At 47.0% G+C, this 230,686-nt stretch carries 183 protein-coding genes, 12 tRNA genes, 6 rRNA genes, 3 other RNA genes, 1 pseudogene and 2 riboswitches (2 of these 207 only partly in view); of the genes and pseudogenes, 177 read left to right on the forward strand and 28 right to left on the reverse strand.

Going from position 1 to position 230,686, the window contains the following annotated elements; translation table 11 throughout:
• From spoIIE to V6669_RS00390, 24 genes are all read left to right on the forward strand, one after another.
• A protein-coding gene (gene spoIIE, locus V6669_RS00275; RefSeq protein WP_338589742.1) for a stage II sporulation protein E crosses the window boundary here: on the forward strand, positions 1-2,477 show its 3' portion. The gene continues 31 nt to the left of window position 1, outside the view; the window shows 2,477 of its 2,508 coding nt (coding positions 32-2,508); its start codon lies beyond the left edge, outside the window; it ends in the stop codon at positions 2,475-2,477.
• An 85-nt stretch (positions 2,478-2,562) separates the two neighbouring features.
• Positions 2,563-3,315, forward strand: a complete 753-nt coding sequence (locus tag V6669_RS00280) for a VWA domain-containing protein (RefSeq protein ID WP_091039116.1) — start codon at positions 2,563-2,565, stop codon at positions 3,313-3,315.
• A complete protein-coding gene (locus V6669_RS00285) occupies positions 3,299-4,246 on the forward strand; it encodes a serine/threonine protein kinase (RefSeq protein ID WP_338589745.1) in 948 nt (315 codons plus the stop codon). Before V6669_RS00280 ends, V6669_RS00285 begins: the two co-directional genes overlap by 17 nt.
• A 45-nt stretch (positions 4,247-4,291) precedes the next feature.
• On the forward strand, positions 4,292-5,731 hold the full coding sequence (gene tilS / locus V6669_RS00290; protein ID WP_338589747.1) for a tRNA lysidine(34) synthetase TilS: 1,440 nt from the start codon (positions 4,292-4,294) through the stop codon (positions 5,729-5,731).
• Between the two features lie 52 nt (positions 5,732-5,783).
• Positions 5,784-6,323, forward strand: coding sequence for a hypoxanthine phosphoribosyltransferase (hpt, locus tag V6669_RS00295; RefSeq protein WP_017691352.1), 540 nt, complete (start codon positions 5,784-5,786; stop codon positions 6,321-6,323).
• A gap of 100 nt (positions 6,324-6,423) precedes the next feature.
• Entirely contained in the window at positions 6,424-8,469 is a 2,046-nt protein-coding gene (ftsH, locus tag V6669_RS00300; RefSeq protein WP_091039119.1) for an ATP-dependent zinc metalloprotease FtsH, read from the forward strand.
• A 299-nt stretch (positions 8,470-8,768) separates the two neighbouring features.
• Positions 8,769-9,707, forward strand: a complete 939-nt coding sequence (nadA, locus tag V6669_RS00305; RefSeq protein WP_091039121.1) for a quinolinate synthase NadA — start codon at positions 8,769-8,771, stop codon at positions 9,705-9,707.
• Positions 9,708-9,742: 35 nt separating this feature from the next.
• Positions 9,743-11,377, forward strand: coding sequence for an L-aspartate oxidase (nadB, locus tag V6669_RS00310; protein WP_338589752.1), 1,635 nt, complete (start codon positions 9,743-9,745; stop codon positions 11,375-11,377).
• The gene (gene nadC / locus V6669_RS00315) at positions 11,374-12,240 is read left to right on the forward strand and encodes a carboxylating nicotinate-nucleotide diphosphorylase (protein WP_253428914.1); all 867 of its coding nucleotides are present in this window, start codon (positions 11,374-11,376) and stop codon (positions 12,238-12,240) included. Before nadB ends, nadC begins: the two co-directional genes overlap by 4 nt.
• 6 nt (positions 12,241-12,246) lie before the next feature.
• Positions 12,247-13,017 (forward strand): type III pantothenate kinase, encoded by a 771-nt coding sequence (locus tag V6669_RS00320; RefSeq protein ID WP_036606111.1) that lies wholly within the window; start codon positions 12,247-12,249, stop codon positions 13,015-13,017.
• A gap of 73 nt (positions 13,018-13,090) precedes the next feature.
• Entirely contained in the window at positions 13,091-14,011 is a 921-nt protein-coding gene (gene hslO / locus V6669_RS00325; protein ID WP_091039125.1) for an Hsp33 family molecular chaperone HslO, read from the forward strand.
• A gap of 23 nt (positions 14,012-14,034) precedes the next feature.
• Positions 14,035-14,985 (forward strand): peptidyl-prolyl cis-trans isomerase, encoded by a 951-nt coding sequence (locus V6669_RS00330; protein ID WP_338589758.1) that lies wholly within the window; start codon positions 14,035-14,037, stop codon positions 14,983-14,985.
• Positions 14,986-15,330: 345 nt separating this feature from the next.
• The gene (cysK, locus tag V6669_RS00335; protein ID WP_169483011.1) at positions 15,331-16,269 is read left to right on the forward strand and encodes a cysteine synthase A; all 939 of its coding nucleotides are present in this window, start codon (positions 15,331-15,333) and stop codon (positions 16,267-16,269) included.
• A gap of 140 nt (positions 16,270-16,409) precedes the next feature.
• Positions 16,410-18,023 (forward strand): anthranilate synthase component I family protein, encoded by a 1,614-nt coding sequence (locus V6669_RS00340; RefSeq protein ID WP_338589763.1) that lies wholly within the window; start codon positions 16,410-16,412, stop codon positions 18,021-18,023.
• A gap of 50 nt (positions 18,024-18,073) precedes the next feature.
• Positions 18,074-18,649, forward strand: coding sequence for an aminodeoxychorismate/anthranilate synthase component II (gene pabA / locus V6669_RS00345; RefSeq protein WP_124118817.1), 576 nt, complete (start codon positions 18,074-18,076; stop codon positions 18,647-18,649).
• A 1-nt stretch (position 18,650) separates the two neighbouring features.
• The gene (locus V6669_RS00350) at positions 18,651-19,535 is read left to right on the forward strand and encodes an aminotransferase class IV (protein ID WP_338589767.1); all 885 of its coding nucleotides are present in this window, start codon (positions 18,651-18,653) and stop codon (positions 19,533-19,535) included.
• Positions 19,532-20,395 (forward strand): dihydropteroate synthase, encoded by an 864-nt coding sequence (gene folP, locus V6669_RS00355; RefSeq protein ID WP_338589769.1) that lies wholly within the window; start codon positions 19,532-19,534, stop codon positions 20,393-20,395. Before V6669_RS00350 ends, folP begins: the two co-directional genes overlap by 4 nt.
• Positions 20,396-20,514: 119 nt before the next feature.
• The gene (folB, locus tag V6669_RS00360) at positions 20,515-20,877 is read left to right on the forward strand and encodes a dihydroneopterin aldolase (protein WP_062838071.1); all 363 of its coding nucleotides are present in this window, start codon (positions 20,515-20,517) and stop codon (positions 20,875-20,877) included.
• Between the two features lie 9 nt (positions 20,878-20,886).
• Positions 20,887-21,435, forward strand: a complete 549-nt coding sequence (gene folK, locus V6669_RS00365) for a 2-amino-4-hydroxy-6-hydroxymethyldihydropteridine diphosphokinase (protein WP_338589772.1) — start codon at positions 20,887-20,889, stop codon at positions 21,433-21,435.
• The gene (locus V6669_RS00370; protein WP_026081371.1) at positions 21,387-21,590 is read left to right on the forward strand and encodes a helix-turn-helix transcriptional regulator; all 204 of its coding nucleotides are present in this window, start codon (positions 21,387-21,389) and stop codon (positions 21,588-21,590) included. The genes folK and V6669_RS00370 overlap by 49 nt, the downstream gene beginning before the upstream one ends.
• A gap of 98 nt (positions 21,591-21,688) precedes the next feature.
• Entirely contained in the window at positions 21,689-22,708 is a 1,020-nt protein-coding gene (gene dusB / locus V6669_RS00375; RefSeq protein ID WP_338589775.1) for a tRNA dihydrouridine synthase DusB, read from the forward strand.
• 246 nt (positions 22,709-22,954) lie between these two features.
• A complete protein-coding gene (gene greA / locus V6669_RS00380; RefSeq protein WP_076216743.1) occupies positions 22,955-23,434 on the forward strand; it encodes a transcription elongation factor GreA in 480 nt (159 codons plus the stop codon).
• Between the two features lie 116 nt (positions 23,435-23,550).
• Complete coding sequence (gene lysS, locus V6669_RS00385) at positions 23,551-25,062, forward strand: lysine--tRNA ligase (protein ID WP_338589778.1); 1,512 nt, start codon at positions 23,551-23,553, stop codon at positions 25,060-25,062.
• 204 nt (positions 25,063-25,266) lie between these two features.
• The gene (locus tag V6669_RS00390; protein ID WP_338589780.1) at positions 25,267-26,604 is read left to right on the forward strand and encodes a TrkH family potassium uptake protein; all 1,338 of its coding nucleotides are present in this window, start codon (positions 25,267-25,269) and stop codon (positions 26,602-26,604) included.
• 85 nt (positions 26,605-26,689) lie between these two features.
• Here V6669_RS00390 and V6669_RS00395 read toward each other — a convergent pair whose 3' ends face one another.
• Positions 26,690-27,280: a TetR/AcrR family transcriptional regulator gene (locus V6669_RS00395; protein ID WP_338589782.1), complete on the reverse strand. Its 591-nt coding sequence runs from the start codon at positions 27,278-27,280 to the stop codon at positions 26,690-26,692.
• A gap of 87 nt (positions 27,281-27,367) precedes the next feature.
• On the opposite strand from V6669_RS00395, the gene V6669_RS00400 reads away from it, so the two are divergent.
• The 14 genes and pseudogenes from V6669_RS00400 (at position 27,368) to V6669_RS00465 (ending at position 41,939) form a co-directional block, all read left to right on the forward strand.
• Entirely contained in the window at positions 27,368-27,919 is a 552-nt protein-coding gene (locus tag V6669_RS00400; RefSeq protein WP_338589784.1) for a hypothetical protein, read from the forward strand.
• A gap of 436 nt (positions 27,920-28,355) precedes the next feature.
• Positions 28,356-29,908, forward strand: a 16S ribosomal RNA gene (locus V6669_RS00405).
• Between the two features lie 308 nt (positions 29,909-30,216).
• Positions 30,217-33,142, forward strand: a 23S ribosomal RNA gene (locus tag V6669_RS00410).
• Between the two features lie 76 nt (positions 33,143-33,218).
• Positions 33,219-33,335 (forward strand): 5S ribosomal RNA (rrf, locus tag V6669_RS00415).
• Together the 16S, 23S and 5S rRNA genes form the textbook arrangement of a ribosomal RNA operon.
• A gap of 367 nt (positions 33,336-33,702) precedes the next feature.
• Positions 33,703-35,160 carry an IMP dehydrogenase gene (guaB, locus tag V6669_RS00420; protein ID WP_289390816.1) on the forward strand — a complete coding sequence of 486 codons (1,458 nt, stop codon included), beginning with the start codon at positions 33,703-33,705 and terminating at the stop codon, positions 35,158-35,160.
• Positions 35,161-35,576: 416 nt separating this feature from the next.
• Positions 35,577-36,965: a D-alanyl-D-alanine carboxypeptidase family protein gene (locus V6669_RS00425; protein ID WP_338589788.1), complete on the forward strand. Its 1,389-nt coding sequence runs from the start codon at positions 35,577-35,579 to the stop codon at positions 36,963-36,965.
• A gap of 175 nt (positions 36,966-37,140) precedes the next feature.
• Positions 37,141-37,251, forward strand: a pseudogene (locus tag V6669_RS00430) (pyridoxal 5'-phosphate synthase lyase subunit PdxS); the annotation flags it as partial.
• An 18-nt stretch (positions 37,252-37,269) separates the two neighbouring features.
• On the forward strand, positions 37,270-37,860 hold the full coding sequence (gene pdxT, locus V6669_RS00435) for a pyridoxal 5'-phosphate synthase glutaminase subunit PdxT (protein WP_338589790.1): 591 nt from the start codon (positions 37,270-37,272) through the stop codon (positions 37,858-37,860).
• A 272-nt stretch (positions 37,861-38,132) separates the two neighbouring features.
• Complete coding sequence (gene serS, locus V6669_RS00440) at positions 38,133-39,416, forward strand: serine--tRNA ligase (protein ID WP_338589792.1); 1,284 nt, start codon at positions 38,133-38,135, stop codon at positions 39,414-39,416.
• Between the two features lie 194 nt (positions 39,417-39,610).
• Positions 39,611-39,699: transfer RNA gene (locus tag V6669_RS00445), tRNA-Ser, on the forward strand.
• A gap of 192 nt (positions 39,700-39,891) precedes the next feature.
• Positions 39,892-40,230, forward strand: coding sequence for a hypothetical protein (locus V6669_RS00450; RefSeq protein ID WP_036607297.1), 339 nt, complete (start codon positions 39,892-39,894; stop codon positions 40,228-40,230).
• A gap of 29 nt (positions 40,231-40,259) precedes the next feature.
• Positions 40,260-40,436: a hypothetical protein gene (locus V6669_RS00455; RefSeq protein WP_017691325.1), complete on the forward strand. Its 177-nt coding sequence runs from the start codon at positions 40,260-40,262 to the stop codon at positions 40,434-40,436.
• A gap of 21 nt (positions 40,437-40,457) precedes the next feature.
• On the forward strand, positions 40,458-40,610 hold the full coding sequence (locus tag V6669_RS00460; protein ID WP_036607296.1) for a small acid-soluble spore protein P: 153 nt from the start codon (positions 40,458-40,460) through the stop codon (positions 40,608-40,610).
• A gap of 234 nt (positions 40,611-40,844) precedes the next feature.
• Positions 40,845-41,939: a hypothetical protein gene (locus V6669_RS00465; RefSeq protein WP_133387537.1), complete on the forward strand. Its 1,095-nt coding sequence runs from the start codon at positions 40,845-40,847 to the stop codon at positions 41,937-41,939.
• 265 nt (positions 41,940-42,204) lie between these two features.
• Here the strand turns inward: V6669_RS00465 and V6669_RS00470 are convergent, their stop codons facing one another.
• Positions 42,205-42,774 (reverse strand): GNAT family protein, encoded by a 570-nt coding sequence (locus tag V6669_RS00470; protein WP_338589800.1) that lies wholly within the window; start codon positions 42,772-42,774, stop codon positions 42,205-42,207.
• 43 nt (positions 42,775-42,817) lie between these two features.
• A complete protein-coding gene (gene tadA / locus V6669_RS00475; RefSeq protein ID WP_338589802.1) occupies positions 42,818-43,324 on the reverse strand; it encodes a tRNA adenosine(34) deaminase TadA in 507 nt (168 codons plus the stop codon).
• 332 nt (positions 43,325-43,656) lie between these two features.
• Here tadA and V6669_RS00480 point away from each other — a divergent pair, with 332 nt between their 5' ends.
• Both V6669_RS00480 and rluF read left to right on the forward strand, forming a co-directional pair.
• Positions 43,657-45,996: an ATP-binding protein gene (locus V6669_RS00480; RefSeq protein WP_338589804.1), complete on the forward strand. Its 2,340-nt coding sequence runs from the start codon at positions 43,657-43,659 to the stop codon at positions 45,994-45,996.
• Between the two features lie 18 nt (positions 45,997-46,014).
• Positions 46,015-46,716, forward strand: coding sequence for a 23S rRNA pseudouridine(2604) synthase RluF (rluF, locus tag V6669_RS00485; RefSeq protein ID WP_338589806.1), 702 nt, complete (start codon positions 46,015-46,017; stop codon positions 46,714-46,716).
• A 213-nt stretch (positions 46,717-46,929) separates the two neighbouring features.
• On the opposite strand, the gene motB is transcribed toward rluF, so the two are convergent.
• Both motB and motA read right to left on the reverse strand, forming a co-directional pair.
• On the reverse strand, positions 46,930-47,748 hold the full coding sequence (gene motB / locus V6669_RS00490) for a flagellar motor protein MotB (protein ID WP_338589808.1): 819 nt from the start codon (positions 47,746-47,748) through the stop codon (positions 46,930-46,932).
• Positions 47,735-48,535, reverse strand: coding sequence for a flagellar motor stator protein MotA (gene motA / locus V6669_RS00495; RefSeq protein WP_017691317.1), 801 nt, complete (start codon positions 48,533-48,535; stop codon positions 47,735-47,737). Before motA ends, motB begins: the two co-directional genes overlap by 14 nt.
• Before the next feature lie 233 nt (positions 48,536-48,768).
• On the opposite strand from motA, the gene V6669_RS00500 reads away from it, so the two are divergent.
• From V6669_RS00500 to rbsK, 3 genes are all read left to right on the forward strand, one after another.
• A complete protein-coding gene (locus V6669_RS00500; protein ID WP_074092938.1) occupies positions 48,769-49,062 on the forward strand; it encodes a hypothetical protein in 294 nt (97 codons plus the stop codon).
• 250 nt (positions 49,063-49,312) lie between these two features.
• The gene (locus tag V6669_RS00505; protein WP_062838136.1) at positions 49,313-49,609 is read left to right on the forward strand and encodes a 4a-hydroxytetrahydrobiopterin dehydratase; all 297 of its coding nucleotides are present in this window, start codon (positions 49,313-49,315) and stop codon (positions 49,607-49,609) included.
• Between the two features lie 44 nt (positions 49,610-49,653).
• The gene (rbsK, locus tag V6669_RS00510; protein ID WP_338589812.1) at positions 49,654-50,637 is read left to right on the forward strand and encodes a ribokinase; all 984 of its coding nucleotides are present in this window, start codon (positions 49,654-49,656) and stop codon (positions 50,635-50,637) included.
• A gap of 74 nt (positions 50,638-50,711) precedes the next feature.
• On the opposite strand, the gene V6669_RS00515 is transcribed toward rbsK, so the two are convergent.
• From V6669_RS00515 to V6669_RS00535, 5 genes are all read right to left on the reverse strand, one after another.
• Positions 50,712-51,068 (reverse strand): cytochrome c, encoded by a 357-nt coding sequence (locus tag V6669_RS00515; RefSeq protein ID WP_036607288.1) that lies wholly within the window; start codon positions 51,066-51,068, stop codon positions 50,712-50,714.
• A 150-nt stretch (positions 51,069-51,218) separates the two neighbouring features.
• Positions 51,219-51,713: a GNAT family protein gene (locus tag V6669_RS00520; protein WP_338589815.1), complete on the reverse strand. Its 495-nt coding sequence runs from the start codon at positions 51,711-51,713 to the stop codon at positions 51,219-51,221.
• Positions 51,714-52,068: 355 nt separating this feature from the next.
• Positions 52,069-52,503: a C40 family peptidase gene (locus V6669_RS00525; protein WP_338594797.1), complete on the reverse strand. Its 435-nt coding sequence runs from the start codon at positions 52,501-52,503 to the stop codon at positions 52,069-52,071.
• 39 nt (positions 52,504-52,542) lie between these two features.
• Positions 52,543-52,680: riboswitch (cyclic di-AMP (ydaO/yuaA leader) on the reverse strand.
• Positions 52,681-52,925: 245 nt separating this feature from the next.
• Positions 52,926-53,777 carry a hypothetical protein gene (locus V6669_RS00530; RefSeq protein WP_338589817.1) on the reverse strand — a complete coding sequence of 284 codons (852 nt, stop codon included), beginning with the start codon at positions 53,775-53,777 and terminating at the stop codon, positions 52,926-52,928.
• A gap of 10 nt (positions 53,778-53,787) precedes the next feature.
• Positions 53,788-55,779 carry a M1 family metallopeptidase gene (locus tag V6669_RS00535; protein ID WP_338589819.1) on the reverse strand — a complete coding sequence of 664 codons (1,992 nt, stop codon included), beginning with the start codon at positions 55,777-55,779 and terminating at the stop codon, positions 53,788-53,790.
• A gap of 101 nt (positions 55,780-55,880) precedes the next feature.
• On the opposite strand from V6669_RS00535, the gene V6669_RS00540 reads away from it, so the two are divergent.
• Positions 55,881-56,384, forward strand: a complete 504-nt coding sequence (locus tag V6669_RS00540) for a YwhD family protein (RefSeq protein WP_091039209.1) — start codon at positions 55,881-55,883, stop codon at positions 56,382-56,384.
• 202 nt (positions 56,385-56,586) lie between these two features.
• Here the strand turns inward: V6669_RS00540 and V6669_RS00545 are convergent, their stop codons facing one another.
• Positions 56,587-58,665: a PBP1A family penicillin-binding protein gene (locus V6669_RS00545; protein WP_338589822.1), complete on the reverse strand. Its 2,079-nt coding sequence runs from the start codon at positions 58,663-58,665 to the stop codon at positions 56,587-56,589.
• A gap of 412 nt (positions 58,666-59,077) precedes the next feature.
• Between V6669_RS00545 and speE the strand changes: the two genes are divergently transcribed.
• Both speE and speB read left to right on the forward strand, forming a co-directional pair.
• Complete coding sequence (gene speE, locus V6669_RS00550; protein WP_017691306.1) at positions 59,078-59,905, forward strand: polyamine aminopropyltransferase; 828 nt, start codon at positions 59,078-59,080, stop codon at positions 59,903-59,905.
• A 14-nt stretch (positions 59,906-59,919) separates the two neighbouring features.
• Positions 59,920-60,789, forward strand: a complete 870-nt coding sequence (gene speB / locus V6669_RS00555; protein ID WP_278297424.1) for an agmatinase — start codon at positions 59,920-59,922, stop codon at positions 60,787-60,789.
• A 307-nt stretch (positions 60,790-61,096) separates the two neighbouring features.
• Here speB and V6669_RS00560 read toward each other — a convergent pair whose 3' ends face one another.
• Positions 61,097-61,228 (reverse strand): hypothetical protein, encoded by a 132-nt coding sequence (locus V6669_RS00560; protein WP_260986711.1) that lies wholly within the window; start codon positions 61,226-61,228, stop codon positions 61,097-61,099.
• Positions 61,229-61,856: 628 nt separating this feature from the next.
• Here V6669_RS00560 and V6669_RS00565 point away from each other — a divergent pair.
• From V6669_RS00565 to argS, 5 genes are all read left to right on the forward strand, one after another.
• Positions 61,857-63,044 carry a hypothetical protein gene (locus V6669_RS00565; RefSeq protein WP_338589827.1) on the forward strand — a complete coding sequence of 396 codons (1,188 nt, stop codon included), beginning with the start codon at positions 61,857-61,859 and terminating at the stop codon, positions 63,042-63,044.
• Positions 63,045-63,262: 218 nt separating this feature from the next.
• Positions 63,263-64,744: an alpha-N-arabinofuranosidase gene (locus tag V6669_RS00570; RefSeq protein WP_338589829.1), complete on the forward strand. Its 1,482-nt coding sequence runs from the start codon at positions 63,263-63,265 to the stop codon at positions 64,742-64,744.
• A complete protein-coding gene (locus V6669_RS00575) occupies positions 64,744-65,013 on the forward strand; it encodes a DUF6171 family protein (RefSeq protein ID WP_338589831.1) in 270 nt (89 codons plus the stop codon). Before V6669_RS00570 ends, V6669_RS00575 begins: the two co-directional genes overlap by 1 nt.
• Positions 65,014-65,277: 264 nt before the next feature.
• A complete protein-coding gene (locus V6669_RS00580; RefSeq protein ID WP_017691299.1) occupies positions 65,278-65,703 on the forward strand; it encodes a DUF1934 domain-containing protein in 426 nt (141 codons plus the stop codon).
• Positions 65,700-67,379, forward strand: coding sequence for an arginine--tRNA ligase (gene argS / locus V6669_RS00585; protein WP_338589834.1), 1,680 nt, complete (start codon positions 65,700-65,702; stop codon positions 67,377-67,379). Before V6669_RS00580 ends, argS begins: the two co-directional genes overlap by 4 nt.
• A 284-nt stretch (positions 67,380-67,663) precedes the next feature.
• On the opposite strand, the gene V6669_RS00590 is transcribed toward argS, so the two are convergent.
• Positions 67,664-68,818, reverse strand: coding sequence for a S8 family peptidase (locus V6669_RS00590; protein WP_338589836.1), 1,155 nt, complete (start codon positions 68,816-68,818; stop codon positions 67,664-67,666).
• A gap of 462 nt (positions 68,819-69,280) precedes the next feature.
• Here V6669_RS00590 and rpoE point away from each other — a divergent pair, with 462 nt between their 5' ends.
• The 49 genes from rpoE (at position 69,281) to V6669_RS00835 (ending at position 113,817) form a co-directional block, all read left to right on the forward strand.
• Entirely contained in the window at positions 69,281-69,850 is a 570-nt protein-coding gene (rpoE, locus tag V6669_RS00595) for a DNA-directed RNA polymerase subunit delta (RefSeq protein ID WP_091039194.1), read from the forward strand.
• Positions 69,851-70,303: 453 nt separating this feature from the next.
• Positions 70,304-71,908 carry a CTP synthase gene (locus V6669_RS00600; protein WP_076217010.1) on the forward strand — a complete coding sequence of 535 codons (1,605 nt, stop codon included), beginning with the start codon at positions 70,304-70,306 and terminating at the stop codon, positions 71,906-71,908.
• Positions 71,909-72,135: 227 nt separating this feature from the next.
• Positions 72,136-72,522, forward strand: coding sequence for a response regulator (locus V6669_RS00605; RefSeq protein ID WP_017691292.1), 387 nt, complete (start codon positions 72,136-72,138; stop codon positions 72,520-72,522).
• A gap of 260 nt (positions 72,523-72,782) precedes the next feature.
• Positions 72,783-73,637 carry a class II fructose-1,6-bisphosphate aldolase gene (gene fba / locus V6669_RS00610; protein ID WP_307540789.1) on the forward strand — a complete coding sequence of 285 codons (855 nt, stop codon included), beginning with the start codon at positions 72,783-72,785 and terminating at the stop codon, positions 73,635-73,637.
• A gap of 147 nt (positions 73,638-73,784) precedes the next feature.
• Positions 73,785-75,038 (forward strand): UDP-N-acetylglucosamine 1-carboxyvinyltransferase, encoded by a 1,254-nt coding sequence (locus V6669_RS00615; RefSeq protein WP_017691290.1) that lies wholly within the window; start codon positions 73,785-73,787, stop codon positions 75,036-75,038.
• A 465-nt stretch (positions 75,039-75,503) separates the two neighbouring features.
• On the forward strand, positions 75,504-76,829 hold the full coding sequence (rho, locus tag V6669_RS00620; protein ID WP_036607258.1) for a transcription termination factor Rho: 1,326 nt from the start codon (positions 75,504-75,506) through the stop codon (positions 76,827-76,829).
• A gap of 97 nt (positions 76,830-76,926) precedes the next feature.
• Positions 76,927-78,201, forward strand: a complete 1,275-nt coding sequence (locus V6669_RS00625; protein WP_074092949.1) for a radical SAM protein — start codon at positions 76,927-76,929, stop codon at positions 78,199-78,201.
• Between the two features lie 102 nt (positions 78,202-78,303).
• Complete coding sequence (gene rpmE, locus V6669_RS00630; RefSeq protein ID WP_036607255.1) at positions 78,304-78,501, forward strand: 50S ribosomal protein L31; 198 nt, start codon at positions 78,304-78,306, stop codon at positions 78,499-78,501.
• 146 nt (positions 78,502-78,647) lie between these two features.
• Positions 78,648-78,915: signal recognition particle sRNA large type (ffs, locus tag V6669_RS00635), an RNA gene on the forward strand.
• A gap of 174 nt (positions 78,916-79,089) precedes the next feature.
• On the forward strand, positions 79,090-80,835 hold the full coding sequence (gene dnaX / locus V6669_RS00640) for a DNA polymerase III subunit gamma/tau (RefSeq protein WP_338589844.1): 1,746 nt from the start codon (positions 79,090-79,092) through the stop codon (positions 80,833-80,835).
• 41 nt (positions 80,836-80,876) lie between these two features.
• Positions 80,877-81,188 carry a YbaB/EbfC family nucleoid-associated protein gene (locus tag V6669_RS00645; protein WP_036607248.1) on the forward strand — a complete coding sequence of 104 codons (312 nt, stop codon included), beginning with the start codon at positions 80,877-80,879 and terminating at the stop codon, positions 81,186-81,188.
• A 35-nt stretch (positions 81,189-81,223) separates the two neighbouring features.
• Complete coding sequence (recR, locus tag V6669_RS00650; protein WP_062838113.1) at positions 81,224-81,823, forward strand: recombination mediator RecR; 600 nt, start codon at positions 81,224-81,226, stop codon at positions 81,821-81,823.
• 184 nt (positions 81,824-82,007) lie between these two features.
• Positions 82,008-82,283, forward strand: a complete 276-nt coding sequence (locus V6669_RS00655) for a DUF2508 family protein (protein WP_036607244.1) — start codon at positions 82,008-82,010, stop codon at positions 82,281-82,283.
• Between the two features lie 34 nt (positions 82,284-82,317).
• The gene (locus tag V6669_RS00660; RefSeq protein ID WP_315939840.1) at positions 82,318-82,587 is read left to right on the forward strand and encodes a pro-sigmaK processing inhibitor BofA family protein; all 270 of its coding nucleotides are present in this window, start codon (positions 82,318-82,320) and stop codon (positions 82,585-82,587) included.
• 347 nt (positions 82,588-82,934) lie between these two features.
• Positions 82,935-84,487: ribosomal RNA gene (locus V6669_RS00665) — 16S ribosomal RNA — on the forward strand.
• 100 nt (positions 84,488-84,587) lie between these two features.
• Positions 84,588-84,704: ribosomal RNA gene (gene rrf / locus V6669_RS00670) — 5S ribosomal RNA — on the forward strand.
• Positions 84,705-84,740: 36 nt separating this feature from the next.
• Positions 84,741-84,817: transfer RNA gene (locus V6669_RS00675), tRNA-Ile, on the forward strand.
• A 22-nt stretch (positions 84,818-84,839) separates the two neighbouring features.
• Positions 84,840-84,915 (forward strand) — tRNA-Ala (locus V6669_RS00680).
• Between the two features lie 203 nt (positions 84,916-85,118).
• Positions 85,119-88,044 (forward strand): 23S ribosomal RNA (locus V6669_RS00685).
• 81 nt (positions 88,045-88,125) lie between these two features.
• Positions 88,126-88,217 (forward strand) — tRNA-Ser (locus tag V6669_RS00690).
• 43 nt (positions 88,218-88,260) lie between these two features.
• A tRNA-Met gene (locus V6669_RS00695) sits at positions 88,261-88,337 on the forward strand.
• Between the two features lie 9 nt (positions 88,338-88,346).
• Positions 88,347-88,422, forward strand: a tRNA-Val gene (locus V6669_RS00700).
• A gap of 5 nt (positions 88,423-88,427) precedes the next feature.
• Positions 88,428-88,503, forward strand: a tRNA-Thr gene (locus V6669_RS00705).
• 9 nt (positions 88,504-88,512) lie between these two features.
• Positions 88,513-88,590, forward strand: a tRNA-Asp gene (locus V6669_RS00710).
• A gap of 21 nt (positions 88,591-88,611) precedes the next feature.
• Positions 88,612-88,684, forward strand: a tRNA-Phe gene (locus V6669_RS00715).
• A gap of 12 nt (positions 88,685-88,696) precedes the next feature.
• A tRNA-Tyr gene (locus V6669_RS00720) sits at positions 88,697-88,782 on the forward strand.
• Between the two features lie 7 nt (positions 88,783-88,789).
• Positions 88,790-88,862: transfer RNA gene (locus tag V6669_RS00725), tRNA-Lys, on the forward strand.
• A 142-nt stretch (positions 88,863-89,004) separates the two neighbouring features.
• Complete coding sequence (locus V6669_RS00730; RefSeq protein WP_338589849.1) at positions 89,005-90,198, forward strand: helix-turn-helix domain-containing protein; 1,194 nt, start codon at positions 89,005-89,007, stop codon at positions 90,196-90,198.
• 103 nt (positions 90,199-90,301) lie between these two features.
• On the forward strand, positions 90,302-91,429 hold the full coding sequence (gene ugpC, locus V6669_RS00735) for a sn-glycerol-3-phosphate ABC transporter ATP-binding protein UgpC (RefSeq protein ID WP_017691279.1): 1,128 nt from the start codon (positions 90,302-90,304) through the stop codon (positions 91,427-91,429).
• A gap of 418 nt (positions 91,430-91,847) precedes the next feature.
• Positions 91,848-92,786, forward strand: coding sequence for an HPr(Ser) kinase/phosphatase (gene hprK, locus V6669_RS00740; RefSeq protein ID WP_017691278.1), 939 nt, complete (start codon positions 91,848-91,850; stop codon positions 92,784-92,786).
• Positions 92,787-92,907: 121 nt separating this feature from the next.
• On the forward strand, positions 92,908-93,933 hold the full coding sequence (gene lgt / locus V6669_RS00745; protein ID WP_036616160.1) for a prolipoprotein diacylglyceryl transferase: 1,026 nt from the start codon (positions 92,908-92,910) through the stop codon (positions 93,931-93,933).
• 6 nt (positions 93,934-93,939) lie between these two features.
• Entirely contained in the window at positions 93,940-94,596 is a 657-nt protein-coding gene (ppaX, locus tag V6669_RS00750) for a pyrophosphatase PpaX (protein WP_017691276.1), read from the forward strand.
• Positions 94,593-95,135: a DapH/DapD/GlmU-related protein gene (locus V6669_RS00755; protein ID WP_036616162.1), complete on the forward strand. Its 543-nt coding sequence runs from the start codon at positions 94,593-94,595 to the stop codon at positions 95,133-95,135. The genes ppaX and V6669_RS00755 overlap by 4 nt, the downstream gene beginning before the upstream one ends.
• Before the next feature lie 404 nt (positions 95,136-95,539).
• A complete protein-coding gene (locus V6669_RS00760) occupies positions 95,540-96,739 on the forward strand; it encodes an ATP phosphoribosyltransferase regulatory subunit (RefSeq protein ID WP_338589857.1) in 1,200 nt (399 codons plus the stop codon).
• A gap of 1 nt (position 96,740) precedes the next feature.
• On the forward strand, positions 96,741-97,400 hold the full coding sequence (gene hisG / locus V6669_RS00765) for an ATP phosphoribosyltransferase (RefSeq protein WP_338589859.1): 660 nt from the start codon (positions 96,741-96,743) through the stop codon (positions 97,398-97,400).
• Between the two features lie 145 nt (positions 97,401-97,545).
• A complete protein-coding gene (hisD, locus tag V6669_RS00770; RefSeq protein WP_338589861.1) occupies positions 97,546-98,850 on the forward strand; it encodes a histidinol dehydrogenase in 1,305 nt (434 codons plus the stop codon).
• Positions 98,843-99,472 (forward strand): imidazoleglycerol-phosphate dehydratase HisB, encoded by a 630-nt coding sequence (hisB, locus tag V6669_RS00775; protein WP_338589863.1) that lies wholly within the window; start codon positions 98,843-98,845, stop codon positions 99,470-99,472. The genes hisD and hisB overlap by 8 nt, the downstream gene beginning before the upstream one ends.
• A 3-nt stretch (positions 99,473-99,475) precedes the next feature.
• Positions 99,476-100,102, forward strand: a complete 627-nt coding sequence (gene hisH / locus V6669_RS00780; RefSeq protein WP_338589865.1) for an imidazole glycerol phosphate synthase subunit HisH — start codon at positions 99,476-99,478, stop codon at positions 100,100-100,102.
• Between the two features lie 62 nt (positions 100,103-100,164).
• Positions 100,165-100,899: a 1-(5-phosphoribosyl)-5-[(5-phosphoribosylamino)methylideneamino]imidazole-4-carboxamide isomerase gene (gene hisA / locus V6669_RS00785; RefSeq protein WP_338589867.1), complete on the forward strand. Its 735-nt coding sequence runs from the start codon at positions 100,165-100,167 to the stop codon at positions 100,897-100,899.
• 30 nt (positions 100,900-100,929) lie between these two features.
• Positions 100,930-101,691 carry an imidazole glycerol phosphate synthase subunit HisF gene (hisF, locus tag V6669_RS00790; RefSeq protein WP_338589869.1) on the forward strand — a complete coding sequence of 254 codons (762 nt, stop codon included), beginning with the start codon at positions 100,930-100,932 and terminating at the stop codon, positions 101,689-101,691.
• 1 nt (position 101,692) lies between these two features.
• Complete coding sequence (hisIE, locus tag V6669_RS00795) at positions 101,693-102,418, forward strand: bifunctional phosphoribosyl-AMP cyclohydrolase/phosphoribosyl-ATP diphosphatase HisIE (RefSeq protein ID WP_076216873.1); 726 nt, start codon at positions 101,693-101,695, stop codon at positions 102,416-102,418.
• Between the two features lie 12 nt (positions 102,419-102,430).
• On the forward strand, positions 102,431-103,255 hold the full coding sequence (hisJ, locus tag V6669_RS00800) for a histidinol-phosphatase HisJ (RefSeq protein ID WP_338589871.1): 825 nt from the start codon (positions 102,431-102,433) through the stop codon (positions 103,253-103,255).
• 76 nt (positions 103,256-103,331) lie between these two features.
• On the forward strand, positions 103,332-104,279 hold the full coding sequence (locus V6669_RS00805) for a ribose-phosphate pyrophosphokinase (protein WP_338589873.1): 948 nt from the start codon (positions 103,332-103,334) through the stop codon (positions 104,277-104,279).
• 254 nt (positions 104,280-104,533) lie between these two features.
• Complete coding sequence (locus V6669_RS00810; RefSeq protein WP_338589875.1) at positions 104,534-106,795, forward strand: helix-turn-helix domain-containing protein; 2,262 nt, start codon at positions 104,534-104,536, stop codon at positions 106,793-106,795.
• Between the two features lie 446 nt (positions 106,796-107,241).
• A complete protein-coding gene (locus V6669_RS00815; RefSeq protein WP_338589877.1) occupies positions 107,242-108,828 on the forward strand; it encodes an extracellular solute-binding protein in 1,587 nt (528 codons plus the stop codon).
• A 131-nt stretch (positions 108,829-108,959) separates the two neighbouring features.
• Positions 108,960-109,859, forward strand: coding sequence for an ABC transporter permease subunit (locus V6669_RS00820; RefSeq protein ID WP_062837760.1), 900 nt, complete (start codon positions 108,960-108,962; stop codon positions 109,857-109,859).
• Positions 109,860-109,929: 70 nt separating this feature from the next.
• Positions 109,930-110,802: a carbohydrate ABC transporter permease gene (locus V6669_RS00825; RefSeq protein WP_338589882.1), complete on the forward strand. Its 873-nt coding sequence runs from the start codon at positions 109,930-109,932 to the stop codon at positions 110,800-110,802.
• A gap of 57 nt (positions 110,803-110,859) precedes the next feature.
• Positions 110,860-111,810 carry a TIM barrel protein gene (locus tag V6669_RS00830; RefSeq protein WP_338589884.1) on the forward strand — a complete coding sequence of 317 codons (951 nt, stop codon included), beginning with the start codon at positions 110,860-110,862 and terminating at the stop codon, positions 111,808-111,810.
• A gap of 255 nt (positions 111,811-112,065) precedes the next feature.
• Positions 112,066-113,817: a hypothetical protein gene (locus V6669_RS00835; RefSeq protein ID WP_338589886.1), complete on the forward strand. Its 1,752-nt coding sequence runs from the start codon at positions 112,066-112,068 to the stop codon at positions 113,815-113,817.
• 138 nt (positions 113,818-113,955) lie between these two features.
• Here the strand turns inward: V6669_RS00835 and V6669_RS00840 are convergent, their stop codons facing one another.
• Positions 113,956-114,408 carry a hypothetical protein gene (locus V6669_RS00840; RefSeq protein ID WP_338589888.1) on the reverse strand — a complete coding sequence of 151 codons (453 nt, stop codon included), beginning with the start codon at positions 114,406-114,408 and terminating at the stop codon, positions 113,956-113,958.
• A gap of 473 nt (positions 114,409-114,881) precedes the next feature.
• Between V6669_RS00840 and V6669_RS00845 the strand changes: the two genes are divergently transcribed.
• From V6669_RS00845 to V6669_RS00890, 10 genes are all read left to right on the forward strand, one after another.
• Positions 114,882-116,615 (forward strand): tetratricopeptide repeat protein, encoded by a 1,734-nt coding sequence (locus V6669_RS00845; protein ID WP_338589890.1) that lies wholly within the window; start codon positions 114,882-114,884, stop codon positions 116,613-116,615.
• Between the two features lie 171 nt (positions 116,616-116,786).
• Complete coding sequence (gene trxB, locus V6669_RS00850; RefSeq protein WP_036674745.1) at positions 116,787-117,746, forward strand: thioredoxin-disulfide reductase; 960 nt, start codon at positions 116,787-116,789, stop codon at positions 117,744-117,746.
• A gap of 162 nt (positions 117,747-117,908) precedes the next feature.
• A complete protein-coding gene (locus tag V6669_RS00855) occupies positions 117,909-118,940 on the forward strand; it encodes an AI-2E family transporter (RefSeq protein ID WP_338594798.1) in 1,032 nt (343 codons plus the stop codon).
• Positions 118,941-119,395: 455 nt separating this feature from the next.
• Complete coding sequence (locus V6669_RS00860) at positions 119,396-120,346, forward strand: ROK family glucokinase (protein ID WP_017691252.1); 951 nt, start codon at positions 119,396-119,398, stop codon at positions 120,344-120,346.
• A gap of 51 nt (positions 120,347-120,397) precedes the next feature.
• Positions 120,398-121,297: an RNase adapter RapZ gene (gene rapZ / locus V6669_RS00865; RefSeq protein WP_047841457.1), complete on the forward strand. Its 900-nt coding sequence runs from the start codon at positions 120,398-120,400 to the stop codon at positions 121,295-121,297.
• A 13-nt stretch (positions 121,298-121,310) separates the two neighbouring features.
• Positions 121,311-122,297, forward strand: a complete 987-nt coding sequence (locus tag V6669_RS00870) for a YvcK family protein (RefSeq protein WP_017691250.1) — start codon at positions 121,311-121,313, stop codon at positions 122,295-122,297.
• Between the two features lie 6 nt (positions 122,298-122,303).
• Positions 122,304-123,242 (forward strand): DNA-binding protein WhiA, encoded by a 939-nt coding sequence (whiA, locus tag V6669_RS00875; RefSeq protein WP_091038642.1) that lies wholly within the window; start codon positions 122,304-122,306, stop codon positions 123,240-123,242.
• Positions 123,243-123,498: 256 nt separating this feature from the next.
• Positions 123,499-123,768: an HPr family phosphocarrier protein gene (locus V6669_RS00880; protein WP_017691248.1), complete on the forward strand. Its 270-nt coding sequence runs from the start codon at positions 123,499-123,501 to the stop codon at positions 123,766-123,768.
• A 156-nt stretch (positions 123,769-123,924) separates the two neighbouring features.
• Positions 123,925-124,677, forward strand: a complete 753-nt coding sequence (locus V6669_RS00885; protein WP_074092967.1) for an SIMPL domain-containing protein — start codon at positions 123,925-123,927, stop codon at positions 124,675-124,677.
• A gap of 388 nt (positions 124,678-125,065) precedes the next feature.
• Positions 125,066-126,163: a DUF4163 domain-containing protein gene (locus V6669_RS00890; protein WP_338589902.1), complete on the forward strand. Its 1,098-nt coding sequence runs from the start codon at positions 125,066-125,068 to the stop codon at positions 126,161-126,163.
• 166 nt (positions 126,164-126,329) lie between these two features.
• Here V6669_RS00890 and clpP read toward each other — a convergent pair whose 3' ends face one another.
• A complete protein-coding gene (clpP, locus tag V6669_RS00895; protein ID WP_017691245.1) occupies positions 126,330-126,926 on the reverse strand; it encodes an ATP-dependent Clp endopeptidase proteolytic subunit ClpP in 597 nt (198 codons plus the stop codon).
• 176 nt (positions 126,927-127,102) lie between these two features.
• Positions 127,103-127,177, reverse strand: a tRNA-Arg gene (locus V6669_RS00900).
• 426 nt (positions 127,178-127,603) lie between these two features.
• On the opposite strand from V6669_RS00900, the gene V6669_RS00905 reads away from it, so the two are divergent.
• The 30 genes from V6669_RS00905 to V6669_RS01050 all read left to right on the forward strand — a co-directional run bounded on the left by V6669_RS00905 (position 127,604) and on the right by V6669_RS01050 (position 164,105).
• Positions 127,604-128,629, forward strand: a complete 1,026-nt coding sequence (locus V6669_RS00905) for a sugar-binding domain-containing protein (RefSeq protein ID WP_221822444.1) — start codon at positions 127,604-127,606, stop codon at positions 128,627-128,629.
• A 106-nt stretch (positions 128,630-128,735) separates the two neighbouring features.
• A complete protein-coding gene (gene gap, locus V6669_RS00910) occupies positions 128,736-129,743 on the forward strand; it encodes a type I glyceraldehyde-3-phosphate dehydrogenase (protein ID WP_017691243.1) in 1,008 nt (335 codons plus the stop codon).
• A 150-nt stretch (positions 129,744-129,893) separates the two neighbouring features.
• Positions 129,894-131,075: a phosphoglycerate kinase gene (locus tag V6669_RS00915; RefSeq protein ID WP_310342101.1), complete on the forward strand. Its 1,182-nt coding sequence runs from the start codon at positions 129,894-129,896 to the stop codon at positions 131,073-131,075.
• A 36-nt stretch (positions 131,076-131,111) separates the two neighbouring features.
• Entirely contained in the window at positions 131,112-131,864 is a 753-nt protein-coding gene (gene tpiA / locus V6669_RS00920; protein WP_036616221.1) for a triose-phosphate isomerase, read from the forward strand.
• A gap of 1 nt (position 131,865) precedes the next feature.
• On the forward strand, positions 131,866-133,410 hold the full coding sequence (gene gpmI, locus V6669_RS00925; protein ID WP_076333468.1) for a 2,3-bisphosphoglycerate-independent phosphoglycerate mutase: 1,545 nt from the start codon (positions 131,866-131,868) through the stop codon (positions 133,408-133,410).
• A 240-nt stretch (positions 133,411-133,650) separates the two neighbouring features.
• Complete coding sequence (gene eno / locus V6669_RS00930) at positions 133,651-134,937, forward strand: phosphopyruvate hydratase (protein ID WP_062837741.1); 1,287 nt, start codon at positions 133,651-133,653, stop codon at positions 134,935-134,937.
• A gap of 211 nt (positions 134,938-135,148) precedes the next feature.
• A complete protein-coding gene (gene secG, locus V6669_RS00935) occupies positions 135,149-135,382 on the forward strand; it encodes a preprotein translocase subunit SecG (protein ID WP_062837740.1) in 234 nt (77 codons plus the stop codon).
• Between the two features lie 562 nt (positions 135,383-135,944).
• A complete protein-coding gene (rnr, locus tag V6669_RS00940; protein WP_338589919.1) occupies positions 135,945-138,740 on the forward strand; it encodes a ribonuclease R in 2,796 nt (931 codons plus the stop codon).
• 260 nt (positions 138,741-139,000) lie between these two features.
• Positions 139,001-139,483 (forward strand): SsrA-binding protein SmpB, encoded by a 483-nt coding sequence (gene smpB, locus V6669_RS00945; protein WP_036674736.1) that lies wholly within the window; start codon positions 139,001-139,003, stop codon positions 139,481-139,483.
• 590 nt (positions 139,484-140,073) lie between these two features.
• Positions 140,074-140,438: a transfer-messenger RNA gene (gene ssrA / locus V6669_RS00950) on the forward strand.
• 397 nt (positions 140,439-140,835) lie between these two features.
• Positions 140,836-142,710 (forward strand): DEAD/DEAH box helicase family protein, encoded by a 1,875-nt coding sequence (locus V6669_RS00955; protein WP_338589922.1) that lies wholly within the window; start codon positions 140,836-140,838, stop codon positions 142,708-142,710.
• Positions 142,711-142,713: 3 nt separating this feature from the next.
• Positions 142,714-143,028: a hypothetical protein gene (locus tag V6669_RS00960; protein WP_076333472.1), complete on the forward strand. Its 315-nt coding sequence runs from the start codon at positions 142,714-142,716 to the stop codon at positions 143,026-143,028.
• 308 nt (positions 143,029-143,336) lie between these two features.
• Positions 143,337-143,570 (forward strand): hypothetical protein, encoded by a 234-nt coding sequence (locus V6669_RS00965; protein WP_076333473.1) that lies wholly within the window; start codon positions 143,337-143,339, stop codon positions 143,568-143,570.
• Between the two features lie 2,706 nt (positions 143,571-146,276).
• Positions 146,277-146,610: a transfer-messenger RNA gene (gene ssrA, locus V6669_RS00970) on the forward strand.
• Between the two features lie 193 nt (positions 146,611-146,803).
• Complete coding sequence (locus V6669_RS00975; protein WP_076333474.1) at positions 146,804-147,289, forward strand: hypothetical protein; 486 nt, start codon at positions 146,804-146,806, stop codon at positions 147,287-147,289.
• Between the two features lie 246 nt (positions 147,290-147,535).
• Positions 147,536-147,832, forward strand: a complete 297-nt coding sequence (locus V6669_RS00980; RefSeq protein WP_076333475.1) for a hypothetical protein — start codon at positions 147,536-147,538, stop codon at positions 147,830-147,832.
• A gap of 24 nt (positions 147,833-147,856) precedes the next feature.
• Positions 147,857-148,630, forward strand: coding sequence for a hypothetical protein (locus V6669_RS00985; RefSeq protein WP_076333476.1), 774 nt, complete (start codon positions 147,857-147,859; stop codon positions 148,628-148,630).
• 176 nt (positions 148,631-148,806) lie between these two features.
• Positions 148,807-149,004 carry a hypothetical protein gene (locus V6669_RS00990; RefSeq protein ID WP_338589926.1) on the forward strand — a complete coding sequence of 66 codons (198 nt, stop codon included), beginning with the start codon at positions 148,807-148,809 and terminating at the stop codon, positions 149,002-149,004.
• Positions 148,997-149,569 carry a zeta toxin family protein gene (locus V6669_RS00995; protein ID WP_338589928.1) on the forward strand — a complete coding sequence of 191 codons (573 nt, stop codon included), beginning with the start codon at positions 148,997-148,999 and terminating at the stop codon, positions 149,567-149,569. Before V6669_RS00990 ends, V6669_RS00995 begins: the two co-directional genes overlap by 8 nt.
• A gap of 212 nt (positions 149,570-149,781) precedes the next feature.
• The gene (locus V6669_RS01000; protein WP_338589930.1) at positions 149,782-150,498 is read left to right on the forward strand and encodes a uracil-DNA glycosylase; all 717 of its coding nucleotides are present in this window, start codon (positions 149,782-149,784) and stop codon (positions 150,496-150,498) included.
• Positions 150,499-150,595: 97 nt separating this feature from the next.
• Positions 150,596-150,958, forward strand: coding sequence for a hypothetical protein (locus V6669_RS01005; RefSeq protein ID WP_338589932.1), 363 nt, complete (start codon positions 150,596-150,598; stop codon positions 150,956-150,958).
• Between the two features lie 630 nt (positions 150,959-151,588).
• Positions 151,589-153,610 (forward strand): sensor histidine kinase, encoded by a 2,022-nt coding sequence (locus V6669_RS01010; protein ID WP_338589934.1) that lies wholly within the window; start codon positions 151,589-151,591, stop codon positions 153,608-153,610.
• Entirely contained in the window at positions 153,601-155,352 is a 1,752-nt protein-coding gene (locus V6669_RS01015; RefSeq protein ID WP_338589936.1) for a response regulator, read from the forward strand. The genes V6669_RS01010 and V6669_RS01015 overlap by 10 nt, the downstream gene beginning before the upstream one ends.
• A 185-nt stretch (positions 155,353-155,537) precedes the next feature.
• Complete coding sequence (locus V6669_RS01020) at positions 155,538-156,854, forward strand: extracellular solute-binding protein (protein ID WP_338589938.1); 1,317 nt, start codon at positions 155,538-155,540, stop codon at positions 156,852-156,854.
• 214 nt (positions 156,855-157,068) lie between these two features.
• Entirely contained in the window at positions 157,069-157,938 is an 870-nt protein-coding gene (locus tag V6669_RS01025) for a sugar ABC transporter permease (RefSeq protein WP_076210184.1), read from the forward strand.
• A 15-nt stretch (positions 157,939-157,953) separates the two neighbouring features.
• Positions 157,954-158,829, forward strand: coding sequence for a carbohydrate ABC transporter permease (locus tag V6669_RS01030; RefSeq protein ID WP_338589944.1), 876 nt, complete (start codon positions 157,954-157,956; stop codon positions 158,827-158,829).
• A gap of 187 nt (positions 158,830-159,016) precedes the next feature.
• Complete coding sequence (locus V6669_RS01035; protein WP_338589946.1) at positions 159,017-159,658, forward strand: polysaccharide deacetylase family protein; 642 nt, start codon at positions 159,017-159,019, stop codon at positions 159,656-159,658.
• A gap of 149 nt (positions 159,659-159,807) precedes the next feature.
• Positions 159,808-161,061, forward strand: a complete 1,254-nt coding sequence (locus V6669_RS01040) for a mechanosensitive ion channel domain-containing protein (protein WP_338589948.1) — start codon at positions 159,808-159,810, stop codon at positions 161,059-161,061.
• 131 nt (positions 161,062-161,192) lie between these two features.
• Positions 161,193-163,112, forward strand: a complete 1,920-nt coding sequence (locus V6669_RS01045) for an AraC family transcriptional regulator (RefSeq protein WP_338589951.1) — start codon at positions 161,193-161,195, stop codon at positions 163,110-163,112.
• 141 nt (positions 163,113-163,253) lie between these two features.
• A complete protein-coding gene (locus V6669_RS01050) occupies positions 163,254-164,105 on the forward strand; it encodes an aldo/keto reductase (protein ID WP_338589953.1) in 852 nt (283 codons plus the stop codon).
• Positions 164,106-164,213: 108 nt separating this feature from the next.
• Here the strand turns inward: V6669_RS01050 and V6669_RS01055 are convergent, their stop codons facing one another.
• Positions 164,214-167,387, reverse strand: a complete 3,174-nt coding sequence (locus V6669_RS01055; RefSeq protein WP_338589955.1) for an alpha-mannosidase — start codon at positions 167,385-167,387, stop codon at positions 164,214-164,216.
• A gap of 198 nt (positions 167,388-167,585) precedes the next feature.
• Between V6669_RS01055 and V6669_RS01060 the strand changes: the two genes are divergently transcribed.
• Positions 167,586-168,509 carry an AraC family transcriptional regulator gene (locus tag V6669_RS01060; protein WP_338589957.1) on the forward strand — a complete coding sequence of 308 codons (924 nt, stop codon included), beginning with the start codon at positions 167,586-167,588 and terminating at the stop codon, positions 168,507-168,509.
• A 209-nt stretch (positions 168,510-168,718) separates the two neighbouring features.
• On the opposite strand, the gene pdxA is transcribed toward V6669_RS01060, so the two are convergent.
• The 4 genes from pdxA to V6669_RS01080 all read right to left on the reverse strand — a co-directional run bounded on the left by pdxA (position 168,719) and on the right by V6669_RS01080 (position 173,941).
• Positions 168,719-169,720, reverse strand: coding sequence for a 4-hydroxythreonine-4-phosphate dehydrogenase PdxA (gene pdxA / locus V6669_RS01065; RefSeq protein ID WP_338589959.1), 1,002 nt, complete (start codon positions 169,718-169,720; stop codon positions 168,719-168,721).
• Positions 169,717-171,012: a four-carbon acid sugar kinase family protein gene (locus tag V6669_RS01070; RefSeq protein WP_338589961.1), complete on the reverse strand. Its 1,296-nt coding sequence runs from the start codon at positions 171,010-171,012 to the stop codon at positions 169,717-169,719. The genes pdxA and V6669_RS01070 overlap by 4 nt, the downstream gene beginning before the upstream one ends.
• 93 nt (positions 171,013-171,105) lie before the next feature.
• On the reverse strand, positions 171,106-172,092 hold the full coding sequence (locus tag V6669_RS01075) for a 2-keto-3-deoxygluconate permease (protein WP_338589963.1): 987 nt from the start codon (positions 172,090-172,092) through the stop codon (positions 171,106-171,108).
• A 166-nt stretch (positions 172,093-172,258) separates the two neighbouring features.
• A complete protein-coding gene (locus V6669_RS01080) occupies positions 172,259-173,941 on the reverse strand; it encodes a PrpR N-terminal domain-containing protein (RefSeq protein WP_338589965.1) in 1,683 nt (560 codons plus the stop codon).
• Positions 173,942-174,170: 229 nt separating this feature from the next.
• Between V6669_RS01080 and V6669_RS01085 the strand changes: the two genes are divergently transcribed.
• The 8 genes from V6669_RS01085 (at position 174,171) to V6669_RS01120 (ending at position 181,188) form a co-directional block, all read left to right on the forward strand.
• A complete protein-coding gene (locus V6669_RS01085; RefSeq protein ID WP_338589967.1) occupies positions 174,171-174,389 on the forward strand; it encodes a hypothetical protein in 219 nt (72 codons plus the stop codon).
• 227 nt (positions 174,390-174,616) lie between these two features.
• Positions 174,617-175,318 (forward strand): PspA/IM30 family protein, encoded by a 702-nt coding sequence (locus V6669_RS01090; RefSeq protein WP_338589969.1) that lies wholly within the window; start codon positions 174,617-174,619, stop codon positions 175,316-175,318.
• Positions 175,319-175,386: 68 nt separating this feature from the next.
• Entirely contained in the window at positions 175,387-176,418 is a 1,032-nt protein-coding gene (locus V6669_RS01095; protein ID WP_047841485.1) for a hypothetical protein, read from the forward strand.
• Positions 176,415-177,215 carry a TPM domain-containing protein gene (locus V6669_RS01100; RefSeq protein ID WP_338589973.1) on the forward strand — a complete coding sequence of 267 codons (801 nt, stop codon included), beginning with the start codon at positions 176,415-176,417 and terminating at the stop codon, positions 177,213-177,215. The genes V6669_RS01095 and V6669_RS01100 overlap by 4 nt, the downstream gene beginning before the upstream one ends.
• Before the next feature lie 48 nt (positions 177,216-177,263).
• Positions 177,264-178,307, forward strand: a complete 1,044-nt coding sequence (locus V6669_RS01105; protein ID WP_076210220.1) for an SPFH domain-containing protein — start codon at positions 177,264-177,266, stop codon at positions 178,305-178,307.
• A 246-nt stretch (positions 178,308-178,553) separates the two neighbouring features.
• The gene (locus V6669_RS01110) at positions 178,554-178,781 is read left to right on the forward strand and encodes a DUF896 domain-containing protein (protein WP_074096683.1); all 228 of its coding nucleotides are present in this window, start codon (positions 178,554-178,556) and stop codon (positions 178,779-178,781) included.
• 131 nt (positions 178,782-178,912) lie between these two features.
• Entirely contained in the window at positions 178,913-179,869 is a 957-nt protein-coding gene (locus V6669_RS01115) for a ring-cleaving dioxygenase (RefSeq protein WP_338589975.1), read from the forward strand.
• Between the two features lie 230 nt (positions 179,870-180,099).
• A complete protein-coding gene (locus V6669_RS01120; protein ID WP_338589977.1) occupies positions 180,100-181,188 on the forward strand; it encodes a low temperature requirement protein A in 1,089 nt (362 codons plus the stop codon).
• Positions 181,189-181,309: 121 nt separating this feature from the next.
• Here the strand turns inward: V6669_RS01120 and V6669_RS01125 are convergent, their stop codons facing one another.
• Positions 181,310-181,987, reverse strand: a complete 678-nt coding sequence (locus V6669_RS01125; RefSeq protein ID WP_338589979.1) for a PBECR4 domain-containing protein — start codon at positions 181,985-181,987, stop codon at positions 181,310-181,312.
• Positions 181,988-182,621: 634 nt separating this feature from the next.
• Here V6669_RS01125 and V6669_RS01130 point away from each other — a divergent pair.
• The 19 genes from V6669_RS01130 to V6669_RS01220 all read left to right on the forward strand — a co-directional run bounded on the left by V6669_RS01130 (position 182,622) and on the right by V6669_RS01220 (position 210,261).
• On the forward strand, positions 182,622-185,405 hold the full coding sequence (locus V6669_RS01130) for a glycoside hydrolase family 3 C-terminal domain-containing protein (protein WP_338589981.1): 2,784 nt from the start codon (positions 182,622-182,624) through the stop codon (positions 185,403-185,405).
• A 191-nt stretch (positions 185,406-185,596) separates the two neighbouring features.
• Complete coding sequence (locus V6669_RS01135) at positions 185,597-185,788, forward strand: hypothetical protein (protein ID WP_017691199.1); 192 nt, start codon at positions 185,597-185,599, stop codon at positions 185,786-185,788.
• 454 nt (positions 185,789-186,242) lie between these two features.
• The gene (locus V6669_RS01140; protein WP_338589985.1) at positions 186,243-187,007 is read left to right on the forward strand and encodes a copper homeostasis protein CutC; all 765 of its coding nucleotides are present in this window, start codon (positions 186,243-186,245) and stop codon (positions 187,005-187,007) included.
• A gap of 30 nt (positions 187,008-187,037) precedes the next feature.
• On the forward strand, positions 187,038-188,498 hold the full coding sequence (locus V6669_RS01145; protein WP_338589987.1) for an alpha-L-fucosidase: 1,461 nt from the start codon (positions 187,038-187,040) through the stop codon (positions 188,496-188,498).
• Between the two features lies 1 nt (position 188,499).
• A complete protein-coding gene (locus V6669_RS01150) occupies positions 188,500-190,281 on the forward strand; it encodes a beta-galactosidase (RefSeq protein ID WP_338589989.1) in 1,782 nt (593 codons plus the stop codon).
• Between the two features lie 267 nt (positions 190,282-190,548).
• Positions 190,549-191,415: a sugar phosphate isomerase/epimerase gene (locus V6669_RS01155; protein WP_338589991.1), complete on the forward strand. Its 867-nt coding sequence runs from the start codon at positions 190,549-190,551 to the stop codon at positions 191,413-191,415.
• 257 nt (positions 191,416-191,672) lie between these two features.
• Positions 191,673-192,731, forward strand: coding sequence for a Gfo/Idh/MocA family oxidoreductase (locus V6669_RS01160; RefSeq protein WP_338589993.1), 1,059 nt, complete (start codon positions 191,673-191,675; stop codon positions 192,729-192,731).
• An 835-nt stretch (positions 192,732-193,566) separates the two neighbouring features.
• Positions 193,567-194,979 carry an alpha-L-fucosidase gene (locus V6669_RS01165; RefSeq protein ID WP_338589995.1) on the forward strand — a complete coding sequence of 471 codons (1,413 nt, stop codon included), beginning with the start codon at positions 193,567-193,569 and terminating at the stop codon, positions 194,977-194,979.
• A 347-nt stretch (positions 194,980-195,326) separates the two neighbouring features.
• Positions 195,327-196,271: an ABC transporter permease subunit gene (locus tag V6669_RS01170; protein ID WP_338594801.1), complete on the forward strand. Its 945-nt coding sequence runs from the start codon at positions 195,327-195,329 to the stop codon at positions 196,269-196,271.
• A 15-nt stretch (positions 196,272-196,286) separates the two neighbouring features.
• The gene (locus V6669_RS01175; protein ID WP_082763028.1) at positions 196,287-197,195 is read left to right on the forward strand and encodes a carbohydrate ABC transporter permease; all 909 of its coding nucleotides are present in this window, start codon (positions 196,287-196,289) and stop codon (positions 197,193-197,195) included.
• A gap of 129 nt (positions 197,196-197,324) precedes the next feature.
• Positions 197,325-198,962 (forward strand): ABC transporter substrate-binding protein, encoded by a 1,638-nt coding sequence (locus V6669_RS01180; protein ID WP_338590000.1) that lies wholly within the window; start codon positions 197,325-197,327, stop codon positions 198,960-198,962.
• A gap of 175 nt (positions 198,963-199,137) precedes the next feature.
• Positions 199,138-201,357 (forward strand): helix-turn-helix domain-containing protein, encoded by a 2,220-nt coding sequence (locus tag V6669_RS01185; RefSeq protein WP_338590002.1) that lies wholly within the window; start codon positions 199,138-199,140, stop codon positions 201,355-201,357.
• Between the two features lie 45 nt (positions 201,358-201,402).
• Entirely contained in the window at positions 201,403-203,715 is a 2,313-nt protein-coding gene (locus tag V6669_RS01190; protein ID WP_338590004.1) for a glycoside hydrolase family 3 N-terminal domain-containing protein, read from the forward strand.
• Positions 203,712-206,843 (forward strand): alpha-mannosidase, encoded by a 3,132-nt coding sequence (locus V6669_RS01195; protein WP_338590006.1) that lies wholly within the window; start codon positions 203,712-203,714, stop codon positions 206,841-206,843. The genes V6669_RS01190 and V6669_RS01195 overlap by 4 nt, the downstream gene beginning before the upstream one ends.
• 17 nt (positions 206,844-206,860) lie before the next feature.
• Positions 206,861-207,736: a sugar phosphate isomerase/epimerase family protein gene (locus tag V6669_RS01200; protein WP_338590008.1), complete on the forward strand. Its 876-nt coding sequence runs from the start codon at positions 206,861-206,863 to the stop codon at positions 207,734-207,736.
• A gap of 12 nt (positions 207,737-207,748) precedes the next feature.
• A complete protein-coding gene (locus V6669_RS01205; RefSeq protein ID WP_338590010.1) occupies positions 207,749-208,621 on the forward strand; it encodes a sugar phosphate isomerase/epimerase in 873 nt (290 codons plus the stop codon).
• A gap of 188 nt (positions 208,622-208,809) precedes the next feature.
• Complete coding sequence (locus V6669_RS01210) at positions 208,810-209,037, forward strand: hypothetical protein (protein ID WP_017691180.1); 228 nt, start codon at positions 208,810-208,812, stop codon at positions 209,035-209,037.
• Positions 209,038-209,116: 79 nt separating this feature from the next.
• Complete coding sequence (locus tag V6669_RS01215) at positions 209,117-209,665, forward strand: hypothetical protein (RefSeq protein WP_338590013.1); 549 nt, start codon at positions 209,117-209,119, stop codon at positions 209,663-209,665.
• Between the two features lie 167 nt (positions 209,666-209,832).
• Positions 209,833-210,261 carry a VOC family protein gene (locus V6669_RS01220; protein WP_047841503.1) on the forward strand — a complete coding sequence of 143 codons (429 nt, stop codon included), beginning with the start codon at positions 209,833-209,835 and terminating at the stop codon, positions 210,259-210,261.
• Between the two features lie 116 nt (positions 210,262-210,377).
• Here the strand turns inward: V6669_RS01220 and V6669_RS01225 are convergent, their stop codons facing one another.
• The gene (locus V6669_RS01225; RefSeq protein ID WP_338590015.1) at positions 210,378-211,235 is read right to left on the reverse strand and encodes a hypothetical protein; all 858 of its coding nucleotides are present in this window, start codon (positions 211,233-211,235) and stop codon (positions 210,378-210,380) included.
• 454 nt (positions 211,236-211,689) lie between these two features.
• On the opposite strand from V6669_RS01225, the gene ytxJ reads away from it, so the two are divergent.
• From ytxJ to V6669_RS01265, 8 genes are all read left to right on the forward strand, one after another.
• Positions 211,690-212,229 carry a bacillithiol system redox-active protein YtxJ gene (ytxJ, locus tag V6669_RS01230; RefSeq protein WP_338590018.1) on the forward strand — a complete coding sequence of 180 codons (540 nt, stop codon included), beginning with the start codon at positions 211,690-211,692 and terminating at the stop codon, positions 212,227-212,229.
• A 245-nt stretch (positions 212,230-212,474) separates the two neighbouring features.
• Positions 212,475-212,591, forward strand: a complete 117-nt coding sequence (locus V6669_RS01235) for a potassium-transporting ATPase subunit F (protein WP_084174397.1) — start codon at positions 212,475-212,477, stop codon at positions 212,589-212,591.
• Between the two features lie 64 nt (positions 212,592-212,655).
• On the forward strand, positions 212,656-214,329 hold the full coding sequence (kdpA, locus tag V6669_RS01240; protein WP_338594803.1) for a potassium-transporting ATPase subunit KdpA: 1,674 nt from the start codon (positions 212,656-212,658) through the stop codon (positions 214,327-214,329).
• A 208-nt stretch (positions 214,330-214,537) separates the two neighbouring features.
• Positions 214,538-216,538, forward strand: coding sequence for a potassium-transporting ATPase subunit KdpB (gene kdpB / locus V6669_RS01245; protein ID WP_338594805.1), 2,001 nt, complete (start codon positions 214,538-214,540; stop codon positions 216,536-216,538).
• Positions 216,539-216,598: 60 nt separating this feature from the next.
• Positions 216,599-217,159: a potassium-transporting ATPase subunit KdpC gene (gene kdpC / locus V6669_RS01250; protein ID WP_338590022.1), complete on the forward strand. Its 561-nt coding sequence runs from the start codon at positions 216,599-216,601 to the stop codon at positions 217,157-217,159.
• Between the two features lie 87 nt (positions 217,160-217,246).
• Positions 217,247-219,586, forward strand: a complete 2,340-nt coding sequence (locus tag V6669_RS01255; protein ID WP_338590024.1) for a histidine kinase — start codon at positions 217,247-217,249, stop codon at positions 219,584-219,586.
• A gap of 7 nt (positions 219,587-219,593) precedes the next feature.
• Complete coding sequence (locus V6669_RS01260; RefSeq protein ID WP_338590026.1) at positions 219,594-221,192, forward strand: ATP-binding protein; 1,599 nt, start codon at positions 219,594-219,596, stop codon at positions 221,190-221,192.
• Position 221,193: 1 nt separating this feature from the next.
• The gene (locus V6669_RS01265) at positions 221,194-221,895 is read left to right on the forward strand and encodes a response regulator (RefSeq protein ID WP_074093094.1); all 702 of its coding nucleotides are present in this window, start codon (positions 221,194-221,196) and stop codon (positions 221,893-221,895) included.
• Between the two features lie 117 nt (positions 221,896-222,012).
• Here the strand turns inward: V6669_RS01265 and V6669_RS01270 are convergent, their stop codons facing one another.
• On the reverse strand, positions 222,013-223,314 hold the full coding sequence (locus tag V6669_RS01270) for an alpha-glucosidase/alpha-galactosidase (protein ID WP_338590030.1): 1,302 nt from the start codon (positions 223,312-223,314) through the stop codon (positions 222,013-222,015).
• Between the two features lie 203 nt (positions 223,315-223,517).
• Between V6669_RS01270 and V6669_RS01275 the strand changes: the two genes are divergently transcribed.
• A complete protein-coding gene (locus tag V6669_RS01275; RefSeq protein WP_338590032.1) occupies positions 223,518-224,345 on the forward strand; it encodes an AraC family ligand binding domain-containing protein in 828 nt (275 codons plus the stop codon).
• Between the two features lie 81 nt (positions 224,346-224,426).
• Positions 224,427-224,616: riboswitch (cobalamin riboswitch) on the forward strand.
• A gap of 340 nt (positions 224,617-224,956) precedes the next feature.
• On the opposite strand, the gene V6669_RS01280 is transcribed toward V6669_RS01275, so the two are convergent.
• From V6669_RS01280 to udk, 4 genes are all read right to left on the reverse strand, one after another.
• Positions 224,957-228,373, reverse strand: a complete 3,417-nt coding sequence (locus V6669_RS01280; RefSeq protein ID WP_338590034.1) for a DUF5704 domain-containing protein — start codon at positions 228,371-228,373, stop codon at positions 224,957-224,959.
• Positions 228,354-229,640, reverse strand: coding sequence for an S-layer homology domain-containing protein (locus tag V6669_RS01285; RefSeq protein WP_338590036.1), 1,287 nt, complete (start codon positions 229,638-229,640; stop codon positions 228,354-228,356). Before V6669_RS01285 ends, V6669_RS01280 begins: the two co-directional genes overlap by 20 nt.
• Before the next feature lie 345 nt (positions 229,641-229,985).
• Entirely contained in the window at positions 229,986-230,315 is a 330-nt protein-coding gene (csaA, locus tag V6669_RS01290; protein ID WP_338590038.1) for a chaperone CsaA, read from the reverse strand.
• Between the two features lie 113 nt (positions 230,316-230,428).
• On the reverse strand, positions 230,429-230,686 hold the 3' end of the coding sequence (gene udk / locus V6669_RS01295; RefSeq protein ID WP_017691162.1) for a uridine kinase. It continues 375 nt past the right edge of the window; 258 of the gene's 633 nt are visible here — the last part of the coding sequence; its start codon lies off the right edge, out of view; its stop codon occupies positions 230,429-230,431.

Raw genomic sequence — 230,686 nt, forward strand, 5'->3', positions numbered from 1 at the left:
CGGGAATGAAAGCAGGTAAAGGAGGTACGGAAGCTCGGGAGGAGCTGTCTGTACGTCTGAAACAATGGCTTGGCTCCCGCAAGGCTGTCCAGATGGTTGCTTCCCGCAAATGGGTACTGCTGCTAACGTTTATGGGATTCCTGCTCGGAAAGGCGATGATCCTGAATGAGTTATCTCCCTTTGCCATTGCTTACTTCGCCGTGATTGCTTTCATGCGCAGGGATTACATCATTCCGGTAGGCGCCGCTCTACTCGCAGGTAGTCTCTTTGCACCGTTTCCAGTACCACTCATTGTTGCATCGGAGATCGCTATCTTTTATCTGCTCTTTCGTGGGCTGGAGTCATATGATCGTGCTGAATTATCTTATGCACCAACGATGGTGTTTACGACTACATTTATGGTCAAATTATTCGCGGTTGTGATCGGGCCATCCTTCAGCTGGTACGCGATGCTGATGCTCACGATGGATTCGGTATTAAGCTTTGTGCTCACCCTAGTTTTTATACAAGCCATACCGATTTTCACTTACCGCAAAAAAAAGTTCAGCCTAAAGAACGAGGAGATCCTCTGCCTGATTATATTGCTCGCTTCCGTTATGACGGGAGCCGTAGGGTGGACCATTCAATCCTTATCCGTCGAGCATATGCTCTCCCGTTATCTCATATTAATCTTTGCGCTGGTGGGCGGAGCCCCCCTCGGAGCCTCGGTTGGGGTCATTACCGGCTTGATTCTGAGTCTGGCTGACATGTCAGCGGTGTATCAGATGAGCCTGCTTGCTTTTGCTGGGATGCTTGCAGGTATGCTTCGAGAGGGTAAACGTGCGGCGGTTGCACTGGGCATGCTGCTTGGTTCGTCCATTCTATCCATATACTTGGGTGGTCCAGGTGATGTGATGAATTCATTATGGGAGACGTGTGCAGCTATTGTTCTGTTTATGTTGACACCTAAGAGCCTGATGACGGCGATATCCAAATATGTACCGGGTACGCAGGATCATACGAAATCCCAGCATGAGTATGCCAAACGGATACGGGATATCACAGCAGAACGGGTAACCCGGTTCTCGCAGGTATTCCGTCAATTGTCACGCAGCTTCGATCAGATGTCTGGTGCGGGCGAAACGGTACAGAAAGAAGGTGGAATGGATCATTTCATGAATGCGGTTGCCGAGGGCACATGTGCAAGCTGCTTCAAGCGTACGCAATGCTGGGATGCAAAGTTTATTCAAACCTACAAATATATGACGGACGTGATGAGTACCATTGAAGGAAACCCGGAGATCTCAGGCAAGCAGATTCCAGTGGACTGGAACAGGGTATGTGCGAAACCGGAAGAGGTCCTTGAAGTCATGCGTGCCCAGTATGGGTTGCATCAACATAACATGCAGTGGAAACGCCAGATTATCGATAGCCGGCAGCTGGTTGCAGAGCAATTGTCCGGTGTATCTCAGGTCATGGAGGACCTGGCCAAAGAAATTCAGCGGGAAAGTGAGGAGATGGTACAGCAGGAGGAGCAGATTCGGGACGCACTGGAGTCACTGGGCCTGTCCATTCACTCTATCGAGATCATCAATCTGGAAGCGGGCAATGTTGAAATTGAGATTGTGCATGCATATACACGTGGATTTGATGAGTGCCGGAAAATGATTGCTCCGCTGATCTCGGATGTATTGGACGAACATATTGCCGTCTTGCATGAGACCATGACCGATCCTCGTCAGGGACTGGCGACTGTTACGTTTGGTTCAGCCAAAACGTTCGAGGTAACTACCGGTGTTGCTGCTGCTGCCAAAGGGGGAGATGTGATGTCAGGCGACAGCTTCAGTACGGTTGAGTTAGGCAACGGTACATTCGCGGTGGCGCTCAGTGATGGAATGGGCAATGGAGAACGGGCACGTATGGAGAGCAGCGCAGCGCTGAATATACTGGAACAGTTGCTACAGTCCGGCATGGATGAGAAACTGGCGATCAAATCCGTAAACTCCGTTCTGATGCTGCGCTCCCCTGAAGAGATGTATGCCACAGTGGATATGGCGCTGATTGATGAATATACGGCAGAGACAACGTTTATGAAAATCGGATCGACGCCAAGTTTTATCAAACGTGGACAGGAGGTTATTCAAGTTTCAGCTAGTAATTTGCCAATCGGTATTATTAAAGATATCGAAGTGGATTTGGTGACGGTACAGCTGCAACCTGGGGATATCCTCATTATGATGACGGATGGCATCTATGATGCACCGGGGTATGCTGTGAACAAAGAGTTATGGATGAAACGGCTCATTCAAGAGATTGATACAGATGATCCACAAGATTTGGCCGATTGCCTGCTTGAAAGTGTCATAAGATACCAGCAGCATGAGATTTTGGATGATATGACCGTCGTTGTTGGAAAAGTAGAGCATTTCCGCCCTGAATGGGCCACACTGCGTGTGCCTGGCATCAACCGGATGGAGCGGCCACGGACCGTCAGCTAATTGCATATTCTTCTGTTTGAAGTCTCTTCATTCTGGCAATGCTAGTCATAGAGTTGGAGAGTAACGAATAACGGAGGGATATCGGATGAAGCAAATCTTATTGATCACCGACGGTTGTTCCAATGTAGGACCAAGTCCGGTGCTGGCAGCGGCCGAAGCACAGGAAGAGGGGATTACGGTTAATGTGGTTGGCGTGATTGATTATGGAACCATTGGTGAGTTGGGTAGCCGGGAGATTGAGGATATTGCCAGAGCCGGAGGTGGAATCAGCCAAATTGTAGGTACACGGCAGCTTGCCCATACCATGCAGATGATGACAAGGAAAACGGTGGTTCAGACCATTCAGCAGGCGGTTAATAGAGAGTTAACACAAATTTTGGGAGAGAAGGAGCCCAAAACGGTAACCGATCTGGAGCCTGCACAACGCGCCCGGGTCGTGGAAGTGATGGATGATATGGCTGAAACTACAGCCTTACAGGTTATATTGCTAATAGACGTCAGTGCCAGCATGAAGCCCAAACTGGCTGCGGTAGAAGAAGGCATTCGTGATTTAATGTTGAGTTTGCAGGCGCGTATAGGTCAGAGCAAGCTTTCCGTATTTCATTTTCCGGGACGACACAGTGGAGAAGATGCAGTAATGGATATTGACTGGACAACGGATCTGGGCCGTGTCCGGTCCTTGTTTGGAAGGTTGCAGATGAAGGGTGCAACGCCGACAGGTCCTGCAATTCAGAAGGTGATTGATTTTTACCGTTATGGTACACTGGAGAAACAGCAGGAAATAGAAGGGAACTATCGCATTGAAAGAGAAGGGATGCTCGGTGACAACGTTGTCTGACGCCTCTTTCCCGCCAGGAACAGTGGTTACAGGGAAATGGAATCGCAGTCGTTACACGATTCGGAAGCTACTGGGCAAAGGAGCTAATGGCATCGTTTTTCTTGTCCAACGGGGTGAAAATGGCAAACACTACGCGCTAAAAATGGGATTTGATCCGGTTGATCTGCAATCGGAAGTCAATGTGCTCAAATCTTTTCAACTACAGCGTAATCATGAGGCCCTTCGGCAGAGCGGCATTCCTTCCTATCTTAAAGATGTGGATGATTATGCCGTTCGTGGCCGGGATATTCCCTTTTATGTGATGCGTTACGTTAGAGGTGAGGCACTTCATCACTTCATTCGGCGTCAGGGGACAGACTGGACACTTCTGGTGGGACTTAGACTCTTGCAGAAGCTGGCACAATTACATCAGGCGGGATGGGTGTTTGGTGATCTCAAACCTCAGAATGTGTTGGTATCCGACTATGGGCAGGTGGAATTGATCGACTACGGCGGAGTTACGTCGATTGGTCGAAGCGTCAAACAGTTCACCGAATGGTATGATCGGGGCTTCTGGAATGCAGGCAGCCGTACGGCAGATGGTACCTATGATGTATTTGCATTTGCATTATTGTTGATTCATGTACTTGAAGCAGACGCGCTCAAGGCACTGGCAGCCGAAGGATTACCGCAACTGCGAAGTGTGAATCAGCTCGTAGCGCTGGTGGAGCGCAGTGAACGACTGGGTCCTTTTCGCAATTGGACGATTCAGGCCTTACGAGGTCAGTTTCGTGATGCAGGTCATGCGGCACAAGGGTGGAAGGAAATGATGGCACGCCCCACGCCTCTTCGTCGTCGTTCCAAAAGTACAACACCGCGCTGGCTTAAGAACGCATTTGTTGCATCTGTGATATTACTTATTGGAGTGCTCATCTATGCACTACGTTTCTGATTCTGTGAGAGTGCATATACATAACGCAAGGAATGAGGAACAGGTATGGAGGCTTTACGCTGGAACATGCTGGTGAAGAACGTGCTGGATGCAGCGGAAGAGCATCAGTTATGGGTTCCCGGGGATCGGATTGTCGTCGCAGTATCGGGCGGGCCGGACTCGGTAGCTTTTTTGCATATCATGCACGAGATCAGCAAGCGGCATGTCCCGCTTGAATTGATCTGTGCCCATGTGCATCATGGTTTTCGGACCGAATCTGATGAAGAAGCGGAGAAAATGATGGAACTGGCACAGCAGCTTGGTATTACATTTGAATGGACCAAGGCCGATGTACCTTCATATATGGAGTTGACGGGTCAAGGACCACAGGAAGCAGCCCGCAACAAGCGATATGCTTTTCTGTACGAAGTGGCTTCCAAATATAATGCGACAAGCATCGCTTTGGCACATCATGCGGATGATCAGGCGGAGACGGTCATGCTTCATTTGCTTCGTGGAACCGGCTTGTCGGGACTCTCAGGAATGAAGTTTAAAAGACGAGAAAAAAATGTGGAACTTATTCGTCCATGCCTTCGTATAAACAAGACAGACCTTGTAGAAGCTTGTAATACCCAGGGTTTTATGTATTTCAATGATGAGAGCAACGCCTTGCGTAAATATCGGCGTAATGCCATTCGCTTGGATGTGCTTCCTTTTTTGGGGCAGTATAATGGACAACTCACGCCGTCATTGAATCGGCTTGCCGAAATTGTGGGTGATGAAGACGATTTCATGGAGCAGAGTGCATATGACACATACAGGTGTCTAGTGCAGGTGAACGGCGGAAGGCAAACCTTTGAGGTGCCTTCCTTCTTGAAGTTACATGTCGCTTTACAACGAAGGTTGATTAAACTAATATTGAATTATCTGCCTTTGGACAGTGATTTTGTCGACTTTACCCGTATAGAAACCATTCGACGCAAGGTCATGGAGACCCATGTGACGACCTGGAGCCTGGATATAGGACAGACACTCGCCTGCACTCGGGAGTATAATCTGATTTCTTTTGGCATACGGACAGACGTACAGGATCAATCTTACGAGTATCGTCTTGCGCAATGGAGTGGAACTTCTGAGCTTTCACTCACCCCAATTAACCGGTATATTCGGTTGATGACGGTGAGTCCCGAGGACTATCATGTACCGGAATCGGCGGATCAAGCCGCGTTTGATGCGGATCAACTGCTTTTGCCGCTGGTTGTGCGTTCACGGTTACCTGGAGATACCATGAAAGTGATGGGATTAAACGGAAGCAAAAAGGTGAAAAATATTTTCATCGATGAGAAAATCCCCCCATCTGTCCGTCCACGAATTCCTGTGGTATGTGATGGAGCAGGTCATATCATCTGGTTACCGGGTGTTCGACGGTCCAATGTGGCCCCTGTCAGGGAGGGCACTTCCGCAATCCTGTACATGACTGTAGGCGATTCAGCGATTCAGGGGTAGTGGTTATGGTTCAGGTAAGGCTTTCATAGTATAACTTAGGAGGTTCGCACAGTTGCAGAACGACATTCAGGAAGTATTGATCAGTGAAGAAGAAATTCAGAGTAAAGTCAAGGAATTAGGCGCAACACTAAGTGCCGAATATGCAAATCGCAATCCTTTGGTCATTTGTGTGCTCAAGGGTGCGTTTATATTTATGGCTGATTTGGTTAAAAACATAACGGTACCTGTTGAAATGGATTTTATGGCGGTATCCAGTTATGGCGCTTCCACCAAGTCATCAGGTGTTGTTAAAATCATTAAGGATCTGGATGTATCCGTTGAAGGACGGGAAGTTCTGATTGTCGAAGATATTATCGACAGCGGACTTACACTCAGCTATCTGATTGAACTGTTGGAAAACCGCGGTGCCGAGTCGGTGCGTGTGGTTACGCTCTTCGACAAGCCTTCAGGCCGTAAAGTTGAGTTAGAAGCTCATTACACAGGCTTTGACATTCCTGACGCGTTCATCGTTGGTTACGGTTTGGATTTTGCGGAGAAGTACCGGAACCTGCCCTATATCGGGATTTTGAAGCCGGAAGTCTATAGTAGCTAATATCCTGCCCGACCCAAGCCTTGAGCTGTTCTTGGCTTCTGTTGAGAAGCCATGTCGGGCTATGTTAAAATAATTAAAGTGTCTCGAGAGGAGGTAGGGGATGAATCGGTTCATCCGGAATTCTGGTTTTTATTTGATTCTTTTTTTAGTTGTGGTGGGGATAGTCCAGTTCGTCAGCAATGGCGGCGAAGCCACCGATAATCCTAGATATGATCAGTTGCGTGCAGCGATCAAAGCCAACAATGTCTCTGAATTGACGGTTCAATTCAACGGTCAAACGTATCTCGTGACCGGTCAATACAAGAAGGCACCTGATGGCGCCAAATCAGAAAATTTCTCAACGTATATTCCTCCTACGGATGAGGCAATTAGTGAACTTGTAGCTGCAAGTGAAACTAACAATTTCCAATATCATCAGGAGCCAATGAAAGGTGACAGCATCTGGTTGACGTTGCTGACTTCCTTTATTCCTTTGATCATTATGTTCCTGCTGTTCTTCTTCCTGTTTAATCAGGCTCAAGGCGGCGGCGGTAAAGTAATGAACTTTGGTAAAAGCCGTGCTCGTCTCTATAACGAAGAGAAGAAGCGGGTTACATTCGAAGATGTTGCGGGTGCTGACGAAGAGAAACAGGAACTTGTTGAGGTTGTAGACTTCCTCAAGGATCCTCGTAAATTCGCAGCAGTAGGTGCACGGATTCCTAAGGGCGTATTGCTCGTAGGTCCTCCAGGTACCGGTAAAACGTTGCTCGCTCGTGCCGTAGCCGGTGAAGCGGGTGTACCATTCTTCAGTATTTCAGGTTCCGACTTCGTTGAGATGTTTGTCGGTGTCGGTGCATCACGTGTACGTGATTTGTTTGAAAATGCGAAGAAAAATGCGCCATGTATCATCTTTATCGATGAGATTGATGCTGTTGGACGTCAGCGTGGTGCTGGTCTTGGTGGTGGTCACGATGAGCGTGAGCAAACACTCAACCAGTTGCTCGTTGAAATGGACGGTTTCGGAGCTAACGAAGGTATTATCATCGTAGCTGCAACGAACCGTGCAGATATTTTGGACCCTGCCTTGCTGCGTCCAGGACGTTTTGACCGTCAAATTACGGTTGACCGCCCTGATGTAAGAGGTCGTGAAGCTGTCCTGAAAGTACATTCCCGTAATAAACCACTGACCAAAGATGTGAAGATGGATATTATCGCGAAGCGTACAACAGGTTTCTCTGGTGCGGATTTGGAGAATCTCTTGAACGAAGCGGCATTGCTTGCAGCGCGTCGTAATCGTAAAGATATTTCCATGAAGGAAGTTGACGAAGCGATTGACCGTGTCATCGTTGGTACGGAGAAGAAAAGCCGTGTCATCAGTGATCGCGAGAAACGAATCGTTGCTTATCATGAAGCTGGTCATACCATTGTAGGATACTTCCTCGAACATGCTGATATGGTACATAAAGTGACCATTATTCCGCGCGGACGTGCGGGTGGATATGTAATCATGTTGCCAAAAGAAGACCGTATGCTGGTTACCAAGCAGGAATTGCTGGATAAAGTAACCGGACTTCTCGGGGGTCGTGTAGCTGAAGAATTGTTCATCGGAGAAATTGGTACTGGTGCATACAGTGACTTCCAGCAAGCGACAGGTATTGTTCGCAGCATGGTTATGGAATACGGTATGAGTGAGAAATTGGGACCTATGCAATTCGGAAGTTCACAAGGACAGGTATTCCTTGGTCGGGATATCGGTCATGAACAGAATTACTCGGATTCCATTGCTTACGAGATTGATCAGGAAATGCAACGCTTTATCAATGATTGTTATGAGAAGTGTAAAGACTTGCTTGTTAAACATTCAAAAGAGATGCACCTGATCGCTCAAACTTTGCTTGAGGTAGAGACTTTGGAAATGGATCAGATCAAGCAATTGATCGAAACAGGTTCTTTGACTCCAAAAGCAGAGAATGACAATGATGGTGAAGGCACACCAACTGAAGGCGGAGAGCCAATCATCGACAACATCGGAGATGTGCGTGTCCGTATTCAAGGTAAAGATGAAACGCCTGAGCCACCAGCCGGAGATATTCCAAACGAAGCTCCGAATCTGGAAAAGGGTAATAACAATAACCCGGATGATGGCGGAACAAAGCCAACGTCTTAATGCATAATACATCTGGCTATGATAGCAGGTGAAATCAAGAGAGCCCCTGGGGCTCTCTTTTTTTATCCATTATTTTAAAAGAGGATAGATAAAGATAAACGGGAGTTAGATGGCGAACCAGTTAGCAAACAGGTGGTTACAGCGCTGTTCCGGGCCTTTTTCATTTATTGACAGAGTCGTGAACGTTGTGTAAATTAGTTGTTAAACCGCTTGTGATTCGTTTCTCAAGCGAAGATAACGACTTAGGTTAGCCCACGAAACAGCGCATGACGCTGTCCCGATAAAGGAGAGGATCACAGGTGGAAGCTCTGGCTTTAGAGCGCAAGGCTGAGATGAACCGCGAGCTGCGTGCGCGGCTTATGGAGTTGAAGAAGGAACGTAATGCCATTATTCTTGCCCATTATTATCAACGTGACGAAGTACAGGAGGTTGCCGACTTCCGTGGAGATTCGTTTCTGTTAGCCCAGAAGGCAGCACAAACAGATGCGGATGTGATCGTTTTCTGTGGTGTTCATTTTATGGGTGAAAGCGCTAAAATTCTTGCGCCCAATAAAACAGTTATTATCCCGGACGAACGTGCGGGCTGCCCAATGGCAGATATGGTGAATGTGGATGGACTACGTAAATTGAAAGCACAACATCCTAATGCCAAGGTGGTTACGTATATCAATTCCTCGGCTGAGATCAAAGCAGAGACTGACATCTGTTGTACATCGGCGAATGCAGTCCGGGTTATTCAATCGGTGGATTCCGATGAAATTATCTGGGTACCGGATAAAAACTTGGGACATTATGTGCAGCAGCATACCGACAAGAAAATGATTATCTGGGAAGGCTACTGCAACACTCACGATATGCTTACAGTCAAAGATGTGGTGGAGATGAGAGCCAAGCATCCAAATGCAGAGTTTGTTGTCCATCCAGAGTGTCGCCCTGAGGTTGTAGAAATGGGTGATTTTGTAGGAAGCACTACAGCTATTCTGGAGTATTGCAAAAATTCATCAGCCAAGGAATTTATCGTAGGTACCGAAGATGGTACAGGATATCAGCTTCGTCTGGATAGTCCGGATAAACAGTTCCACTTTGCTACCAAGTTCCTCGTATGTCCCAACATGAAGGTGAACAACTTGAAGAAACTGGTAAAATGCCTGGAAACGATGAAGCCGCAAATCTACGTGCCACCGGCCGTTGCCGACAAAGCCAGAGAATCACTAGAGCGCATGTTGTTGGTAAAGTAGGATGCGCTACTCTTGCTCCAAGACAGGTGAATAACATGATACCGCAATATTTAGTTGATTTTGATCTGTCTGCGCTACCCATGGTAGAGACGGATGTACTGGTTATAGGCTCTGGGATTGCTGGTTTGTTTACTGCCATTAAGGCAAGTGAACAACAACGTGTATTAATGATTACGAAGAAGTCATTACTTGAAAGTAACACCAGATATGCGCAGGGGGGCATCGCTGCGGTTATTGCCGAGGATGATTCACCTGCTTACCACTTGCAGGATACACTTGTAGCAGGAGCGGGCTTATGCCGCTCCGAAGCGGTAGAGGTATTGGTGAATGAGGGTCCGGACGGAGTGAAGGAACTGATTCGTTTGGGTACTTTATTTGATCTGGAGAACGGCGAGTTGGCGTTGACGCAGGAAGGTGCGCATAGCCACCGCCGTATTTTGCATGCCAACGGAGATGCAACAGGATATGAGATTGTACGTGCGCTTGCGGTCGAAGTGAATGAACATCCCGGAATTGAAGTATGGGATGAGCACTTTGTTGTTGACCTGATTACAGATCGAGGGGAATGCATTGGCGCTCTGGTTCAGAAGGATGACGGATCGCAAGTGTTCGTGAAGGCACAGGCCACCGTTCTTTGCTCTGGTGGGGCAGGGCAACTGTACCGATACACGACGAATCCGAATGTAGCTACTGCCGATGGTGTAGCCATGGCCTACCGGGCTGGGGCTATCGTGCGTGATATGGAGTTTATCCAATTCCACCCCACCTCTCTTTGTTACCCGGGGGCCCCGCGCTTCCTTGTGTCAGAAGCAGTACGCGGCGAAGGAGCATATTTGCGCAATGTGAAGGGCGAACGATTCATGGATCGTTATCATGCCCAGCTTGAACTGGCCCCACGCGATATCGTGGCACGAGCGATTGTTAGTGAGATGGAGTCCACCAACAGTACCTTTGTGTATTTGGACATTACACATGAACAGCCAGAGATGATCAAGCATCGGTTCCCTACCATATATGAGACTTGTATGCGTTATGGATTAGACATGACAACGGACTGGATTCCCGTTGCACCTGCTGCCCATTACATGATGGGTGGTGTGAAAACGGATCTAAGTGGAGAGAGCAGCATCTCACGGTTATTTGCTTGTGGTGAGGTGTCTTCTACAGGAGTGCACGGAGCTAACCGTCTGGCAAGCAACTCCTTGTCTGAAGCGATTGTATTTGGTCGGAGAATTGTTGATCGTATTCAATCTCTTCCACCGCTTGGTTCATTACAAGTAAGAGGGACTGAGCCTTCATCTGTGGACATGAATAGCAAGATCAGCAAGATCATGGAAGAGCAAAAGCCGGTATCCGAAAGACGCTTACGATTACAGAAAATGATGGTTCGTCAGGTAGGCTTGCGCCGAAATGGTGAGGACCTGCAGAAGGCTATGGACAAGCTGCAACAAGAATTGCAATTTTTTGATCAGACACTCACTCATAAGGAAGAGCTGGAGTATGCCAACCTTCTGACCTGTGCCTGGTTAGTTACCAGCGGAGCATTACACCGCGAGGAGAGTCGGGGGGCTCACTATCGTGAGGATTTCCCGGCACGTGATGATATCGTGTGGCAGAAGCATAGTCTGCAGCAGCGAGAACAAGCGATTGTGGAGGAATTGATGTCATGATACTGAACGGATATAATGAAGGGCTTATCGAATCAATCAAAAACTGGCTTCGTGAAGATGTTGGTGCAGGTGACGTTACAACAAGTGTGACGATCCCGGCAGGCAACCAATCCAAGGCCATTATACACGCCAAAGACAATGGTATTATTGCAGGCATGACCGTGGCTGAACTTGTATTTCAGGTCGTTGATCCTGATCTTGTATTTACACCGAAGGTAACAGACGGAGACAAGGTTACCCATGGCACGATTTTGGCAGAGGTAGAGGGAAGTACACATTCACTACTTACGGGGGAACGACTGGCACTTAACTTGCTGCAACGTATGTCCGGAATAGCTACGCGTACGCGTGCCTACGTGGATGTGCTGGATGGTCTTGAGACCAGACTCGTGGATACACGTAAGACAACGCCGGGCCACCGATTACTTGAGAAATACGCAGTGCGCGTGGGTGGCGGAGCGAATCATCGATTTGGACTGTACGATGCCGTTATGATTAAGGATAACCACATCAAGGGTGCAGGTGGAATCACCGAGGCGGTACAGCGTGCGCGAACCGTTATCCCACATACGATGACAATTGAAGTGGAGACTGAAAATCTGGAGCAGGTGAGAGAAGCCTTGCAAGCCGGGGCAGATATCATTATGCTGGATAACATGCATCCAGAGCGGATGCGTGAAGCAGTTGAGCTTATTCGTGAACAGGCTCCTCACGTGAAGGTTGAAGCATCCGGTAACGTGTCCCTCCAGACCATTCGTGGTATTGCTGAGAGTGGTGTGGATGTAATTTCGGTTGGCAGGTTAACCTATTCCTTTGAGAGCCTGGATATCAGCCTGGATTTAAATGAAAAGAAAGAGGGGTGAACCTCTTTGATTCTAGTTGTAGACGTGGGGAACAGCAATATGGTGCTCGGCGTATATCAAGGCCGGGAATTGCTGCACCACTTTCGTCTGAGTACATCACGTCAGTCAACAGTGGATGAATACGGCGTATTGATTTATAATTTATTTCATATGTCCGGCATCAGGGCAAGTGACATCGAAGGTGTCATCATCTCATCTGTGGTTCCGCCACTGGTGAATGTAATCGAAGCGATGTGTGAGAAGTATGTAGGCAAAAAAGCTTTGCTCGTCGGGCCTGGTATCAAAACTGGCTTGAACCTGCGATACGAGAACCCTCGTGAAGTGGGTGCAGATCGTATTGTTAATGCAGTAGCAGCCGTTGAGAAGTATGGCGGCCCTCTCGTCGTGGTCGATTTCGGAACCGCAACGACTTTTGACTGTATTGACGAGAAAGGTCACTATCTGGGGGGAGCTATTGTACCTGGCATTCAGATTGCCACTGAAGCGCTCTATGAGCGGGCATCGAAGCTGCCTCGTATAGAGTTGGAGAAACCTAAAAAGGTCATTGGCCGTAATACTATTCATGCCATGCAAGCGGGTATTATATATGGCTATGCAGGCCAGGTAGATGGTATTGTAGAACGTATTCGCGAGGAGATGGGAGCGAAGCCCCGAGTTATCGCGACGGGTGGTCTCGCTACACTTATCGCAGAAGAAACCCGTAGTATAGAGGAAGTTGATCCGCTGCTTACGCTTGAAGGGCTGCGTATTATATATGAGCGGAACCGGGAAAGGTGAGCATAGAGACGGCATACAGCGGGCTGAGATTACAGCTTAAGTGTTGTGCCGTTTTTTCTGTGTTACTACTATTATGGCGATACGCCAAAGGAGGCTGAATGACTTGGAAAACAACAACAAGCATGACCGGTTAATTCGTGGTACAGCAATGAATGGAAAGGTAAGAGCCTTTGCTATCCAGACTACGGAACTGGTTGAGGAACTACGCAGAAGACATGATACGTTTCCCACGGCTACAGCTGCCATGGGGCGTACGGTTACAACAGCAGCCATTATGGGTGCAATGCTCAAAGGTGAAGAGAAGTTAACGGTACAAGTCAACGGTGATGGGCCCATTGGACAGATTGTAGCTGATGCTAATGCGAAAGGCGAAGTACGAGGATATGTTTCTAATCCACATGTACATTTGCCAAGTAATAGTGTGGGAAAACTGGACGTTGCAGGCGCGGTTGGAACGGAAGGTTTCATCAATATAACGAAGGATCTGGGACTGAAAGAACCATATCGTGGCAGTGTGCCTATTATTTCAGGAGAACTGGGCGAAGACTTCACGTACTACTTTGCTCAATCGGAGCAAACACCTTCTGCTGTAGGCGTTGGTGTGCTCGTTGATACGGATAATTCCGTTATTGTCGCAGGTGGATTTATTATGCAGCTGTTGCCGGGATTGACAGATCCAGAGATCACGGCGATCGAAAACGCCATTAGTACGTTGCCGCCAGTGACGACGTTGCTGGAGCAGGGGCTTGAATTGGAAGAGTTGCTTCGCCGATTGTTGCCAGATGTACAAGTGATGGAAGGATTGGATATTCATTTTAGCTGTGAGTGTTCACGTGAGCGGGTAGAGAAGACACTAATCAGCCTGGGCCAAACGGAGATGGAGCAATTAATTGAAGAAGAGGGCCGAGCTGAAGTGGTCTGCCAATTCTGTAATGAAGCCTATGACTTTAACAAAGAACAACTTGAGACCATCCTAGAGCAAGCCAAGAACTGATCTATGCGGGGACGGGATGCGGAATGACAAGACAGGAAAAAGGGTTGTGGACGGCTGTAATTGTCTTGACGCTAGGCATGCTGGTCATGGGTACAGTGATGGCTATGCATGGTCTCAGACAGGGCAAAGACGAGGCAGATGCATCCCATGATGCCAATACGGAAGAAGGAAGCACCGTAGCGACGATCAACGGAGAAGTTATCACGGACAAAGAGTGGACAGATGCGCTGAAACGACGTTACGGCAGTGAGTTATTACTCCAGATGTTAAACCGTAAAGCAGTATATGCCGAAGCAATTGAACGCAAGCTGATCGTCACTCCCCAAGAGATTGCAAGAGAACTTGCCGCCGCGATGGATGGGTACGATTCAGAGAAATCATATTTTGACGAAATGAAGTCCCAGTTGGGTCTGTCAAAACAGGAACTTGAATTGGAAGCCGGCTACAGGCTGCTGCTTGAGAAAATCGCAACGATTGGCATACAGATCAAGGATGCAGATATTGAGCATTACTGGACTGAACACCGTGAGGATTACGTTTCCCCCGAGAAATATGACTTGTCCATCATCGTAGTGAAGGAAGAAGAGGAAGCCGATTCCTTACTGGATGCGTTGGAGAAGGGGGAAGACTTTGAAGAAGCCGCTCGCAAGCAATCGACAGACAGCTTCTCTCGTGATGCTGGTGGGAGGCTGGGATGGATTGAGCGGAATGATCCATTCCAGTCAGAAGAAATCCTTCAACTCGCTGCCGGGCTGGATGTAGGCGATATTGCTGGTCCGGTTCGAGTGGAAGAAGGTTATGCTATTATCAGACTTAATGATAAAGAAGAACGCCAGGTGCAATCGGCTGAAGAGGTCCATGAGGAGATTCGAATGCAACTGGCTCTGAGTCAGGCTGATCCGTTGCCGCAGGTAGAGCAAATGCTGCGTAACAAGTATGAAGCCGTAATCCTGTCCGAGATTCCTGCCTCCTGAACTCAATGGAGAAGATTGTCTCGTACTGCTGCATCTTGATAAAAATACTCTGTCTGCGGTCTTAGGGCCAAAGGCAGAGTATTTTTTTTGAGTACTCATATTGACAATAAGGGTTAACGTTGATAAGATGAAAATAATAAATACCTACTCGTTTACTCGGATATAAAAGATTTACTTATGAACAAAGAAACTTTCGGAAACCTCCGCCCTGTCTAGAAATCTTAGCAGTAAGGGATAGGATCAACAGGATTTCCGCAGTTCTTCTATAACAGCTAGAGGCTAACGGCCGCACAGTATAGGTTAACAGGACTCAAGTTTTATTCATCCACTAAGGAGGGCATTCATATGGCTAAAGTAGTTAATAACGTAACAGAACTCATCGGAGGTACTCCGCTTGTTCGTCTGAACCGTATCGTACCTGAAGGCAGTGCTGAAGTATTCGTGAAGCTGGAGTACCAGAATCCAGGTTCGAGCGTGAAAGACCGTATCGCAATTAGCATTGTGGAAGAAGCGGAAAAAGAAGGCAAGCTAAAACCAGGTGATACCATTATTGAAGCAACAAGTGGTAACACGGGAATTGGACTCGCGATGGTGGCTGCAGCCAAAGGCTACAAGTCCGTTATTGTAATGCCTGAGACGATGAGCTTGGAGCGTCGCAACTTGCTTCGTGCGTATGGTGCTGAGCTTGTGCTTACACCTGGAGCTGAAGGTATGAATGGTGCTGTAAAAAAAGCCGAAGAACTGCTGAAAGAAAACCCATCCTATTTCATGGCTGAGCAATTTAAAAATAAAGCCAACGTGAAGATCCACCGTGAAACGACTGGCCCTGAGATTGTGGACGCGATTCAATCTGTGGGTGGTACGTTGGATGCTTTCGTTGCGGGAATTGGTACAGGCGGAACAATTACAGGTACAGGCGAAGTGCTGAAAGAAGCTTTCGCTGGTATTAAAATTGTTGCAGTTGAGCCAGCAGCTTCGCCAATTCTGGCGGGCGGCAAACCAGGACCACATAAGATCCAGGGGATTGGTGCCAACTTTATCCCTGAGATTCTGGATCAGGAAATCTATGATGAGATCATTCACATTGAGAATGATGATGCATTCGAGACGGCGCGTCAGGTAGCGAAGGAAGAGGGCATTCTGTCCGGTATTTCTTCCGGTGCGGCGATCCGTGCAGGTCTTCAGGTTGCGAAACAGTTGGGTGAAGGCAAGCGCGTTGTCGTAATCGTGCCAAGTAACGGCGAACGTTACCTCAGCACACCTCTTTACAACTTCGAAGGCTAAGTCTACAAATGACAAAACCAATCCTCCTTGCCCGTATGACGGGTATGGAGGATTTTTGGCGTAATGCTTTTAAAAGGGGCGGCGCTTTAGTATACTATCAGACAATAGAACTAGCGACAGATGGAGGGCGGCACACCGCAATGACACACCTGATGACAACATACGCCGACTGGATGGAGTGGGCTGAACAAGGCTGGACCATGATGCCCTATATCACCAAGTCGGATGAGGGGCCGTATCATGGCGGTTTACCGTTATCGTGGGAGGCAGCCTGGGAGCAGGCGTCACCATACGCAATTGTGCTGGAGAATGGCAAAGGCGGGAGATATACATTTCTGGGGTTAGACCCGGTATCCGTAATTTCCGGTAAAGGTCAAGAAGCGGTTATTCATGATGTGACGCAAGGAACCACCTCGACGGACAACGGCAAGCCGCTTGATGTATTGAAGAGATGGACTGCCCCGTATAGCGCACCCAAGGTTAATGGGGCTCCAGACTTTGGGGGTGGATACGCAGGTTATCTCAGCTACGATGTAGCAAGATCATTGGAGAAGCTTCCAGTGTTGGCTGAAGATAAACCGGATCTGCCGGATTATTGGTGGATGCGTTTTGAAGAAATATGGGCGTATGACCATGAGCAGCAGGCACTTTTCTGCATGGTTCATCTGGCTATAGAGCCTAACCGGAATGAAACTGATATCCGTAGCCTATATTTAGCGGCAGAAACACGAGCGACAGCGATGCAGCAAAGATGGCTTCATATTATGGGGGCTGCACAGGCCGAGGAACAACAACAGGCACTGGAACGCCGCAACAAGCAGGTAAATCGTACACCGCAGCCTGAAGATGCGGAAAGGGAATCGGAAGGATGGGAAACCTCTTTTCCACAGGAAGACTTTGAACAGGCTGTGCGTACGGTACAGGAATATATCAGGCAGGGCGATGTGTTCCAGGTGAATCTGTCCTTGAGACAGGAGAAGCGGCTTCATTCAAGCGCTGAGCATATTTATGAATGGCTGCGTCTCGTGAATCCATCACCGTATATGGGTATGCTGCGTAGTCCAGACTTTCAACTGGTAAGCGGATCTCCCGAACTTCTGGTCAAAGTGGAGAATGGCAGAGTCAGTGCACGTCCCATCGCAGGGACTCGAAGAAGGGGCCGTGATGAGGCAGAGGATAAGGCTATGGCGGATGAACTGCTGGGTAGTGAGAAGGAACGGGCGGAGCATATTATGCTCGTTGATCTGGAACGTAACGATATCGGACGGATTGCGGCCTACGGTTCAGTTCATGTGCCCGAATTGATGACCATCGAGAAGTATTCCCATGTCATGCATCTGGTTTCCCAAGTGGAAGGCAGGCTGGCAGAAGGGTTATCCGTATTTGATGTGATCGCTGCTACATTCCCGGGTGGAACGATTACAGGAGCGCCCAAGGTCCGCACCATGGAGATTATCGAGGAACTTGAGCCTGTGCGGCGTGGGCCTTATACGGGTTCTATCGGGTGGATGGATTACAGTGGGAACATGGAATTGAACATTGTCATTCGTACACTTGCCATTAAGGACGGCATTGGTTATGTACAGGCTGGGGCAGGGATTGTTATTGATTCCGATCCATATCGGGAATACAAGGAATGCCGCAACAAGGCAAGGGCCATGATGAGAGCTGTGAACTACAGCGAAGAGGCGGAAGCAAGCAGAGCTATTGAACAAGAACAAGCGGAGCGAACAGATGCTGTTAAACTAAAATAAAACGAAGCAACCGTCATTAGCATTGACGGAAGATGAGGAGGAGCAGGCATATGATACTGGTTATCGATAATTACGATTCCTTCACGTACAACCTTGTTCAATATCTGGGTGAACTGGGTGAGACGGTGGAAGTTCGCCGCAACGACGAGATTGATTTGGCAGGCATAGAGGCACTGGCACCTGATCATATTCTGATCTCTCCAGGTCCTTGTACACCAAATGAAGCCGGCATTAGCCTGGCAGTCATCGAGCATTTCAAGGGAAGCATTCCGATCTTTGGTGTTTGTCTGGGGCATCAGTCCATTGGACAAGCGTTTGGCGGCAATGTCATTCGTGCGGAGCGCATGATGCATGGTAAAACATCCGAGATGCATCACAATGGGACATCGGTATTTGCCGGATTGCCATCTCCATTCACAGCTACCCGTTATCACTCCCTGATTGTGGAGCGCAGCAGCTTGCCTGACTGCCTGGAGATTACAGCGGAGACAGCTGAAGGTGAAATTATGGGTCTACGCCACAAAGAATATGCGATTGAAGGTGTTCAGTTCCACCCTGAATCCATTATTACAGACCACGGTCATCAGATGCTTCGCAACTTCCTGTCCCAACAGGTGAAGGTATAACATGCAATATGCCGCGATAAACGGAGAGTTGGTTAATATGGCGGCGGCCGTGGTTCCTGTAACGGATCACGGCTTTTTGTACGGACTTGGGTTGTTCGAGACGTTTCGGACCTATCAGGGTGTCCCATATCTTTTGGAACGGCATCTGGAGCGTATGGCCTCGGGGAGTAAGGAACTTGGCATTCCTTTTACAACGACCGCAGCAGAGGTGACAGATTGGATTGAACGTCTGATGCATGCGAACGGACTTCAGGATGCGTATGTACGTTATACGGTATCAGCCGGTGAAGCACCGCTAGGGTTACCTTCTGGTGACTATTCGAAGCCAAATCATATTTTACTGGCAAAAGCATTACCTGAACCCGCCCCCTCTTTATATGAAAGTGGCAAAATGCTTCAACGGTTGTCTACACCTCGCAACACGCCTGAAGGAGAAGTGCGTCTCAAGTCGCTACATTACATGAACAGCATTTTGGCGAAACGAGAGATGAACCGCTACGGGCAGCATGTGCAGGGTGCGGAAGGGTTACAATTAACCCGGGATGGTCATGTAGCGGAAGGGATCGTCAGCAATGTATTTTGGGTACGGGAAAATGTGCTCTACACGCCAGCAATCTCAACCGGCATTCTGCCGGGTATCACTAGAGCTGTGGTGATTGAGATCGCCACGCAGCAAGGAATTCCCTGCATAGAAACGTTAGCTGCCTGGGAGGAACTCCTGCAAGCAGATGAAATATTTTTAACCGGCTCGGTTGCCGAACTGGTTCCGGTTACAACTCTGCGGGATCAGGAGGGAGCCGAAACGATAATCAGCAACGGACATATAGGCCCGGTTACAGCAGTCCTTCTGGGTATGTACCGGCAGAAAGCGGGGTATACTTCATGACACTTACACCTGTCATCTATGAACGGAACTATACATGGGGGCCAGCTGAGTTGAAGCTGGGTACAAGAACACAGATTATGGGCATTCTTAACGTCACGCCTGACTCGTTCTCGGATGGTGGGCGTTATACCAACGTGGAGCGGGCGGTTGCGCATGCCAAACAGATGATGGAGGACGGGGCGGACCTGATTGATATCGGCGGAGAGTCCACACGTCCGGGTTCAGAGGTTGTGGGCGCCGATGAGGAGCTGAGCCGGATCATTCCGGTTATCGAAGCATTGCATCAGCAAGCGCCGCATATTCCAATATCGGTAGACACGTATAAGGCCGATGTTGCACGTCAGGCTATTCTGGCAGGTGCCCATATCATTAATGATGTGTGGGGTGCCAAGGCAGATCCAGATATGGCCCGCACGGCAGCAGAGCTGGGGTGTCCCATCATTCTGATGCATAATCGGCAGGAGCGAAACTATACCGATTATCTGAGTGATGTCATCAGCGATTTGCAGGAGAGCATTCAAATTGCACTGACAGCCGGCGTGAAAGCAGATCAAATTATCCTGGACCCGGGCATTGGTTTTGTGAAGGACTTGAAGGAAAATCTGAAGCTTATGTCATCGCTCGGTTTGCTCAATGAAATGGGATATCCGGTCCTGCTAGCCACTTCACGCAAAAGATTCATCCAGAACACCCTGGATGTCACTGCGGATGATGCGCTGGAAGGAACGGCTGCGACCGTTGCATTTGGCATTGCCCAAGGCTGCCAGATGGTGCGGGTTCATGATGTGAAGCCGATTCGGCGGACGGCAGACATGTGTGATGCCATGTTATATGCGTCTCCGGGTCTACGGAAGAAATAATGCTGGCGGGTCCGAGTGACCCGTCTAGTGATAGCGCAGCGTTTTTTCAAAGGCAAAGCAAAAGATATCTTCAAAATAGAGAACTATTTCAATATATATATAGAGGGCAGGCGGATCGTATGGATAGAATGGTATTGCATCGTATGGAGTATTACGGATATCATGGCGTTTTTGCAGAAGAACGGAAGCTTGGGCAGCGGTACTATATTGATCTGGAGATTGATATGGATCTAAGTGAAGCTGGACGTAACGATGATCTAACCAAAACAATCAATTATGCAGAGATCCATGAGCTGGTAAAACAGATTGTTGAAAATAAATCATTCCAGTTAATTGAAGCCTTGGGCGAACATATTGCATCTTCTTTACTAGACACTTATACTATTATCAATGCATTGACAGTCAAGGTGACGAAGCCACATCCGCCATTCGATATTCATTTTGAGGGCGTAACGGTAGAGCTTCGCCGCACAAGAAAGTGAGAACCGATCATGATTGCACATTCGACCTCTGAATCTTCAGAGGCTTATATTGCTTTAGGGGCCAATTTGGGTGACCGGGAACAGACGCTGTTTGAAGCATTGTCCTTGCTGGATGAACACCCTCATATATCCGTTCTGCGTTGTTCTGCACTATATGAGACGGAGCCTGTAGGATATGTAGATCAGCCTGCGTTTCTGAATATGGCAGTCGCCGTACAGGTGATGCTGACACCGGAGCAGTTGCTCACGGAATTACTGGATATCGAGGACCGGCTTGGACGTGTTCGTGATATTCGCTGGGGACCGCGCACCGTTGATCTGGATCTGCTCTGGATGCACGGTGAGACGCGAGATACCGAATTGCTTCAATTGCCTCATCCCCGTATGGGCGAACGGGCTTTTGTACTGGTGCCACTGTCGGATATCGTACCGGAGGGCGAGATTTCAGGTTTGTATACCTTTGTACACTCATCGTTGTCTGTACTGGATGGAAAGGATGGAATACAGCTTTGGAAAACATGCAATTGGCCAATCGAATCCGGGCATTCCGGAAGCTGAAAGGTTTAACACAACATGAACTTGCGGCCGAGACCGGCATCTCGCTGGCTATTCTGGGAACCATTGAACGGGGAAACCGTAAGGTATCACAGCAAGAGCTCGATCGAATTGCTGGTGTGCTGGCAATCAGTATTGAGGAGTTGCAGGGCAACTAGGACCGTTTCGGTTTCGTCATGGTTACAACAACCAACACAAAGATCGAACTTTATATCGTTGATTTATACAGAATTAAAAAAGGAGTGGAACGACTACCGTGCTTAACATTGGTGGCATTGAAATGAAAAACCAGGTCGTACTTGCGCCGATGGCTGGCGTATGTAATCCGGCTTTTCGTTTGATCGCAAAAGAATTCGGAACAGGCCTCGTATGCGCGGAGATGGTGAGTGGCAAAGCCATTGTCCATGGTAATCAGCGTACACGTGAGATGTTATTTGTAGATGAGCGTGAGAAACCGCTGAGCCTTCAGATTTTTGGGGGAGATCGTGATTCCCTCGTAGAAGCAGCCAAAATCGTGGACAAAGAAACCAATGCAGACATCATCGACATTAACATGGGATGCCCCGTGCCAAAAGTGACGAAATGTGATGCAGGTGCACGTTGGTTGCTTGATCCGAACAAAATCTATGAGATGGTATCCGCTGTCGTGGACGCGGTTGAGAAGCCAGTGACCGTCAAGATGCGTATCGGCTGGGATAACGAGCATATCTTCGCGGTGGAGAATGCGCTCGCGGTTGAACGTGCAGGTGGACAGGCGGTAAGTGTGCACGGCCGTACGCGTGAGCAACTTTATACAGGCACAGCTGACTGGTCACACATCAAAGATGTAAAAGAAGCTGTCTCTATTCCAGTGATCGGCAATGGTGATGTTCATACACCAGAGGATGCACGCCGTATGCTGGATGAAACGAGTTGTGACGGAGTTATGATCGGTCGTGCTGCCCTGGGTAACCCATGGATGCTGTATCGTACCATTCAATACTTAAGCACGGGGGAATTGCTTCCTGACCCGAATGGCGAAGAGAAGATCCGTGTTGCGATCCTGCATATGGATCGCCTGATCGCATTGAAGAATGAGACGGTTGCTGTACGCGAGATGCGTAAACATCTGGCTTGGTATTTGAAAGGCTTGAAAGGGTCTGCCCGCATTAAGGACGTTATTATGGAAGGTACCAAGCGTGATGAGATGGTACAGATTCTGGAGAACTTTGTGAGTCAGCTGAAAAGCGAAGGCAATTTGGAGTCAGAACCGGTAATTGCCGGAAGTGCATCGTAATTAAGACTGTAAAACGTTTACAGCTATAGAGGACGTAACATTGACTTTTCGAGATCGTTCCCCTATACTTTCACAGTATAAATTCGCCATGTGCGTTAATTAAAGGCTAGTCATCAGGAGGAATATTCTATTTCTCTGGAGAACTTCATATAGTTTTGAAGATGTATGCGGGCGGAGCTATGTAATTGGCACTGATTCCGTTGCCGTACAATCCAAATTATTCCCATGACAGGAGAATCGGTTGAGATGAGCGACAAGGAAGTTATCCTTACACCAGAGGGACTTAAGAAGCTGGAAGAAGAACTGGAAACATTGAAATCAGTGAAGCGCCGCGAAGTGGCTGAACGGATTAAGGTAGCCATCGGGTATGGAGATATCAGTGAGAACTCTGAATACGAAGATGCCAAGAACGAACAGGCTTTCATTGAAGGTCGTATTATTACTTTGGAGAAAATGCTTCGGAACGCACGCATTATTAACAGTGATGAGATTGACACCGATGTCGTGAGTGTAGGTGCAACAGTTACTGTGGAAGATTTGGAATTCGGTGATATCACAGAATATACAATTGTAGGTTCTGCTGAATCTAACCCACTTCAGAACAAGATCTCAAACGAAAGCCCTGTTGGTAAAGCGATCCTGGGCAAGAAAAATGGTACAGTGGTTGATGTAAGTGTGCCTGCTGGCGTAATTCAATATAAAATTGTAGATATTAAAAAGCTATAGTAACGAAGCAGTTGGGCACGGTAAACAAAAGCTTCCTTAGGGAAGCTTTTTCAACATTTGAGGAAGAGTGTCCTCACGGGATGCCTGCAATGTAAATAAGGAGATGAATACAGATCATGACGGATGAAGTCTTGAATCAGGAAACCGAACTTAGCGAGCTTTTACAAATTCGCCGTGACAAATTGGACGAGCTCCGCAAATTGGGAATCGACCCTTTTGGCCAAAAATACGTACGTACCGAAGAAGCCGGCTCCATTCTGAAGAAGTATGAAGAACTGACCAAGGAAGAGCTGGAAGAGAAGCACATCGAAGTCAGTATTGCCGGACGGATTATGGCGAAGCGGGGAATGGGTAAAGCAAGCTTCGCACATATTCAGGACCTGAGCGGCAGAATCCAGATCTATGTTCGTCAGGATAGCGTGCCTGAAGATAAGTATGCGGCATTTAGCCTGCTGGACCTTGGCGATATCGTTGGGGTAACGGGTGTGATCTTTAAGACCAAAACAGGTGAAACTTCTGTCAAAGTGAAAGATCTTGAAGTGCTGTCCAAATCGCTCTATCCGCTTCCGGATAAATTCCATGGTCTCACTGACGTAGAGCTGCGTTACCGCCAGCGTTATGTTGACCTGATTATGAGCCCGGACGTACAACAGACCTTTATCGCACGTTCCAAAATCATTCAATCGATGCGTCGTTACCTGGATTCCCTTGGATACCTGGAAGTGGAAACACCTACGTTGCATACGATCGCAGGAGGAGCGGCAGCACGTCCGTTCATCACACATCACAATGCGCTGGATATGGAACTGTACATGCGGATTGCGATTGAACTTCACCTGAAACGTCTGATTGTTGGCGGATTGGAGAAGGTATATGAGATCGGCCGTGTATATCGGAATGAAGGTATGTCCACACGTCACAATCCGGAGTTCACAATGATTGAATTGTATGAGGCATATGCCGACTACAAGGATATTATGCAATTGACGGAGAACCTGGTTGCTCATATTGCACAGGAAGTACTGGGTACGCAAGTGATCCAGTATGGAGATTATGAAGTAGATCTTACGCCGCAGTGGCGCCGTGTTACGATGGTGGATGCAGTTAAGGAAGTTGTGGGCGTAGACTTCTCCGTACACATGACGGATGAGGAAGCACATAACTTGGCGAAGGAACATAAGGTTCCGGTTGAAAAACATATGACATTTGGTCATATTCTGAACGCGTTCTTTGAAGAGTTTGTGGAAGAGACGTTGATTCAACCAACCTTCATCACGGGACATCCTCTTGAAATTTCACCGCTGGCGAAGAAAAATGATGTAGATCCGCGCTTCACGGATCGCTTTGAATTGTTCATCGTTGGACGCGAGCATGCGAATGCTTTCACAGAGCTGAATGATCCAATCGATCAACGTCAGCGCTTTGAAGCACAGATGCTGGAGAAAGAGCATGGGAATGACGAAGCTCATGAGATGGATGACGACTTCATCCGTGCACTCGAATATGGTATGCCACCAACAGGCGGATTGGGAATCGGGGTTGATCGTCTGATCATGCTGCTTACCAACTCCCCGTCGATTCGTGACGTACTGCTCTTCCCACACATGCGTCCTCGTACGCAAGATTAAATAAGGAACGTAGGATACGTTCATAATAGAAGAGGAACCTGCCGTTCAGTATGATGCTGAGGCAAGTTCCTCTTTAGGTTTACATAGGCGCCAAAAATAAAGTTTGTCAGAACGCCCTGTTCACAGCAAGCCATTATGGTGGAACTGCGTCTTGGATTTCGGTTAGAATAACCTGTTCGTATTTTGTTAAAAGAGGTGCCCTTCATGAAGTTCAGGCTTCACTTTGCCAAATTCTTATCTCCCCCGTTAATTCTGGTCGGTGGTTTTCTACTTATCATTGCGATTGGAACGGTGCTTCTCATGTTGCCAATCTCCAACCAAAGTGGTATGCATTTGGCGTTTATTGACGCGCTCTTTACATCAACCTCTGCCGCATGTGTGACTGGATTGGTTGTTGTGGATGTAGGGACGACGTTTAATTTGTTTGGTCAGATCGTCATTATGGTATTGATGCAGCTTGGTGGGCTCGGCTTCATGACCATGGCTACCCTCTTTGCGCTTGTATTGGGCAAGCGAATCTCGCTCAAGGACAGGTTATTACTCAAAGAAGCCATTAATGCAGACAGTATGGAAGGGATTGTACGCATTATCCGCAAGGTGTTGATTTTCTCCTTTACGATTGAAGGGGTGGCTGCTGTCATACTGGCGCTGCGTTGGGCAACGGAGATGCCATTGGGGCAGGCGGTATACTATGGAGTATTTCATTCAGTTTCATTGTTTAATAATGGCGGATTTGATCTGTTCGGCAATAGCTTTCAATACTACACCGGAGACTGGATATTCAACCTGACTGCTTCCGTGCTCGTTATCTCTGGTGGACTAGGTTTTGTTGTGTTAAATGATCTGTTTGAGTATCGCAAACGCCGCCGTCTATCTCTTCAGTCCAAACTAGTGCTGTCTGTATCCGGAGCACTGATCGGTATAGGAGCGATTGTGTTGTTTGTTTTCGAATTCACCAATGGACATACACTGGCTTCACTCACCTGGAGCGAGAAAATTTATGCGTCCTTCTTCCAGTCTGTCTCTACACGCTCGTCGGGAACAAGTACAATCGATATCACGGAGATGAGGCAGGCTACCCAATTTTTCTTCATTCTGCTGATGTTCATCGGGGCTTCCCCGGGATCGACCGGGGGCGGGATCAAGACAACTACATTCCTGATTATGATTGGTGCAGTATATGCCATGATTCGGGGAAATAAGGATATCGTATTTTTCCGTCAACGTGTCCCGAAGGAGCTGCTTATGCGGGCGTTGACCATTATTATGGTTTCGCTGATCATATTCATGATCGTGGTGATGCTTCTGCTTACGACAGAGGATGCGCCATTCCTTTCACTAATGTTTGAAGCTGCATCCGCAATCGGTACCGTGGGTCTTTCTGTGGGAGTGACTGATGAGTTGACCAATTGGGGAAAAATCATTATTACCTTTACCATGTTTGTAGGTCGGATTGGGCCATTAACCATCGCGTATGCCCTTCGTCCGCGCAAAGAGAAGAAACTGTATCGTCATCCGGAAGGCCGGATCATTATCGGATAAAAAGAAAAACCGTCAGACATTCAGAACTAACTCCTGTTATCGTAGCAGGCCTTAGTCACAACGAATGTGCTGCGGTTTTTTTGGTTTAACGACACAAGGAAGCAAGATGCAAAGTGAGAACATCGTCCATGAGCTGGGCATTCATCTGATCCGGTCTAAGCACGGTATGTATGCCTAAGCCATCCACCAGTGCATACAATCTCTCAATCTCCAGTTCTCTGTCCAGATCAGGTCTGGAGAGGTCGAGCTTCATCAGGTAGGTGATAACAGAACCTACAGCGTGTCTGAGTTCATCATATACGGTATTAGCAAGTTCTTTGAGTGTAGGATCGGTATTCGATCTGGCTGTAAAAGCGTACCACACCTCCATTTCGGCCAGTTTTTCTTCCGTGTTTGGTAAGAATTCGAGCAATAGGCGTTTCATATTGTCCATGGGAGAGCCGGTAAAGGTCATTTTTTGGACTCGATGGGATACCCGTTCGGATACCAGATTCATGGCATATCGTAGTAGTTCCGACTGTGTAGAAAAGTAGTGACGCATCGAACCGACCGAAACTCCAGCTTCTTCAGCAATATTCCGAACAGAGGCCTGTTCCATGCCATCTCTTCGTATAATACGCCAAGCTGCCTCGGCTACGAGCACACGTTGTTTATCATGATCAACAATTTTAGGCATAGATGTATTATATCATTGTTGATTATTATAATACATACGTGCTAAATTATATTTAATACATTTGTATCAAAAAAAGGAGAGACTGAAATGATTGGTTATTTCATTATAGGTTGTGAGATTGCCTTTTGGGTATTTGTGTTTGCGGGTCTGAGCGTCAGGTATCTCCTTGGCATGAAGCGGTTAGGCATCGGTTTGTTAACGGTCACGCCGGTTATTGATCTGTTATTGCTGGTTGCTACAGTTATGGATCTACAGCGAGGAGCTACAGCAAGTATGATTCATGGTATAGCTGCGGTGTATATAGGAGTAAGCATTGCTTATGGTCATCAGATGATCGCTTGGGCGGATCGATATTTCCTATATTGGTTTAAGGGTGGAGAAAACCCTCGCAGCAGTAAGTTATATGGTAGAGAACATGCGAGTCGTGAGCGTAGTGGATGGTTTAGACATCTATTGGCTTGGGCTATAGGAAGTGCTTTTCTATTCGCCATGATATGGTTGATTGGAGATGCTGAACGTACAGCTGTCTTCAATAATCTGATCAAAGTGTGGGGAATGATACTCGGAATCGATTTTTTGATAAGCTTTAGTTACAGTTTATGGCCAAGAAAGGTTCCTGCTAGGAATGTTAAACATTAAAATGATAATGGGCGTGCGTATGAACTTGCTATGTTGGGAGATACCATATGTACGTCCGTATTAGATCAAACCGATTGTATATATAGTTTCAAAAAAAGACTTGCAATCAATATCTGTACATGGTATATTCTAATTCCGGCCAAGAAAACACGGTTTACACGGTGCGGCAAGCAAATGAAATAAGCTTCGAAAGAAACTTAAAAAAAGAGCTTGCAAAGTTGGTTCGGATGTGATAAGATATAAAAGTTGCTGAAGAGAACAACATTCGGTAACGGAACAAGTTTGATCTTTGAAAACTGAACAACGAGTGAGTAAACATTCTGCTTGCAGAATGAACGCGAAAGTTGAGACGGGCCTTGGCTTGGATCGACTGGAGCACAAATGAGATTTTTAATCTCGTCAGATTCAAAATGAGCTTATCGCTCTTTTCAATACTTTATTGGAGAGTTTGATCCTGGCTCAGGACGAACGCTGGCGGCATGCCTAATACATGCAAGTCGAGCGGACTTGATGAGAAGCTTGCTTCTCTGATGGTTAGCGGCGGACGGGTGAGTAACACGTAGGCAACCTGCCCTCAAGTTTGGGACAACTACCGGAAACGGTAGCTAATACCGAATAGTTGTTTTCTTCGCCTGAAGGAAACTGGAAAGACGGAGCAATCTGTCACTTGGGGATGGGCCTGCGGCGCATTAGCTAGTTGGTGGGGTAACGGCTCACCAAGGCGACGATGCGTAGCCGACCTGAGAGGGTGATCGGCCACACTGGGACTGAGACACGGCCCAGACTCCTACGGGAGGCAGCAGTAGGGAATCTTCCGCAATGGGCGAAAGCCTGACGGAGCAATGCCGCGTGAGTGATGAAGGTTTTCGGATCGTAAAGCTCTGTTGCCAGGGAAGAACGCTTGGGAGAGTAACTGCTCTCAAGGTGACGGTACCTGAGAAGAAAGCCCCGGCTAACTACGTGCCAGCAGCCGCGGTAATACGTAGGGGGCAAGCGTTGTCCGGAATTATTGGGCGTAAAGCGCGCGCAGGCGGTCATTTAAGTCTGGTGTTTAATCCCGGGGCTCAACCCCGGATCGCACTGGAAACTGGGTGACTTGAGTGCAGAAGAGGAGAGTGGAATTCCACGTGTAGCGGTGAAATGCGTAGATATGTGGAGGAACACCAGTGGCGAAGGCGACTCTCTGGGCTGTAACTGACGCTGAGGCGCGAAAGCGTGGGGAGCAAACAGGATTAGATACCCTGGTAGTCCACGCCGTAAACGATGAGTGCTAGGTGTTAGGGGTTTCGATACCCTTGGTGCCGAAGTTAACACATTAAGCACTCCGCCTGGGGAGTACGGTCGCAAGACTGAAACTCAAAGGAATTGACGGGGACCCGCACAAGCAGTGGAGTATGTGGTTTAATTCGAAGCAACGCGAAGAACCTTACCAGGTCTTGACATCTGAATGACCGGTGCAGAGATGTACCTTTTCTTCGGAACATTCAAGACAGGTGGTGCATGGTTGTCGTCAGCTCGTGTCGTGAGATGTTGGGTTAAGTCCCGCAACGAGCGCAACCCTTATATTTAGTTGCCAGCACTTCGGGTGGGCACTCTAGATAGACTGCCGGTGACAAACCGGAGGAAGGTGGGGATGACGTCAAATCATCATGCCCCTTATGACCTGGGCTACACACGTACTACAATGGCCGGTACAACGGGCTGCGAAATCGCGAGATGGAGCCAATCCCAACAAAGCCGGTCTCAGTTCGGATTGCAGGCTGCAACTCGCCTGCATGAAGTCGGAATTGCTAGTAATCGCGGATCAGCATGCCGCGGTGAATACGTTCCCGGGTCTTGTACACACCGCCCGTCACACCACGAGAGTTTATAACACCCGAAGTCGGTGGGGTAACCGCAAGGAGCCAGCCGCCGAAGGTGGGATAGATGATTGGGGTGAAGTCGTAACAAGGTAGCCGTATCGGAAGGTGCGGCTGGATCACCTCCTTTCTATGGAGAATCGTTTCCTGCAACGGAAACATTCAAATAAGCAGCTTAGCTGCACAAACTACTCACTCGTTGTTCGGTTTTGAGAGCTCAAACTCTCAAACAGCTTGCTTTTGCATGGAGCTTGTTCTTTGAAAACTAGATATCGAAACGAAACAAACGCGAATTAGAACATTCCTTTTTAGCTGAACTTGTGTTAAACAAGTTTCAATAAAAACGGTAGATTGCACGTACGATGGTATCGAATGGGAGCGACTTTTGGCTTTGCGCAAGCAAAACAAGGGAAGCGAGCAGTCGAAACCGGAGCACGAGGTTAAGCTACTAAGAGCACACGGAGGATGCCTAGGCGCTAGGAGCCGATGAAGGACGTGGCGAACAACGAAACTGCCTCGGGGAGCTGTAAGCAAGCTTTGATCCGGGGGTGTCCGAATGGGGAAACCCAGCTGGGGTAATTTCCAGTTACTCATAACTGAATACATAGGTTATGTAGAGGCATACCAGGGGAACTGAAACATCTAAGTACCCTGAGGAAGAGAAAACAATAGTGATTCCGTCAGTAGCGGCGAGCGAACGCGGAGAAGCCCAAACCAGAGAGCTTGCTCTTTGGGGTTGTGGGACGTCTCACATGGAGTTACAAAGGAACCGGTTAAGCGAAGAGGTCTGGAAAGGCCCGCCAAAGAAGGTAAAAGCCCTGTAGTTGAAAGTCTGTTCCCTCCGAGACGGATCCCGAGTAGTGCGGGGCACGTGAAACCCCGTATGAATCCGGCAGGACCATCTGCCAAGGCTAAATACTTCCTAGCGACCGATAGTGAAGCAGTACCGTGAGGGAAAGGTGAAAAGCACCCCGGAAGGGGAGTGAAATAGAACCTGAAACCGTGTGCTTACAAAAAGTCAGAGCCCGTTTTAGGGGTGATGGCGTGCCTTTTGTAGAATGAACCGGCGAGTTACGTTCCCGTGCAAGGTTAAGGTGAAGAGCCGGAGCCGCAGCGAAAGCGAGTCTGAATAGGGCGACTTAGTACGTGGACGTAGACCCGAAACCGGGTGATCTACCCCTGTCCAGGGTGAAGGTGCGGTAACACGCACTGGAGGCCCGAACCCACGCATGTTGAAAAATGCGGGGATGAGGTGGGGGTAGCGGAGAAATTCCAATCGAACTCGGAGATAGCTGGTTCTCCCCGAAATAGCTTTAGGGCTAGCCTCGGAAAACAGAGTCGTGGAGGTAGAGCACTGATTGGGTGCGGGGCCCGCAAGGGTTACCAAGCTCAGTCAAACTCCGAATGCCATAGACTTACTTCCGGGAGTCAGACAGTGAGTGCTAAGATCCATTGTCAAAAGGGAAACAGCCCAGACCATCAGCTAAGGTCCCCAAGTGTGTGTTAAGTGGGAAAGGATGTGGAGTTGCACAGACAACCAGGATGTTGGCTTAGAAGCAGCCACCATTGAAAGAGTGCGTAATAGCTCACTGGTCGAGTGACTCTGCGCCGAAAATGTAACGGGGCTAAACACACCACCGAAGCTATGGCTTGATGCTTTGCATCAGGGGTAGGGGAGCGTTGTATAAGGGTTGAAGGTGTACCGTAAGGAGCGCTGGACATTATACAAGTGAGAATGCCGGTATGAGTAACGAAAAGATCAGTGAGAATCTGATCCGCCGAAAGCCTAAGGGTTCCTGAGGAAGGCTCGTCCGCTCAGGGTAAGTCGGGACCTAAGGCGAGGCCGAAAGGCGTAGTCGAAGGACAACAGGTCGAAATTCCTGTACCACCGTAAGCCGTTATGAGCAATGGGGGGACGCAGTAGGGTAGTGACGCGGACTGATGGATGTCCGTCTAAGCAGTAAGGCTGATGTGTAGGCAAATCCGCACATTGTAAGGCTAAGCTGTGATGGGGAGCGAAAATTATAGTAGCGAAGGTCATGATCTCACACTGCCAAGAAAAGCCTCTAGCCAGGTGATGGTGCCCGTACCGCAAACCGACACAGGTAGGCGAGAAGAGTATTCTAAGGCGCGCGGAAGAACTCTCGTTAAGGAACTCGGCAAAATGACCCCGTAACTTCGGGAGAAGGGGTGCCCCGGTAGTGTGAATAGCACGAGGGGGCCGCAGTGAAAAGGCCCAAGCGACTGTTTAGCAAAAACACAGGTCTGTGCGAAGCCGTAAGGCGAAGTATACGGGCTGACGCCTGCCCGGTGCTGGAAGGTTAAGGGGAGTGGTTAGGAGCAATCCGAAGCTGTGAACCGAAGCCCCAGTAAACGGCGGCCGTAACTATAACGGTCCTAAGGTAGCGAAATTCCTTGTCAGGTAAATTCTGACCCGCACGAATGGCGTAACGACTTGGGCGCTGTCTCAACGAGAGATCCGGTGAAATTTTAATACCTGTGAAGATGCAGGTTACCCGCGACAAGACGGAAAGACCCCATGGAGCTTTACTGCAGCTTGATATTGAATTTGGGTACGATCTGTACAGGATAGGTGGGAGCCTTTGAAGCATGAGCGCCAGCTTGTGTGGAGGCAACGTTGGGATACCACCCTGATCGTATCTAGGTTCTAACCTGGTACCGTAATCCGGTGCGGGGACAGTGTCAGGTGGGCAGTTTGACTGGGGCGGTCGCCTCCTAAAGAGTAACGGAGGCGCCCAAAGGTTCCCTCAGAATGGTTGGAAATCATTCGAAGAGTGCAAAGGCATAAGGGAGCTTGACTGCGAGACCTACAAGTCGAGCAGGGACGAAAGTCGGGCTTAGTGATCCGGTGGTACCGCATGGAAGGGCCATCGCTCAACGGATAAAAGCTACCCTGGGGATAACAGGCTTATCTCCCCCAAGAGTCCACATCGACGGGGAGGTTTGGCACCTCGATGTCGGCTCATCGCATCCTGGGGCTGAAGTAGGTCCCAAGGGTTGGGCTGTTCGCCCATTAAAGCGGTACGCGAGCTGGGTTCAGAACGTCGTGAGACAGTTCGGTCCCTATCTGTCGTGGGCGTAGGAAATTTGAGAGGAGCTGTCCTTAGTACGAGAGGACCGGGATGGACGTACCGCTGGTGTACCAGTTGTTCCGCCAGGAGCACCGCTGGGTAGCTATGTACGGACGGGATAAACGCTGAAAGCATCTAAGCGTGAAGCCCCCCTCAAGATGAGATTTCCCAGTATGTAAGACCCCTTGAAGACGACGAGGTAGATAGGCTGGGGGTGGAAGTGCAGCAATGCATGGAGCTGACCAGTACTAATCGGTCGAGGGCTTATCCAATTAGCAAGTTGTAATTCGCATGTTTCGTTTCGAATCTAGTTTTCAGAGAACAACACTCTGAAATGTAAGCTACGCGTTTGGTGGCGATGGCGGAGGGGTTCCACACGTACCCATCCCGAACACGACCGTTAAGCCCTCTAGCGCCGATGGTACTTGGACCGCAGGGTCCTGGGAGAGTAGGACGCCGCCAAGCAAAGAACCACTGCCGATGTTATTCGGTGGTGGTTTTTATTATATAGTTTTATTATGCAGTATGGGATTAAAATACAGATTGAATTTGGTAATTTATCAGCACAATAGGTTGTATAAATGTAACGTTATTCGATACGAATTGACGTTTTTTTGTGTAATAACTAGACTTGTCCGCTCTGGAAAAACAGTTGTGTTCATCAGGCAATACACCTGATATAACCAAGTACTTTTCCTTGACAGTCTAAATATCGCTTTGCTAAGATGGCAATAATAAATTTTTCAGAAAACGTATTTTCGGCGTAAAATACAGCCTGGAATCTTCGGGTTTTGGACCGTAAAGCTGAGCAAACATAAGGAGGAACACTTGCGTGTGGGAAGATAAATTTGGTAAGGAAGGCCTCACCTTTGATGATGTATTGCTAGTGCCACGGAAATCCGAGACACTGCCTAAAGAAGTAGATGTATCTATTCGTTTGAGCGATAATGTAAAGCTAAATATTCCTTTGATTAGTGCGGGTATGGATACGGTAACTGAAGCGACATTGGCTATTGCCATTGCACGTGAAGGCGGTATCGGTATCATCCATAAAAATATGTCGGTTGAACAACAGGCAGAAGAAGTAGATCGTGTTAAACGTTCGGAGAGTGGTGTTATTACGAATCCATTCTCACTGACGGCAGATCATCTGGTGTCTGATGCGGAAGCAGTAATGGCGAAATATCGGATCTCCGGTGTACCTATTATTGAAGGAGATCAGAAGCTGGTTGGTATTTTGACTAACCGCGATTTGCGTTTTATCCATGATTACGGCATCAAGATTAGCGAAGTCATGACTCGTGAGAATCTGGTTACCGCTCCTGTAGGCACTACACTGCAAGAAGCTGAAGGTATCCTTCAGAAGCACAAGATTGAAAAACTTCCATTAGTTGATGAGACAAACACATTGAAAGGTCTTATCACGATTAAAGATATTGAGAAAGCCATTCAATTCCCTCATGCAGCCAAAGACGCTCAAGGACGTCTGTTGGTTGGTGCAGCGATTGGTATTTCCAAAGATACATTTGAACGTGCTGATGCTTTGGTACAAGCTGGTGTTGACCTGATTACGGTAGACTCGGCTCACGGACACCACATCAATATCATTGAAGCTGTACGTCAGCTTCGTGAACGTTTCCCTAGCCTGACCATCGTTGCAGGTAACGTTGCTACTGGCGCAGCCACTCGTGACCTGATCGAAGCAGGGGCTTCGGTAGTTAAAGTGGGTATTGGTCCAGGTTCGATTTGTACAACACGTGTTATCGCTGGTATTGGTGTACCTCAAGTAACTGCAGTGTACGATTGTGCAACAGTGGCACGCGAATATGGAGTTCCGATTATCGCGGACGGCGGAATTAAATATTCCGGTGAAATTACGAAGGCACTGGCTGCAGGCGCACACGCGGTGATGCTGGGAAGTTTGTTTGCAGGCACAGCTGAAAGCCCGGGGGAAACTGAAATCTTCCAAGGACGTAGCTACAAAGTATACCGCGGTATGGGTTCAATGGCCGCAATGAAACAAGGTAGTAAAGATCGTTACTTCCAAGATGATGACAAGAAACTGGTTCCGGAAGGAATTGAAGGTCGTGTTGCTTACAAAGGACCATTGTCTGATACGATTCACCAACTGATTGGTGGTCTGCGTTCGGGTATGGGATACTGTGGTACAAGTAACTTGGAGCAGCTTCGTAACGATACAGGCTTTATCCGAATTACAGGTGCGGGACTGCGCGAAAGTCATCCTCATGATGTACAGATTACCAAAGAAGCACCTAACTACTCGTTGTAATCTGAAGAGAGTTAATCATTTCCAGGACAGGCTCGGTGATTTTCACCGGGTCTGTCTTTTTTTGCTGATACCCCTGTGATAGAATAGAACAAGCGGTGACGATCCATGGATGGATTAAGGCGTTGCGGCGGCTATTTGACGTGAATCTATGAATATGGTTTTGAAAAGCAAATGCAGTTCCAGAAAAGGCTGCCAGTTAAACAGAAGCGCGGACGTCCTTTTACATAAGCATTTGTAAAATGCGGACTAAGTGACAATCGATAACGAACTTTAGGGGCAATAATATTGCTCGTTCGATACAGCGCATATAGCACACATCTCATACATCAAACACACAGGTTAGGGAACAAGAAAATCGCAGCATAAGCTGCACTGAAGCAATTCACAATGCTTTGGATCGAAGGGAGTATTCATCATTGAAAGCCAAACACATGAATAAAAAGAAACGCCAAATGCTCAAAAAGAGCGTAGCCTCGGTAATGCTAATTAACATGCTTTGTATGTCTGCAGTAATGCCGGTCATGGCTGCTGCGGATAACTCCGGTCAGGTTCTGACTGCTGCGGCAACAACAACGAAGACGGAGAAAGCCGTGCAGGTGCCTGGGGTAGACTCACTTGGGCTTGAAGTTAGATCTGCAGTGCTTATGGAAGCCTCAACGGGACAGATTCTACTAAATGTTGATGCGGATAAAGCGATGCCACCTGCAAGTATGACCAAAATGATGACAGAGTACATTGTCGCCGAACAAGTCAAACAAGGTAAATTCGGCTGGGACGATATTGTAACTGTTAAAAAGAATGCTGCACAAAGTATCGGGTCGCGAATTTTCCTCGCAGAAGGTGACCAGCACACAGTTAAGGATCTCTATATTGCTATGGCTGTTGGCTCTGCCAATGATGCTACGGTTGCTTTGGCTGAGTATGTTGCAGGTTCGGAAGAGGCTTTCGTGAAAATGATGAATGATGAAGCGAAGCGTATGGGCATGAAGGATACGTTCTTCATCAACTCTTCCGGTCTAGACCGAGCAGATATGCCTGCCGACTTCCGTCCAGCTGAAGACAAGGAAACAGTGATGTCCGCAATGGATGCTGCGATTCTGTGCAGATATATCATCATGGATCACCCGGACTACAAAGATTTTACAACCATTCAATCCTATAAGTTCCGTCCAAATGATAAAGCTCCAATTATCAATTACAACTGGATGCTGGAAGCGAATAAAAATATAACCAACTTCAAAAGCTATGCCTATGAAGGTCTGGATGGAATGAAAACAGGCCATACCACGAACGCAGGTAATAACTTTACAGGTACAGCGGAACGTAACGGTATGCGTCTAATTAGTGTCGTTATGGGCACAGATTCGGAATCCGCACGTTTCAGAGAAACTAAAAAGGTATTGGACTTTGGATTTAACAACTTTGAAGTGAAACAGGCTGTTGCAGGCAAGACCAAAGTGACGGGCTGGGAAGCTGTGCCTGTGAAAAAAGGTAAAGAAACAACCGTTCCTGTCGTAACAGATAATGCGGTAAGTTTCGTTGTACCCAAAGGTACCCAGAACCTGGATGTGACGTTCAAAGCCAACGTAACTGAGGCTGACAAGCTGGTAGCACCAATCAAGGCAGGTACAAAGGTTGGTACAGTAACATACACGTATAAAGCAGATGGAATTGAGCCACAGGAAAAAACAGTGAACTTGATCACTGCGGAAGAGGCTGAAAAAGGCGGATGGTTCCGTTTGTTCTTCCGTGCCGTGAAGGATTTCTTCGTGGATCTTTTTGACGGGATTAAAAACCTGTTTTAATCCATAGCAAACTTCATGGAAAGAGTATGATCATGAATTTGATGTTTATGTGGTCATATCATTGATAAAATACAAGTTATTCCGACCGGATGGATTGTATAATTACAATTTTTCCGGTAAAATATCAAGTTAGAATTCACGTATAATGAAGCAAAAAACTCCAATGTTTTTTAGAACGACACATACATTACGGGCCGAAGTGTCCAAGTATCTTGGAGCACCGATGAAGGGCATAGAGATATCCAAACTTGCACCTTCCGAGCGTATGCAAAATCGTGGCTGGTAAGAGAAGGGGAATGTGCAAATGAAGATCGGCGTTTTAGCACTTCAAGGGGCTGTCACAGAGCATATACGGAGTATTGAACGCGCTGGAGCAGAAGGTGTGGCTATCAAACAGGTTCAGCAATTGGACGATCTGGATGGTCTTATCCTTCCTGGCGGGGAAAGTACAACGATTGGCAAGCTGATGCGTAAGTATGGGTTTATGGATGCCATTCGCGCGTTTGCTGCTGAGGGCAAACCGGTATTTGGTACCTGTGCTGGATTAATCGTTATGGCTAAGCATATTACAGGACAGGCAGAAGCTCATTTGGAGCTAATGGATATGACTGTATCCCGAAATGCATTTGGACGGCAGAGAGAAAGTTTTGAAACAGACTTGCCTGTCAAAGGCATTGAGGAAACGGTGAGAGCTGTATTTATCCGGGCTCCCTTGATTGAGAGTGTGGGAGATCAGGTGGAGGTTCTCTCCACTTACAAGGATGAGATTGTAACAGCTCGGCAGGGACATTTGCTGGCTTGCTCGTATCATCCGGAGTTGACGGATGACTACCGTCTACATGCTTATTTTGTAGACATGGCCAAGTCCTACAAACATGCGGTAAATCCAAAATAATGTATGATGTACAACCTATGATCTCCCGGTCATCGGATCACTTCCCCAGCAGCCTTGTAAGGCCGCTGATTGGCAGTTGCATCTGAACGGATGCCTGATGTTGCCTGTATCTGCTTCATAGCGGGAATCGCAGCGGAGGGTCCACCGGGGACATAGGTTGTTTTTGTGGTTACAGATTCCGATAAGTATATAGTAAGGTATACACAGTAGAGTTTTGAGAATCGATTTAACATAAGGCTTCACTTCGTGGGGTTATTTAGGAGGGGTATATCGTGCTTGATGTGAAAATATTGCGGAATGAGTATGCACGTGTAGAAGAAGCATTGACTAAGCGTGGCAAATCGCTGGATCTTATCGCTGGATTTACCGAGATGGATGCCAAGCGTCGGGAATTGCTTCAAGAGAGTGAAACACTGAAGAGTCGTCGGAATACAGTCTCCGCGGAAGTTGCTAGACTGAAGAAGAATCGTGAGAATGCGGATGATCTGATTGTGGAGATGCGTGAAGTCTCTGATCGAATCAAAGCCATGGATGAAGAAGTTCGGGAACTGGAAGTGAAGATCAATGATCTCACAATGGCGATTCCGAACATTCCTAACGAAAGTGTACCTATTGGAGCTTCTGAAGACGACAATGTTGAGATTCGTCGTTGGGAAGAGCCGAAGTCATTTACTTTTACACCAAAAGCACACTGGGAAATTGCGCAGGATCTCGATATTCTTGATTTTGAAGCGGCTGCCAAAGTAACAGGTTCCCGTTTTACCTTTTATAAAGGTCTGGGTGCGCGTCTGGAACGTGCATTGATCAACTTCATGATGGATCTGCACAGCGATCAACATGGATATGAAGAGATTCTGCCTCCATACATCGTGAATCGGGACAGCTTGTTTGGAACAGGTCAACTGCCTAAGTTCGAAGAAGATCTGTTTAAGTTGAAAGATACTGAATATTATCTAATCCCTACTGCTGAAGTTCCGGTAACGAACTACCATCGCGAAGAGATTCTGAATGTAGATCAATTGCCTAAACACTTTGTGGCATACAGCTCTTGTTTCCGCTCTGAAGCCGGTTCGGCTGGACGGGATACACGCGGCTTGATTCGTCAGCATCAATTCAACAAAGTAGAGCTGCTCAAGCTCTCTACTCCAGAGACTTCGTATGAAGAGCTGGAGCAAATGACTCAAAATGCGGAGCGTGTGCTTCAATTGTTGGGCTTACCGTATCGCGTCCTGACTTTGTGCACGGCAGATATGGGTTTCACTTCAGCTAAAACGTATGATATTGAAGTATGGTTGCCTGAGAGCAATACCTATCGTGAGATTTCTTCATGCTCCAACTGTGAGGATTTCCAGGCACGTCGTGCCAATATCCGTTTCCGCAGAGAGCCAAAAGCCAAACCGGAATTTGTTCATACATTGAACGGGTCAGGATTGGCTGTTGGACGGACGGTAGCCGCTATCCTGGAGAACTATCAACAGGAAGATGGCACGGTTGTTATTCCTGAAGCATTGCGTCCTTATATGGGCGGCACCAGTGTGATTGCACGTCGCTCTTAAGAGTTAGTTAACCATCCTCATCAAGAGGAATACAAACTCAATCCGTCATTTTGGAATGGCGGATTGGAGTGTTTTGTAAAGCCGAGGCAGTTGTCTGACACGGGATTATCAATTTTGATATAAAAAAGGTTGCATTATAATGTCGAGATGTGGTATGATACTTTTCGTGGCAAGTTTATAAAAGTTAATTCCCTGGAGAGGTACCGAAGCGGTCATAACGGGGCGGTCTTGAAAACCGTTAGGGGGCAACTCCACGTGGGTTCGAATCCCACCCTCTCCGCCATACTACACTTATAACAAGGACTTGAGCGATCTCGCTCGGGTCCTTTTTTGCGTTGTGAGTTTGTTAAACGTAATGAGCATACAGGTTGGTGATCCATGTATACGTTGCACAGTACAACGTTATATTTTGAATAAGGTTAATATGTATAAAAACATCTTCATCGCCGCACTTTATAGGAGTGGAGGTGGTAAGATGAACCGCGAGTTAAACATCGATCAGACAGAGCTTGTAGGGGCTTGGCAAGAACGTTTGCCTCAAGTCCTGAATGTTGGAGACCAGGCTCAGGTAATGGCCGATGAAGCCGATCAGCAGGCGATTCGGATACACATTGCTACAGCAGGGCACGAGATGTATTCTTTTGATTTCAAATGCGCATATGTCGATTCGCGTGAAGTCAGCGTACAGCTGATTGATGTGGAACGGGATGGACGAACGACGGATGAGCGTACAGAACCGATTCAGGAACTGGCTCATGATTATACACGGCACATTCACGAATGCGCCCAGTCGTTACAATCCCAGACGAGATAATAGCCTGAAATCTGAAGGAGTGAACTCAATTGACTAAAGCCAAAGCGGGAGTTGACAAAAACCTGCAAAATGTAGTCGATGATCTGGAGCAACCTGCCGTAAACAGTCATCATGCCCAGCAAATTCAGCAAGATATTAATGATCGCCGTCATCAGGATGCACTGAATCATGACAAAACGGAAGATAGGGACCCATCCCATTCCTAACAATGATGAGGGGGCAATAATATGAGCAAACCAAAAACAATTCCCGTACCGGAAGCACAAGCATCCGAACAGCATCGTCATTCATCCAAACGCTCTTCCATGCAGGAGCCATTATCCGGTTCCAAAAAAGTAAAAAATCAAAATCATGTGGATCATTTGAATCCCCAAGGTTAATAGAAGAAACAGATTCACGCAAAAGTCCCTTGTTACCTAACAGGGGGCTTTTGCGTATTCATACATATATAAAGACAGGCACATGGTTATTCCCAAAGCTGACATAGGTCTTTGTAGCCATTTTAAAGAGGAAAGATCACATTTTTCCCAAATTAGGTTTCGGTATCTGGCGATATGGTATATCATTGATATTGAATTACTTTTTTTGGGGTTATCACGAGAGGAGAGAAACAAATGACTAAACGTATGGGGGCGCTTCTTCTTACGTTGCTGTTGACCGTATCTATGGCATTGACAGCATGTAGCAGCAAGCAGGAGCCAAAAGAGGCATTGAAGACGGCTGCGGCCAATGCTTCCAAATTGACTTCGTATGAAATGAGTTCCAACTTTACAATTAATGAATTGAGCTATAAACCTGGGGATGCTTCACAAACTGATCCTACTATGACTCAGTTTATGAGCATGCTGAAGGATGCTCAGTTGAATGTAACAGGTGTATACCAAAGCGAGCCAATGCAGACAGAGATGACTCTTGGCATCGAGCTTAAAGGCGATATGGGTATGACCTTCACCATTCCAATGGTGATGACAGCTGAGAAACTCTATGTGAAAGTGCCGAATATTCCGTTCTTCCCAATTCCGGAGAACGTTGTTGGCAAATTCCTGGAACTTGATCTGAAAGAACTGGCTGAGCAAGAGGGTACGGAATGGAACCCGGATGCTATGGACGCAGCCAAAACGCAAAAGCTGAGCAACGAAGTAATGGACGCAGTGCTGAGCGAGTACGATCAAGCTAAATTCTTCAAAAATCTAGACACCAAAGATGCACAACTTCCTGAAGGCGTAGATGCGAAGCAAGTTGTACAATTCTCGGTGAATAATGACAATGTTAAAGAAGCAGTTACTGTACTGGTAACAAAAGCTATGCCTAAAGTATTGGATATTCTGTCCAAAGAAGAATATCGTGAAATGCTGCAAATGGATCAGGCTGATATCGACAAAGCTAAAGAAGATCTGAAGATCACTGAAGCAGATCAGGCTGAAATGGCTAAAGACTTGGATAAATTGAAAGATGTTCTGACAATCAACCAATTCAACATTGATTTCGCATTGGACAAAAACGACTTCCCTGTATATCAAAAGATGGTCGCTGATGTGCTGATCAAGCCAGAAGGTACAAAAGACGAAGTGAAATTGGCATTTACCGGTTCCAATACGTACACCAAGATTAACGAAAAAGCAGCATTCAAAATCAATATCCCTACTGGCGATGACGTAATTACTATGCAAGAGTTCGAAGAACTGATGAACGCTTCATACGGATACTAAGCTCGTCGAGTCCAAATCAAACCGTTTGTTATTCAAGTGATGGATAATTTCCTTCCGCTTGGATACAGGCGGTTTTTTTGTTACACAGCGTATGAGGGGGATTCGCAAAATAATTGATCTTTGATTTTAAATCGTGGCTGGGTGATACATACAAATAAAACCGCACTCTCTCCTACATAACTAGGGTAGTGCGGTTTGGAATATTAAATTTGTATATTGTTGAATTGGAAATACAGACAGCTTTGTGGTGGAAATTCTAAATCAATTAATTCGCAAGTTCGTCCAAGTCTTCAGCAAGTACAGCATAGATCTGATGATCCTGATATTTGCCGTTGATCTTGAGGTATCTGCGAGCAGTACCTTCAAACTGGAATCCGTTCTTCTCCAGTACGCGCTGTGAACCTTTGTTGGAGGGCAATACTGCAGCCTGAACCCGATTTAACTTCAGCGCACGGAAGCCATAAGCTACAGCCAGTTTAACCGCTGCTGTCATTCGTCCGCCGCCCTGATAATCCGGATGGATAAAGTAACCCATATCTGCATAATTGGCAACGCCTAATACGACATTGTTGATACTTACTTGTCCAATCAACAGGCTGTCTTTAATGGTATAGATTCCAAATTGATATCCTGTACCTTCTTCTGCTGCCTTGACCCGATCCTCAATCCGCCGAGTCTGAGCATCCATTGTATAGAATTCATCGTCTCGCACGGGTTCTACAGACTGGTAGGGGACGCGTGTGACCTGAATCAGGTCCAGATAGGACTGTGTATCCTGGGGTGTGAGCAACCGAAGGCTTATGCCATTGGCTGTATCATAGAGTGTTAGTGCCATTACAGCACACTTCCTTTCTAATTGGGATGGTTGTATTCGGTGACTACTTTAACTTTTGGCGCAGACTTCTGAAAAATTGAGTTAGCATCGTGGAGCATTCAGGCTGAAGGATATCCGAAATCACCTCGGTGCGATGGTTAAAACGAGGCTCCTGTAGCAGGTTCATCAGTGTACCTGCACAGCCTGCCTTGGGATCAGCCGTACCATAGATTACGCGGGGGACCCTGGATTGTACAATTGCACCTGCACACATCGGACAAGGTTCCAGGGTGACGTACAGAGAACAATCCAACAAACGCCAAGCTCCAATGGTCTCGCTGGCCTGACGAATAGCTACCATCTCTGCATGGGCGGTAGAATCCAGCGTAGTTTCACGCAGATTGTATCCTCGACCAATGATTTGGTTATTTTGTACGATTACAGCTCCAATCGGAACTTCCCCAAGAGCTTCGGCTTTGTAAGCCTCAGCAATGGCCTCTCGCATCCAGTGCTCATGCTGAGCTTCCTCAGATAAATGCGCAAGATCGGTCTGGAGAAAATGTTCAGTCATTACTATATAACTCCTTCCAAAATCGTTTATTCAGCGAACAAGTATTCGGGTTGTTAACATGTTGTGTATAGAATTGTGGATAACCGTGTAGTTGCTCACATAGTTATAAACAAACTATCCACAAGCCTGTGGGTATGTGGATAAATATAGTGATTAATTTCATTGTAGAGTTCGAAAATGCAAAAAACAACGAATTTCGAGCTTTTCATTCATTCGGTAACTTTTGGACACAGGTCAATTATCCTTTTCAAAAAGTCATACAAGCGTTATGATGGAGATAGGTTTTGCCATATATCGCCAGAGGGTACAAGCCGAGAGGTGAACAAAAAAACTTGTCTATTAAAACGAAATTATCCATGATTATGTCGTGCTCAGTGCTCGTTATTTTAGTGTTGAATATCGCACTGAGTTATTATACTACAGAAGAGAATCTGAGGCAGGACAGTGAAACCAAGATGGTGCTCACTGCAAAGCAGATTGCAATTGCTGTCGAACAGAATCAATACAGTTCGGATTATGTAAAACGGCAGATTGGAAACAATCTGTGGCTTGCTGCTGTTATGGCGGCTGAAGAATTGGACCCGGATATTAATAATATCACAAATGAAGAACTTGTACGCTTGAGCCAAAAGGTCGGCGTTTCGCATATCTCGTTAATGGAGCAGACGGATGATGATATTGTGGTTAGCCGCTCCTCGGATCCGAGAGAGCTCGGGCTGTCCACCAAATCCATGACCTACTGGTATCAGGCCTTTAAGCAGTTGTTTGAAAAACAACAGGTAACGATTCCCCAAGGGCAGAAGTTGGAGCATTTCTGGTCAGATGGATTTGAATATTCGACATCCAGTCCTTCGGATATTGATATCTGGGGTTACTACCATGATGGAAAGAGAAACTACATAATCAATCCCTTCTATAATAATACGGAAGTTGATGACTATGTGAAAATCTCTAGTCCGGATGAGATTTTGAATAAAATCCGTGAGGTCAATCCCTCCATTCTGGAGATTACAGGCATCAATCCGTTGACTTTCGGCAGCCCCAACATGGGTGATGACGGAAGAGATTCGAACTTTAGCAAGTTGAATAACAGACCAATTCGTTTTGGTACATACCAGTATGGTTCTAAGGATGAGGATCATCGTGCTGTGGTGCGCGCCATTCGAACAGGGCAAAATGTATCTTTTGTCAGTGAAACGCATGAACAGAAGGTACTGAAGAGCTTTATTCCCATTTTCACACCCAATCAGTCTTCCTATGTGATCAGTATTGTCATGGACTATAAGCAAATCTCCTCCATGGTATCTGAGCAGTTGGTTAGCCATGCCTCCATATCATTGGTTTTGCTGGAGATTGTGATCTTTGGCAGCTATCTGCTCGCAGGGTATATAACACGTCCGATCCAATCCATATTGGGCAAAGTGAATGATGTAGCGGATGGACACTTTGATTTCCGGCTGAAAGTACGGAGGAAGGATGAACTTGGCCAACTGGCCAATCGTATTAATGCCATGATTCGTAATCTGGGCCATTATACGAGCCGTCTGAAACAGATGTATGAAGAGAATCGGGCGGTGAAAGAGCATCTGGAATCCATCATCAATCAGACAGCGGATGCTATTCACATTACGGATCTTGAAGGAAAAGTACTGCGGGTTAACCGCGCATTTGAACAATTATATGGCTTTCGAAGTCGTGAGGTGGAAGGTCGTCATCTGAAGATCATCCCGCCAGAGGCAGAAGAAGAAATGAAACGTCAGCATGCCCAACTCGTTGAGGGGATGTCCATTACGTCCAACGAAACCACATGGATGAAGAAAGACGGGACCCGAGTAGAGGTCAGTGTCAGTACGGCTCCGGTACGAGACGAAGCTGGAGAGATTACCGCGCTCATTAGTGTCTCCAGGGACATTACAAGTCGTAATCGGATGGAAGAGCTGCTCAGACGTTCTGAGAAGCTAACAACCGTAGGCCAGCTTGCAGCAGGTGTAGCACATGAGATTCGTAATCCATTGACCACACTGCGCGGATTCCTGCAGTTACAGCAAGAGAGCAACAAGCTGAATCATCGTCATCTGGATCTGATGTTATCGGAGCTGGATCGCATCAACCTTATTGTTGGTGAATTTCTGATTTTAGCGAAACCGCAGGCAGTTCATTTTCAGAATCGGGACATTCGTTTTATTCTTGGCGATGTCATCTCGTTACTGGATAGTCAGGCGCATCTGCATGGTGTAGAATTTGTACTGCGTGCCTCATCCGATTCGGCTATGGTACACTGTGAAGAGAACCAGTTGAAGCAGGTATTCATCAATTTGCTGAAAAATGGTATGGAGGCCATGCCAAATGGAGGAAGCATTCATATCAAGCTCAAGCATGACGAGCAGTCGAAACGTGTCAGAATTGAGATCAGGGACGAAGGCATCGGTATCCCGGAAGAGATGATGCCCAAGCTTGGGGAGCCTTTCTTTACGAATAAAGAGTCTGGGACAGGGCTTGGCCTGATGGTCAGTCAGCGCATTATTCAATCACATAAGGGCATGATGGATATTAAAAGCGTCATGAACAAGGGAACAACGGTTATCATTGAACTGCCTGCATCCGAGCAACAACCGGAAGCCATTGAGGTAGATCAGGTAACGGATGAACCACTTACAGATGAAGAGAAATAGATGAGGTGAGATTACCTTTTGCGTATTAATAAATTTATTAGTGAAACAGGTTATTGCTCCCGGCGTGAAGCCGATAAGTTGGTGGATAGTGGTCAGGTAACCATTAATGGAGTTAAGGCTGAACTGGGCAGTCAGGCAGAAGAAGGCGACGATGTACGAATTAATGGTAAACCGATCAAGGAAAAGAGAAAACATGTATATATCGCGCTGAATAAACCGATTGGAATCACAAGTACAACTGAGCAGCATATTCAGGGCAATATCGTTGATTTTGTCGGGCACGATGAGCGTATCTTTCCAATTGGGCGCTTGGATAAGGACTCGGAAGGTTTGATCCTGATGACCAATGACGGAGATATCGTTAACCGGATACTTAGAGCAGAAGGACGACATGAGAAAGAGTATATCGTTACTGTTGATCGATCTGTAACCCCGAGTTTCCTTAGAGGTATGAGCACTGGGGTGAAGATCCTGGGTGAAATGACCTTGCCTTGTACCGTGACCCGGATGACGGATCGAGTATTCCGTATCATCCTGACTGAAGGAAAGAACCGTCAGATTCGGCGGATGTGTAGTGCCTTTGGCTACGAGGTTCGTAAGTTGAAGCGTATTCGGATCATGAACATTCATCTTGGAGAAATGGCGACAGGTTCATGGAGAGAGCTTACCCCTGCTGAAAAAGCGGAGCTGGGCGGTCTGTTGGACTATTCACTGGAATAGTTGATTCGACTTTGACTAATTAACTGATTGAAGCCCTGCTTTCCGAAAAGGAGCGCAGGGCTTTTTGGTATAAGGTCAATGACGACAGGTGAATCTTCGCAAATAGTGTGAAAAAATGTAGAGATAAACCAAGCATAAGCTTTATATAAACCCAAAAGACCGTTCTCCTTGTACCTGGAGAACGGTCTTTGGTTAATGAATCGCTGCAGGCCTCTAGTTTCCTCCGCCAACGGCTTTTACATTTGTATTGTTACTTTGATACTTCCGAATGATAGATACCTCTACACGGCGATTCTGTGCCCGTCCGGTATTGGTGTCATTACTGGCAATCGGATGATACTCTCCATAACCACTTGGTGTGAATTTGGAAGGGTCCAATTGTGTGTTCAGCAACAGGATTTTCAGGAAGTTGAGCGCACGATCTGCACTCAGATCCCAGTTATCCTTATATTGGTTGTTCGAAATGGGAATATTATCGGTATGACCGGATACCACCACTTCATATTCAGGGAACTCCTGCAGCATGCTTGAAATTGCTTTGGCCAGGGATCGTGATTCAGGCTTCACATCTGCTCGGCCTGAGGAGAACAGGGCGTTATCACTGATGGTGATCTTCAATTCAGACTGATTCAGCTTGGTATTCAGCTGGTCCGAAAGTCCGTTCTTCGAGATATACTGGTCAAGCCTTTTCTTAAGCTTCTCCAGATCTTCCTGTTCTTTTTGAGCCATCTGTGCATCCGTTATCTGAGCTGGTGTTTTCTTGGTGATTTCTGTAGGTTCCTGTTTGTTCTTACCCAGATCGGCACCTGGCGTATCCGGATTCATGGACGTATGATCCAGAACACCGGAGCCTCCATTCAATGCACTGCTTAGTGCGGAAGCCATCTGCTCGAACTTGGCTGCATCGAGTGAACTCATGGAGAACAACGTGATAAACAGGGCAAGCAACAAGGTCATCAAGTCAGAATAGGGAAGCAACCAGCTCTCGTCTATATGTTCTTCATGTGGTTCGTGCTTTTTAGCCTTTTTCACCTGATGATCCCTCCTTCTCTTCCAGTTGTTTACGTTCGGAAGGTGTCAGGAATACGGATAACTTTTGGTTGATGGCAATGGTGGATACACCAGACTGTATGGATAACAATCCTTCAACCATCATCAGCTTGATCTCCATTTCTTGCTTGGACATCCGCTTCAGCTTGTTAGACATCGGGTGCCATAACACGTAACCACTAAATATACCAAGGAGTGTTGCGATAAATGCTGCCGCAATCGCATGGGAGAGTTTCTCCATGTCACTGAGATCGGCAAGTGCTGCGATGAGACCTACAACGGCCCCGAGAACCCCGAGCGTTGGCGCGTACATCCCCGCCTGAGCGAAGATCAAGGCACCGCCACGGTGGCGCTCCTCTGTAGCATGAATATCTTCCATCAGTACATCACTTACAAATTCCTGATCGTTGCCGTCGATAATCATACGCATACCGCCACGAAGGAACTGATCGTCAATCTCTTCTACTTTTGATTCCAGTGCAAGCAAACCTTCACGACGGGTAGTGGAAGCCCAATCCATAAACGTGCCGATCAGAGACACTCGATCAATAAGTACTTGATTTTTGAAAATAATCCCGAAAAGCTTAGGGATTTTCTTAACTTCAGACATTGGAAATGCGATAAAGATAGTTCCTGCCGTACCAACAAAGATAATAACGTAGGCTGCCGGATTGTTAACCAGGTTGATTAAGGGCGCACCCTTCAGGAACATACCGAGTACAAGGGAGACCAGTCCAAAAACTAGTCCAATAATCGTTGAAATGTTCATCATACACCTCATCCATGAGATAAAATTGAATCCTTTCAAGCGGCTGTATTCGGGCTTCCGGACGAATTTTTGGCCGCAATCCGTTCAATGTTAGGCATTCCTTACGGTTGCTAAAACAGTTAAAACGGTCATATATGTATTTATCGACCAGAAGGCCTTTTTTTTTAAGGGCTATTTTCAGGTATAATAAGATCAAATCCGCTCCTTAGGGGCCGAATAGGAGTGAAAAGCCAATGGGCGTAAAGCATGGACGGGATTATGAAGGAATTTTGACAGATCTGACAACGGCAATCGGACGCATACCGGATCGGTATGTTTTCTTTGAAATGGACGCGGAAGAGTGGGAGAGACTGGCTGCATCTGACCAACTTGAAGTGGATGAGGCGTTGGCGGAGGATTTGTTCTATGCGCTGGGCGAGGAGTCTGTTATTCCGGTTGGAAGTGGTGTAGTCATCCATGATAAGGAACAGCACCGCATTCATATTTTGATCGGGGAAGAAGAGTTGACATTTGTACCTTTAATTTAGTGTGTTTACATGCATTTTCAGGGGTATAAATGGAATTGGAATTGCCCTCAAAGCCTTATGGTTAGTGGTTCTATGCCATGTAGTTGATTGGATTTTGAAGCTTGTCCGTGGTAAGATGTTAGTCGTGAAATAGGCCAACCGCATGGCGGTGAGCCTGGCCTTTGAGGTTGCTGTTGATAGCGCCGAAGGTGTCGGTGGTTATACGGACTCACGTCTGTAATGTACCATCCTATGGGGAGGAAGATAACGCATGGTTTTTTCGCAAGAGGAAGTCGAAGCTCATCTGGGGAGGCTGGAAGGCTGGGAACTGGAAGAGGGACGGTGGATTGTACGTAAATTCGTGTTCTCCAACTACATGAAAGGGATTGCATTTGTGGATGAGGTCGCTGCGATCTCGGAAGCATTCAATCATCATCCTTTTATTACGATTGATTATACAACGGTTACGCTGCGTCTCACGTCATGGGATGCGGGTGGTATCACATCTGTAGATATCAAGGAAGCAGGGCAATATAACGAAGCTTATGACAAAATGAGGTCGGAATAACAAGGTCGGTTATTATCGCGCGGCCGGAAGTGAGTGAACCATACATGTCAGACTATAATCAGAAACAACCTCTTATTGCTGTCGTAGGCAGTCTCAATATGGATCTCGTGGTGAAGACAGACACGATTCCGGAAGAGGGAGAGACGGTGAGCGGTGAGGAGCTGCATTATCTCGCTGGTGGCAAAGGGGCGAACCAGGCTGTTGCCGCTGCGCGTCTGGGTGGACAGACGACGATGATTGGTGCGGTGGGATCGGACGGTTTTGGCGAACGTCTGCTGCACAGTCTGACGGAAAGTGGTGCAGATGCCTCGCAGGTTCGCATATTGGAAGACACGGTTACAGGGACGGCTTCCATTTGGCTCTCTCGGGGAGACAACCGGATTATCGTTATTCCTGGTGCGAATGGACAAGTGGTGCCTGAGATGCTGGAAGAGGCGGATACGGTAAAAAGCCTGACTGCAGCCGCAGCGGTGCTGCTGCAGCTGGAGATCCCGCTGCCAGCGGTTACCCGCGCCGCCCAACTGGCGGCTGAAGGCAGCGCACTGGTGGTGCTCAACCCGGCTCCCGCGGTGCCGGGTCTGCCCCAGGAGCTCCTGCGGTGCGTCGACGTTGTCACGCCGAACCGCAGTGAGCTTGCCGTGCTTACCGGCCGGGATCATCTCCGGCCGGAAGACCTGGATGCGGCGGTCGCAGAGCTCGCCGCATCCCTCGGGGCCGCTGTCGTCACGACGCTCGGCCCCGAGGGGGCTGTGTACGCGGCGGCGCCTGGCGGCCGCGTACAAGCAGGGCGTGCCGGCGCTTGCCGTGCGCCCGGCTACGTCTTAAGCGCCGTCGATACGACCGGCGCTGGCGATTGCTTCAACGGCGCGCTGGCAGTAGCCCTCGCGCGCGGTGAGACTTTGGACGCGGCCGTAGGCTTCGCCATGGGTGCAGCCGCGTTATCCGTGACGAAGCTCGGCGCCCAGTCCGGGATGCCGTCCGCACGTGAAGTTGAGGCCTTTCTGGCTGAGCATGCCACAGAGGCTTAATAATTGGTATAACGAAGAGGCTCTTATTCTCCCAAAAGGGGATTAAGCGCCTCTTCGTTATGTGCGTGCACAGATTATTTCTTCTCTGACAGCCACATGGCGATATTTGCAATCTCTTCATCCTGCAGCTTGCCCTTGAAGGAAGGCATACCACCTTTACCTTTGACAATCGTAGAATAGATCTTCTCCAGATCATCCTGGCTGCCGATGTTAGCCAGAGCAGGTCCTACGCCACCCTGAAGCTGATCCCCGTGACAGGAGATACAATTGGCTTTGACCAGTGCTTCAGCCTGTCCGGCATCCAATGTTACTTCCGGCATGGTTGGTTTGGCTTCTTCAGCCACTTCTTCTTTCCCTGGAAGCGTAAACATTAAAACAATAGCTAAAGCGCATGCTGCAAAAAATACTCCGCTCATGATCCATTTGTGCATCCCTTATGTCCCCTCCAGAATGAAAGATCATCTAACCTGAAACTATCCATATCATTATAACGGAACCTGTACTGACATCATAGCATTTTGTGGGAATTTTTTGAACTAATCACATAACAAGGGGCAAATTTGGTTGTTTTACAATGGATTCTAACCGCGAGGCCCTTCATAAACCATACAGTGAAAGGGCTTCAAGCCGGTTGGGGTCTGTCGTTCGTATGTATCCTGGGTGACAAATCCACTCTTCAGATAGACTTGAATGGCACGAGCATTCCAAGTGAGTACTTCCAGATCAATCTCATTCGTGGGATTTCGGCGAATGGCTTCCTGTACAATGGCAGTGACAAAAGCTGTCCCTTGACCCTGACCACACAGCTCTGGATGCATGCCAAGGCCAATCCGGGTTACCCCTTCAAGTGGGAAGTATTGAGCAAATCCACATATACGATCGTTCTGATCCAGGACGATCGCATACTGCTCCTGCCGCAGCTGTGCATCTCCGAATTCCACTTCCAGAGCTTTCATCTGCTCCCAGGGGAGCCAGCTGTAGATATTGTAAGGCGGGTCATACTGCCAACTGCAGATAAGCTCCGCATGTTCTTCTCGCATGGGTACAACATGAAACGTTACTGGGGCTTTCTTCATACACCTGCATGCTCCTTTCCTTGAAACAGAACTCTTTGTCCACTCTACAAAAGAGCTGTTCATTTAGCAAGTCACTCTTCCCAAGAAAAAAAGTGAAACAAAAGTTCCGGTAATTCCGTTTATATTATAACGGGATGGGTAAAAACATCATAAGGGCACGGACGAACGAACGCAAAATGAACCTGTTGATTTCGCAGGATATGCGCCGAGTATAACTTGCAACATGAATAAGGATTGAAGCACAAAAAAACCGCCGGATACATTCCTGCGGAGAATGTACCGGGCGGTTCTGTTATGCTTCTTGCTTCGTTCCAGTATGGTTAATGGTTACAGCATCATGTTGCTCAGCTTGTCCCTAGTCAAGGGCCAGTGATTCATATGCGTCCGTGCTCATAATCCGTTTCGCGCCAACATAACGATTGGCCCAATAGCTTTCACTCAATGCACTGATCGTAACGCCTTTGGAAGAAGAGGAGTGTGCGAACTTTCCATCCCCTACAAAGATTCCTACATGAGATACGCCTTTACCTGTTGTATTGAAGAATACCAGATCGCCAGCTCTCATTTCCATGCGGGATACGGAATCGCCCATGTCGAATTGGGAACTGGATTGGCGTGCCAAATCAATACCCAATTTGTCGAATACATACCGTGTAAATCCGGAGCAGTCAAAGCCGTTAAGCGTTGTTCCCCCACTTTTGTATGTAGTTCCCATTGCTGAATCAATTACTGTGTTCATCTTTGAATCTGCGAATGCGCTACCTGCACCAAGGGATAATGCAAATGTGATGCTAAGTACAGCTGCGGTTAATTTCTTCTTGAACAAGAGATATTCCCCTTCCAACGCCTGCGAGGTTAGCTTAAGGATTCGGTTGAAGGTCCCCTATGATCCCTCTGTAGCAAGATCAATTCACCCATAACTGGTTCCCCCGCTTCCCAGGTGCCAGGAATTTGGCTATGCTAGTTATGCACCTGTGAAATCAAGAAATGACGATTTAATTTTAAGTAGTTACAAATATGAATGTAAAGATTACAAAGTTGTTACTAAAAACTCACTGCGATTATTGTAACAGAGGAGTACGGCTTTGGCAACGTTTAGCAACAAATTTAGCAAAAAAAACCTCGACCTTTGACGGGGAAAGGTTGAGGTTTGCCTATTTATAAGTACATATTAGGCCATAAGTTTAACATGTGATGGTAACAATTTTTAAACTATCTGCTCTCACCTTTGGACATTTTGGACTGCCATAATCGGAAATGGCTGCATATTTTCCACAGATTCAATAGACATCTCGCAAGTGGATACGTCTGTTGTAGTATAAGTCCGGTAAGTCCCGTTAATAACCATGAGGCTGAAGTGAATGCCCCGAAGATAAGCAGGTGAACTCCGCCCAGCAGGAGTGCAATACCGATTACGGCGATGAGATGACGCAGTGCAATCCAGAGTGCTTTGAGGGTACCGTGAGCCCCGCCTTCTCCTTCTGGTGCCGAAACACCGAACTGCATGTAGAGCACGGCATGGTGGATGATCCAACCATATACAATCCAGGCAGCAACATAAGGTATACCAGGCAAAAGTAATTGAAGGGAATGAAATCCGTCCATGAGAATCGAGTAGAGCTTCGGTATGAGCCAGTAGGCGGGCAGAAGTATCAATAATGTACGTATGGTGTGGAGCAGCAGCATCGGTTTCCACAGATTTTTGATTCCGCGGACGAAGGGGATGCGCTCTTCTGTAGAGTTAAAGTGTTGAAGTGAGTAGAGTAGTCCTGCCTGAATGAGGGGGCTGATCAACATGCGAACCAGCAGCATGCCCCCTAGAATCCATAGATAACGATGAACCTCCGGATGGGTAGACAGGTTAAGTTGGCTTTCCATTTTGAACAAAAGTGTACTCAGCTCCCCTGCATCAGCATCTGGATAGCGCAGGAGCAGTGGGATGACGGCCGATTGTACCATTCGATAGAAGAAATATCCCCAAATGAGTTGATAGAGAAATAAGAGTGCGGCAATGAACATATGCTGACGGACGAGAAACCAGCCTTCACGTATTTTTGCTTTCACCGTTTCCACCTCACCATGACAGACCTCCGAATATGGCTTCTATTAGTTTGGTTACACTCATGCTCCAGCGGGATTTTGCTTGCTCATCCAGTCCGGATTTCAGGAAATTGTTCATATGGCGGTTCTCCAGCACGATCGTGTACAGGGGATCGGTCATGGCCCAGGATACGGGGGATGTGTGAGTTAATTTATAGGTGATGCGATCTTCTTTGCCATTCCATTGTTTGGTGAGGATATGCCCGTCTTCAAAAGCAATGCGAACAGGAACGGCGTTGTAATCACTTCCTTTTTTTGCTATCGTCACGGATGACTCGTACCATGTTTGACCGTCTTTCTGTACGGGCGTAACACGAATCTGCTCTACAGCAAAGTCAGCCATCCCGTTACCATAGACGTATTGGTCAAAATAATCAGACCAGGAAGTACGGGTCACTTGTTCCACAACGTTTTGAAAATCAGCCGAAGTGGGATGTTTGAAGCGGTACTTCTTCACATAGGTAGAGAGAATGCGTTCCATCTTTTTTGCGCCGACTTGATGTTCGATACCAAGCAATACAAGTTTGCCACGTGTATAGACATTGGCTGCATACTCATTCTGTGAATCGAACTTCCAGGATTCTTGTGTTAAAGATGAAGGAGACGTAATCAGGCCCGATTGTACCGGCAGATTCGGAATCAATCCATATTCCTGCTCCATCAGTTTGTCTTCTGCATAAGAGGTGAACCCCTCATCCAGCCAGGCTTCCTCGAATTCGTTGCTGGCAACCATACCGTAGAAGTACTGGTGTCCGATCTCGTGGACTACGGTACGTTCCAGGTCATAACCTGGGGTAGTATCATCGGCTCCAAAGGCCGTAACTAGCGTAGGGTACTCCATACCTCCAGCACCGTTCCCCGCTTTGGGTGGAACTACGATGGATAAGGTAGCGTAAGGATAGGGGCCAAACCATTTGCTATAATTGGCTAGTGCGGCCTTCGCGGCGTAGAAATAACGTTCTTTCAGATCCTGATGAGCAGGGTCCAGATATAACTTGATTCGTACACCAGGCACATTGGGTGCAGAGAAGGGTTCCTCGGCGTAGACAAAATCCGGTGAAGCTGCCCAGGCAAAATCATGTACATCATCGGCATAGAATTGATAGACCTTTTCTCCATTCTTCACCACGGCTTGTTGCGTCGGAAATCCGGTAGCAGCAACTTTGTATGTTTCAGGCACCCGAATACGCACACTATATATACCGAAGTCGGCGTAAAACTCTGAATTGCCATGGTATTGGTGCAGATTCCAGCCTTCCGTTGTTCGTCCACGCCTGCCCACAGGTTCATAGGCACTTAATTTGGGAAACCATTGACCTGCCATGACAAAATTATCAGCAGTTCCCATTCGGGCAAAAATCTTCGGCAGATTCACTTCGAATCGGGTGTGGAGTGTGATGCTTTCCCCGCCTTTAACGGGTTTGGGCAGGCGTACTTTAATGAGGGTGGTGTCCTTGATATTTCCGTCATCTGGTTGCACATATTGCATCCGGTGCAGCAGAGAGAGCCCGTCCTCCGTTTTCATTTCGGTAATGTTCATGGAGCCATAACCATTGGTAGGCATGACATCACCCCGAAGCTTTCCACCGGATTCCTTCATAAAGGTGGTGTCAGCAGAAGAGAAGGCGTTGGGGTACATATGAAAGTAAAGCTCGCTGACGGTTTTTTTGCCTGGATGAGTCCAGGTGATCGTCTGAGTCCCTTCCAATACGTTTCCTTCGACCAGCTTCACATCCATGTGATATTCCACAACACGGTTGCTGTACACTTCGGCTGTAGGGGTCTGTACACTTTCTGGAGGTGCTGGGGTTGGAGCTATTGCCTTGGGCTTGCCCGATTCGGGGGCGAGTACTGGCAATTCTGAATGAGTTGAGCGATTATAACCCAGAGTGATCCATATCCCTCCGGCAAGTACACACAGGGCCAGGGATGCAGTGAGCCAGCTCTTGGCGCGTCGTGGAATCATCGTTAAATACCTCCCGTTGACAAGCATCTACAGCATGTATATGTTTGCAATGGGACAATTATTAGTTAAAATATTTGTATCAACCCTTGGAGGCTATAAACATGGACCAAAACGAGCAAAACGGCAAAAAACAGATTGCCTTGAATATCGTTAGTGCAAAAAGCAAGCATAAAGGCTTCGGTGCAGGCTCCATTGATCTGAATAACCTTTCCCCGGTCATTATTGATAATGGCGAAGCCAAAATCGATATCGGTGCGATGCATGCGAAGAGCAAAGTGGAACGCAATATCAAATTCTCTACCAATCGTGAAGATGTGCCCAACGGACGCCAGGTATGGCTGGTGTGGGTAGCTGTGGATCGCACGGAGGAAGGCCAACTGTATGGTGGAGCAACAGCATGTGAGATGTGGATTGATACGGAAGCAAGACGTGGATGGAAACTGCTGGCGGAACATGTGAATCGCATGGATTATGCCTTGAAGCGTCGCTTCATGCTGGATGAGCTTGGACCTGAAGCTCGAGCTGCACTTAAGACACTGCTGATCTCACACAACGAAGACTGGTGGAATGCTTCTCCAGATGTATTGAAGGAAGCACTCGCCTAAGGCAGATCATTTTCAACAAAGTATAAAAGCAAAAAAAAGCAAAAGGCCCCTTGACCGGAAAGTTCGGCTGGGGGTCTTTTGCTTGTGCATTAATCGTATTCATTGATCTGAATAATTATGAGTTTTCATCCGAAGTGAATTTCCAATTGTTCAATATAACCAGAGGTTATAGGTGACGCAACTAAGTCATCGCGCATTTGCGTCATTCTACCCACCAACGTTTGAAATCTCCCCACCAGGAATGTTTCTCTTCCTGTATGCCTTGTTGATTCTGTACCTGACGGGTCTTCTCATCTTCTCCAGAATCCGAATCATCCGTCGTGCCATGACATACCTCTGTCGGTTCAGTACCATCAATAAAAACTTCCAGCCGTTTCTCTTCACAACCGTTGCCTGCCAGCTTGCCGGATTCCGGGTCAATATAGACACTTACGACATGATCAGGCACGGTGAAGATTTTGGGTGGTACGCTCGCAAGTGCCTGCTCTGTGAACTGGGCAAAGATCGGCGCTGCCCGGCGGCCATCCGAGGTCGATATGGCTTTGCCTTGGTCGTAACCAACCCATACGGCGGTAGAGAGCTCCGGTGTGAATCCAACGAGCCAGGCATCCGTGTTGGTTGTTCCCGTCTTTCCGGCAACCGGACGTTTGATCGCGGCTGAAACCCGGTTACCCGTTCCTCCATTTTCGAAGACACTTTCCATTAAACGAGTCAGGACATAAGCTGCTGCAGGTTCCACGACGGTCTCAGCCTTGGTTTGAGGCGATTCATAGAGAACACGTCCTGCGGCATCTGTTACTTGCAGAATGGCGACAGGTGGCGTCCGTTGTCCACCAGCAGCAATGACGGAAAAGGCCGACGCCATCTCCAGCGGGCTGACAGGTGACGTTCCCAGTGCAAGAGAAGGCACGGCGCTCAGGTTGCTTGTAATGCCAAGGTTTTTTGCCATACTCACAACCTGCTCAGGACCGATCTGCATAATGGTGTTCACCGCATAGATATTGTCTGAAGCGGCGATCGCCTGTCTTAGATCAATTTCACCCAGATACTTGTCTCCAAAGTTGCCGGGTTTATAGGTTTTGCGGTCATTGTCATAGTGAAAAAGAGTAGGTTCACTGTTAAATATGGATGCACTGGTGAGCCGCTTGGATTCCAGGGCTGCCAGATACATAATGGGTTTAAACGCCGAACCTGGCTGGCGCGTTGTCGCCAGTACATGGTTAATCTGATTGGTGCGATAATTCTTGCCGCCTACCATGGCTTTGATGTAGCCCGTACGAGGGTCGATGGACACGAGGGCCGTCTCCAGCTCACTTTTGGCATCCATACCCTTCGCTATGGCGTCTTCAGCTACTTTTTGTACACGCAGATCCAGGGTGGTGTAGATATTCAATCCCCCGTGATCCAGCATCGCTTCACTGATTCCCAGCTCTTTGATGGCCAGATTCCGGATATAGTCACGAAAATACGGGGCACTTTCCACCGTTTTACGCTCACTTTCCGGTTTGAACGAAAGCATTTTCTCATAGGCCTTATCCGCTTCGGCTTGGGTGATCTTACCGATATCAGCCATGGCATTCAGCACAATCTTCTGTCGGTCTTTGGCATTCTTCATATGGTTGTAGGGTGAATAGTAGGTAGGTCCTTTCGGGATTCCTGCCAGCATGGCACTCTCTGCAAGATCCAGCTGTTTGGCTGATTTGCCAAAATACATTCGCGAAGCCGCTTCGATTCCGTACGCACCATGCCCATAATAGATTTCGTTCAGATACATCTGCAAAATTTCATCCTTGCTGTATTTCATCTCCAATTGCGCCGTGTACATGGCTTCCTTGGCTTTGCGAGTCCATGTTTTCTCATGAGATAGATATAGGTTACGCGCCAGCTGTTGAGTCAATGTACTCGCACCCTGCGACATCTGCATATGTTCGAGGTTAACGAGCACAGCCCGTCCCATCCCTTGCACGTCGAACCCGTAGTGATTATAGAATTTGCGGTCCTCTACAGCGAGAGTGGCATTGACCAGATCTGGAGCGATATCCTCCAGTTGAACGGGTACAGAGTCTTTGCCACCTGCGGAGAAGGTAGCGATGACTTCACCCTGACTGTCCAGTAATCTGGAATTCCGGTCAGAGTCTGCGAGAGGCAGGCTGGTTGCGTATAGGTATACCAATCCTGCAGCGGTAGCAAGTATAGCGAGCACGGCGAGCAGAGACAGGTTTTTAATGAATTTTCGTAAACGGAACCCGCATTTGCGGGTCTTTTGATTTGGCTTGGTCATGGAACGGGCTCCTCTCTTTTCTTCCAGTATGGGACTTGATTGGCAGGGATATTCAATCGGGTGCATAAGCAAACAAAATGTAGCATTTCCGCCTTGAAAACCGTTTTGCAGTATAAACGTCAATCGCGTATAATGCAAAAGGGTAATGAAAAGGTAAGATTCGGCACAAGATACTAAAGCGCGTAAGGAAGAACAGACGAATGGTCATTGATTCATTGATTAGTCAGACGCTCTGCACGCTCTGGTCAATTTAATCTATATAATGAAGTGAACCGCGGACCTTTCCCGCAGGCCAGCAATGATAACGCGATATGGCGCCGAACGCTGGACGTGCTTGGGCGAACCGATTATAGTGCACAGCACTTGTTCGGGTATGGCTGATCATTAACTTTACGGAAAGAAGGTAGAGATTATGGAATTGTGGTTTACGGAGAAACAGACCCCGGTATTCGGGATCACCGCGAAGATTAAGCAGACCTATGTTACAGAGAAAACGGATTTTCAAGATTTGGCCATGGTAGAGACCGAAGAATTCGGTAACATGTTGCTTCTTGATGGCATGGTGATGACGACTGTAAAAGACGAATTCGTATATCACGAAATGGCGGCACACCCTGCGCTGAACACTCACCCGAATCCGAAAAAAGTTCTGGTTGTCGGTGGCGGCGATGGCGGAGTCATTCGTGAAGTCATTAAGCATGCTGCTGTAGAAAAAGCAGTTCTCGTCGAAATCGACGGTAAAGTTATTGAATACTCTAAAAAATATTTGCCTGAAATCGCCGGCAAGTTGGACGAGCCTAATGTTGAAGTGCTCGTAAACGACGGCTACATGCATATTATTGAACATAAAAATGAATACGATGTGATCATCGTAGACTCTACAGAGCCTGTAGGTCCGGCTGCTCCATTGTTTGAGCGCGGTTTCTACCAAGGTATTTACGAAGCGTTAAAAGAAGACGGAATCTTCGTTGCCCAAACGGACAACCCTTGGTTCAAGGCGGATCTGATCCAGAAGGTTAACAAAGACGTCAAAGAAATCTTCCCGATCGTACATGTGTACGGCTGTAATATTCCAACATATCCAAGTGGTTTGTGGACATTCACTATGGGTAGCAAGAAACATGACCCGCTCGAAGTGGATGAGACTCAAATCCCGGAGATGGATACCAAGTATTACTCTCCGCGTCTGCACAAAGCAGCATTTGTACTTCCTAAATTCGTGGAAGATTTAACGAAATAAAGGGGAAATCATTAATGAAACTGGATCAAGCTTATTCAGGAAACGTATTTATTTGCAGCTCTGAGGATTATGAGAACTCCAAAGCGGTTATCTATGGTATGCCAATGGATTACACCGTTAGCTTCCGTCCGGGTTCCCGTTTCGGCCCATCTCATATCCGTCAAGCATCGGTTGGACTTGAAGAGTACAGCCCATATCTAGACAAAAGTATTGTAGACATGACGTACTTTGACGCTGGAGACTTGCTCTTGCCTTTTGGTAACGCGGGACGCAGCCTTGATGTCATTCATGAATACATCGGCAGTCTGCTTGCTGACGACAAATTCCCAGTTGGTCTCGGTGGCGAGCATCTGGTTACTTGGCCAGTCATCCAACAAATGTACAAGAAATACCCGGATCTTATCCTGATTCATATTGATGCACACGCAGACCTTCGTGAAAATTATGAAGGCGAGCCATTGTCCCACTCCACGCCAGTGCGTAAAGCAGCTGAGTTGATGGGTGGCCAAAACATCTATCAGTTCGGTATCCGTTCCGGCTCCCGTGAGGAGTTCCAGTACGGTCGCGAGAACATCAACTTCTATCCATTTGAAGTGGCAGCTCCGATGAAAGAAGCTCTTCCCAAGATGGGCAACCGTCCGGTGTATGTGACCATCGACATCGATGTGCTTGATCCGTCAGCAGCACCAGGAACAGGTACAGCAGAAGCGGGTGGCATTACGTCCAAGGAACTGCTGGAAGCCATCCATATGATCGCGGGATCTGATGTAAATGTAGTTGGTTGTGACTTGGTTGAAGTAGCACCAATCTATGATCCAACACAACAGACACAGATTGTAGCTGCGAAGCTGATCCGTGAAATGTTGCTTGGATTCGTGAAATAATCACAGAATAATCGATAAGTATAACGCTCTCTGTCTGCGCGGGTTCAACTTTGCGCAGGGGAGGGCGTTTTGTATTGTTAACTTTTGGACAGAGCTGTGCTATACTGACTACATAGTATTCAGTAGTATATTAATTGATATATTACAATCGTGAAGTATATGGTGATCGGGTTCGGTCATATACTAAAAAAGAGTCTTCACCGCGTCAACGGTAAAGACTCTTAGGACCCGAAAGGCTGTGGATTGCCACGGCGTGCATGAACTAAATAATGCTATTCAAGCGAAACCCACCGTCAGGCGTCCAACCTTATGAGGTGGGTTTTCGCTTGTTACGAAACTTTTTGCGCAACCAACGGTAAAGCTTTCGCCCACTCAGTACAATACTGAGGATCGCAGCAATCCATCGGATTACATCAAGCAACGCCACAAGTTTGACCATCGACGTCACCCCCTTTCGGGAAGCTACGCCGTGGTCTGGAAAACATCCACCGATATTCAAAAGTCCATAACATGAATTATAGCACGTACGTTCCCTTGTCTCTACCATTTATTTCATGTGTTCGTATGGACTCTCCTCTTACGCAGATATCGTGCCTCGGTATGACTCTATCTTAATATTTGTGTATAATATGGAAATAGAGGAAGGGAAAGGTGGATGTGAATGCGTGTGATTCGGACTCAATTGAGTATGTATCCCAGGTGGCTAACTGCAGTTTTTATAGTGTTTGTCATCAATTTTGTATTAGCAGTGACGATATTTCTCAACTTCACGTTGATGGTGGCTGATCTGGCCATGCTTTTTGCTGCATATAGTATTCGGGAATATAAATACAACAAAATATATTTTAGTTTATGCCTTTTCTTAAGTATCAGTTTTGTTATCCTTGCTGTGGTGACGTATCCCATTTAACTTAGAGTACACAATGTTTGGTGATGAACCACCCTTTCCTACATGATCCAATCATGGATAAAGGTGGTTTTTTTCTTGCGGAATTGTCATCAGGGTTAATCAGATTGTTACGTTAGAACCATCATATTTGGGTAAAACCATAGAAGGAGGTGTTACGATGACAACCAAGAGTACAATGACATGGAAACGGATTGGTGCACTCGCATTATCGTTAACGCTGGCTTGGGGGATGGGACCGGTACATACGCTATCAGGTGCTAACGCTGCATCCTCGCAGGCATGTGGAAAGGGAGATCATGGACTATCTGCTACATTGAAAAAGGGCAGCGGTGTGGAAGAGCAACATCTGCAATTTACTGACATTGATTTTCTTAATGATACAACTGGACGAGCTGGGGGTGAAGGCTTCCTGATCGGTACTTCGAATGCAGGATGTTCGTGGCAGTCCATTTATACCGGACAATGGCAATTCACACAGCTTGATTTTCCGAATAATGTGAACGGATATGCGCTGGCGCGAGTGAAGGATTCACCTGCAACCTATCTGATCCGTACCAAAGATGGGGGATCTCACTGGACGCGGCTCGATACGCCGGGCATTCAATTCAAGCGAATCGATTTTCGCAATAAAGATGTAGGTTTTGGTTACACCTATAATGGTGCATATCAGACGAAGGATGGCGGGGTAACCTGGAGTAAAATGAATACACCTGCCAACACGCGTGCAGCTGCCTTTGCAACAGAGAAACAAGGGTATGCCGTCGTGGTTGTACCTGGATCGGGATATCATCTGAAGCAAACGAGTGATGGCGGCAAAAACTGGACCACCTCTCTTCGAGTTGTCTCAGACACATGGAGCGGAGCAGATCTGTATGCACATGGCCAGCAAGTATGGGCCCTTCTGTATGGTGATGCAGGCATGTCCCAACAATCCTACTCCCTCTATGCGAGCGGTAATCAAGGCAAGAACTGGACCCAAGTATTTGCGCAATCTACAGCAGGGGGAGGTCCTGCACCAGGTACAAATAGTACAGGCAAAGGAAACGGACCAGCCAACCCGGGTGGCCATCCCGGCAACATGGCGTTGATTGGTAATCAGACGGCTTATCTGTCTGCAGGTTCACCCGCAGCTGGCAAAGTGGGTATTGGACGTTCTTATGATACAGGTTCCACGTGGAAAAATATTGACCTGAAAGATCCGGGATACAGTTCCCGTATCTCGTTCCCATCGGCCAAGACGGGTTGGCTCGTAGTCACAAGTGATAACTCTCCTGCGATCTATCAGACTACAGATGGTGGAACGACGTGGACACAAAAAATGTTGTTGCCTTCAGAGCAGGATTAAATAGCCTGTTATTCTGAAATAACAATGGAGCAAATCCAAATTAGAAATGAATAAAAATCAATTTGGTATACCTCTGCATGAATTTCTATAACAAACAGGCCTTTTCCTAATCATTTACACAGGAAGAGGCTTGTTTGTCTAGAAATAAAAACGGTTGAAACCTACTCTAAAACGAGTTATTGTAAGCGATAACAATACATTGTATGGAGGTTGAAATCATGGTTGATGTTATTTTAAAGGCGGATTCAGATCAAGGATTAATAAATCGCAATATATATGGTCACTTTTCCGAACACTTGGGACGTTGTATTTATGAGGGGTTGTGGGTAGGAGAAGATTCACCCATTCCGAATACGGATGGGATTCGAAATGATGTATTGACGGCCTTGCAGAAGCTTAATATTCCAGTACTTCGCTGGCCAGGCGGTTGTTTTGCCGATGAATATCACTGGAAAGATGGCGTGGGTCCAAAGAGTGAGCGTGCCCGTATGATCAATACACACTGGGGTGGTGTGGAAGAGAACAATCACTTTGGTACGCATGAATTCATGAGATTATGTGAGTTGCTCGGCACGGAGCCATATATTAGTGGCAACCTGGGTAGCGGTACAGTGCAGGAGATGCAGGAATGGGTGGAGTACATCACGTTTGACGGCGAATCCCCGATGGCGAACTGGCGTAAGAGTAACGGTAGGGAAGAACCGTGGAAAATGAAGTATTTTGGCGTGGGAAATGAGAACTGGGGATGCGGCGGCAATATGCGTCCTGAATATTATGCGGATGAATACCGTCGGTATGCTACATATGTACGTAACTATTCCGGGAACGAGATTTATAAAATCGCTTGTGGACCCAACGAAGGCAACTATGAATGGATGGAAGTCCTGATGCGGGAGGCTGCTCGCTTTATGGATGGAATCAGTCTTCATTATTACACCATCCCTACAGGAGAGTGGAATGATAAAGGCGCAGCTACAGGATTTGGCGAGTCTGAATGGTTCACCACCTTGAAAAAGACGCTCCATATGGATGAATTACTGGTGAAGCACTCCGAGATTATGGACAAATATGATCCAGAGGGCAGAGTCGGCATTATTGTGGATGAATGGGGTACGTGGTATAACGTTGAGCCGGGAACCAATCCAGGATTCCTTTATCAACAAAATACGATGCGGGACGCTGTGCTTGCAGGTGTTAACCTGAATATTTTCAACCAACATAATAAACGGGTACACATGGCAAATCTTGCGCAGATCGTCAATGTGCTTCAATCGCTTGTGCTCACGGAAGGTGACAAAATGCTCCTGACCCCTACGTACCATGTATTTGATATGTATCAGGTTCATATGGATGCACAGCGACTGGATTTGAATTATGAAAGCCCTGGGTATACCTTCGGAGAAGAAACCATTCCGCAGCTCAGCTTGTCAGCGTCCCGCAACAAGGATGGGGTCATTCATGTGACAGCTTGTAATCTGAGTCATACCGATGAGTTGGAAGTTGTGTGTCAGCTGGACGCGGCTCAAGCGGCTAAAGTAACCGGGCAGATTCTGCACCATACTGATTTTGGTGCATTCAATACCTTTGAACAGCCGAATCATGTTCAGCCTGCGGCGTGGGAGGGACTCACACTGGAGAATAACACTTTGCGTTTTGTTCTTCCTCCAGCATCGGTTGGGGTCATCGCTGTTGAGGGTTAATGATGAAAAGGCAGGAACCTTGCAAGGGCTGTGATGATCAGTACGATGTGAAGATTAGCGATGCCAAAATGGCCAGACTTGTGGAGATTGCCTCACGCTCGCGTGAGACGGTACAGGATGAGGAATATGAACGTCGGCTATCGATCTGCTCTGCTTGTCCGGGATTGCAATATGGCACAACTTGTCGGCATTGTGGTTGTCTCGTACAGGTGCGAGCGAAGCTGAGTGAGTCGACATGTCCTTTTCCTTATGAATCGCAATGGGCCTGATCGGATGAACGAATCTTTTATAATGAAGCAAAAGGGAGTTGCACTTTACAGGTGCGGCTCTTCTTTTTTGGCTTGATGAGGAAAAAACTCTGAATTTGGATTTGAATTGAGCGAGGGAACTGGATATAGTTATACAGTAGAGTGTAGGATAGCGAGCTATCCGGGAATATGAGCGCGTATAGCGACACAACAATAGGGGAAGGGCTGTTCTCACCAGCCGTGCCTGATTTTGCGTCGCCTCGAATATAATGGAGGTTAACATTCATGTCGAACATGCGACCGGTACACATCCGGCTGCACAGCCGTTATGAAGGTGAAGATGTGCTGCAGGAAATGCAGGGTGAAGCCGTGTTAAAAGGGTCCGTTCTTTATGTTCGTTATGAAGAACCGCAGGTTGGACCTGAGGGAGGTACAACCCGTACAACATTGAAGCTGGGCGGACAATCCATCAAGATTATACGTCATGGTGAGGTGGAATCGGAGCAGACTTTTGAATTGAATCGGAAGCTTCCTGGTTTCTACCGATCGCCATACATGTCGTTTGCCCTGTCCACGCATACACAGAAGCTGGAACTTTCCATTCAGGGATTGAGCGCACGCGCAGCGTGGAGCTACGACTTTTACCGCTTTGATGAAGAATCCGGACATTTCGCGATTAGTTTGCATATACAGGAGGAACCAATTTCATGACACGTAATCCACTAGATACGATTAACGAACGGGTAAGCACGGCCATCGGCAACGCCATTGTGGCGGCCGGAATTGTTACGCAGGACGAATTGCCAGCCATCACATTGGAAGTGCCGCGTGAGAAGACACACGGGGACTTGGCGACCAATGCTGCCATGCAGCTGACCAAGATTGCCAAGCGCAATCCGCGTCAGATTGCTGAAGAGATCATTGCCAATCTGAATCTGGCTGAAGCCGGAATCGAGAAGGCTGAGATTGCTGGCCCAGGATTCATTAATTTCAAATTGGACAAGAGTTACCTTTATCCAGTACTTGCGCTTGTGCAGGAGCAGGGTAAAGATTACGGAAGAATTAGCATCGGAGAAGGACGCAAAGTCGAGATGGAGTTTGTCAGTGCCAACCCGACAGGCAGCCTGCATCTGGGCCATGCCCGTGGAGCAGCTGTAGGGGATGCACTATGTAACATCCTTGACTACGCAGGATATGATGTAACCCGTGAATACTACATTAATGATGCAGGTAATCAGGTGTTTAATCTGGCTCGTTCCATTGAAGCTCGTTATCTGCAAGAGCTGGGTCAGGATGCTGAGATGCCTGAAGATGGTTATCATGGTGAAGATATTAAAGGATTTGCCAAGCAGCTTGTTGCTGAAAAGGGTGACGAATTGCTGTCCATGCATCCGGGTGACCGTGCGGCTTATTTCCGTGATTTCGGCCTGGAGAAGGAACTGGACAAGATCAAACGTGACTTGAATCGCTTCCGTGTTAACTTTGACATCTGGTTCAGCGAAACTTCCCTGTATGATAATGGAGAAGTGCTGCGAGTACTTGATGAATTGCGTGACCGCAATGAAATCTATGAGCAAGATGGAGCAACTTGGTTGAAAACGATGCAGTACGGTGACGACAAAGAACGTGTATTGATCAAGAATGATGGCACGTATACTTACCTGACACCAGATATTGCTTATCACCGCGACAAATATGCTCGTGGATACGACACGATGATCAACATCTGGGGTGCGGATCACCACGGATATATTCCACGGATGAAAGCCGCAATGCAAGCGCTGGGTAATGACCCCGAGAAACTGGTGGTCTTGATTGCACAGATGGTGAGCTTGTTCCAGAACGGTGAAAAAGTGAAGATGTCCAAGCGTACAGGTAAAGCTGTAACGATGGAAGACCTGATGGATGAAGTCGGCATTGATGCCATCCGTTACTTCTTCACAATGCGCAGCATGGACTCCCATCTGGACTTTGACATGGACCTTGCGATTTCGACATCCAATGAGAATCCTGTATTCTACGTACAATACGCTCATGCACGTGTATGCAGCGTATACCGTCAGGCTGAAGAACAAGGTATTGAACTGCTGCCACTGGCACAGATTGACCTGTCCAAGCTGACAACAGAGCACGAGTATGATCTTCTCCGCAAAATGGGAGAGCTGCCTGAGGAAATCTCGGCAGCAGCAACAGGATATGCGCCTCATCGTATCATCCGTTATGTATACGAGCTGGCATCCCTGTTCCACAGCTACTACCGTGCAGAACGTGTTATTACGGAAGACGCGCAGCAAACTCAAGCACGTCTGGCACTGATCGGTGCTGTGCGTACTGTTATCGCAACGGCGCTTCGTCTGGTAGGCGTAACCGCTCCTGACAAAATGTAAATTCCATGCGAGCGGCACATCGCCGCTCTGCCTAAGGCAAAAAGTCTCCCTGTCCACGTTGATTGCCTTCAACGTGGTACATGGAGACTTTTTTTGTTGTGTACCTTAGCTGAAGAAAAAGAAATGCCTGGTCCAAGGTACACTAGCCTACCTTTACATCACAGCGGGCGTAACCTAGAGCCTCAGTCGCTAGGTAATACTCCCTCGTGCGTACTGCCTGGGCCGGGCTACTGGGTTTCGCCACGAGTCTCAATTAAGTTCTGCTGTCCTCTTGCAGAGCTGGCTCACTCCCCGCCCTCCTGCATTAGCTTCAGGGCATCAATCTCACCACCACGCACCTTGCTTTTTGCGGTGGTGGTCTTGCGGGCGCGCAGCGGGATCGTAGCACGTTTGACGAGTGTCTTGATTTCACTCGGGGACAACCCCGGATGTTTGGAGAGCAGCAAGGCGATAGCGCCACTCACATGGGACGTCGCCATGGATGTGCCGCTCATCTCGTGGTGCTTGCCTTGTACCCAAGAGGAGACGATCTTATCACCAGGTGCATAGACATCCACATATGCACCACGATTGCTGAAGGACGCAATACGTCTGTTTTTGTCGGTTGCCCCAACGGATATGGTCTGTGGATACCTTGCCGGATAATCAATACTGCGGCGTTTGCCGTCATTTCCTGACGAAGCAACAATAACGATTCCAGCATGGTATGCACGATTGACAACGTCAAGAAGCGCCTTGCTGCGTGTTTTCATGCCAAAGCTCATATTGATGATATCGACCTTGTTACGTACACACCAGTCGATGCCAAGTACAATGTCGGACACATAAGCCGATCCGTTGTGGTCAAATGCTTTCACCGGATAGATCAGGGAGCGTGGAGCAACACCAATCATGCCTGCGGTGCTGTTGGCTGCGGCGATGGTCCCTGCAATATGGGTACCGTGTCCGTTATCATCATGAGGAAGCAGGCTGCGGTTTAACAGATTGATTCCGCGTGCCAGGGAATAACGAAGATCAGGATGGTGATAATCAGCACCTGTATCAATCACACCGATTTTAATTCGGTGTCCGGTAGACACAGACCATACTTTGGGCGCCCGAATCTGCTTCACTCCCCAAGGTATGCCTTGGGCATTACTTGGTTTGTTGTGGAGTGCGGTGGCATGGAGGGAGATGGGGACGTCTGCTTCAATCGTAATCTCGTCCGCATAGCGGTATAGGTCCTCCGGGCATTGGACTGGAGCGATAATGGAACGAGCCAGTCGCGAGGAACGGACAGCCCCAAGGTCGGTGAATTCATTCCGCATTCGGGACAATTCTACGAGACAGGCCTCGTACTGCTGCGGTTTGGCAAATCGGATCAAATATCGCCCTCCCTGTTCTGGTTCAGGGCGTCGCATTCCGTCAATCAATTGATGCAATAAACCAGTATAGTCCATAATGGGCAGCCCCCTTCGGGATGAACATGCTGAGGTATTCTATGAATGCGCTCATCCCGCCGCATGGGGAACTTGCCCTTTTTTTACAAAAACACATTCTCTTCGTGTCAAAACGGGCGCAGGGACATATGATGGATGGAGAGCTAGAGGGCTCTTGCGGGGAACCTGGTGAGGAGTAATCCTCCAAGGGTATACAGTCAGAAGGCGGAGGGGACTCCGTCTTTTTTATTATGGAGTTGTCTCTTTGGCAAAAGAGGATATTCTTGTGGGTTCGATGTCACTTCACGTTGAATATATGGACATATTGTTGCTGCTCTCCGCATTTGCGTCACATCCGTACATAAAAACTTGCTTTTTAACGCTAAATAGGTTTTACTTAGGTTTGTTAATGGATATGTTATACGTAACAGTCCAGTTCGTAGGGGTTAAAAAGTGAATTTTGTGTGAGAGGAAGTGTCTGCAGTGAGTACCTCGCTCAATTTGAAAATTGATAAAGAAAAGGTAAAAGAGATCCCTTTGGTGGACCTTGCCTTTATGGTGCTGAAAGCGGCTAATACGCCGTATTACTATCGTGACTTGATGAATGAGGTAGCGAAGCAGCGCGGAATGACTGATGAAGAAATCAACGAGTTTATCGCCCAGCTATATACCGAGATTAATATCGATGGCCGTTTTGCTTGCGTCGGTACAAGTCTGTGGGGCTTGAAGCGCTGGTATCCGGTAGCTGGAACAGAAGATTCCATGACGGGTGCGAAGCGTCCGCGTATCATCAACGATGAAGACGATGATCTGGAAGATGAAGACTTCGGTGAAGAAGAAGACAGCTATAACAGCGATGAAGACTTCGACAGCCCGGATAAAGACGAAGATGAAGACGAAGAAGATGAAGACGAAGACGACATCTTTGACGAAGAAGACAGCGAAGAAGAAGTGCTGGTTGAAGATGACGATCTGGAAGATGAAGACCTCGAAGAAGACGAAGAAGAGTCCGAAAACGAGGATGAATTTGACGACGATTCTGATAATCGGTAGTCATTTTTGACGTCTATAATTTACCCGTTTCCCCGGAATAGTCAGCCTTGACAGCGGACGGGGTAACGGGTAAACTATTGCATGGGCTTATGAATGAGCGACAATATATTTATGTTTTTTATAGAAGGTGCCCCGTCCTGCGGGAGTACTTTTTTTTGTATTTTTAGAGGCATAATTTTGCAAAATGATTTCTTTTCCGTATGCTCCCGGCCAACATTTCGTGGCCCGTTTTTGTATATCAAAAACACCAAATGGAATGAAGGCTACCGGAATATTTGCACCATTTTTTGCTGTAGAACAACGTGTATTTAAACCGTCTTCGCAGAAAGAGCAGTTCGCAGATGCAGGGAATTTCTGCCATTGCTCTTTTTAACGATGATTACCTGGGAAACAGGTTACGATAACACCATATATCGCCTGAATTTCTGTACTTATATTAGGAGGGTAATAACAGTGACAAAGTATATTTTCGTGACGGGCGGAGTTGTGTCCTCCCTGGGCAAAGGGATTACGGCTGCTTCTCTGGGCAGATTGCTGAAAAACAGAGGGCTTAAGGTAACAATCCAGAAATTTGATCCATATATTAACATCGACCCGGGAACAATGAGTCCTTATCAACATGGCGAGGTTTTTGTAACGGATGATGGCGCGGAAACGGATCTGGACCTTGGCCACTATGAACGTTTTATTGATATCAATCTCTCCAAAAACAGCAACGTCACGACTGGTAAAGTATACTCTTCCGTCATCAGCAAAGAGCGGCGCGGGGAATATCTGGGTGGAACGGTACAAGTTATTCCACACATTACGAACGAGATCAAAGAGCGTGTATTCCGCGCTGGACGTGAAGCAGGTTCGGATGTGGTTATTACGGAAATTGGCGGAACAGTGGGCGACATTGAGAGTTTGCCTTTCCTGGAAGCTATCCGTCAGATCAAGAGTGATGTAGGTCGCGACAATGTGATGTACATTCACGTAACACTTATTCCTTATATCAAAGCAGCTGGTGAAGTGAAAACAAAACCAACGCAACATAGTGTTAAGGAATTACGCAGCATCGGTATTCAACCGAATGTGATTGTATGCCGTACGGAGTATGAACTGTCTAAAGACATGAAAGCCAAGATCGCTCTCTTCTGCGACATTGATGAGAATGCCGTGGTTGAATGTCGTGATGCAGACACGTTGTATCAAGTACCTCTGAACCTGCGTGAAGAAGGCTTGGATGAGATCGTGGTAAATCACCTCAAACTGACTACTCCTGCACCGGATATGAGCGAGTGGGAAGGGCTGGTTGACCGGATCAACAAATTGGAGCATACAGTTGAGATCGCTATTGTTGGTAAATATGTAGCGTTGCATGATGCATACCTGAGTGTTGTTGAGTCGTTGTCTCATGCAGGATTTGCATCCAATGCCGATGTGAAAATCCGCTGGGTTCCTTCTGAAGATATTACGGATGAGAATGTAGGCGACCTGTTGCATGGTATTGGTGGTATCCTTGTTCCTGGCGGATTCGGAGATCGTGGTATTGAAGGTAAAGTATCGGCAATCCGTTATGCTCGTGAGAAACAAATTCCGTTCTTCGGTATTTGCCTGGGTATGCAGGTTTCCGTTATTGAATATGCACGTTCCATCGTTGGTTTGAATGGTGCGAACAGCTCCGAGATTAATCCGGCTACGGAATTCCCTGTGATCGATCTGTTGCCTGAGCAAAAAGATATCGAGAATCTGGGTGGCACGATGCGTCTGGGGCTGTATCCTTGTAAGCTTCAGGAAGGTTCTTTGGCGATGGCTTGTTATGATGACGAGCTGGTGTATGAGAGACACCGTCACCGGTATGAGTTCAACAATGAATACCGTGAAACGATTGAAAAAGCTGGACTGGTTATCTCGGGTACATCCCCGGATGGACGTCTGGTTGAGATCGTGGAACTTCCAGGACACCCATGGTTCCTGGCGGTACAATTCCATCCGGAATTCACTTCCCGTCCGAACCGTCCGCAACCATTGTTCCGTGAGTTTGTAAAAGCTTCTCTGGAGAATGCGCAGAAGTAATACATGTTTTAGTGTTAACGTAATAGATATTGGGGATGTTCCTGGCAACCATAGCGGCTGCCTGAACATCCCTTTTTTTGCGTAAAGAGCAGGTGGAAATGCTTTTTGTCATTTTGTGAAGGTAGCAGGATTTTAATGGAAGAGGTAGAATACTTATCATGACGACTATGGGATAGTTATCCAGATTCGAAGATGTACATGCTTTCCTAATTCTAGGAGGTTACAGAGTGGAAGATAAAAAAGTTTTGATTGTTGATGACCAGAATGGTATCCGAATCCTGTTAATGGAAGTGTTCAGCAGTGAGGGGTATAACACGTTTCAAGCACCCAACGGCAAGGTTGCTCTGGAGATTGTGAATAATGACAAGCCTGACCTGGTATTGCTCGATATGAAGATTCCTGGGATGGACGGTCTGGAAATCCTGAAGCATATTAAAGAAATTGATCCGGGTATCAAGGTGATCATGATGACCGCTTATGGTGAACTGGACATGATTAAGGAAGCCACAGATCTCGGGGCGCTCATGCACTTTACGAAACCGTTTGATATCGACGAGATGCGAGTGGCTGTGAATATGCAACTTCGCAATGGTACCGCCAATAAATGCAGCTGAATCCTGTTGATACAGGATTTTTTTGCGTGTGGAGAACATAGAAGGTACTTGGTGGGAAAAGGGGGTATCTCACTCCTTCATCCGGGGAATATTGGAAATGGGGAAGTTATAAAGCGGTGTCTATGAAAACTGTGCTGCAAAGCACAGCATTTTTGCAAATGCTTGTTTAGTATTTGACATGGGATGTGGTATAATAAGCCCGTATGTGATTTCGGCTAAAAACCATAGACACAACCCAAACCCCTAGGAGGATTGAAACCATGCCATTAGTATCTATGACAGACATGTTGAACAAAGCACTTGAAGGAAAATATGCAGTTGGTCAATACAACATCAATAACCTTGAGTGGACTCAAGCTATTCTTGGTGCTGCTGAAGAAGAGAAATCCCCAGTAATCCTGGGTGTATCCGAAGGCGCAGCACGTCACATTGGTGGCTTCTACACTGTAGTTAAAATGGTAGAAGGACTTATCCACGACATGAAAATTACCGTTCCAGTTGCAATCCACCTGGACCACGGTTCAAGCTTCGACAAGTGTAAAGAAGCGATCGATGCTGGATTCACATCCGTTATGATCGACGGTTCCCACCACTCTATCGATGAGAACATCGAAATGACTAAAAAAGTTGTTGAATATGCACACGCTAAAGGCGTTTCTGTAGAAGCTGAAGTAGGTACTGTAGGCGGACAAGAAGACGACGTTATCGGCGGTATCATGTACGCTGACCTGAACGAGTGTATCCGTATCGTTAAAGAAACAGGTATCGACACATTGGCACCAGCTCTTGGTTCCGTACACGGTCCTTACCATGGCGAGCCTAACCTGGGCTTCAAAGAAATGGAAGAAGTTCGTGACGCGGTACAAGTTCCACTCGTATTGCACGGTGGTACAGGTATTCCTAAACACGACATCGACAAAGCCATTTCCCTGGGTACGTCCAAAATCAACGTAAACACAGAGAACCAAATTGCTTTTGCAAAAGTGGTTCGTGAAGTGCTTGCAGCTAAACCAGATGCTTACGATCCACGTACATTCATCGTACCAGGCCGTGAAGCAATCAAAGAAACCGTTAAAGGTAAAATCCGCGAGTTTGGTTCTAACAACAAAGCGTAATTTATCTTTACCAGTTCCATACTGTGAAATGGAAAAACACCGCCTAGCCGGTGTCTTTCCATTTTCACACCTTATTTCTACATCGGAAGCCAACAGCACGTATTGCCGTTCATCGGCTGCAAAACACGTAGGGGGACATTAAGCTTTATGGAAAAATTGATGATTAGTGGCGGACGTCCGTTACAGGGAACTGTAACTATAAGCGGCGCCAAGAACAGCGCCATTGCGCTTATTCCTGCAGCATTGCTTGCCGAGTCAGAAGTCGTGTTGGACAACCTGCCGCTTTTGAGTGACGTGGCGGTTTATGCAGAAATTTTGGAGGAACTCGGAGCACGTGTGACTTGGGAAGGCAGTCAGATGAAGATTGACCCTTCTGACATCAAATCCATTCCTATGCCGAATGGTCCCGTGAAGAAGCTTCGCGCTTCGTATTATATGATGGGTGCATTGCTAGGGCGTTTCAAAGAAGCGACCATAGGTTTACCAGGGGGCTGTAATTTTGAGCCTCGTCCAATTGATCAACATATCAAAGGTTTTGAAGCGCTTGGCGCAACCGTAACAAACGAACATGGCTCCATTCATTTGCATGCCAAAGAGCTGCGCGGAGCAAAAATCTATCTTGATGTAAGCAGTGTCGGCGCAACCATTAATATCATGCTGGCGGCTACTCGTGCCAAAGGCTCTACAATTATCGAAAACGCGGCTAAAGAGCCTGAGATTATAGATGTAGCAACACTTCTGAATTCCATGGGTGCCAGCATCAAGGGTGCAGGTACCGAAACGATCCGTATCGAAGGGGTCTCGGAGCTTAAAGGCTGCCGTCATTCCATCATTCCGGACCGTATCCAAGCAGGTACGTATATGATCGCTGCAGCGGCGACGCGCGGAGATGTTCTGATTGACAATGTGATTCCCAAACATCTGGAAGCTTTAACGGCAAAGCTGCTGGAGATGGGTGTTGGCATTGAGGAATTGGATGAAAGTATACGTGTCATTGGTAAACCAAGCTATAACCACGTTGACGTGAAGGCACTTGTATATCCTGGTTTCCCAACGGATCTACAGTCACCCATGACCAGTGTTTTAACACAGGCAACCGGTGTGAGTGTCCTGAGCGACTTTGTATACAGTAATCGATTCAAGCATGTGCCTGAGTTGGTGCGGATGGGTGCAAAGATTCGAGTAGAAGGACGGTCAGCGATTATTGAAGGCAGTGCATTAAATGCAGCCAAAGTAAAAGCATCCGATCTTCGCGCTGGAGCAGCGCTGGTGATTGCAGGTCTCACCGTCAGTGAAGGTGTGACTGAAGTAACGGGGGTCGAATATATCGACCGCGGTTATGATCATCTGGTGACTAATCTGCGTCTGCTCGGTGCAGATGTATGGCGGGAAACTGATTAATAGGAAGCGTTATGCATGATTCAGTCATAAACATGTTTATTTTAACTGAACTGCATATCTTTTCGATGATTAGGTAAACCTGTTTTAATAGAGTTCTCAGTCTCTCCGGCATAAGACGAAATGTTTCTGTTTCCTTTACCGGAGGGTCTTTTTTTGAATTAAACTTCATATGGCTGTAAGAACATCATTTCTCATCCCCAACCCCCGGTTTTGTTTGAACTGCGCTCCATAGCCGGTCTATCCGGATTGATCGCCTCAATGCATCGTTCACTCAATAGCGGATCTTGCCGAATGTTGGCCATCCCACCCGGAAACTTACACTCAAAGACAAGTATTTGCATTATAACGGTTACATTCCGTACAATGGACAGAAGAGATTGTGGCAGACGCCGCTCTCTATAGCCGGAACATCTAGCGAAACTATCCATTTCACACGGACTTATTAATTGAATAGGTGGTTATTATATGGATCTACAAATTTCCGATTTGGAAGAAATGAAACTAACGGACCTTTACAAACTGGCCAAAAAATATCAGATACCTTACTATGGTACGTTAAAAAAGAAAGAATTAATCTTTGCTATACTACGTGCACAAGCTGAACAAAGCGGCCTGATGTTCATGCAAGGTGTACTCGAGATTTTACCTGAAGGTTACGGATTCTTAAGACCAATTAACTACTTGCCAAGTACGGAAGACATTTATATCTCAGCTTCTCAGATTCGCAAGTTTGACCTAAGAACAGGTGACCTCGTATCAGGTAAGTGTAGAACGCCTAAGGAAAACGAGAGATACTTCGGTTTGTTGCAAGTCAACGCTGTAAATGGTGAGAATCCATCGGCGGCTGCAGAGCGACTTCACTTCCCGGCACTAACCCCACTGTATCCGCAGAAAAAACTGGTTCTCGAAACATCCCCCAACCATTTGTCCACACGAATTATGGATGTGCTCGCCCCGGTAGGATTGGGACAGCGCGGATTGATCGTAGCACCTCCCAAAGCGGGTAAAACGCTTCTCCTCAAAGAAATTGCCAACAGCATCTCAACTAACAATCCTGAAATTGAACTGTTTGTCCTGTTGATTGATGAACGTCCAGAGGAAGTAACGGATATGTCGCGTTCGGTAAAAGGGGAAGTTGTGGCTTCAACATTTGATGAACTGCCTGAGAATCATATCAAGGTGGCAGAATTGGTACTTGAACGTGCGCTTCGTTTGGTTGAGGCTAAAAAGGATGTCGTTATCCTGCTGGATAGCATTACGCGTCTTGCCCGTGCATATAACCTGGTTATTCCACCATCCGGTCGTACACTTAGTGGTGGTATTGATCCAGCTGCGTTCCATCGTCCGAAACGTTTCTTCGGTTCTGCCCGGAATGTGGAAGAAGGCGGAAGCTTGACGATTCTGGCAACTGCATTAATTGATACCGGTTCACGTATGGATGACGTCATTTATGAAGAGTTTAAGGGTACGGGTAATATGGAGCTGCATCTGGACCGTCGTCTGGCTGAACGTCGTATATTCCCGGCAATCGACATTCGTCGTTCCGGTACCCGTCGTGAAGAAGTGTTGCTCAGCAAGGAAGAGTTGGATACAATCTGGGCAATTCGTAAAAACATGAATGATTCCCATGACTTTGTCGAAGGATTCCTGAAAAAACTTCGTAACAGCAAGACAAATGCAGAGTTTTTGGCGGCATTTGATTCGGCTGGTAATAGCCCGACAAGCAATTCCGGTACAACAACAACCCGTCGTTCACCTAGACAGACAGCTACGTCAGGTACATCGACGTAAGCGTCATTTAATTAATCACTTTCTTTTTGCAGCATTGCTGTAAATGTTACAATACACTCGTCGTTAGGTTTAACCCATTAGATGTGAGGAGAACATCATGTATTTAGTATACGCAGATGAAAAAGGTAATGTATTTGATCACCCTTCCCTGTACGGGCTTGCCCGCAGTGGAGATATGATCGTTGAGATTATGGAAGATGAACTTATCCCTTTGCCAGAGGGTGCAACGTTGGTAGGACTCCCGAGTACCCGGCCCATTGGTATGGACCCGGATACCGGTGAGATGCTGCCAATGCCAACGGACACACAGGCTGTAGGTGCGTTGCTTCCACAGGGATTCACTCGTTTGTGTCTCCCTGGTTATGTGAAGACGGATAAAGAGTATAAGTTGCCGTTGTTCGGTTATTCCGCAGTAGTTTGGAAAGATGGCGGTTTCTATGTCACCGCTTCGAAGTCGGATAGTCCTGAAAAATGGAATCCGCTCAACTGTGATCGTGACGATGTACGTTCAGGGGTTAAACGATTGACAGAGCAATACCCCGAGAACCGTCTCTACACCCATCTATCCAACTGTGCGCTTGGGTATGAATGTCTAACTTCATCGAACACGTTCCTGAATCGTTGGGAAGGTGGAGTGCCGGTATCCTATTCTTGCAATGCAGGCTGTTTCGGGTGTATCTCCGAGCAACCGGATGATAGCGGCTTTGTTTCCCCGCAGACACGTATGAACTTTCGACCACGTGTGGATGAGATTGTAGAAGTTATGCTGGAACACCTGAAGACGCCGGAGTCCATCATTAGCTTTGGACAAGGTTGTGAAGGGGAGCCTTCCACACAGGCCAAGCTGATCATAGAAGCGATTCGCGAAGTTCGTTCCGTAACGGACATGGGGTATATCAACATTAATACCAATGCCGGTCTGAACGATCACATTAGAGGTATTGTAGATGCTGGATTGGATCTGATGCGCGTAAGTACAATTAGTGCACTGGATGACCACTATAACGCCTACTATAAACCGCGTGGTTATACCTTAGCCAATGTTGAGAAATCGATGAAATACGCAGCGCAGCAGGGTGTATACACCTCCATTAACTATCTGATCTTCCCAGGTGTAACAGATCGTGAAGAAGAGATTGAGGCGATGATTGAGTTTGCAAGAAGAACCGATCTGCGCTTGATTCAGATGCGTAATCTCAATATTGATCCGGAGAGTTATCTGGAATTAATCCCTCCAGCTCAAGGTGATATCTTGGGCATGAAGCAGATGATTGAGATTTTTGAAGACGAGTTGCCTGATGTTGTGATCGGATCGTATACCCATGTTCCACCTGCTGGAATGGCACGTCCAAAACGGTTGATTACCTCATAACAATAATGGATTGCAACAGGCACAAGGCCGTGTTATAATCTCAGAGTTGTGCCATTTACTCTGGGTCCGCTTGAGGCTCAGGGCGGAAAGAGGTGAAAGGTAATGAAAGAAGCAATTCATCCTAATTACACGATTGGTCAAGTATCTTGCGCTTGCGGGAATACTTTTGAGACAGGTTCGGTTAAAGACGGACTTCGTGTAGAGATTTGCTCCGCGTGCCACCCGTTCTTCACAGGTAAACAGAAGTTTATCGATGCTGGCGGCCGTGTTGATCGTTTCAAAAAGAAATACGGAATCTAATTGGACAATTCTTGGAGTTGTCTGCTAATTGCATCCAACACACCCCTGCTGATCTGGCAGGGGTTTTTATATGTTATATGTAAGCATAGTCGCTTCCGAGTTCCTCTGGTTGCAATTTGGATAACCTTACGTTATACTATTTCTTACCGTGCTAGATGGGGAGGTAGCGGTGCCCTGTAACTCGCAATCCGCTATAGCGAGGTTGAATTCCTGCTAGAGGTTTTGCCGATGTGAGGTTTGGTCCCTAAACGTGGTGTTGACGGTTGGGTCCTCCGCAATGAGTACTCATGAACCTGGTCAGGTCCGGAAGGAAGCAGCCATAAGTGAGATCACTCTTGTGCCGGAGGGTTGCCTAGCCCGAGCTATTGTTCAGGGGTGCCACTTGGATCGCAAATATCGATAGCAGGTGCACGGCTTACCTTTTAAATGTAGAGACCTTTGCAGTTGTATGTATGCAGAGGTCTTTTTGATATGTCTTAATAAACCACGCATGAATGAGTCAGATAAAGTTTGGATTCACCCTGGAATATAGTATAATAGGGGAACGACAAAGGACTCGAATGCGAAGTGGAAGGAAGGTAACGCATCATGGAGCATATCGCGTTATACCGGGCTTGGCGTCCCCAGTCGTTTCAAGATATGGTGGGGCAACAGCATATTATTCAGACCTTGCAGAACGCGATTCGTGAACAGCGGACTTCCCATGCCTACTTATTTAGCGGGCCCAGAGGAACGGGAAAGACAAGTGCCGCCAAGATTTTGGCCAAAGCTGTGAACTGCGAACGTGGGCCTGCGCCTGAACCTTGTAACGAGTGTGAAGCTTGCCGCAGAATTACGACTGGCGCTGTGATGGATGTGCAGGAGATTGATGCTGCATCCAATCGGGGCGTTGAAGAAATCCGTGATCTTCGGGAAAAGGTTAAATATGCGCCAACCGAAGTCCGGCAGAAAGTCTATATTATTGATGAAGTGCACATGCTGACAACGGAGGCATTCAATGCTTTGCTCAAAACATTGGAAGAGCCACCACCACATGTGATGTTTATTTTGGCAACAACGGAACCGCACCGCCTTCCGGCTACCATTATATCGCGCTGTCAGCGATTTGATTTTCGCCGGGTATCCCTGGAAGAGCAGACAGCAAGACTTACACTGATCTGTGAACAGGAAGGCATGGAAGCTGACCAGGATGCGCTCCAATACATTGCCCGTTTATCGGACGGTGGAATGAGGGATGCACTTAGTGTGCTGGATCAGATCTCTTCATTTACGGATGGACGAGTAACGTACCAGCAGGTTATGGACATGACGGGTGGAATTGCTTCAGAGCAATTTGCCAAATTGGCTGCTTCGCTGCTCAAGGGTGATGTTGGTCATATTTTGCAGATGATTGAAGGTTTCATGCATGAAGGAAAGAGTGCAGACAAGTGCATGGAGAATTTACTGTATTATTTCCGTGATTTGCTTATGATTAAGATGGTACCTGATGCAGATAAACTGACGGACCGGGTACTTAATCCGGAATCTTTCCGTGATATGGCGGAGTCATTCACCAGGGAACAACTGTTCCACATGATTGACACCCTTAATCGGTACCAGAGTGAAATGAAATATGCAGTACAACCACAGACATTATTTGAAGTTGCATTGCTTAAACTGTGTAGTATTCCAGCTCAAGGTGAGACCTCTGTTCAGGTGGGAGCTTCAGCTCATGCAGCACCTGTTGATGGGGGAGAGATCAACCGCTTGAAGCAGCAGCTTGCTGAGTTGGAGAAGAAGTTGGATCGTGCACTGAAAAGTGGTTTGTCTGGTGGAGAAGGTGCATCGAGTGCTCCATCTCGTCCGGCAACAAGGGCCCCTGTATCAAGAGGCAACTCGCCTGCGAAGCTTCCTGCACAGTTGGATCAGTATGTTGCGCGTAAGGGAGCCCCTGAGTTCGCAGAGATCAGCAAAAAATGGAGTCAGATCCTGCAACGAGTGAAGGAAGAGCGGGTTACCGTTCACGCCTGGTTTGTGGATGGTGAGCCGGTATCATTGCTTGAAGACAATGTATTGGTTGCTTTTAAAAACAACATTCACCGTGAAACGACGGAGAAGCAGGCTAACCGTGAAGTCATTGAGCGGGTGTTGTCCGAACAGCTAGGGCGTCCTGCACGATTGGTGACGATGATGCTCAAAGATTGGACCGGAGCAATGGAGGGAGCTTCTGAAGCGCCAAAGGAGGACTTTAAGCTTGAACCTGAGCATGAAGACGGCGGTTCAGGCAACAAACAGCCTTGGATTGATGAAGCCATCCAGCTCTTTGGTGAGGACCTTGTAGTGATCAAAGAATAATGCGCATAGCGCGATAACCATAACAAAGGAGATGAACAATTATGAACAACATGAACCAAATGATGAAACAAGTGAAGAAAATGCAGGAGCAAATGCTGAAAGCACAAGAGGAACTGGCGGATAAAACAGTCCAAGGTACTTCTGGTGGCGGTGTAGTGACGGCTGAAGTTAACGGACACAAGAAATTGCTTGCTATCACGATCAAACCTGAAGCTGTAGATCCGGAAGATGTTGAAATGTTGCAGGATCTCGTTATGACAGCTGTTAATGATGCAATGGCCAAAGCCGACGAGATTGCCAACAAGGATATGGGCAAGTTCACAGGCGGCATGAATATTCCGGGATTATTTTAATTAAAAATTGATCCTGTCAAAGGAGACACAATCGATTGTATTATCCCGAACCAATAGCCAAGCTGATTGATGCCTTCACCCGGTTGCCGGGTGTGGGTCCCAAGACAGCAGCGCGTTTAGCTTTTCATGTGCTTAACATGAAGGAAGATGACGTTATCGATTTTGCCAAGGCACTCGTAAGTGTGAAACGTAATCTTCATTACTGTTCTGTATGTTGTAATATCACTGATACGGACCCGTGTCGCATCTGTCAGGATAAGTCCAGGGATGTATCTGTAATCTGTGTAGTTCAGGATTCGAAAGATCTGGTGGCCATGGAGCGCACCAAGGAATTTGATGGATACTATCATGTGTTACAGGGCGCGATTTCACCTATGGAGGGAATCGGCCCAGACGATATTCGTTTGAAGGAACTCCTGATCCGATTAAGTGATGAACGTATAAAAGAGATCATCCTGGCGACGAACCCCAATATTGAGGGTGAGGCTACAGCGATGTACATCTCCCGGTTGGTGCGTCCGTTTGAGATCAGTGTGACCCGGATTGCGCATGGATTGCCTGTAGGTGGCGATCTTGAGTATGCGGATGAAGTGACCCTTTCCAAAGCATTGGAAGGGCGCAGGGAGATGCGTTAGTGTGATCAATTTGTATTACGTAGCGGACTTCCTTGGAAACTTCGGATGCTAAATAAGTTTCGATGTGTAAAGAGAGCCTTAGGGCTCTCTTTTTTTTGTGAAGAAAATGAATGCCCAAGTTCTAAGTTTGTCCTTTCCCTGATAAGTATGAGAATAGCTGTGTTGATCAGGAGGGGGAGAGTTTATGTTTTTGTGGCGAAATACACGGAACTCGGTAGAGAAACACAACAGAATGTTGAAGGAACTTGAGGCGGATCAGATCTATGCAGATATTCAGATGGCTAAGCAGGAATGGGAACGGGCTATGAGACAGTTCGAAGATGCACAGGGGCAAGATGAGATTGATTATGCCATTTATGTATTGGAGGCAGCTGAGCGGAAGTACCAGATCCATTTGAGAAGAGCAAAGCGAGCCAGAGCTAATGATGATGTTACATCACAGCGAGGGGTTAGTATGTAGAGTCAGGTTTACATTAAACATGGAGGTGTAACATATGAAGAGTATTATACTGGGGAGTGTATTAGTCGTATCGTTACTGGGACTTATCGTTGTTTTATTCAGAAAGCGGATAGGGTTATCGTTTTTCACGTCATTCGGAATTCATCTGGTGCTGGCTGCAGTAGGGATATACATCGTGAATTATTCCGGCTGGATTACAGGAACCTACATCCCGCTGAACCCTGCAACGATAGGGACTGTAACTGTTTTGGGATTGCCAGGTGTGGGGCTGTTATTAGGGTTGAAAATTTCTTTGTTCGGATAGTTGACTCGCGGGATATTTATATGGTACATTATATCTCGTTGCTTTGCTTGCTTGGTTAGATGCTTTAGATGAAATGAAGGAGTTCATTACGAACTTCGAAAAAGAATTTCAAAAAAACACTTGACCAAAACAAACGAAGTATGATATATTATAAAAGTCGCCGCTGAGAGAAAATGGTGACGAAAAACAAGTTTGATCTTTGAAAACTGAACAACGAGTGAGTAAACATTCTGCTTGCAGAATGAACGCGAAAGTTCGAGACAAGCCTTGGCTTGAATCGGCTGGAGCACAAATGAGATTTTTAATCTCGTCAGATTCAAAATGAGCTTATCGCTCTTTTCAATACTTTATTGGAGAGTTTGATCCTGGCTCAGGACGAACGCTGGCGGCATGCCTAATACATGCAAGTCGAGCGGACTTGAAGAGAAGCTTGCTTCTCGGATGGTTAGCGGCGGACGGGTGAGTAACACGTAGGCAACCTGCCCTCAAGTTTGGGACAACTACCGGAAACGGTAGCTAATACCGAATAGTTGTTTTCTTCGCCTGAAGGAAACTGGAAAGACGGAGCAATCTGTCACTTGGGGATGGGCCTGCGGCGCATTAGCTAGTTGGTGGGGTAACGGCTCACCAAGGCGACGATGCGTAGCCGACCTGAGAGGGTGATCGGCCACACTGGGACTGAGACACGGCCCAGACTCCTACGGGAGGCAGCAGTAGGGAATCTTCCGCAATGGGCGAAAGCCTGACGGAGCAATGCCGCGTGAGTGATGAAGGTTTTCGGATCGTAAAGCTCTGTTGCCAGGGAAGAACGCTTGGGAGAGTAACTGCTCTCAAGGTGACGGTACCTGAGAAGAAAGCCCCGGCTAACTACGTGCCAGCAGCCGCGGTAATACGTAGGGGGCAAGCGTTGTCCGGAATTATTGGGCGTAAAGCGCGCGCAGGCGGTCATTTAAGTCTGGTGTTTAATCCCGGGGCTCAACCCCGGATCGCACTGGAAACTGGGTGACTTGAGTGCAGAAGAGGAGAGTGGAATTCCACGTGTAGCGGTGAAATGCGTAGATATGTGGAGGAACACCAGTGGCGAAGGCGACTCTCTGGGCTGTAACTGACGCTGAGGCGCGAAAGCGTGGGGAGCAAACAGGATTAGATACCCTGGTAGTCCACGCCGTAAACGATGAGTGCTAGGTGTTAGGGGTTTCGATACCCTTGGTGCCGAAGTTAACACATTAAGCACTCCGCCTGGGGAGTACGGTCGCAAGACTGAAACTCAAAGGAATTGACGGGGACCCGCACAAGCAGTGGAGTATGTGGTTTAATTCGAAGCAACGCGAAGAACCTTACCAGGTCTTGACATCTGAATGACCGGTGCAGAGATGTACCTTTTCTTCGGAACATTCAAGACAGGTGGTGCATGGTTGTCGTCAGCTCGTGTCGTGAGATGTTGGGTTAAGTCCCGCAACGAGCGCAACCCTTATATTTAGTTGCCAGCATTTCGGATGGGCACTCTAGATAGACTGCCGGTGACAAACCGGAGGAAGGTGGGGATGACGTCAAATCATCATGCCCCTTATGACCTGGGCTACACACGTACTACAATGGCCGGTACAACGGGCTGCGAAATCGCGAGATGGAGCCAATCCCAACAAAGCCGGTCTCAGTTCGGATTGCAGGCTGCAACTCGCCTGCATGAAGTCGGAATTGCTAGTAATCGCGGATCAGCATGCCGCGGTGAATACGTTCCCGGGTCTTGTACACACCGCCCGTCACACCACGAGAGTTTATAACACCCGAAGTCGGTGGGGTAACCGCAAGGAGCCAGCCGCCGAAGGTGGGATAGATGATTGGGGTGAAGTCGTAACAAGGTAGCCGTATCGGAAGGTGCGGCTGGATCACCTCCTTTCTATGGAGAATCGTTTCCTGCAACGGAAACATTCAAATATGCAGCTTAGCTGCAAAACACTCACTCGTTGCTCAGTTTTGAGAGCTCAAACTCTCAAACGTTTGGTGGCGATAGCGAAGGGGTTCCACACGTTCCCATCCCGAACACGACCGTTAAGCCCTTCAGCGTCAATGGTACTTGGACCGCAGGGTCCTGGGAGAGTAGAACGCCGCCAAGCGTAACCCATTTTGGGTTCAAATAGTATATGTAATGTGGGCCCTTAGCTCAGTTGGTTAGAGCGCACCTCTGATAAGGGTGAGGCCGGTGGTTCGAGTCCACCAGGGCCCACCATCTATACCTTTAAATTTTATATGGGGCCATAGCTCAGCTGGGAGAGCGCCTGCCTTGCAAGCAGGAGGTCAGCGGTTCGATCCCGCTTGGCTCCACCAAAAATAATTTACAAGTTTGTTCTTTGAAAACTAGATATCGAAACGAAACAAACGCGAATTAGAACATTCCTTTAAGCTGATCTTGTGTAAACAAGTGAAGTGTTTTTATAAGGTAGATTGCATGAGCGAGTGATCGAAATGGAACGACTTTTGGATTTGCGCAAGCAAACCAAGCGGAGTGACAGCTCGAACACGAGCGATATGGTTAAGCTACTAAGAGCACACGGAGGATGCCTAGGCGCTAGGAGCCGATGAAGGACGTGGCGAACAACGAAACTGCCTCGGGGAGCTGTAAGCAAGCTTTGATCCGGGGGTGTCCGAATGGGGAAACCCAGCTGGGGTAATTTCCAGTTACTCACAACTGAATACATAGGTTGTGTAGAGGCATACCAGGGGAACTGAAACATCTAAGTACCCTGAGGAAGAGAAAACAATAGTGATTCCGTCAGTAGCGGCGAGCGAACGCGGAGAAGCCCAAACCAGAGAGCTTGCTCTTTGGGGTTGTGGGACGTCTCACATGGAGTTACAAAGGAACCGGTTAAGCGAAGAGGTCTGGAAAGGCCCGCCAAAGAAGGTAAAAGCCCTGTAGTTGAAAGTCTGTTCCCTCCGAGACGGATCCCGAGTAGTGCGGGGCACGTGAAACCCCGTATGAATCCGGCAGGACCATCTGCCAAGGCTAAATACTTCCTAGCGACCGATAGTGAAGCAGTACCGTGAGGGAAAGGTGAAAAGCACCCCGGAAGGGGAGTGAAATAGAACCTGAAACCGTGTGCTTACAAAAAGTCAGAGCCCGTTTTAGGGGTGATGGCGTGCCTTTTGTAGAATGAACCGGCGAGTTACGTTCCCGTGCAAGGTTAAGGTGAAGAGCCGGAGCCGCAGCGAAAGCGAGTCTGAATAGGGCGACTTAGTACGTGGACGTAGACCCGAAACCGGGTGATCTACCCCTGTCCAGGGTGAAGGTGCGGTAACACGCACTGGAGGCCCGAACCCACGCATGTTGAAAAATGCGGGGATGAGGTGGGGGTAGCGGAGAAATTCCAATCGAACTCGGAGATAGCTGGTTCTCCCCGAAATAGCTTTAGGGCTAGCCTCGGAAACTAGAGTCGTGGAGGTAGAGCACTGATTGGGTGCGGGGCCCGCAAGGGTTACCAAGCTCAGTCAAACTCCGAATGCCATAGACTTACTTCCGGGAGTCAGACAGTGAGTGCTAAGATCCATTGTCAAAAGGGAAACAGCCCAGACCATCAGCTAAGGTCCCCAAGTGTGTGTTAAGTGGGAAAGGATGTGGAGTTGCACAGACAACCAGGATGTTGGCTTAGAAGCAGCCACCATTGAAAGAGTGCGTAATAGCTCACTGGTCGAGTGACTCTGCGCCGAAAATGTAACGGGGCTAAACACACCACCGAAGCTATGGCTTGATGCTATGCATCAGGGGTAGGGGAGCGTTGTATAAGGGTTGAAGGTGTACCGTAAGGAGCGCTGGACATTATACAAGTGAGAATGCCGGTATGAGTAACGAAAAGATCAGTGAGAATCTGATCCGCCGAAAGCCTAAGGGTTCCTGAGGAAGGTTCGTCCGCTCAGGGTAAGTCGGGACCTAAGGCGAGGCCGAAAGGCGTAGTCGAAGGACAACAGGTCGAAATTCCTGTACCACCGTAAGCCGTTATGAGCAATGGGGGGACGCAGTAGGGTAGTGACGCGGACTGATGGATGTCCGTCTAAGCAGTAAGGCTGATGTGTAGGCAAATCCGCACATTGTAAGGCTGAGCTGTGATGGGGAGCGAAAATTGTAGTAGCGAAGGTCATGATCTCACACTGCCAAGAAAAGCCTCTAGCCAGGTGATGGTGCCCGTACCGCAAACCGACACAGGTAGGCGAGAAGAGTATTCTAAGGCGCGCGGAAGAACTCTCGTTAAGGAACTCGGCAAAATGACCCCGTAACTTCGGGAGAAGGGGTGCCCCGGTAGTGTGAATAGCACGAGGGGGCCGCAGTGAAAAGGCCCAAGCGACTGTTTAGCAAAAACACAGGTCTGTGCGAAGCCGTAAGGCGAAGTATACGGGCTGACGCCTGCCCGGTGCTGGAAGGTTAAGGGGAGTGGTTAGGAGCAATCCGAAGCTGTGAACCGAAGCCCCAGTAAACGGCGGCCGTAACTATAACGGTCCTAAGGTAGCGAAATTCCTTGTCAGGTAAATTCTGACCCGCACGAATGGCGTAACGACTTGGGCGCTGTCTCAACGAGAGATCCGGTGAAATTTTAATACCTGTGAAGATGCAGGTTACCCGCGACAAGACGGAAAGACCCCATGGAGCTTTACTGCAGCTTGATATTGAATTTGGGTACGATCTGTACAGGATAGGTGGGAGCCTTTGAAACGTGAGCGCCAGCTTGCGTGGAGGCAACGTTGGGATACCACCCTGATCGTATCTAGGTTCTAACCTGGTACCGTAATCCGGTGCGGGGACAGTGTCAGGTGGGCAGTTTGACTGGGGCGGTCGCCTCCTAAAGAGTAACGGAGGCGCCCAAAGGTTCCCTCAGAATGGTTGGAAATCATTCGAAGAGTGCAAAGGCATAAGGGAGCTTGACTGCGAGACCTACAAGTCGAGCAGGGACGAAAGTCGGGCTTAGTGATCCGGTGGTACCGCATGGAAGGGCCATCGCTCAACGGATAAAAGCTACCCTGGGGATAACAGGCTTATCTCCCCCAAGAGTCCACATCGACGGGGAGGTTTGGCACCTCGATGTCGGCTCATCGCATCCTGGGGCTGAAGTAGGTCCCAAGGGTTGGGCTGTTCGCCCATTAAAGCGGTACGCGAGCTGGGTTCAGAACGTCGTGAGACAGTTCGGTCCCTATCTGTCGTGGGCGTAGGAAATTTGAGAGGAGCTGTCCTTAGTACGAGAGGACCGGGATGGACGTACCGCTGGTGTACCAGTTGTTCCGCCAGGAGCACCGCTGGGTAGCTATGTACGGACGGGATAAACGCTGAAAGCATCTAAGCGTGAAGCCCCCCTCAAGATGAGATTTCCCAGTATGTAAGACCCCTTGAAGACGACGAGGTAGATAGGCTGGGGGTGGAAGTGCAGCAATGCATGGAGCTGACCAGTACTAATCGGTCGAGGGCTTATCCAATAGCAATTGATAATTCGCGTGTTTCGTTTCGAATCTAGTTTTCAGGGAGCAATCCTTGAATGATGTTGATGATTGTTATTTGGAGAGATACCCAAGTGGCTATAAGGGGACCCTCTGCTAAGGGGTTAGACTGCGTAAGCGGTGCGAGGGTTCGAATCCCTCTCTCTCCGCCATCTTTACCTAAAGATGGACAAGCAATCAAGACACAATTAATATGGCGGTGTAGCTCAGCTGGCTAGAGCGTACGGTTCATACCCGTAAGGTCGGGGGTTCGATCCCCTCCGCCGCTACCATATTACCCAGGAGGCTTAGCTCAGCTGGGAGAGCATCTGCCTTACAAGCAGAGGGTCGGGGGTTCGATCCCCTCAGCCTCCACCATATACGCCGGTGTAGCTCAACTGGTAGAGCAACTGACTTGTAATCAGTAGGTTGGGGGTTCAAGTCCTCTCGCCGGCACCATTAATGCCTGGAACCGTGGTGTAGTTGGCCTAACATGCCTGCCTGTCACGCAGGAGATCGCGGGTTCGAATCCCGTCGGTTCCGCCATTAATCCTAAAAATTAAATATGGCTCGGTAGCTCAGTCGGTAGAGCAGAGGACTGAAAATCCTCGTGTCGGCGGTTCGATTCCGTCCCGAGCCACCTTTAATCCCTGGAGGATTAGCGAAGTGGCCAAACGCATCAGACTGTAAATCTGCTCCCGTACGGGTTCGGTGGTTCGAATCCATCATCCTCCACCAGTTTTATGAGTCATTAGCTCAGTTGGTAGAGCACCTGACTTTTAATCAGGGTGTCGAAGGTTCGAGCCCTTCATGACTCATCGCTAAGAAAAGAGTGATTAATCATTAATTTGATTAGTCGCTCTTTTTGTTATGTGATTTTAGCTCAATATGGATATTTATTAATGCTGGGCAAGATATGATAAACTAATAGAAAACATGCAGAGTGGTGACGTTCATTATATGAAGCTCATACCTGATCTAAAACAGCAAATTGAAGTCATTATAGGCACAACTTTGGACGAATATGAAATTACAATAGAAGAGTGGATGCAATCCGTTGCTAATTTGGTTGGTCGACATGAAAATTTAGGGACCTTTGGTGGTGAAGGTGAGCGTCAGAAGTTATCTAATCAATCTACATCTCCAAGTTCATCCGATGTGATCAGTTTGAATACGGGAAAGCGTATATTTTTTAAAGTTCGGATGCATGAGCAAGAAGAGACCGTCGTGTGTTGGGGATGCCCTGCAAAATCTATTACCGTGGAAACACGACAATTGATTGAGCTTTTGATCCGTACTAACACGGTTCTACCCGATGAGGTACTACCTGTTGTATATGAGAATGATAGGGAGCAGTATTTGACTGAATTGGGTCTCTGGCTTAAAGAGCAGATCGAAGAACCAACCAAACAGGAATCTGAAGCGGTTCCTGATCGCTTTGTGGTGCCCGCAGGATTGAATGCTGAGAAGATTCTCTTCTTGCTGCAAGGGGATACACCGGATGCACATCGTTTACGGTCCAAGGAACTCAACAAGTTGCTTGAGAGTTACTTTGGCGAGGAGATTGTCTTGATCCCTTTGGGGGAGCAAGAGTGGATTTTCATGGGTGATAAAGAAATTGTTACAGAGGAAGCCGAGGAAGATACAACGGAAGCCAAAAAGGATTCGCTGAACGCTTTTTGTCTGGGGTTGCATGAATTGGTTGCCAGTGAGTGGGCTGGGGTGTTCCATCTGTCTGCATCTCTGCCATGCATTCCTGCACAACAACTTGTATCGGTTACAGTTCTTCTTAAAGAAAGTGTTCACTTGGGGAGAGCATTCCATGTTACGCAGCATATTCATCTCCCATGGGATCTGCACCTGGAGCGGTTGGTAGCGAGCATTCCACATGATCAACGTATACGTTTTATAAAGGAAACTGGCAAAGACACGGTAATCTTCAATGACAGTGAGACCCTTGCTACGCTGGAGACCTTTTTTAGCCTGGACTGTAATGTTAGTGAGACAGCCAAACGACTTTTCATTCATCGCAACACGTTGGTTTATCGTCTGGACAAGATCAAACAGGAGATTGGTTACGATGTAAGGCACTTCGAAAGTGCTGTTCTAGTGCAGTTTTTGCTGCTTATGTACAAAGTGACGAAAAAGCATTGATATTTTTGTGCAGTTTGCGAATAGTCAAACCTCATGCAGATAGGGTATTATAAAAATACAAATTGTATTCGATTACAAAATGATCTCTGAGGAGGCAACAATCATGGCTGGAGTACGTTTAGAGCATATTTTCAAAAAATACCCGGGTTCTGATAAAGCAACTGTAGTTGACATTAACCTGGACATTAAAGATAAAGAATTTCTGGTATTGGTAGGTCCGTCCGGTTGTGGTAAATCAACAACACTGCGTATGATCGCAGGCCTTGAGGAAATTTCTGAAGGTAAACTCTATATCGGTGACCGTGTCGTTAATGATGTTGCACCTAAAGACCGCGATATCGCGATGGTATTCCAATCCTATGCCTTGTATCCGCATATGAGCGTATATCAAAACATGGCATTTGGTTTGAAATTGCGTAAGGTTAAAAAAGATGAGATCGACAAACGTGTACGTGAAGCAGCTAAAATCCTGGATATCGAGCATTTGCTTGAGCGTAAACCTAAGGCTTTGTCCGGTGGTCAACGTCAACGTGTCGCTTTGGGACGTGCGATTGTCCGTGATCCACAAGTCTTCTTGATGGATGAGCCTCTTTCCAACTTGGATGCCAAACTGCGTGGTCAAATGCGTGCTGAGATCACTAAACTTGCGAAACGTTTGGAAACAACTGTTATCTACGTAACGCATGACCAGATCGAAGCAATGACGATGGGTGATCGGATCGTTGTTATGAAGGATGGTATCATCCAACAAGCAGCTTCTCCGGAAGAGTTGTATAACCTGCCGGCTAACCTGTTCGTAGCTGGTTTCATCGGTTCCCCGACAATGAACTTTATCTCGGGTAAACTCGCTGAGCAAGGTACTAGCATGCATTTCATAGCTCCTGGTGTGGATGTTGAAATCCCACAAGGTAAAGCACAAGTGTTGAAATCTAGAGGATACATTGGCAAAGAAGTGATTCTGGGTGTTCGTCCAGAAGACATTCACGAAGAGCCAGTATTCTTGGAAGCATCCCCGAACTCTGTATTCTCTACACACGTAGATGTTACAGAGAACCTGGGTCACGAAATGCTCCTCTACTTGAGCGGTGTTGGTAATGATACAACGATCGCACGTGTAGACGGACGTTCTAACACTCGTGATGGTTCCACAGTTAAAATGGCCATCGACATGAACAAAGTTCATATCTTTGACAAAGAGACTGAAGTGAACGTACTTCTTCAAGACAAATAATACTGAGATTCCTCGGTGACGATGGAACCTGACAGTTAACGCAATTATACATTGTAATGAGAGCCCCTTCCGTTATTGCTGGAAGGGGCTTTTTTAAGATTAATGAATTTATAAGTTTCGGCAGAGTTGAAGGATTAATAATCGTAAGAAAAACACCCCTTAAACTACGAATGTAGTATCCTAGAAGGTGCTTCGATCAGAAGACTTTTCTTACTAATGGTTGTCGGAGGCCGCGATTGCATTCAGCCCGGAATTCATTTAAGATTATTTGAAGGTCTGTCTTCATATATTTGAGAGAATCGACTGTTGGAAGGGTATGCAGTCTGTACCCCATGTTGTGAATGCGCTAATAATGGAAATAACTGATACACGATCCGATGTACATAGAGGGACAGCTAATGCTGAAAGGAAGAGACAAATGGCGAAAAAAGTGAAAGTATCTGAACTGGTGCAGCAATTTCAGTTGGAGGTTGTTTCTGGATCTCACGGATTGAAAAGAGTCATTACGGTAGATGACCTGAACCGTCCTGGTCTGGAAATGGCCGGTTATTTTGAATACCATCCACAAGAACGGGTACAGCTACTTGGAAGAACGGAGTTAGCTTTCTTTGCAATGTTACCTGAGCAAGAGCGGCGCGATCGTATGCAACGTCTTTGTACGGAAGAGACGCCTTGTATCGTTGTCACGCGTGGACTGGAAGTTCCGCAAGAGCTGATTGATATCAGTGAAGAGCAGAATCTGGCTGTACTTCGTAGTAACATGGCTACTACGATTCTATCCAGCCGGATCACGGGTTTCCTGGAAAAGAAATTGGCACCAACAGCAACCATTCACGGTGTACTTTGTGATGTCTATGGCGTAGGTATGCTGATCACAGGTAGTAGCGGTATTGGTAAGAGTGAAACAGCGCTTGAACTGGTGAAACGTGGACACCGACTGATTGCCGATGATGCGGTAGAGATCCGCCAAACGTCAGATTTTCAGCTGCACGGTACTGCACCTGAATTGATCCGCCACTTGCTCGAGATTCGAGGTGTCGGTATTATCAACGTCATGACATTGTTCGGAGCCGGTGCGGTTCGGAATAACAAACGGATTACCTTGGTTGTACGTCTGGAAGCATGGCAACAAGATAAACAATATGATCGTCTGGGTCTGGATGAAGAGACTACACGTATCATTGATACGGATGTGCCTCTTGTTACGATTCCTGTTCGTCCGGGACGGAACTTGGCGGTTATTATTGAAGTGGCAGGTATGAACTATCGCCTGAAACAGATGGGTCTGAATGCTGCGCTGCAATTCACGAACAAGCTGACAGCAACCATCTCGGAAGATATGGAAGACATGGATTAAGAAACATTTTATACAAGGGAATGAAGATAAATGGTTGACATGCACTGCTTCTCTTAAGGCGCAGTGTATGCCAACCATTCGTCATGCGTGCGATTGATTGAATAAATAGGAGTGTGAATGAATGGATACATTATTACTGTTGAACCCGATTGCGTTCTCTATTGGAGCGTTAAAGGTTCACTGGTACGGGCTTATTCTTGGTGCCGCGGCACTTATAGGACTCCTGCTCGTGATCCGGGAGGGCAAACGATACAATATTCCACAGGAAGTGTTCATGGACATGGTCTTGCTGGGCGTGCCTTCTGCCATCATTGGTGCCCGCATCTACTACGTCGCATTTAAATGGGAAGATTATAAGGATAATTTCTGGGATGTCTTTAAAATATGGAATGGCGGTATCGCCATCTATGGTGCACTTATTGGTGCTATTATCTGTGCAGTTATTTTCTTCCGTCGTAAAGGATATAACTTCTGGCGTATGGCCGATATCTGTGCGCCTGGACTGCTCGTTGGACAGTTGATCGGACGCTGGGGGAACTTTGTGAATCAGGAAGCCTACGGCGGTCCTGTGGAAGAATCATTTTTGAGAGACAAGCTTCATCTGCCGGACTTTATTGTAAATCAAATGAACGTAGAGGGCGTATTCCACCATCCTGCATTTTTGTATGAATCGATGTGGAGTCTCGTTGGTCTGGTCTTGCTCTTGGTTCTGCGTCGTCAGAAGTTTCTCCGTTCAGGTGAACTGTTCATGTCTTATTTCATCTGGTACTCTATCGGTCGTTTCTTCATTGAAGCTCTACGTACGGACAGTCTTGGCTTCCAGGCTCCGCAATGGGTTGCTTCATTAGTGAACGGGCTGTGGTCTCCAATGACTGCAATGGGCTTTGAACAAGGATATCTTGATCCTGCTTACGGTAACGTAAGAATCTCGCAACTGCTCGCGATTGGCATCATTATTGTTGCTGTTGTATTCATTGTGGTGAGAAGAGTGACAGGTAAAGCAGATGTTCGTTATAGTGATCCGATTGTATCGTCCAAAGTTACCTCAGATGATATGGAGCATACGGGAACAGTTGCTGGCAAAGAGAATAAGTTAACACCTCCAGCCAAAGATGAATCCAAGCAAGTTGATGATAAAAAGGAGTAATGCAACATGATTGACACGGTATTGTTTGATCTGGACGGAACGATTATTGATACCAATGAGTTGATTATCAGCTCATTCCAGCATGTCATGGGGGGATGGGAACATTCAGCTCCATGGACACGGGAACAGATCATTCCACATATGGGTGGTACACTGGAGCAGCAAATGCGTACCTTTTCTGGCCAGGAGGAAGTTTCCGAGTACGTGAAAGGTTACCGAGCCTATAATGATATCCATCATGAAGCGATGGTAAGACCTTTTCCACATGTTATTGAGGTAGTAGAGGCGCTGCATCAGGCCGGCATTGTGATGGGTGTAGTCACAACCAAAATTCGTCCATCTACATTAAAGGTACTAGAACGTTTTGACCTACTGAAATATATGAAGACGATTGTAACAGTGACCGATGTAACGAATCCGAAGCCACATGCTGAACCGGTACTGAAAGCCATGACGGAACTGGGTGCAGATCCTGCCAAAACGTTAATGGTGGGTGATAGTCCGGTGGATATCCAATCGGCACAGAATGCGGGCGCTCTATCGGCGGGGGTTGCATGGTCTCTTAAAGGAGAAACGATCCTGAACGGATATGGACCCGACCATATGTTGCATGACATGAGAGACTTGTTGAAACTCATCCGTATTGAAACGGGACGTTCATGAGAAAAGTAACCCGCTATCCGGTAGAGGACCAGAATGCACTTTGGCATATCTACAAGACAGTGAGTCCGTGGAAGGGCGTTCGTAATTTTATCTGGATCCAGTTGTCACGCTACTGTCCGATTCTATCGGTGAAGAACTGGATTTACCGCCGAATGCTCGGCATGAAGGTGGGAAAACACACGGCCTTTGGCCTGATGGTGATGGTGGATGTGTTTTTTCCGGAGAAAATAACGGTCGGCGAAAACTCGGTCATCGGTTACAACACAACGATTCTTGCTCATGAGTATCTCATTAAGGAGTACAGGCTCGGTGAGGTGATTATCGGGGAAAATGTACTGATTGGTGCAAATACAACGATCCTGCCTGGTGTAACTATAGGAGATGGAGCGGTTGTAGCTGCTGGAGCTGTCGTACATAAGGATGTTGCACCAGGAGCTTTTGTTGGAGGTAATCCACTGCGTGATTTATCCCGCGCGGCAGCTTCTACGGAAGAAACTGTCTTTAACACGGATGATTCTTCTCAGGGTAGTGTGCATTAAGTCAATAAAGTAACGAATGAAGATGAATCAATGAAGATGATTCGTAGTAAAAAGCTGCTTATGGCAGCTTTTTTCGTATATAAATACCGATTGGTGAGGGTAACGGTGTGTATATCAAACGATATGCCTATCCAAGGGCAATCAAGCTTTGGTATTGTTGACGGTAGTGCGGATTTCATGTTATCATATCCCATATCCTTTAGTTTGTTAGCACTTTACCATGTGAAAGTATTCTCGGAGAAATTAATCATGATAAAGGTTGAACTAAACCAATAGTTGAAGGCTTTTTGCAGCAATAAGGTGATTCAAGTTTATAAGATAGAATGGGGATTTACACTACATAAATCCTGTTGAAATAGAACGAATGCAACTCCTAAATTACTGACTCGGGGTGAATATTACCAATGTCCAAACCAAAAGGTTTTGAAAAACCGACCGGATTCCGCGACTACACACCACATGTAGTATCCAAGCTGCGGACGATTGAACGCAATGTACTGGAATGTATGGAACGCTGGGGTTACCGTCAGATCATCACACCAACGATTGAATATTACGACACGGTAGGTGTGGCAAGTTCTACATCAGATCGCAAATTATTTAAATTATTGAACAGCCGGGGAACCACTCTGGTGCTCAGATCGGATCTAACGGCTCCAATTGCACGCGTAGTTTCATCGATGCTTAAAGATGAGCAGATGCCGCTGCGTCTGTCCTATCATGCGAACGTATTTCGTTCTATTGAAGAGGAAGCTGGGCGTGAGGCAGAATTTTTCCAGACGGGCGTGGAGCTGGTTGGAGACGACTCACCTGAGGCGGATGCAGAAGTTGTTGCGCTTGCGATTGCCTCTTTGCAGGCAGCGGGTGTGTCTTCTTTTAAAATAGCGATGGGTCATATGGGATTCCTGAATGGATTACTGGAGGAAGTGATTCCAGGCCAGACAGCGGAGCAGGAGCAATTGAAGGAAGGGTTGCTCGGACGTGATTATGTCGGCTATCGTCAGTCGATTGAAGCATTGAATCTGGAGCCTAAGCTGAAAGAACAGCTTGAAGCGATCCTTCGTCTGCGCGGTGGTAAGGAAGTATGCACACATGCGGTAGAGCTAAGTTCAAGTGCTGAAGCAGCACAGTCGATTGCACATCTATGTGCCGTATTCGAAGTGTTGGAAGCGTACGGTGTATCCGAGCATGTGCTGATTGATCTGACGATGATCGGTGATTTCTCCTATTATACAGGCATGACCTTTGAAGGGTATGCAGCAGAACTGGGATCTCCGGTGTGTAGCGGTGGACGGTATGATAATCTGTTACAACAATTCGGGCGCTCGTTGCCAGCTACAGGATTTGCTTTGAAAACGAACCGTATTATTGATGGTGTTCATGGCATTACCATTGAAGAGAAAAAAACGGTACTTATCCAATATACCCCGAAACGTCGGGCCGAGGCATTAACAGAAGCGGCAAGATTACGCAGTATGGGACAAAATGTAGTGACACTCCTTCTTCCTGAAGACGGGGCTGGTGCAAGTGCCGTATCGGTTGAAGCAAGAACCGCTCAGGCTGAGCAGGTTATTACTTACGGATCTGAAGAAGGAGGACGCTGAGATGTCGGATATTCTGAAGGTGGCCATGCCGAAGGGCCGAATCTATAAAAAAGCCTCCAAATTGTTTCGTGAAGCGGGGCTGGATATTCCAGAAGACGTGGATGATACACGCAGATTGGTCATCGAAGTACCGGAAGCGGGAATGGAATTCATTATGGCGAAGCCAGTAGATGTTCCAACATATGTGGAGTACGGTGTTGCCGATATCGGAATTGTTGGTAAAGACGTGCTGCTAGAGGAAAATCGGGACGTGTACGAACTGTTGAACCTGGGAATTGCCCAATGCCGTATGTCTGTGATCGGACTTCCAGACTGGAAGCCAGGCATACAGCAACGTGTTGCGACGAAGTATCCAAGGATTGCTTCACAGTATTTCCGGGAGCAGGGTCAGCAGGTCGAGGTGATCAAGCTGAATGGTTCCATTGAGCTTGCACCCCTGATTGGTCTGGCAGACCGGATCGTCGATCTGGTGGAGACCGGTCAGACACTGCGTGAGAACGGATTGGTGGAGATGACAGGCATTCTGGACATCACCAGCCGCCTTATCGCCAATCGGGTAAGTTATCGGATGAAAAATGCACGAATCCAGGCTTTGTGTGATGCACTTCAGCAGGTCATTCCGGCATCGAATGAGATATCGGCGGGAAGTGTTCGGGGATAAACTACTACGTCAGAAATATAGATGAGAAACATGTAAAGCAGAAGCAGAAGCAGAAGCAGAAGCAAAAGCAAGAGTAAGAGACACAACAAGGAAACGGATCGGCCATAAAAAGGCAGGCATTACAGAGGATGAGGAGGTTGTACGTATGAAAATTGTACCTGCACGGGAGTTTGATCTGAAGCGGGAAGTGGAGTATGGCACGCCAGAGCAAAATGAAACGGTACGGCGTATTGTCAGCGACATTCGCCGTGAGGGTGATGCGGCACTGCTGCGTTACACGGAGCAGCTGGACCGCACAAAGCTGACGGCCGCGGAATTGCGCGTGCCGCAGGAAGAGCTGCAGGCGGCTTATGCAGCCGTGGAGCCATCCTTTGTGACGGCGATTCGGCAAGCCGCCGCCAACATTCGTGCGTTTCACGAGAAACAGAAACGCAACTCGTGGATGGATTGGCAGCAGGACGGCAGCCTGCTGGGACAGGTCATCCGACCGCTGAAGCGGGTCGGCGTTTATGTACCTGGCGGCAAAGCAGCGTATCCATCGTCAGTGCTGATGAATGTGATTCCGGCACAGGTGGCAGGCGTGCCGGAGATTGTTCTCGTGACGCCGCCGTCTACGAATGGTGGCGAAGGTATTAACCCGTACATCCTCGTTGCTGCTGCGGAAGCAGGCGTGAGCGAGATGTACCGGGTTGGCGGCGCTCAAGCTATCGCCGCCCTGGCTTACGGCACGGAGAGTATTGCCCCGGTCGACAAGATCTGTGGACCGGGCAATATTTACGTGGCGCTCGCGAAGCGCGAGGTGTACGGCGCGGTCGATATCGACAGTATCGCCGGACCGAGTGAGATTGTGGTGCTCGCCGATGATACAGCGAATCCGGTGTATGTCGCCGCGGACCTGTTGTCGCAGGCGGAACATGACGAGATGGCATCGGCCATTCTCGTCACGAATTCGACCGCGCTGGCGGAAGCCGTGCAGGGCGAAGTGCAGCGGCAGCTTGAAGTGCTGCCGCGGCGGGATATCGCTGCTGCTTCGGTAGAGCAGTATGGCGCCATTATTGTGGTTGATTCCATCGATGAGGGAATCGATGTGGTGAACCGGCTTGCACCGGAGCATCTGGAGATCATGGTGCAGGAGCCTATGGCTTACGCTGGCCGGATCGAAAATGCCGGCGCGATCTTCCTCGGCCCGTACAGCTCGGAGCCGGTAGGGGATTATTTTGCCGGACCAAATCACATTATTCCGACCAATGGTACTGCGCGATTCAGTTCGCCAGTGGACGTGGATGATTTTATCAAAAAATCGAGTCTGATCTATTATAGTAAAGAAGCGCTGCTGCAGAACGGAGCGGCTATTATAGAGTTGGCCCGCCATGAGGGTCTTGAAGGGCATGCCCGTGCAATCGCTGTACGGTTAGAACAGGAAGGAAAGGCGGAATTGGACAATGGATAAGCAAAATAAAGGTGTTGAACTTGAAAACAAAGGTGCAGTGCGCCAAGCAGAGGTTGACCGCAAAACAAACGAGACCAATATCCAATTGGCCTTTACTGTAGATGGAACAGGACAATCCACGATTGAAACAGATGTACCCTTCCTGAACCATATGCTGGATCTGTTCACGAAGCACGGACAATTCGACCTGAACGTTCAGGCTCGCGGAGATATTGACATCGACGATCATCACACGGTTGAAGACATCGGAATCTGTCTGGGACAGACGTTGCGAGAAGCGTTGGGTGACAAACGCGGTATTAAGCGCTACGCCAGTGTTTTTGTACCGATGGACGAGGCACTCGCTCAGGTTATTATTGATGTGAGTAACCGACCTCACTTTGAATACCGTGCTGAATACCCTTCCCAACAGGTAGGCAGTTTCTCCACGGAGCTGGTACATGAATTCCTGTGGAAATTGGCGCTGGAAGCTCGGATTACGTTACATGTCATTGTGCACTATGGTCAGAACACCCACCACATGATTGAAGCGATCTTTAAGGCATTGGGACGTGCTCTGGATGAAGCAACGATGATTGATCCACGTGTAACGGGTGTGCCTTCCACGAAGGGAGTGCTGTAGACGATGGCGATTGCAATTGTCGATTACGGTATGGGTAACCTGCACAGCGTCGGCAAAGCGGTCGAACGTCTTGGCTACGAAGCGCTGGTCACAGGTGACCGGGAAGAGATTCTTGGTGCAGATGGTGTTATTCTGCCAGGCGTAGGTGCTTTTGGTGATGCGATGGTTCATCTGCGGGAGAGTGGATTGGATACGGTGGTGAAAGAAGCCGCTGCCGGGTCCAAGCCACTGCTCGGGATCTGTCTGGGGATGCAGTTGTTGTTCAGCTCAAGTGAAGAGCATGGCGAACATGAGGGACTGGATATTTTGTCAGGTAAAGTGGTGCGTTTCGCCCCAGGAGAACTGAAGGTTCCTCATATGGGATGGAACCGTTTGGAATTCCTGCACGCGGAAAACCCGCTATTTGCGGGGCTTGAGGCAGGTCACGTCTATTTTGTCCATTCCTATCATGCGCTTACTGAAAACAGGGAGGATCTGCTGGCGGTAACGGATTACGGACATCCGGTGACAGCCATTGTAGGCAGAGGATCCAACTTCGGTATGCAATTCCACCCGGAGAAAAGTGGAGAGCTTGGTATGAAGTTGCTCGGCAACTTTTTGGCTCTGACAGGAGCACCTATACAAAGGTAAAGCATCATCTCTTCTTAACTATAGAAAGCGTACAAATCTAATTCATATTCAGGAGGCCTTGTATGTCATCTTTTATCCTATATCCGGCGATTGATATCCGGGACGGCAAATGTGTAAGACTGGTGCAGGGAGATTATAATCAGGAGACCGTGTATAGCGATGACCCGGTTCAAGTAGCTCTATCTTGGGAGAAGCAAGGCGGTACATACGTTCATCTGGTCGATCTGGATGGTGCCAAAGCGGGTCATCCTGTTAACGATGAGCTGATCGGGCGGATTGCCTCGGCTGTGAATGTACCTGTTCAGGTGGGTGGCGGACTTCGTACGGTAGCTGATGTAGAGCGTTTGCTTGGTCTGGGTGTTAGCCGACTAATCATTGGAACAGCAGCAATTGAGGATCGTGCTTTTACAGAGGAAGTATTGGGACGTTACGGCGACAAAGTGGCAATTGGTATTGACGCTCGTAATGGTTACGTAGCAACCCGCGGATGGCTTGAAACATCGGAAGTACAGGCAGAGGTACTCGCGAAGGAATTGGCGGCGTATGGGGCAGAAACGTTTATCTTTACGGATATTTCCCGAGATGGCATGATGCAGGGTCCTAATGTGGAAGCGATTGTGTCTCTAGCCAAGGCAAGCGGACGGACGGTTATTGCTTCCGGCGGTGTGAGTGTAATGGATGATTTGCTTCGTCTGAGTCGCCACGCGGATGATGGTGTTGGTGGAGCAATTGTGGGTAAAGCACTGTATACGGGAAGCATCGATCTGTCTGAAGCGGTACGTGCAGTAAATAAGTAAGGGATATTCGGATAGAGAGGAAGAGGTAGCATGCTGGCAAAAAGAATCATCCCCTGTCTGGACGTGAAGGACGGCCGGGTCGTCAAAGGCGTCAACTTCGTTAATCTCCGCGATGCGGGTGATCCGGTAGAGCTGGCGGCACTATATGACCGCGAGGGCGCGGACGAATTGGTGTTTCTCGATATCTCCGCTTCGGTAGAAGGTCGCGAAACGATGGAAGAAGTTGTACGGCAGACGGCGGGCGAGATCGCTATTCCCTTTACGGTAGGTGGTGGCATCTCCAAGGTGGAGGACATGAAGCGGATTCTCCGTGCAGGTGCGGATAAAATTGCAGTGAATACAGCCGCGGTACTTAATCCGCAGTTGATCGCAGATGGTGCACGTCGCTTTGGCTCGCAGTGCATCGTGGTAGCGATTGATGCCAAGTTTAACGAAGCTTGGGGCGAGTGGGAAGTCTATACCCATGGTGGACGGAAACCCTCCGGGATCAAGGCGTTGGAATGGGTTAAACAGGCTGAGAGCTTGGGCGCGGGAGAGATTCTTCTCACAAGTATGGACGCGGACGGAACAAAAGACGGCTTTGATCTGAAGCTGACGGCAGCAGTATCCGAATCTGTGCGTATTCCAGTCATCGCATCGGGCGGTGCGGGCAAAGAATCTCATTTCTATGATGTATTTACCACAGGCAAAGCGGACGCAGGGCTGGCCGCAACGATTTTCCATTACAAAGAAATCGCCGTACCGGCGTTAAAACAACATTTGAGAGAACAAGGGGTGGAGATCCGTGACTAAAGTGAGCGATGAAATCAAGGAACAGTTATCCTTGGAACAGGTTGTGGAACACATTCGTTGGAGTGACGGTTTGGTTCCTGCCATTGTGCAGGATGTAGATACTCGTGAAGTTTTAATGATGGCTTATATGAATCGCGAATCTCTGAAGTTGTCGCTTGAATCCGGTGAAACCTGGTTCTGGTCACGCTCGCGTCAAGAGCTGTGGCATAAAGGGGCAACATCTGGCAACGTGCAGACGATTACTTCCCTAAAATATGACTGTGACGGCGATACTTTGTTGGTTGAGGTGAAACCGAACGGTCCGGCTTGTCATACAGGTGCGGTAACTTGTTTCCATAATGAAATCATTGGTTTGCCAGAGAAATCGGCAGACAAGGCTTCGGATGAAGCGGGTGCGGCATCTGCTTCTGCAAGTTCCGGTTCCGAAAGTCGCTTTGAGGTATTGGCTGAACTGGAATCCGTTATTGCAGAGCGTGAACGTGAGCGCCCTGAGGGTGCATATACAACGTATCTGTTTGATAAAGGTGTAGACAAAATACTGAAAAAAATCGGTGAGGAAGCGTCCGAAACGATCATCGCCGCCAAAAATAAAGATAATGACGAGCTTCGTCTGGAAGTCAGTGACCTGATGTATCACCTGCTCGTCCTGTTACAAGAGCGCAAGCTGCCGCTGGACGACATTATGTCAGAGCTGAGCCGCCGTCATGAACGGCCTCGCCGCGATTAGGAGGCGAGTTTCGTGCGTATAGACTATCATACACACCATGAGCGGTGTGGACATGCCGTTGGCAAACTGGAAGCGTACGTGCAGCGTGGTGTGGAGATCGGACTATCCCAGATTGGATTGTCCGATCACATGCCCTTGTTGCATGTCGATCCGGCTCAATATTATCCGGAAATGGCGATGCCTATGGATGAACTGCCGCGTTACGTAGAGGAGTGTTTCTCCCTGAAAGAACGTTACCGTGGGCAGATTGACGTACGTGTTGGTCTGGAAGGTGACTATATTGAAGGCTGGGAAACAGAGATCCGTGCGATCATTGAGCGTTATCCATGGGATTATGTGATTGGCTCCGTTCATTTCCTCGGGGAATGGGACATTACGGATTTCCGCCAGACCCATCACTGGGATGGCAAAGACATCCTTGAAGTATATCGTCAGTACTATGATGCCGTAAGCAAGGCAGCTGCGACGGGTATGTACGATATTATGGGCCATACGGATGTCATTAAACGGTTTGGCTATGCTCCTTCAGCGGAGCAGACAGATGAACGTATCTCACTGGAGAACGCAGCGCTGCAGGCTATTGCCAAAAGTGGCTGCGCCATGGAGCTGAATGCTTCCGGGTTATCAAAGCCTTGTGCCGAGATGTTCCCTAGTCGCAGAATGCTGACAGAAGCCATTCGATTGGGCATTCCATTAACCATGGGTTCTGATGCACATGACCCACTGAAGCTGGGGGATTATTTGCCTGAAGCTGAAGCACTTTTACATGAGTTGGGCTGTACGGAGGTCGCTGTTTTTGAAGGCCGTCATCGCTCGTTCATTCCTTTAAATGTATAAGCCAGTGGAGTATAATGAGGGAAATAACCTTTTAGCTAAGGGATTATATAGGGACTTCAACCCTCGGGAGGGCATTATGCAGCATTCGTTACGTATTTTTTCCGGTTCATCGAACCCTAAGCTGGCAGAACAGGTATGTGACAAGCTGGGTGTACAACTGGGCAAGATCAAGCTGTCCAGGTTCAAGAGCGGAGAAATATACGTTCATTATGAAGAAACGATCCGTAATTGTGATGTGTTTCTGGTACAGTCGTTGTCTCATCCGATCAATGAGCTGTTTGTCGAGCTGTTGGTGATGATTGATGCCGCCAAGAGGGCTTCAGCGCGCACTGTGAACATCATTGTTCCGTATTATGGCTATGCTCGACAAGAGCGTAAATCCGCTCCACGGGAGCCGATCTCGGCCAAGATGGTAGCAGATGTATTAACTACGGCTGGCGCCAATAGAGTGGTAACGATCGACCTGCACGCAGCGGCTATTCAGGGATTCTTCAACATTCCGGTTGACCATATGACATCACTGGATCTGATTAGTGATTATCTGTTAAGCAAAGGAATCGAGAACCCTGTTGTAGTCTCCCCGGATGCGGGACGAGCATCGATGGCAGAGAAGCTGGCGAACCGTCTGGATTCTCCATTTGCCATTATGATCAAGAAACGTCCAAGCCATAATGAATCGGTGATTACCCATGTCATTGGTGATGTAGAAGGACGGACACCTATTATTATTGAGGATCTGATCGACACCGGAACAACCATTCTGAATGTTGTGGAAGGGTTGAAGGAACGTGGGTCCAAAAATGTATATGTATGTGCAACACACGGATTGTTCTCGGATGGGGCGGTAAGTAAGTTGAATCACCCGTCAATTGAAGAGGTGGTAGTTACGGACTCGATCGCACTGCCAGATGACCACCCTGAATGCTTCAAAGTGTTACCTGTTGCGCCAATGCTGGCCCGCGCCATACGCATTATTGTGGATGGTGGCTCCATGGCCACATTGTTTAAGGATTCTGGCATTTAGAGCATCGAGGATATAACGGTGTGCTGCCAGATGAACTGTTCCGTGTCTGAGTTGTTGTCTGCTCAGCACGGTTTTTTTGTTTTGGCTCTTTGAATTCAATTCTTGCTTTGCTGCTCAGAGGCTTGTGCTATAATAACATAAAATCAGTTATGATAGCGTTATCATATAGTGTTCAGCCCCTAAGGTGAGATGGATGCTGAACAGTAGAACCACGGCTGAGAACATTGGCATCGTGGAGTGAGGAGTGGGGTCTATTGTCTCGTAATTGGTACTACCGGTTATTGTTCTCGTACTTCCCAATTTTTTTTCTTACGGTCACCATTCTCATTTTCATCGCGTTTGTTTTCATCAATGACATCTCTAAAGAGGAAACCAAAAAAGCAGACCGGATCTCCTCCAGTTATATGATAGACACGGTGGATCGTACAATCAGGGATCTTGAACTATCCATCCTGGAAACGGTACAGAGTCAGCAGGCATATAAACTCTATTTTAATAACACAAACCTGACCAGTTCGGACACGGTGTATGCGATAGCGCAGAATTTACGTGAGCTATCCAATTCGTCCTCATGGATTCAATCCATCTATCTATATGACAAGCGAAATAAACATGTTCTGACCGTAAGTGGTTCCAGAGAAGCGGACAGTTTCTCAGATAAGGCTTGGATTAATCAGATGGTTTCCGGGTCTATCGGTTCAGGCTGGCAGCCGGTCCGGGAATTCGATACGGACTCTGCTCAACGTACCCCTATTCGCGTATTAACGGTGAACAAGGACATGCCTTTGCCTTTTGGCTCTCAGGGTACATTGGTCATTAATATCAAGATGAGCAGCATTGAACAGAGTGTAGATAGTATGGTTAATGGTCAGCTCTCATTCCTGACGATTACGGATCGGGACGGTAAGGTTGTGTATAATGCACACTCGGACCAAGAGGGCTCGATAGACGGTCAGGAACTAAATAGGCTATCGCTAGAAAGACTGGGCTGGACAATATCCAGTGGAATTAAGGCCGGCAACTTATTTGGCTGGGTATCTGTCATATCTTATGTATGGGTAATCATTGCTATTGTGACTGTCATCTGTGCGATTGTATATATCGTGTATATTACTCGCCGTAACTATAAGCCCATTCAGATCATCATGAACCGGATTGAGTCTCATCAGATTCGGGTGTTCGAACACTCAGGTGCTCGCACGGATGAGATGAAGATGATTGATGGTGTGCTTGAGAATCTGATTAATCATATGATGGATTATGACAAGAAAAGCAGGGAAAATGTACTCATGCAGCGCAGCAAGTTGTTCAATGCCCTGTTGCATGGTGAACACATGGAAAATGCAGCAGAGCAATTAAAAGAGCTCTCTCCACTGAATGACGTGCAAGACTCGTCGCGTTTTGTCGTTGTTGTTGGAGAGATTAACCGTTATGAGAAGGGATTTCAGGAGAGGTACACGAGAGGTGAACAAAATACGCTGAAGTTTGCCTTGATGAACGTTTTGCAAGAGCTGTCACGTAATACGGGAGTCCAATGCTGGACGGAATGGATTAGTGTAGATCGAATTGCAATCCTGTTTGTGTTCAAAGAACAGAATGATAACAACTTGGATATGTCTGGGCAGATTCGTGTAGTAGCTGAGGAATGTAAATCCTGGGTAGAACAAAATCTACGCATTTCCTTAAGCTTTGGCATTGGTCCTATTGCTCAGGGAATCGGTACAATACGGGATTCCTATGCGGCCGCAGAAGCGGTAATGCAACGCAAACTGTTGATGAATGGAGATGTCGGCCAAGCCGACTGCGGCGAACCACAGCATCCTTTGCTGGATACCTATACCTATCTGCAGATGATTGCGGACTTTGTTAAGCGGTTCAGGATGTCGAGTGGACAGTGGCGGGAACAGTTGGAGGAGATCTTTACAGCATTTGAACAGAACAAACTGCCGGATGACGAGATTCGTTCACTGATTCAAGCCATGTTACAGATGCTCAGCCGAGAGGTAGCCATGATGTCGGAAGGGCTCCAGGAAGAGCTGTCCGAAGAAAACATCAACAGATGGTTGAGTGCTGTGGAAGAGGCAGAGACGCTTACGGATGTGAAAAGTCTTTTGTTTGATGGTCTGACGGACTTGTTCAGAACGTATGTAGCGGTAACGGAAACCAAGAGTTACAAAGCCATGGTCAACGAAATGAAAAATTATATCGAAGAACAGTTTGCGAATCCGGATCTTTCATTGAAACATCTGAGCGACCGATTCCAGATTACGGGCAAACATGCGAGTTATTTGTTCAAGACAGAATTCAACATGAAGTTTGTTGATTTTGTTACAGAACTTCGCATGAAGGAGACGGAGCAGCTTCTGCTCAATACCGATTACTCTTTGCAGGATATTGCCCTGAAGGTTGGGTATGCAAACGGAATTACGTTGGGACGTGTATTTAAACGGGTAACGGGCATTACACCAGGAGATTATCGTCGTTTGAAACGTGAACATCGAGAACCCGAAGAGTAACACAATTATGATCATATTCTGAGATCTGTACATCAGGATAACACAGGGTGAATTTCATGCAGTCACTTTCCACTTAGGAGAGAGGCTTGCAGAGGTTCGCCCTGTTTTCGTTGAACAGTTCTCTGCTGACGAGATCGATGCAACTGTTTTCGCAGGATAGCAAGTTAATATTCCTGTTTCTTCACCGTTTACGAATATAGGCAGTGTGTGAAAATGGTTTATCCGTATTGGGACAGGCAGTTTCGAGTCATGAGGCATTGAGAGCCATCAAAGCCTAGGGCAGCGTAGCTTTGGGAAAATAATCAGTCTGCGAAAATGGGCTTAACACATAAACTAAATTCCGTTTGTAAGCGCTTCCGAAACTGGTTTATTGCTAGAGTTCCGAAAGATGTGGAATACTCGGAGCAAGCCTTAAACATTCACGCAAAGTAAAAGGGGATGACTAAATGACGAGAACAACAACCACAGGGAAAACGAAGAAATGGGTAGGTTTGGCGCTTACGATGATAATGGGAGTTTCGTTGCTGGCAGGATGTTCTTCACCATCCAATCAAGAGTCTGAAGGTGGGGCAACAACTAATGGTGAGCGTGTTACTTTGAAAGTGGAGGTTTTTGATCGTGGTAACAGTCCTTCTCCACATACGATCACGAACAACTACTTAACTAAATTTGTTCAAGAGAAATTCGGCGATCCGAATAACATTGATGTGCAATTCGTACCTGTTCAACGTTCAGAAGAAACAACCAAGCTCAACGTTTTAATGGCCAGCCCTAGCGACGTTCCAGATATTGTGTTTGTATACGACTCCAGTGTGTTCTACCGTTATGCTCAGCAAGGTGGGCTAACTGAGGTGGGTGAACTCCTTAATGAACATGCACCTAACTTAAAAGAATATCTCGGCGAAGACCTGTTGAAATTCGGTCAGCTGGAAGGTCAGCAATTCGCTATTCCGGGTAAACGTGCCATTACGGCTCGTTACAACTCATATATCCGCCAGGATTGGCTCGATAAAGTCGGCATGAATGCTCCAACAACAACGGATGAGCTGTACGAAACGTTGAAAGCATTCAAAGAGAAAGATCCGGGCAATCTGGGCAGCAAAAACATCCCAATGGGTATGGCACTTGCCCCAGCGCAGTACGAAACATTGATCTACTCCTTTATTAAACCCGTACAAGATGGGCTTACGTACAGTCAGCGTTACGAGCTACCATTGCATGATGGCTTCAAAGATGCGATGCAGTTCCTTAACAAGCTCTACAATGAAGGTCTGATCAGCAAAGACTTCAGTCTTGATGAAGAAAAAACGCAATTGGTCAAAGACTTCCAGAACGGTAATATTGGCTACATGTCTGAGGACGTAGGTCAGATTCTGTATGCAGATGGTATGCTTGATAATTTGTCCAAAAATGTACCAGATAGCAAAGTTGTAGCAGTTGACGCTTACACCAATGCGAATGTGGACAACAAACACATCAAATCACGTTATGGTAGCAACGGTATGTACATCATGATTCCAAAAAGCAGCAAACGTTCGGTTGAAGCTGTGAAATACCTAGACTGGATGGCTTCTGGAACGAACTTGCTGGAGATGAACACCGGTGTCGAAGGTGAAAATTACGATAAGGTTGATGGTGTTCCAGTTGTTAAAGATGATGCACCACAGGATGTCAAAGATCGTGTCTACAACGGTGGTGACATGGCCATCATTGCCAACGGTAAAGTAGTTGGAGATCAGGCAGCCAATGAAGCCGCATGGATTGCAGGCTTCCCAGAGCGTAACCAAGAGCTAATGAGACAGTCCATTGATATCGCTAATACGGATACGATCGGACCGGTTATCTTCAGCAAACCAATCGAAGCAGAATCTAAATATGGTACAGCGCTAAATGATAAGTTGAAAGTGCTTATTGTGAAAACTGCGATGGCCAAACCGGCAGACTTCGAAGCGGTATATGAAAAAGAAATGAATGATTTCATGTCACTGGGTGGTACAGAACTGAAGAAAGAGCTTGAAGCAGCACTTCAGTAAGCGTTATCTAATAAACAGGTTCATCTTGTGATTACTAAATCAATATGTAATTTACCGCATAACTTTGGAAGAAACGTGTGCCGCCGGTATGGGCGGCACAGCCGTTTCTCTGTTGATAGGAGGAAACCGACTTGACCATCACATACTTGAAAAGGTATTGGCAATTATATGCGCTCATCTCACTGCCTCTGATCTACTTCTTGATCTTTCGTTACGGCCCAATGTACGGGGTTCAGATCGCTTTTAAGGATTTCAACTTGTTTCAGGGCATCAACGGGAGTGAGTGGATCGGTTTCGATGCTTTCCGTGAAGTATTTGGAATGCGGGACTTCTACACCACATTACGAAATACCTTCATGCTAAATTTCCTAGACCTGCTTGTTTCGTTCCCTGCTCCAATTATATTGGCCATCATGCTCTATGAAGTTCGATTTAAATGGTTTAAAAAAATATCGCAAACGATTCTGTATATTCCTCACTTTATCTCCTGGGTTATTATCGGGGGAATTGTATACCAATTGTTCGGCAATCAATCCGGTATGGTTAACGGTGTGCTGGAGAGTATGGGCTTAAATTCAATACCATTTTTGACAGAGAAAAACCCATGGCTTGTGACGTACCTGTTCACAGGTGTCTGGCAGAGTGCAGGATGGGGTACCATTCTTTATTTGGCGGCATTAACCGGTGTGAACAAGGAATTGTTTGAGGCTGCCGAGATTGACGGAGCTTCAAGACTGAAGAGAATCTGGCATATTACGTTGCCAAGTATTAAACCAACCATTGTGACCTTGCTCATTCTTAATCTCGGACATATGGTCAGCATCGGTTTTGATCGGCCTTATATTATCGGTAACACAGCCGTGCGTGAATATTCCGATGTACTCAGTACCTTTGTATACAGAGTTGGTCTTGAATCAGGACAATACACGCTTGCAACTGTTGTAGGACTATTCCAGGCTGTTGTAGGGCTAATCTTTGTACTCGGCTCTAACTATATTTCAAAAAAGGCAACCGGCGAAGGCATTTTATAAGTTATCAAAGCATGAAAGATACGCCAATCGGCTTGTATGTATAGACCATCAGTAAAGGAGCTGTGCGCATATGAGTGAACGCACCTCAAATCGGATTTTTGATATCGTTAATATCTCCTTTATCAGTTTATTTGTTATATTCTGTCTGGCTCCATTTTTGCACACCATTGCGATATCTCTAAGTTCTAACCGGGCTATTACTTCGGGAGAAGTGACCATTTTTCCTAAAGAATTTAACTGGGATTCGTATATTCAGGTATTTTCTGATCAATCCATGCTATATTCACTGGGCTTTACGACTGTTCTGACAGTGGTAACCACAGTGCTGTGCATGTTATTCACACTTGCTGCTGCATACCCGTTAACCAAGAAAAAATTGAAAGGGCGCAAGCTTTTCATGTATGTCATCATCATTACGATGTTCTTCAGTGGCGGGATGATTCCCGAGTATTTGCTCATACGTGATCTCAACATGCTTAATTCAGTCTGGGCACTGATCTTACCGGGACTGGTAAGTCCGTTTAACCTGATTATCCTGATCTCATTCTTCAGAGGCATTCCTGAAAGTCTGGAAGAATCAGCAGAAATTGACGGCAGCTCACATGTACACACGCTATTCAAAATCATACTGCCATTATCCATGCCTGTACTTGCCACATTAGCGTTATTCTATGCGGTTGGTCGCTGGAATGGATTCCAGGATTCACTGTTGTATATTAATGATCCCAAGTTGTATCCACTTCAACTGAAGCTCTTCCAAATGGTTCAAAACAACATGGTGAGTGAGCTTACATTGATGGAAGGTGCTAACCGCACACAACTGACTCCGGAAAGTCTCAAGGCAGCCACAGTTGTATTCGCAACTGTACCTATTCTGCTTGTCTATCCATGGCTGCAAAAGTATTTTGTCAGCGGTGCCATGCTGGGAGCGGTTAAAGGATAACTTCGTAGTTCCCATACACGCAAAACATCACAATTGGGGAAGGAGAAGGAACGTAATATGCAGCGAAGAGATAAGGGAGAATACTCGTTCTCCACATGCTGGAATATTCGAAAACATGATGTCGGGGAAGATATGATACGGGAGATTGCGGATCTCGGCTTTCGTCGGGTGGAGCTCAATTATAATGTGACGAAGGAGATGCTCACGACGATTGAGCCCATGATTGAGCGTGGAGAGATCGGAATTTCTAGTGTCCACAACACTTTTCCACATGACCCTGATCCAGACTACGGTACGGATTCCATCTTGCTCGGCTTCGAAGATGAAGTGAAACGTAAGCGGGCGATCGAATTGCTGGTAGAGTCGGCTGAATATGCTCAGCGTTATGGGGGAGAAGCTGTTGTTGTGCACCCCGGAGAGGTACCTTTTCCTGAGGATATCAGCAAAGACCTTGGAAAGATCTATAAAGAGGAAGGTCCGGATTCACCAAAGTATCGCAGCAAATGGGCTGAATTGATGGAGCAGCGGGAAGCCCTCAGTTCAGGGTATGTGGAGAAAATTATCGCCAGTCTGGATGAGGTATGCAATCGGGCGGCAGCTAAAGGTCTGGATGTTCGTTTTGGTATCGAGACGAGATCCCGACCACAACAGATTCCTACCCTTGCCGAAGCCAAGACCATCATCACGGCCCTCAAAGGGGCTCCGGTTGGTATCTGGTACGATACCGGTCATGCCATCATGATGGACCGAATGGGCCTTTATGACAGTGTGGGAGAAATGCAAGGCCTGATGGATGATATCGTTGGGGTCCATATCCATGAGACACTCGGTCTCTCTGATCACTGGTGCCCGTATGTACACAGTAAGGATATGAACTTCTATGATGCCTATCTGCCGATGATTCGCCGCGCACAGGTGAAGGTGTACGAGTTGAAGTCTGCCTGTAAGGCAGAAGAGATCCATGAGAGTCATGACTTGCTTATGAAGAAGCTTGGAGTGACAGAGTAGGCGCGGTGATGTGGGGAACAGTTGGCGTGTTCACAGCATGTGTTTAACGACTGTTTTCTCAGTGACGGAGACCCATAAATATGTAGTAAAACAAGCACAGATTTTCTAGCGACTTTTGTAGAAATATGATATATACTGACGAGAAAAATGAACTCACCTACGGGCGATATGAGTAAGCTTCCGGTCTGAATTGATGGCACTGAAGTAACTTACTCCGCACATCGGGAGAATGCATTGGTATGGAGGGGACTGCACATGTACAAACAACTGGTGGACAGTAATGACAGAGCGGTAGAAAGAGGCATATCCCGGCAGATGCTTGACCCGGAAAGCCGTTACTATGGAGGGACAATTGATCCCTTCACAGGTGTTGCCTGGGTCAACCATACGACTGGAACGCCCACGGATATGTGTTACTGGGGAGCTGCGCTCTCCAATCCGGACTCCATCTATTACCGGGATGAGGCGTTGTTAAATCGACTGCTGTTAGCTACGGAATTTGTACTTCGCTTCCAGCATGAAGAAGGTTCAATATCGCCAGGCTGGACCAATTACCATTCCCCTCCCGATACTGCTTTTGTCGTTGTGGGGTACTCACAGTTGTATCAGCTTCTTCTGCAGCAGCAATGGAAGCCACTGCAACCTGTACTAAACAATATGAGGCTCTTTCTGGAACGCACGATTCCGACCATGCTTACGGGAGGTTGTCATACGCCCAATCATCGCTGGGTGCTATGCGCGGCGCTTGGTTTCTTGCATGAACTATTTGACCTGGAGGAAGCTGTGCAGCGCGCAGAGCAGTGGATGAATGAAGGCATGGATATTACACCCGATGGGGAGTGGACAGAACGGAGCAATGGGATATACAGCGCAGTTAGCGACATCATGTTAATTCATGCTGCACGCCTGCTCAATCGTCCTGAACTGCTGGAACCGGTGAGGCTTAATCTCCGCATGATGGTGTATCTGGTCCATCCTACGGGTGAAATTGTTACAGACTATTCAGGGCGACAGGATCTGGGCAGTGTTCACGATCTGTCACCTTACTACCTACCTTATGCCATTTTGGCGCGGCTGGATGGTGATCCACTCTTTGCTGGTATGGCAGCTTGGGCGGGAGATACACTGACAGATCCGGGTGTGTGCTCGGTGAATACGCTCATTCGATTAATGCTTGAGCCGGAGCTTCAGCAGACAAATGACGCAAGTGATTCATTACCGGAACAGTATGAGGTCATGCTGAATGAACATTTTGTACGGGGAGAATATCTGGAGCAGATGGACGCAGTAGGGCATCACGGACGTATCTCGCACAGTCGGATGCATACGGACTTTGGTGCTCCCGTAGCCCGAATTCGGGATGGAGCTACTAGCGTGACAGTGATGACAGAAGTTCCTTCTTTCTTCGCTCTTCGTCATGGCAAGGTGCGCCTGCTGGCTGTGCAACTGGCCTCTTACTTTAATCCAGGGTATGTACCTATGCAGCAAATGACGAGGCTGTCCGAAGGGTATCGTCTGACTGGTGAGCAGAAAAAAGGCTACTACGGTCCAGTTCCTGCAAACCTGTTACCGGAATCAGCAGCATCAGCCATCAGTCCATGGTATTTGTTACCTCATCAGAGTCGTCAGCTTACTCATGAGCAGACCTTCCGTGTAGGGGCAGAATTACAGCCAACGGAAAACGGATGGAACATGCATCTATCAGGGCAGGAGCCGGAAGACATTATGATGCAACTATCCTTTGTATTCGGAAGCGAAGGTGAACTGACCTGTGAGGACGCAATTGAAACGAGTGAGGGTCACTACTTGTGGAAAGGCGGTTCATTACGCTATACCTGCGGAGAAGACTGGCTGGAGATTACCGGGGGCGAGCTGGGGCATCTGGCTGCAACAGTGCGGGAGGCAAAATTACCGGACAAGTGCAAGGTTGTGCTGGTCAATTTCATGACACCGTTTGATAAAACCATTCAAATTTCACTTTCTCCTTCGATGGCGTCGAAGATCTAGATTTATTAGATATTTAAGCCATAACAGTTAGAAGACCGAGCCCAAATGCTCGGTCTTCTTTTTTTAGGAATGACTGCAATTAACGTTCTAAAAAGATATTCCCACTGTTAAGCTCAGTCCGTAATATATGGACTATCATCATTTCAGTTGCTCTAACGCAGTTTCTATTGGTTTAGTGAACAGAGGATTATCTTTAGTTTGGCTCCAGTAAACGATAAGAACTTTTCTTTTCTCATATAGAAAAGGGAACGTTGTAAAATGGGCACTTTCCATGTGTTTGTTGAATTCTTTTGTTCCGTTGATGCGATCTTTATCAGAATCGAAAATATAAAAATGTATAAATTCAGGGTTGTACGGATCTTCTTGCCCTGGCGTTTCAACGGAGTACACCTCAGGTACAACATCATTTAGTTTCAAAGGATACCCGGTGATACCAAAGGACACTAAATCCAGTTCTTGAGACTCGAGCTCTCTCAGTACATCATCTAATGTGAACTTATTTTCTATGTTTTCTATATCTTTTGAACATCCATTCAAAGCAAACAAGCATATTAAGATGAATACAATTGGTTTTATTTTCGAGATCATCAATATAACATCCTCCTAAATAGTAATGATGCCGCCTTTATTTTTATAATTAGATACGCAAATCATAAGGTTGAGGGTCAGAGCCAATACAGGTTGTTTGATTTAATTTAATGGAGATAAACTACTAAAAAGGACAATAAGGATAATAATACCATAAACTACACTCATCTCATCATAACCGAACCGATGCGATCCGATCCGATCCGAATCCAGTTAGACGTCGCGTATCCGACAGGGATGGACTAATGCAATACTGCAAAGAAATCCTGTGACAAGCGAGTGCAGGAGCCTCTAGGAAAAGACGGGTTTCCTTTGAATAAACAACGCTCTAAGGTGATAGGTTTCCGCAAAATGGAATATCACCTTCTTTTGCATTTTTTTCATAAACGACATGAAACTACATATTGAGAAGTGGGCCTTAAGATGTGGTATACTGAAGAGTATGAATGAAATGCAAAGAGGAGGTGCCTTGGAAGATGAAGGGCAAGCTAGTGCGGGCTGAGGGACACCTTGCCAATATTATACCGATTCACTTGGATGCTTCTTTCTTTTTTGAAAGAGCTGTCCGCTCGCTGGACCGTAATCATGTTGACAAGGCATTAAAATATTTTCGCAAAGCTGTTGAATACGAACCGGAAAATCCGGTAAATCATTGTAATATGGCGGGTATATTATCGGAGAAGGGGGATTACGAAGCCTCCAATGCCATTCTGGCTAACGTGCTGGAAGTGGTAGATCCGTCGATGACGGAATGTTATTTCTATATGGCGAACAATTATGCAAATATGGATCGGTTTGAGGAAGCCGAGCAAGCACTTGTTACCTATCTGGAGGAGGACACCCAAGGTCAGTTCATGACGGAAGCCGAAGAGATGATGGAGCTTCTGTATTATGAGCTGGATCGTCCGACCAAACTGAATCGAATCAAATCACGCAAAGGTGTAGTGGAGCACGATCAGGCACGGGAACTGTTGGAAGAAGGGAAATTTGCACAGGCTGCTGAATTGCTCGAAGGCATGTCTTCTGATTACCCTGATTACTTGGCTGCCCGTAACAATCTGGCACTCGCCTACTATTATATGGGTCTGTTTTCCAAAGCAAAAGAGACTATTGCCGAAGTGCTTGAACAAGAACCAGGTAATCTGCATGCACTCTGTAATCTGGCCATTTTCCATCAAAATGAGAACCGGGCTGATCAGGTTTTGCTTCTGATCAAAAAATTGCGTGTCATCGTGCCATTCCAGCACGAACAAGTCTACAAACTGGCGACAACGATGGGAATTCTGGGCCAACACGATACGGCTTATGTTCACTTCCGGCGTTTGCTCAAGGACGAAGAGACAGCTGCTGATCCGGCACTTGCTCATTATGCAGCGGTGGCGGCTTATAATACAGAACGTTATGATGCTGCTGAGCGTTTATGGCATCATGTGTCCAAGCTTGATCCGGGTTCCGAAGTATCCCGGTATTATCTGTCAGGTCTTGAGGCTGTAAAACAAGGCGAGCAAGAGCCAGAGAAGCTGAGCTATCACTATCATCTGCCATTTGATGAGCAGTTCAGACAGTGGGAGAACTATGGTAGTGGCATACCTGAAGAAATGAAGAATGATCCACTGATTCGTTCATCGTTCTTCTGGGCATTGCGTCATGGTGATCGGGCAACCAAGCTACAGGTTATTCATGCGCTTGGGATGATCGGTGACTATGAGGTGCAGCAGGCTTTGCAATCCTTTATTGAAGAGCCTGGAGAAGAACAGGATCTGCTTGAGGCAGCACAAACTGTACTGAACGAATTGAAATCGGCTGAACATGAGGATCGGAATTCTCAGGTTGTTCGACCCTTTTCTCCTGTAGCCTTGAAGTCTATTGGGAAGGTTCCATCCACATCAGAGCAATCGGACAGTGGCTCAACCTCCCATTGGCAGGCTGTTGTTGATCGTGCGTTGCAGATGTCTGAAGCAAAGGCTGAGTTGCAGCAAGAGATGGAACGGCTCTGGACGGATTATGTATCCCGGGTACATCCGGAGGTTCCGGGTACGAAGCAGATTGAGGGTTGGGCTGCGGGACTTGAATATTTGGCAGCGAAGAATCACAGTCGGCCCGTTACCTATCAAAGCATTGCTGAGCGGTATGGGATATCAGCATCAACGGTTAGCAAGTATGCTAAACAGATTCATTCGGTTTGTAACAGCAAGCCACCACTAGTATAGAAAGTTCGCTTCAACTCGTTTTCAGAAAGACATCATCAGGTGAAGGATACAACAACCGGGAAAACGGGTAAACTTAACGAATGGGCCTCGTAAACGCCTGTAGGATATCATCTTGGCAAGTTCATCGCTAGTACAACACATTCTCACCTTAATTAAGGAGGCTGTATCTATATGTCTAAATACAGAACGATTGTGATCGGAACGGGACCTGCGGGTCTGACAGCAGCGATATATCTGGCTCGTGCTAATCTGAAACCACTGGTTATCGAAGGTCTTCAGCCGGGTGGTCAATTGACGACGACAACGGAAGTTGAGAATTTCCCCGGTTTCCCGCAAGGTATCATGGGTCCGGAACTGATGGACAACATGCGTAAGCAAGCTGAACGTTTTGGAGCGGAATTTAAAAACGGTTGGGTGGAAGAGGTTGATTTCAGCAAACCGCCCTTCAAGGTCAAAGTTGGAGGAATCGGTGAACTGGAAGCTGAGTCGATCATTATCTCCACAGGTGCTTCCGCTCGTTATCTTGGTATTCCGGGCGAGCAGGAAAATGTGGGACGTGGTGTAAGTACATGCGCGACATGTGACGGCTTCTTCTTCCGAGGCAAAAAAATCGTGGTCGTGGGCGGTGGAGACTCCGCGATGGAGGAGGCGAGTTTCCTGACTCGTTTTGCAACAGACGTGACATTGGTTCACCGCCGGGATGAATTACGTGCATCCAAGATTATGCAGGATCGGGCTCGTAGCAATGAAAAGGTGAAGTGGGCGCTGAACCGTACTCCACTCGAGGTCGTACCTGAAGCGCTGGGTGTCAAAGGGCTGAAGGTGCGCAACAACGAGACGGGGCAGGAAGAGTTGCTCGAAGCAGATGGCGTATTCGTTGCCATTGGTCACACACCGAATACCGGATTCCTGGGTAATGCGATCGCACTGGACGAACATGGCTATGTTGTCGTTAAACCGGGAACAACCGAGACCAATATTCCGGGTGTATTCGCCTGTGGTGATGTTCAGGATACGAAGTATCGTCAAGCCATTACAGCTGCAGGATCCGGATGTATGGCCGCCATGGATTGTGAGAAGTTCCTAGAAGGAAGCATTGTCCATGATTGGAGCGAAACGTTGGATAAATAAGCATTACATGCGTGAGGTTAGGCATATGTTAGGAATAAGAGACAACGGGAAGTCTCATGAAATGAGAGAAGCCGGAAGGCTTCTCTTTTTTTGAAACTACAGTGGGCATGAGTTCGTATACATATGGGGCATATTAGCTGTGAGGTGAAGATTTTGGGGGAAATGATAAAAGATTGGTTACAGAATGCGACAGTGAGACGGTTTTTGATCCTGCTCTTGTTCTGTTTAGTTTTGTTCAGTATGGGGAGTATGCTGCACATGATTCTGCTGTTGTTCCTGGTTACGTATGTCATGAACAGGTTACAGCATTTCATTACAGGTGGTTTGAATCGGTTGTTTCCAATCAACTATAAAGTTGTGGTCATCCTGCTCTATATGATTGTGATCGCAGTCATTGTGCTTGGCATTTCCAGATATTCACCACGGATCGTGGATCAGGTCGTCCAGTTGACAAACGAGATTATGAAATTTCTGGATAGTGCAGACGGTGATAATTTTGCATCCAAAATTGCGGGTTATCTTCAATCCTTCGATATTAAAAATTACACCAATGATGCATTAAAATATATTTTCGCTTTGAGCAAATGGCTGGAGTTTATTCTGCTCGTCATCATTCTGAGTCTGTTCTTCTTGTTGCAGAAGCAGGAGATATCCAAGTTCACGTCCAAGTTCAAAACAAGTAAAATTGGATGGTTCTACAATGAAGTTGCCTATCTGGGAGACAAATTCGTGTCTTCTTTTGGTAAAGTCATTGAGGCACAGCTTCTTATTGCGGTGTTTAATACGGTACTGACGATACTGGGCTTATGGATTCTGGGTTTCCCGTATCTGTTCGCTCTGACCATTCTGGTGTTCATGCTCAGTCTGGTTCCTGTTGCGGGGGTTATCATCTCACTTGTACCGCTCTGTCTGATTGGGTATCAGATGGGTGGACTGAAATTAAGCATTATTGTGATCATCATGATTATTGTTATTCATGCCTTGGAGACGTACTTCCTGAATCCAAAACTGATGGCACACAAGACCAAATTGCCAATGTTCTACACCTTTATCGTACTAATTCTGTCGCAACACTTCCTGGGGATCTGGGGACTGATCATTGGTATTCCGATCTTTGTTTTCCTGCTCGATATTCTGGATGTGAACAAGATGGAAAAGACAGAAGAGCCGGTACGTGTGGAATCGAAGTTATAACTTTAAAAAATCAACTGAGTTTAATTGAGCTCAACCAAGTTAAACAACATCAGATTCTTTTGAAAAAGTAAGGGTGCCTTCCAATTATGGAAGGCGCTTTTTTGTTGGCAAAACCGCCATTAGATAGCTCTCTGCGTGAGAATGACGGGTGGTGGGGTGCATAAGACGAGTCACCTATATGAGGGGACGATGTTGATCTTTTCTGAATGGAACGAGTGTAGATGCAATATCATGAGTTGAGGCTTCCTCTGTTATGGAGGAAGGAATGAAGCGTGCGTTTATAAATGAAGGTAATAAGATTGTATACGTATTCAAAAATGCTATGTGATGTGGTTCACAACCCTAACGGAGCATGTTGTATCGGAGGTCTTATCGTCTTGACCCAGGCGTATCCTTCAATTATAGTTGGTACGTAGGACTTAAACTATTTTAGATAGATAAAGGTGGCTTGCAGCATGTCTGAGAAAATCTACGTTGGGGTCGATCTCGGCGGAACAGCAATCAAGGTCGGTATATGCGATGAACAAGGTCAGCTAATGCATACGTATGAAGGACCGACTGAAGTGGATAAGGGCGTAGACACGGTCATCGCCAACATCGAGAAGTATGTCCGACATATCGTAGCCGAATCACCATACAGTTGGGAACAGCTTGAGGGTGTAGGTGCTGGAGTGGCCGGTTTCACGAATGTACGCGAGGGAATTATCGTTCATGCCCCTAACATTGGATTTCGGAATGTGGCCATTCGTTCGATTCTGGAAGAACGTCTGGGCAAGCCAATCAAAATAGATAACGATGCAAACGTGGCTGCACTGGGTGAAGTATGGGCAGGTGCCGGCAAAGGCGTAGACAACTGCGTATGTTATACACTCGGCACAGGCGTTGGCGGAGGCTTGATCTTGAATGGGAACATCTATCAAGGCTTCTCGGGTATGGCTGGTGAGCTGGGTCATATCAGTGTTGTACCTGACTTGGAGGCCATCAAGTGCGGTTGTGGTAAAATGGGATGTGTAGAAACAGTATCGTCTGCAACAGGAATTATCCGTATGGCGAAGGATGCAGTAGAACGCGGGGATCATACGTCACTGGCACTCGTCGACAAGATTGCAGCCAAAGAAGTATTTGATGCTGCCAAGGCAGGCGATGAAGTGGCACAGCGCATTGTGAATCGTGCGGCCTTTTACCTGGGCAAGTCCATGGCTACTGTAGCAGCTGTCATTAACCCGGAGATGTTCATCATCGGTGGCGGCGTATCCAAAGCGGGCAATTTCTTGTTTGATGAAATCCGTACTGTGTTTGCTAAGCTGACGCCAGAACCGTTGCAAGATGGGGTTCAGATTCTGGAAGCTACACTTGGTAATAATGCAGGTATTGTGGGTGCAGCAGGTCTTCTCTTGCGTTCCTAGTATCCTCGTAACAATATATGAAGACAGCAATATGATAAGGAGGGGACATTTATGCTTGAAGGTGAAGGATCACCAGGCACAGGCGCCACGCTCATTATCATTACGGGCATGTCCGGAGCAGGTAAAACCATTGCAGTACAAAGCCTGGAGGATCTGGGTTTCTTCTGTGTGGATAATCTGCCGCCGGTATTGATTCCGAAATTTGCGGAACTAATTGAACAGTCAAACGGCAAGATTGGTAAGGTTGCATTGGTTATCGATCTGCGCGGGCGTGAATTCTTTACGGCTCTGTCCGAGTCTTTGAACTATATTAAAGATCATTTTACCATTCATTGCGAAATTTTATTCCTGGATGCTACAGATTCTGTACTTGTTCAGCGTTACAAAGAAAGCAGGCGCAGACATCCTTTGGCTCCTGAGGGCATGCCGCTGGACGGCATCCGACTGGAACGCAAGATGTTGGAGGAACTCAAAAACTCTGCGACTCAGGTACTGAATACAAGTACAATGAAGCCTGCTCAACTGAAAGAACGCATCATATCCCGTTTTTCTCATCTGGAAAGCCAAATGCTGTCGGTGAATATTACGTCGTTTGGATTCAAATATGGCATTCCGATTGATGCTGATCTGGTGTTTGATGTACGTTTTTTACCGAATCCGCATTATATTGAGCATTTGCGACCGAATACGGGACAGAATAGTGATGTGTACGAATATGTTATGAAGTGGCCAGAGACACAGGCGTTTCTGACCAAGCTGCTGGATATGCTGCATTTCCTGATTCCGCAATACCGGAAGGAAGGCAAAAGCCAGGTTATTATTGGAATCGGCTGTACCGGAGGCAAGCATCGTTCGGTAGCAATATCGGAATATTTGGGCAAGATGTTGGGAAGCAGCGAGACAGAAGCTGTCACCGTGAGCCATCGCGACGCTGACCGGGACCGTCATTGAAGAGGGTGAAGGGATGAAAGAGGCCGGACCACGAAGAGAACGTCCGAGAATAGTTGTAATGGGCGGCGGAACCGGATTATCCGTGATGTTACGCGGTTTGAAAGAGAAGCCGCTGGATATCACGGCCATCGTCACAGTTGCAGATGACGGTGGAAGTTCAGGCATCCTGCGCAATGAGCTACAGATGCCGCCTCCGGGCGACATTCGCAACGTGCTTACGGCACTGGCTGATGTAGAACCATTGCTTTCAGATATGTTGAAGTACCGTTTCAATACAGGCGCGGGGCTTGCAGGCCACAGCTTGGGAAATTTGATTTTGGCTGCAATGACGGATATTTCGGGCGACTTTGTGACCGCAGTGCGGGAGCTTAGCCGCGTGTTTGCCGTTCGAGGTGAGGTATTGCCAGCAGCCGGGCAGGCCGTTGTGTTGCATGCGGAGATGGAAGATGGGACAATTATTACAGGTGAGTCCAAAATCCCTGAGGCGGGTGGACGCATCAAACGTGTTTTCCTTGAACCGGATCACGTGGAGCCGTTGCCAGAGGCAGTAGAGGCCATTCGTCAAGCTGACGCCATTCTGATCGGGCCAGGCAGCCTCTATACAAGCATCCTTCCCAATCTGCTCGTACCTAAGCTTGCAGAAGCTGTGGTAGAGGCTGATGCGGTGAAGATGTTTATCTGTAATGTGATGACACAGCCGGGAGAAACAGATAACTATACGGTAAGTGACCACCTTAAGGCGGTACACGAGCATATAGGTCATCAGCTCTTCGACTATGTTATCGTAAATAATGGTGACATTCCGCTGCAAGTGCAAAATAAGTATGCGGAAAAAGGAGCAAAACCGGTTGTACTGGATATGAATGTACTCGAAAGTGCCGGTTATCAGGTGGTTGCAGATACCCTTGTTCTGTTCAAAACCTATCTGCGTCATGATGCCGACAAGTTAAGTCATCACATCTACCAACTGGTACAAAATTGGATGTTACGGAAGAGGTGAAGTCCCATGTCGTTTGCAGCACAGACCAAAAAAGAGTTAACCATGATCGAGAGCGAACCGTGCTGCGAAAAGGCGGAACTTTCAGCCCTCATCCGTATGCTTGGTGCAGTGCAGTTATCGAATAAAAAAGTGATCTTGGATATTTCGACGGAGAATGCCGCGATTGCAAGACGGGCATACTCTCTGCTTAAAAAGCATTTTCAAGTGCATACGGAATTACTGGTCCGCAAAAAAATGCGGCTGAAAAAGAACAATGTATATATTGTTCGAATTCCAACCATGGTACAAGAGATTCTCAACAGTCTTCATATTGTATCGGAAGGTTTTCTGTTTACGCCAGGAATTAATACGGAGTTATTTCAGCAGAACTGTTGTAAACGGGCCTATCTTCGCGGTGCATTTCTGGCCGGTGGATCGGTTAATAACCCGGAAGGTTCCTCGTACCATCTGGAGATTGCGTCCATGTATGAAGAGCACTGTCAGGCACTGGTTGACCTGGCCAATGAATTTCATCTGAATGCCCGGTGCATAGAACGGAAAAAAGGATTCATCCTATACATTAAGGAAGGCGAGAAAATCATTGAGCTGCTCAGCATCATTGGTGCTCATCAGGCCTTGTTCAAGTTTGAAGATGTACGAATTATGCGTGATATGCGTAACTCCGTTAACCGGATTGTCAATTGTGAGACCGCCAACCTGAATAAAACGATTGGAGCGGCGGTAAGACAAATCGATAATATTCGGTTGTTACAAAAGGAAGTTGGTCTGGAATCGTTGCCTGAGAAACTTCGCGAGGTGGCGGAGGTTCGACTCGCTCATCCAGATATCAATTTGAAAGAAGTAGGCGAGCTCCTTAAAGGTACAGTTAGCAAGTCGGGAGTGAACCATCGGCTTCGTAAAATTGATGAGCTGGCTGAGAAAGTACGCACAGAACGTTATGGTTAAGACGGAGTAGGGGTAAAGTAACAAGGTCGGCTGTTTCTGCTGAACAGAAAGGCCGGGAAAGTCAACCGTTAAGGACCTAGGGAACTTACTTAGGTCATTGGATGCGCTGTGCAAAAGATGAAATTAGGGCAAGATAATGTCCTCTAAAGCACCCTGAGTTTTTTCTTCTAGTGTCCTGCACGGGTTAATGGTATAATGTTGTATAAATATAATTGTGTATTTAATGTCCAGATTTCATAATAGGGGGTAAGTTTCCATGACAAAGCACCCGGTAGTTGTCCGTTTGAAAACGGGTCTCCATGCCAGACCTGCGGCACTGTTCGTTCAAGAAGCGAATAAGTACTCGTCTGAAGTGTTCGTCGAGAAGGACGACAAAAAAGTTAATGCAAAAAGTATCATGGGGATCATGAGCCTTGCAATTAGCACAGGTACGGAAATCCAGATTAGTGCAGAAGGCGCGGATGCCGAACAGGCTGTAAACGCTTTAGTTAGTCTGGTAAGCAAGGAAGAGCTCGAAAACCAATAAGATATGATCAATCCAATGAAGAAGTCCCGAAAGGGGCTTTTTTGCGTTATTGACGTATTTGCTATCGTCAAGTGCAACATTATGGAATTTGTCCCGTCTGTTAAGGTATCAAATCGATTAAAGTTTGAGATGTTAACACATAAGGAGGCTATCGTGATGGGTAAACAATGGATGAAACCGTTTGGTGCGGTGCTGGTGGCAAGTACGTTGCTTGTTGGAGGAACAGCATGGGTTGCACCAGGTAACTATGCTTACGCTGCAGAGGTTCAGGGAGTACAACAGAATGTGATTAATGTTGTGGGTAAAGGTGAGATTCAGGTGAAGCCTGATATCGCTTATCTGTCCATTGGTGTGAACAGTACTGCAGAGACAGCTGCATCTGCTCAAAAAGCGAATGCTGCCAAAGTTCAAAAGGTATCCAACTTGCTGAAGAATACGTGGAAGATCAGTGCAGACGACATTCAAACGAGTCAGTTCTCTGTACAACCCAACTATACGTATAGCGAAAAAGACGGACAACAAATTAAAGGATACACAGCGCATCATACGCTGACAGTCACATATCGTGAGATGGATAAGATCGGCGAGTTGCTCGATGCTGCTTCGGGGGCTGGTGCCAACAACATTGAAAACGTGCGCTTTACTGTAGAAAATCCGGAAAGTTATGAGTCCCAAGTGATTGAGAAAGCTGTTGCCAATGCAGATGTGAAAGCAGGCGCCATTGCAAAAGCAGTTAAACGTCAACTGGGTGCTGTTCTTTCCGTGAGCCAAGGTGATGCCAATGTGCCTGTGTTCTATGCAAGTGAGGCGCTGATGTCCAAAGCACAAGATACAGCAGGTGGCACTGAGATTGAAACAGGCCAGGTTAAAGTTAGCACAATCCTGAATATCACGTATGAAATGAAATAAACAAGATTGAACTAAGGATTGTAAGCTCAAGTAACCTTTTCAAGGGTCATTTGAAGGGTACAACGAAATGATGACAAAGACTTTGTCCTGTGGACAGAGTCTTTTTTTGTTGGAAAAGCAAACTTTGATGAAGTTAGATAGGAGGGTGCCTTTTTGAAGCAACATGAAATGCTGGTTATTGGTATCTTTTTTGTATAGTTGTTCGTGACAAAAAGGTCATATCCCGTTATATTTTCCGCTTGATATTCATCAACATTGTAACTCGAGCTGTAAACCTTTCCGAAATCGGGTTAATTATAATAGAGAGGTGAGCGTATGAGATATGCGATCAGGTCAGGATTACATACGCAATGATCCCTAATTGTGAATTCAGAGAGGAGTTTTATATATGACATCATGGAAAAAATGGACAAGTGCTTTGCTCGCAGCAGGAATTATTGTAGGTAGCGGTTCGGTATGGCAGGACAGTTCGGTTCAGGCAGCATCGGTATCCTCGAAAGTGACAACCCCGGCTGAGGTAACTCTGAAATCGGGTGGGAAAACACTGACTCAAAAAGGACTTCTTCAAGGTGGCTCAACTTGGGTCTCTCTTACTGCAGTTAAAGATGTGGCAGGTGGAACCCTGAAATATGATGCGAAAACCAAGTCATATACGGTAACAGCAGCCAACAATGCGATGACCGTTAGCCTGATGGATGGACAGCCAAACGTTTATATTAACGGTTATTACCCTCAAGTGGAAGCGAAATTGATTCAGGGTCGATTGTATATTCCATTCTCAGCAATGAGAGATTATTTGGGTGTACAGGGGAATTGGGATGGCAAAACCAAAACGTTGACACTCAGCAAAGTGAAACAAAATAACGTTAAAATTAAAGCGGCAACAGTTAATGTTACTGTAAAAAATGCTGAAGTAGATGTTCAATATCCACAGGTGAGTGGACTTGCCAGCAAAGAAGCTGAAGCAGCGATCAACAAAGTGCTGAAAGACGAAGTGGATGCTTATGTAGCTGACTTCAAGAAACAGACATCTGAATTCGGCGGTGCTACAGCCAACCGTCCATATGCATTTGAGAGCTCTTATGTAGTGACGTACAACGAAAAAGGCGTGCTGGGACTCATTACACAACGATACGAAGATTATGCTGGCGCTCATGGTATGACATACCGTACGGGCCACACCTTTGCACTGGACACAGGTAAGGAGCTTACATTAGATGATGTGCTGCAAAATAACAAAACCATGCGCGAGACGTTGGGTAAAAAAGTGGGCGAGCAACTGAAAGCCCGCGGTGGATACCTCGATGGGTATAAAGGGTTAAATAAAGATCAGGATTTCTATGTTACACCAACGGGTGTGGTCGTGTTCTTCCAGCTGTATGAGTATACAGCGTACGCAGAGGGATTCCCTGAAATGCCATTTACGTATAAAGAGATTCTTCCTAAAGGCACAGAACCATTTAGCGATGTAACGGGAACCAAATAAAGAATCATTATTATGCACTCTTAAGTTATTTTTCTTATAAAATGAAAAAAGAAGCCCTCATCATGATCATGATGAGGGCTTCTTCTCGTATAGACAACACAATGAGGTGTTGCTGATTACGTTAGGTATTGATATATTAACGCGAAGACCGTGTTCTAACTAACACTTAGATTCCTTGGGAACCTACGTTTTCAATAACTTTATCAATGATACCGTAATCGGCAGCTTCAGCAGCACTCATGAAGTAGTCACGATCTGTATCTTTCTCAATCCGCTCCAGCGGTTGACCTGAACGCTCAGAGATGATGCGGTTCAATGTATCACGCATTTTCAGGATGCGGCGAGCACGAATTTCGATGTCGGAAGCTTGACCTTGAGCACCACCAAGTGGTTGGTGAATCATGATTTCACTGTTAGGCAACGCAAAACGTTTCCCTTTTGCACCGGCATTCAACAAGAATGCACCCATGGAAGCGGCCATACCTACACAGATGGTAGATACATCCGGTTTGATGAATTGCATTGTATCGTAAATCGCCATACCGGCTGTAATCGATCCGCCTGGGCTGTTGATGTATAAGTGAATGTCTTTCTCCGGATCTTCCGCAGCCAGGAACAACATCTGTGCCATAATGGCATTAGCCACTACGTCATTAACATCGCTACCAAGGAAAATAATACGATCCTTCAGCAATCTGGAGTAGATGTCGTAGGCGCGCTCACCCCGGTTGCTCTGTTCAACGACCATTGGAATAAAACTCACGTGAAAAACCTCCTCGGAATGTAAATGTTATTGGTGTTTATACTTAAACTGTTACCGTATTACCCACATAATAAACAATTCCAAACAAAAAGTCAAAGAAAGTCAAACTAACTTGCAAAAAAAAGAAACCTTTCCGGTTTCATTGGTTAAATGGGTTATGAGCTGTTAAATAAAAATGGCGCGCCCGCCAAGAATCGAACTTGGATCTCAGGCTTCGGAGGCCTACGTCATATCCATTGGACCACGGGCGCACATTATGTGATAGCAATAATGATTATAGCTCATGAAATATTTAATTGCAAGCAGTTCGTTGTGGTATTGGTTTGGATTAACCCAAAAATGATCATGATGAAGAAGAGTGGATAAAGAGTGCATTTAAGTAAATGCTATTAGAGGTTTTGGACATGCCGTATGAAATGTGATTCTGAGCGATATGTAGATTGAATTCATTTGTTTCTTCTATATATGGTATGCGTGAGCTAGTCCTTGATCATGGAAGTCTAGGATTGTGAAAATAGGCGCGTACAAACGCTGAATGCGTGTCGAAATAACACGTTGAAACACTTGCATGTCACGTCAGTTTTAGGTAGAATAGACGTGGGACTTAAAAAGTTAACCCGGGACGTTTTAGGGCCACGAAAGAGAGCTTAGAACGAGAACTTGCGGGAGTGGAAAGCATGCGAACGATTTTAGAAGTACAAAAGCAGCTTCTGCCTGATCTCATGGATATCTTGAAAAAGAGGTATACGATTCTGCAACAGATCATGTTATCGGATGTGATCGGACGGAGAACGTTAGCTAATTCCATGCAGATGACCGAGCGGGTTCTGAGGGCTGAGACCGATCTGTTAAAGGCTCAGGGACTTATTGAAATTGACAGTGCAGGAATGAAGATCAGCGAGGCAGGGTATGATTTGCTGCAGCAGTTAGAGCCCGTAGCCAAAGAGTTGTTCGGATTATCCGAGCTGGAAGAGCGCATCAAGCAAGCCTACGGTCTGCAAAAGGTGGTTGTGGTTCCTGGTGATTCGGACGTTTCTCCATTTGCCAAAAGGGAACTGGGCAGAGCCGGAGCGAAGGCTCTCGGCAATATCATGAGTGACAACGACGTTGTCGCCGTTACTGGCGGATCAACAACGGCCGAAGTCGCAGAGCAACTGACTCCGCCAACATCGCTCAAAGGTGTCTGGTTCGTACCGGCACGCGGTGGACTTGGAGAAAGCCTTGAAATTCAGGCAAATACGATTGCATCCACAATGGCAAAACGGGTAGGAGCGCAATACAAACTCCTGCATGTACCGGATTTGCTTAGTGATCATGCCTACGAATCATTAATCCAGGACCCCAGTGTTCAGGAGATTCTGCAGCTGATTCGGAAATCGCGGATTGTAATTCATGGAATTGGTGATGCCGTGGAGATGGCGACAAGACGTAAACTTGCGACGGAGATTATCGATGAACTTCAGGAGCAAGGAGCCGTATCTGAATCTTTCGGTTATTACTTTAATGATCAGGGTAAGGTGGTACATACCATGCTTACACTGGGTATGCGACTTCAGGATATTGAACGAACCGATGTCGTGATTGGAATTGCAGGTGGCAAAAGCAAAGCTGCTGCCATTCACTCCGTGTTGCGATTTGGTCAGGAAGATATTCTGATTATTGATGAGGCTGCTGCCGAAGTCATCGTTGCTGAAATGGAATAAGGGTTTACTTTGCATCACAACTATTGTTGTCTTGACGGACTTCACCGTCTGTCTTGAATATATAAGTTTCATAAAAAATTAATCAAAACTTGGGAGGAACTTACTCATGATTAAAGTAGGTATTAACGGTTTTGGACGTATTGGACGCTTGGCATTCCGCCGTATTCAAAATGTAGCAGGCATCGAGGTAGTAGCAATCAACGACTTGACTGACGCTAAAATGCTCGCTCATTTGCTCAAATATGATACAACTCAAGGTCGCTTCGATGGCGATGTTGAAGTACACGATGGCTTCTTCAAAGTGAACGGCAAAGAAGTTAAAGTATTGGCTAACCGTAACCCGGAAGAACTTCCTTGGGGCGACCTGGGCGTAGATATCGTTCTGGAATGTACTGGTTTCTTCACAACTAAAGAAGCAGCTGAGAAACACTTGAAAGGTGGAGCTAAGAAAGTTGTTATCTCCGCACCAGCTACTGGCGACATGAAAACCATCGTTTACAACGTAAACCATGAAATCCTCGACGGTACTGAAACTGTAATCTCCGGCGCATCTTGCACAACAAACTGCCTGGCACCTATGGCAAAAACACTGCAAGACAAATTCGGAATCGTTCAAGGTTTGATGACTACAATTCACGCTTACACTGGCGACCAAAACACGTTGGATGCTCCACACCCTAAAGGTGACTTCCGTCGTGCTCGCGCAGCAGCTGAAAACATCATCCCTAACACAACTGGTGCTGCTAAAGCAATCGGTCTGGTAATCCCAGAACTGCAAGGCATCCTTGATGGTGCAGCTCAACGTGTACCAGTAGCTACTGGTTCCCTGACTGAGCTCGTAACTGTTCTGAACAAAAAAGTAACTGCTGAAGAAGTTAACGCAGCTATGCAAGAAGCTTCCGATCCAGAAACTTTCGGATACACAGAAGACGAAATCGTATCTTCCGATATCCAAGGAATCACTTTCGGTTCCCTGTTTGATGCAACTCAAACTAAAGTTCTGACTGTTGGCGACCAACAATTGGTTAAAACTGTAGCTTGGTATGACAATGAAATGTCCTACACTGCACAATTGGTTCGCACTTTGGAGCACTTTGCAAAAATGATTAAGTAATATCTGAAATAAAATAGAGCGGAAACAGATGCTATATTGTTTCCGCTCTTTATATATCTACATTTTGCAAATTTCTCAAAAACACCAGGACTGACAAGGGATTTTAGCTCTTGATTGGTCCACCAAATACATGGGTGCGGAGGAAATACAATGAACAAAAAAAGTGTACGCGATATCGAATTGACAGGAAAACGGGCTTTTGTCCGTGTAGATTTCAATGTGCCGCTCGAAGATGGTAAAATTACAGATGACAAACGTATTCGTGCAACGCTTCCTACAATCAACTTCTTGATTGAAAAAGGCGCTAAAGTCATTTTGGCAAGCCACATGGGTCGTCCTAACGGCGAAGTGGTTGAATCCTTGCGTTTGACTCCAGCAGCTGAGCGTTTGTCTGAATTGCTCGGTAAAACAGTTGTTAAAGCTGACGATTCCGTTGGTGACGCTGTTAAAGCTCAAATCGCTGAACTGAACAACGGCGACGTATTGTTGCTTGAAAACGTTCGTTTCCATGCAGGCGAAGAGAAAAACGATCCGGAACTGGCAAAACAATTTGCTGAACTGGCTGACGTTTTTGTTAACGATGCGTTTGGCGCGGCTCACAGAGCACACGCTTCGACTGAAGGAATCGCTCACTTGCTTCCAGCAGTGTCCGGTTTGTTGATGGAGAAAGAACTTGAAGTGTTGGGTAAAGCAATCTCCAACCCTGAGCGTCCTTTCACAGCTATCATTGGTGGATCCAAAGTTAAGGACAAAATCGATGTAATCGACAACCTGCTGAACATTGCAGACAACGTGATCATCGGTGGCGGTCTGACTTACACGTTCTTCAAAGCACAAGGACATGAGATTGGACAATCCTTGTTGGATGAATCCAAACTTGATGTTGCTCTCGGTTTCATCGAAAAAGCGAAAAAACTGGGCAAAAACTTCTACCTGCCGGTAGATATCGTAGTGTCTGACGATTTCAGTGCGAAAGCAAACACACAAATCGTTGACATCGATGGCATCCCAGCAGATTGGGAAGGTATCGACATCGGTCCTAAAACACGTGAGATCTATGCTGACGTAATCAAAAACTCCAAATTGGTTGTATGGAACGGACCAATGGGCGTATTTGAAATCGAGCCATTCTCCCACGGTACTCGTGCAGTAGCAGAAGCTTGCGCTGAGACAGAAGCTTACACTGTAATTGGTGGTGGTGACTCCGCGGCAGCAGCTGAGAAGTTCAAATTGGCTGACAAGATGAACCACATCTCTACAGGTGGCGGTGCATCGCTCGAGTTCATGGAAGGTAAAGTACTTCCAGGCGTAGTGGCATTGAACGACAAGTAAGTTTTAGTAGTCTATAGCATGAAGGAGTTGAAACCCATGAGAACACCGATTATCGCAGGTAACTGGAAAATGTTCAAAACGGTTTCCGAATCCAATGACTTCATTCAGGAAGTTAAAGGAAAAGCGGAAGTTGAAGGCGTGGAAACTGTAATCTGCGCACCGTTTACAAATCTGCCATCCCTGGTAGAAGCCGTTAAAGGCACAAACATCAAAATTGGTGCACAAAATCTTCACTTTGAAGACAACGGTGCATTCACAGGTGAAATCAGCGGCGTGATGCTGAAAGACCTGGGTGTGGATTATGTCATTATTGGTCACTCGGAGCGCCGTCAATATTTTGCGGAAACCGATGAGACTGTTAATAAAAAGTTGCATGCAGCATTCCGTCACGGATTGACTCCAATCTTCTGCTTGGGTGAGACGCTTGAAGAGCGTGAAGCGAACCAAACAAAAGACGTATGCAAAGTGCAAACAGTAGCTGCTTTTGCAGGTCTGTCTGCAGAGCAAGCGGCACAAGTTGTTATCGCTTATGAGCCAATCTGGGCGATTGGCACAGGCAAATCCTCCACTTCCCAAGATGCGAATGAAGTTATTGCTTACATCCGTACGCTGGTGAAGGATTTGTACAACGAGACGGTTGCGAATGCAGTTCGTATTCAATACGGCGGCAGTGTTAAACCGGAGAACGTAACAGAATACCTCGGACAAAGCGACATCGACGGCGCACTTGTTGGCGGTGCCAGCTTGCAGCCGGCTTCGTTCATCGCGCTTGTTGAGGGGGCGAAGTAAGATGACAGCTCCAAAACCTGTAGCACTGATCATCATGGATGGCTTCGGTCTGCGTAACACGGTGGAAGGCAATGCGGTAGCGCAAGCCAAGAAACCGAACTACGACCGTTTCATGAGCCAATTTCCACATACAACGCTCACTGCTTGCGGTGAAGCTGTAGGTTTGCCAGAAGGGCAAATGGGAAATTCCGAGGTAGGTCACCTGAACATTGGTGCCGGCCGGATCGTATACCAGGATTTGACCCGTATCTCCAAATCCATTCGTGACGGCGAGTTCTATGACAATGAAACACTTGTCAAAGCTGTTCGCGAAGCGAAACAAAGCGGCAAAAAGCTTCATCTCTACGGCTTGTTGTCCGATGGCGGCGTACATAGTCACATCGACCACCTGTTTGCTATGCTGGATCTGGCCAAAAAAGAAGGAATGAATGATGTATATATTCATGCTTTCATGGATGGCCGTGATGTTATGCCAGACAGTGGTAAAGACTTCATGCAGAAACTGATCGCTAAGATTGAAGAAGTCGGTGTAGGTAAAATCGCAACGGTTCAAGGTCGCTATTACGCGATGGATCGTGACAAACGTTGGGAACGGGTTGAGAAATCATACCGCGCCATCGTTTATGGAGATGGACCGAAATACACTGATCCACTCAAAGCGGTTGAAGAATCGTATGAGAAATCCGTATTTGATGAATTCGTTGAACCAACGGTTATCGTCAAAGCGGATGGTGAGCCGGTAGGTTTGGTAGAGAGCGGCGATTCCGTTATCTTCCTTAACTTCCGTCCTGACCGTGCAATCCAGTTGTCGCAAGTATTCACGAACCAGGATTTCCGCGGTTTCGATCGTGGTCCGAAGTTCCCTGTAGGCTTGCACTTTGTATGTTTGACTTTGTTCAGTGAGACGGTTGAAGGTTATGTGGCTTATTCGCCGAAGAATCTCGACAACACCCTGGGTGAAGTTCTGGTACAAAACAATAAAAAACAACTGCGTATTGCAGAAACTGAGAAATACCCGCACGTTACCTTCTTCTTCAGCGGCGGTCGTGATGTGGAGCTTCCGGGCGAAACTCGCGTACTGATCAACTCACCAAAAGTTGCAACGTATGATCTGCAACCGGAGATGAGCGCGTATGAAGTGGCTGACGCATGTGTTCGCGAGATCGAAGCAGACAAACATGACGCCATCATTCTGAACTTTGCTAACCCTGACATGGTTGGACACTCCGGTATGCTGGAGCCTACCATCAAAGCGGTTGAAGTAACAGATGAGTGCATGGGCCGTGTTGTGGATGCAGTACTTGCCAAAGGCGGCGTTGTACTGATCACGGCGGATCATGGTAACGCGGATATGGTGTTTGATGAGCAAGGACGTCCGTTCACAGCTCATACAACGAACCCGGTTCCATTCATCGTTACGGATGCTAATGTAACCCTGCGTGAAGGCGGAATCCTGGCGGATATCGCGCCAACGATCCTTGACCTGATGCAATTGCCTAAACCGGAAGAAATGACAGGTACATCCGTCATCGCTACCCGTAAATAAGTTACGCAACAACATATATGAAATTGGGAAGTTTGGAGTTTACCCCGAACGAAGGAAGCAGAAATTGTCCGAAGAAGCAACGCGTTCGCCTTTATCACATGATTCCAACTTATGAAAATAAGTTCAATGGAATCAGGGGATAACAGCGATCAGAGGACAATTCTGCTGACGTAGTGGAAAAGGGAAAACACAAGTGGTCCTAATTTTTAATAAATTTAAATTTAAAGGAGATTATCACAAATGACTATTATTTCTGACGTGTACGCTCGCGAAGTCCTCGACTCCCGCGGTAACCCTACAGTAGAAGTTGAAGTATACCTGGAGTCCGGCGCAATCGGACGCGCAATCGTTCCATCCGGTGCATCCACTGGTGCCCATGAAGCAGTTGAGCTTCGCGATGGCGACAAATCCCGTTACCTCGGTAAAGGTGTTCTGCAAGCTGTTAAAAACGTAAACGAAACAATCGCTCCAGAAGTTATCGGTATGGATGCATTGGATCAACTGGGTATCGACAAATTGATGATCACTTTGGATGGTACGCCAAACAAAGGTAAACTGGGTGCTAACGCAATCCTGGCTGTATCCATGGCAGTAGCTCGCGCAGCTGCTGACGCTTTGGACCTGCCATTGTACGTTTACCTGGGCGGATTCAACGCTAAAGCATTGCCAGTTCCAATGATGAACATCATCAACGGTGGTGAGCATGCTGACAACAACATCGACGTTCAAGAGTTCATGGTTCTTCCAGTTGGAGCACCAAGCTTCAAAGAAGCTCTTCGCGTAGGTGCAGAGATCTTCCACAACTTGAAATCCGTATTGAGCTCCAAAGGCTTGAACACAGCTGTAGGTGACGAAGGTGGTTTCGCACCGAACCTTGGTTCGAACGAAGAAGCAATCACTACAATCATCGAAGCAATTGAAAAAGCTGGTTACAAACCAGGCGTTGACGTATTCTTGGGTATGGACGTTGCTTCCACTGAGTTCTACAAAGATGGTAAGTACACACTTGCTGGAGAAGGTAAATCTTACACTTCCGCTGAGTATGTTGACCTTCTGGCTTCATGGGTTGAGAAATACCCAATCATCACAATCGAAGACGGTATGTCCGAAGATGACTGGGATGGTTGGAAATTGCTCACTGAGAAATTGGGAGACAAAGTACAACTCGTTGGTGATGACCTGTTCGTAACAAACACTGAGCGTCTGGGCAGAGGTATCGACGAAGGTATCGGTAACTCCATCCTGATCAAAGTTAACCAAATCGGTACATTGACTGAAACATTTGATGCTATCGAAATGGCTAAACGCGCAGGATACACAGCTGTAATCTCCCACCGTTCCGGTGAGTCCGAAGACAGCACAATCGCTGATATCGCTGTTGCAACTAACGCTGGTCAAATCAAAACGGGTGCTCCTTCCCGTACAGACCGTATCGCGAAGTACAACCAATTGCTCCGCATTGAGGATCAACTGGGTGAACTGGCTCAATACAATGGTCTTAAAGGATTCTACAACCTTAAAAAATAAGCTGGATATCCAGCTTTTACGGGCAAGCCGGGTAACCGGCTTGTCTTTTTTATTGCAACGAAGTAATGGTATAACGTAAGGATCACGCAGATGGTGAAATTTAGGGCATCGTATAAACTGTACTACTTGTAGTACAACCATAGCTATGTTACAATTAAAGTAACTGTTTTTATGGTGAGATGTATGCCCACATGGGTAGGAGGTGGAAAGAATGGATATTGCTTTGAAATTGCTGCTCGTTGTTTTCTCGATCGGTCTAATCACTGTAGTATTGCTGCAGCACGGGAAAAGCGCTGGTTTGGCGGGTGCCATCTCCGGTGGTGCGGAACATCTTTTCGGTAAAACGAAAGCGCGCGGATTGGATCTCTTCCTGCAACGTGCAACGGTGGTACTGGGTGCAGGATTTATGATTTTGTCTATTATTGTTACGGTGGTTTCCAAGTAAGATTCGGAACTGCTGTTCAATGAATAGCTTAAGCTAATGGCTTAATTGATGAACCTTCGTTTCGTGAAGAAACGGGGGTTTTTTAATAAATTCTTACGCGTCCAAACTTTTCCAACAATTTAATCTATAGACTCCATGATTTTCGGTCTTCTTCTCACTTCTGTTTGGTTTCCTTCCTTAAACATGCAACACACTCCTATCATGTATGGTATGTCCCTCGCTTATTCGTTACGCGAACTCACTCCCTATAATGAACGTCATGTGTACAGAAAATTTTCGGATGTAGTTCTTTTTCAGATGCGCACAGCACGTGTATCGCATAAAATGTCTGTAGAGATACGTGAAAGCGTGATTTTAGAGGAGCACCCCGGCAACTGTGGTTTTTTTGCGAGGTACGGATGGGCCGGATTGAATTCGTGTATACTAGGGTATGAGATAGTATGGTTGTACTACTACACTCTTCACAGTAGTGATATTGTATTGCATGAAAATGGTAAGAATTCCGATACATAAAGAGATGAGACTTGCTTACACTTTTATGTTTCCCGAGGTGAATATATTAATGATAACAGAACAACAATTGCTCGACTTCATGCGGGAAACCGCTTATAAACCTATGACTTATCAGGAGTTGGAACAGCACTTCGCTATTGAAGATGCAGCTGATTTCAAAGCCTTTTTGATTATGCTGAATACGCTGGAGGAATCCGGTAAAGTTTTGCTGACCCGTAACAATCGCTATGGCATGCCAGAGCGCATGGATTTGGTACGTGGACGTTTACAGGCTCACGCCAAAGGTTTCGCTTTCCTTATCCCAGAGGATCGGGAGCACCCGGATGTGTACATTCACGCCAATGATATGAAGAGTGCAATGAATGGTGACACGGTATTGGTTAAAGTCACATCTCAAGGACCTTCAGGTGGTCGCCTGGAGGGTGAGATCGTCCGTATTGTTACTCGTGCTGTGACACAAGTCGTTGGTGTGTTCCAAAGCCATGAGGTGTACGGATTTGTCATTCCGGATGACAAACGGATTAATCGCGATATTTTCATCCCGCGTACCAATTTTGCTGGGGCGGTTGATGGACAGAAGGTCGTGGCAAAAATCGTCAGCTATCCGGAGGGCCGTGCGGCGGCTGAGGGTGAAGTGATCGAGATTCTCGGTCATAAGGATGAGCCGGGTATTGATATTTTGTCCGTTATTCGGAAGCATCAGCTGCCTGAAGCTTTCCCGGATGAAGTGGTGGAAGAGGCGGAGAAAGCACCAGACTCCATCACGGATGAAGAGATTGTACAACAGGGTCGCCGTGATCTGCGCGGACTTAATATTGTCACGATTGATGGTGAAGATGCCAAGGATCTGGATGATGCTGTTAACGTAGAGAAGCTGCCTAACGGTAACTATCGTCTGGGTGTTCATATTGCCGATGTTGGCTATTATGTGCAGGAGAATTCCAAGCTTGATCAGGAAGCCTACAACCGTGGATGCAGTGTGTATCTGGTGGATCGGGTTATTCCTATGCTGCCACAACGTCTGTCCAACGGAATCTGTAGTTTGAACCCGCAGGTAGACCGCTTGACCCTGTCTTGTGAGATGGAGTTTAACGACCAGATGAAGGTTGTAAAACATGATATTTTCACAAGTGTAATCAAAACCAAAGAGCGGATGACGTATTCCAACGTCCGTAAAATCCTTGAAGGTGAAGAGCCGGAATTGCTCGAGCGTTATAAGGATCTGGTAGATGATTTCCATTTGATGAAAGAGATTGCCTTGAAGCTGCGTGCTATGCGTATGCGCCGTGGTGCGGTTGACTTTGATTTTGAAGAATCCAAAATCATTGTGGACGCAGAGTGCAAACCGGTAGATATCGTAAAACGGGAGCGTTCGATTGCAGAGCAAATCATTGAGGAATTCATGTTGGCAGCGAACGAAACCGTGGCAGAGCATTTCCACTGGTTGAAGGTTCCGTTCATTTATCGTGTGCACGAAGATCCGGATCAGGAAAAACTGCAAAATTTCCTCGCCTTTGCGGCGAATTTTGGACACCAGGTCAAAGGACGTGGCAATGCGATTCATCCACGGGCGCTTCAATCGTTGCTTGAGGATATCAAAGAAACAAAAGAACAAACCGTGATTAGTACGATGATGCTCCGTTCCATGAAACAGGCGAAGTATGATTCTGAAATGTCAGGTCACTTTGGCCTCGCGGCAGAATTCTATAGTCACTTTACGTCTCCAATTCGTCGTTATCCCGATCTTGTCATTCACCGTGTGATTCGCGAAGTCATTGAAAATAATGGTGCTTTGCCGGAGAATCGTCAGGAGTATTTGGCAGCACGTATGGCCGATATTGCGCAGCAGTCTTCGGAACGTGAACGTGTGGCAGTAGAAGCTGAGCGGGATACGGAGAAAATGAAAAAAGCCGAGTACATGCTCGACAAAGTAGGCGAAGAGTTCGAAGGCATGATCAGCAGTGTGACCAGCTTTGGTATGTTCATTGAACTGGAGAACACGGTTGAAGGCCTGATTCGCCTGAGCGCACTCACGGACGACTATTACCATTTTGACGATCAGCATATGGCTCTGATTGGTGAACGTACCTCGAAAGTCTTCCGCATCGGTGATGAAGTGAAGATCCGTGTAGCACGTGTAAGCATGGAAGAGTATACGATTGATTTTGAAATGGTGGATATGAAACCTCGCGCTGAACGTCCTGGCGGCTTCGGTGGCGGACGTGGCGGTAAAGGTGGACGTCCTAGTAGCGGCGGCGGACGCGGCGGTGCCAAGGGTGGACCAGGTGGATTCAGCGGTTCACGTGGCGGCAAAGGCAGTTCGACAGGTGCTGGAGCCAGCCGTGGTGGCAGATCAACGGAAGAAAGCAGCAAAGGTGGACGTGGCGGTCGCGGTGGAGCAGCAAGTGCAGGCGCGGGCGCAGGCTCATCTGGTGGCTACGCAGGTAAAGGCGGCGGCAAACCTAAAGGTGAGCGTCGTGCTGGTGATGCTGGTGGATCAACTGGTCGGGGCAAAGGCGCGGTGAGCTTTGGTTTTGGCTCAGGTAAAGGCGGTTATAGCTCTACATCGGGTGGATCGGATACTAGTTCAACCGGTGGACAAGGAAGTGGCCTGAACAGCGGCAGCGGTCGCGGTGAAGGAAGCTTTAAGTCCGGCAAGGGCGGCGGTAAAGGTGGCAAAGGCGGAAGTGGGCGCAAAAACACTTCGCCGAGCGGCGTATTTATTGGAGAGAATGCAACTCCTGGTGGCGCTCAGGAAGGCGGAGCACCACGACGCAAGCGGAAGAAGAGCAAAGGTGCAGCTGGTAACGGCACGGCAGCTTTTGTACGGAAAAAGAAAAAATAAAGCTAACGTAACTTGAAGAGATGGATTATAATTCGTTCCTCCAGGTTAAGCGTTGGAGAAAATAGTCACTTCAGCCGGTGTGTTGTTTCGCACAGTCTGAAAGTGGTGTAATGAGGAGGGGCGGCAGAGGTCGCCTCTTTCTTGATTTTAACAGCCGTACTTGCTACAATTAAGGTCTGGCACGTGGTACCTTGGTGCAACATCGGGTGCACTGCTATAGAGCATGGTACCGGCTTATTTTACGGAGAAGGAGTGAGGACATGGGCAAGAATGATGGACAGAGTAAAGTGCTCGCACAGAATAAAAAGGCTTCCCATGACTACTTCATTGAAGATACGTATGAAGCGGGCATGGTGCTTACCGGAACGGAGATCAAATCTCTTCGTAACGGCCGTGCGAATATTGGTGATGCATTTGCCACGATTCGAAACGGTGAGATTCATATTCACAATATGCATATTAGTCCTTTTGAACAAGGGAACCGAAATAATCCGCTCGATCCGACACGTACGCGCAAGTTGTTGATGCATAAAGTGCAGATTCACAAGCTGCTCGGGCTGTCGAAACAGGACGGGTACAGCATTGTGCCGCTGAAAATCTATATCCGCAACGGTTACGCAAAGCTCTTGCTTGGACTGGGTAAAGGTAAGAAGCAGTATGATAAACGGGAAACTGCAGCCAAGCGGGATGCACAACGTGATATCCAACGGGTACTGCGCGAGAAACAGAAGGTTGCACGTTAAGTGGAGCGCTGGGTGTGAAGGCTTTACTTTAGGTGTATAAGTTAGTTTTTGTGATGGAGCTAGGAAGATTGATGTATGAGTTAAGGAGTCTCAAGGTTTGTCCTGCAATGGGCAAGATTGAGGCTTTTTTAATTTTTAGTGGAAAAGGGATATCGTGTGAGTTGCTGAAGTGTATTATGTCGTGATTTTCTTTGATATGTGTTGAATGGAATTCGGTAGGAGCATGGAGCTTGGCGCGTTGATGAGTCTAAATTATCAGCTGTTGCGTAGTTTGCCTGAATCGTGGGTAAAATACTTAGGTGCCGTTGTTTATGAACCGATCTGGGTAAACTTTACTTCCGATGGGTGACGCGGTATAATATGTAGACGATTGAGCCTGTTGTATTGGATAACTTTGTACACGTGCTCAGCCTGCTGGAATGTCTTCCAGCAATCTGTACTATTTCGGTGATGTGTCCTGTGTTATGATTACTCATGTAGCAGACAGGAATGCCGAGTTTGAAAGAAGCATCTTTTTACCTTGGAGGAAAAAGATGTGCAGCACCTTTGCTCCGTATTCACGGATTAATCCTGGAGCCCTTCTTAATTGAGGGGGCGTTTATGGATTCGACGGGGATAGTTCGAGCATGGGTAGCGGGTAGTGGGGACGCGTCCGCTTCATCAACGCTAAAGCCTATTAAACGGCAAACAACAAACAAACTACGCTTTCGCAGCCTAAGAAACTGTGTGCGTGCTTCTAACCTGCATCGCCCATGTGACAGGATTAGGGGCTAACAAGTAGTGGGATACGCTGTCACATCTCCGCCTGGGGTGTGCTGAAGAAGACAATCAGGCTGACCCAACGTATAGCCGGTTACGGGGCGATACTCGGGTGACATCAAAACTGTGACTACACCCGTAGAAGCTTATGTGTCGTTATCTTCGGACAGGGGTTCGACTCCCCTCGCCTCCATTAGTAGTATCAGTGACAGCCACCATTCGGTGGCTGTTTTTGCTTGCCCGTATTCCGTATTTGAAGGGGTAGGGTAAACCGCTTTGGCTCTAAGGCTTCGGGGTTCTCTGACGTCGAATACGACATATCTCTGATGATGTACAAGGCGGTACCTCTCTATGTATCAGTTTTAATTGTCACCCGAGTATCGCCCCATAACCGTCTTTACATTGTATCAACCAGTTTATATTCTTCTGTTCGCCCATTTGGAGATGCGACAGCATATCGCTGTCTAAGAGGATTAATTAGGACATTGTTCAGAAGCAACCATCTTTGATCGAGGTATGGATTTTCTGGAAATTCTGCTATAATCAATCTAATTGAATTACATTTGGAGACTAGTCATTGGGGGAGTTCTGCTTTGAGTAATGGCGTATCATACTTTAAAAATGTAAATGCATTTATTGAAGGCAACATTTCATTAAGAGACCCACAAAGAATTGCTCATAGAAGGTTGAAGGAAAGTTTTGAAGCTGATCCTGAAAGTCATAAAATTATTGTACTTCCTACAGGCACTGGAAAAACAGGTACGATGGGATTGGCACCGTATGAAATCAGTGATGGGAAAGTCTTAATCATCACTCCAGGGAAGGTAATACGTGAGGGCGTGTCTGATGAATTCGATACCAGAACACCTTTTAATTTTTGGACGAAGAGAAACGTGATTTTAGATGATACAAAGTTACCTAATGTATACAGATATGCGGGCTACCAGACTGCTCCAGATAAAAGAAGGATTATGGGTTACTTAAATAACGCAGATGTAATTGTTGCAAACATTCATAAAGTATACAGTTCAACGTCACGTAAGGCGTTGGTAAACATCTTGGATGCAGACTACTTTGACATGATTATAATAGATGAAGCACATCATTCCGCAGCCGACTCGTGGTTAAAAACCTTGAAGCATTTCAATGCAAAAAAAGTTGTGAAGTTAACTGCTACACCTATCAGAGGCGATGACAAGGAAATTGATGGCGAGATAATTTATAAGTATGAACTTGCCGATGCTATTAAAGAGGGATTAGTTAAAAATATTGTTGCGGAAGACTATACGACTGAGAAGTTAGAGTTTTTAGTTGATGGTCAACTAGTTGATAAAGAAACTGCACTAGAGGCTATGGATAAAAAGTGGGTTACACGATCTGTAGCATATTCAACAGCATGTAATAGAACTATTGTTGAAATGAGTCTTCGAAGGCTTAATGAAAAGCGACGACAGGGGCTGACTCATCATCAAATTATTGCCGTTGCTTGTGATATTGAGCACGCTAAAGAAGTAAAAGCCTTATATGAGGAATATGGTCTAAATGCTGCTGTTGTATCAAGTGATGACCCTGAGGATGCTGAAGATGTTATTATTGAGTACAAAAAAGGGCAGTTAGATGTCGTTGTCAACGTTAACATGCTAGGAGAAGGTTTTGACCATTCAAATATAAGTATAGCAGCGATTTTTAGACCTTTCAGGACTCTTGCTCCATATGCTCAATTTATTGGTAGAGCATTAAGAAGGATTCCTGAAGGAAACGATACAATTGACAACATTGCACACGTCGTTTATCACACTGAGCTCGGTTTGGATGATCTCTGGACTTTTTATACAGGACAACGGACAAAAGCGGAAAGAAAGAAAGTTTTGGAGTTTGAGTATTATCGAGAACAGGGTAAAAAACAAGATAGAGATGTGGGAGAAGTTAATGCTCATGGCAAAGTAGTTGTAAATACAAAAGAATTCCTCACGGATGGAGATGCAAGTGTATACCAAGATGAAATTCGTGAGAGCATACGTTTACAAGAATTGAAAATTCAAAATGTTGCTGATATGATGAAGGCCGCAGGACATTCGGAGAGTGACATTAATGAGTATAAAGCTTCTCAGAAACGTAGCTTAGATAGCGAAATTACTGAAAAGAGAAATAAACTTCGTGAGGAACTTATCCGTGAAGAATTGCATAAAATCCATAAAGAGGATATTGTCAATCGAGTTGAAGAGCTTTTTGTGGAAACAGGAATTCACCCCAAGGGTAACGAATTGCCTAATAGGACAACCAGTGTATTTTTGAAAAATTCCGGAACAAATGATGCGTATGTAATTAAGTACATTAATTCCTCACTTAAAAATAGAATTAAGCGTGGTATTGACGAGTGGGAAGCATATGATTTTGAACAAGCGAGAACACTATTGCCACAAATCATTCAAGCTATTTATGAGAAAATCAGAAATTCGGAGGGATAAGCAATGATGGATGAGATTAATCAAGTTGCAAGTTTGTTAATGTACGATGGGCCTACAGCAGCAGAACTAATGCAAAAAGCTGTTAAAGAAAATGGAGAGTTCTATATATCCAATAATGAAGATATTACTACCCTAACCATTGAGTCTACTGTAGCTTATGGTCTTAGTGTTAAAGATGTGTATAGTTTCAATCCTGAAGGCCAATTAATTAAGCAAACTATTATTATGAATGGTAAAGAACAAATCATTTTTGATAAGTATACAGAGGCAACGCAAATATTGAAGAAAATGCAACATAAGAAAAGAAAAGTATCTTGATCTTGAAGACCATTAGTTTATGTATTTCCATATCTAATGGTCTTTTGTATGTAAGTTTTAGTTTCTTCTTATGATTACTATACTGAGCGTTTATTCGATAAAATGTTCTTATTTTCTCGATGTACCTATAAAAAATAACATGGTGGTGAAGAGCCAGAGCACACAGTATTTAAATTCGCAACTAATTTTTAATGCGTTACTACCTGATGTTAAGACCGTTTTTGAATTCAAAGAACGGACTACTATTTTTCTTGGTATGGAGATGGTATTCTTAGTATCTAAATTCATAAAAATGGAGGCATGCTTTAATGAGCAAATATGACACAAGCTTTTCTGTAGACCAGGAAGATATTCCGTCAGAATGCCCGATATGTGGAAAGGATTTATCGCCAACATCCGAATATATTGACACAGATTATCATGCAGACGGATACCGAACAGTGTTGAGTTGTGATAATGGTGATTGTAAATTTAAAAAGGTATTAAGTTACGCAACCAATAAAGATGTAGAGAAAAGTATGAGCGAAGAGGCTGATTATTGACGATTAGACTTAATATTTCTATGAAATTGAGCCACCATTCCGGTCATGAGTGAGAATGCTGACTTGTGTCGCCCAATTCTTCACACATCTAATCCTCTAGCAGTTTGGTAGATTCAGGACAAGATTTTGTCCGTTCCTTGCAGACAACCGTGGATTTAAGTGATAAATTTAGGCAATATGAGCTGAACTATAAATGGATTAAATAAGAAGTGAAACCCTCACGAAGCATGACACAGTGGGAAAATCGGGAGTTGGCAATAAGGGTTAGAAGTTAGGGTATACTCGTTCGTCTCTCCTCCATTAATAGTATCAGTGACGGCCGCCATTTGGTGGCCGTTTTGCATGTTTGGATTCATCTATGGCATCGTGCATGACTGATAGGTTCTTTAACAGGTCGGCTCTTACTTCTGGCAACATTTTTTACATCAGTACTGAGTTTTCATTAAAGTTAAACGATAACGATAGGTTCCTATAGGAATTGACTTAGTACCAGTTCGGACTCAGCCGAGATGTTCATTGAGTCTCCCGCGTCCTTGCAATTGTTGTACCTTATCCAGATGCCTTCCCTAATAGTCATATGTATATCTGTAAATTTATCATCCTGGATTTATTGAGGAGTCAGCATTTACTTTACAATGGGCTGTAAAAAGTTCATCAGGCAAAGGCAAAAATTCCAATGCATGTACCCTTCTTATCTTCATTGTCTTTCACCTTTAATTATCGACAGAATCATTTCATTGAAATTTTCTTTAAATAGTCACCATGATGGAGGTATTATATATGCTCCAAAAAGTGTTTTATGAATATATATGAAGTGTAACGAGACAGGGTGATATGAGGTATAGTATAATATTGTTAACGCAAACAAGTTGCATTTGAACTTTTGATGGTGATAATCGCTATCATATATTTTAATGTATCTATACATCTCTCTGCACTATTCTCATAGTTGATCCAATTGTCTCATATGGTATCTACGCGATGATTTAGAAAGGTAGAAATGCACTTGTTTGTTTACTTCTTTAATAGAGGTGACCTATCATCAGTACTTCATTGCAACCCACATTACAATGCTCAGATGAAGAAATAAAGAATAAATTTAAAAGCTTAATCGATTTTGAAGATGTAGCTTTACTTTTGGAAATTCCCGCCGAATTTCTTTGGAAAATTCTTATAAGGGACAAACTGAATAACTATACATCATTCCCCGTAAGCAAGAAAAGTGGTGGCTATCGTACTATTTATTCCCCGTCCTCAAACTTGGGGATTCTTCAAAAAAAGCTTGCCTATGTCCTCTCTTTACAGTTCAATCCCCATAACCGAGCACATGGTTTTATAGAAAAGCGAAGTATCGTCACTAATGCTTCTGAGCATCTAAAAAAATCTTTTGTATTAAATATTGACTTGGAGAACTTTTTTGAAAGTATATCTTTTGCTAGGGTAAGGAAGATGTTTGCTTCTTACTTTAAGTTAAGTGGAGTAGTCGCCACAACTCTTGCGAATATATGCAGCCATCCAGAGGGTTTTTTGCCACAAGGAGCGGCGACATCCCCAATTATTTCCAACATTATCGCTAAAAGTTTGGATAAAGAACTCAAACAATTCTCCGTTGAAAATAAAGGAGTTAAGTATACACGATATGCCGATGATATTACATTCTCTACAAATAAGAAGGTTTTTCCTAGAGGTATTGCGTTTTTAAATGAGGAAAGTAATGTAGTGTTGAGTGAGAAGTTATTACGCATTATTGAAAATAATGGGTTTAAGGTGAATGAACAAAAAATTAGGTTACAAGATCGTCAAAGTAATCAATCTGTAACTGGAATAGTAGTGAATGAGAAATTAAATGTCAGCAGAACGTATATTCGTAGAATTCGCTCCATACTAAATTGTATTGAAAAGAACATTAAAGATCTTGATGTTGCTAGAGAGATTTTTAATCGTAAATATCCATTTCGACAAAGAGCAAAAGTAAATCAATCAGAGATGTTCTCAGTATTGCGAGGTATGATTAATCATGTAGGACATGTGAAAGGTACGAGTGATCCAGTTTATTTGAAATTAGCTAATCGTTTTAATAATGTATCTCCAGAGCAGAAAGCTATTAAGTCTGTAGAAAAACAGATTAACAAACGAAAAATGTATGAAGATTATACTTATGTAATTGAGCAGGAAAACCCTGTTGTAGCGGTTGTTTCTAAAGAAAGTAATGAATTTGAATATGTTTACCATAATCAAGGGACTGGATTTTTATTAAAAGGAATTGGAATGGTTACAAATGCTCATGTTTTAAAAGACTTAGTCAGTACAATTGAACTTGAGATGTTGATCCCAAAGACTTATTATGTGAGATGCTTTAACACCAAGGACTTTAAAGTTCACATGATGCGAATCGAATGTTTTGATACCGAAAAAGACATTGCGATCCTAAGATCACAAAGCTTGGATCATAATAAAGAAGGGTTTAGTTATAGTGAAGCCATACAAACAGATCAACTTATTGATTTAATCGGTTATCCAGATTATAGAAGGGGACAAGAAATAAGAATAGATAATGGTTTTGTAAGGGGCATCAGGATGCACACTGATAGCAGTGATAAAACAGTTACACATAGGCGTTATGAAATAACTCCTACTATTTATGGAGGAAACAGCGGTGGCCCTATTGTTAATGAAGCAAGTGAAGTCATTGCAGTTGCTGTAAAGGGGGCTACAATGAATGGAGTCGTACCAAATGAAGTGATACCAGTATCTGAAGTCATAGGACTAGCTAAAAGAAAATCGCTAATATAATAAGTATTCAATTATTCAAAGAAACTGTGTGCGTGCTTCTACCCTGCATCGCCCATGTGACAGGACTAGGGGCTAACAAGTAGTGGGATACGTTGTCACATCTCCGCCTGGGGTGTGCTGAAGAAGACAATCAGGCTGACCCAACGTATAGCCGGTTACGGGGCGATACTCGGGTGACATCAAAACTGTGACTACACCCGTAGAAGCTTATGTGTCGTTATCTTCGGACAGGGGTTCGACTCCCCTCGGAAAAATGAACCCTTGTTCAGATAAACCTAATTAATACAGAACAAGGGTCCTTTAATTAGATGGACTCGCCCTTCAGTACCAAATACCGAGGTGCTTATATAATCCAACCTCCAGTGTAACTTACCCATTGTATAATTTAATTGCTTATTGAGTTGCTAATAATTAAAATTTCAAGTTTGTGAGGTGTAAATATGACAGTCACAATTAAGAAGGTCGAATCCCTTATAGTTAACGAACGGATACTAAAGGAACTGTGTGAAAACGCAGAAATTCTTAATATAGAAGAAGATGAAATTGAGTATCTTAAAGCTTCATTATCTACAGGCGAAATCATCTCACTGACTGAAGTTCGTTCCAAACTAGAACAAAGTAGAGAAGGATACATAATTAATCAAAATGATGAAGAAGTAGGCTACGCATTAATTATTAAAAAAGGAGACTTCCTTGAGGTTGATATTAATATTTATCGTGAATATCGAGGGAAAGGAGTTTTTAAAGAAGCATTTCCCGAGATCCTTTCATTGCAACCGGATGAGAAATGGGTCATTCATGTTTACAAATTTAATCCAGCTTGGGCAGGTATGAAGAGAGTCGCCGAACGAAATGGGTTTAAATATTCAAACGATCCTCTTTCAATGGATCACAAAATGATAAGAGAGACGCAAGGAAACAGTTAAAAGCTTTAAGCCAGAATTCCAAATATCCTGAGCATCACAGTTAGGTGTCTTGTGGTTTTGAACAAACCTGGTTTTGAGGAAATGAACCATTTTTTCAAATAAAACCGGAGTATTTAAAGGTAGACAGGGATTATAGCAACAAAGAAGATTTAAAACCTAGTAGTTTGTAAATAATAACTTAATGGGGATTTTGATGTGCTTATGTCTTTTAACTGGTCAGAAACAGTAACTAGAGTAGGAAGATGGATGTCAACTCAGGAATATAATAATATGTGTAATACTGGTTTGGTGCAAGAAAGTTTTACGGGTACTACACATGTAGCAGATCCTGCGAATAGTCAATCTTTCTATAGACAAGCAAAGAACGGATCGTTATATGCTGAGTTTAATGTCCCAGAGAATTCAGTCAAGAAAACAGGAGAGGGCTGGTCAAAAATTCTAGGCCCAAAATCCGCGGAAGGGCGTCTTAATGCCAGAAAAGGAAATCCGTTCCCTGGAATGCCTCCTGCAACTATTATTGAAAGAATTCGAACAAAGCCGTAGGGCTCTTTCGGAAGGGGTGCGAAATTGGATTCTATTTTGAATCATATAGATTTTAGTGAATATGGAATTACTACAGAGGAAGTAATTGAATCAGATGATAATCATCAATCTAATGATCCCTATATCACCGTGTACCACTATAAAGAGAATGTTGCATATGGCACAATTTTTGTTTGGGAAACTAACGATACTATTTTTGAAGTATTAGATTGGGAAACATCCGATAATGTATTTAAAAGCCATACTAACAATAATAACTTAGACGAATTTAGAAGATCATTTAACCTTTACCGCTATTGTATGATGTTAGGGGACATATGGAAACCATTACGAGAAATTCTTGAAGAGCAGGATGGAAACCAATTAGTAGAATTATTTCACAATATCCCTAATCAGGTTTTAGTGATATATACAAATGAGCTGGCCTTGGAATTCTTAACAGTCTTACGTAGATACTCTGAAAGCATTAAGAAACATGTGAATAACTATCGATATGATTTTGCGGAAGTTGTAGGTGAGAAAATGGAGGAATTATACCTTTACTCCAGTCTCCCAGAAATAAAGATGCACTCATTAATTAATATAATGGTTGCAGCAAACCATTTAAATAGATTTAGTGTAATGGATCAATTTGATAGGCTTTTAAAGCAAGTATCTAATGATGAAGAGGCAAGGCTTGTTGCAAAGGGCCTTCAAAGTGAGATTTTAGAGTATTCGCTATTATATAAACGGATTACGAAAAGTGAACTTCATCCTGCAATTCAAAAAGTTTGGGAACAATGCGAAATAGAAATTTGACGGACAGTTGGTTAAGCACTTTCTGCAAACAGCCGAATCATCACACTCCGGCGAATTGTGGTTTTGCACAGCCACGGTTCGCCTCCATTAGAGTCAAAAGCCATCAACCAGTGTTCTGGTTGGTGGTTTTTTAGTTTATGATATAATAAACAGAAATTTAGATTGGGGGACTCAAGATGTTGGAAAATCGAGAACAGCTCCAAGAAATTTTAAAAAAAGCCAATCAACATGCACGCAAACAAGCTAAAGAATCAGGTGCCTCTATTTATTATATAAAGAACAATAAACGCGTTCGTGAGGATGCAGAAGGTAATAAATTCGAAATTATATTTGATGCAACTGGGAAACGGCAGGAGTTTAAATATCATGAGTGAAATCAGACCAGTCATGACTGTGTTTGCGGGCACCAATGGAGCAGGGAAAAGTACACTTAGCATGCAAATGAGAGAGTGGCTTGGTGAACTGGTTGATCCGGATCAAATTGCAAGAGAGTTGAAGCCAGAGAATCCGCGCAGTGCTGACCTGTCTGCTGGTAGGGAAGCTGTGAAAAGAATCCGATCACTCATTAAAAGTGGTGTAAACTTCGCTATTGAAACGACATTGTCCGGATCATTTGTTTTAAAACATATGGAAATAGCAAAAGAAAACAATTATGAGATTGTCGTTTACTATATCGGTCTTGAGGATGTTCAAATGCATATAGATCGTGTTGCCTCTCGTGTTGAACAAGGTGGACATTGGATTGCAGAAGAAGACATTCGTTATCGATATGGTGAGTCATTGAAGAACCTTAAACCTGCTCTAGCCATCGCAGATCGGGTTACTATCATTGATAATACATACGAGCCTTTAATTGTTGCGGAAATCATGCAGAGTGATTTGATCTATTGTGTTGAGTCCATACCTGCTTGGGCTAATCCTGTTCTTGTGGGTTACTGATACTTGGGCAACTTCAAAACTGTGATTACACTGGTAGAAGCTTATGTGTCGTTATCTTCGGACAGGGCTTCGACTCCTCGCGCCTTCACTAGAGTCAAAAGCCATCAACCAGCGTTCTGGTTGGTGGTTTTTTGGTTTATGATATAATCTTTGTGAAATAAGCTGGTGCAAGCCCGATATACTCTGTAATCTCCCAAAGGAGGCAAAAAAGCATGAGCCAAACGCAGCAGCAGATCCGCGATTTTGTGGCAGGGGTGCAAGCATATGTCTCGCCAGTAAATGTGATTAATCCTTGGAGAGATTATGTGACGGGCTATGATATCGGCCCCGAAGCGGTGAAGATTCGCTCGGAACATTTGGTCAGGTATTTGGAACCAAGAATGTCCAAGGCTCGGTACATCTTTATTGCTGAAGCCGTGGGATATCAAGGGGCGAGGTTCTCCGGCGTACCCTTGACGTCCGAGCGAATGGTTACCGGTAATCACTCGCTGGTGAATCACCAGATGATTTTTGCAGGTGAGCCGGGTGTTCGAACAAGCCTGCCCAATATCGCCAAACCTAACCTGACTCAGGCACTATATGGATTCGCAGAACCGACAGCATCCATCATATGGGGTGAAGTGTTATCCAGTTCAAGGTGGAAACCAACGGACTTTATATTTTGGAACATCTATCCCTTTCATCCTTATCAATCTTCTGAAAACAGGATGACGAATCGAACGCCGACTTTGGCAGAGTTGGAGGATGGTGTACCATGTGCCAGACAGCTTATGCAACTGAATCCTGATGCTCAGATCGTGGCTATTGGCAGAAAGTCAGCAGACACGTTAAGCTCCCATCTCATTAAACATCACCATGTTCCTCATCCTGCAAATGGAAGGGCAGTACAATTCCAAAACGCAGTAAGGTCAATTATCTGCCCATTTTGAACTGGAGAAATGTAAGGCTGACATATGAACTCTTATCGTTCAAGTGCCCGCACATAACGTAATGCCCTATCATATAAAGATTGGTTGGTGAAGCTGAATGAGTGAAAAATACTGGCTTATAGTGCAATATCCACTGAAGAGTGCGCAGGGCAGCAAACGAGATCATTGGTTGAAGGAAAAGGTGATGGAATATCTGGAAACCGCTCTGACCCAGGCGGAGTTGGGAGAGGTGGATGGGTGTGATCTGGGTAGCCGTGTGGCTGATCCAAAGGAATATGTAATGAACATTTTCTGTGTGGTGACGGACGAGGATCGGAGCATAGTGCTAATTAAAAAAGTGCTCAGAGAGAGTCGGCTGGATTACACCCGCATCCAAATCGCTACGATGCCATACGGCACAGAAGGAAGCTACACGCTGAAATATGCCTCCAAAAAAGGCGTTACCGAATTCTCGCTTTGATCACGATTCGCTGTTTCTCACCATAACGAACTCTTTACTTGTCCTGCCCGAGGGCAGCTTACTCCCAACATTTCCCCAATTAAATTCATCACGCAAGAAAACGATGATTGGATTTTCCCGACTTTAACCACTCGATCAACACTCTGTAAGTAGTAAGATTATGCCCGTAGATATCGTAATCTTGCTCATAAGTATGTGCATATCAAGGTAATTGTTTATCAGCATCTTTTGTGTATTCAGACCCTCCGCATGTCTCTCCATCCGGCACAAACTACAACTTGTTATCTGAACCTTCAAAATTGTATAAAGCAGTGCTCCTTGTGGTTCCAATTCAAGGGGCCTCTACCCGTTGCATTCACAACGATCAGATCCCCAAAACCTCATTCTATTTCACTCAGTCAAGCCATCCGTAAGCGATAAAAAGAGTTGAGCCTGCTCCATACACAGTCCTATAATATACAATTGTATAAAATCCGAGAGAGTGGTGGATATCACAACAGGTCATCCGATCACAACCGATAAACCCATCACACATCGGAACCAAAGGAGGGTCACAGTGAATCAAAGAGCAAAAGGTGCAACAACAGATGAAGGAGCAAGAGAAGTAACAGAAGGGGATGAAAAATAGAAGTGAAAGCAACAGCCCAATCAGATATTGAGAGCGATGCAGAAGCAAACGCAAATGCAAAAGCGAACACCAGCGCAATGAAGACGAATTGGACTCCCCGTTTCAAAGCGTTCATTCAACGCAAGCCCAAGACACTCGCTTTCAAAATCCCGTTTGCCTACTTTGTCATTATTCTGCTAACGGTGGCGTTCAGTGCGTTGGTGTTGAATCGAATCTCGGAAAGTGACGCGCAGCGAAAGATCAATGAAGCATCATTGCAGACGATAACATCCATTGAGACTAACGTTAATCTGATGATCGAGAACGTGAACAATTATTCGAAAATGATTTTCTCTGATCCCAACTTGCAGAATCTGCTGCGGCAGGGCAATGTGTACTCCAATTTACAGACACAGTCCAAGGTCAGCGCGTATTTGACCAATCTTATGCAAGCGGTTCCAATTATTGATTCAGTATATATTTACGATAATTCGGGGCACCGATTCTCGGTTGGTACACAGGAATGGCCTACGTTTATGGAAGCGAGTGTGAAGGAAGCGCCATGGTACGAACAGGCATTGAAGCACAACGGACGATATCTGCTCAGGCTGAATGGTGGCAACAACGACAGTGGGGTCTCGACGACGGGGGAGAATGATGGGCAAGACGTGGTTTCGTTTATTCGCCTCATTCGGGATCTGGATGATACGTCTCCGCTTGGGTTTTTGGTCATGAACATCAAGGGAAAATCCATTGCTCAAGCCTATGCTAACCTATCTGCACCGGATTCATTTCAGGTCGCCATTCTGGATGAGCATCAGCGGGTGATCGCAACCAACGCTACCGATGGAAAGAAGGCTGTGCCTGCTGTATCCGACGAACCTATATCTGCCGCTTCTGGACAGGATGGGATGCACGAGATGTTAGAGGCTAATCAGGCCAAGTTAGCACAAACATTTCAAGAGCAATCCTCCGGCTTCATCACCTTGCAATCGGCTGGTCAGGAATATGCGGTGACCTATCGTTCGGCTGGTGATGATCAGTGGAAATTTATCAGCATGAGTCCATACCGGGCTACGGATACCCGTAATAAATCCATGGTGCTGCTTGCGTTGATTCTACTGGCAGTGAACGGAACGGTCTTTTTTGTCAGTTCATTCATCATCTCGCGCAGCGTCATTAAGCCGATTCACAAGCTGCTTCGTTCCATGCAGAAAGCGCCAAGTGGGAACTTCCGCAAAGTGACGGTTGAGTTGAACAGCTACGAATTCGCACAGTTATACGGAGGATACAACCAGATGATTGAGCAGATTGACCAGATGCTGAAACGCATCATTCAGGAGCAGCAGACGATTCGTCGAGCGGAGCTGAATACACTTCAGGCGCAGATCAAGCCGCATTTTCTATACAACACACTTGATTCCATTACCTCCCTGGCGATGTCTGGTATGAACGATAAGGTATGTGAGCTGTTAGAAGCGCTTGGAAGTTACTATCGCTTGAGTGTCAGCAAAGGCCGTGAACTGGTTACGCTGCACGAGGAGGTTGAGATTGTACGCAATTATCTGACGATCCAACAGGTGCGCTACCCCGGTGTGTTTGAGGTGCAGTACGATATTGCTCCAGATTGTGAGCGGGTGATGATTCCCAAGCTGGTACTCCAGCCGCTGGTGGAAAATTCACTGTATCATGGCATTCGCCCCAAAGGCAGCCCAGGCACGATACGCATTCAAGTACGTCGATCCATGGAAGGGGTACTTCTAACGATCACTGACGACGGAGTCGGCATGTCCGAGGAAGAACTGAAGCAGATTCAACGAACAGAAATGAAAAGGTCTAATCGCTCGAACTCTTCTAACTCTTCTGATACTTCTAATCCTACCTATAACGCTAAACACAATCCAAGCTTTGGCTTATGGGGGACGATGGAGCGGCTTCGCATTTTTTATGACAGAGAAGATGGACTCAAGCTGCAGAGCGAGGTTGGAAAAGGAACAACCATTATCATAACGATCCCGAAGGGAGCCGATGAATCATGGAATTAACTGTGGAACCATTAAAGGTATTGATTGTGGATGACGAGTACCTCATCCGAAATCTGTTGCGCATGCGTATCGATTGGGAGCAGCAAGGCATGACCATCGTTGGCGAGGCCTCCGATGCTGAAGAGGCTTTGGATCAGGTTGAGCTGTTGCGTCCAGACATCGTGTTCACGGATATATACATGCCGAAGATGGACGGCATTGAACTGAGCGGCATTCTCATGGGGCGTTACCCAAACATAAAAATCGTGGTTGTGACGGGACATGATGAATTTGAATATGCTCGTCAGAGTGTGAAGCTGGGCATATCCGATTTTATTTTGAAACCCATTCGTGCTTCTGAATTATTACAAGTTACGGCGAAGCTGCGAGCGGCAATCGAGCAGGAGGTCGGGCGTGAGTACGAGCTGATAAAGTTGCGAGAGGAGATGAAGCAGAGCTTGCCTTATCTCAGGGAGCGATTTGTGAATCAATGGTTAATTGATGTGATGCCTGAGGATGAACTACAAGAGAAGGCGCGTTTCTTCGGTATCCCTATCTCGTCTGGTGAACCAGGATTGCGCATCGCAGTCATGGAGGTGGAGGTTGCTGTACCGCAAGCGAAGATAGCTGCATCAGAGGCATGTCCACATCTGTCCGAACCATATCACCAAAGACACCAAGCCCAACGAGGGCTTCAACAACAACAACACGATCAACCCCAATTAAGCCAGCACCAGACAGAAGCCCATCCACAACCCGCTGAGGAAATACATATTTTGCTGCGAATGGTAGGCATGAAGCGGGTGCAGGCTTTTTATCCGGAGGATTCACAAACCATTATCGTCATGGACCCACATAACCGGATAGTTGTGCTCTCATTTGGTGCGGATACGGAATTTGCCGTTCAGGTACAGCAGCTTCAGGAAGAACTTCAACATACGCTTAAGCTCGAAGGGTGTGAAGTTGATGTGACAGTAGGGATTGGGCAATGGCAATCAGCATGGGGAAGGGCCTGTGTGGGATACCGGGAGGCGTGTCGTGCACTCGATTATCAGGCATTTGTGGGAAAAAATCAGGTCATTTGCTTCGAGGATCTGGTCATCGAAGGCGGGAAAAAGCCCTACCACTCGGATGCTCAGCTGCTCCAACAACTGCAATTTTACGTCAGTGTTGGTGCGGGGGAAGAAGCCGTATTGTTGCTGGAGCGTATGCTGTCTGTGCCGTTTTCGGACGTTTCACAGTTTCGGATGGCAGCCATGGATGTGGTTACGGAGTGCCAGCGTGCTGCCATAGAGCAGCAGATTGAGGGAGAGCACGCATTGAACAAAGAGGCCGTTGCGGCCATTTTTACAGCAGATCATCTGCCCGAACTAAAAAGTATGCTGGAGCAGCATGTCCGCACCGTATCGGATGTCATACAAGCCAAGCGACAGGCCAAGGAAGGCAATCTGATCGACCGGGTGATCGCTTATCTTGAAGAGAACATGGGCAATGCGGAAGTGGGGCTTTCCAGCACCGCGGCTGCTTTTTACGTAAGTTCAGGCCATCTGGGGCGGCTGATGAAAAAAGAAACCGGGCAGACATTTGTGGAATATCTGACTCAACTCCGCATAAAGAAGGCTGAAATGCTGCTGAAACAGACGGATATGAAAGGGTATGAGATTGGGGAGCAGGTAGGCATCCCGGACCCACACTATTTCAGCGTCTTGTTCAAAAAACATATCGGCCGATCCATGAATGAGTATCGGAATGTAAAAACCTGAAAAATGAAAATGCAAAAATGGGGAGTGTGAGGGAGTGCAGAGATGGTTTGAGCGTAAACGCACTTCCACTTCCACATATGTTCGAATATTACAAATCGATGCCTGTTTTCTAAATGGAGAACAACGCACAGTTTGCCTAAAATATGGGCTAGAACCAACTAAAACGCATAGGGAGGTCCATAGAGATGAAAGCGCTATTAAAAAAATCAGCAAGTCTAATTCTGACTCTGGGCATTGTAGGCAGTCTGGCGGCATGTTCATCCGGTTCGTCCGGCGGAGGAGCACAGGGGGAAAGTAACGGCAAGATCAAGCTGACGCTGTGGGATCAATCGGTCGGCAATACCGATCCTTCGGCCAAGTTACTGCCCGAGATTGTTGAGAAATGGAACAGCGAGCATTCGGACATTCAGGTTGAACGTACGGGCACGACAGGAGAACAGTACAAAACCAAAGTCAAAACATCGATTGCAGCTGGTGAAGCGCCAGACCTGTTCTATGGCATGGGTGGTGGCAGCTTCATGCAGCCGTACATCAAATCCGGCAATGTGCTGGAAATCTCAAGTTACCTGACGGACGATATCAAAGAACGAATGGGGCCGGGTATGGCGGAGGCCATCAATATGGACGGCAAAATCTACACATTGCCCGTGTATACCCATATCGCCAACCTTTACGTGAATACGGAATTGTTCGAGCAGGCAGGTGCCAAGATTCCGACCACATATAACGAACTGTTGGATGCAGTCACCAAGCTGAAAGCGGCAGGAATCACCCCGGCTGTGATTGGAGAGAAGGACCGCTGGCCGGGCATGTACTGGTACGACATTATTGCGATGCGTCAGGCAGGCAATGCTGCGGTGATGGAAGCCTTTAAAGATCCGTCGAAGTGGGATTCGCCCGATTTTGTTGCCGCTGCCACCAAAATGCAGCAGCTTGCACAAGCAGGAGCGTTCAACAGCAGCATGTTCAGCATGAGCTATGACGAGATGCTTGGGGCATTTAATGCAGGCAACGGGGCGATGATGTTCCAGGCCAACTGGGTGAATGCAGGAATTGAGGACCCGTCCTCCGCAGTCAAAGGCAAAGTGAAAGTGATCCCGTTCCCGGTGTTTGAGGATGGCAAAGGCACAAATACCGAAATCTTCGGCGGAGCCGTCGATGGTTTCTACATCAACCAGAATACCAAACATCCGAAGGAAGCCGTGGAATTCCTCATGTATCTGAGTGAGCAGCTTGGTACGCAAGGGTTCCTGGCTGGAGCGGGTCTGCCAAGCTGGAAAACCGATGCACTCGACACATCCAGCCTGTCCTCCCTTGATCTGTCTGCGGCAGATATTATGAAAACGGCGACCTCATTCATCGCGTGGTGGGATAACATTCTGCCTGCGGAGTCTGCCGAAGCGCACAAAAATCTGATTGCCCAGCTGCTTGCCGGCGATGTAACACCGGAGGAGTTCTGCAAACAGATGGCACAGCTCAAACCAACAGAGCTAAGTCTATAGAAAACAGGTAGGCAGGTATACGTGCGTGCAAGCTTACAAGCTTAAATGCTTACAGGCCTTAGGTCCTTACACTACAAGTCTTTGCAAATTGCCTGTGAACATCTTGCGCATAGACCTTGTGAGCTTGCAATGCTACCGCTTCTAACCATGAAGATGAACCCAAACAAGGCGTGGTCCGGTATATCCCGGTCACGCCTTTGAGAGGAGAACAACAATGAACTCTGTATTTTCCAATAAAGGCACGATAGCCGTCTTTGTATTACCCACGCTGATTCTATTCTGCGGCATTGTGCTTATTCCCATCTTTGTCTCCAGTTATTACAGTCTGCTGGACTGGAACGGCGTGGGCAGGGGTACATTTATCGGCCTGGACAACTATGTAGAGATGTTTAAAGACACCCGTGTGCTGAATTCGATCAAAAACTCCCTGTTATTCGCGGGAGCTTCGGTGTTCATTCAACTGCCGATCTCGCTGGTGCTCGCGCTGATTCTGGCGTCCAACGTGAAGGGGGAAGGGTTCTACCGGACCGTGTATTTTATCCCGGTGTTGATCTCAACGGTGGTTATTGCCCAGTTGTGGTCAAAAATCTACAATGCCGATTATGGCCTGCTGAACGTGCTGCTGCAAAGTATTGGCTTATCCAGCCTGGCACAGGACTGGCTGGGGCAGAAGGACACCGCGCTGGCGGCATCGTTTATTCCGACCTTGTGGCAGTACGTGGGGTATCACATGCTGCTGATGTATGCAGGAGCAAAGTCCGTGTCTCAGGATGTGCTCGAAGCTGCTCGAATGGATGGTGCTTCCCGTATTCGGACGGCGTGGTCCATTATGATCCCGCTGATGAAGCCGATTCTGAAGGTAAGCCTTGTTTTTTCCGTCATCGGTGCGTTCAAGGTGTTTGACCTGATCTATGTGCTGACGGGAGGCGGACCGTTCTACACCACTGAAGTGCCAAGCACGCTGATGTACGCTACCATTTTTGATACGTTCCGGTACGGATATGGCAGTGCGATCTCGGTCTTTATCATTGTGGAGTGTCTGGTGTGTACGATCCTCATTAATTCATTGTTCAAAACGGAGTAGAGGGAGGCAAAAGGCATGAGTACCATAGAAGTCATGTTGCAAAAAAAGCCCAAGCCGAGGTCCATCTCCGGACCGATCGGGAAAGTGTTTCTGCAAGCGTTTCTGATCCTCGTTGCGATTGTGCAGATCTACCCGCTCATCTGGCTGGCGCTGTTTTCCCTGAAGGATAACAGTGAAATCTTCAGCGGTGATGTGGCCGGGTTACCCAAAGCGTTTTTGTGGAGCAACTACACCAAAGCAATGTCTGACGGCCATGTGCTGACCTATTTTATGAATAGTGTGCTGGTTACTGCGGCCTCCATTATCTTGGTACTGATCTTGTCCTCCATGACGGGATACGCAATCACAAGAATGAACTGGAAGCTCAGCGGGTTCACGATGACACTCATTTTGCTGGGCATGATGGTGCCGATTCATGCGGCGCTGCTGCCATTATTTATTATTTTGAAGAATCTGAGCCTGCTCAACAGCTACTGGTCTCTGATCATTCCTTATGTGGCATTTGGCATTCCGATGGCGGTATTCATTCTGGGCAGTTTTTTCAAAGGTATCCCAAGAGAGATGGAGGAGTCGGCGGTTATCGACGGCTGCGGCATATACCGGACGTTTTTCTCCATTATTCTGCCTCTGGTAACCCCGGCCATATCAACTGTAGCGATCTTCACATTTCTGTCTTGCTGGAACGAGCTGATGTTTGCGGTCACGTTTATCAATAACACGGCTTACCAGACATTGACGGTGGGCATGATGTCGATGGTGGGAACGTACATTACGCAATGGGGCATCATTGGTGCGGGACTGATGATTACGACGGTGCCAACGGTAGTCATCTATCTGCTGTTGAACAAACAGGTGCAGAAGAGCATGATCGCAGGTGCGATCAAAGGTTAGCTGGAGGCTGGACTGGAGGGCGTGGCGGTAGAAGGGATTGCTGCTTGCTCGCTGTGCTCTCTTTCTGGTAGATATCTTCTTGATTCGGGATTTCGCAAGGTGTGATCTCTGGACTGGACCGCGGCCTATGGACATGGAATAATAAGGGTGATGTAGCCAGTCAGTTGCAGAGAGGGGTCATTATAGTATGGTCAATATTGCTATGGTAGTGCAGGAGTCTGTTCGGGAAAAGGTTGTGGCGTTCACGTTTGATGATGGGCCGCATCCAGTGTATACACCTCAAGTGCTTGAGATATTCCGTCGTGTCGGTGGGCAGGCAACGTTTTTCATGATTGGCCAAGAGATGGAGACTCACCCGGAGATTGCGGCGGAGGTGCACCGGGAAGGGCATGAGATCGCAAACCATACGTACACGCATCCGGACCTGACCAAGCTGACACTGGAGGAAGCCGGGGAGGAGCTGCAACGCGCAGAACGTCTTGTTCAAAAAGTTACGGGGCAACCTGCCCGAAGCTTCCGACCGCCGTATTTTGGCGTAAACGATGATATACTGTCTCTGTCAGCGGAGCGTGGATATCGTACGATTGGTGCGGCCAACGGGGATGCGAGGGATTGGGACAATCCCGGCGTTGAGCATATTCTGGAGCATAGCCGGTCTGCGGTGAAACCTGGCAGCGTGCTCATATTCCATGACGGTTACGGGGATCGTTCCCAGACGGTGGAGGCGGTTCGTGTGCTGGTGGATGAACTGGTTGCGGATGGGTACCGTATGGTCACGGTGAGTGAGTTATTGGACATTTCTCGTGAGCATGATATAAAGACGACATAATGAAGTGGACCCATCATTCTTTGAATGACAGGGTCCTTTTTTAAATATATATAATGCATAGGAAGAACGGAGCGGAAGCACAAACTTTGCTTGCCCTCTCAAACTACTTTATAATAATAGGCTAAACTAGATTATGTCAGGAGGAAACAATGGACTTTATCAGAAATCAACTAGAAGAACTCGGCATGAGTGAACCCTCCATTGGATACCTTTCGAATGTGATTATGATTATTTTTATCGCGCTAATCTCGGTACTGGCGAATGTTATTGCCAAGCGAGTGGTACTGAAGACGGTGCATCGTATCGTGAGTAACAATCGTTTCAAGTGGGGCCACATCGTGGTGCAGAAAAATTTATTTCAGAAGCTGTCACATCTCGTACCGGCCATTATTATCTATTATTCTGCTTATATTTTCCCGCCCTATCAGGCTTTGATTGAAAAATCAGCAATGACCTATATGATTGTTATCATGATTACGGTTCTGAATGCTCTGCTGAATGTCTTCGATGATATCTATCGTACCTATGAGGTGTCGAAGATTCGCCCAATCAAGAGTTACATTCAGGTAGCCAAGATTGTCCTGTTCATTATTGGGGGCATTATCGTCATCTCCAGCCTGATTGGACAGAACCCGCTCATTATCCTCAGTGGACTTGGGGCGTTATCGGCGGTATTAATGCTCGTATTCAAAGACTCGATTCTGGGCCTCGTGGCCGGTGTACAGCTATCGTCGAACGATATGGTACGCGTTGGTGACTGGATCGAGATGCCAAAGTATAATGCGGACGGTGACGTCATTGACATTACATTGAACACGGTAAAGGTTATGAATTTTGATAAAACAATTACGATGATTCCAAGCTACGCCCTCATTTCGGATTCGTTCCGTAACTGGAGGGGCATGCAGGTGTCCGGTGGCAGAAGGATTAAGCGGAGTATCTATATTGATATCAGCAGTATCCGTTTTTGTACGGAAGAGATGGTGGCTGAATTTGAGAAAATCCACTACCTGACTGATTATGTCACAGCAAAATTGAAAGAAATTCAAGCGTACAATATGGAGCACCAGGTGAATACCGAAAGCAACGTGAACGGCAGACAGCTCACAAACGTCGGTGTGTTCCGGGAATATATCCATCAATATCTGAGAAATCATCCGAAAATCAATAAGGATATGACGATGATTGTGAGACAACTAGCACCGGAAGATCGCGGACTGCCTCTTGAAATCTATGCATTCAGCAATGATATCAACTGGGGTGTGTATGAGAATGTGCAAGCGGATATCTTTGACCATATCTTCGCGGTGGCGCCAACATTTGGACTGCGGGCCTTCCAGAATCCAACCGGACATGACATTGTGCAACTGAAAGAGGATAAGCAATATGCGCGAGAATACTAGGGCCTCATCATAGCTTTGCCTTTTCCAATATACTTTTTCAACTCATAAGCCGTTAACCCATCTGGGTTGAGGGCTTTTTGTCTGTGATATAATAGGCATATTTTAAGAACGAAGAAGTAGGGGGAACGCATATGGATTGGGAAGCCCATATCGAACGGTGGAGCCGAACTGCCGTTAGATTGCTAGATATTCGGTATTATCGTGCGGAGCATGGAACGGTTCCTGATCACTATGTAGCGCATACCAGCTTTTTCTTAATTACTACTCATGGAGAGGCTAAGGTGAGTATATCTGGCAAGGTCTTCCAGACTAATTCACCTTACATATTGCATGGGGGAGCAGATGCTGAGCTGAGTATTATACCGCTGGATCAGGACTTTGTCTGCTATCTGATTTTATATACAGCGGAGTGTGCATCGCCGGAAGATCAGAAGAGCTTCCAAGTGACGTATGGGTTCGCCCCGTATGCAGTACTCCCTGTTCAGGAAAAGTGTGAAGCCATGAACCGTCTGTGGCAAGAGCCAACCCCTATAGACAAGCTACAGGCGCAATCGGTCTTTCTTCCATTGGTGTACGAGATCATGCGGCAACAGATCCAGACATCGGCCAAAAAGGAAGGCAGCAGATCCAACATCGTCACTGAGGCAATCCACTACATTCACGATCACTATAGTGAGCCGATTACAGCCGAGGAACTAGCCAAGAGATACCATTGCAGCGCCAGCTATGTATCCCGTTTGTTCAAAAACCAGATTGGACTAGGACCGATTGAATATCTCATTCATGTGCGTGTTCACAGATCAAAGCAATACCTTCTAAGATCCGAGGCCCGTATCCAGGAGATTGCGAGCAACGTAGGTTATGCAGATGTGTATTATTTCAGTCGCTTGTTCAAAAAGCATACCGGCTTATCGCCACTCCAGTTTCGTGCGGAACATCGGCAAAAGATTCAGGTTCAGTATAATCCATTGCGCGGGTTAGAATCGTCTATTGTAACCCCTAACTCCGGTTCTCATAATGAGAATGAGACTTATTATCAACGGATTAGGGAAGGGGACACATCCATGTTTAGATTTTCACGACCGGCCTTTGGGGCGATGATGTTATTATGTACATCCTTGCTTCTAAGTGCATGCCAGACAAGCAGTACTTCAGGAGCAGCGGCTTCCCAGCCAGCTTCATCAGATACGACTACTGCTGTAACTACAGACAGCGCAGCTACGGAAACGCGGATGTATAAACATCTGAAAGGCGAAACCGAGATTCCTGTGAATCCACAGCGAGTCGTCAGCTTCTATCACTTGGGTGAGTTAATGGCGCTTGGGGTGAAGCCGGTTGGAACAACGACATTTATTTTAGATAATCCACTTATAAGTGATACTTCCGGTATTTCAGATGTGGGTGTTCCGCCAGATGCCGAGAAAATTCTGTCACTGGAGCCAGATCTGATTGTTACAACGGCAGCATTTGCGGAGGCTGTGGAAGGTGGTTATGATGCACTAAGTCAGATCGCTCCAACCATTGTTGTCGAGCAGTACAACGACCCGATTAAAGATGTGGAGATGTTTGGTGATATTCTTGGGAAACAAGAGGAAGCGCGGTTATGGAATGAGCAATTCAAGGCCAAAATCGCGGAGTATAAAGAGAAGATTAGCCCTTATGTAGGTGCCGATGAGACGTTCTCCATATTAAACGTACGTCCAGATGCTCTTTTTGTATACGGGGATACCAATATGGGAGGCAATATCATCTACAAGTATCTCGGGTTGAAGCCAACCGCCAAGGTAGAGACAGACGTGATCAAAGGTGAGACGTGGGAAATTTCTTCTGAGGTGATTCCTGACTTTATTGGTGACCGGTTATTCCTTGCTGTCAATGACGGGGCGGAGGATAAACTCAAGGATGTACAGAAACTGATTGAGCAATCGCCAGCAGGGAAAGCGAATAAGGTCTACAATATTGATTTTGACGAGTTTCTGCTCAGTGACCCCATTTCGGTAGAGCAACAGCTGGACATCATTGTTGATATACTGGTCGGAAACAACGAGTAGGACGTCCAATACCTTGTGGTCTCTCTTATGCCAAATTGATTCAAGCCCACTGGGAGGGGTAGAATAACGAGAGGACGGTCAATGTTTAACAGTCTAATCTCGGAACGAAAATCTAACCTTTTGGCAAAGGAGAGTTCTCACATGAATCATATTCCGGAATATACATTGAACGATGGCTTGAAAGTACCTGCAATTGGATTTGGTACCTATAGTTTAAAAGGTGAAGAAGGCGTTAAATCGATCGCGTCTGCAATGGATGCGGGTTATCGATTAATTGATACGGCGTATAACTATGAGAATGAGGCAACGGTGGGCAGAGCAATCAAGCAAAGCTCCATCGCCAGAGAAAATCTGCTCATTTCCTCTAAGCTGCCGGGGCGTTATCATGCTCATGATAAAGCACTTGTGGCGATCCAGGAATCCCTGTATAGAGCGGATCTGGATTATTACGATCTGTATCTGATTCACTGGCCCAATCCGAAGAAGGACATGTATGTCGAGGCATGGCAAGCGCTGATTGAAGCGAAAAAACGCGGGTATATTCGTTCCATCGGAGTGAGTAACTTCCTACCTGAACATAATGAACGCCTGATTAAGGAAACAGGGATAGCGCCGAGTCTGAATCAGATTGAGCTTCATCCGTTCTTTGACCAAGCCGATCAGCGGGAACAGGATACGAAGCATGGCATCGTGAACGAATCCTGGAGTCCGATTGGACGTGGCAATGATGCCGTACAGGATATTCTGAAGGATGAGAACATTCTTCGGATTGCGGAAACGCATGGCAAAACGCCAACTCAGATCATTCTGCGCTGGCATGTTCAGCTAGGTTCCATTCCCATTCCGAAAGCTGGCTCCTTGCAGCATCAGCAGGAAAATATCGATATATTCGATTTTGAGTTGAGCACAGAAGAGATGCAGGTCATCTCTGCATTTAATCGTCAGGATGGACGTTTGTGGGATCAGGACCCAAGCGAGTACGAAGAATTTTAAAGAACGACAAATGAAGGGCTGCTCCATGTCAGATATGACAGGAGGCAGCCCTTTATTGTTGAAGCATAGTAAGCAATGTTGCAGTTTTTTATGTTGCGTAATTTCTGTTTACTGTCCCGCAGGAATCCGGAAGGTCAGAATCTCATACGGTTTGATATCAAAAGAAATCCGACCATTTTCCACGGTGCATTCCACTTCGTTGTTCTCAAGCAAATCACACGCGTACGCCGTTGTACCTGCTCCCTCAGGCAATTGCAGGGAAGCACGGCTGCGGCGGCCGTGTGCTTCATAGAGACGGATGATCATATCATCGTTGTTCTCGGCTTTTTTGATAACCTCCAGCACGACATTATCCTGATCGACCGATGCGAGTGACCATGTTCCCGGCAACGTACCGGTTTGCGATGCAATCTCACGAGCAACCAGCGGACGGTTGAGATCATAAGCAGCTTGTATGACACGTCCTTCACGGAAGTCGCCCTGATGCGGATAGAGCGCGTAGGTGAATACGTGCTGCTCTTTGTCGGCATTTTCATTCGGGTACGTTGCGCTCTTGATCAGTGACAGTCGCATCACCGAGTTATGAATATCATATCCGTATTTGCAGTCGTTCAGCAGAGCAGCACCGTACCCGTTCTCCGCCAGATCGGCCCACTTCTGTCCGCATACTTCAAACCGGGCTTGATCCCAGCTCGTATTACGGTGGGTAGCGCGCTCAACGTTGCCGTACTGGATTTCGTAGACCGCTTTCTCACTCCAGATATCGAGCGGGAAGGCGGCTTTCAGCAGCAAATGTTCCTGTTTCCAATCCACAAACGTACGGAAATCAATCCGGCGTGTATGTGCGTAGAAGATGATCGTTTGCTCAATGACCGAGTCCAGGAACTGTCGCTTCACTTGAAGCACGGAACGTACCGGCCCGCTTTCAACCCAATCCAGCGACTGCAGGTCGTTAATCTCCCACATATGCTGTTCATAATAATCGTCAATGTTCCATGCCTCGTATTCCGCAGGTCGATCCTCGAACACTTGCAGCACGTTACCGCGCTTGCCAGACTGAAGCAGCTCACGGCCCTCCAGCTTGTCCCAAACGGATGTGAATTCGGCACTTTCATTCAGTTGAATATCATACCAAGGTGTATGGATGTGGCGCTGATCTGCTTCCCACTGTACAACCGATACCCCCGCGACAAGCTCGTCTGTCAGATCCGGTGTAATTCGGAAGGATTTATACCCGGATGCAGGCACGTTCTCTGCAAGGAACACAAGTCCGCCTTCGGGAGTTCGCTGGCTTGGTACAGGGTGATCTCCATCGTAGACGGTTACTTTTCTTGCAAAAGCAGGCAGTTCAACCACATCCGTGCGTACAAATCCGGTGGTGTTAAATACCACAATGGCTTCGCCATCAGATGTAATTCGGCTGGCAATGCCGTTCAGTGCGCTGTCTTTCAGCTCATCTGTGACACGCAGAACTTCTTCATATTGCTCCTGGGAATCCACATATACCTGCTCAATGGAGCTGCCCGGGAGAATATCATGGAACTGGTTCAGCATCGTCAGCTTCCATGCATGCTCCAGTGCATTGGTTGGATAGGTCGCCTGTGCATTCGCCTGACGATGAATCATGGCATACAGCTCGGCATCAGCCAGCGCAAATTCGCTATGACGGTTGTACCGTTTGTTACGCGCCATGGACGTGTAGGTACCCCGGTGATACTCCAGATAAAGCTCACCCGACCAGCGGGGAACGGAAGGAACATCCGCCAGATTTTGCTCCAACTTCTCGAAAAACTCGCGTACAAAGGTACGTTTCACCGCAGGTACACCCGGCAATCCAACATCAAGTCGTCTGCCATGCTCCAGCATCTCTTCGGTTGGTCCACCGCCGCCATCTCCGAATCCGAAACATTGCAGGACATCTGCATTGATGTTTTTGTTCTGGTATCGCTGCCACGTGCCTTTTACTTGCGAAGCATTAAATCGTCCATTATAGGTTGTTTCGAAGCGGCGCTGCCTGAAATCGGGATGTTTGTCATAGTCTGTTGCTGTGATGAAATGGGTCAGGACCTCTGATCCGTCGATTCCTCGCCAGTACATCGTGTCGTTTGGAATCTGGTTGGTATCATTCCAGGCAATTTTGGTTGTCATAAAATAGTCAATACCGCTCTTGCGCATAATCTGCGGCATCGCTGCACTATAACCAAATACATCCGGCAACCAGAGCACACGGTTCTCCACGCCGAATTCTTCCTTGAAGAAACGTTTGCCGTAGATAATCTGACGGATCATGGATTCACCCGAGATCAGGTTACAATCGGCTTCCAGCCACATGGAACCTTCCGCTTCCCAGCGGCCCTCGGCCACCTTTTCCTTGATTTTCTCATATAGGGACGGGTAGTCTGCTTTCAGGTATGCATACAGCTGGGGCTGAGAGGACATGAAGGTATACTCCGGGAACTTGTCCATCAAGTAGAGTACACTCGCGAAGCTGCGAATGACCTTCTCCCGAGTCTGATCCAATGTCCATAGCCAAGCCACATCGATATGCGTATGTCCGATACAGTGCACGGTAGGGATATGATCACCAGCAGGGCGGATATCACCATAGACATGATCTTGCAGATATTGGCGCGCTTCCAGCACCGACGCATGGAATTCTGCGCTGTTCTCCTGACGCAAATCCAGCAGATTCACGGCTTTATTCAGGTGTTCGACCAACTTCAGCCGCTCCAGATCATCCTCACGCAGCAGATCGGCAGCATCGAGCGCAGCCTTAAGATCGTAATACAAATCGGAGACTTGCTGATGATGCTCGGCAATATATACATTCAGAAAAACATCCGCGGCAGAAGTACTGCAATACGCATATAATGCCAGCTCAAACTCTTCGCCTTTCACCGCGGATGAGGTCAAGTCGATTTCCGTATGGTTCACATCCAGACCGCAGATCAATTCCCCATTGAGGAATGCCAGAAATTGCGGATTATCGTAATTCCAAATGTCATCAGCACCAGTGACGATGGCACACACGACCTTTTTTCCCTCCAGATGATCCGGAATCTGAATGCGGGTTTTGAAGCAGCTGTGTACGTCTTTGCCACCCCAGCCATCACCCTTACGGAATACGTTCCAGGAGGAAGGGTCCTCATGCACCAGTTCCCAGGAGTGGTAACCACTCTCTTTATGATAAAGCTCAGGGATATATGTCTTTGAGGTTAGTCGTGCACGTTCCAAGTGTTTAACAATGGTATGGATTCGAGTATACAAGGAATTCATTTTCATGTTGGTTTCCCACCTTGGTTTGTAGTAAGTACAGGCTGTGGTCGTTGTTGGAGCGAGAATACTGCAAGCGCTAACATATCAACTTTATCATAACAAAAGAGAAATGGCCGAAACTACGTATTGTATGCTGAAAACAACGTCTTTTTATTGCATTTCATGCTAAAATAAACTCATTAGAACCAGGATGGGGGCATGTTCATGACACAATCGGTTTTGGCATACGAGCAGGGATATGCGGTCCATGTGAACCAGCCTGGAGATTCGCTTTTTTATCATCTGGATTATGACGAGCGTTCTCATGATCTAAATATGGAGTTTCAGCATTTCCATGATTTCTATGAAATCTGTATTCTTCTGGATCGCACGGCTGCCCACATCATTGAAGGCAGTTTGTACGAGATTCAACCTTATGATATCGTTCTGTTGCGGCCTTCCTTACTACACAAGACGCAATATCCGAAGGGCGCCCCACCGAAACGATTGATGATCACCTTTGCCATACCACGCAATACACCTGGCCTTGAGAGCGATTACAATGAGCTATTTTCGATTTTTGATGAACCCATTCCGATATTCCGATTTACAGAAGAAAGACGCAAGGAAGTCCTCGCGCCGATCAATGATATTTTTGCTATATCGCAGCAGCCTTCTGCACTTCAATCGGTAATGATTCATAGCAAGTTCGTGGAGTTTCTCTGTGCTCTTCATCGTTACTCACCAGAGAACGGGTATGTGCGTGAAGAGACTGGATCATCGATGTCCCGACGGATGTATGCCATTGCATCCTATATTCATAGTCATTATCAGCAGGATTTATCTCTGGATGAGGTATCCAAGCGCTTTTATGTAAGTGCCCATCACTTGTCTCGCCAATTCAATAAGGTTACCGGCTTCACCTTCACGGAGTATGTGCAGATGACCCGTATTCGGAATGCCCAGCAATTGCTGCTGAATTCGAGTGAGAAAATCACAGATATTGCTGCACAGTGTGGGTTCACAAGCTTTTCCCAGTTCAACCGCATCTTCAACAAACAGAACGGAATGTCACCGAGTGCATATCGCCGAAGCAGACATTCGCAGAGCGAACGTGAAGTGATATCCTTGGGTAGGCCTGAGCGCTGATTGAAGACAGAGATAATCGGGAGATGTCCATGGAGATGTGCTGCATGAATGGCGATAGCCACAAATATATGAATATATGAAGATATACAAAAAGGCAAACCCTCCAAGTTACAAAGGGATTGCCTTTTTCCTTCTATTATATAGATTACGTCTACCTAGTGATGGTGGCACAACCAGAATTACTCATGTCCCTCGTATAAAGGCTACTCTTAAACTTGATCCTTCGGCGCCAGCTCAATGGCAGAGCGGATGGCAGCCAGCATACTTTTATCATCGGCGATATTTTTACCAGCGATATCAAAGGCCGTACCGTGGTCAACTGATGTACGGATGATGCCGCCTTTCAGGCCAACGGTGATGTTCACGCCTTCCTCGATGCCCATTACTTTGATCGGCGCATGGCCTTGGTCGTGGTAGCAGGCTACAACGATATCGAAGTCCCCGCGACCAGCGCGGAAGAAGAGTGTGTCCGCCGGGAGTGGACCAACGACGTTAATGCCTTCCTGCTGTGCACGCTCAATGCCGGGCTGCAGCTTCTCTTCTTCTTCACCATTACCGAACAAGCCGTTCTCCCCGGCATGAGGATTGATTCCGCATACGGCAACGCGCGGATTCTCAAAGCCTGCTTTTTTCAACGTATCATGAGCAAGCTTCACAACGGTGTACGTTCTTTCCGGGTTGATACTTGCAATGGCATCGATCAGACCCATGTGTGTTGTCAGGTGAATAACGCGCAGATTCGGCGTGGTCAGCATCATAGAGAAGTCCTGCGTATCCGTCAGATCCGCCAGAATCTCGGTGTGTCCCGGGTACAGGTGCCCCCCTTGGTGCAGAGCTTCCTTGTTCAAAGGCGCGGTGCAGATGGAGTGAATCTGCTGTTTTTTGGCAAGATCAATGGCTTTGGCGAGAAACTGGAATGCTGCATCCCCAGCCACGGCAGATACTTTACCGTATTCGAGATCCGCAGGAACGAGGTTCAGATCAATCACATCCACAGTACCGAATTCATACTTGGCTTCGGAAGGCTCTTGAATCGCGTTAACGTTAAGACTTGAGCCGATGACAGGTAACACACGCTCCAGAATTTTCGCGTCACCAATAACGAGTAGGTTGCACTGATCGTACATCTCTTGATGACCCAGTGCTTTCATAATAATCTCCGGTCCAATACCTGCTGCGTCGCCCATTGTAATTCCAATTGTAGGTTTCATACAAGAATACCCCCTTTTAATTTTTGAATCGCATGGATAAAGACATCCGGTTTACCGAATCCGCCTGCTTTGGTAATCACATGCAGATCATCAATCCCTATAAACTTGGAGATCGGAACGCCGATTTCAAGCTCATCCAGCAGCTCGAAGCCGCTAATATTCCATTTCAGACAGATTTGTTTTGCCGTATCGCCACCGGTCATGGATACCCCTTTGAAAAGTCCCTCTTCCAGCAGTCTGGCACAGATTTCACCCATTGCGAGTACAATTTGGTTGCTGACTTCCGTGTGATTGAGACCACGAACTTCGCCCGTTGCCCGTGCCAGTTCGATATCCACCTGTTCAGCGGTGGAGTAGAGGACAACATCTTGTCCTTCCAGCGCTTTGTCTCGGACCTCCTTATAGACACGTTCCATCTCTTCCGTGCGGTCTGCGGCTGCGGATACCGCTTTGAAAGAATGGAAGGAGACTGAAGCCACGCGGGACTTGCGCATCAAGCGATGCAGCTGCTCACGGGAATTCTTGTTTACGCTGCCTACCACCGTTAAGATTGGACCGGAATTCTCCGGGATATCAAGTGAAGCAGCTCTGGATTCCAGCTCGTAATGCGCAGGGAGGTAATTGGCAATACCCGCCGAGCCTGCCCAAGTAAAGGTATAATCCATTTCGCGAGTCATCTGCAGGATCAGTTCCAGATGGCGTTCTTCGGTGGAGTCCACCAGTACATACGGGATGTTATCTGTTTTCAGCTGCTCCAGCTTGGTGCGAATATGATTCTGCCCGGCTTCCAGATCGGCGACGGTGATCTCGCGAACTTCGTACTTGGTCTGTTGTTTCAACAAGTCCGGAAGGTAGGAAATCGTAACAGGTGTCTTCGGATCATGGGCAATTTCAGTATCTGCCAGCGGAACGCCGTTCAGGTAATGAATTCCTTCCAATATCGTCCGGTTATTTTTGGGATAACCCGGGGCAATCATCATAAAGTCCGGCTTTACGACATCATATACAGCATCAATCTCGATGCCTATATTGCCGCGCATGGTGGAATCCATTTTTTTGAAAATCGTCTCGAATCCGTTTTTTGTCAGCAATTCAGCAGCCCGATATACACGGTCATACGCTTCCTGCGGGGATATGGAACGACTATCTGTATCAAAGACGACAGCATCGTATCGTGTAAGAGGTCCTTCATCTATGTTAAAAAGAACACTGGTCTTCAAGCCATGCCGGGCAAGCTGCACCCCGCTGTCATTGGCACCGGTCAAATCATCTGCAATAATAGCTAATTTCATGCAGTCATCCCTCCTTGTAAGCAAAATTTCATAATAAGTCCGTCAGATCATCAATTGGCACAGATTAAGCATATCGGATCAGGTGATAACCATTTATGTGGTTGGTCGTTGATTGTATTTCTCGACTCCACCTGATTTCTCCAGTCGTTTGGAGAGGAAGCCGATGAAGATTGGCAACAGGATGGCCGTCGTTACAACACTCGCCGCAATCTGCACCGTAGCAATCTCGGCAATCGGGCCAAATGAAGCATTAGCAGCCACGATGGCAGCAGGTGTACCTACGGCATTCCCGGCTGTTGAACCTTCGGAAGCACCAACGATGGGGTTCCAGCCAATGGCTTTAAAGAGCAGGAAACCGATTCCGCCCGTTAATAGCACGGTCAACACACCTAGTAAAATTCCGCTAAGACCACCTTGAATGATGGAGGAGAAGCTAATGTTCATACCCAGAGCAAATGCGAAGAACGGAACAAGTTTGTCACTGCCTTTATGCAGCCACCCCGCCAGATTGCGGTCCAGATTACCAATAATGACACCAACGATGAGCGGAAGCAATACCGCAACAAAGGCCATAGGGGAGAACATGCCGTTGGCAAAACCCATCGCACCAAAGATGGAGAGCGCTACCATGGTCAGGAACGGACCATCACTGAGTGCCAGGAAAGGGTAGGCTGCCTTGTCATCTTCTTTACCGTATTGACCAGCGAGTGCGATGTACAAACCGCCATTGGAGTTAGTCATCGCAGCAATAATGGCAAGCGGGGCAAGGCCGAGAAATAACCCGTTTGAATCCGCGAACAAAATAGCGATAAAACCAAGGGCTGCACCAATCACCCATTTGAACGTAAGCAAGGTCAAACCTTTTCCGACAGAGGAACCTGCTGTTTTAAACGTAATCTGTGTACCCGCAATGAACAGGAACAGGGCAATCAAAGTACTGGCACTGTTAACGAAGAGAGCTTCCGTGAATCCGCCAATGCGCAGAGCATTCGGGAAGAATGTATTGATGGTTGCACCAAGTAACAGGGGAACGACCATCATACCGCCAGGGATGCGATCTAAAGTTGCTTTAATGTTCATAGTAGTAGCTCCTTATGAAGTAATCGTTTTTATGAAGCGCTTGCAGGGATTATGTTATCCCATATCGTTTAATATAGCAACAATAAATTATTGTAAATTTTAAATACTAGCTTAACTGTTTAAAAATGCAACACATAAAGGGAATAAAAAAGACGTAAACTTAAAGTTAATCTTTAAGTTTACGCCATAATGTGGCCCGGTTAATCCCCAGACGCTCTGCGGCCTTCGATTGATTGTTATTTTCCTCCTGGAGCACGAACTGAATAACTTCCTTCTCGATGTCCTTCAACGTACCGTTCAACTTCATTGGGCTTGAAGAAGGTTGCTGATCCAGCAAGCGGGATAAGGTAGCAGTGGTGATTACATACTCCTGTTCATTGAGTGCAGCCTGCTTGATCAGATGTTTCAGCTGATTGACGTTCATATGTGTGATCTGATCTTGGATCAGCTGTAGTGCATCTTCTTTTATTCTTACCGCAGTAGTTCCGTATTTCTGGTAGTAACCCGTAAGGAAATGCTGCATCAGTGGAGCCAGATCCTCGGGTCTATCCGCAAGATTTGGCATCATGATTGTATTAAGCTCCAGATCGAGTGAACACAGGGGGTTCAATGCCTGCTCCCCGAGTATAAATACCCCAATCTGATTTTGAAGGCAGTTCTGGATAAAGGAGAGCAACTCCGGATCTTCCCTACGTGTTTCCATGTGGTTAATCTCTACATTTCGAACCTTGGCGAGTGGTATCTTGTGCAAATGACCGGGCGGAACTTGCGAGAGATCCATCTGTAATAACAGTCCGCCACCGGAGTACATCTGATGAATATGTTTGACCAGAAAAGATTTACCGGAATCCGCTTCACCCAGCAGATAGATCGGTTCATGATGCTCGTAAAGTGCCCGAATGTTCTTTAATACCGCCTGCATGGCAGGGGATTCGGCAACAATAGGCTCCATCGATGCGTCCGTGAACGTTGTTATGCCAAATTGTGCAAAGGCATAGGGTTGTCCTTTTTCCAGCATATATACCTTGTAGTTCCTGTTGTCCAGGGTTGTTTCATAGGCATTAACCGTGAGCTGGTAATCGTCCACCATGAACACATTTTGGATCTGGGATTGATGGAATTCCAGACTGGTATTGGTCAGATATATGTGATTATCGGTCAGCGGATTTTTCTCAAAATCAGTCAGGTTCTCGAATACCACTTCATTCCGTTCATTTAAAATAAGTAAATTCGGATGTTCCCGTGTAACCAGGTCATTCAGGATGATCGATATCGCATGATTTTTACTCAAATAACGGTAGACCAGCTGTGCATCCTCCATCGCTCTAAGGATGGATTCCTGCCCAGATTGGATTAACAATCCCTCCAGACCATAGGTCTTCGCGGTGTTGACGGTGATCACATCTCCGACAATCTGTCGGTACCCGGAAGCCTTCAACTCCAAGAGCAATCGTGCCACATCTTCCGAGCTATGTATGGTATAGACCTTTAGGGGCAGATCCATCAGATCAATAATGGATTGTGCACCAGAGGTGATGTTGGAGAAGCCAACAATGGCTGTTTGGCCGTTAAACTGGCTTGCTAGTGTAAGTGAACGAATCATATCATAGCCCGATAACTGCACATCAATGACGGGAATGGTCACTGCTTTTTTAATCAATTGGGCGGTTCCGCCGCGGCTGATGATAATCTCTGCACCATTTTTCTCAGCTTGAGTAGCTAATTCCACACCGTTTGCCAAGTCGCCCACGTCCGTCTGAATGGTTAACTGGGGAAAGCGAGGAATGCACTCTTGTATAATAGGAATCATCGATTCGTAGGGAGCAATAAAGTGAACTCGTGTACGCATAATTTTCCTGCCTTTATAGAAAACTTTGATCCCCTTATTATAGCCAACTTGCGAAGGAATGGCACCTATGGGGGAACCAACACGGTTGTGTCTGCAAAATGCCTGTTTGATATGCCTTCATAACTCTCCCGAGTGGAATGTGATGAAGTACACTGAATCGAATCGTTATGTATTTCAAAATTAATGCATAATTGCACACGATAAGTGTAGAGAAATGAGGAGATTTCATATGGGAGACATTCATAAAGTAGCGGAGCCGGATCACATCATTAAGGATGTTGTCGGAAAGTTTTCGTGCAGGGTACTGTGGAGTGAGGGCCGTCCATGTCTGGAGTATCAAAGGGAAGAGGATGTGGCGTTAATCACAGAATACGTCCGCATTACGTACAAAGTTGAACTATTGGATGTGTTTTTCACAGCGGTGGAGAGTCTTCCGGTGGAGCCATAGTTAGGTAGGGATTTGTAGAGTGCGGGCAAAGGGTTAGTACTTACGTTTTTGTGTGTTTATACAAGGTCATGAGGCGACACTATAGGTGCTCGTCTTTTTTTTATTACTCCATTACTTTCTGACTTTGGATCGTACGGACTCCACTTGCCAACGTGAAATGTGAAACGTATGTGGGTGTATTCATGTATTATAGTATACATATGAACTTTTCGGAGGAGGAACAAGTAATGGGAATCTTATCGAGGTTTAGAGACGTGATGAAGGCGAATGTGAACCACATGTTATCTCGGGCGGAAGACCCGGAGAAGAGCGTGAATGAGTATATGCGAAGCCTGAGCAGTGATCTGGGTCAGGTGAAGGCTGAGACAACGGCGGTGCTGTCGGATGAGAGCCGGGCGAAGCGAGCATTGGATGAGTGTAGCGCCGAGGTCAAGAAGTTACAGCGGTATGCGGAGAAATCGGCGGAGTCGGGAGACGAAGATAAAGCCCGCGGTTTTCTGGAGAAGAAAGTGAAGCTGGCTGACAAATTGAATGAATTACAAGCCGCCTATGAACGTGCTTCTGCCAAAGCCAAGATGATGAAGCATATGAACGATAAACTGGTTGCAGATCTGGGGCAACTGGAAGCGCGGCATGCAGAACTGAAAGGTCGCATGGCAGATGCAAAGGCGCAGCAACAGGCCAATGAACGGAATGCATCTGCGGGCAGGGCTGATGCTGCATTGAAGGCCATGGAAGACAAGGCGAACCAGGCGCTGAACGAAGCAGAGGCTTTGGCAGAACTTCGCGCTGGAGCACAGGAAGATGATTTGGACGAATTAATTGCCCAGTTGGAGAGGGACATGAACGCCCAAGCGGGTAATAATGAAAATACATCGCCAAATGCGGAGGAAGAACTCGCAGCAATTCAGGAGAAGCTGAAGAAGTGAGTTTAACTTGTACACTATAACGTAGAGGACAGAAAAAAATCATATTTCGTTAACATTGAGGTGAGCAGATGCCGGTTATTGAATATAAATGTCCAAACTGCGGCAGTGGTATGATCTTTGACAGTGTGTCAGGTGCACTATCCTGTCCCAGCTGCGGCCGCCAGGACAACATAGAGCAGATCCCCGATCCTTTGAAGAGACAAGTATTCACCGAAAATGAGGTCAAAGAATACCACTGTAACAGCTGCGGAGCTGACATTGTCACGGAGCCAGAGACCAGTGCGACGACATGCAGTTTCTGCGGTGCGGCGGTTGTACTCAGTGATCGGCTGACGGGCAATCTGGCCCCCGCGATGGTGATTCCCTTTTCGATCAACAAGGATCAAGCCAAGCAGGCTTTCAAAAAGTGGTGCAAAAACGGCCTCTTAACGCCAAGTGGCTTCATGTCCGCCGATCGGATTCAGAGCATTACCGGCATGTACGTGCCGTTCTGGTTGTATGAGTTACATAACAAAATCGAAGTGCATGGTCGTGGCACCAAAGTCAGATCCTACACCCAGGGTGACTACCATTACACCGAAACACAGCATTTCGATATATACCGCCGAATTCGGCTGAATTACGTGAATCTGCCCATTGATGCGTCGGAGAAAATGAAGGATGAACTGATGGATAAGCTGGAGCCTTTCCCATATAATCAGCTGAAATTGTTCAAGACCCCGTATCTGGCGGGGTACATTGCGGAAAAATACAGTTATACGGACGAGGAACTTTTTCCGCGGGCCAAGGATAAAACGAGATCGTACATTGATTCTTATATTGCCTCAACTGTATCCGGATATAGCAGCGTGAGCTACACGGACAAACAGATTGATACTACGCTCAAAAATGCAGACTATGTGCTGCTCCCGGTGTGGATGGTCAACTATGACTATAATCGTGCGCAGTATACCTTTGCCATGAATGGCCAGACAGGTAAAGTGGTCGGTAAACCGCCGATCAGCAAAGCCAAAGTAGCTGGATGGTTCGCAGGAGTCTCTGCGGTCTCGTTGCTGTCGCTGAAGCTGGTTTCCTGGATGATGGGAGGTGGATTCTTATGAGAAAAAGAACCCCTCTAGCCGTGATGGCTACGCTCATTTTACTTATGATCACCCTTGTTGCTCCGTCGATCCCCATGTCATCGGCATCCGCAGCGGAGAGCAAAAATCTCATCTACGATGAGGCCAACCTGCTGAGTGAGCAGGAGATCAGTGAACTGAATCTACTTGCGAATCAGTATGGCGCGGAACGGCAGACGGACTTTGTTATCTTGACAACAAATAATGTTGAGAATCAGGATGTCATGCTCTTAACGGAAGATTTTTATGATAAGCAGGAGCTAGGGTACGACAAAAAACTTGGCAATGCTGTCATATTGACGATGGATATGAATAATCGCGAAGTGTATCTGGCTGGATTTTATAAGGCAAAAGAATATCTGAGCGATCAGCGGCTTGATGCTATTCGTACCCGAATTACTTCTTACTTGTCTAGTGGGGATTATAAACTCGCATTTGAGAAATATATTGAACTCTCTTACAAATATATGGGGTATGAACCCGGTGTGAATCCGAACAATATTTTGTTCAACGTTTGGTTTCAGTTGGGAGTATCTGTAGTTCTTGGCGGTATTGTTGTTGGTATGATGACCTATCGTTCCGGGGGACGTGTCACGGTCAATCGTGCGACTTATGAGGATTCAAGCAATTCCAGTGTCATTGATCGTCAGGATCGTTATATCCGTACAACCGTAACCAAGCGCAAAATCGAGAAGAACAATAACAACGGTGGCGGAGGAGGAGGCGGGGGTACCTCCCGAGGCGGTCATTCACACAGTGGAAGTAGAGGTTCGTTCTAGTCACTACGGAGTATGCGGATTTTTTAATTAGAAGGGATGGGAATGAGTATGGGATTTTTCAGAAATCAATTTTCGAATGTGGTGGAATGGGAAGAGTTCAGAGATGACATGATATTTTGGAAGTGGAGCAACCGGGAGATCAAAAAGGGGAGTAAACTTATCATCCGTTCGGGTCAGGACGCCATTTTCCTGAATAACGGTAAAGTGGAAGGGATTTTCGAGGACGAAGGATCATTTAATATCGATTCCGAGATCATTCCGTTTCTTTCTACCTTAAAAGGATTCAAATTTGGATTCAACAGCGGCATGCGGGTCGAAGTATTGTTTGTAAATACCAAAGAGTTCACCGTGCGCTGGGGCACGCAAAGCCCGGTATTGATTCCGACGCCACAACTCCCAGGCGGGATGCCGATTCGGGCCAACGGGACATTTAATTTCAAAGTAAGTGACTATGTAACCCTGATTGATAAGATTGCAGGCATCAAACAGAGTTATCTGGTCGAGGATGTCAAAATCCGAATTACTTCCGTGCTGGATCAGCTTCTAATGAAGTGGATTAGCCGTGAAGGGAAGGATATGTTCAACCTGCAGGCCAATGCATCCGATATTGCCAAGGGGATTCAGGAAGATCTGGATATGCAGATGATGGACATCGGAATTGGGATTACCGGTTTCCAGGTGATGAGCTTCAATTATCCAAAAGAGATTCAGGACATGATTACAAAGACTGCTTCGCATGAGATGATTGGTAATCTGCAAAAGTATCAGCAGGTCAGCATGACAGACGGCATCTCATCCGGTAAAGTACAGGGCGGCGGCGCAGCTTCGGATATGGCGGGCATGATGATGGGTATGAACATGGCCAATGAAATGATGAAAAACATGAACCAGAACCAAGGCCAAAACCAGAACAATAATTCCAATTCATCTCAGAATCAAAATAACGACCAGAAACCAGCGGGAAATAGCAACGGTGATTCGAATACATCTTCATCTACAGAAGGCAACAAGAAGCCAAACTTCTGCCCGAACTGTGGAGCCAAAAATGAAGGAGCCAACTTCTGTCCGAATTGTGGTCAAAAGCTGGGCTAATGAAATAAATACATGTAGGGATAGTTCAGCAATGGTTGAGATATTGCGGAGCTATCCCTTTTTTGTATGGGTGCTAGTTAAAGCAACATGGCGTAGAGCAGAGGAACGAGTGCAGTTATTCAATTTTGATAAAAGAGTTGACAACCGATCACAAATCATTTATCTTTAACTTAAGATATTTAATTTAAATATAAATAACAGCCAAGAACAAATATCTTCAATCCATTATGAGGAGAGATCAAGATGATGATCCCAACATTGACCAGAATAAATGAACTTTCAAGAAAAGCCAAAGAGGGCGGATTGACGGAGATGGAGAAAGAGGAACAGGTTCGTCTTCGCCAAGAATATCTGCAAACTTTTCGCGGTTCGGTCAACGACATTCTGCTGAATGCAACCATCTATGATCCAAACGGCGATGACGTGACTCCTGATAAATTGAAACAAGAACAGGCCAATCAAAATAAAAACTAGCATATAATTCGCCAGATCATATATCTTAATTTTAAGATAATACAAACTTACTATAAATCAATTAACTAACTCAAATACTCTAACATCTACTCAATTCAAAACATGCTTACCAAACCAAGGAGGAATTAATCATGACTATGCAAACAGCAGGTATTCACCATATTACAGCTTTCGCAGGAGATCCACAGGCCAACGTTGATTTTTATGCCGGAGTTCTGGGACTTCGTCTCGTGAAAAAAACAATCAACTTCGATGCACCTGATGTGTATCATCTGTACTTTGGAGACGAACACGGAAGCCCAGGTACCATCATTACCTTCTTCCCATCGGCTGGATCACCACGGGGCAAAATTGGCGGAGGTCAGGTCGGCATCACTTCCTATGTCATTCCTCCTGGGTCGATTGGCTTCTGGCAGAAACGGCTGGAACAGTATAACATTGAGGTAACCAAAACAAGTCGTTTCAATGAAGACCTGCTTCAATTCGAAGATAGCGAAGGCCTGCGGCTTGAGCTTGTTGAACGTGAAGAAGGAGCAACCAGCACTTGGGCACACGAAGGGATGCCAGCAGATAAAGCGATCAAAGGTTTCGGTGGTGCTGTCCTGTTCAGTGTAAATCCGCAAAGAACGATGGATGCTCTTGAGAAAATCATGGGATTTGTCAGAGTGAGTGAAAATGAAGAGTACGCCCGTTTCCGTTCCAGCGGGGATATCGGTAATGTCGTAGATGTTCCAGTGACCCGTATGGCTCTGGGGATGGGCGGCGCAGGAACCGTGCACCATATTGCATGGCGTGCCAAAGACGACGAGGAGCATGCACAGTGGAGCGAAGCTGTACGTGATTACGGGTACCAACCGACTCCAGTTCGGGATCGTCAGTACTTTAACGCAATCTACTTCAGAGAAGCTGGCGGCATTCTGTTCGAGATTGCTACCGATCCTCCGGGCTTTGCCAAAGATGAACCTGCTGATTCGCTTGGACAAAAATTGATGTTACCTGAATGGTTCGAGAAATACCGCCCTCAAATTGAGGACAATCTGCAACCAATTGTGGTAAGAACGCTCGCACCTGCTACAGCTGTGAATTAATAAGAAAACCTGAAAAAGCGAAGCGTTCGCCTAAAAGCTTTCTGAAAGAAAGCTACATCGGAAGCATACGCTATCCCCGGATTTTCCCTTAGGAAAAGGGAATCAAAAAAATCTGGGGATAACAGCGATTGGAGGGTTATTCTGTCATCGGAGTGTATGTGTGAATCATCTTTAGTTCAACTTATATAGCTGACGTTAGATTATGAGAATAACCAAAGGAGCAACGAAGGATGATGGAGAAAAAGGTTACCTGGCTGGAGCTGTTTTACGATCTGCTCTTTGTAGCAGCGGTCTCCAAAGCGGGTCATGTCTTGTTACATGCCGAACACGGAGTAATTACGTTTGAATATTTAATGAAGTTTGTGCTTATTTTCATCCCTGTTTGGTGGGCATGGGTCGGTCAGACCTTGTTTATTAACCGCTATGGTCAAGACATCCTGATTCATAGAATATTTCTCATCCTTCAGCTCCTGTCCGTGATGGTCATGACGGCGAGTCTCTCTACCCATTTTGACCAATACTACTTGTCTTTCTTCGTGGGTTATATCGGTTCACGGGCTTTTACGGCGATTCAGTATCTGACGGTTCACAAGTCGAAAAGTGAGCATCAACAGCAAGCCGCTCGTTACTTGGGCATCTGTTTCCTCATTGGTATATTGATCTCATCGGGCTCACTATTCTTCGATTCCTGGTTGCGCTACTTGATTTTGTATGTGGGGATTGCCGTTGATATTGTGCTTCCGCTGATCGGACGCAAAAACTTGGTGAAAGTGCCCGTTCAGACCCATCACTTGTTGGAGCGTTTCGCGTTATTTACACTCATCCTGCTGGGTGAATCGGTGGTGAGCATTATCGCTGTGTTGCAAGCCGATCATTGGGATATGAAATCGATTTTGTTTGCCGCCTTTACGTCCATCTTTGTCATTGCGATGTGGTGGCAGTACTTTGACAACGTGGAGAAAAAGGTCAGCAAAGAGATCCAGACTGCCGGGCAAGCGATCATATACGGTCATCTGTTCATCTACATCTCCATGAGTATGATCGCTGCTTCAATTCAGCTGTTATATCAGAATCAGTTAAACTATGTGTTCATGCTAGGGTTTGTATTTGGATCAACGCTGTTGTATTTCTTGTCGACTTCCCTTGTGTTCCACCGCTACAGACACGCACATCTGCGGCTGGGCCCGCGTCATCTGGCGGTCATGGTAGGGTTGCTGGTGGCATTTGTCCTTGTGGATCTGGTCTACCAGGTTCCGGGTTATGTCATCATGGGCGAAGAAATGTTATTCTTCCTGGTGTATGCGAAACTTACGACTTGATATATCAAAGGAATTCTATAGCCTTCTAGGTAGCAAAACAAACTAAATAACCGTTTTCCAGTAGTATACCGGAGAACGGTTATTTAGTTTGTACCTGAAATCTATTCCAGATGAGAGACCATTAATAGTTATCTGATGATTCAGAGATGTTGATATCAATAGAGGTTACTTGTGTATCGGGTCTTAACATTTTTAAGGTCTTAACAATGGGTATGGGTCCTTTTTGACCATCAATGAAAGTAGTGCCCGAATTTTTTTGTGTTATCGGTTCGATAAGAAACGTTCTTGCTACATATGTTCCTTCCACTATTTTATCTATTCCAAGATGGATGTAAGCATTGTGATACACATCAAATATTAATAGGGCACAATTAATACTATTAACAGGTTGAGTGTAGTAAACGACTTGTGTTGAAGACATAAGTAGCTTGGGAATGAGGTGGAAATTAACTAATTTACTTTTTACACTATTGAATCCACCCTTGTTTTTCTTTTTTAAATCTTCAAACGTAATTATACCGTTCATAACACCATTAAAACCTGGCATGCCCCTATATTTTGAAGCTGCACGTTCCTTCAAAGTTTTATTGACAATACTTTGTAAACCTACAAGATGACAAAAGTTTTCTTTGTTAAAATCTAAGTGAAGTATGGAGCCGTCTCCCAAGTGGTATGTAAATCGATATGGTAATAGATAACTGATGTAGTAGTCGAGGAGCAATTTTAGGTTAATCTGATCTATTCTTGGTTTTACATCTAGTGAGTGTAAGTCGTGGACATGTGATATCCTTTCGAGCATATAGGTTCCCTCACAGTTTCTATTTACAAACTAAAAAAGACGCTAGGAAGATAGAACCAGCGCCTTCACAATTACAATATGGTGGCGACTAAAAGCTCTGTTCCGCGTCTTATTTAAAGTCCACCGCGGAGTGGAACTAGGGGTCGCCTTCCCCAGTGACCCTAGGGGTCCAAATATAGTATATTCCGTATTACCGTGTGTTATGCAACTAATTACTCTATTCCGCATCTTATTTAAAGTCCACTGCGGAGTGGAACCAAGGGTTGCAACCCTGGTGAGCACAGTACGCTCCTAATTTGTTGATATCACTAGTATACCACAATAGCCTTTTAGTTCAACAAAATGGGAGATATTATCCATACGTATATCGAAAATAATTCCCTAAATATTATCCTTGAATCATTGTATTCTTAACGAATAATTGATTGAATGAGCGTGTTCTTACATCGTGGAACCGCGTAATTGTATCTGCAACTTTTGACGTTAGAGTAATTTCTTCTCAAAAGCACAAATCTAATTTAATTTCTTCTATAGAATCTGTTAATATGAGACTATGTACAAGTGAATCTACCAGATCATATTGAATGGTCTTATTCGTTCGTAGGTATGGGGATGACAATCAGGAGGGAAATCATTGAGCACACATCAAATCGGAGTTCCATTGGAAGGGTTTGCAGAGTTTAGTCGTACGGTTGCCGCTGAAGGAGCCGTTTTACTCAGAAATGAAGGCCAAGTGCTTCCACTTCGTGAAAGCGAAAACGTTTCAGTTTTTGGTCGGATTCAAGTCAATTATTATCGCAGCGGTACGGGTTCAGGCGGTAGTGTTCATGTGGCCTACACAACAAATCTGTTGGATGGTTTGCGCAGCAAAAAGAATATTACTGTTAATGAAGAACTGGCAGCTGTCTATGAGAAATGGATTGAGGAAAATCCATTTGATGACGGCGGAAAAGTATGGGCTGCCGAGCCATGGAATCAAAAAGAGATGCCTTTGACGGATGAACTGGTTGCACAAGCCAGAAGCAAGTCTAGCAAAGCCATTATTGTAATTGGACGTACAGCTGGAGAAGACCAGGATAATGCGGATGCACCAGGAAGTTACCAGCTGACAGAAGATGAGAAAGCGATGTTGAAGCAAGTTACTTCGCAGTTTGAACACACAATCGTTGTGCTGAATGTCTCGAATATCATCGATATGAGCTGGTTAAACGAAACGTATCTACATCCGATCCAAGGTGTAATTTACTCCTGGCATGGCGGTATGGAGGGTGGTAACGCGATTGCTGATGTGCTGGCGGGAGACGTTACACCAAGCGGTAAACTGACAGATACGATTGCATATTCCATCGAAGATTATCCTTCGACAAGCAACTATGGCAATGAGTTCAAGAACCTGTATCAGGAAGATATCTATGTAGGTTATCGTTATTTCGAAACGTTTCGACCTGAGCGTGTTCAGTTTGAATTCGGTTACGGCCTGTCTTATACGACGTTTTTGGCCCAGCATGAAGAAGCGAAATCCGTATCCAAAGACGGCGAAACCTACATCGAAGTTCGTGTAAATGTGACCAACTCAGGTACAACATATGCGGGCAAAGAGGTTGTGCAAGTCTATTATGAAGCACCACAAGGCAAACTGGGGCAACCGGTGAAGGCTTTGGTGGCTTTTGGCAAAACAGGATTGTTGCAGCCGGGCGAGTCAGAACTTCTGACGATCAGTTTCCCGATCCATGCGATGGCATCTTACGATGATGCGGGTGTTACAGGTCATGCTTCAGCATACGTTCTGGAAGAAGGCACATACCGACTGCATGTAGGAACCAGTGTGAAACAAGTGCAGCACATCAGCATTGATGGCCAGGATGGCTATGTGATTGAATCCCTTCAATTGGTGGAGCAACTGCAAGAAGCGATGGCCCCAACTGAAGATTTTACACGGATGAAACCAGGTACGCGCAAGGAAGATGGATCTTATGAACTGACGTATGCAGAAGTACCGAAACGTAAGATATCCATGGCGAATCGGATTGAGCAGAATCTCCCGCAAACGCTGGAGCAGACGGGCAACCAGGGCCACAAGCTGAGTGACGTTAAGGCTGGCAAAGTGAGTTTGGAAACCTTCATCGCCCAACTGAGTGATCAGGATCTGGCGGCGATTGTTCGTGGTGAAGGCATGAGCAGTCCGCTCGTTACTTCGGGGACGGCATCTGCATTTGGTGGTGTCAGCGACAGCCTGTTTAACTACGGTATTCCGGTAGCATGTACGGCAGATGGCCCGTCCGGTATTCGTATGGATAGTGGCGAGAAGGCAACACAGGTATCCATTGGTACGTTGCTTGCGGCGACATGGAACAAGGATCTTGTTGAAGAGTTGTATGTGATGGAAGGACAGGAATTGCTGAGAAATCAGGTGGATACCCTGCTCGGACCTGGACTTAATATCCGACGGAGCCCGCTCAATGGCCGGAACTTTGAGTACTTCTCCGAAGATCCGCTGATCTCGGGTGTATTTGCCGCAGCGTGTACAAAAGGTATTATGAAGGGTGGTTCCAATGCCACACTGAAACACTTTGCCTGCAACAACCAGGAGAAACACCGCAGTAAAGTAGATGCTGTTGTCTCCGAACGTGCACTGCGTGAAATTTACCTGAAAGGGTTCGAAATCGCCGTAAAAGAAGGCGGAGCAAACTCCATCATGACTTCCTACAACCCGGTTAACGGACACTGGGCGGCATCCAACTACGACCTGAACACCACGATTTTGCGTGGCGAATGGAATTTTGACGGAATTGTAATGACCGACTGGTGGGCGATTATGAATGATGTGACCGAAGGTGGAGAAGCTGATCGCAAATACACCAACTGGATGATCCGTGCGCAGAATGATCTCTACATGGTTGTACCGAACTACGGCGCAGAGATCAATGGCTGGGATGACAACACGATTGAATCCTTGGAAAATGGAACACTTACGCGCGGAGAACTGCAACGCTCGGCGATCAACATCTGCAAGTTCATCATGAATGCACCAGTGTCCGGTAGAAAACACGAGATCGTGGAGAACGTCGCTTCTTTCCAAGCGAATGCATCTCTATCTGCTGTACAAGCTCAGAATCTAATTGAGAATGCACAGGTGAAACCTGCGGTAGCTGAACCCGTCTACATGAAAGTGGATGAGGCCGGCCATTATCGGATTATTGTACAGATCATGTCCCCTGAGCCGGAACTGGCTCAAAGTGCATGTAACCTGCTCCTGAATGACCAGTTGGTAACCACTATTCAAACGAATGGTACCGAAGGCAAATGGATCAGACAGAAACTTGTCAAAGTAGACCTTGAAGCAGGACTGTATGAATTGAAACTGGACTTCACCAAACCAGGCCTCCAGATTGACTGGATCGAATTCAAACAGGTGTAGAAGATAATCGGAAATATCAGGTGATAAGAGCAATCGAAAGGTTGTTCTGTCATCCAAAGCAGAATACGTTGGTATATGACAAAGGACACTGTACGCGGGTGTCCTTTGTTGTAACACGGAATAGCTACTGTTATGATAGTGTTATGGGATTTTGGTAGTTCTGAACAATGGGGTCAGGGGTGTTGCGAAGAATGAGAAATTATAATTTTTTGAGTCCAATCCTGCTGGTTGTGGTAGCACTGATTGTAAGAGGCCTGGTGACTAACCTGGGAGTTCTTTTTGGTTTATCACAAGAAGTGGCGAGTAATATTGCCATGATAGCCATGATTATTGCTGCTCTGATTATGTTTAATCGAATGACGAAGGCTCGGCGTAGAAAATAGAAAAAGCTCGGATAACCAGAAGCTTATCGGAGACATGAAGACACCCTTAGGGTGTCTTTTTTTGTATTGACGTTCTGATCCTAACGTTTTAGACTATTGCTAATAAATAATAACTTTATAAATAACAAAAATAACAAAATTCATTAGATGAAGTGATGAAATCGGTTGCGCTCTCTTTTTGCCAGCCTCCCCCATTCGGTCCTCAAAGGAGAATCCAATCATGAAGATCATTACCGACAAACCATATATCGTTCAGGACAGTCAACCTTTGCAGATTGCAATCTGGAAGCTGACCATCGTCAAATAATGATGAAGAAGGACCGCAGGAGCGCTGATGAAGCGTTCAGTCGGTCCTTTATGTCATGGATCAGGCTGTGTGCAGTTCGAGTGATGTCTATCGATAAGGGTTAACGGTTCTGGAATAATCTACGATGAAGTGAAGGGAGCGATCCTTATGGAAAGACAGCCTGTATTGGAAGTCATTGCTGTAGATGCGGCAGATGCCAAAGCAGCTGAGGAGGGAGGGGCCGATCGGATTGAGTTAGTGTCTGCGATGTCTGAAGGAGGACTTACCCCCAGTTATGGCGTCATGGAGCATGTGGTGTCCCAGGTATCCATTCCGGTGTATGTCATGATCCGTCCCCATAGCCGCTCGTTCCGCTATAGCACAGATGACATCCACGCCATGACCCGGGATGTGCGCGTGGCGAAGGAACTTGGAGCCGCTGGCATCGTGATCGGCGCTCTTACAGGAGCTGGTGAAGTCGACCTCATATCCTTGCAATCATGTATGGCCGAAGCACAGGGTTTGGGCGTTACGTTTCATCGGGCAATTGATGTGAGCACAAGCCTGACTGAGGCGCTCAAGGCCATTAACACATTGGGAAACGTGGAGCGTGTGCTTACATCGGGAGGGAAACAGACAGCGCCTGAAGCCATACTGGAACTGAAACAGCTCCAGGACCTGGGGCAAACCTTGAACATCGCTGTCATGGCAGGGTCGGGGGTCACCATAGAGGGAATTCAAACGCTAGTGAGTCAGACGGGTATCACAGAGATACATATGGGATCAGGCGTGAGGTACAAAGGCAGCTTTAATTATCCCATTGATCCACATTTGGTTGAAGAAGCTAAGCAGCAGTTATTGCTTGCATCACAGCCATTCATGGACAGTAGTGTACTGAGTAGCGGTCCAAGCAAGGGTGGTCCAATGATATAGGGATGCGCTAAATAAAAGGAGTGATACGCCATGAATTATGAACTGCAACCAGCCGAATGGATTAAGTCCGCAGCACAGGTCAGCCCATCCGAACGCCAGCTGAGATGGCAGGAGATGGAGTTCTACGCGTTTATTCATTTTACGGTAAATACATTTACGGATCAGGAATGGGGCACTGGGGAGGAAGACCCGGCGATTTTCAATCCTTCTGAACTGAGCGCAGCGCAATGGGTGCAGGCGTGCAAGGCTGCGGGGATGAAGGGGCTGATTTTGACGTGTAAGCATCATGATGGATTTTGTTTGTGGCCAAGTCAGTTTACAGCGCATACGGTCGCGGCTAGTCCGTGGAGGAACGGTACGGGGGATTTGGTTCGGGAAGTCGCCGATGCCTGCCGTGAGGGTGGATTGAAGTTTGGCGTGTACCTGTCTCCTTGGGATCGGCATGAAGCCACTTATGGAGATTCCGAGAGGTATAACGAGTTTTTCCTCCATCAGTTGCGCGAGCTACTCACGAATTATGGCGACATCTTCTGTGTATGGTTCGATGGTGCATGTGGTGAGGATCCGAATGGCAAAAGGCAGGTCTATAACTGGGACACCTATTATGCGCTTATTCGTGAACTTCAGCCCGAAGCTGTCATCTCGGTATGTGGCCCGGATGTACGTTGGTGTGGCAATGAAGCGGGACATACGCGTGATTCGGAATGGAGCGTTGTGCCAGCGCATATGCAGGATAATGAGAAGATTCAGGAGCAATCGCAACAGGTGGATGATGGTGAGTTTGCCACAAGGATCAATACGCAGGACAGTGATTTGGGAAGCCGAGAAGTCATTCGTTCCCAAGGTGACCAACTGATCTGGTACCCTGCCGAGGTGAATACCTCAATTCGCCCGGGATGGTTCTATCATGCCAGTGAAGATGATCAGGTCAAAACACTGGAAGAACTGCTCGCCGTCTATTACGGCGCAGTGGGGGGCAATGCCACCTTTTTACTCAATCTGCCACCTGATACGCGTGGTCTCATTCACGAAACGGATGTTGAGCGACTACAGGAATTGGGAGATTCGCTGCGCACCATTTTTCAGGAAAATTTCGCCTTGCAGGCGCTGGTAAAAGCATCGGAGACGATGGATGAACAACATGCCGTATCGGAAGTGCTGACGGAACGCCGGGAAACGTATTGGTGTCCTCACGAAGGAACGGAGCAGGCTTGGATCGAGCTGGATTTGCAGGAAGAACGATCGTTTGACCGGGTGGTGCTGATGGAACATATCCAGACAGGCCAACGGATTGAGCGTTTTACACTGGAGTCGCAGAGAGCAGATGGTGGTTGGGAAGAGTTTTACAAGGGGACGGTGGTGGGGTATAAGCGAATTTGCTGTTTCCCACAGGTCACATCGAGAAAGCTGCGATTAACCATTCATGAATCCAGATGGTATCCTACGTTGTCCGGGTTAGGCATATATCTGAGCGAGCGGGGAGGGGTGTAAAATGGCGGTGCTGACGTATAAAGGTTCACAATTTATGTATGATGGCGAGCCTATTCGGATTTTGTCGGGTGCCATCCATTATTTCAGAGTGGTCCCCGACTATTGGGAGGATCGGTTACTCAAGCTAAAAGCCTGCGGTTTCAATACAGTAGAAACGTATGTGCCGTGGAATGTTCATGAGCTCCAGCCGGGGCAGTATTGTTTTGAAGGCATGGCTGATCTGGAACGTTTTATTCGCATTGCGGGAGATGTGGGTCTGCATGTGATTGTTCGCCCAAGTCCTTATATATGTGCTGAGTGGGAGTTTGGCGGATTACCTGCCTGGCTGCTTGCTGATGATGATATCCGTCTTCGTTGTAATGATGCAAAATTTCTGGCGAATGTGGATCGTTATTATGATGTGCTTTTGCCCAAATTGAAACCTCTTCTGAGCACCCATGGCGGGCCGATCATTGCAATGCAAATTGAAAATGAGTACGGCAGCTTCGGGAATGACGCGAGTTACCTGCAATATTTACGTGATGGCATGGTGGAGCGAGGTATGGATGTGTTGTTATTTACCTCGGACGGACCGACAGACCACATGCTGCAAGCGGGATCGGTGCCAGGACATCTGGCTACGGTTAATTTTGGATCAGGAACGGAAGGTGCGTTTGCCAAGCTGCGTGAATATCAGACGGAAGAACCTTTGATGTGCATGGAGTATTGGAACGGCTGGTTCGACCACTGGGGAGAGTCGCATCATACCCGAGAAGCCCCAGATGTGGCGGGTGTGTTTGAGGAGATGCTTCGAGCAGGGGCTTCGGTTAACTTTTATATGTTCCACGGGGGAACAAACTTTGGATTTTATAACGGGGCGAACTGTCAGCAGAAGGATCAATACGAACCCACAATTACAAGTTACGACTACGATTCACTACTCAGTGAATCCGGGGAGCCGACAGCGAAGTTCCATGCCGTACGTGATCTTATTGCTCTGTATAGCAATGAAGATCTGGGTGAGCTTGTGCTACCAAAATCGAAGGGGACTATCGCCTATGGGCGAGTGGAGTTGAACCAGCAGGCGCCATTACTGGCGCAGTTGGACCGGATATCAGCCCCGGTGCAGCGTACGAATCCAGAACCGATGGAGAAGCTGGGTCAAGATTATGGATTTATTTGTTATCAAACCCGAATTTCCGGGCCAAGGGAGCGACAGGAACTGGTGGTTCAGGAGGTTTGTGATCGTGCGCTTGTGTTTGTGGATGGGCAATTTCAGGGCGTGCTCGAACGAGGGAATACAGCGGTATCGATTTCTTTTGAAGTACCGCCAGAGGGCGCAGAACTATTGATCCTTGTTGAAAATATGGGGCGAATCAACTATGGCCCGTACCTGAGAGATCCGAAGGGGATTACGGAGGGGGTGCGCCATGGCTTTCAATTTTTATATGATTGGACGATTCATTGTCTGCCATTAACTGATCTGTCCGGTTTACAATTCAGCGATGTGATTAGCGAAGCAATTAACGAAACAATTAATGAAGTACAGGGACCAGCCTTTTATAGGGGAAATCTTCAGATCACGGATGTAAGAGATACTTTTCTGCGACTGGATAACTGGACCAAGGGAGTTGTATTTGTAAACGGATTCAATCTGGGACGCTACTGGAATATAGGACCGCAAAAAACGTTGTATGTACCTGCCCCGCTTCTTCGTGAAGGTGAGAATGAAATCATGGTATTCGAGCTTCATCAGACGGCTGAACTGGCCGTAACGTTTGTGGATACACCGGATTTGGGCTAGGAAAAGGAAAATAGTAGAGCCAAACGATTATTGATAATTGTCGTGTCCGCCAGAAAAAGGTATACGTTGGGTATGGACATCGACTAGGGCGTGTCTGAAAACTCCGAAGGAGGCAGATTTTCCCGAATTTTCGTTCCAAGCAAGGAGATTTTCCGCAGGCGTGCCGGGGCACGTCAAGGGAAAGTGACGCAGCAGGGGGCGAAAAGGCGGTAAAAGATGCACTTCAGTGAGTTTTGAGACACGTCCTACAGGAGAGGATGAGGGAAAATGAAAGTTGGACTCAGCACTTACAGTCTGCAACAAGCATTGGATCGTAAAGAATTAACCGTGCCCGATGCCATTCGCTGGATTGCCGATCAGGGCGGAGAACATGTGGAGATTGTGCCGATGGGATTCAGTCTGATCGATAATCCGGAGTTGATTGATGAGATCAAAGCTGTGGCAAAAGAGGTAGGAATCGATATTTCCAATTATGCTATCGGCGCTAACTTTGCTGTGCAGGAAGACGCCGAAGCGTTGGAGCAAGAGATCCAGAATGTGATGCGGCATGTGGATGTGGCTGCTGCGTTAGGAGTGAAGCTGATGCGTCATGACGTGGCATTCCGCCCTGCACCAGAGGGAACCGTAGCACAGTTCGAGATCGACCTGCCGGTACTGGTGAAGGCTTGTCAGCGGATAGCCGATTATGCAGCGGATTTTGGAATCACAACAAGCGTGGAGAACCATGGGTACTATGTGCAGTCGAGTGAGCGAATTCAGCGTTTGCTACACGAAACGGCGCGGAGTAACTTCAAGACCACACTGGATGTCGGCAATTTCCTCTGCGTGGATGAAGATCCGGTGAGTGCCGTAAAAAATAACATTCCGTACGCGTCGATCGTGCACGCCAAAGACTTCTACTGGAGACCTTCGTACCGAAACCCCGGTGAAGGCTGGTTCCAAACCTCGCATGGCAATTACCTGCGCGGTGCCATAGTGGGCCATGGCGATATTGACATGCCCGAGGTGTTCCGTGTGTTGAAACAATCCGGGTATGACGGATATATCTCGGTTGAATTTGAAGGCATGGAGGATTGCAAAACCGCCTCACGCATTGCTATGGATAACGTCCGCCGCCTATGGGAAGAGGCATAGGGCTGAGTACTTGTTTTAAATGAAATATGAATAGTTACGTATGGCTCAAACGGAAAGTTAGTTCAGTCAGGAAAAGTAGTGGAGGGGGCGAAATCGATTCTGAAGAAGCGAAGCGTGCGCCTTTATCACCGGATTTCCCCTTTGTAAAAAAGGGGATTGAAGAAATCTGGGGATAAGAGCGATCGGAAGAACGATTCGCAACCGGAACGTCTATCCGCTGGACGTCAATTATTTTATTTATGGAGGGAATCAGCACTATGTCCAAATTGAAAGTCGCCGTCATCGGTGCCGGATCAATATCCGATTGCCATTTGCAAGCCTACGCCAGTAATCCAGACGTTGAAATATACGCCATCTGCGACCTGAATGCAGAACGTGCCGCAGAAGTTGCGAAGCAATATAATGCTCCTCATGTGTTTACCGATTACAAAGAATTACTCGCACTGCCCGAGATTCATTCCGTCAGCATCTGTACATGGAACGACTCCCATGCGGAGATTAGCATTGCTGCTCTGGACGCAGGCAAAAATGTGTTATGTGAGAAACCACTCTGCCAAACGGTGGAGGATGCCCTCGAAGTAGAAAAAGCGGTCCATCGCAGCGGAAAGTTGCTACAAGTTGGTTTTGTTCGCCGCTATAGCGACAATGCACAAATTCTGAAGAAGTTCATCGACGAGGGTGAACTGGGCGAGATCTATTATGCCAAAGCCTCCAGTCTGCGTCGTCTGGGCAATCCCGGTGGCTGGTTCTCGGATATCAACCGCTCCGGCGGCGGCCCGCTGATTGATATCGGGGTGCATGTGATCGACATTTGCTGGTATCTGATGGGTAGACCGAAGGTGAAATCGGTCTCCGCTAACGTATCCAACCGTTTAGGGAACCGCTCGAACATTAACAATCTGTCATTCTACAAAGCAGCCGACTATGATGCGGAGCAAAACACCGTTGAGGACATGGCGAATGCCCTGATTCGTTTCGAGAACGGCGCGAGCCTGCTCGTGGATGTCAGTTTCACGCTCCATGCCAAAGCGGATGAGACTTCGGTCAAGTTATATGGTGACAAGGGCGGTGCCGAGTTGGAGCCGGAAATTTCGATTATTGGCGAGAAATTCAACACCATTTTGAACATGACTCCACAGGTAGATTTCAAATCATTCGACTTTATGGGCTCATTCCGCAATGAAATCAACCATTTTATAGATAGTACACAGGGCCGCAAAGAAACACTTAGCCCCGTCGAGGATGGCGTCGAGGTAATGAAAATGCTCTGCGCCATCTATGAATCAGCTCGCCAGGGACGCGAAATTGCGCTGTAAAAGGCATTGCAATAAGGGGATGCTCTACTTTACTACTCCCGTGGCGGTGGAAGTTATGAGCACAGTGTTCCCTTCCAATGAAAAGCTCCGCTCGAAGCGGGTATGGATTCGTCCTCTCCGCTCGTGGTTGGAGCAGAGTAGAGAGCGAGTGCTAACGAATCTGAGGCATCTTATTCAAGGATTCGAAGCGCTAGCCGAAATCTAAGGAACCTGACACACGCTATATGAGAATAAAGAGCAGTTTACAGCGTTTTTATCAGCTAATTTCGGGAAATAAGGTGTCTGATGTTCCTTACAATTTAAAAAGTGGACCTAAGGACCAAATAAGACGCCCTGAGTTCCTTAGAAATTCATCTACCTATTCGCTAAGTTCAGTCAGCTTGGATTTCAAGAGGTTATAAACACGCTAACATCCATCATCGTATATCTTCCTAAACTCAAGTTGAAGACACATCCTATAAAACTTACCGTTTACGCCAAAACGGAGAGTGCAAAACCAATCCAAAACAACGAATCGCACTCTCTCTGCCCGTGAATTTCCCTATAGAAACGAGGGAAATAAGGGTTTCATAGTAATTGAAGATGGCACCGCACTCAAAATACAAAGTTACTACGCCCCTTAACAGTTAAACGAACCGTTTACGCCAAAATGGAGAGGGCAGAACCAATCTGAAGAAGCGAAGCGCTCGCCTTTATCACCGGATTTCCAACAATTATAAAGTGAAATAAAAGAAATCCGGGGATAACAGCGATCGAAAGATGGTACTGCACTCGGAGTGACCAGGCGTAACATGCAAGGTTTATCTTTTATCTAATCCAGAGGAGATGAAACAGGATGAGCGAAACCAAAGAAACCGTACTGGAGCAGGAAGAGCAGATTATCGAAGCCGGGGTGCACAACTTTAGCAAAGAGGAAGAGTGGATCAAGCCGGAGGACCCGCTGCTGAATGAGCGGCTGGAGTGGTTCAAGGACCAGAAGCTGGGGCTGATGATGCACTGGGGGCCGTATTCTCAGCTTGGCCTCGTGGAATCTTGGGCACTGAGCGATGAGGACGGCGATTGGTCGCGTGATGACATCGACTGGACGGATGACATGGAAGACTTCAAGCGGGAATATTTCGATCTGAACAAAACTTTCAATCCGATTCGTTTCCAGCCTGAGGAATGGGCACAGATGGCGGCAGATAATGGGTTCAAATATTTCCTGTTCACCACCAAGCACCATGACGGTTTCTGCATGTGGGATACCAAGACGACGGATTACCGGATTACGGGTAAGGACACGCCTTTCCATACCCATAAGTATGCGGACATTTGTCGATCGCTATTTGACGCTTTTCGGGCCAAAGGACTCGGCATCTCAGCGTATTTCTCCAAAGCGGACTGGCATACCCCGTATTACTGGGCACCGGGCATGGAGCGTGGACGTCATATGTGGCGCGGCCCTTCGTATGATCCCCATAAGTATCCGTGGCTGTGGGAGAAATTCGTAGAGTTCACACATGAGCAGATCATGGAGCTGCTGACAAATTACGGACGGATCGAATGTCTGTGGCTGGATGCCGGCTGGGTGCGTGAAGGCCGCCATGGTCAGGATATCAGGCTCGGAGAAGTCGTGGAACGGGCGCGTCAGACCACACAACCTTGGCTCCTGTCCGCAGATCGCACCGTGGGTGGGCCGTATGAGAATATCGTTACCCCCGAGCAGACCATACCGGAACATCCGATGAACATTCCATGGGAGAGCTGTATTACCGTGGGCAACTCTTTTGCCTTCGGATTCGATGATCAGTATAAAACAGGAAGACAGCTGGCACATATCCTGCTCGAAGTCGTGTCCAAGGGTGGTAACCTGGCGCTGAATGTGGGACCACAACCCGATGGGCGTCTGCCAAAAGGGGCAATTCGAGGCATCAAGGGCCTCGGTGAATGGCTGGGTACTCACGGAGAAGGTGTCTATGGAACCCGGATCTGCGGGCCATATTTTACGAAAGATTGGGCTTTCACACAGAAAGAAGAGATCAACACCGTATATGCCTTCCGTTTATACCGAAACGAGAATGAGACCGTACAACCACAGTTGGTCATTCCTTATCTGGAAAAGGTAGAGCGGATCGAACTCATCGGTAGCGATGACGTACTTTCGTATCAGCAGACGGAAGACGGACTTCTCGTGGAACTGCCACATTCCGCTACAACCAATGAAGTGCCGATTACACATACGTTCAGATTGATCACAAGTGCATAGAACGTCATGTCAATTCCGGGGGAGATATCACAGCCTCCGGGATTTTTTTAATCATACATAAGGAACATAATTTTCACCAGAAACAGCCTGAAATCGCTTGTCAGACAAGGGTTTATGGAATAAAGAGAAGTCGGAGAAAATTGCAAATTGATAAAAGTTTACCGTGCGATGTACTATCAAATCAAGAAAGCGCTACCTGATATGAATGTTTACATCATATTTGTTGAACAAGGAACTAGGAACAGAAAAAAGGATGTTTAAGGGATGTAAATGTAATGTATTATTACACTTGAGGTGTAGAAGGAGTGACGCAAATGAGTCGAGCTACGGAAAGCATACCCGCCAAGATGGAACTCCAACAGAGGAAGCATGTGGAGCCCAAGCGGCAGCATCCATTCATCAAAAGCCTCAAGAAACACTGGGAGCTCTACCTGCTCGTGCTGCCCCCGGTGTTGTATCTGTTGATCTTCAAGTACATCCCTATGGTGGGTGTCCAGATCGCCTTCAAGGACTTCAGTGTGGTCAAAGGAATCTGGGGAAGCCCTTGGGTGGGTTTCAAACACTTTGAAGCCTTCTTCCAATCTCCGAACTTCTGGCTGTTAATCAAAAACACGATAGGCATCAGTTTTTATTCCTTAATTGCGGGTTTCCCGATTCCGATCTTGCTGGCCCTGGCGCTGAATGAGATTCGAACGGGTTACTTCAAAAAGACCGTGCAGATGGTCACTTACGCTCCGCATTTTATCTCCACCGTTGTCATGGTATCCATTATCATTCTAATGCTCTCCCCGCATGTGGGCGTGGTAGATAAGCTGTTCACACTGCTCGGCTTCCCGATGACCAACTTCATGGGCATTCCGCAATACTTCAAATCGATCTATGTCTGGTCAGGTGTGTGGCAGGGCATGGGATATTCATCAATCATATATATCGCAGCGCTTGCTGGTGTTGACCCATCCCTGTATGAAGCAGCGAAGATGGACGGCGCATCAAGGCTTCGGAAAATATGGCACATCGACCTCCCATCACTTGTTCCAGTCACCGTTATCATGCTGATTCTGAGTCTGGGCAGCATTATGGGCGTGGGCTTCGAGAAAATATACCTGATGCAGAATCCACTCAACACAAGCGCTTCGGAGGTCATCTCCACGTATGTGTACAAGGTGGGTCTGATCGGAGCGAATTTCAGCTTCTCCTCGGCAGTAGGGTTCTTCAACTCCATTATCAACCTGATCCTGCTGGTTATCGTCAACGGCATATCTCGCAAAGTATCCCAGAACAGCTTGTGGTAAAGGAGGAGCTTATCCATGTTCAACCTGATTAATCGTAACCGGATCAAGGACCCGCTCGGTGACCGCATTTTCATGACACTTAACTACATCTTTCTGTTTGCCATACTGCTAACGGTGTTTTACCCGCTCTTGTATATCATCAGTTCTTCGTTCAGCTCTTCACGAGCCGTGACATCCGGCCAGGTGTGGCTGTTCCCGGTAGACTTTAACATTAAGGCGTACATCTCCATTTTCAAAAGCCAACAGCTTATGCTCGGTTTTTATAACACGATCATCTACACCGTGGTGGGTACGTTCATTAACGTGGTGCTGACCGTCATGCTGGCGTATCCTTTGTCACGAAAATCGTTTTATGGACGAGGGGCCATCATTATTTTCATGATGATCACGATGTTCTTTGATGGTGGTCTGATTCCCACCTACCTCCTGATGAAGGACTTACACCTGCTGGATACACGTTGGGCAATGTGGTTGCCCGGGGCGCTCGCGGTGTTCCAGGTCATCGTGGCAAGGACGTTCTTCCAATCTTCCATCCCGGAAGAGCTTGGAGAGGCCGCAGAAATGGATGGTTGCCGGGATATCCGGTATCTGATCAGCGTGGTTCTTCCCTTATCAAAGCCCATTCTGGCAGTCATGACACTCATGTATGCCGTAGGTCACTGGAATGCGTACTTTGATGCATTGATCTACCTGCGTTCCGAGAAATTGTTCCCTCTACAATACGTGCTTCGCAATCTGCTTATCCTGAACGCGGCTGATCCGGCGATGCTCGCCAATACCAGCCAACAGATGCGGGACCAAGGGTTTGAGCAGGTGTTGAAATATGCACTGATCGTTGTGGCGAGTATTCCAATTCTGATCATGTATCCATTTGTACAGAAGCATTTTGTTAAAGGGGTCATGGTGGGTTCCCTCAAAGGTTAATCCTTGTGAATTAAGCCCGGTTGCCTCTTGAAAGGAGGTGGAAGGAACACGCCGGCTTCCGGGGTCGATTTTATACACGTGCAGTACAAGTCAATAATTTGCCGTTATAAACAAAAAGGAGGAGTCAGATTGAGAAAATCTTGGATTTCGATGTTGTTTCTGGTCTTTGCTTCGATGGCTTTGTTGTCCGCATGCAGTTCATCCGAGGAATCGGGTGGAAGTAGCGACGGTAGCGGGGAGAGCGGCGGTCCTGTAACCATGACCCTCTTTGCTCCGCAAGGCAAAGCGTCCATGGAAGAGAATGAATTTACCCAATTTATCGAAGACAAGTTCGACGTTACCCTAAAATGGGATCTGGCCCCAACGGACGCTTTGCAGGATCGCAGACAATTGCTGCTAGCCAGTGGTGATTATCCGGAAGTGTTTCTTCACGGCAAGTTCACCACCTCAGATCTTCAAACCTATGGAAAACAGGGCGTGTTCCTTCCGCTACAGGATCTGATTAAGGAGTATGGTCCGAACCTGACCAAGATTATGGAAGAGAAGCCATACTTCAAAGAAGCCATCACGGCACCGGATGGCAATATCTATGCTTTGCCAATCTTCAATGAATGTTACCACTGCACGTATGCACAGAAATACTGGATCAACACGGAGTGGCTCGATATTCTGGGTCTGAAAATGCCAACCACAACTGATGAACTGTATACCGTTCTAAAGGCGTTTAAGACACAAGATCCGAATGGTAACGGGAAAGCGGACGAGATTCCACTCACGGGCGCACCGAACAAGTATGTATGGAATGGCAACATTGATGCCTACCTGATGAATAGCTTTATATACAATGATAACGACAAATACCTGATCGTGAACGATGGCAAGGTGAGTTTTGCCGCCAATCAGGAAGGCTGGAAGAAAGGGCTGGAGTACATGAACAAGCTGTATGCAGATGGCCTGATTGATCCGGCTTCCTTCACGCAAAACGATCAGGCGATTGGACAGCTGGGGAACAAGGAAGGCGATGAAGTGGTCGGTTCCATTACAACGGCGCTGGTCAGTTATCTCGTGAATACCTATGACAAAGACATCACCCGTCACCAGCACTGGGAGATCGTTCCTCCATTGAAAGGACCCGATGGAGTGCAGACGACAGGCGCCACGCAGAGCGTAGGTGAGTTTGAGTTTGCCATCACCAACAAAGCGACAGAAGCACAGCAGATTGCCGCCATCAAAATTGTAGACTACATGTTCAGTGAAGAAGGTGCGCTGTACGCGGAGTATGGTCCAACTGAAGGCAAAGGCTGGAAGAAGGCAGATGCCGATGAGAAAAACATCAATGGCGAGCCGGCCAAATACAGCTACTACAACCTGCCTGAGCGTGATCCGAACGTTGTTGTGAACGAGAGCTGGTCACAGATCGGAGCGCATGACTTATCCAACACGTTCCGTAATCTGTTTGCGGAAGGACAGAATCCTCTAGAAGCAGAGGGTTATGGTACACGTCTGGCTCAAGCTACCAATGTGTATGAACCTTATGCCCCCAAAGAAGTATACCCTGCGAACGTATTTATTCGTCCAGAGGATACGGAATCAGCTGCACAACTGACTACGGCCATCAAGGATTATGTGCAGACAAATATGGCACAGTTCATTATTGGCAGCAAGAGCATTGATAAGGAATGGGATTCGTATGTCAAAGGCTTCGATGGTCTCGGACTGAGTAATTACCTTGAGATCTACCAGCGTGCCATTGAGAAGAATCAATAATTGAAGGATTCAATATAGAGGCTGTCCCGTCTGTCACCCGTGACCGGGACGGTCTTCTCCTATGACAACCCCACGTCATCCGATATAATGTACTGAATATTTATGGGAAATTAGCGATCAGCACAGATAATTGTCGTCATTCAGCATGAACAGTAATGGTGGGGGGATCTCGGAGATGAACAACAATTGGTTTAGACGTTTGCTGTTATCGTATCTGCCTGTTTTCTTTATTGTGACGACCATTCTATTCTTTATTTTCTTCCAGGTCTTCAATGAACAGAACCGTAGAGAAGCGCTCAAGGCCAATGAATTCCTGGCCTCACAGGTCACGCAATATCTGGACAACTCCTTGCGCTCCATTGACTTCAAGGTACTGCGTGAGATTTTGACCAACCCTAACTTGAAGAATTATTTCTCGGTATCTGGCAGCGATGATGTGTATGCCGGCATTCAGGCGGTCCAGGTGGTTGATGAATTGAAAATAGAGTATCCGCTGATTGATTCAATTTATCTCGTTCGATACGGGGATGGCACGGTCTTCAGTAACGGGAAGGGTGTTCCGATTGAAGAGTTCCCGGATGCAAACTTTATTGCAGATAGCCGGTCAAGGGATGAACAGAAGTGGGCAGGGGCACGAGCGTTCCGAGCTTTTCCTTCACAAGCGACGGAGCAGGTGATTACGATTGTGCGAAGTGTAGGAAACGGCAAAGGACTTGTGGTGACAAATGTGGACCTGAGTACCCTGAGGAAATCCATTATGCAGATGTATGATCCGGAATTTACGTTTGTGAACATCTTCAACCGTTCGGGCGGCAATCTGTGGGATAGCAGCATGCCAGGAGGGGTTGCAGCTTCTACTAAAACCACGTCGGGAGAAGTCTTCTCCGAATTTACGTCGAGTTATAGCGGTTGGAAGGTGCAGACAGGTCTCAACAATGGAAAAATCGTCAAGTGGACTCTGCAATTTTATAATATCTGGTTTGCCTTTGCGGTAGTGGTTGTGTTGATCGGGGTGGTGTGGGTGATCTACGTGACCCGTAGGAATTACAAGCCGATTCAGCAGATTGTCACGTTAATTCAGACCGTCTCTTCGCAGAAGCAATCGGGGCTGGGCTATGGCAAAGAGAATGAGTTTCGATTCATCCATACAACGCTGGAACGCATGATTGATCAGACGAGGCAATATCAGGAGGAGCACGAAGAGAATCTGATTTTGCAGAAAAAAATGTTCTTTCAGGAGTTGCTGGAGGGCACACGAGACTTTACGAGCACGGAGCTGACAGCGGAGATGGAGAAGTTCAAACTGCCTGAGCTGGAGCATCATTGGGCCGTCATGGTAGTTGAAATGGATCGGTATGATGCATTTGTGACGGAGTATCATGATCAGGACCAATCCCTCTTGAAATTTGTGTTATCCAGTATCCTGCAGGAGAGTGCGCGTCATGAAGGAACGGAAGTATGGGTTGAATGGATCTCTGATCAGCGTCTGTACGCTATCCTCTGGATTCCGGCAATGGAACAGGCCGAGGAGACCGAGCATCGATTGCTCGCTGGTTATCTGGACAGAATCGATCAGTATCTGAACTTCACCGTGACCATTGGTGTTGGTCGGGTCGCTGTTGATATTCGGGGGCTGAGAGCTTCATTGAAAGAAGCTGTGCACGCGCTGGACTATAAGGCTGTACTGGGCATGAATCGCATCATTCCCTGTAGCGATGTACCGAATTCGACCAATGATGTGTATGAGTTTCTGAAGACCATCTCACTGCTCGTGCAGGCAATGCGCTTGTCGGACGATATCTGGGAAAAACATTTTGAAAGACTGTTTGAACAGATTAGTGAGTCCGTTCTGTCCCGTCAGGAGATTATGAATACGATCCAATTGTTATTTCAACATTACAATCGGGAATTCGCCGAACTTCCACGGGAGTACCAGGAGTCATGGGCTGCTATATTCACTCCACTGCTTCCGAGGCTTGAGGGCTGGGAGACGTTAGACGATCTGCGTGAGCTGTGCTGGGAAGGGTTCAGAGAACTGGCGCTGCAGATGCAGACGCTGCATTGTTCCCGAAAACACAGATCACATATTCTGGAGATTCGCAAATACATCGAAGAGCATTACAACAATCCTGATCTGTCACTGAACTACCTTAGTGATCTATTCGATATTAATCCGAAGTATCTGAGCAAGCTTTTCAAGGATGAGATTGGGGAGAAGTTTGTAGATCTGCTCATTAGTCATCGCATCGAAAAAGCCAAGCTGCTCATGCAGGAGACCGATAAGGCCATTCAGGAGATCAGTGAGGAAGTGGGATACACGAACTATAATTCCTTCAACCGGGCTTTCAAGAACGTGGTGGGTGTGGCACCAAGTGACTATCGCAAAGCCATGTGAGTGCACGCGCCTAACTAATTCCGAACGCATAAGGAGAATGTGCATATGGACTATAAAGATGCTTCACTTCCCATTCAGGAGCGGGTTCAGGATCTGATCGGACGGATGACAACGGCAGAGAAGATTGGACAACTCATTCAGCCGATGGGATGGAAGACGTATGATAAAGCAGCTGATGGTACAGTACAGGTGACGGAAGAGTTCAAAGCGTACATGGAACAGGGGGGTGTCGGTTCTCTGTACGGTGTGCTTCGGGCCGATCCATGGACCGAAGTGACGCTGGAAACGGGGCTTACCCCACGGCAGGGAGCCGTTGCCACAAATGTCATTCAGCAGTATGCCATGGAGCATTCCCGGCTGGGTATACCCATTTTGTTTGGGGAAGAGTGTTCCCACGGGCATATGGCGATCGGGGCAACAGTTTTTCCGGTACCGTTAATGGTGGGAAGTACGTGGAATATGGAGCTGTACCGCAAGATGTGTGAAGCCATCGCTGTGGAGACCCGGAGCCAGGGGGGAGCGGCAACGTATTCCCCGGTGCTTGATGTCGTACGTGACCCGAGATGGGGACGGACGGAGGAATGTTTTGCCGAAGATCCATACCTAATCGGTGAATTTGCAGTAGAAGCCATGAAGGGACTACAGGGTGAGCGTCTCGATTCCAACCGGACGATTGTGGCGACACTTAAGCATTTTGCGGCTTATGGCAGTTCCGAGGGGGGGCGCAATGCAGCACCTGTGCATATGGGCTTACGTGAATTGCATGAAGTAGATCTGTTGCCGTTCAAAAAAGCAGTAGAAGCCGGGGCATGTTCCGTGATGACCGCTTATAACGAGATTGATGGCGTACCGTGCACGTCCAGTACGTATCTGCTGAATGACCTTCTGCGCGAGCAGTGGGGTTTTGATGGGTTTGTGATTACTGATTTTGGTGCCATTCAGATGCTGGTCCATGGACATAACACCGCTGAGAACGGGGAGCAGGCCGTAGCGCAGTCCCTTCAGGCAGGGGTAGACATGGAAATGTCCGGGTACATGTACCGCAAACATCTTGGTCAGGCGTTGGAGCAGGGATTGATCGAAGAGAGGGATCTGGACTTGGCTGTGTGGCGGGTGCTGGAGATGAAATTCAGACTTGGGTTATTTGAACAGCCTTTCGTAGATCCAGAGTTTGCAGAGCGGATTATCGGATGTGACGACCATATCCAACTGGCGAGGGAAGTCGCACAAGAGGGGATTATTTTACTGAAAAATGAGGGAAATACTCTTCCGCTTGCCAAAATAGGTACAAAGCTAGCTGTTATTGGTCCGAACGCAAATCATATCTATAACCAGCTTGGGGACTATACCTCGCCACAGCCGAGAGAGCAGATCGTCACCGTACTGGATGGCATTACGCGCAAGCTTGGCGCGGATTCGGGTCAGGTGTTGTACGCACCGGGTTGTCGGATTAAAGGCGATTCCAAAGAGGGCTTTGCACAAGCGCTCGCCTGTGCCGAACAGGCCGATGTCATCGTGATGGTGATGGGTGGTTCCAGCGCCCGCGATTTTGGTGAAGGTACCATAGACTTGCGGACAGGAGCGTCTGTGGTAACGGATAATCCATGGAACGACATGGAGTGTGGCGAGGGCATTGACCGGGCTTCCCTGAATCTCATGGGTGTTCAATTGGAGATGGTGCAGGAGGTACATAAGCTGGGAAAACCCGTTATCGTGGTCTATATCAACGGCCGTCCCATTGCTGAACCTTGGATTGATGAGCATGTCCATGCGATTGTGGAAGCGTGGTACCCCGGGCAGGAAGGTGGTAACGCGATTGCGGATATTCTGTTCGGTGATGTGAATCCATCTGGCCGTCTTACCGTCTCCATTCCCAAGCATGTTGGGCAACTTCCGGTCTATTATCATGCCAAACGCACTCGTGGCAAGCGGTATCTGGAGATGGATCTTGCGCCGCAGTATCCGTTCGGATTTGGACTGAGTTACACCGAATTCAAATACGAGAATGTAAGGGTTATACCGGATGTGATCGGCCCGGACGATGAAGCACAGGTGATGGTTGAAGTCACAAATACCGGAGCGGTTGCGGGAAGTGAGGTTGTGCAGTTGTATATCACGGATGTATCAGCTTCGGTTACGCGGGCTGAAATGTCACTTAAGGGTTTTCGTAAAATCCATCTGGAGCCAGGACAGACTCAGACCGTTACATTCCCTGTGCAAAAAGAACATCTCGCACTGATCGACTCCCGTCTCCAATCTGTCGTAGAACCGGGTGAATTCAGGCTCATGGTAGGCCGTAGTTCCACAGAATGGACTGCTTGCAGTCTGCATATCCAGAAGGTGGGGGTGGAGGTATGATTCGAATTCAGCGATTCATCGAGGATCTGAAACAGCGGCAATGGCTGGATACGATCGAGCTTCCGGCGTGGGAGATGCAGAAGGCCAGATACATTCGGCCAGGGGAATACGAGTACGAACAGGCAGAAGTAAATAAAGATGAGCCGGCAGACAAGGCTATGCAAAGCTTGAATCCGCTGAACAGCGTACATGGAACGACGTATTTTCTGCGAAAACGTGTGGAGATTCCGGAGGAATGGCAAGATCAGGCTATTGGGCTGATCTTTGAGACTGGAGGAGAAGGGCTGCTGAAGGTGAATGGCATGCCTTATCACGGACTGGACCGGAATCATGGGTTCGTACCCCTTCCTCGAAGTCGGGTAGGAAAGACGCCGCAGTTGGAGATTGAACTATACGATCCAATTCCAGAGCCGCATGATCCACTCAACCGACAAGCTGTTATTCAGCCGCCTATTCAGGGTATCCGGGCAGCATTGGTTCATATCAATCAGCCGTTACAGAGCCTGATGTACAGCGTGACGGTACTCGCCGAGTCGCTCCGGGCATATAACGAGAAGGAGCCCAAGCGGATGGCACTTGTTCAAGCCATTCATCAGGTGATGGATGACATGTACAACGACCCGGACCGCTGGAGTGATGCAGCCTGGATACAGAACTTTGAACATGGATTAGTACAGTCGGTACAGCAGGAAGACCCGGAGGAATATCGAAGTGGCTTCATGCATCTGGTTGGACAATCCCACATTGATATAGCCTGGCTGTGGCCTGTACGTGAGACGGTTCGCAAGTCCAGTCGCACATTTTCGACCATGTGCACTTTGATGGACACGTACCCGGATTTTGTGTATTCCCAGAGCCAGCCGCAGTTGTATGCCTTTGTGAAGGATCATTACCCGGAGCTGTACGAGCGAGTTAAAGCGCGCATTGCCGAAGGACGCTGGGAATTGGTTGGAGGCATGTGGGTGGAGCCGGATCTGAATATTCCGAGTGGCGAGTCGTTGGTTCGGCAGATCCTGTATGGACAGAACTTCTACCAGGCGGAGTTTGGCAAACGCTCCAACATCGAGTGGCTACCCGATACGTTTGGTTACTGTGCTTCTTTGCCGCAGATGCTGAAGCTTGCGGATATTCCTTATTTTATGACCACCAAGCTGAATTGGAATGATACTAATGCGTTCCCTTATGACCTCTTCGACTGGGTAGGCATTGATGGTACTTCGGTGCTCGCTTATCTGAACCATGGCGTGAATGAGCATACGCGTCCCAAAGATGTGGATGAACATTGGCAATCGTACAAACAAAAGGATGTGCATCCCGAGCAGATGTTGCTTTATGGACATGGCGATGGTGGTGGCGGTGTGACGAATGAAATGGTGGAGTTTGCGGAGCGATCCCATTTGATGGTTGGACAGCCGATCAGCAAATTCAGCACGGCAGGTGCTTTTTTTGAAGACATATCGTTGAATAACCCGACGTTGCCAAAGTGGCACGGAGACTTGTACCTGGAACTGCATCGCGGAACCTATACGACCCATGCGAGGAACAAACGTAGCAACCGAAAGGCAGAGGTATTGTATCGGGAAGCGGAGATCTGGGGGCAATTTGCCGGAGCTTGCGCTGCACACACGAAGAATGATCTGGATGAAGGCTGGAAGCTGATTATGCTCAACCAATTCCATGACATTATTCCGGGAACGTCGATTCCTGAAGTTTATGTAACGTCCACTGAGGAGTACACGAAGGTATTTGCATTAGGTACATCCGCACTGCGGGAAACGCTGGATACCCTTGCGGAGAATATCGCAACAGATGAAGTTGATGGTCTCCCCTACATTATATTCAACAGTCTTGGCTGGGAACGTGGAGAGAATATCACCATTACAGGGGATGCCCACCTCGCCGGGGTGGCTGCATTTGATCGTCAAGGTAACCGTTTGACCTGTGATCTGGAACAAAAGGAAGACAAGTATATGCTACTCGTGCATGTTCCATCGATTCCTGCTTTTGGGTATACAACCATATGGCTGCGCGAGGCATCGGATGTTATCCTTCCAGTAAGGGAAGAAGCATCTTTCCCTTCCAAATGGGAAACCGATTTTTATACTCTTGAGTTCAATGACTTGGGAGAGATCACGAGGTGGTATGACAAAACGGTAGGGCGCGACTGGCTGAAGCCCGGTGATCGGGCGAATGAGTGGCAGTTTTTCCATGACAAACCGACGTACTGGGATGCCTGGGATATCGATCCACGGTTTGAATCCCAGCGAGCAGGTGCGGTGCAGTTGATCTCCAGAGAGATTGTACAGCACGGGGCTACGCGAGATGTACTGCGTTTGGTCTGGAAGCTGAATCAATCCGAGATCAGCCAGGATATCATTTTGCATCGTTACCAGCGGCGTGTTGATTTCCATACGAAAGTGAACTGGAATGAGAGTCATAGGCTGCTCAAGGTGGCATTTCCGGTGGATCTGGTGGCAGCCAAAGCAGCCTATGAAATCCCGTTTGGAGCGTTGGAGCGTCCAACCCATAACAACACCAGTTGGGAGCAGGCGCAGTTCGAGGTCTGTGGACATCGCTGGGCGGATATCTCGGAGGGCAATAGCGGTGTGAGTTTGCTGAATGATTGCAAGTACGGATACGACATCAAGGATCGGACGATCCGCTTGTCCCTGCTTCGTGCCCCAAAATGGCCGGATGAACATGCCGATCAAGGCAATCATGAATTCACGTATTCGATCCTGCCCCACCAGGGCGATTGGCGACAAGCCGCTGTCGTTCGCCGAGCGATGGAGCTGAATCATCCGGTGGAGGTTGTTGCAGCGAGTCAGTCTTCGGGTCACTTGCCAGCTGAACACGTTTGGGTTCAGTTCAACAGTGAGCATGTCATTCTGGATGCAATCAAGCCCGCGGAAGACGGCTCGGGAACGGTGCTGCGTTTCTACGAATCATCAGGAGGTCGGGAAACGGTGCAAGTTCAGTGGGCTGAAAAGGAAATTAATGCGTCCATCATTAATCTGCTGGAGGATGAGATCCAACCGTTGGTTTGTCCAAACGGCACATTCGAACTGACCTTCAAACCGTATGAGATTAAGTCGGTGAAACTTGTTCCAATGAATCCAAATACGTAATCTTCAGGAGGTATGACATGAAATTAACGAATAAGATTGGTGTCATCGTGGATAGTTTTGGCGTAGGTGTACGGGATGGGTTGAACAAAGCCAAAGACGTAGGTGCAGAAGGTGTGCAGATCTATGCCGTCAAGGGAGAGATGGACCCCGAAAATTTGTCGCCTGCGGCGCGCAAAGAGCTGAAGAGTTACATCGATTCTCTGGGTCTTGAAATTTCAGCATTGGTTGGCGATCTGGGTGGACACGGGTTTCAGGTCAAGGAAGATAATCCGTGGAAAGTGGAGAAGTCCAAGCGGATCGTGGATCTGGCCCTCGATCTGGGCACCAACATTGTCACCACACATATCGGTATTGTTCCACATGATCCTTCATCGGAAGTTTATGCTACGCTGCATGCTGCTTGTGAGGAACTGGGCCAATACGCCAAGAGTGTTGGTGCGTACTTTGCCATTGAGACAGGACCGGAAACGGCTGCTGACTTGAAAGGATTCCTGGATACGTTGTCGACCAACGGAGTATCGGTGAATTTTGACCCGGCGAATATGGTGATGGTGACGGGAGATGATCCGGCACGGGGCGTTCATTTGCTCAAGGATTACATCGTACATACTCATGTGAAGGATGGTGTGCGGCTGAAGGAAGTCGACCCACGAGACGTATATGGAGCGGTCGGTTATGCCCCTATGGATCACGAAAAGATTGCCGAGATGGTCTCTTCAGGAACATTTTTCCGTGAGGTGCCACTGGGCGAAGGTGGCGTTGATTTTGACGGATACTTTGCAGCGCTTCAGGAGATTGGTTACACCGGTTATCTGACGATTGAACGTGAGGTTGGCCATCAGCCGGAGCAGGACATACGCAAGGCGGTTCAATTTATCCAACAATATCGATAGGGAGCTGAGCAGATGAAAGTGGGCCTGAGCACGTATAGTTTGTTGAACGATCTGAATTCGGGTGAGATGACGGTGCTGGATGTGATCGACTGGATTGCGGCGAACGGCGGCGAGCATATGGAGATGGTTCCTTACGGTTATACCGTGGAGGATAATTACGATCTGGCGGATGCAATTCGGGAACGGGCAGCGTCTGTGGGTATTGAACTGTCCAACTACTCGATGCCAGCGAATTTTGTGCAGGAGACGGAAGAAGCGTTTGCAGAAGAGATGGCTCGGGTCAAAAGACATGTGGATGTCGTACACCGGATGGGTGTAAAACATCTGCGTCATGACGTCACGGCGTTTACCCTGCCGAAGGAGAAGATGACCATTGCCTGGTTCGAGGAGCATCTGCCTCTGATGGTGCGGGGAAGCCAGATCATTGCGGACTATGCTGCGCAGTTTGGAATAACCACAACCATTGAGAATCACGGCTTCAGCGTGCAGGCGAGTGATCGGGTGCAGCGTGTACTGCATGCTGTGGATCGTCCGAACTTCAGAACAACACTCGATATTGGCAACTTCATGTGCGTGGATGAGAACCCGATCATCGGTGTCATGAAAAACCTGCCTTACGCTTCTCTGGTCCACTTCAAAGACTTCTACTTCCGTCCTTATGATGAGCATCCGGGTGAGGGTGAATGGTTCACAACAGCCAACGGCAACTTCCTGCGAGGTGCCATCGTTGGGCAAGGGGATATTCCGATCCGCAAAATTGTAAAGTTGATCAAAAACTCTGGCTATGATGGTAACATTACAGTGGAGTTCGAAGGCATGGAGGAATGCAAATCCGCATCCAAAATCGCCATGGACAACCTGCGCCGCTTCTGGGAAGAGGCGTGACAAATATCATAGAGAGATCATCAAGGGCCACGTTCAGACGTGGCTCTTTTTCTCATGTTACAGCAACTGAAAAAGTCTATCAGAATATGGTTCTGCGCAAGGATTAAGTTACGAGCAGCACAAGTGTGGTATACTGGATATATTCAGCCTGATAATAACTGGCTATGGATAGGAGATGTCACTGATCTATGCAGGTATTCGAGGACTGGAATCAGAAAGTAAAGAGGACGTTTAATGCTACGAACCCAGAGGTAGTATTGACGGTATCGGAAGCTGGAAGTTTGCTTGGTTTGACCAAAGACCAGATGAAACTGTACGTGGACAAGAACAAACTAACGAAGGTCCCGATCATGAGAAGTGTTCACCGATACCTCTTATTGAAAAGTGAAATAGATAACATCGTTCAAGCTCGATAACTTCATAGGATTGAACACAACCATTTTACCGACAGGATTCGGGAGAGTGGTCTTTTTTTTATCTGAAAGGGGACAGAACGTGCTGAAAAAAGTGTCCAATTGGTTCTATCAGCGGGTGAATTGGAAATGGGTTGCAGCTGCGGTTATTGTATTTGCTTGTTTTATTGCATTCATTCTGCCCTGGCAGGCGGCAAAGTCGGAGGAGGCCACAGGTGGTGGGCAGTCCCCGGACTCCTCTTTTCTGTACACTGCAAATGATCTTTATCAGATGGCTGAGCAGTATGGAGAAGCAGGGCGAAGCGCCTATATTCAGGCACGGTTCACATTTGATCTCATATGGCCGTTGGCCTATTTGTTCCTCTTAGTTGTTCTGTTATCGATACTCTATCGTGCGCTTCCGGTAAAGAGTCGCTGGCGTTGGGTGAATCTGATTCCGGTCTTAGGTTGGGTTATGGACATGCTTGAAAACATAGGTGCGTCCCTGATCATGTATCGTTATCCTGAACGTACGCCTGTGCATGCTGAACTCACTCCGATATGTACCCTGTTGAAATGGTGTCTGATCTATGCCAGTTTTGCAGCATTGGTTCCTGGTGTTCTCTACTATATACGCAGGCGCAAGAAGTAATGGAGAGACGGATGGATTAAACATATGTTGGTAACCCTAATCGTGTGAAGGTCCGCAGAGATGAGTGCAGAAATATACGCTTGTCAAAGGACAACCTGTTCATATATACTCATGTCGCAAGTGGCGTGAATCGTATAATTACAAGAGCCCAAGGAGATGAAGAACGCATGTCGATCAGCTTGAATGTGTATCTGGTTACAGACGGTAATGGACGTGAAGCGGTAGATTTTTATCAAAAGGCATTTGGAGCCGAAGTTCTCGCGCTTCAAACATTTGGCGACGGTCCATCTGACCCGAATCACCCCATCCCGCCAGAAGCAAAAGACCGTATTATGCATGCTTCTTTGCAGATTGGTAGCTCGGTATTAATGTTGTCCGACACGTTTCCAGGTATGCCGTACACTGTAGGTAATCATGTTACGGTTACGGTGAACACGGATACGGCGGATGAAGCCAAAGCGATTTTCAACCAGTTGCAAGACGGTGGCGAAGTGAAAATGCCGATACAAGAAACGTTCTGGAGTCCAGCCTACGGCTCGGTTGTCGACAAGTTTGGCGTACAGTTTCAGATCAGTGCCACGCCGGGACAAGCTTAAGAGTGTACTCTTCACTAATATAAACTCCAAATGGCAAAAACCTCCGCAATCTGCTTTGAGCAGTTGTGGAGGTTTTTTTGCTTTTTTTGTAATGACTCGTGATTAATCTTCCTTGATTAGCCTTCCTTTTGAATCTTGGAAGGGTTGTTGATTTTATAAGGAACCGGGTTACGTGTCAGCTTCTTCTTGATAATTTTTGCTTCAAACGTAATGACATCTCCCACTTCCAGCTCCTGTTTCTTAACGGTAGCACTGTGGCTCGACCAGGCTTCCCCAACATCGATGACGTCTGGCTCTGTAATGGTAACTGCTTCATAGATGATGACTTCATCGTCATTGTCCGAGAAGTGATTCGGTACGGTGGTGAATTCTTTGACAACGGCACTCATCTTCACTTTACCTTCGGGCAGATCAATCTTAACGGTCTTGGCTTTGCTCGCTGTTTTGGCTTTGGGCTTGGCTTCACTGGCTGCCCCAGACTGAGGTCCAACATACTCTTCTACTAACCCATCCGGATCACCCTTCAGCCCCGAGGAGAATTCATCTGTGTCCGTCTCGTCCGAATCATCCAAATTCACCGGCATTTCATACGGGTTAACCAGGGCATCTGGAGTTTGCGTAAGTTCAGCAGGGGTAACTGGTACGACTGTATCCGAAGTTGTCGATTCTGTGCTTCGATGTGACCCGGCATTACTTATGCTTCTTGCGCTGTAACTGGACGCTTGCATTTCCTTCAGATACGACGGGTGAATGCAATGTTTTTGTCCATTATCCAGTTGAATAACGGCTGCCATGTGATCCACATATCCAATGATGGTGCAAGGCATGTTTAATCCGTTTCCTTTATAATAGAACGTTTTGAGTTTGGTTGCTTTACCCGAAAGCAGGCCCCACTCCTGACATTTCTCAATCAACTCATCTTCGTTATCCAGCGCAATAAAATCCTGCGGTTCAATCATAAATGCGTATGTCATATGGAATTTCCGCCCTTCCAATCCATTCTTCATGTTCATCGTTTCCAAATTACAACCAGTGTATCACAAATGAGCATTTTGCATAAATCGAAACGCTGAAATCTGTACTCGGAGATGAAGAATATCAAAGCCTGCTCACAGCGGCCTGTGCTATAATTTGATCAGAATATATGGTGGGAAGTTGTTAATATATATATTGAACTAAAGATTATTTACACAGACACTACGATGACAGAACAACCTTCCAACCGCTGTGATCCCCAGATTTTTTCGATTCCCTTTTACTAAGGGAAAATCCGGTGATAGCGTATGCTTCCGATGTAGCTTTCTTTCAGAAAGCTTTTAGGCGAACCCTTCGCTTTTTCAGGTTTTTTCTGTCCTCTCCGTTATTGTGTAAATGATTAGTTGAACTTATATAACCTTGATATACATATATCAGGAAGGGAAGATTCGTATGGATAAAAAAGTAAATCATCAAGCCGTATGGCTGGCTATAGGTGTTGCCATGGGAGTTAGTATTGGTACAGCTACACAGCAGCTTGGGCTCGGGATTGCTTTTGGCTTGGCGCTTGGCATTGTGATTGGTTCGGTGGTTAGCAAACGTGCGGGGGCAGACTCGGAACATATGCTCAGCGAACATGTCCGTGAATTGCACAAACTTGGTGACTGGGAAGACGCGCTTCATCGCTCGCAGGATCATCCGGTGCTTATTCTGAAACACAGCACGACGTGTCCAATCAGTGCAAGAGCGTACAGAGAGTTTATAGCTTTTGTGGGCACCAATGCATCAGATCCCAAACAACCCATGGATTACCGCATCGTCAAAGTGATTGAAAATCGCTCGTTATCCCGTCACATTGCGGAGGAGACAGAGGTTCACCATGAGTCACCGCAGGTACTTCTGCTCGATCAGGGACAAGTTGTCAAACATACCTCCCATGGCAAAATCACGAAGAAAAGATTATTGCAGTGGGCACAGAATCCATTTGGATAAATAGTAAACCTTATATACCCGTTCTTTTCAGCCCAGTGCTGAGGAGAGCGGGTCTTTTTTTACGTTTTTTTTACACCTGTGGAGGTATTTCTTTACCCCTTTTTTACAGCGTTTCGTATTACGATTTTACATGTAGCAGGTGCGGAGAACGGTAGAGAGAGGGAGGAAGGGCGCATGGTGAATGATGCCACGATGATTGGATTGGTTGTACTGTTGTTTGCGGTGTTTTGGGGATTTGTGAAATTTTGCGAAAAGGCTTGAGGGTAGAGAGGGGGAGGAGCGAAATGATTGTCATCGGCATGATTGTACTCGCACTGGTGATTTATCTCGGTTATGTGCTGGTGAAACCAGAGAAATTCTGATGCTGACGATGTACGTAATGCGGAACAAGGGAACGTCGAATAGGGAGGAAATGCGGATATGGGTATCGGTGTAGTGCAAGTAGCGGTAACGCTACTGATCATCCTGCTACTGGTGAAACCGGTGGGGAAATATGTAGTGAACGTGTTTGATGGACAGCGAACGGGGCTGGATCGGGTTTTTGGCGGGCCGGAGCGACTGCTCTATCGAGTGATGGGGGTACGTGCGAACGAATCCATGGGGTGGAAAAAGTACCTCACGGCCGTTCTCCTCTCCAACTTTGTAATGTTGGTATTGATGTTTCTGGTGCTGCGACTGCAAAAATATTTACCGCTCAATCCGGATGGAATTGGCAATATGCCAGCGGCGCAGGCATTTAATACGGCGGTTTCGTTCATGACCAACACGAACTGGCAGTCGTATACGGGCGAGAACGCCCTGTCGTACCTGTCACAGATGCTGGCAGTGACGTTCCCGATGTTTACGTCGGCAGCGACGGGATTTGCAGTGGCTATTGCGTTTATTCGCGGGCTGGTAGGCCGCCGGGATGAACTGGGGAACTTTTACGTCGACCTTGTACGGTCGATTACGAGAATTTTTTTACCGCTGAGTTTCATCGTGGCCCTGTTCCTCGTGTTCCAGGGTGTGCCCCAGACGCTCGCGGGAGCGGTGAACGCAACCACGCTGGAAGGTGCGCAGCAGACCATCTCACGTGGACTGGTCGCCTCACTGGAATCGATCAAACACATTGGCACCAACGGTGGTGGCTGGTTTGGAACCAATGCTGCACATCCATTCGAGAATCCGACGGCCCTGAGCAATCTGGTGCATATCGTCTGTATGATGCTGTTACCGACTGCACTGGTATACGCCTTCGGCTTGATGGTCAATAACCGGAAGCAGGGTTGGGCATTGTTCGCAGCGATGAGTTTTCTTTTCCTTGTGATGTTGACCACCGTATTTGTCTCCGAATATCGCGGTGTACCCGCGTTGGATGCAGCAGGTCTGCAGGGCAATATGGAGGGGAAAGAGGTCAGGTTTGGCATACCCGAATCGGCTTTATTCACGGCAGTCACGACAGCGGCTACTACAGGTTCGGTCAACAATATGCATGAATCGCTCACTCCACTTGGAGGCATGGTATCACTGGCTCAGATGATGCTTAATAACGTGTTTGGTGGCAAAGGGGTAGGGCTGATCAACGGACTGTTGTATGTTATTCTGGCTGTGTTTATCTGTGGCTTGATGGTGGGCCGAACACCTGAGTTCCTGGGCAAAAAAATCGAGGGCAAAGAGGTGAAGCTCGCATCCATTGCCTTGCTCATTCATCCTTTGATTATTCTGGCGCCAACGGCACTCGCACTTATGCGGCCCGAAGCCATTGCGTCCATCTCGAACGGGGGCATGCATGGACTGACCGAAGTTCTCTATGCTTTTGCCTCGGGTGCAGCCAATAATGGATCGGCCTTTGCCGGACTGAATGCCAATACAGACTTTTACAACATTGCGATTGGTATCGTTATGCTGCTGGGAAGGTACGTTTCGATGATCGCCATGCTGGCTATTGCAGGTTCACTCGCTACGAAACGGGTTGTACCGGTAACCACGGGCACGTTGCGGACACACACACCTCTCTTTGCAGGCATTCTGGTCATGATGATCGTTGTTGTCGGCGCACTCACATTCTTCCCGTCGCTTGCTCTTGGACCGATCGCAGAACACTTGGCCATGATTCAATGAGGGAAATGACAGGGGTACTTCAGAGGAATTGGTGTAAGGACGTAACGTATGGAGGTGGCAGTGCACGATGAATGCAGTCGAACGAAAGAAGGAGCAGACGATGCAACACATGGATACAGAAATGTTTAGAACGAAAGGCAATGAGCCGAATAACAACCGCGGTAATATTCAACGTGATCCCGGATCAAAACGGTCTTTAAGCAAGGATATGATACTTCAGGCTTCGCTGGATGCGTTCAAGAAGCTAAATCCGGTGGTCATGATCAAAAATCCGGTTATGTTTATTGTTGAGATTGGCACATTCATTACGCTCTTATTATGCATTAATCCCGATCTCTTCACCGCATCCGAGGCTGGACGCGGGTACAACATTGCCGTATTTTTCATTTTGCTGTTCACGCTGCTGTTCGCTAACTTCGCGGAGGCACTTGCAGAAGGGAGAGGCAAGGCACAGGCGGATACGTTACGCAAGACGAAGTCGGACACCATGGCCAATCTGGTACAGAAGGATGGAACGGTTAGGCAAGTGTCTTCGACCCAGTTGAAAAAAGGCGATATGGTCCGTGTGGAAGTTGGTGAACTGATCCCGACGGACGGTGAGATTGTGGAAGGCCTGGCCTCCATTGATGAATCGGCCATTACGGGAGAATCCGCCCCAGTCATCAAGGAAGCAGGAGGTGATTTCTCTTCCGTTACCGGGGGGACACGTGTCGTGTCCGATTACATCGTCATGCGTGTTCAGACGGATCCGGGTGAGTCATTCCTTGACCGGATGATCTCTCTCGTTGAGGGTGCACAGCGCCAGAAAACGCCTAATGAAATCGCGCTGACCACCCTGCTCGCCGTATTAACCCTGATCTTTCTGATCGTCATTCTGACGATGGTTCCGATGGCAAATTACCTGGGTATTCGACTGGATCTGGCGACATTGATTGCACTGCTCGTCTGCTTGATCCCAACCACAATTGGTGGATTGTTATCCGCCATTGGTATTGCTGGGATGGACCGTGTTACACAGTTCAATGTGCTCGCCATGTCAGGTAAAGCGGTGGAAGCGGCCGGGGATATTGACACGTTGATTCTGGACAAAACAGGAACGATCACATACGGAAACCGCATGGCATCTGAGTTTATTCCCGTTCAGGGCATTACTTTGTCAGAGATGACGCAAGCTGCTTTACAGGCTTCTGTGCGAGATGAGACCCCGGAAGGACGTTCTGTTGTGGAACTGGCAGGCAAACAAGGACAGAGCTGGGCCGAGACGGAGTATGCAAATGCGGAAAATGTGGAGTTCACGGCAGAGACCCGGATGTCCGGTCTGAATCTGAGTAGCGGAATGAAGATTCGTAAAGGTGCGGTGGATGCGATCAAAAGATATATTGCTTCCGAAGGAGGCCGTATACCTGGTGATCTGGATGAGATTGCAAATCGAATTGCAAAGGCTGGGGGTACGCCGCTTGCTGTAGCTATTGATGAACGAATCTACGGTGTAATCTATCTGAAAGACACTGTGAAGCCAGGGCTGAAAGAGAAGTTTGCCGAGATGCGCGCCATGGGCATCAAGACCATTATGTGTACAGGCGACAATCCGCTGACCGCAGCGACCATAGCGCTGGAAGCGGGCGTGGATGATTTTATTGCTGAAGCAAAGCCCGAGGACAAGATTGCTGCAATCAAAAAAGAGCAGCAGGAGGGCAAACTCGTCGCCATGACAGGCGACGGTACCAACGATGCTCCTGCTCTGGCACAGGCCGATGTGGGCCTGGCGATGAATTCGGGCACCATGGCAGCCAAGGAAGCGGCCAACATGATTGATTTGGACTCTGACCCGACCAAGTTATTGTCGGTGATCTCCATTGGCAAGCAGCTGCTGATTACTCGCGGCGCACTCACAACCTTTTCGATATCCAATGATATTGCGAAATATTTTGCCATCATTCCAGCGATGTTTATTTTCGCCATGCCGCAGCTTCAGGCGCTGAATATTATGAATCTGGCTTCACCACAGTCCGCGATCCTGTCGGCGCTGATCTTCAACGCCATTATTATTCCGTTGCTTATTCCCATCGCGATGAAAGGGGTTAAGTATCGGGCGATGTCAGCGGAACGGTTACTTGGTCGCAATGTGTTCATCTATGGCGTGGGTGGTGTGATTGTACCTTTTATCGGAATTAAGCTGATTGACATGGTTCTGTCGGGAATCCTTTAACGAGATAACAACTTTATCAAAATTGTCCTTTTATCCTAATGAATTCAGGAAGTGATCTGTATGAACATGTTCTTGCCCGCCGTACGGTTAACCGTTGTGCTTATGTTGATATGCGGCCTTATCTACCCGCTTGTAACGACTGGTGTAGCCCAACTTCTCTTTCCTGCGCAGGCGAATGGCAGTCTGATTACGAAAGATGAGAAAATCATCGGATCGTCCCTGCTGGCGCAGGAAATCCAATCGCCGGGGCTGTTCCAGCCCCGGGCATCGAGTGCCGGTTATGACCCAACGGCTTCAGCCGGTTCAAATCGCGCCGTAGCTTCGGAGGAATATATCGGCGAGATGAAGGAAAAGATGGCTCAGCTCCAGCAGGAAAATCCGGGATTAAAGCAGATCCCTGCTGATCTCGTGACGGGTTCAGGCTCTGGACTTGATCCGGATCTCTCTCCCGAAGCCGCTGAGGCACAGATCCCACGCATTAGCAAAGCTACGGGGCTTAGTGAACAGCAGCTTGTGCAACTTGTAAATGAGCATACGGAAGGTCGTCAGATGGGTATATTTGGGGAACCGCGTGTGAATGTAACGGCTCTGAATCTGGCGCTGACAGGAGAAATGAACTAACGAACATATTAGCCTGCTCACGATATATCGGGAGGGGCTTTCTCCATTTTTTTCTTCATATTTTACTAAGAAAGGCGGAGAGGACGGATGGAAGACAGCTTCAAGCGCAAGTCACCGGAAGAGATGTTGAAGATGATTACGAAGCTGCAGCAGGGTACGCTCAAAATCTACATCGGCCCAGTCAGCGGATCGGGTAAAACGTATCACATGTTACGAGAAGGGAATACGTTGCGTGAGCAGGGCATTGATGTGGTCATCTGCGCCGTCTCCACAATGCGCAGACCGGAAACGGTGGAACAGCTTGGTGCACTCGAACGGATTCCAAGTATTCACTGGTCACGCCAGAGTGATGATGTAGAGATGAAGGATCTGAACCTGGATGCACTGATGGTGCGTAATCCGGAGGTTGTGCTGGTGGATGGTTTGGCACATCGCAACAGAGAAGGCGCCCGGTATGCTACCCGGCTGGAAGACATTCAGTTTTTGCTCCGAAACAACATTAGTGTCATGACAACGGTGAATGTGTATGAACTGGAAGGGTATACCGAGCTGGCGCGGCAACTTACGGGTATCACAGTAGAACATACGGTACCTGCGGATACACTGGAACTTGCGGATGAAGTCAAGCTGATTGACGTCACGCCGGAAACCATACTGAGCCGTCTGGCAGAAGGTCACCTGAAGGGGCATGAGGGAGAAGCTGTATTTCGTCAAGGCAATCTGGGTATTCTGCGCGAACTGGCCCTGAGATTGGTTGCAGAAGGGGTGAATGAATCCCTGCGTGAGCATCGGGAGGAGATGGGAATTACCGTCACAACAGGCATCATGGAACGAATTCTGGTGTCCACGCAATATCATTGGAACGGCTCGATCTATATCCGGCGTGGACAACAGATTGCCAAAAGGTTGAATGGTGATTTGTGTGCCGTGGTTTTTCGGAATATGAAGCAGCCATTAACCAAGGAGGCAACCGTATTTCGGCGCAATATGATCAAGCTGGTGGAGAAGTTTGACGGCCATATGGAGGAGTTGTCTATATTACACCGTCGTAACATCCCGTCTACGCTGGCGCGTTACGCCATGGAGCACCAGATTACCCGGATTGTGATGGGGCATTCCCGGCGTACGCGCTGGCAGGAACTGTGGCAAGGGTCCGTTGTTAACTCGCTGTTACGCAGATTACGTGGTGTGGACCTGTTTCTGGTTGCTGATCGAGCGGCTCGGGAGGGTGAACGTGTGGTTCCGGCTAAGGTTAACGATGTGGAGTCGCTGACATACCGCAGACTAAGCGAGCAGGAAATGAAGGAACAGATTGGCCAGATTCAGCGCGGCACATTCAAAATATATATCGGAGCCGCACCCGGTGTAGGCAAAACCTACATGATGCTGCGGGAAGGCAATGATTTGCTCCGTAAGGGCATCGATGTGCAAATCGGCTTGCTGGAGACACATGGGCGGGTGGAAACCGTGGAACAAATGGGTCACTTATCTGTGATCCCTCGCGTGCAGCGAGTGTATCAGGAGGCTCGTCTGGAAGAGATGGACACCGAGGGTATTCTGCGTCTTTGTCCGGAAGTGGTGCTTGTGGATGAACTGGCGCATACGAATGTACCTGGAAGTGTCCGGCAAAAGCGTTATGAAGATGTCCTGCTCCTGCTGAATGCAGGCATCTCGGTGATTACCACAATGAATGTACAGCATCTCGAAAGTCTGAATGATGCCGTTGAACATATTACCGGTGTTCGTGTCCGCGAGACCGTACCTGATCGGATCATTCAGATGGCGGATGAGGTGCAGCTGATTGATGTGGCGCCCCAGGCCTTGCGGCAGCGCATGAGGGAGGGTAAAATCTATGCAACTGCCAAGGTCGAGCAAGCCCTTGCGAATTTCTTCAAAATCGGTAATCTGATTGCCCTGCGAGAACTTGCTCTGCGCGAGCTGGCGGACGATGTCGATGAACGTCTTGAAGCACAGCAGGCCAAAATTGCACTTCGGGGACCTTGGCGCAGACAGGAAGCCGTCTTTGTATGTGTAAGCAGTGATCGTCATGCCGAGCGGCTGATCCGGCGCGGATTCCGCATGGCTTATCGTCTAAAAGCCATCTGGCATGTACACCATATCCACATCGGTGAGTCCATGAGTGACGAAGTGAAGTGCCATCTGGAAGCGTTGGAGCAGCTGACGATTCGGCTTGGTGGTCAATTTCACATTCATCACAGTCCAAGGCTGAGCGATGTACCTGAGATTTTGGCAAGAAAGGCATCGGAGGCGCGAGCAACCCAGTTGGTAGTCGGGCAGGCAAGACGGGTGTGGTGGCTGAATGGCTACCGCGGCTCAGGTTCGGTGGTCAACCGACTTGTACGCTTGTCGCGGCATCTGGATGTATTGATCGTTGCAGATTACGATTATGAACTGAGCGGGATGTGAATGGATATTGTCTGAACGAATAAAAAAAGAAACACTGCCATCCCATGGGAAACGGATTCCGGCATATGTATGGGTGACCCTTGGGGTGACGCTGCTAACTTTGCTGCTTCATGCCATCGGCATGAGCGGTGATCTGGTTAACGTAGCGCTTGTATACCTGTTTCCCGTACTGGTGAGTGCCGTGTATTGGGGAATGGGGCCAGCTGTATATGCCGCCAGTTTTAGCGTCATTATGTTTGACTTCTTTTTTGTACCGCCGTATTTGAGCTTTACGGTTGAAGACTTGAGGTATCTCATTTCCTTTGTCGTGTATCTTGCGGTGGCGATCCTGACAGCGAGTCTTGCAGGTCGATTGCGACAACAACTGGAGATGGTAAAAGCACGTGAGGCCACGACTAACTCCCTGTACGCATTGAGTCGTCAGATGACAGCCATTACGGATCTGAATACGTTGCTGGTTAACATTGCAACCCAAGTATCGCTTACCCTGGGTAAGCCAGCAGCTGTGTATCTTCCGGATGGACAGGGGGATTTGCTGGTTACAAGCTCTTCCGCATCCACATCCGCATCAGAAGGGGAAAAGGATGGCTGGGGAGATGGAGAGTCGGAGATTGCCATTGCCAAATGGGTGTATCATCACGGACAGATCGCAGGTAAGGGATCATCCGCTTTACGGGAATCTCCCGGACTTTACGTACCGCTACGCACAGAGGAGCAGATTCATGGCGTACTCGCCGTGAGCATGGACGCTGGCGAGATTCATGAGCAGCAAGAACAGCTTCGGCTGTTGGAGGCATGCGGTGGGCTGGCCGCAGGTGCCATTGCCCGAGTGAAGCTGGCGGAAGAGGCCCGGTTGGCGCAGATCACTGCTGAATCAGAGCGCATACGCACAGCGTTGCTGGACTCTGTCTCTCATGAATTGCGTACGCCCCTAACCGCCATTATCGGCTCGGCTACGGGATTGTTGGAGAATGATACTCTTTTTACACCCGAGGATCGGAGAGAATTAACAGGCAACATTCGGGATGGAGCTTTGCGCATGAATCGTCTCGTCACGAATCTGCTGGGTATGGTTCGGCTGGAGAGCGGCATGTTGCAACTGAACAGGAAATGGTGTGACGTGGGAGACATCATTAGCGTTGTACTGACACAAGTTCGGGGATTCAGTCCGCATCGCAACATTCAAGTTGACCTGCCTGATGACCCTGCCTTTATCTACGGAGATGAAGTATTGCTGGAGCAGGTGCTGGTCAATATCGTCAGCAACGCCATCAAATATTCGCCTGATGAGAGCCCGATTGTCATCACTGTGGCAAGCGATAAGAGTACAGATCAATTGACGATCTGGGTAGCTGATCAAGGCATCGGTATAACGGAAGCGGAAAGATTGCGTATATTTGATAAGTTCTATCGCTCAGAGTCGACTCAGCATGTCACAGGAACGGGGCTTGGTCTGGCGATCTGCAAAGGCATTGTTGAAGTCCACGGAGGTACCATTGTGGCAGAGCCGAATCCGGGCGGGGGGACGAGAATGCGCATAGATATCCCCATGGAGGCTCACGGATCACAGTTTCCCTATTCAGAACAAGGAGAGGTTGAAGAATAACATGAACGCACCACTAGGGGCTCGCATACTGGTGATCGATGATGAGCCGCAGATTCGCAAATTGCTCAAGGTCACCCTTCAGGCACACCAATTCGAACTCCACGAGTGTGGGGATGGCGAAGAGGGCGTTATTCAGGCCAGTATTGTACATCCGGATCTGATCATCCTTGATCTTGGTCTACCGGGCATGTCTGGCATGGAGGTCCTTCGCCGGATTCGCGAATGGTCACAAGTGCCAATTATTGTGCTGACAGCGAAGGATCAGGAGGGAGACAAAATTGCCGCGTTGGATGCTGGTGCAGATGATTATGTGACCAAACCATTCGGAATGGGTGAGTTGGTTGCCCGTATTCGGGTGGCACTGCGTCATGTAGCCAAAACAACGGATGAGCCAATACTGCGCTTTGGATCACTCACGATTGATCTGGCCCAAAGGCAGGTCGAACTGGAGGGGGCTTTGGTCAAATTAACCCCAACGGAATATGAGATGCTGAAGGTGCTTGCCTCCAATGCAGGGAAAATCATCACCCAGCGTCAGCTTTTGCAGCAAGTATGGGGAGGGCATCATCATGAGTCTGACAGCCACTATCTTCGGGTATATGTGGGACATCTGCGTAAAAAATTAAATGAAGATCCAACGAATCCGCGATATATCCAGACGGAGCCTGGCATTGGTTATCGCTTTTTGCTCCCTGCCGAATAATGTTTAAGAGAGCGAGACATTTCTTAATTGTGATGTGACGCACCATTCAGCGGGTGAGCGCTATCAAACGAACAAAACACCGTCCCCTTTAGCTGCAAAGGAAACGGTGCTTTTATATTATGACGTGTATTTTGGCAACCAGTCGCCGTGAGCCTCAATCAACTCATCACACATCGCTACGATGTCATCAATAGACAGTTCGGCAGCCGTGTGTGGATCAAGCATGGCAGCATGATAGATATGTTCTTTTTTGCCAGTGATTGCTGCTTCAATCGTCAGCAGTTGCGTGTTGATGTTTGTCCGGTTCAATGCCGCGAGTTGTGGAGGCAGATCCCCAATATACGTAGGGCTGATTCCTGATCCATCCACCAAACAAGGGACCTCGACACATGCTTCACGCGGCAGGTTCGTAATCAGTCCGTTGTTCATGACGTTGCCGCCAATCTTGTACGGGTTATTTGTCTCCATCGCTTCGATAATATGCGATGCGTATTCACGGCTGCGGGTATGTTCAATATTTTCGCTGGCAAACAGCTTGGTACGCATTTCTTTCCAGCCCTCAATCTGGTTCACACAGCGGCGTGGATACTCATCCAGTGGAATGTTGAAGCGTTCAATCAGCTCCGGGTAATTCCGCTTGATGAAGTAAGGGTGGTACTCGGCATTGTGTTCTGAGGATTCCGTCACATAATAGCCAAAACGCTGCATCAACTCAAAACGAACCATGTCGTCATGCTGTTCCTTCTGTTTTTCTTTCGCCAAACGTTTAATCTCGGGGTACAGATCCTGCCCGTCTTTGGTAACTTCGAGCAGCCACGCCATGTGGTTGATCCCTGCAATCTTAGCCACAACACCTGTCTGATCGATCCCCAGTGCATCAAACAGATGTGGTACACATACCTGTACACTATGACACAATCCTACGGTTTTGATCCCACCATGTACGTTCATGACGTTGGTAAGCACAGCCATCGGGTTAGTGTAGTTCAGGAACCACGCATCCGGACATACTTCCTGCATATCTCGGGCGAAATCCAGCATAACCGGAATCGTACGCAGATTACGGAAAATTCCGCCAATACCGAGTGTATCTGCAATTGTTTGACGCAATCCGTATTTCTTCGGAATTTCGAAGTCCGTAATGGTACATGGATCATATCCACCGACCTGGATGGCGTTGATGACATATTTGGCCCCGCGCAGCGCTTCTTTGCGGTCATGATATACTTTCACGACGCAACGACTTCCGAGTGAACGGGCCAGACTGGTCAGCAAACGCTCTGAATCGCTCAAACGTTCAGCATCGATATCAAACAATGCCAATTCAAAATCCTGCAGTGCTTCGGTCATCATGACATCACCCAATACATTTTTAACAAAGACGGTGCTGCCTGCACCGAGAAAAGTAATTTTGTTCATCTTAAGTTCAGCCTCCCTGAAAAATGTTGTACCCCAACTATAGGCCGATTCGGCACATATAACTATGGCTCAACCCCTTTCAAACATGTCATAATCCCATTTTTGTTTCCGTTTTCAACTAATAATTGTGTACTTTAGCTGTTATAATTTAATTAGACATACAGATGGTGAACCGCGGAAGGAAATACGGAGGGGGGCGAAAAATGAGTCGCATTGAGATGAATGTGGTTCCCGCCGGCTGGACACAGATGGAGCTGATGTTGTTGTTTTTCGGGTGGGAGGCATGTGATCCTGCGCATTATTGGGGACCGGGTGTACGTGATTCTTACATTGTGCACTACATCCATGAAGGACGGGGCACCGTGTACATGGGGGATCAGGAATACAAACTTAGCGAGGGACAGGGTTTTGTCATTCTCCCGGACACGCTTATTCATTATGAGGCAGACCCGAAGGAGCCCTGGACATATTCGTGGTTTGGTTTTAAAGGCGTACAAGCCAAAGCATTCATGCAACGTGCCCAATTAAGCCCGGAGCGCCCGATATATGATGCCCAGGATACAAATACGATGGAACAGTTGTATACGGAGATGGTCCAAGCTTCCACGCGACCGGGAGGTGATGTGTTGAACCAGAGTCTCTTGTACCGCTTAATGGCAGAATTAATCTCTTCTTCGCCTGTGGAGGAGGAAATAGGGCAGCTCCTTTCAAACAAAGAGACGTACATCCGGCAGGCGGTGCAGTTTATGGAGAACAGGTACAGTCAGCGAACCTCCATTCTGGATATTGCCCAAGCTGTGGGGCTGGATCGCACGTATCTATCGGGATTGTTCAAAGAGCGATATGGCATGTCGCTACAGTCCTTTTTCCTGGAGTACCGTATGAATAGGGCTGCCGAACTTCTTCAGAATCCAGGGCTGTCGGTCAGTGAAGTGGCACATTCGGTTGGCTATACAGACCCATTACTGTTTTCCAAGATGTTCAAGCGAGTGACGGGTGTGTCTCCAAAGGGTTCGAGAAATCGAGATTAGATGCACCTATTGCTTCAAATTTAAAAGAAAGTTTTGATCATTAATCGTCGTCCCGCTATTCTGATACAGAAGTGTAATTGAATACGTGGAACTTGGTGCTTTGCCCGTCAGGGTGGAAGCTTAATAGGGAAGTCCGGTGTGATACCGGCGCGGTCCCGCCACTGTAACAGAGGAGTCAGGTAGCGATAATCCACTGGTTTAGACCGGAAAGGAGCTGCAAGTGACGATGATTCTGGAGCCAGGAGAGAATGATGCAAGAAGGGTTACCCCAGAAGTCCATAGATGACTTTCGGGGTAACCCTTTTGTTGTATAACAGGTATGTTGTTTGTAGTTGGAACGTGATACAGCAATGGCTTGTGAATGCTTCATCGTATGTCGTTCAGTGCACTTAAGTCATTCAGTACACCATAGTTTTGCGCAGGCTGTATAGTACTTAATCCGGCACTTCATGGCTATTTCATCATATATTTATTGATTACTTCATTGGGTGATTGTCGCTATATAGATATTCAGTCTTATTTTGGAGAGGTACTCCGCATATAGACTCTTCTGTCCAGATGCAGTTGTCTACATCTGCTTAGCCAGTTGTATTGACATGAGGGATTCAGTACTAGTGTGGTACTTGGGATTGGAAGTCATTCCGGCTGGACTGATCAGCATGGTAAAAGACAATATCGCCATCCTTCAGAGGCCAGGTTCTGCCTTGACTATCTGTTGGCTTTTTGTTGAAACCTTCCATCTGCCATTGATTCATCAGTGGTGCATGAATGTATTGTAGATGGGGCGCCTCTGTATTTCCATTCCGCAGGCTCTCCATGTTGAAGTTAACTACGATATAACCATTCTTTAGAAAAATCTTCGATTTCTCATCTAGCTGATTTTGTTGGGCAAGGGGTTCGAGATCCGTCCCTTTTGGTACGGCATATACATCGGCCGGCAAGCTATACTCCCCGTACCAGCGTTGGATTGCTGCATTGGCCCGGTCCACGTTGACCCCGGAAGGAATGTCCGTTTTCGGCCCAATGAGTGTACGAATCGGAGCAGACAGGATCATCCAGTCATAACGACCTACCCATGTTTTTTGATGGGAAGTCTGATCGACCAGGCGAACCATATGTTCTGCCAACGTACGCTGGTTGCGTTCTTCCGCTGTCAGCTCATAAGTATACTGATAACGCGCTGTATCGTCTAACTCTGTGCCGGGTACCTTTCGAAGCCGTGAGTTCAGCACAACAAAGCGTTTCTCCATATCCTGTGCCGATCCAATACGGATCAGACGTTCCTGGCCTCGATGGTAGTACAGATCCACTTCTTGTCGGGATGACCCGTCTTTACTCACAAAAGCAAAAGTGGGTGTAATACGAATACCATCCTGTTTGCCAAACATATTGCCCTTGGTCTTCAGATCGAACTTGAAATGGTACCCCGTCTTCACAGTCGCGTTAGCTAATCCCTGCACCGGATGGCTTCCTGGTCGAATAGGCAATACAAATGGAGCCAGATTACCTCTCGGATCACCATCAATGCTATTCATCCCTGCCCAGTAGCTAAGGCCCGTTGGGTCGGGACTACCCAATCGCTTGCGAAATACATTTTCCCAGTTGTAATCGGAGATATCAGTGACGTGAAAATCATATAACCTTCCGATCACATCTACCGGTACGGTATCTGCTGCAACATGATGTGTCAGATTGGTATTGGCATCCTGTTGCTCGGTAAAGTTTGCAGGTGCATTCTCTGCAATATTACGGAATACAATGTGATATTTGCCTTCGTCTACCCATACAGGGAGATAGAATGTGGTATCCAGTTGATTGACCGGAATATCGACCCATGTCTTGGCAGGGATAAACTGACTCCGATCTGCGTTATAGACATCAAACGGGAATTGCACCTGTTTGATTCGAAAATATTTGGCATAGTCCCGATTCCCATAACCGGGATAACTTGCTGCGTCCAAGTGCTGTCCCGATGTGGGAATTCGTACAATGAACGGACGTTCCAGAATGAGTGCAGCGCTGGCTGGGTCCGGTACGGTTTTCTGATTATGCGGCTGATCATCCGATACCCAGGCGTAGTTGACGACAGGGGTGTGTACCGTGACGGTGTTGATGCCGTTAATCGGTAATATTTTATTGGAGCCGCCATTCACGTTACCCGGTAGCAAATCATAATAGATTTCACCAGAGCTTGTAGTGTTTGCTTTATTCAGCAGGGAATTGCTGATCATATTACCCGGTTTGTACAGCACATCACGCCCAATTGTCGTTGGATTAGGGATGTTGGATGGTGTTGGGCCATCTTTGGTTGCTTCCACATCATTCATAATGGTTGTGTTGTTGAATTTGACTAGATCATTATTTACTTTACTTTGAGGTGTATTGGATTCAGCCATCCCTTTTAACCGTGATGTATCATCAGGCACACTGGGAGGTTGGTTCAAACCACCTGTTAATTTGGGTGGAGTATATGAGATTGAAGTGGTTTGCCCTGGTCGTACATGGCTTTCTACAGATTCATCATTTTTAGACTCTAGTATTGGTGGTGTGTATCCTGTTGGATTCATCGTAACGGTCTCACCGGGCAAAGCGTAATTATTCATCGTTGCTTTAGCGATCTTGTATATTTCCAGATTGTTAATTTTCCAGTAGGAGTAGTCTCTTGTGATCTGGAAGGTGTATGGCTTGGGTACCGTGTCGTTCGCGGGTACAGGTGGCCCTGGTGTACAACCATCATCATCACATATTTCTGGTCCAGGTACTGTCCATTCTCTGTCGTACGAGATGGTGACATTACAGTTGTATGTAACTTTACCGCTCATTTTCGCCCAAGCTTGTTTAAATAGATAATTGTCAGCAAAGGCGTTTGTGTAGAGTGACTCGGAAGTAGGTATTCCTTTTAATACATTAAATGTCTCATTATCTCTGTTATCTGACTTAATAACACCGTTGGCATTAGGATCGAGATCATTCATGCTCATAATGGTTCCAGCAGAAGGTGGTCCAATCGTTGGCGTGCAACCTCCACCACCGCCTCCGTTCCCGTCGCCCTCACCCGTACCTGGGTTCTCTTCAACACCAATGTTTGTAGTGGTAGTTAACTCAAATCCATCTTTCTTCCACAGTACGGTGATGGTTGTCGTTCCTCTGCTGACGGCTTGAACTAATCCGGAGTTACTAACGGTAGCGATACCAGGATTGGAAGATTCCCATGTAGTTGTACCACCGCTGCCAGTGTTTACATTGGTCTCCGCACCAAAGTTTCCATCTCCATTTTTGGTTTTGACAGTTGCATTCAATTGTTTGGACTGGTTCAAGCTAAGTTGCCCGCCAGCGGTAAGGTTGATCTCTTTGGTTATTTCAACAAGACCTTTCCAATAAAGATCTGTATTGAAGATGTAATCTGCTGACCATTTAGGTGGGTTATATTCTCTAGCAGCTGTTGCATTGATAACGCCGCCTATTTTCATGGTGAACATTGTTCTTCTACCATTGAAGGAGTCAACAGAAACAAGTTTAGGCATATTTAAATCTGCATTGTAATGTTGGTTGTCATCCATATAATGAGGCTTTAGAGATACCTCGGTTAATTCTGATCGTGGATAAGGGTCGCTGTTCTTATCCATATATATTGCAGGTTTGTACAATTCTTTATCCAGATCAAGATCAACACAAACTGTCGAGGAAACGGGACGATTTGTTGATGGATCGTTAGCTAGCAAAATATGATCATTAGGCCCACTACATCCGCCATCAACGCTCCATCTTAAATCATCAATTTGATAAATATAAATACCAATATTGGTCATTTTTTGCCCTTCAACAGGTATAACTTTTAGTTGAGATTTAGCTGGTGTTTCAGGTACCATATATTGTGGTTTTATTGCAGGTTTAGTACCAGGTCCGCCACCGGCGTGCACAAATGAATAAGGTGTTAATACAGCGTAGATGGTTAGAAAGGCTATCAGTAATTTACTGATAGCTGGCTTCAACCTCAAATCTTTTATTTTATTTTGTATCGATGACACTAAAGATTGCCCCCTCTTTGGTTTCTAAGGTCACAGCCCTCGTCACAGATTGATTAAAATGTAACATTCCTTGTGCCCAATATATAGGGTTTTTAACTCCAAAGACTCCTCTATTCAAGGTGTAGTCTCCTGTTTTTGGAGCCTCATATGACAAAAATGATTTTGACTGTGGGGAAGCCAAAGGATTAAAGGTAGCTGAATTAAGGAGACTTCCGGCTTGTGGTTGGTTCATGGATGCCGATTTAATATTTAAATCAAACTCGACGAAAGAGAAATATCTATCGTTTTGGAGCTTTACTCCTTCATCTACAAAAACGGGATAATAAATGCTACGGTTATTGCTAGCGACATTAGTATCTACAATAATCCAATTCAAAACTTTAAGATCAGCATAATTTGTATCGGTAACGATTTCTTTGTTTCTAACTTTCGAAAAGTCATTAGTTACAACTTCATCGTACTTCTGATTGTTTGATAGAATAATTTTTCTTTCAGGTGTTTGTTTGAAAGACTTTGCAATAATATTCAAATTCGTCCCCGTCAAACCCACTGCTCGCAGCTCATTTAAACCCTGAAAATCGGCAGGCTTTGTCTTGGCAACTGCTGCATAACGGGCGATCAATACAGCAACCTCCGCTCGTGTTGTAGTACGATCGACACCAAATGTTTTATCGTTTGCTACACTCATCAGTCCTGTTCCCAGGGCAACGGCTACAGCATTTTTTTGAGCGCTTGCGAGTTTACCAGTGAAATATTCCTTTGCAGGCACAACGGTGTTGGTCACATCGGAGAGTACTTGTTTGTACTCAGGATCAACAACGGTTAGCCCTTGCGTCAGCCAAATAGCCATTTCGCCTCGTTGAAGAGCGCCTTGTGCATCAAATTTTCCCTTGTAATTAGAAGGGTTGATAAAACCTTTTGCGATAGCAATTGAGACACCACTCTTTGCCCACTCGGGTATGTCCGTGAAATTGTTTTGTTCTTGTGTTGATGCATTAGGCTGTTCGGATAGACGTCCCAAGATACTTGCCATTTCAGCTTTGGTGACAGGTGAGCTTGGTTTAAATGTTCCGTCAGTATACCCTTTGAAATACCCTTGTTCCACGGCTGAATTAATCGCTGCGGATGCCCAGTGTGTAGCTGGAACGTCCTTGAATTTAGTTGTAGCTTGTGCGGCTTCTACAGAACTCTCAACGCCTCCAAAACCTGCGATACCCCCTGTTAATAAAGCTAATGCCGTTACGCCGGAAATCATCATTTTTTTCATGAATCTTACTCCTCTCAATTGTGAGTTTTTTTCCTTGATATGTACTTTTCAGGCTACTAGATACTAAATTTGTAATAATAATCATTATTCTACCATGTATAACTAGTCTGTAGGTATGATATATCAATATATTCCTTCGTCTCCAGACAACTCTTACTAATGCTCCAGACCTATATTTCCTCGAAAAACACAAAAAAAGGCCACGAATCCGCAGATTCATAGCCTTATGCTTTAAGGTCTCCAACATATGTAGTTCCATCAATAGTCAATTCAATACTCAATACATCAAGGATACTCGATTTCCAAACATTTGAAAAGCCCATATTATTCTTGCTCAAAATAAAGTCAGGCTATCGGTGTTCCATTTGGCAACGGACTATCCGGTGTGAGCAAGACAACATCGCCTTCACCAGGCACGCCGCCCAGCACGAGTACTTCAGAGACAAAACCGGCAATCCGCCTGGGTGGGAAATTAACTACAGCAACGACCTGTTTACCAATGATCATGTCAGGCGTGTATCGTTGGGTAATCTGAGCGCTGGAACGTTTCAGGCCAAGTGCTCCGAAGTCGATCGTCATTTTAATAGCGGGTATGCGAGCCTTGGGGAAGGGTTCGGCTTCCACCACGGTACCAACCCGGATGTCATGCTGCATGAATTCTTCAAAAGTAGCCATAGGGGTAGATCTCCTTTCAACTATTGGGGACTATTATAAATGAAAAATCAACAAAAAATCCAGATTACGCTGTATCGTAACCTGGATTTCTATTGTGTTGCTTTGAAACAAAATTAAGCGCCGTTCCAATTTTCCCCGGTGAGGTATTTCTCGGTGAGGATGGATAACATCTGAATACCTACTTCATTATGTCCGCCTTCTGGAATAATGATATCAGCATACTTTTTGGATGGCTCGATGAACGCATCATGCATCGGTTTTACCGTTTCGAGATATTGTTTGTACACGGATTGGATTGTGCGTCCGCGTTCCTCAATGTCCCGCAGTACTCTCCGCAGAATCCGTACATCGGAATCGGTATCGACGAATAC

This window comes from Paenibacillus sp. Y5S-9 (assembly GCF_036894235.1).
Taxonomy (GTDB): Bacteria; Bacillota; Bacilli; order Paenibacillales; family Paenibacillaceae; genus Paenibacillus.

Bases quoted from the DNA above. Each gene is read 5' to 3' on its own strand.
- V6669_RS00280 (WP_091039116.1), top strand. From the start codon at position 2,563: ATGAAGCAAATCTTATTGATCACCGACGGTTGTTCCAATGTAGGACCA.
- tilS (WP_338589747.1), top strand. From the start codon at position 4,292: ATGGAGGCTTTACGCTGGAACATGCTGGTGAAGAACGTGCTGGATGCA.
- ftsH (WP_091039119.1), top strand. From the start codon at position 6,424: ATGAATCGGTTCATCCGGAATTCTGGTTTTTATTTGATTCTTTTTTTA.
- nadB (WP_338589752.1), top strand. From the start codon at position 9,743: ATGATACCGCAATATTTAGTTGATTTTGATCTGTCTGCGCTACCCATG.
- nadC (WP_253428914.1), top strand. From the start codon at position 11,374: ATGATACTGAACGGATATAATGAAGGGCTTATCGAATCAATCAAAAAC.
- hslO (WP_091039125.1), top strand. From the start codon at position 13,091: ATGGCGATACGCCAAAGGAGGCTGAATGACTTGGAAAACAACAACAAG.
- V6669_RS00330 (WP_338589758.1), top strand. From the start codon at position 14,035: ATGACAAGACAGGAAAAAGGGTTGTGGACGGCTGTAATTGTCTTGACG.
- cysK (WP_169483011.1), top strand. From the start codon at position 15,331: ATGGCTAAAGTAGTTAATAACGTAACAGAACTCATCGGAGGTACTCCG.
- V6669_RS00340 (WP_338589763.1), top strand. From the start codon at position 16,410: ATGACACACCTGATGACAACATACGCCGACTGGATGGAGTGGGCTGAA.
- pabA (WP_124118817.1), top strand. From the start codon at position 18,074: ATGATACTGGTTATCGATAATTACGATTCCTTCACGTACAACCTTGTT.
- V6669_RS00350 (WP_338589767.1), top strand. From the start codon at position 18,651: ATGCAATATGCCGCGATAAACGGAGAGTTGGTTAATATGGCGGCGGCC.
- folP (WP_338589769.1), top strand. From the start codon at position 19,532: ATGACACTTACACCTGTCATCTATGAACGGAACTATACATGGGGGCCA.
- folB (WP_062838071.1), top strand. From the start codon at position 20,515: ATGGATAGAATGGTATTGCATCGTATGGAGTATTACGGATATCATGGC.
- folK (WP_338589772.1), top strand. From the start codon at position 20,887: ATGATTGCACATTCGACCTCTGAATCTTCAGAGGCTTATATTGCTTTA.
- greA (WP_076216743.1), top strand. From the start codon at position 22,955: ATGAGCGACAAGGAAGTTATCCTTACACCAGAGGGACTTAAGAAGCTG.
- lysS (WP_338589778.1), top strand. From the start codon at position 23,551: ATGACGGATGAAGTCTTGAATCAGGAAACCGAACTTAGCGAGCTTTTA.
- V6669_RS00390 (WP_338589780.1), top strand. From the start codon at position 25,267: ATGAAGTTCAGGCTTCACTTTGCCAAATTCTTATCTCCCCCGTTAATT.
- V6669_RS00395 (WP_338589782.1), bottom strand. From the start codon at position 27,280: ATGCCTAAAATTGTTGATCATGATAAACAACGTGTGCTCGTAGCCGAG.
- V6669_RS00400 (WP_338589784.1), top strand. From the start codon at position 27,368: ATGATTGGTTATTTCATTATAGGTTGTGAGATTGCCTTTTGGGTATTT.
- pdxT (WP_338589790.1), top strand. From the start codon at position 37,270: ATGAAGATCGGCGTTTTAGCACTTCAAGGGGCTGTCACAGAGCATATA.
- V6669_RS00450 (WP_036607297.1), top strand. From the start codon at position 39,892: ATGAACCGCGAGTTAAACATCGATCAGACAGAGCTTGTAGGGGCTTGG.
- V6669_RS00460 (WP_036607296.1), top strand. From the start codon at position 40,458: ATGAGCAAACCAAAAACAATTCCCGTACCGGAAGCACAAGCATCCGAA.
- V6669_RS00465 (WP_133387537.1), top strand. From the start codon at position 40,845: ATGACTAAACGTATGGGGGCGCTTCTTCTTACGTTGCTGTTGACCGTA.
- V6669_RS00470 (WP_338589800.1), bottom strand. From the start codon at position 42,774: ATGGCACTAACACTCTATGATACAGCCAATGGCATAAGCCTTCGGTTG.
- tadA (WP_338589802.1), bottom strand. From the start codon at position 43,324: ATGACTGAACATTTTCTCCAGACCGATCTTGCGCATTTATCTGAGGAA.
- motA (WP_017691317.1), bottom strand. From the start codon at position 48,535: ATGAACATTTCAACGATTATTGGACTAGTTTTTGGACTGGTCTCCCTT.
- V6669_RS00500 (WP_074092938.1), top strand. From the start codon at position 48,769: ATGGGCGTAAAGCATGGACGGGATTATGAAGGAATTTTGACAGATCTG.
- V6669_RS00505 (WP_062838136.1), top strand. From the start codon at position 49,313: ATGGTTTTTTCGCAAGAGGAAGTCGAAGCTCATCTGGGGAGGCTGGAA.
- rbsK (WP_338589812.1), top strand. From the start codon at position 49,654: ATGTCAGACTATAATCAGAAACAACCTCTTATTGCTGTCGTAGGCAGT.
- V6669_RS00515 (WP_036607288.1), bottom strand. From the start codon at position 51,068: ATGCACAAATGGATCATGAGCGGAGTATTTTTTGCAGCATGCGCTTTA.
- V6669_RS00520 (WP_338589815.1), bottom strand. From the start codon at position 51,713: ATGAAGAAAGCCCCAGTAACGTTTCATGTTGTACCCATGCGAGAAGAA.
- V6669_RS00535 (WP_338589819.1), bottom strand. From the start codon at position 55,779: ATGATTCCACGACGCGCCAAGAGCTGGCTCACTGCATCCCTGGCCCTG.
- V6669_RS00540 (WP_091039209.1), top strand. From the start codon at position 55,881: ATGGACCAAAACGAGCAAAACGGCAAAAAACAGATTGCCTTGAATATC.
- V6669_RS00545 (WP_338589822.1), bottom strand. From the start codon at position 58,665: ATGACCAAGCCAAATCAAAAGACCCGCAAATGCGGGTTCCGTTTACGA.
- speE (WP_017691306.1), top strand. From the start codon at position 59,078: ATGGAATTGTGGTTTACGGAGAAACAGACCCCGGTATTCGGGATCACC.
- speB (WP_278297424.1), top strand. From the start codon at position 59,920: ATGAAACTGGATCAAGCTTATTCAGGAAACGTATTTATTTGCAGCTCT.
- V6669_RS00560 (WP_260986711.1), bottom strand. From the start codon at position 61,228: ATGGTCAAACTTGTGGCGTTGCTTGATGTAATCCGATGGATTGCTGCG.
- V6669_RS00565 (WP_338589827.1), top strand. From the start codon at position 61,857: ATGACAACCAAGAGTACAATGACATGGAAACGGATTGGTGCACTCGCA.
- V6669_RS00570 (WP_338589829.1), top strand. From the start codon at position 63,263: ATGGTTGATGTTATTTTAAAGGCGGATTCAGATCAAGGATTAATAAAT.
- V6669_RS00575 (WP_338589831.1), top strand. From the start codon at position 64,744: ATGATGAAAAGGCAGGAACCTTGCAAGGGCTGTGATGATCAGTACGAT.
- V6669_RS00580 (WP_017691299.1), top strand. From the start codon at position 65,278: ATGTCGAACATGCGACCGGTACACATCCGGCTGCACAGCCGTTATGAA.
- argS (WP_338589834.1), top strand. From the start codon at position 65,700: ATGACACGTAATCCACTAGATACGATTAACGAACGGGTAAGCACGGCC.
- V6669_RS00590 (WP_338589836.1), bottom strand. From the start codon at position 68,818: ATGGACTATACTGGTTTATTGCATCAATTGATTGACGGAATGCGACGC.
- fba (WP_307540789.1), top strand. From the start codon at position 72,783: ATGCCATTAGTATCTATGACAGACATGTTGAACAAAGCACTTGAAGGA.
- V6669_RS00615 (WP_017691290.1), top strand. From the start codon at position 73,785: ATGGAAAAATTGATGATTAGTGGCGGACGTCCGTTACAGGGAACTGTA.
- rho (WP_036607258.1), top strand. From the start codon at position 75,504: ATGGATCTACAAATTTCCGATTTGGAAGAAATGAAACTAACGGACCTT.
- V6669_RS00625 (WP_074092949.1), top strand. From the start codon at position 76,927: ATGTATTTAGTATACGCAGATGAAAAAGGTAATGTATTTGATCACCCT.
- rpmE (WP_036607255.1), top strand. From the start codon at position 78,304: ATGAAAGAAGCAATTCATCCTAATTACACGATTGGTCAAGTATCTTGC.
- dnaX (WP_338589844.1), top strand. From the start codon at position 79,090: ATGGAGCATATCGCGTTATACCGGGCTTGGCGTCCCCAGTCGTTTCAA.
- V6669_RS00645 (WP_036607248.1), top strand. From the start codon at position 80,877: ATGAACAACATGAACCAAATGATGAAACAAGTGAAGAAAATGCAGGAG.
- V6669_RS00655 (WP_036607244.1), top strand. From the start codon at position 82,008: ATGTTTTTGTGGCGAAATACACGGAACTCGGTAGAGAAACACAACAGA.
- V6669_RS00660 (WP_315939840.1), top strand. From the start codon at position 82,318: ATGAAGAGTATTATACTGGGGAGTGTATTAGTCGTATCGTTACTGGGA.
- V6669_RS00730 (WP_338589849.1), top strand. From the start codon at position 89,005: ATGAAGCTCATACCTGATCTAAAACAGCAAATTGAAGTCATTATAGGC.
- ugpC (WP_017691279.1), top strand. From the start codon at position 90,302: ATGGCTGGAGTACGTTTAGAGCATATTTTCAAAAAATACCCGGGTTCT.
- hprK (WP_017691278.1), top strand. From the start codon at position 91,848: ATGGCGAAAAAAGTGAAAGTATCTGAACTGGTGCAGCAATTTCAGTTG.
- lgt (WP_036616160.1), top strand. From the start codon at position 92,908: ATGGATACATTATTACTGTTGAACCCGATTGCGTTCTCTATTGGAGCG.
- ppaX (WP_017691276.1), top strand. From the start codon at position 93,940: ATGATTGACACGGTATTGTTTGATCTGGACGGAACGATTATTGATACC.
- V6669_RS00755 (WP_036616162.1), top strand. From the start codon at position 94,593: ATGAGAAAAGTAACCCGCTATCCGGTAGAGGACCAGAATGCACTTTGG.
- V6669_RS00760 (WP_338589857.1), top strand. From the start codon at position 95,540: ATGTCCAAACCAAAAGGTTTTGAAAAACCGACCGGATTCCGCGACTAC.
- hisG (WP_338589859.1), top strand. From the start codon at position 96,741: ATGTCGGATATTCTGAAGGTGGCCATGCCGAAGGGCCGAATCTATAAA.
- hisD (WP_338589861.1), top strand. From the start codon at position 97,546: ATGAAAATTGTACCTGCACGGGAGTTTGATCTGAAGCGGGAAGTGGAG.
- hisB (WP_338589863.1), top strand. From the start codon at position 98,843: ATGGATAAGCAAAATAAAGGTGTTGAACTTGAAAACAAAGGTGCAGTG.
- hisH (WP_338589865.1), top strand. From the start codon at position 99,476: ATGGCGATTGCAATTGTCGATTACGGTATGGGTAACCTGCACAGCGTC.
- hisA (WP_338589867.1), top strand. From the start codon at position 100,165: ATGTCATCTTTTATCCTATATCCGGCGATTGATATCCGGGACGGCAAA.
- hisF (WP_338589869.1), top strand. From the start codon at position 100,930: ATGCTGGCAAAAAGAATCATCCCCTGTCTGGACGTGAAGGACGGCCGG.
- V6669_RS00805 (WP_338589873.1), top strand. From the start codon at position 103,332: ATGCAGCATTCGTTACGTATTTTTTCCGGTTCATCGAACCCTAAGCTG.
- V6669_RS00815 (WP_338589877.1), top strand. From the start codon at position 107,242: ATGACGAGAACAACAACCACAGGGAAAACGAAGAAATGGGTAGGTTTG.
- V6669_RS00825 (WP_338589882.1), top strand. From the start codon at position 109,930: ATGAGTGAACGCACCTCAAATCGGATTTTTGATATCGTTAATATCTCC.
- V6669_RS00830 (WP_338589884.1), top strand. From the start codon at position 110,860: ATGCAGCGAAGAGATAAGGGAGAATACTCGTTCTCCACATGCTGGAAT.
- V6669_RS00835 (WP_338589886.1), top strand. From the start codon at position 112,066: ATGTACAAACAACTGGTGGACAGTAATGACAGAGCGGTAGAAAGAGGC.
- V6669_RS00845 (WP_338589890.1), top strand. From the start codon at position 114,882: ATGAAGGGCAAGCTAGTGCGGGCTGAGGGACACCTTGCCAATATTATA.
- trxB (WP_036674745.1), top strand. From the start codon at position 116,787: ATGTCTAAATACAGAACGATTGTGATCGGAACGGGACCTGCGGGTCTG.
- V6669_RS00855 (WP_338594798.1), top strand. From the start codon at position 117,909: ATGATAAAAGATTGGTTACAGAATGCGACAGTGAGACGGTTTTTGATC.
- V6669_RS00860 (WP_017691252.1), top strand. From the start codon at position 119,396: ATGTCTGAGAAAATCTACGTTGGGGTCGATCTCGGCGGAACAGCAATC.
- rapZ (WP_047841457.1), top strand. From the start codon at position 120,398: ATGCTTGAAGGTGAAGGATCACCAGGCACAGGCGCCACGCTCATTATC.
- V6669_RS00870 (WP_017691250.1), top strand. From the start codon at position 121,311: ATGAAAGAGGCCGGACCACGAAGAGAACGTCCGAGAATAGTTGTAATG.
- whiA (WP_091038642.1), top strand. From the start codon at position 122,304: ATGTCGTTTGCAGCACAGACCAAAAAAGAGTTAACCATGATCGAGAGC.
- V6669_RS00880 (WP_017691248.1), top strand. From the start codon at position 123,499: ATGACAAAGCACCCGGTAGTTGTCCGTTTGAAAACGGGTCTCCATGCC.
- V6669_RS00885 (WP_074092967.1), top strand. From the start codon at position 123,925: ATGGGTAAACAATGGATGAAACCGTTTGGTGCGGTGCTGGTGGCAAGT.
- V6669_RS00890 (WP_338589902.1), top strand. From the start codon at position 125,066: ATGACATCATGGAAAAAATGGACAAGTGCTTTGCTCGCAGCAGGAATT.
- V6669_RS00905 (WP_221822444.1), top strand. From the start codon at position 127,604: ATGCGAACGATTTTAGAAGTACAAAAGCAGCTTCTGCCTGATCTCATG.
- gap (WP_017691243.1), top strand. From the start codon at position 128,736: ATGATTAAAGTAGGTATTAACGGTTTTGGACGTATTGGACGCTTGGCA.
- V6669_RS00915 (WP_310342101.1), top strand. From the start codon at position 129,894: ATGAACAAAAAAAGTGTACGCGATATCGAATTGACAGGAAAACGGGCT.
- tpiA (WP_036616221.1), top strand. From the start codon at position 131,112: ATGAGAACACCGATTATCGCAGGTAACTGGAAAATGTTCAAAACGGTT.
- gpmI (WP_076333468.1), top strand. From the start codon at position 131,866: ATGACAGCTCCAAAACCTGTAGCACTGATCATCATGGATGGCTTCGGT.
- eno (WP_062837741.1), top strand. From the start codon at position 133,651: ATGACTATTATTTCTGACGTGTACGCTCGCGAAGTCCTCGACTCCCGC.
- secG (WP_062837740.1), top strand. From the start codon at position 135,149: ATGGATATTGCTTTGAAATTGCTGCTCGTTGTTTTCTCGATCGGTCTA.
- rnr (WP_338589919.1), top strand. From the start codon at position 135,945: ATGATAACAGAACAACAATTGCTCGACTTCATGCGGGAAACCGCTTAT.
- smpB (WP_036674736.1), top strand. From the start codon at position 139,001: ATGGGCAAGAATGATGGACAGAGTAAAGTGCTCGCACAGAATAAAAAG.
- V6669_RS00960 (WP_076333472.1), top strand. From the start codon at position 142,714: ATGATGGATGAGATTAATCAAGTTGCAAGTTTGTTAATGTACGATGGG.
- V6669_RS00965 (WP_076333473.1), top strand. From the start codon at position 143,337: ATGAGCAAATATGACACAAGCTTTTCTGTAGACCAGGAAGATATTCCG.
- V6669_RS00975 (WP_076333474.1), top strand. From the start codon at position 146,804: ATGACAGTCACAATTAAGAAGGTCGAATCCCTTATAGTTAACGAACGG.
- V6669_RS00980 (WP_076333475.1), top strand. From the start codon at position 147,536: ATGTCAACTCAGGAATATAATAATATGTGTAATACTGGTTTGGTGCAA.
- V6669_RS00990 (WP_338589926.1), top strand. From the start codon at position 148,807: ATGTTGGAAAATCGAGAACAGCTCCAAGAAATTTTAAAAAAAGCCAAT.
- V6669_RS00995 (WP_338589928.1), top strand. From the start codon at position 148,997: ATGAGTGAAATCAGACCAGTCATGACTGTGTTTGCGGGCACCAATGGA.
- V6669_RS01000 (WP_338589930.1), top strand. From the start codon at position 149,782: ATGAGCCAAACGCAGCAGCAGATCCGCGATTTTGTGGCAGGGGTGCAA.
- V6669_RS01005 (WP_338589932.1), top strand. From the start codon at position 150,596: ATGAGTGAAAAATACTGGCTTATAGTGCAATATCCACTGAAGAGTGCG.
- V6669_RS01015 (WP_338589936.1), top strand. From the start codon at position 153,601: ATGGAATTAACTGTGGAACCATTAAAGGTATTGATTGTGGATGACGAG.
- V6669_RS01020 (WP_338589938.1), top strand. From the start codon at position 155,538: ATGAAAGCGCTATTAAAAAAATCAGCAAGTCTAATTCTGACTCTGGGC.
- V6669_RS01025 (WP_076210184.1), top strand. From the start codon at position 157,069: ATGAACTCTGTATTTTCCAATAAAGGCACGATAGCCGTCTTTGTATTA.
- V6669_RS01030 (WP_338589944.1), top strand. From the start codon at position 157,954: ATGAGTACCATAGAAGTCATGTTGCAAAAAAAGCCCAAGCCGAGGTCC.
- V6669_RS01035 (WP_338589946.1), top strand. From the start codon at position 159,017: ATGGTCAATATTGCTATGGTAGTGCAGGAGTCTGTTCGGGAAAAGGTT.
- V6669_RS01040 (WP_338589948.1), top strand. From the start codon at position 159,808: ATGGACTTTATCAGAAATCAACTAGAAGAACTCGGCATGAGTGAACCC.
- V6669_RS01045 (WP_338589951.1), top strand. From the start codon at position 161,193: ATGGATTGGGAAGCCCATATCGAACGGTGGAGCCGAACTGCCGTTAGA.
- V6669_RS01050 (WP_338589953.1), top strand. From the start codon at position 163,254: ATGAATCATATTCCGGAATATACATTGAACGATGGCTTGAAAGTACCT.
- V6669_RS01055 (WP_338589955.1), bottom strand. From the start codon at position 167,387: ATGAAAATGAATTCCTTGTATACTCGAATCCATACCATTGTTAAACAC.
- V6669_RS01060 (WP_338589957.1), top strand. From the start codon at position 167,586: ATGACACAATCGGTTTTGGCATACGAGCAGGGATATGCGGTCCATGTG.
- pdxA (WP_338589959.1), bottom strand. From the start codon at position 169,720: ATGAAACCTACAATTGGAATTACAATGGGCGACGCAGCAGGTATTGGA.
- V6669_RS01070 (WP_338589961.1), bottom strand. From the start codon at position 171,012: ATGAAATTAGCTATTATTGCAGATGATTTGACCGGTGCCAATGACAGC.
- V6669_RS01075 (WP_338589963.1), bottom strand. From the start codon at position 172,092: ATGAACATTAAAGCAACTTTAGATCGCATCCCTGGCGGTATGATGGTC.
- V6669_RS01080 (WP_338589965.1), bottom strand. From the start codon at position 173,941: ATGCGTACACGAGTTCACTTTATTGCTCCCTACGAATCGATGATTCCT.
- V6669_RS01085 (WP_338589967.1), top strand. From the start codon at position 174,171: ATGGGAGACATTCATAAAGTAGCGGAGCCGGATCACATCATTAAGGAT.
- V6669_RS01090 (WP_338589969.1), top strand. From the start codon at position 174,617: ATGGGAATCTTATCGAGGTTTAGAGACGTGATGAAGGCGAATGTGAAC.
- V6669_RS01095 (WP_047841485.1), top strand. From the start codon at position 175,387: ATGCCGGTTATTGAATATAAATGTCCAAACTGCGGCAGTGGTATGATC.
- V6669_RS01100 (WP_338589973.1), top strand. From the start codon at position 176,415: ATGAGAAAAAGAACCCCTCTAGCCGTGATGGCTACGCTCATTTTACTT.
- V6669_RS01105 (WP_076210220.1), top strand. From the start codon at position 177,264: ATGGGATTTTTCAGAAATCAATTTTCGAATGTGGTGGAATGGGAAGAG.
- V6669_RS01110 (WP_074096683.1), top strand. From the start codon at position 178,554: ATGATCCCAACATTGACCAGAATAAATGAACTTTCAAGAAAAGCCAAA.
- V6669_RS01115 (WP_338589975.1), top strand. From the start codon at position 178,913: ATGACTATGCAAACAGCAGGTATTCACCATATTACAGCTTTCGCAGGA.
- V6669_RS01120 (WP_338589977.1), top strand. From the start codon at position 180,100: ATGATGGAGAAAAAGGTTACCTGGCTGGAGCTGTTTTACGATCTGCTC.
- V6669_RS01125 (WP_338589979.1), bottom strand. From the start codon at position 181,987: ATGCTCGAAAGGATATCACATGTCCACGACTTACACTCACTAGATGTA.
- V6669_RS01135 (WP_017691199.1), top strand. From the start codon at position 185,597: ATGAGAAATTATAATTTTTTGAGTCCAATCCTGCTGGTTGTGGTAGCA.
- V6669_RS01140 (WP_338589985.1), top strand. From the start codon at position 186,243: ATGGAAAGACAGCCTGTATTGGAAGTCATTGCTGTAGATGCGGCAGAT.
- V6669_RS01145 (WP_338589987.1), top strand. From the start codon at position 187,038: ATGAATTATGAACTGCAACCAGCCGAATGGATTAAGTCCGCAGCACAG.
- V6669_RS01150 (WP_338589989.1), top strand. From the start codon at position 188,500: ATGGCGGTGCTGACGTATAAAGGTTCACAATTTATGTATGATGGCGAG.
- V6669_RS01155 (WP_338589991.1), top strand. From the start codon at position 190,549: ATGAAAGTTGGACTCAGCACTTACAGTCTGCAACAAGCATTGGATCGT.
- V6669_RS01160 (WP_338589993.1), top strand. From the start codon at position 191,673: ATGTCCAAATTGAAAGTCGCCGTCATCGGTGCCGGATCAATATCCGAT.
- V6669_RS01165 (WP_338589995.1), top strand. From the start codon at position 193,567: ATGAGCGAAACCAAAGAAACCGTACTGGAGCAGGAAGAGCAGATTATC.
- V6669_RS01170 (WP_338594801.1), top strand. From the start codon at position 195,327: ATGGAACTCCAACAGAGGAAGCATGTGGAGCCCAAGCGGCAGCATCCA.
- V6669_RS01175 (WP_082763028.1), top strand. From the start codon at position 196,287: ATGTTCAACCTGATTAATCGTAACCGGATCAAGGACCCGCTCGGTGAC.
- V6669_RS01185 (WP_338590002.1), top strand. From the start codon at position 199,138: ATGAACAACAATTGGTTTAGACGTTTGCTGTTATCGTATCTGCCTGTT.
- V6669_RS01190 (WP_338590004.1), top strand. From the start codon at position 201,403: ATGGACTATAAAGATGCTTCACTTCCCATTCAGGAGCGGGTTCAGGAT.
- V6669_RS01195 (WP_338590006.1), top strand. From the start codon at position 203,712: ATGATTCGAATTCAGCGATTCATCGAGGATCTGAAACAGCGGCAATGG.
- V6669_RS01200 (WP_338590008.1), top strand. From the start codon at position 206,861: ATGAAATTAACGAATAAGATTGGTGTCATCGTGGATAGTTTTGGCGTA.
- V6669_RS01205 (WP_338590010.1), top strand. From the start codon at position 207,749: ATGAAAGTGGGCCTGAGCACGTATAGTTTGTTGAACGATCTGAATTCG.
- V6669_RS01210 (WP_017691180.1), top strand. From the start codon at position 208,810: ATGCAGGTATTCGAGGACTGGAATCAGAAAGTAAAGAGGACGTTTAAT.
- V6669_RS01220 (WP_047841503.1), top strand. From the start codon at position 209,833: ATGTCGATCAGCTTGAATGTGTATCTGGTTACAGACGGTAATGGACGT.
- V6669_RS01225 (WP_338590015.1), bottom strand. From the start codon at position 211,235: ATGACATACGCATTTATGATTGAACCGCAGGATTTTATTGCGCTGGAT.
- ytxJ (WP_338590018.1), top strand. From the start codon at position 211,690: ATGGATAAAAAAGTAAATCATCAAGCCGTATGGCTGGCTATAGGTGTT.
- kdpB (WP_338594805.1), top strand. From the start codon at position 214,538: ATGATACTTCAGGCTTCGCTGGATGCGTTCAAGAAGCTAAATCCGGTG.
- kdpC (WP_338590022.1), top strand. From the start codon at position 216,599: ATGAACATGTTCTTGCCCGCCGTACGGTTAACCGTTGTGCTTATGTTG.
- V6669_RS01255 (WP_338590024.1), top strand. From the start codon at position 217,247: ATGGAAGACAGCTTCAAGCGCAAGTCACCGGAAGAGATGTTGAAGATG.
- V6669_RS01265 (WP_074093094.1), top strand. From the start codon at position 221,194: ATGAACGCACCACTAGGGGCTCGCATACTGGTGATCGATGATGAGCCG.
- V6669_RS01270 (WP_338590030.1), bottom strand. From the start codon at position 223,314: ATGAACAAAATTACTTTTCTCGGTGCAGGCAGCACCGTCTTTGTTAAA.
- V6669_RS01275 (WP_338590032.1), top strand. From the start codon at position 223,518: ATGAGTCGCATTGAGATGAATGTGGTTCCCGCCGGCTGGACACAGATG.
- V6669_RS01285 (WP_338590036.1), bottom strand. From the start codon at position 229,640: ATGAAAAAAATGATGATTTCCGGCGTAACGGCATTAGCTTTATTAACA.
- csaA (WP_338590038.1), bottom strand. From the start codon at position 230,315: ATGGCTACTTTTGAAGAATTCATGCAGCATGACATCCGGGTTGGTACC.